This window comes from Modestobacter italicus (genome assembly GCF_000306785.1).
Lineage (GTDB): Bacteria > Actinomycetota > Actinomycetes > Mycobacteriales > Geodermatophilaceae > Modestobacter > Modestobacter italicus.
This window is the reverse complement of sequence record NC_017955.1, coordinates 1-226,233: the sequence shown is the minus strand read 5'-3', so window position 1 is coordinate 226,233 and position 226,233 is coordinate 1. Positions and strand designations below refer to the sequence as shown.

The 226,233-nt window shown below is 74.7% G+C and carries 210 protein-coding genes, 3 tRNA genes, 3 rRNA genes and 1 riboswitch (1 of these 217 only partly in view); of the genes, 102 read left to right on the top strand and 114 right to left on the bottom strand.

Going from position 1 to position 226,233, the window contains the following annotated elements; all coding sequences use genetic code 11:
• The 5 genes from MODMU_RS01125 to MODMU_RS01105 all read left to right on the top strand — a co-directional run.
• Window positions 1-709, top strand: the 3' portion of a protein-coding gene (locus MODMU_RS01125; RefSeq protein WP_014738306.1) for a sensor histidine kinase. 491 nt of this gene lie to the left of the window's left edge; the window shows 709 of its 1,200 coding nt (coding positions 492-1,200); its start codon lies beyond the left edge, outside the window; the stop codon is at window positions 707-709.
• On the top strand, window positions 706-1,413 hold the full coding sequence (locus MODMU_RS01120; protein ID WP_014738305.1) for a response regulator: 708 nt from the start codon (window positions 706-708) through the stop codon (window positions 1,411-1,413). Before MODMU_RS01125 ends, MODMU_RS01120 begins: the two co-directional genes overlap by 4 nt.
• Window positions 1,414-1,642: 229 nt before the next feature.
• The gene (locus MODMU_RS01115) at window positions 1,643-2,416 is read left to right on the top strand and encodes an ABC transporter ATP-binding protein (protein WP_014738304.1); all 774 of its coding nucleotides are present in this window, start codon (window positions 1,643-1,645) and stop codon (window positions 2,414-2,416) included.
• A gap of 11 nt (window positions 2,417-2,427) precedes the next feature.
• Complete coding sequence (locus MODMU_RS01110; protein WP_014738303.1) at window positions 2,428-4,878, top strand: FtsX-like permease family protein; 2,451 nt, start codon at window positions 2,428-2,430, stop codon at window positions 4,876-4,878.
• Window positions 4,879-5,014: 136 nt separating this feature from the next.
• On the top strand, window positions 5,015-6,208 hold the full coding sequence (locus MODMU_RS01105) for an MBL fold metallo-hydrolase (RefSeq protein ID WP_014738302.1): 1,194 nt from the start codon (window positions 5,015-5,017) through the stop codon (window positions 6,206-6,208).
• Here MODMU_RS01105 and MODMU_RS01100 read toward each other — a convergent pair.
• The gene (locus MODMU_RS01100) at window positions 6,192-6,875 is read right to left on the bottom strand and encodes an HAD family hydrolase (protein WP_014738301.1); all 684 of its coding nucleotides are present in this window, start codon (window positions 6,873-6,875) and stop codon (window positions 6,192-6,194) included. The two genes, MODMU_RS01105 and MODMU_RS01100, sit on opposite strands and share 17 nt — an antisense overlap.
• A gap of 122 nt (window positions 6,876-6,997) precedes the next feature.
• Between MODMU_RS01100 and MODMU_RS01095 the strand changes: the two genes are divergently transcribed.
• Window positions 6,998-7,861, top strand: a complete 864-nt coding sequence (locus tag MODMU_RS01095; RefSeq protein WP_014738300.1) for a hypothetical protein — start codon at window positions 6,998-7,000, stop codon at window positions 7,859-7,861.
• Between the two features lie 42 nt (window positions 7,862-7,903).
• On the opposite strand, the gene MODMU_RS01090 is transcribed toward MODMU_RS01095, so the two are convergent.
• The 5 genes from MODMU_RS01090 to MODMU_RS01070 form a co-directional block, all read right to left on the bottom strand.
• Window positions 7,904-8,773 (bottom strand): DNA-formamidopyrimidine glycosylase family protein, encoded by an 870-nt coding sequence (locus MODMU_RS01090; protein ID WP_014738299.1) that lies wholly within the window; start codon window positions 8,771-8,773, stop codon window positions 7,904-7,906.
• A gap of 103 nt (window positions 8,774-8,876) precedes the next feature.
• Window positions 8,877-10,064: a MalY/PatB family protein gene (locus tag MODMU_RS01085; RefSeq protein WP_014738298.1), complete on the bottom strand. Its 1,188-nt coding sequence runs from the start codon at window positions 10,062-10,064 to the stop codon at window positions 8,877-8,879.
• A gap of 4 nt (window positions 10,065-10,068) precedes the next feature.
• Entirely contained in the window at window positions 10,069-11,541 is a 1,473-nt protein-coding gene (locus MODMU_RS01080) for an NAD-dependent malic enzyme (RefSeq protein ID WP_014738297.1), read from the bottom strand.
• 54 nt (window positions 11,542-11,595) lie between these two features.
• Window positions 11,596-12,072, bottom strand: coding sequence for a DUF309 domain-containing protein (locus MODMU_RS01075; RefSeq protein ID WP_014738296.1), 477 nt, complete (start codon window positions 12,070-12,072; stop codon window positions 11,596-11,598).
• A gap of 1 nt (window position 12,073) precedes the next feature.
• On the bottom strand, window positions 12,074-13,033 hold the full coding sequence (locus MODMU_RS01070; protein WP_014738295.1) for an anti-sigma factor RsbA family regulatory protein: 960 nt from the start codon (window positions 13,031-13,033) through the stop codon (window positions 12,074-12,076).
• 133 nt (window positions 13,034-13,166) lie between these two features.
• On the opposite strand from MODMU_RS01070, the gene egtE reads away from it, so the two are divergent.
• The 5 genes from egtE (at window position 13,167) to MODMU_RS01045 (ending at window position 17,182) form a co-directional block, all read left to right on the top strand.
• A complete protein-coding gene (egtE, locus tag MODMU_RS01065; protein WP_014738294.1) occupies window positions 13,167-14,309 on the top strand; it encodes an ergothioneine biosynthesis PLP-dependent enzyme EgtE in 1,143 nt (380 codons plus the stop codon).
• 78 nt (window positions 14,310-14,387) lie between these two features.
• Window positions 14,388-15,197 carry a DUF4397 domain-containing protein gene (locus MODMU_RS01060; RefSeq protein WP_014738293.1) on the top strand — a complete coding sequence of 270 codons (810 nt, stop codon included), beginning with the start codon at window positions 14,388-14,390 and terminating at the stop codon, window positions 15,195-15,197.
• A gap of 8 nt (window positions 15,198-15,205) precedes the next feature.
• Window positions 15,206-15,850, top strand: coding sequence for a class F sortase (locus MODMU_RS01055; RefSeq protein ID WP_014738292.1), 645 nt, complete (start codon window positions 15,206-15,208; stop codon window positions 15,848-15,850).
• Window positions 15,851-15,909: 59 nt separating this feature from the next.
• Window positions 15,910-16,494, top strand: a complete 585-nt coding sequence (locus MODMU_RS01050; RefSeq protein WP_041795697.1) for an RNA polymerase sigma factor — start codon at window positions 15,910-15,912, stop codon at window positions 16,492-16,494.
• Window positions 16,475-17,182 carry an anti-sigma factor gene (locus MODMU_RS01045; protein WP_014738290.1) on the top strand — a complete coding sequence of 236 codons (708 nt, stop codon included), beginning with the start codon at window positions 16,475-16,477 and terminating at the stop codon, window positions 17,180-17,182. Before MODMU_RS01050 ends, MODMU_RS01045 begins: the two co-directional genes overlap by 20 nt.
• Window positions 17,183-17,316: 134 nt before the next feature.
• Here MODMU_RS01045 and MODMU_RS01040 read toward each other — a convergent pair whose 3' ends face one another.
• Window positions 17,317-18,687 carry an 8-oxoguanine deaminase gene (locus tag MODMU_RS01040; protein WP_014738289.1) on the bottom strand — a complete coding sequence of 457 codons (1,371 nt, stop codon included), beginning with the start codon at window positions 18,685-18,687 and terminating at the stop codon, window positions 17,317-17,319.
• 108 nt (window positions 18,688-18,795) lie between these two features.
• On the opposite strand from MODMU_RS01040, the gene MODMU_RS01035 reads away from it, so the two are divergent.
• The 3 genes from MODMU_RS01035 to pucD are packed head-to-tail and all read left to right on the top strand — an operon-like array spanning window position 18,796 to window position 22,515.
• Window positions 18,796-19,674, top strand: a complete 879-nt coding sequence (locus MODMU_RS01035) for an FAD binding domain-containing protein (RefSeq protein ID WP_014738288.1) — start codon at window positions 18,796-18,798, stop codon at window positions 19,672-19,674.
• A 1-nt stretch (window position 19,675) separates the two neighbouring features.
• A complete protein-coding gene (locus MODMU_RS01030) occupies window positions 19,676-20,149 on the top strand; it encodes a (2Fe-2S)-binding protein (RefSeq protein ID WP_014738287.1) in 474 nt (157 codons plus the stop codon).
• Window positions 20,146-22,515, top strand: coding sequence for a xanthine dehydrogenase subunit D (gene pucD, locus MODMU_RS01025; protein ID WP_014738286.1), 2,370 nt, complete (start codon window positions 20,146-20,148; stop codon window positions 22,513-22,515). The genes MODMU_RS01030 and pucD overlap by 4 nt, the downstream gene beginning before the upstream one ends.
• 15 nt (window positions 22,516-22,530) lie before the next feature.
• On the opposite strand, the gene MODMU_RS01020 is transcribed toward pucD, so the two are convergent.
• On the bottom strand, window positions 22,531-24,051 hold the full coding sequence (locus tag MODMU_RS01020) for a GGDEF domain-containing protein (RefSeq protein ID WP_014738285.1): 1,521 nt from the start codon (window positions 24,049-24,051) through the stop codon (window positions 22,531-22,533).
• Between the two features lie 95 nt (window positions 24,052-24,146).
• The gene (alc, locus tag MODMU_RS01015) at window positions 24,147-25,268 is read right to left on the bottom strand and encodes an allantoicase (protein ID WP_014738284.1); all 1,122 of its coding nucleotides are present in this window, start codon (window positions 25,266-25,268) and stop codon (window positions 24,147-24,149) included.
• A gap of 86 nt (window positions 25,269-25,354) precedes the next feature.
• Here alc and MODMU_RS28225 point away from each other — a divergent pair, with 86 nt between their 5' ends.
• Window positions 25,355-25,510, top strand: a complete 156-nt coding sequence (locus MODMU_RS28225; RefSeq protein ID WP_014738283.1) for a hypothetical protein — start codon at window positions 25,355-25,357, stop codon at window positions 25,508-25,510.
• 13 nt (window positions 25,511-25,523) lie between these two features.
• Here MODMU_RS28225 and allB read toward each other — a convergent pair whose 3' ends face one another.
• The 7 genes from allB to MODMU_RS00980 all read right to left on the bottom strand — a co-directional run bounded on the left by allB (window position 25,524) and on the right by MODMU_RS00980 (window position 31,344).
• On the bottom strand, window positions 25,524-26,849 hold the full coding sequence (gene allB / locus MODMU_RS01010) for an allantoinase AllB (protein WP_014738282.1): 1,326 nt from the start codon (window positions 26,847-26,849) through the stop codon (window positions 25,524-25,526).
• On the bottom strand, window positions 26,846-27,559 hold the full coding sequence (locus MODMU_RS01005) for an urease accessory protein UreD (protein ID WP_014738281.1): 714 nt from the start codon (window positions 27,557-27,559) through the stop codon (window positions 26,846-26,848). The genes allB and MODMU_RS01005 overlap by 4 nt, the downstream gene beginning before the upstream one ends.
• On the bottom strand, window positions 27,556-28,236 hold the full coding sequence (gene ureG, locus MODMU_RS01000; RefSeq protein ID WP_014738280.1) for an urease accessory protein UreG: 681 nt from the start codon (window positions 28,234-28,236) through the stop codon (window positions 27,556-27,558). Before ureG ends, MODMU_RS01005 begins: the two co-directional genes overlap by 4 nt.
• Before the next feature lie 18 nt (window positions 28,237-28,254).
• Window positions 28,255-28,902 carry an urease accessory protein UreF gene (locus tag MODMU_RS00995; RefSeq protein WP_014738279.1) on the bottom strand — a complete coding sequence of 216 codons (648 nt, stop codon included), beginning with the start codon at window positions 28,900-28,902 and terminating at the stop codon, window positions 28,255-28,257.
• The gene (locus MODMU_RS00990) at window positions 28,902-30,623 is read right to left on the bottom strand and encodes an urease subunit alpha (protein WP_014738278.1); all 1,722 of its coding nucleotides are present in this window, start codon (window positions 30,621-30,623) and stop codon (window positions 28,902-28,904) included. Before MODMU_RS00990 ends, MODMU_RS00995 begins: the two co-directional genes overlap by 1 nt.
• A complete protein-coding gene (locus tag MODMU_RS00985; RefSeq protein ID WP_231851737.1) occupies window positions 30,623-30,973 on the bottom strand; it encodes an urease subunit beta in 351 nt (116 codons plus the stop codon). The genes MODMU_RS00990 and MODMU_RS00985 overlap by 1 nt, the downstream gene beginning before the upstream one ends.
• Before the next feature lie 68 nt (window positions 30,974-31,041).
• On the bottom strand, window positions 31,042-31,344 hold the full coding sequence (locus tag MODMU_RS00980; RefSeq protein WP_014738276.1) for an urease subunit gamma: 303 nt from the start codon (window positions 31,342-31,344) through the stop codon (window positions 31,042-31,044).
• A gap of 136 nt (window positions 31,345-31,480) precedes the next feature.
• Here MODMU_RS00980 and MODMU_RS00975 point away from each other — a divergent pair, with 136 nt between their 5' ends.
• The 4 genes from MODMU_RS00975 to MODMU_RS00960 all read left to right on the top strand — a co-directional run bounded on the left by MODMU_RS00975 (window position 31,481) and on the right by MODMU_RS00960 (window position 34,335).
• Window positions 31,481-32,233, top strand: coding sequence for a PadR family transcriptional regulator (locus MODMU_RS00975; RefSeq protein ID WP_014738275.1), 753 nt, complete (start codon window positions 31,481-31,483; stop codon window positions 32,231-32,233).
• A 121-nt stretch (window positions 32,234-32,354) separates the two neighbouring features.
• Window positions 32,355-32,717, top strand: coding sequence for a GntR family transcriptional regulator (locus tag MODMU_RS00970; protein WP_014738274.1), 363 nt, complete (start codon window positions 32,355-32,357; stop codon window positions 32,715-32,717).
• Window positions 32,714-33,637: an ABC transporter ATP-binding protein gene (locus tag MODMU_RS00965; protein ID WP_014738273.1), complete on the top strand. Its 924-nt coding sequence runs from the start codon at window positions 32,714-32,716 to the stop codon at window positions 33,635-33,637. Before MODMU_RS00970 ends, MODMU_RS00965 begins: the two co-directional genes overlap by 4 nt.
• Window positions 33,634-34,335 carry a hypothetical protein gene (locus MODMU_RS00960; RefSeq protein WP_041794826.1) on the top strand — a complete coding sequence of 234 codons (702 nt, stop codon included), beginning with the start codon at window positions 33,634-33,636 and terminating at the stop codon, window positions 34,333-34,335. The genes MODMU_RS00965 and MODMU_RS00960 overlap by 4 nt, the downstream gene beginning before the upstream one ends.
• Window positions 34,336-34,783: 448 nt before the next feature.
• Here MODMU_RS00960 and rrf read toward each other — a convergent pair.
• The 5 genes from rrf to MODMU_RS00935 all read right to left on the bottom strand — a co-directional run bounded on the left by rrf (window position 34,784) and on the right by MODMU_RS00935 (window position 43,511).
• A 5S ribosomal RNA gene (gene rrf, locus MODMU_RS00955) occupies window positions 34,784-34,900 on the bottom strand.
• A 173-nt stretch (window positions 34,901-35,073) separates the two neighbouring features.
• Window positions 35,074-38,198 (bottom strand): 23S ribosomal RNA (locus MODMU_RS00950).
• A 445-nt stretch (window positions 38,199-38,643) separates the two neighbouring features.
• A 16S ribosomal RNA gene (locus tag MODMU_RS00945) occupies window positions 38,644-40,163 on the bottom strand.
• Together the 16S, 23S and 5S rRNA genes form the textbook arrangement of a ribosomal RNA operon.
• Window positions 40,164-40,555: 392 nt before the next feature.
• A complete protein-coding gene (locus MODMU_RS00940) occupies window positions 40,556-41,185 on the bottom strand; it encodes an alpha-ketoglutarate-dependent dioxygenase AlkB (RefSeq protein ID WP_014738271.1) in 630 nt (209 codons plus the stop codon).
• Between the two features lie 85 nt (window positions 41,186-41,270).
• On the bottom strand, window positions 41,271-43,511 hold the full coding sequence (locus MODMU_RS00935) for a RecQ family ATP-dependent DNA helicase (protein WP_014738270.1): 2,241 nt from the start codon (window positions 43,509-43,511) through the stop codon (window positions 41,271-41,273).
• Between the two features lie 78 nt (window positions 43,512-43,589).
• On the opposite strand from MODMU_RS00935, the gene MODMU_RS00930 reads away from it, so the two are divergent.
• The 5 genes from MODMU_RS00930 (at window position 43,590) to bar (ending at window position 47,337) form a co-directional block, all read left to right on the top strand.
• Window positions 43,590-44,417, top strand: coding sequence for a PHP domain-containing protein (locus tag MODMU_RS00930; RefSeq protein WP_014738269.1), 828 nt, complete (start codon window positions 43,590-43,592; stop codon window positions 44,415-44,417).
• 59 nt (window positions 44,418-44,476) lie between these two features.
• Window positions 44,477-44,890, top strand: coding sequence for a hypothetical protein (locus MODMU_RS00925; RefSeq protein ID WP_166503353.1), 414 nt, complete (start codon window positions 44,477-44,479; stop codon window positions 44,888-44,890).
• A gap of 48 nt (window positions 44,891-44,938) precedes the next feature.
• A complete protein-coding gene (locus MODMU_RS00920; protein WP_014738267.1) occupies window positions 44,939-45,157 on the top strand; it encodes a hypothetical protein in 219 nt (72 codons plus the stop codon).
• A gap of 53 nt (window positions 45,158-45,210) precedes the next feature.
• On the top strand, window positions 45,211-46,167 hold the full coding sequence (locus MODMU_RS00915) for a carbamate kinase (protein WP_014738266.1): 957 nt from the start codon (window positions 45,211-45,213) through the stop codon (window positions 46,165-46,167).
• A gap of 66 nt (window positions 46,168-46,233) precedes the next feature.
• Complete coding sequence (bar, locus tag MODMU_RS00910) at window positions 46,234-47,337, top strand: barbiturase (RefSeq protein ID WP_014738265.1); 1,104 nt, start codon at window positions 46,234-46,236, stop codon at window positions 47,335-47,337.
• 51 nt (window positions 47,338-47,388) lie between these two features.
• Here bar and MODMU_RS00905 read toward each other — a convergent pair whose 3' ends face one another.
• On the bottom strand, window positions 47,389-48,876 hold the full coding sequence (locus MODMU_RS00905; protein ID WP_014738264.1) for an LCP family protein: 1,488 nt from the start codon (window positions 48,874-48,876) through the stop codon (window positions 47,389-47,391).
• A 114-nt stretch (window positions 48,877-48,990) separates the two neighbouring features.
• Window positions 48,991-49,785, bottom strand: a complete 795-nt coding sequence (locus MODMU_RS00900; protein ID WP_014738263.1) for an SDR family NAD(P)-dependent oxidoreductase — start codon at window positions 49,783-49,785, stop codon at window positions 48,991-48,993.
• 149 nt (window positions 49,786-49,934) lie between these two features.
• Between MODMU_RS00900 and MODMU_RS00895 the strand changes: the two genes are divergently transcribed.
• Entirely contained in the window at window positions 49,935-51,002 is a 1,068-nt protein-coding gene (locus tag MODMU_RS00895; RefSeq protein WP_014738262.1) for a PP2C family protein-serine/threonine phosphatase, read from the top strand.
• On the opposite strand, the gene MODMU_RS00890 is transcribed toward MODMU_RS00895, so the two are convergent.
• From MODMU_RS00890 to MODMU_RS00865, 6 genes are all read right to left on the bottom strand, one after another.
• Entirely contained in the window at window positions 50,984-52,792 is a 1,809-nt protein-coding gene (locus MODMU_RS00890; protein ID WP_014738261.1) for a SpoIIE family protein phosphatase, read from the bottom strand. The two genes, MODMU_RS00895 and MODMU_RS00890, sit on opposite strands and share 19 nt — an antisense overlap.
• A gap of 42 nt (window positions 52,793-52,834) precedes the next feature.
• Complete coding sequence (locus MODMU_RS00885) at window positions 52,835-53,374, bottom strand: RNA 2'-phosphotransferase (RefSeq protein WP_014738260.1); 540 nt, start codon at window positions 53,372-53,374, stop codon at window positions 52,835-52,837.
• Complete coding sequence (locus MODMU_RS00880) at window positions 53,371-53,637, bottom strand: hypothetical protein (RefSeq protein WP_014738259.1); 267 nt, start codon at window positions 53,635-53,637, stop codon at window positions 53,371-53,373. Before MODMU_RS00880 ends, MODMU_RS00885 begins: the two co-directional genes overlap by 4 nt.
• A gap of 65 nt (window positions 53,638-53,702) precedes the next feature.
• Entirely contained in the window at window positions 53,703-54,329 is a 627-nt protein-coding gene (locus MODMU_RS00875; RefSeq protein WP_014738258.1) for a hypothetical protein, read from the bottom strand.
• A 42-nt stretch (window positions 54,330-54,371) separates the two neighbouring features.
• Complete coding sequence (locus MODMU_RS00870; protein WP_014738257.1) at window positions 54,372-55,787, bottom strand: YlbE family protein; 1,416 nt, start codon at window positions 55,785-55,787, stop codon at window positions 54,372-54,374.
• Window positions 55,780-57,252: an AllF/FdrA family protein gene (locus MODMU_RS00865; protein WP_014738256.1), complete on the bottom strand. Its 1,473-nt coding sequence runs from the start codon at window positions 57,250-57,252 to the stop codon at window positions 55,780-55,782. The genes MODMU_RS00870 and MODMU_RS00865 overlap by 8 nt, the downstream gene beginning before the upstream one ends.
• A 152-nt stretch (window positions 57,253-57,404) precedes the next feature.
• Here MODMU_RS00865 and MODMU_RS00860 point away from each other — a divergent pair, with 152 nt between their 5' ends.
• The 4 genes from MODMU_RS00860 to MODMU_RS00845 are packed head-to-tail and all read left to right on the top strand — an operon-like array spanning window position 57,405 to window position 61,904.
• The gene (locus MODMU_RS00860; protein ID WP_014738255.1) at window positions 57,405-58,286 is read left to right on the top strand and encodes an FAD binding domain-containing protein; all 882 of its coding nucleotides are present in this window, start codon (window positions 57,405-57,407) and stop codon (window positions 58,284-58,286) included.
• Window positions 58,283-58,822: a (2Fe-2S)-binding protein gene (locus MODMU_RS00855; protein WP_014738254.1), complete on the top strand. Its 540-nt coding sequence runs from the start codon at window positions 58,283-58,285 to the stop codon at window positions 58,820-58,822. Before MODMU_RS00860 ends, MODMU_RS00855 begins: the two co-directional genes overlap by 4 nt.
• Complete coding sequence (gene cutA, locus MODMU_RS00850) at window positions 58,819-61,227, top strand: aerobic carbon-monoxide dehydrogenase large subunit (RefSeq protein WP_014738253.1); 2,409 nt, start codon at window positions 58,819-58,821, stop codon at window positions 61,225-61,227. The genes MODMU_RS00855 and cutA overlap by 4 nt, the downstream gene beginning before the upstream one ends.
• Window positions 61,224-61,904 carry an SRPBCC family protein gene (locus MODMU_RS00845; RefSeq protein ID WP_014738252.1) on the top strand — a complete coding sequence of 227 codons (681 nt, stop codon included), beginning with the start codon at window positions 61,224-61,226 and terminating at the stop codon, window positions 61,902-61,904. Before cutA ends, MODMU_RS00845 begins: the two co-directional genes overlap by 4 nt.
• Before the next feature lie 96 nt (window positions 61,905-62,000).
• Here the strand turns inward: MODMU_RS00845 and MODMU_RS27445 are convergent, their stop codons facing one another.
• From MODMU_RS27445 to pdxR, 3 genes are all read right to left on the bottom strand, one after another.
• Window positions 62,001-63,644 (bottom strand): GmrSD restriction endonuclease domain-containing protein, encoded by a 1,644-nt coding sequence (locus tag MODMU_RS27445; protein WP_166503352.1) that lies wholly within the window; start codon window positions 63,642-63,644, stop codon window positions 62,001-62,003.
• Window positions 63,641-64,486, bottom strand: a complete 846-nt coding sequence (locus MODMU_RS28220; protein WP_166503351.1) for a hypothetical protein — start codon at window positions 64,484-64,486, stop codon at window positions 63,641-63,643. The genes MODMU_RS27445 and MODMU_RS28220 overlap by 4 nt, the downstream gene beginning before the upstream one ends.
• A gap of 652 nt (window positions 64,487-65,138) precedes the next feature.
• Window positions 65,139-66,554, bottom strand: coding sequence for a MocR-like pyridoxine biosynthesis transcription factor PdxR (gene pdxR / locus MODMU_RS00835; protein WP_014738248.1), 1,416 nt, complete (start codon window positions 66,552-66,554; stop codon window positions 65,139-65,141).
• Between the two features lie 66 nt (window positions 66,555-66,620).
• Here pdxR and MODMU_RS00830 point away from each other — a divergent pair, with 66 nt between their 5' ends.
• Together MODMU_RS00830 and MODMU_RS00825 are read left to right on the top strand one after the other, a co-directional pair.
• A complete protein-coding gene (locus MODMU_RS00830) occupies window positions 66,621-67,514 on the top strand; it encodes a DMT family transporter (protein WP_014738247.1) in 894 nt (297 codons plus the stop codon).
• 77 nt (window positions 67,515-67,591) lie between these two features.
• Window positions 67,592-68,806, top strand: a complete 1,215-nt coding sequence (locus MODMU_RS00825; RefSeq protein ID WP_014738246.1) for a sensor domain-containing phosphodiesterase — start codon at window positions 67,592-67,594, stop codon at window positions 68,804-68,806.
• A gap of 4 nt (window positions 68,807-68,810) precedes the next feature.
• On the opposite strand, the gene MODMU_RS00820 is transcribed toward MODMU_RS00825, so the two are convergent.
• The 4 genes from MODMU_RS00820 to MODMU_RS00805 all read right to left on the bottom strand — a co-directional run bounded on the left by MODMU_RS00820 (window position 68,811) and on the right by MODMU_RS00805 (window position 72,237).
• Window positions 68,811-69,161 (bottom strand): iron chaperone, encoded by a 351-nt coding sequence (locus tag MODMU_RS00820; protein WP_014738245.1) that lies wholly within the window; start codon window positions 69,159-69,161, stop codon window positions 68,811-68,813.
• A gap of 1 nt (window position 69,162) precedes the next feature.
• Window positions 69,163-69,450, bottom strand: a complete 288-nt coding sequence (locus MODMU_RS00815) for a hypothetical protein (protein ID WP_014738244.1) — start codon at window positions 69,448-69,450, stop codon at window positions 69,163-69,165.
• Between the two features lie 13 nt (window positions 69,451-69,463).
• The gene (locus tag MODMU_RS00810) at window positions 69,464-70,939 is read right to left on the bottom strand and encodes an MFS transporter (RefSeq protein WP_014738243.1); all 1,476 of its coding nucleotides are present in this window, start codon (window positions 70,937-70,939) and stop codon (window positions 69,464-69,466) included.
• Window positions 70,940-71,097: 158 nt separating this feature from the next.
• Window positions 71,098-72,237: a NosD domain-containing protein gene (locus tag MODMU_RS00805; RefSeq protein ID WP_166503350.1), complete on the bottom strand. Its 1,140-nt coding sequence runs from the start codon at window positions 72,235-72,237 to the stop codon at window positions 71,098-71,100.
• Window positions 72,238-72,702: 465 nt separating this feature from the next.
• On the opposite strand from MODMU_RS00805, the gene MODMU_RS00800 reads away from it, so the two are divergent.
• The 3 genes from MODMU_RS00800 to MODMU_RS26615 are packed head-to-tail and all read left to right on the top strand — an operon-like array spanning window position 72,703 to window position 74,540.
• A complete protein-coding gene (locus MODMU_RS00800) occupies window positions 72,703-73,635 on the top strand; it encodes an ABC transporter ATP-binding protein (protein WP_014738241.1) in 933 nt (310 codons plus the stop codon).
• On the top strand, window positions 73,632-74,018 hold the full coding sequence (locus MODMU_RS28965; RefSeq protein WP_014738240.1) for a hypothetical protein: 387 nt from the start codon (window positions 73,632-73,634) through the stop codon (window positions 74,016-74,018). Before MODMU_RS00800 ends, MODMU_RS28965 begins: the two co-directional genes overlap by 4 nt.
• A 45-nt stretch (window positions 74,019-74,063) precedes the next feature.
• Window positions 74,064-74,540, top strand: coding sequence for a hypothetical protein (locus MODMU_RS26615; RefSeq protein ID WP_197537369.1), 477 nt, complete (start codon window positions 74,064-74,066; stop codon window positions 74,538-74,540).
• Between the two features lie 17 nt (window positions 74,541-74,557).
• On the opposite strand, the gene MODMU_RS00790 is transcribed toward MODMU_RS26615, so the two are convergent.
• On the bottom strand, window positions 74,558-75,376 hold the full coding sequence (locus MODMU_RS00790) for a response regulator transcription factor (protein WP_014738238.1): 819 nt from the start codon (window positions 75,374-75,376) through the stop codon (window positions 74,558-74,560).
• A 192-nt stretch (window positions 75,377-75,568) separates the two neighbouring features.
• Entirely contained in the window at window positions 75,569-76,345 is a 777-nt protein-coding gene (locus tag MODMU_RS00785; protein WP_014738237.1) for a LuxR C-terminal-related transcriptional regulator, read from the bottom strand.
• A gap of 386 nt (window positions 76,346-76,731) precedes the next feature.
• Between MODMU_RS00785 and MODMU_RS00780 the strand changes: the two genes are divergently transcribed.
• The 10 genes from MODMU_RS00780 to MODMU_RS26610 are packed head-to-tail and all read left to right on the top strand — an operon-like array spanning window position 76,732 to window position 88,410.
• Window positions 76,732-77,058 (top strand): TcmI family type II polyketide cyclase, encoded by a 327-nt coding sequence (locus MODMU_RS00780; RefSeq protein WP_014738235.1) that lies wholly within the window; start codon window positions 76,732-76,734, stop codon window positions 77,056-77,058.
• Window positions 77,059-77,102: 44 nt separating this feature from the next.
• Entirely contained in the window at window positions 77,103-78,836 is a 1,734-nt protein-coding gene (gene accA / locus MODMU_RS00775; RefSeq protein ID WP_231851736.1) for an acetyl-CoA carboxylase carboxyl transferase subunit alpha, read from the top strand.
• Window positions 78,837-78,886: 50 nt separating this feature from the next.
• Window positions 78,887-79,366 carry an acetyl-CoA carboxylase biotin carboxyl carrier protein gene (locus MODMU_RS00770; protein ID WP_014738233.1) on the top strand — a complete coding sequence of 160 codons (480 nt, stop codon included), beginning with the start codon at window positions 78,887-78,889 and terminating at the stop codon, window positions 79,364-79,366.
• Entirely contained in the window at window positions 79,363-81,102 is a 1,740-nt protein-coding gene (locus tag MODMU_RS00765; RefSeq protein ID WP_014738232.1) for an acetyl-CoA carboxylase biotin carboxylase subunit, read from the top strand. Before MODMU_RS00770 ends, MODMU_RS00765 begins: the two co-directional genes overlap by 4 nt.
• Before the next feature lie 59 nt (window positions 81,103-81,161).
• Window positions 81,162-81,656, top strand: coding sequence for an SRPBCC family protein (locus MODMU_RS00760; protein WP_014738231.1), 495 nt, complete (start codon window positions 81,162-81,164; stop codon window positions 81,654-81,656).
• On the top strand, window positions 81,653-82,621 hold the full coding sequence (locus tag MODMU_RS00755; protein ID WP_014738230.1) for an ACP S-malonyltransferase: 969 nt from the start codon (window positions 81,653-81,655) through the stop codon (window positions 82,619-82,621). The genes MODMU_RS00760 and MODMU_RS00755 overlap by 4 nt, the downstream gene beginning before the upstream one ends.
• Window positions 82,618-83,049: a cupin domain-containing protein gene (locus MODMU_RS00750; protein ID WP_014738229.1), complete on the top strand. Its 432-nt coding sequence runs from the start codon at window positions 82,618-82,620 to the stop codon at window positions 83,047-83,049. Before MODMU_RS00755 ends, MODMU_RS00750 begins: the two co-directional genes overlap by 4 nt.
• Complete coding sequence (locus tag MODMU_RS00745; RefSeq protein WP_014738228.1) at window positions 83,046-84,341, top strand: beta-ketoacyl-[acyl-carrier-protein] synthase family protein; 1,296 nt, start codon at window positions 83,046-83,048, stop codon at window positions 84,339-84,341. The genes MODMU_RS00750 and MODMU_RS00745 overlap by 4 nt, the downstream gene beginning before the upstream one ends.
• Window positions 84,338-85,576 (top strand): beta-ketoacyl synthase N-terminal-like domain-containing protein, encoded by a 1,239-nt coding sequence (locus MODMU_RS00740; RefSeq protein ID WP_014738227.1) that lies wholly within the window; start codon window positions 84,338-84,340, stop codon window positions 85,574-85,576. The genes MODMU_RS00745 and MODMU_RS00740 overlap by 4 nt, the downstream gene beginning before the upstream one ends.
• Window positions 85,573-88,410: an FAD-dependent monooxygenase gene (locus MODMU_RS26610; RefSeq protein WP_014738226.1), complete on the top strand. Its 2,838-nt coding sequence runs from the start codon at window positions 85,573-85,575 to the stop codon at window positions 88,408-88,410. The genes MODMU_RS00740 and MODMU_RS26610 overlap by 4 nt, the downstream gene beginning before the upstream one ends.
• Before the next feature lie 58 nt (window positions 88,411-88,468).
• Here the strand turns inward: MODMU_RS26610 and MODMU_RS00730 are convergent, their stop codons facing one another.
• Complete coding sequence (locus MODMU_RS00730; protein WP_014738225.1) at window positions 88,469-89,551, bottom strand: alkene reductase; 1,083 nt, start codon at window positions 89,549-89,551, stop codon at window positions 88,469-88,471.
• A 213-nt stretch (window positions 89,552-89,764) separates the two neighbouring features.
• Here MODMU_RS00730 and MODMU_RS00725 point away from each other — a divergent pair, with 213 nt between their 5' ends.
• On the top strand, window positions 89,765-90,586 hold the full coding sequence (locus tag MODMU_RS00725) for an SDR family oxidoreductase (RefSeq protein WP_014738224.1): 822 nt from the start codon (window positions 89,765-89,767) through the stop codon (window positions 90,584-90,586).
• A gap of 49 nt (window positions 90,587-90,635) precedes the next feature.
• Here MODMU_RS00725 and MODMU_RS00720 read toward each other — a convergent pair whose 3' ends face one another.
• On the bottom strand, window positions 90,636-92,363 hold the full coding sequence (locus MODMU_RS00720; RefSeq protein ID WP_231851735.1) for an ABC transporter ATP-binding protein: 1,728 nt from the start codon (window positions 92,361-92,363) through the stop codon (window positions 90,636-90,638).
• 171 nt (window positions 92,364-92,534) lie between these two features.
• Between MODMU_RS00720 and MODMU_RS00715 the strand changes: the two genes are divergently transcribed.
• Entirely contained in the window at window positions 92,535-92,951 is a 417-nt protein-coding gene (locus MODMU_RS00715) for a MarR family winged helix-turn-helix transcriptional regulator (RefSeq protein WP_014738222.1), read from the top strand.
• 151 nt (window positions 92,952-93,102) lie between these two features.
• Window positions 93,103-93,924, top strand: coding sequence for a dienelactone hydrolase family protein (locus MODMU_RS00710; RefSeq protein WP_014738221.1), 822 nt, complete (start codon window positions 93,103-93,105; stop codon window positions 93,922-93,924).
• Here the strand turns inward: MODMU_RS00710 and MODMU_RS00705 are convergent.
• The 4 genes from MODMU_RS00705 to MODMU_RS00690 all read right to left on the bottom strand — a co-directional run bounded on the left by MODMU_RS00705 (window position 93,921) and on the right by MODMU_RS00690 (window position 95,350).
• Window positions 93,921-94,253: a thioredoxin family protein gene (locus MODMU_RS00705; protein ID WP_041794812.1), complete on the bottom strand. Its 333-nt coding sequence runs from the start codon at window positions 94,251-94,253 to the stop codon at window positions 93,921-93,923. The two genes, MODMU_RS00710 and MODMU_RS00705, sit on opposite strands and share 4 nt — an antisense overlap.
• Before the next feature lie 20 nt (window positions 94,254-94,273).
• Complete coding sequence (locus MODMU_RS00700; RefSeq protein WP_083869630.1) at window positions 94,274-94,699, bottom strand: winged helix-turn-helix transcriptional regulator; 426 nt, start codon at window positions 94,697-94,699, stop codon at window positions 94,274-94,276.
• A 65-nt stretch (window positions 94,700-94,764) separates the two neighbouring features.
• Window positions 94,765-95,139: a VOC family protein gene (locus MODMU_RS00695; protein ID WP_014738218.1), complete on the bottom strand. Its 375-nt coding sequence runs from the start codon at window positions 95,137-95,139 to the stop codon at window positions 94,765-94,767.
• Window positions 95,140-95,158: 19 nt separating this feature from the next.
• The gene (locus tag MODMU_RS00690) at window positions 95,159-95,350 is read right to left on the bottom strand and encodes a helix-hairpin-helix domain-containing protein (protein WP_014738217.1); all 192 of its coding nucleotides are present in this window, start codon (window positions 95,348-95,350) and stop codon (window positions 95,159-95,161) included.
• Window positions 95,351-95,430: 80 nt separating this feature from the next.
• On the opposite strand from MODMU_RS00690, the gene MODMU_RS00685 reads away from it, so the two are divergent.
• The 3 genes from MODMU_RS00685 (at window position 95,431) to MODMU_RS28215 (ending at window position 99,585) form a co-directional block, all read left to right on the top strand.
• On the top strand, window positions 95,431-97,500 hold the full coding sequence (locus tag MODMU_RS00685; RefSeq protein ID WP_014738216.1) for a hydantoinase/oxoprolinase family protein: 2,070 nt from the start codon (window positions 95,431-95,433) through the stop codon (window positions 97,498-97,500).
• Window positions 97,497-99,344, top strand: coding sequence for a hydantoinase B/oxoprolinase family protein (locus MODMU_RS00680; RefSeq protein WP_014738215.1), 1,848 nt, complete (start codon window positions 97,497-97,499; stop codon window positions 99,342-99,344). Before MODMU_RS00685 ends, MODMU_RS00680 begins: the two co-directional genes overlap by 4 nt.
• A 97-nt stretch (window positions 99,345-99,441) precedes the next feature.
• Entirely contained in the window at window positions 99,442-99,585 is a 144-nt protein-coding gene (locus tag MODMU_RS28215; RefSeq protein WP_014738214.1) for a hypothetical protein, read from the top strand.
• Between the two features lie 3 nt (window positions 99,586-99,588).
• Here MODMU_RS28215 and MODMU_RS00675 read toward each other — a convergent pair whose 3' ends face one another.
• On the bottom strand, window positions 99,589-100,074 hold the full coding sequence (locus tag MODMU_RS00675) for a DnaJ family domain-containing protein (protein WP_014738213.1): 486 nt from the start codon (window positions 100,072-100,074) through the stop codon (window positions 99,589-99,591).
• Window positions 100,075-100,107: 33 nt separating this feature from the next.
• On the opposite strand from MODMU_RS00675, the gene MODMU_RS00670 reads away from it, so the two are divergent.
• Window positions 100,108-100,635 carry an NUDIX domain-containing protein gene (locus tag MODMU_RS00670; protein ID WP_014738212.1) on the top strand — a complete coding sequence of 176 codons (528 nt, stop codon included), beginning with the start codon at window positions 100,108-100,110 and terminating at the stop codon, window positions 100,633-100,635.
• A 13-nt stretch (window positions 100,636-100,648) separates the two neighbouring features.
• Here the strand turns inward: MODMU_RS00670 and MODMU_RS00665 are convergent, their stop codons facing one another.
• Window positions 100,649-101,224 carry an NADPH-dependent FMN reductase gene (locus MODMU_RS00665; protein ID WP_014738211.1) on the bottom strand — a complete coding sequence of 192 codons (576 nt, stop codon included), beginning with the start codon at window positions 101,222-101,224 and terminating at the stop codon, window positions 100,649-100,651.
• Between the two features lie 86 nt (window positions 101,225-101,310).
• Here MODMU_RS00665 and MODMU_RS00660 point away from each other — a divergent pair, with 86 nt between their 5' ends.
• Complete coding sequence (locus tag MODMU_RS00660; RefSeq protein ID WP_014738210.1) at window positions 101,311-101,706, top strand: STAS domain-containing protein; 396 nt, start codon at window positions 101,311-101,313, stop codon at window positions 101,704-101,706.
• Here MODMU_RS00660 and MODMU_RS00655 read toward each other — a convergent pair.
• Together MODMU_RS00655 and MODMU_RS29875 are read right to left on the bottom strand one after the other, a co-directional pair.
• Complete coding sequence (locus tag MODMU_RS00655) at window positions 101,703-102,233, bottom strand: MarR family winged helix-turn-helix transcriptional regulator (protein WP_014738209.1); 531 nt, start codon at window positions 102,231-102,233, stop codon at window positions 101,703-101,705. The genes MODMU_RS00660 and MODMU_RS00655 overlap by 4 nt on opposite strands.
• A complete protein-coding gene (locus tag MODMU_RS29875; RefSeq protein WP_014738208.1) occupies window positions 102,230-103,093 on the bottom strand; it encodes an SDR family oxidoreductase in 864 nt (287 codons plus the stop codon). The genes MODMU_RS00655 and MODMU_RS29875 overlap by 4 nt, the downstream gene beginning before the upstream one ends.
• Before the next feature lie 51 nt (window positions 103,094-103,144).
• Here MODMU_RS29875 and MODMU_RS00645 point away from each other — a divergent pair, with 51 nt between their 5' ends.
• The gene (locus MODMU_RS00645) at window positions 103,145-103,696 is read left to right on the top strand and encodes a sugar O-acetyltransferase (protein ID WP_014738207.1); all 552 of its coding nucleotides are present in this window, start codon (window positions 103,145-103,147) and stop codon (window positions 103,694-103,696) included.
• A 7-nt stretch (window positions 103,697-103,703) separates the two neighbouring features.
• Here MODMU_RS00645 and MODMU_RS00640 read toward each other — a convergent pair whose 3' ends face one another.
• Both MODMU_RS00640 and MODMU_RS00635 read right to left on the bottom strand, forming a co-directional pair.
• Complete coding sequence (locus MODMU_RS00640; protein ID WP_014738206.1) at window positions 103,704-104,630, bottom strand: anti-sigma factor RsbA family regulatory protein; 927 nt, start codon at window positions 104,628-104,630, stop codon at window positions 103,704-103,706.
• Between the two features lie 197 nt (window positions 104,631-104,827).
• Window positions 104,828-106,030, bottom strand: a complete 1,203-nt coding sequence (locus tag MODMU_RS00635; RefSeq protein ID WP_014738205.1) for a DUF6986 family protein — start codon at window positions 106,028-106,030, stop codon at window positions 104,828-104,830.
• A 51-nt stretch (window positions 106,031-106,081) separates the two neighbouring features.
• Between MODMU_RS00635 and uraD the strand changes: the two genes are divergently transcribed.
• The 4 genes from uraD (at window position 106,082) to MODMU_RS00615 (ending at window position 108,433) form a co-directional block, all read left to right on the top strand.
• Entirely contained in the window at window positions 106,082-106,609 is a 528-nt protein-coding gene (uraD, locus tag MODMU_RS00630) for a 2-oxo-4-hydroxy-4-carboxy-5-ureidoimidazoline decarboxylase (RefSeq protein ID WP_014738204.1), read from the top strand.
• On the top strand, window positions 106,606-106,923 hold the full coding sequence (gene uraH, locus MODMU_RS00625) for a hydroxyisourate hydrolase (RefSeq protein WP_014738203.1): 318 nt from the start codon (window positions 106,606-106,608) through the stop codon (window positions 106,921-106,923). The genes uraD and uraH overlap by 4 nt, the downstream gene beginning before the upstream one ends.
• A gap of 100 nt (window positions 106,924-107,023) precedes the next feature.
• The gene (pucL, locus tag MODMU_RS00620; RefSeq protein WP_014738202.1) at window positions 107,024-107,929 is read left to right on the top strand and encodes a factor-independent urate hydroxylase; all 906 of its coding nucleotides are present in this window, start codon (window positions 107,024-107,026) and stop codon (window positions 107,927-107,929) included.
• Window positions 107,930-107,938: 9 nt separating this feature from the next.
• Window positions 107,939-108,433: a phosphoribosyltransferase gene (locus MODMU_RS00615; RefSeq protein ID WP_014738201.1), complete on the top strand. Its 495-nt coding sequence runs from the start codon at window positions 107,939-107,941 to the stop codon at window positions 108,431-108,433.
• Window positions 108,434-108,446: 13 nt separating this feature from the next.
• Here the strand turns inward: MODMU_RS00615 and MODMU_RS00610 are convergent, their stop codons facing one another.
• Window positions 108,447-109,568: a class I SAM-dependent methyltransferase gene (locus tag MODMU_RS00610; RefSeq protein ID WP_231851734.1), complete on the bottom strand. Its 1,122-nt coding sequence runs from the start codon at window positions 109,566-109,568 to the stop codon at window positions 108,447-108,449.
• A gap of 128 nt (window positions 109,569-109,696) precedes the next feature.
• Between MODMU_RS00610 and MODMU_RS00605 the strand changes: the two genes are divergently transcribed.
• The 6 genes from MODMU_RS00605 (at window position 109,697) to MODMU_RS00580 (ending at window position 114,985) form a co-directional block, all read left to right on the top strand.
• Window positions 109,697-110,464, top strand: coding sequence for an SDR family NAD(P)-dependent oxidoreductase (locus MODMU_RS00605; protein ID WP_014738199.1), 768 nt, complete (start codon window positions 109,697-109,699; stop codon window positions 110,462-110,464).
• Entirely contained in the window at window positions 110,461-111,480 is a 1,020-nt protein-coding gene (locus MODMU_RS00600) for an NADP-dependent oxidoreductase (RefSeq protein ID WP_014738198.1), read from the top strand. The genes MODMU_RS00605 and MODMU_RS00600 overlap by 4 nt, the downstream gene beginning before the upstream one ends.
• 72 nt (window positions 111,481-111,552) lie before the next feature.
• Entirely contained in the window at window positions 111,553-111,759 is a 207-nt protein-coding gene (locus MODMU_RS00595) for a hypothetical protein (RefSeq protein ID WP_014738197.1), read from the top strand.
• 75 nt (window positions 111,760-111,834) lie between these two features.
• Entirely contained in the window at window positions 111,835-112,572 is a 738-nt protein-coding gene (locus MODMU_RS00590; protein ID WP_014738196.1) for an alpha/beta fold hydrolase, read from the top strand.
• Window positions 112,573-112,698: 126 nt separating this feature from the next.
• On the top strand, window positions 112,699-113,553 hold the full coding sequence (locus MODMU_RS00585; protein WP_014738195.1) for a hypothetical protein: 855 nt from the start codon (window positions 112,699-112,701) through the stop codon (window positions 113,551-113,553).
• Between the two features lie 106 nt (window positions 113,554-113,659).
• Window positions 113,660-114,985, top strand: coding sequence for a hypothetical protein (locus MODMU_RS00580; RefSeq protein ID WP_014738194.1), 1,326 nt, complete (start codon window positions 113,660-113,662; stop codon window positions 114,983-114,985).
• A 52-nt stretch (window positions 114,986-115,037) separates the two neighbouring features.
• On the opposite strand, the gene MODMU_RS00575 is transcribed toward MODMU_RS00580, so the two are convergent.
• Together MODMU_RS00575 and MODMU_RS00570 are read right to left on the bottom strand one after the other, a co-directional pair.
• On the bottom strand, window positions 115,038-116,060 hold the full coding sequence (locus MODMU_RS00575; RefSeq protein WP_014738193.1) for a 1-aminocyclopropane-1-carboxylate deaminase: 1,023 nt from the start codon (window positions 116,058-116,060) through the stop codon (window positions 115,038-115,040).
• Window positions 116,057-116,713, bottom strand: coding sequence for a GntR family transcriptional regulator (locus MODMU_RS00570; protein WP_041794802.1), 657 nt, complete (start codon window positions 116,711-116,713; stop codon window positions 116,057-116,059). The genes MODMU_RS00575 and MODMU_RS00570 overlap by 4 nt, the downstream gene beginning before the upstream one ends.
• 171 nt (window positions 116,714-116,884) lie before the next feature.
• Here MODMU_RS00570 and MODMU_RS00565 point away from each other — a divergent pair, with 171 nt between their 5' ends.
• Window positions 116,885-117,331: a rhodanese-like domain-containing protein gene (locus MODMU_RS00565; RefSeq protein WP_014738191.1), complete on the top strand. Its 447-nt coding sequence runs from the start codon at window positions 116,885-116,887 to the stop codon at window positions 117,329-117,331.
• Between the two features lie 3 nt (window positions 117,332-117,334).
• Here MODMU_RS00565 and MODMU_RS00560 read toward each other — a convergent pair whose 3' ends face one another.
• Window positions 117,335-117,688: a winged helix-turn-helix transcriptional regulator gene (locus MODMU_RS00560; protein ID WP_041794801.1), complete on the bottom strand. Its 354-nt coding sequence runs from the start codon at window positions 117,686-117,688 to the stop codon at window positions 117,335-117,337.
• Between the two features lie 109 nt (window positions 117,689-117,797).
• Here MODMU_RS00560 and MODMU_RS00555 point away from each other — a divergent pair, with 109 nt between their 5' ends.
• Window positions 117,798-118,451, top strand: a complete 654-nt coding sequence (locus MODMU_RS00555) for an FMN-dependent NADH-azoreductase (RefSeq protein WP_014738189.1) — start codon at window positions 117,798-117,800, stop codon at window positions 118,449-118,451.
• A 140-nt stretch (window positions 118,452-118,591) separates the two neighbouring features.
• Here MODMU_RS00555 and MODMU_RS00550 read toward each other — a convergent pair whose 3' ends face one another.
• Complete coding sequence (locus MODMU_RS00550) at window positions 118,592-119,143, bottom strand: GNAT family N-acetyltransferase (protein WP_014738188.1); 552 nt, start codon at window positions 119,141-119,143, stop codon at window positions 118,592-118,594.
• Between the two features lie 79 nt (window positions 119,144-119,222).
• Here MODMU_RS00550 and MODMU_RS00545 point away from each other — a divergent pair, with 79 nt between their 5' ends.
• Window positions 119,223-119,738: a PaaI family thioesterase gene (locus tag MODMU_RS00545; protein ID WP_014738187.1), complete on the top strand. Its 516-nt coding sequence runs from the start codon at window positions 119,223-119,225 to the stop codon at window positions 119,736-119,738.
• Between the two features lie 70 nt (window positions 119,739-119,808).
• On the opposite strand, the gene MODMU_RS00540 is transcribed toward MODMU_RS00545, so the two are convergent.
• Window positions 119,809-120,576 carry an MBL fold metallo-hydrolase gene (locus MODMU_RS00540; protein WP_014738186.1) on the bottom strand — a complete coding sequence of 256 codons (768 nt, stop codon included), beginning with the start codon at window positions 120,574-120,576 and terminating at the stop codon, window positions 119,809-119,811.
• 42 nt (window positions 120,577-120,618) lie between these two features.
• Window positions 120,619-121,209, bottom strand: coding sequence for an ATP-dependent Clp protease proteolytic subunit (locus tag MODMU_RS00535; RefSeq protein ID WP_051143893.1), 591 nt, complete (start codon window positions 121,207-121,209; stop codon window positions 120,619-120,621).
• Between the two features lie 161 nt (window positions 121,210-121,370).
• On the opposite strand from MODMU_RS00535, the gene MODMU_RS28005 reads away from it, so the two are divergent.
• The 4 genes from MODMU_RS28005 (at window position 121,371) to MODMU_RS00515 (ending at window position 124,821) form a co-directional block, all read left to right on the top strand.
• Complete coding sequence (locus tag MODMU_RS28005; protein ID WP_014738184.1) at window positions 121,371-121,985, top strand: GNAT family N-acetyltransferase; 615 nt, start codon at window positions 121,371-121,373, stop codon at window positions 121,983-121,985.
• 169 nt (window positions 121,986-122,154) lie between these two features.
• On the top strand, window positions 122,155-123,447 hold the full coding sequence (locus tag MODMU_RS00525; RefSeq protein WP_014738183.1) for an Nramp family divalent metal transporter: 1,293 nt from the start codon (window positions 122,155-122,157) through the stop codon (window positions 123,445-123,447).
• Between the two features lie 81 nt (window positions 123,448-123,528).
• A complete protein-coding gene (locus MODMU_RS00520) occupies window positions 123,529-124,080 on the top strand; it encodes a dihydrofolate reductase family protein (RefSeq protein ID WP_014738182.1) in 552 nt (183 codons plus the stop codon).
• A gap of 72 nt (window positions 124,081-124,152) precedes the next feature.
• Window positions 124,153-124,821, top strand: a complete 669-nt coding sequence (locus MODMU_RS00515; RefSeq protein WP_014738181.1) for a DUF5701 family protein — start codon at window positions 124,153-124,155, stop codon at window positions 124,819-124,821.
• A gap of 55 nt (window positions 124,822-124,876) precedes the next feature.
• Here the strand turns inward: MODMU_RS00515 and MODMU_RS00510 are convergent, their stop codons facing one another.
• Window positions 124,877-125,365 carry a hypothetical protein gene (locus MODMU_RS00510; RefSeq protein ID WP_014738180.1) on the bottom strand — a complete coding sequence of 163 codons (489 nt, stop codon included), beginning with the start codon at window positions 125,363-125,365 and terminating at the stop codon, window positions 124,877-124,879.
• 24 nt (window positions 125,366-125,389) lie between these two features.
• On the opposite strand from MODMU_RS00510, the gene MODMU_RS00505 reads away from it, so the two are divergent.
• Window positions 125,390-126,169, top strand: a complete 780-nt coding sequence (locus MODMU_RS00505; protein WP_014738179.1) for an SDR family NAD(P)-dependent oxidoreductase — start codon at window positions 125,390-125,392, stop codon at window positions 126,167-126,169.
• A 74-nt stretch (window positions 126,170-126,243) separates the two neighbouring features.
• Here the strand turns inward: MODMU_RS00505 and fabG are convergent, their stop codons facing one another.
• Complete coding sequence (gene fabG, locus MODMU_RS00500) at window positions 126,244-126,999, bottom strand: 3-oxoacyl-ACP reductase FabG (RefSeq protein ID WP_014738178.1); 756 nt, start codon at window positions 126,997-126,999, stop codon at window positions 126,244-126,246.
• 174 nt (window positions 127,000-127,173) lie between these two features.
• A riboswitch (TPP riboswitch) is annotated at window positions 127,174-127,276 on the top strand.
• Here fabG and MODMU_RS00495 point away from each other — a divergent pair.
• The 3 genes from MODMU_RS00495 to MODMU_RS00485 all read left to right on the top strand — a co-directional run bounded on the left by MODMU_RS00495 (window position 127,275) and on the right by MODMU_RS00485 (window position 130,128).
• Window positions 127,275-127,883, top strand: coding sequence for an ECF transporter S component (locus MODMU_RS00495; RefSeq protein WP_014738177.1), 609 nt, complete (start codon window positions 127,275-127,277; stop codon window positions 127,881-127,883). Its footprint overlaps the riboswitch before it by 2 nt.
• A gap of 134 nt (window positions 127,884-128,017) precedes the next feature.
• Window positions 128,018-129,364, top strand: a complete 1,347-nt coding sequence (locus MODMU_RS00490; RefSeq protein ID WP_014738176.1) for an ABC transporter ATP-binding protein — start codon at window positions 128,018-128,020, stop codon at window positions 129,362-129,364.
• Window positions 129,361-130,128, top strand: coding sequence for an energy-coupling factor transporter transmembrane component T (locus MODMU_RS00485; RefSeq protein WP_014738175.1), 768 nt, complete (start codon window positions 129,361-129,363; stop codon window positions 130,126-130,128). The genes MODMU_RS00490 and MODMU_RS00485 overlap by 4 nt, the downstream gene beginning before the upstream one ends.
• A 3-nt stretch (window positions 130,129-130,131) precedes the next feature.
• Here MODMU_RS00485 and MODMU_RS00480 read toward each other — a convergent pair whose 3' ends face one another.
• Window positions 130,132-131,691, bottom strand: coding sequence for a DUF6297 family protein (locus MODMU_RS00480; RefSeq protein ID WP_014738174.1), 1,560 nt, complete (start codon window positions 131,689-131,691; stop codon window positions 130,132-130,134).
• Between the two features lie 3 nt (window positions 131,692-131,694).
• On the bottom strand, window positions 131,695-132,381 hold the full coding sequence (locus MODMU_RS00475) for an ABC transporter ATP-binding protein (protein WP_014738173.1): 687 nt from the start codon (window positions 132,379-132,381) through the stop codon (window positions 131,695-131,697).
• Window positions 132,382-132,542: 161 nt separating this feature from the next.
• On the opposite strand from MODMU_RS00475, the gene MODMU_RS00470 reads away from it, so the two are divergent.
• Entirely contained in the window at window positions 132,543-132,983 is a 441-nt protein-coding gene (locus MODMU_RS00470; protein ID WP_014738172.1) for an ATP-binding protein, read from the top strand.
• A gap of 6 nt (window positions 132,984-132,989) precedes the next feature.
• On the opposite strand, the gene MODMU_RS00465 is transcribed toward MODMU_RS00470, so the two are convergent.
• Window positions 132,990-135,536, bottom strand: coding sequence for a SpoIIE family protein phosphatase (locus tag MODMU_RS00465; protein ID WP_014738171.1), 2,547 nt, complete (start codon window positions 135,534-135,536; stop codon window positions 132,990-132,992).
• 100 nt (window positions 135,537-135,636) lie between these two features.
• Window positions 135,637-137,457, bottom strand: coding sequence for a gamma-glutamyltransferase family protein (locus MODMU_RS00460; protein ID WP_014738170.1), 1,821 nt, complete (start codon window positions 137,455-137,457; stop codon window positions 135,637-135,639).
• Window positions 137,458-138,545: 1,088 nt separating this feature from the next.
• Here MODMU_RS00460 and MODMU_RS00455 point away from each other — a divergent pair.
• The 3 genes from MODMU_RS00455 to MODMU_RS00445 all read left to right on the top strand — a co-directional run bounded on the left by MODMU_RS00455 (window position 138,546) and on the right by MODMU_RS00445 (window position 140,630).
• Window positions 138,546-139,511 carry a nucleoside hydrolase gene (locus MODMU_RS00455; protein ID WP_014738168.1) on the top strand — a complete coding sequence of 322 codons (966 nt, stop codon included), beginning with the start codon at window positions 138,546-138,548 and terminating at the stop codon, window positions 139,509-139,511.
• Window positions 139,508-140,047, top strand: coding sequence for an STAS domain-containing protein (locus tag MODMU_RS28210; protein WP_083869625.1), 540 nt, complete (start codon window positions 139,508-139,510; stop codon window positions 140,045-140,047). Before MODMU_RS00455 ends, MODMU_RS28210 begins: the two co-directional genes overlap by 4 nt.
• A gap of 127 nt (window positions 140,048-140,174) precedes the next feature.
• On the top strand, window positions 140,175-140,630 hold the full coding sequence (locus tag MODMU_RS00445) for an ATP-binding protein (protein ID WP_231851733.1): 456 nt from the start codon (window positions 140,175-140,177) through the stop codon (window positions 140,628-140,630).
• A 3-nt stretch (window positions 140,631-140,633) separates the two neighbouring features.
• Here the strand turns inward: MODMU_RS00445 and MODMU_RS00440 are convergent, their stop codons facing one another.
• Window positions 140,634-141,035 (bottom strand): ATP-binding protein, encoded by a 402-nt coding sequence (locus MODMU_RS00440; RefSeq protein ID WP_014738165.1) that lies wholly within the window; start codon window positions 141,033-141,035, stop codon window positions 140,634-140,636.
• 128 nt (window positions 141,036-141,163) lie between these two features.
• Complete coding sequence (locus MODMU_RS28000; protein ID WP_014738164.1) at window positions 141,164-141,496, bottom strand: hypothetical protein; 333 nt, start codon at window positions 141,494-141,496, stop codon at window positions 141,164-141,166.
• Between the two features lie 127 nt (window positions 141,497-141,623).
• On the opposite strand from MODMU_RS28000, the gene MODMU_RS00430 reads away from it, so the two are divergent.
• On the top strand, window positions 141,624-141,971 hold the full coding sequence (locus MODMU_RS00430; RefSeq protein ID WP_014738163.1) for a PRC-barrel domain-containing protein: 348 nt from the start codon (window positions 141,624-141,626) through the stop codon (window positions 141,969-141,971).
• A 3-nt stretch (window positions 141,972-141,974) separates the two neighbouring features.
• On the opposite strand, the gene MODMU_RS00425 is transcribed toward MODMU_RS00430, so the two are convergent.
• From MODMU_RS00425 to MODMU_RS00405, 5 genes are all read right to left on the bottom strand, one after another.
• Entirely contained in the window at window positions 141,975-142,664 is a 690-nt protein-coding gene (locus MODMU_RS00425) for an NYN domain-containing protein (RefSeq protein WP_014738162.1), read from the bottom strand.
• Between the two features lie 79 nt (window positions 142,665-142,743).
• Window positions 142,744-144,372 carry an acyl-CoA dehydrogenase family protein gene (locus tag MODMU_RS00420; RefSeq protein WP_014738161.1) on the bottom strand — a complete coding sequence of 543 codons (1,629 nt, stop codon included), beginning with the start codon at window positions 144,370-144,372 and terminating at the stop codon, window positions 142,744-142,746.
• A 41-nt stretch (window positions 144,373-144,413) separates the two neighbouring features.
• Window positions 144,414-144,803 carry an SRPBCC family protein gene (locus tag MODMU_RS00415; RefSeq protein WP_014738160.1) on the bottom strand — a complete coding sequence of 130 codons (390 nt, stop codon included), beginning with the start codon at window positions 144,801-144,803 and terminating at the stop codon, window positions 144,414-144,416.
• Window positions 144,804-145,278: 475 nt separating this feature from the next.
• Window positions 145,279-147,456: a hypothetical protein gene (locus MODMU_RS26605; protein WP_166503346.1), complete on the bottom strand. Its 2,178-nt coding sequence runs from the start codon at window positions 147,454-147,456 to the stop codon at window positions 145,279-145,281.
• 779 nt (window positions 147,457-148,235) lie between these two features.
• Window positions 148,236-149,519, bottom strand: coding sequence for a competence/damage-inducible protein A (locus MODMU_RS00405; RefSeq protein WP_014738158.1), 1,284 nt, complete (start codon window positions 149,517-149,519; stop codon window positions 148,236-148,238).
• 540 nt (window positions 149,520-150,059) lie between these two features.
• Between MODMU_RS00405 and MODMU_RS28205 the strand changes: the two genes are divergently transcribed.
• Together MODMU_RS28205 and MODMU_RS00390 are read left to right on the top strand one after the other, a co-directional pair.
• Window positions 150,060-150,398 (top strand): hypothetical protein, encoded by a 339-nt coding sequence (locus MODMU_RS28205; protein ID WP_014738156.1) that lies wholly within the window; start codon window positions 150,060-150,062, stop codon window positions 150,396-150,398.
• Window positions 150,395-150,730, top strand: a complete 336-nt coding sequence (locus tag MODMU_RS00390; protein ID WP_014738155.1) for a hypothetical protein — start codon at window positions 150,395-150,397, stop codon at window positions 150,728-150,730. The genes MODMU_RS28205 and MODMU_RS00390 overlap by 4 nt, the downstream gene beginning before the upstream one ends.
• Here the strand turns inward: MODMU_RS00390 and MODMU_RS26600 are convergent.
• The 5 genes from MODMU_RS26600 to MODMU_RS00365 all read right to left on the bottom strand — a co-directional run bounded on the left by MODMU_RS26600 (window position 150,711) and on the right by MODMU_RS00365 (window position 158,205).
• A complete protein-coding gene (locus tag MODMU_RS26600; RefSeq protein ID WP_014738154.1) occupies window positions 150,711-152,630 on the bottom strand; it encodes a SpoIIE family protein phosphatase in 1,920 nt (639 codons plus the stop codon). The genes MODMU_RS00390 and MODMU_RS26600 overlap by 20 nt on opposite strands.
• A 96-nt stretch (window positions 152,631-152,726) precedes the next feature.
• A complete protein-coding gene (locus tag MODMU_RS29870; protein ID WP_014738153.1) occupies window positions 152,727-154,346 on the bottom strand; it encodes a serine/threonine protein kinase in 1,620 nt (539 codons plus the stop codon).
• A 144-nt stretch (window positions 154,347-154,490) separates the two neighbouring features.
• The gene (locus MODMU_RS00375) at window positions 154,491-155,597 is read right to left on the bottom strand and encodes a glycerate kinase (RefSeq protein ID WP_014738152.1); all 1,107 of its coding nucleotides are present in this window, start codon (window positions 155,595-155,597) and stop codon (window positions 154,491-154,493) included.
• 23 nt (window positions 155,598-155,620) lie between these two features.
• A complete protein-coding gene (locus MODMU_RS00370; protein ID WP_014738151.1) occupies window positions 155,621-157,009 on the bottom strand; it encodes an MFS transporter in 1,389 nt (462 codons plus the stop codon).
• Window positions 157,006-158,205 (bottom strand): thiolase family protein, encoded by a 1,200-nt coding sequence (locus MODMU_RS00365; protein ID WP_014738150.1) that lies wholly within the window; start codon window positions 158,203-158,205, stop codon window positions 157,006-157,008. The genes MODMU_RS00370 and MODMU_RS00365 overlap by 4 nt, the downstream gene beginning before the upstream one ends.
• A gap of 88 nt (window positions 158,206-158,293) precedes the next feature.
• Between MODMU_RS00365 and MODMU_RS00360 the strand changes: the two genes are divergently transcribed.
• Complete coding sequence (locus MODMU_RS00360; protein ID WP_014738149.1) at window positions 158,294-158,737, top strand: winged helix-turn-helix transcriptional regulator; 444 nt, start codon at window positions 158,294-158,296, stop codon at window positions 158,735-158,737.
• A 7-nt stretch (window positions 158,738-158,744) separates the two neighbouring features.
• On the opposite strand, the gene MODMU_RS00355 is transcribed toward MODMU_RS00360, so the two are convergent.
• The 9 genes from MODMU_RS00355 to MODMU_RS00315 form a co-directional block, all read right to left on the bottom strand.
• Complete coding sequence (locus MODMU_RS00355) at window positions 158,745-159,086, bottom strand: YciI family protein (protein ID WP_014738148.1); 342 nt, start codon at window positions 159,084-159,086, stop codon at window positions 158,745-158,747.
• A gap of 166 nt (window positions 159,087-159,252) precedes the next feature.
• Entirely contained in the window at window positions 159,253-160,620 is a 1,368-nt protein-coding gene (locus MODMU_RS00350; protein WP_014738147.1) for an NAD(P)/FAD-dependent oxidoreductase, read from the bottom strand.
• A gap of 37 nt (window positions 160,621-160,657) precedes the next feature.
• Window positions 160,658-161,935, bottom strand: a complete 1,278-nt coding sequence (gene efeB / locus MODMU_RS00345) for an iron uptake transporter deferrochelatase/peroxidase subunit (protein WP_014738146.1) — start codon at window positions 161,933-161,935, stop codon at window positions 160,658-160,660.
• A 13-nt stretch (window positions 161,936-161,948) separates the two neighbouring features.
• The gene (gene efeO / locus MODMU_RS00340) at window positions 161,949-163,121 is read right to left on the bottom strand and encodes an iron uptake system protein EfeO (protein WP_041794794.1); all 1,173 of its coding nucleotides are present in this window, start codon (window positions 163,119-163,121) and stop codon (window positions 161,949-161,951) included.
• Entirely contained in the window at window positions 163,096-163,989 is an 894-nt protein-coding gene (gene efeU / locus MODMU_RS00335; RefSeq protein WP_014738144.1) for an iron uptake transporter permease EfeU, read from the bottom strand. Before efeU ends, efeO begins: the two co-directional genes overlap by 26 nt.
• 101 nt (window positions 163,990-164,090) lie before the next feature.
• A complete protein-coding gene (locus MODMU_RS00330) occupies window positions 164,091-165,737 on the bottom strand; it encodes an AMP-binding protein (RefSeq protein WP_014738143.1) in 1,647 nt (548 codons plus the stop codon).
• A 7-nt stretch (window positions 165,738-165,744) separates the two neighbouring features.
• Window positions 165,745-166,713: a cyclase family protein gene (locus MODMU_RS00325; protein WP_014738142.1), complete on the bottom strand. Its 969-nt coding sequence runs from the start codon at window positions 166,711-166,713 to the stop codon at window positions 165,745-165,747.
• An 89-nt stretch (window positions 166,714-166,802) separates the two neighbouring features.
• A complete protein-coding gene (locus MODMU_RS00320; RefSeq protein ID WP_014738141.1) occupies window positions 166,803-167,210 on the bottom strand; it encodes a PaaI family thioesterase in 408 nt (135 codons plus the stop codon).
• A gap of 95 nt (window positions 167,211-167,305) precedes the next feature.
• Window positions 167,306-168,205 (bottom strand): DUF4394 domain-containing protein, encoded by a 900-nt coding sequence (locus tag MODMU_RS00315; protein WP_014738140.1) that lies wholly within the window; start codon window positions 168,203-168,205, stop codon window positions 167,306-167,308.
• Window positions 168,206-168,366: 161 nt separating this feature from the next.
• On the opposite strand from MODMU_RS00315, the gene MODMU_RS00310 reads away from it, so the two are divergent.
• Entirely contained in the window at window positions 168,367-168,960 is a 594-nt protein-coding gene (locus MODMU_RS00310; RefSeq protein ID WP_014738139.1) for a hypothetical protein, read from the top strand.
• Here the strand turns inward: MODMU_RS00310 and MODMU_RS00305 are convergent.
• The 3 genes from MODMU_RS00305 to MODMU_RS26595 all read right to left on the bottom strand — a co-directional run bounded on the left by MODMU_RS00305 (window position 168,931) and on the right by MODMU_RS26595 (window position 173,601).
• On the bottom strand, window positions 168,931-170,448 hold the full coding sequence (locus MODMU_RS00305) for a dynamin family protein (protein WP_014738138.1): 1,518 nt from the start codon (window positions 170,446-170,448) through the stop codon (window positions 168,931-168,933). The genes MODMU_RS00310 and MODMU_RS00305 overlap by 30 nt on opposite strands.
• On the bottom strand, window positions 170,445-172,292 hold the full coding sequence (locus MODMU_RS00300) for a dynamin family protein (protein ID WP_430699186.1): 1,848 nt from the start codon (window positions 172,290-172,292) through the stop codon (window positions 170,445-170,447). Before MODMU_RS00300 ends, MODMU_RS00305 begins: the two co-directional genes overlap by 4 nt.
• A gap of 157 nt (window positions 172,293-172,449) precedes the next feature.
• Window positions 172,450-173,601 (bottom strand): IniB N-terminal domain-containing protein, encoded by a 1,152-nt coding sequence (locus MODMU_RS26595; RefSeq protein ID WP_014738136.1) that lies wholly within the window; start codon window positions 173,599-173,601, stop codon window positions 172,450-172,452.
• A 271-nt stretch (window positions 173,602-173,872) separates the two neighbouring features.
• Here MODMU_RS26595 and MODMU_RS00290 point away from each other — a divergent pair, with 271 nt between their 5' ends.
• The 5 genes from MODMU_RS00290 (at window position 173,873) to MODMU_RS00270 (ending at window position 180,702) form a co-directional block, all read left to right on the top strand.
• Window positions 173,873-175,747 (top strand): Hsp70 family protein, encoded by a 1,875-nt coding sequence (locus tag MODMU_RS00290; protein ID WP_014738135.1) that lies wholly within the window; start codon window positions 173,873-173,875, stop codon window positions 175,745-175,747.
• Window positions 175,744-178,269 carry a LuxR C-terminal-related transcriptional regulator gene (locus MODMU_RS00285; protein WP_014738134.1) on the top strand — a complete coding sequence of 842 codons (2,526 nt, stop codon included), beginning with the start codon at window positions 175,744-175,746 and terminating at the stop codon, window positions 178,267-178,269. Before MODMU_RS00290 ends, MODMU_RS00285 begins: the two co-directional genes overlap by 4 nt.
• Before the next feature lie 109 nt (window positions 178,270-178,378).
• A complete protein-coding gene (locus tag MODMU_RS00280) occupies window positions 178,379-179,236 on the top strand; it encodes a 3-hydroxyacyl-CoA dehydrogenase family protein (protein WP_041794792.1) in 858 nt (285 codons plus the stop codon).
• A gap of 61 nt (window positions 179,237-179,297) precedes the next feature.
• Window positions 179,298-180,077, top strand: a complete 780-nt coding sequence (locus tag MODMU_RS00275; protein ID WP_014738132.1) for an enoyl-CoA hydratase/isomerase family protein — start codon at window positions 179,298-179,300, stop codon at window positions 180,075-180,077.
• A 7-nt stretch (window positions 180,078-180,084) separates the two neighbouring features.
• A complete protein-coding gene (locus tag MODMU_RS00270; protein ID WP_014738131.1) occupies window positions 180,085-180,702 on the top strand; it encodes a class I SAM-dependent DNA methyltransferase in 618 nt (205 codons plus the stop codon).
• Window positions 180,703-180,731: 29 nt separating this feature from the next.
• Here MODMU_RS00270 and MODMU_RS00265 read toward each other — a convergent pair whose 3' ends face one another.
• Window positions 180,732-180,950, bottom strand: a complete 219-nt coding sequence (locus MODMU_RS00265; protein WP_014738130.1) for a hypothetical protein — start codon at window positions 180,948-180,950, stop codon at window positions 180,732-180,734.
• Between the two features lie 140 nt (window positions 180,951-181,090).
• Between MODMU_RS00265 and MODMU_RS00260 the strand changes: the two genes are divergently transcribed.
• Both MODMU_RS00260 and MODMU_RS00255 read left to right on the top strand, forming a co-directional pair.
• Entirely contained in the window at window positions 181,091-181,729 is a 639-nt protein-coding gene (locus tag MODMU_RS00260) for an MBL fold metallo-hydrolase (RefSeq protein WP_014738129.1), read from the top strand.
• A gap of 118 nt (window positions 181,730-181,847) precedes the next feature.
• Window positions 181,848-182,975 (top strand): GAF domain-containing protein, encoded by a 1,128-nt coding sequence (locus MODMU_RS00255; protein ID WP_014738128.1) that lies wholly within the window; start codon window positions 181,848-181,850, stop codon window positions 182,973-182,975.
• A gap of 3 nt (window positions 182,976-182,978) precedes the next feature.
• On the opposite strand, the gene MODMU_RS00250 is transcribed toward MODMU_RS00255, so the two are convergent.
• Window positions 182,979-183,719, bottom strand: coding sequence for a GntR family transcriptional regulator (locus MODMU_RS00250; RefSeq protein WP_041794790.1), 741 nt, complete (start codon window positions 183,717-183,719; stop codon window positions 182,979-182,981).
• A gap of 83 nt (window positions 183,720-183,802) precedes the next feature.
• Between MODMU_RS00250 and MODMU_RS00245 the strand changes: the two genes are divergently transcribed.
• Complete coding sequence (locus tag MODMU_RS00245) at window positions 183,803-184,831, top strand: ATP-dependent 6-phosphofructokinase (RefSeq protein ID WP_014738126.1); 1,029 nt, start codon at window positions 183,803-183,805, stop codon at window positions 184,829-184,831.
• 42 nt (window positions 184,832-184,873) lie between these two features.
• Here the strand turns inward: MODMU_RS00245 and MODMU_RS00240 are convergent, their stop codons facing one another.
• Both MODMU_RS00240 and MODMU_RS00235 read right to left on the bottom strand, forming a co-directional pair.
• Complete coding sequence (locus tag MODMU_RS00240; protein ID WP_014738125.1) at window positions 184,874-185,779, bottom strand: hypothetical protein; 906 nt, start codon at window positions 185,777-185,779, stop codon at window positions 184,874-184,876.
• 171 nt (window positions 185,780-185,950) lie between these two features.
• Complete coding sequence (locus tag MODMU_RS00235) at window positions 185,951-187,546, bottom strand: CYTH and CHAD domain-containing protein (protein ID WP_014738124.1); 1,596 nt, start codon at window positions 187,544-187,546, stop codon at window positions 185,951-185,953.
• Between the two features lie 125 nt (window positions 187,547-187,671).
• Here MODMU_RS00235 and MODMU_RS00230 point away from each other — a divergent pair, with 125 nt between their 5' ends.
• Complete coding sequence (locus MODMU_RS00230; RefSeq protein WP_014738123.1) at window positions 187,672-188,637, top strand: endonuclease/exonuclease/phosphatase family protein; 966 nt, start codon at window positions 187,672-187,674, stop codon at window positions 188,635-188,637.
• A 148-nt stretch (window positions 188,638-188,785) separates the two neighbouring features.
• Here MODMU_RS00230 and MODMU_RS00225 read toward each other — a convergent pair whose 3' ends face one another.
• The 3 genes from MODMU_RS00225 to MODMU_RS00215 are packed head-to-tail and all read right to left on the bottom strand — an operon-like array spanning window position 188,786 to window position 190,670.
• Entirely contained in the window at window positions 188,786-189,001 is a 216-nt protein-coding gene (locus tag MODMU_RS00225) for an RNA-binding S4 domain-containing protein (RefSeq protein ID WP_014738122.1), read from the bottom strand.
• Window positions 189,002-189,027: 26 nt separating this feature from the next.
• A complete protein-coding gene (locus MODMU_RS00220; RefSeq protein ID WP_231851732.1) occupies window positions 189,028-189,789 on the bottom strand; it encodes an MOSC domain-containing protein in 762 nt (253 codons plus the stop codon).
• Window positions 189,750-190,670: an aldose epimerase family protein gene (locus tag MODMU_RS00215; RefSeq protein WP_014738120.1), complete on the bottom strand. Its 921-nt coding sequence runs from the start codon at window positions 190,668-190,670 to the stop codon at window positions 189,750-189,752. Before MODMU_RS00215 ends, MODMU_RS00220 begins: the two co-directional genes overlap by 40 nt.
• Before the next feature lie 140 nt (window positions 190,671-190,810).
• On the opposite strand from MODMU_RS00215, the gene MODMU_RS00210 reads away from it, so the two are divergent.
• Complete coding sequence (locus tag MODMU_RS00210) at window positions 190,811-191,326, top strand: DUF1707 SHOCT-like domain-containing protein (RefSeq protein WP_014738119.1); 516 nt, start codon at window positions 190,811-190,813, stop codon at window positions 191,324-191,326.
• A gap of 58 nt (window positions 191,327-191,384) precedes the next feature.
• Here the strand turns inward: MODMU_RS00210 and MODMU_RS00205 are convergent.
• Window positions 191,385-191,467 (bottom strand) — tRNA-Leu (locus tag MODMU_RS00205).
• Window positions 191,468-191,712: 245 nt separating this feature from the next.
• Here MODMU_RS00205 and MODMU_RS00200 point away from each other — a divergent pair.
• The 7 genes from MODMU_RS00200 to pknB all read left to right on the top strand — a co-directional run bounded on the left by MODMU_RS00200 (window position 191,713) and on the right by pknB (window position 201,031).
• A complete protein-coding gene (locus MODMU_RS00200) occupies window positions 191,713-192,510 on the top strand; it encodes an FHA domain-containing protein (RefSeq protein ID WP_014738118.1) in 798 nt (265 codons plus the stop codon).
• A gap of 34 nt (window positions 192,511-192,544) precedes the next feature.
• On the top strand, window positions 192,545-193,006 hold the full coding sequence (locus tag MODMU_RS00195) for an FHA domain-containing protein FhaB/FipA (protein ID WP_014738117.1): 462 nt from the start codon (window positions 192,545-192,547) through the stop codon (window positions 193,004-193,006).
• Window positions 193,003-194,418, top strand: coding sequence for a PP2C family protein-serine/threonine phosphatase (locus MODMU_RS00190; protein ID WP_014738116.1), 1,416 nt, complete (start codon window positions 193,003-193,005; stop codon window positions 194,416-194,418). Before MODMU_RS00195 ends, MODMU_RS00190 begins: the two co-directional genes overlap by 4 nt.
• Window positions 194,419-194,450: 32 nt before the next feature.
• On the top strand, window positions 194,451-195,863 hold the full coding sequence (locus tag MODMU_RS00185; protein WP_014738115.1) for an FtsW/RodA/SpoVE family cell cycle protein: 1,413 nt from the start codon (window positions 194,451-194,453) through the stop codon (window positions 195,861-195,863).
• The gene (locus MODMU_RS00180) at window positions 195,860-197,356 is read left to right on the top strand and encodes a peptidoglycan D,D-transpeptidase FtsI family protein (protein WP_014738114.1); all 1,497 of its coding nucleotides are present in this window, start codon (window positions 195,860-195,862) and stop codon (window positions 197,354-197,356) included. The genes MODMU_RS00185 and MODMU_RS00180 overlap by 4 nt, the downstream gene beginning before the upstream one ends.
• Window positions 197,356-199,107 (top strand): serine/threonine-protein kinase, encoded by a 1,752-nt coding sequence (locus MODMU_RS00175; RefSeq protein ID WP_014738113.1) that lies wholly within the window; start codon window positions 197,356-197,358, stop codon window positions 199,105-199,107. Before MODMU_RS00180 ends, MODMU_RS00175 begins: the two co-directional genes overlap by 1 nt.
• Before the next feature lie 136 nt (window positions 199,108-199,243).
• Window positions 199,244-201,031, top strand: coding sequence for a Stk1 family PASTA domain-containing Ser/Thr kinase (gene pknB, locus MODMU_RS00170; RefSeq protein WP_041794787.1), 1,788 nt, complete (start codon window positions 199,244-199,246; stop codon window positions 201,029-201,031).
• A gap of 14 nt (window positions 201,032-201,045) precedes the next feature.
• Here the strand turns inward: pknB and MODMU_RS00165 are convergent, their stop codons facing one another.
• Both MODMU_RS00165 and MODMU_RS00160 read right to left on the bottom strand, forming a co-directional pair.
• Window positions 201,046-201,711 carry an aminodeoxychorismate/anthranilate synthase component II gene (locus MODMU_RS00165; RefSeq protein WP_014738111.1) on the bottom strand — a complete coding sequence of 222 codons (666 nt, stop codon included), beginning with the start codon at window positions 201,709-201,711 and terminating at the stop codon, window positions 201,046-201,048.
• Between the two features lie 32 nt (window positions 201,712-201,743).
• Entirely contained in the window at window positions 201,744-202,523 is a 780-nt protein-coding gene (locus MODMU_RS00160) for a DUF881 domain-containing protein (RefSeq protein ID WP_014738110.1), read from the bottom strand.
• 155 nt (window positions 202,524-202,678) lie between these two features.
• Between MODMU_RS00160 and crgA the strand changes: the two genes are divergently transcribed.
• Both crgA and MODMU_RS29200 read left to right on the top strand, forming a co-directional pair.
• Window positions 202,679-202,951 carry a cell division protein CrgA gene (gene crgA / locus MODMU_RS00155; protein ID WP_014738109.1) on the top strand — a complete coding sequence of 91 codons (273 nt, stop codon included), beginning with the start codon at window positions 202,679-202,681 and terminating at the stop codon, window positions 202,949-202,951.
• Between the two features lie 595 nt (window positions 202,952-203,546).
• Complete coding sequence (locus tag MODMU_RS29200; RefSeq protein WP_014738108.1) at window positions 203,547-203,948, top strand: PH domain-containing protein; 402 nt, start codon at window positions 203,547-203,549, stop codon at window positions 203,946-203,948.
• A gap of 9 nt (window positions 203,949-203,957) precedes the next feature.
• Here the strand turns inward: MODMU_RS29200 and MODMU_RS00145 are convergent, their stop codons facing one another.
• From MODMU_RS00145 to dnaA, 17 genes are all read right to left on the bottom strand, one after another.
• Window positions 203,958-204,698 carry a rhomboid family intramembrane serine protease gene (locus MODMU_RS00145; protein WP_014738107.1) on the bottom strand — a complete coding sequence of 247 codons (741 nt, stop codon included), beginning with the start codon at window positions 204,696-204,698 and terminating at the stop codon, window positions 203,958-203,960.
• A gap of 143 nt (window positions 204,699-204,841) precedes the next feature.
• Complete coding sequence (locus MODMU_RS00140; protein ID WP_014738106.1) at window positions 204,842-205,378, bottom strand: peptidylprolyl isomerase; 537 nt, start codon at window positions 205,376-205,378, stop codon at window positions 204,842-204,844.
• A 115-nt stretch (window positions 205,379-205,493) separates the two neighbouring features.
• Window positions 205,494-207,470, bottom strand: a complete 1,977-nt coding sequence (locus MODMU_RS00135) for a SpoIIE family protein phosphatase (protein WP_014738105.1) — start codon at window positions 207,468-207,470, stop codon at window positions 205,494-205,496.
• Window positions 207,471-207,599: 129 nt separating this feature from the next.
• Window positions 207,600-207,672: transfer RNA gene (locus MODMU_RS00130), tRNA-Ala, on the bottom strand.
• Between the two features lie 43 nt (window positions 207,673-207,715).
• Window positions 207,716-207,859, bottom strand: a complete 144-nt coding sequence (locus MODMU_RS28190; protein WP_014738103.1) for a DLW-39 family protein — start codon at window positions 207,857-207,859, stop codon at window positions 207,716-207,718.
• Between the two features lie 116 nt (window positions 207,860-207,975).
• Window positions 207,976-208,049: transfer RNA gene (locus MODMU_RS00125), tRNA-Ile, on the bottom strand.
• A gap of 58 nt (window positions 208,050-208,107) precedes the next feature.
• Window positions 208,108-209,043, bottom strand: coding sequence for a DUF3566 domain-containing protein (locus MODMU_RS00120; RefSeq protein ID WP_014738102.1), 936 nt, complete (start codon window positions 209,041-209,043; stop codon window positions 208,108-208,110).
• A 156-nt stretch (window positions 209,044-209,199) separates the two neighbouring features.
• Window positions 209,200-212,928: an intein-containing DNA gyrase subunit A gene (gyrA, locus tag MODMU_RS00115; protein WP_014738100.1), complete on the bottom strand. Its 3,729-nt coding sequence runs from the start codon at window positions 212,926-212,928 to the stop codon at window positions 209,200-209,202.
• Between the two features lie 112 nt (window positions 212,929-213,040).
• Window positions 213,041-215,077: a DNA topoisomerase (ATP-hydrolyzing) subunit B gene (gene gyrB / locus MODMU_RS00110; protein ID WP_014738099.1), complete on the bottom strand. Its 2,037-nt coding sequence runs from the start codon at window positions 215,075-215,077 to the stop codon at window positions 213,041-213,043.
• Between the two features lie 255 nt (window positions 215,078-215,332).
• Window positions 215,333-216,736, bottom strand: a complete 1,404-nt coding sequence (locus MODMU_RS00105) for an APC family permease (protein ID WP_014738098.1) — start codon at window positions 216,734-216,736, stop codon at window positions 215,333-215,335.
• Between the two features lie 133 nt (window positions 216,737-216,869).
• Window positions 216,870-218,552, bottom strand: coding sequence for an ABC transporter ATP-binding protein (locus MODMU_RS00100; RefSeq protein ID WP_014738097.1), 1,683 nt, complete (start codon window positions 218,550-218,552; stop codon window positions 216,870-216,872).
• A 104-nt stretch (window positions 218,553-218,656) separates the two neighbouring features.
• Window positions 218,657-219,574 (bottom strand): hypothetical protein, encoded by a 918-nt coding sequence (locus MODMU_RS00095; RefSeq protein WP_014738096.1) that lies wholly within the window; start codon window positions 219,572-219,574, stop codon window positions 218,657-218,659.
• A 31-nt stretch (window positions 219,575-219,605) separates the two neighbouring features.
• Window positions 219,606-220,106: a DciA family protein gene (locus tag MODMU_RS00090; RefSeq protein WP_014738095.1), complete on the bottom strand. Its 501-nt coding sequence runs from the start codon at window positions 220,104-220,106 to the stop codon at window positions 219,606-219,608.
• A complete protein-coding gene (gene recF, locus MODMU_RS00085; RefSeq protein ID WP_014738094.1) occupies window positions 220,099-221,280 on the bottom strand; it encodes a DNA replication/repair protein RecF in 1,182 nt (393 codons plus the stop codon). The genes MODMU_RS00090 and recF overlap by 8 nt, the downstream gene beginning before the upstream one ends.
• A 32-nt stretch (window positions 221,281-221,312) precedes the next feature.
• Window positions 221,313-222,281, bottom strand: coding sequence for a phosphogluconate dehydrogenase (NAD(+)-dependent, decarboxylating) (gnd, locus tag MODMU_RS00080; protein WP_083869622.1), 969 nt, complete (start codon window positions 222,279-222,281; stop codon window positions 221,313-221,315).
• Window positions 222,282-222,404: 123 nt separating this feature from the next.
• The gene (dnaN, locus tag MODMU_RS00075) at window positions 222,405-223,568 is read right to left on the bottom strand and encodes a DNA polymerase III subunit beta (protein WP_014738092.1); all 1,164 of its coding nucleotides are present in this window, start codon (window positions 223,566-223,568) and stop codon (window positions 222,405-222,407) included.
• A gap of 606 nt (window positions 223,569-224,174) precedes the next feature.
• Window positions 224,175-226,025, bottom strand: coding sequence for a chromosomal replication initiator protein DnaA (gene dnaA / locus MODMU_RS00070; protein WP_014738090.1), 1,851 nt, complete (start codon window positions 226,023-226,025; stop codon window positions 224,175-224,177).
• Between the last annotated feature and the right edge of the window lie 208 nt (window positions 226,026-226,233).

Sequence of the window (226,233 nt, the reverse complement as noted above, 5' to 3'; positions counted from 1 at the left end):
CGCCGGCCTGGAGGAGCGGGCCCGGCTGCTGGAGCTGGAGCGCGACCAGGAGATGCGGCTGGCCGCCACGGCGGAGCGGGCGCGGATCGCCCGCGAGATGCACGACGTCGTGGCGCACTCGCTGTCGGTGGTCATCGCGCAGGCCGACGGCGGGCGGTACGCCGGGCAGGCCGACCCGGCGGCGGCGACCTCGGCGCTCGAGCAGATCTCGGCCACCGGCCGGCAGGCGCTGACCGACATGCGCTCGCTGCTCGGCGTGCTGCGCGAGGACGGCGGCCGGGAGTTCGCACCGCAGCCCGACGTCGCCGCGATCGACCGGCTGGTGGCCGACGTGCAGGCCAGCGGGCTGGACGTCGACCTGATCGTCGAGGGCGCGCCGGTGACGATGCCGGCCGGGCCGCAGCTGGCCGCCTACCGGATCGTGCAGGAGTCGCTGACCAACGTGCTCAAGCACGCCGGCCCGGCGAGCCGGGCGTGGGTGCGGCTGCAGTGGCGGCCGGACGCGCTGGAGGTCGCCGTGCTGGACGACGGCCGCGGTGCCGCCGCCGCGGTCGCGGAGGAGGACGGACCGGTCCCGTCCGCGCCCGGGCACGGGTTGCTGGGCATGCGCGAGCGGGCCGAGCTGCACGGCGGCCGGCTGACCGCGGCCCCCCGGCACGGCGGCGGCTTCGGCGTCCAGGCCGTGCTGCCCTACCGTTCCCCCCGATGACCAGCCCCGCCCCGATCCGCGTCGTCCTCGTCGACGACCAGCAGCTCGTCCGGGCCGGATTCCGGATGGTGATCGACTCCCAGCCCGACCTCACCGTGGTCGGCGAGGCCGGCGACGGCGCGGCGGCGGTCGACCTGGTCCGGGGCACCGCCGCCGACGTCGTGCTGATGGACGTCCGCATGCCCGGCACCGACGGCATCGCCGCGACCGCGCAGGTCACCGCGCTGCCGGACCCGCCGCGGGTCGTCGTGCTGACCACCTTCGACCTCGACGAGTACGTCGTCGCGGCGATCGGCGCCGGGGCCAGCGGCTTCCTGCTCAAGGACGCCCCGCCGGAGGAGATGCTGGCCGCGGTGCGCACCGTGCACGCCGGCGACTCGGTGATCGCCGCCAGCTCCACCCGCCGGCTGCTGCAGCACGTGGCCCCGATGCTGCGCGGCTCGGCCGGGACGACGACGGCGCAGGCCGACCCACGGGCGCTGGCCGAGCTGACGCCGCGGGAGAAGGAGGTGCTGGTGCTGATGGCCTACGGCGCCTCGAACACCGAGATCGCGGCCCGGCTGTTCGTCAGCGAGGCGACGGTGAAGACCCACGTCGGCCGGGTGCTGGGCAAGACCGGGTCGCGGGACCGGGTGCAGGCCGTCGTCCTGGCCTACCGCACCGGCCTGGTCGCCCCCGCCGACCTCCTCCGCGACGCCCCCTGACGCCCACCTCACGCAGGCCGAGCCCGCGCTTTCGCGCGCGAAAGCGTGGGTGGGAGAGCTTTCGCGCGCGAAAGCGTAGGTGGGAGGGCGGGGGTCAGCCCCAGGGATGACGCTGGGTCATCCTCGGGCGGCACACAGCCGGCGGACAGGACCCACCCGTGCGGCGACGCGGGAGGACGGCTCCGGGCGAGAACGTGATCTCACCTGATCACCGCTCCTGGAGGCTCCCGTGTCCGTCCCCGTCATGACCGTCCCCGGCGAGGCCCCCGCCTCGCACCGGGACGCCGCCGTCCGCGCCGTGGGCCTGCGCAAGACCCACGGCAGCGGGGAGACCGCGGTGCACGCGCTCGCCGGGGTGGACGTCACGTTCGACCGCGGCCGGTTCACCGCGATCATGGGCCCCTCGGGGTCGGGCAAGTCCACGCTCATGCACTGCCTGGCGGGGCTGGACGCCGCCACCGAGGGTCAGGTCTGGCTGGGTGACACCGAGCTGACCCGGCTCCGCGACGACCAGCTCACCAGGCTGCGGCGGGAGCGGATCGGCTTCGTCTTCCAGTCCTTCAACCTGCTGCCGGTGCTCGACGCGCAGGAGAACATCCTGCTGCCGATGCAGCTGGCCGGGCAGCGCCCCGACCGCGCCTGGATGGACGCCGTGATCGGCCGGCTGGGGCTGCGCGACCGGCTGCGGCACCGCCCGCACGAGCTCTCCGGCGGCCAGCAGCAGCGCGTCGCCGTCGCCCGCGCGCTGCTCCCCCGCCCGGACGTCGTCTTCGCCGACGAGCCCACCGGCAACCTGGACTCGCACGCCGGCGCGGAGGTGCTCGACCTGCTGCGCTCCAGCGTCCGGGAGACCGGCCAGACCGTCGTCATGGTCACCCACGACCCGGTCGCCGCCGCCTACGCCGACCGCGTGGTGCTGCTGGCCGACGGCCGGCTCGCCGGCGAGGTGCACCAGCCGACCGCCGACTCGATCACCGGCGCGCTGCGCGGGCTGGGGGCCTGACCGTGCGCGCAGTGACGCTGGCGAGCATCCGGGCGCACGCCGCCCGGCTGGTCGCCTCCACCCTGGCGATCGTCATCGCCGTGGGCTTCGTGGTGGCCACCCTGGTGCTGGACCAGACCACCCGGTCGACCGTCCTGGAGGCGGCCGGCGCGCAGTACGTCGACACCGACGTCGTCGTCACCAGCGACGACGGCCGCGGCCTGACCGACCGGGTGGGCACGCTCACCGCCCTGGACGGCGTCCAGGCCGTCGACCCCAGCTGGCAGACCAGCGTGCAGGCGGCCGTCCCCGGGCGGACCGGCTCGCAGCACCTGGTGGTCGAGTCGGTGGCCGGCGACCCCGGGCTGCGCTGGCAGCACCTGGCCGCCGGTGCCCTGCCGGTGCGCCCGGGCGAGATCGCGGTCAGCGAACGGGTCGGCGCCTCTGTCGGCGACGTCGTCCCGGTCACCAGCTACGACGCCGACGGCGTCGCGACGACGACCGACGCCACCGTCACCGGCGTCGTCGACCTCCGCGGCGACCCGTCCGCCGGCCTGTACGGCCGCGCGTTCAGCACCGCCGACCAGGCGCAGGCGTGGGGCGCCGCCGACCCGGCGGAGCTGCGCATCGCGGGGCGGACCGGCACCGACCCGGCGGCGCTGACCGCCGCGGTCACCGCGGCGCTGGACGGGCAGGACGTCACCGTCCGCACCGGCACCGAGCAGGCCGAGCGCACCGCGGCGGACCTCACCGGCGGCACCGAGTGGCTGACCGCGGTGCTGCTGGTCTTCGCCACCGTGGCCGTCCTCGTCGCAGGGCTGGTCATCGCCAACACCTTCGCGGTGCTGCTCGCCCAGCGGACCCGCGACCTGGCGCTGCTGCGCTGCGTCGGGGCCACCTCGCGGCAGGTGCGCCGCAGCGTGCTGGGCGAGGCGGCGCTCACCGGGCTGGCCGCCTCGGTGCTGGGCGTGCTCGCCGGCATCGGCCTGGCCGCCGCCGTCTCCGCGGTCGTCGCCTCCACCGACTCCCCCGTCCCGCTGTCCGGGATCTCCGTCCCGGTCACCGCCGTGGTCGTCGGGCTGCTGGTCGGCACCCTGACCACGCTGCTGGCCGCGCTGGCCCCCGCCCGGGCGGCGACCCGGGTCGCACCGCTGGCCGCGCTGCGGCCGGTCGACCCCGCGCCGCTGCGCTCCCGCGGCGGCGTCGCCCGGCTCGTCCTCGGCCTGCTGCTGCTCCTCCCCGGCGCCGGCCTGCTCGGGCTGGGCGCGCTGCAGGCGGAGGTCCTGTACTCGCTGGCCGGCGGGGTGCTCAGCTTCCTGGGCGTCGTGCTGCTCGCCCAGCGGGCGGTGCCGCCGGTGGTGGCAGCCGTCGGCGGCCTGCTCGGTCGGGTCGGCGGGCTGCCCGGCCGGCTGGCGGCGGGCAACGCGACCCGCAACCCGCGCCGGACGGCGGCGACGGCGACCGCCCTGCTCATCGGCGTCACGCTGACCACCGCGATGGTCGTCGGCGCCTCCTCGACCCGGGCCACCGCCCAGGCCGGGCTGGCGGCCGCCTACCCCACCGACGTCGTCGTCGACGCCGGGCAGGAGGTGCCGGCGGCGCTGCTGGGCCAGCTGCGGCAGGTGGACGGCGTGGTCGGCAGCACCGGGCTCACCGGCGCGACCGTCGTCGGCCCGGACGGCTACGAGACGCAGGTCAACGGCGTCGACCCGGCGCAGGCGCAGCCGGTGCTGCGCTCGACGGCCGACCTCACCCTCCCCGAGCTGGGCCAGGTCGCCCTGCCTCCCTGGGCCGAGGACAGCTGGGGCGTGCGCGCCGGTGACCCGGTGACGCTGACCGCCGGCGACCGGTCCCGCACGCTCACCGTCGTCACCGGGGACGCCGACCGGCCGCTGCTGACCGCGGTGGACCTGGCCGGGCTCTCCCCCGGTGCCGCGATGGACACGGTGTGGCTGCGGCTGGCCGACGACGCCGACCAGGGCGAGGCCATCGACGCGGTCACCGACCTGGCGGGCGCCGCCGTGCCGACCGCGTTCGTCACCGGGCTGGCGTCGGAGCGGGCCGCGATCGACTCGGTGCTCGACGTGCTGCTGCTGGTGGTGACCGGGTTGCTCGGCGTCGCCGTGATCATCGCGCTGATCGGCGTGGGCAACACGCTGGCGCTGTCGGTGGTGGAGCGGCGCCAGGAGAGCGGCCTGCTGCGCGCGCTCGGGCTCACCCGCGGCCAGCTCCGCGGCGTGCTCGCCTGGGAGGCGGTGCTGGTGGCCGGCGTGGCCGCGCTGCTGGGCGTCGTCCTGGGCGGGGCCTACGGCCTGATCGGCGCCGCGTCGGTGCTCGGCGACCTGGGCGAGATCGTGCTCAGCGTCCCGTGGCTGCAGGTGGGCGCGATCGTCGTCGTCGCCACCCTGGCCGGGCTGCTGGCCTCGGTGCTGCCGGCCCGCCGTGCGGCCCGGACGCCCCCGGTGGCCGCGATCGCGGGGTGACCGGCGTCCGGGAGCGCCCTGCCCCCGGGCTCCCGGACCCCTCCGGTCGACGGTCGAGCTCTGCCCCCGTGTGGGGGCAGAGCTCGACTGCGCGTGGGGTCGAGCGCGGGCAGCGCCGCTCGGGGATGCTGGGGACGTGCCGTTCCTCCGCCGTGCCGCCACCGCCACCGCCACCGCCGTCCTCGCCGGTGGGGCCAGCTGGGTCGCCCGCGCCGCCTGGGGCCTGCCGGTCGCCGTGGGCGCGAGCCGACGCCGGCTGCGCCCCACCGTCGCCGGCTCGCCGCAGTACTCCGAGGGGAAGTTCCACAACAGCCTGCCCACGCCCGCCCTGCGCCCGGCCAACGCCCGGGACGGGCTGCTGCGGCAGTGGCACGAGGAGCGGTACAAAGGGCTGCCGGGCGGGCCGATCCCGCTGGCCTCCCCGGAGCTGCCGGAGCGGGCCGGTGAGCTGGCGGTCACCTGGTTCGGGCACTCCAGCGCGCTGCTCGAGGTCGACGGCCAGCGGGTGCTCGTCGACCCGGTGTGGGGCGACCGGGTCTCGCCGTCCCCGCTGATCGGCCCGACCCGGCTGCACCCGGCGCCCACGCCGGTGGAGACGCTGCCCCCGGTCGACGCCGTGCTGATCAGCCACGACCACTACGACCACCTCGACCTGCCCACGGTGCGGGCCCTGCTGCGCGAGCAGTCCGCGCCGTTCGTCGTCCCGCTGGGCATCGGTGCCCACCTGCGCCGGTGGGGAGTGCCCGAGGAGCGGATCGTCGAGCTCGACTGGGACGGCGCCACCACGATCGGCGGGCTGACCCTGACCTGCACCGAGGCCCGGCACTTCTCCGGCCGGTTCTTCGCCCGGGACACCACGCTGTGGTCCTCCTGGGTGGTCGCCGGCCCCCGGCACCGGGTGTTCTTCGGCGGCGACACCGGCTACACCCCCGCCTTCGCCGGCATAGGCGCCCGGTTCGGACCGTTCGACCTGGCCCTGCAGCCGGTCGGCGCCTACAACGCCGCCTGGCACGCCATCCACATGACCCCGGAGGAGGCGGTCCGGGCGCACGGCGACCTCGGTGGCCGGGTGCTGCTGCCGATCCACTGGGCGACGTTCAACCTGGCGTTCCACCGCTGGGCCGAGCCGGTGCAGCGGCTGCTCGCCGCCGCCGACGCCCGCGGTGTGCAGGTCGTCGTCCCGCAGCCCGGTCAGCGGGTCGACGTGCTCGACCTGCCGCCGCTGCGCGACTGGTGGACGGCGGTCGGCTCGGCCGACGACGCGCCGACCGCGGCGTCCCCGGCGCCCCGGCGGACCGGCCCGTTGCGCCGGGTCACGCCCCGGCGCTGACCCGGGCCAGCACGGCGGGCAGCTGCGCCAGATCGTCGACCTCGTGCTCGGGCTGCGGACCGGCGGGGTCGACCCGGTGCCCCGGCCGGCGCACCCGGACGACGGCCAGCCCGGCCTCCAGCGCGCCGCGGGTGTCCCGCGCGGAGGCCGGCACGTGCACCTGCGCGCCGGCCTCGCGGGCCCGCAGGTACAGCTCCGGGTGCGGCTTGTACGCCCGCAGCCGCTCGCTGGTCAGGACGGCGTCCGGGGCCACCAGCGCGGCGGCCCGGGTGCGGCCGAACAGCTCGTCGTCGACGTTGGACAGCACGCCCACCCGGTGGCTGCGGCCCACCGCGGCCAGCCCCGCCTCGACGTCGGGCCACAGCGGCCAGTCCGGCAGCGAGCCGAGCAGCACCTCGACGTCCGCCGCGGCGTCCCCCTCGAGACCCCGGGCGGCGTAGGTGGCGGCGAGCGCGCGGCGGGAGTGCTCGGCGAAGGACACCCAGGGCGCGGCGTCGTCGTGCGGCAGGTCCTTCTGCGAGGCCTTGTTGCGGGCGTCCCAGTCGTCGTAGAGGTCGGCGCCCCCGGCGTCCCACCCGTGCGCCGCGGCGAGGCCGGCGAAGGCGGCCGAACCGCCCGTCCGGGAGTCGATGAGGGCGCTGAACAGGTCGAAGGTCACCAGGGCCATGTCGCCATCGTCACCCTCCACCGCCCGCCCGCCGCGCCGGGGCGGGCGCGGTTGGGCCCCGCCGTCCGCGGGCATCCCGGTGGTGACGGGTCCAGCCACGGACCGACCAGGAGGTCCCACGCATGGCCGCTCAGAAGCGCGTCACCGACACCGTCCGCGCCGTCTTCAGCGGCAACCGCACCGCGGACGACACCAACGCCATCTCCGGTGCCGGAGCGCACGCCGTGACCGGCCAGCGGGCGGACACCGTCGACACCAGCCGGCTGGCCGACGACGAGACCACCATCGCCTCGCCGGTGGTGGACCGGACACCGACCCTCCCGAACGAGCCGGTGCCCGCCGCCACCAGCACGCCGGCCCCCGCTCCCCCGGTGAGCGCCCCGGCCGCGGCCGCCGACGTCGACCGGCACCGCGGGCTGGGGCACGCCGAGCGGCAGCAGGTCCTCACCGCGCAGCGGGCCCGCTACGGCGGGGTCTCGTGGGGCGCGGCGTTCTTCGGCTGGCTGTCGGCGAACGGGATGGCCGTCCTCCTCATCGCGCTGCTGTCTGCCGGCGGGCTGGCCTTCGGTCTCTCCGACCGGGTGGGCTCGGTCGACGAGGCCGCCGACTCGGCGGCGTCGGGCATCGGGCTCGGCGCGGGCATCGCGCTGCTGGTCGCGCTGTTCCTGGCCTACCTCGCCGGCGGCTACGTCGCCGGCCGGATGGCGCGCTTCGACGGCGCGCGGCAGGGCGTGGCGGTGTGGGTGATCGGCCTGGTCGTGGTCGTCCTGCTGGCGCTGGCCGGGCTGTTCTTCGGGTCCGAGTACAACGTCTTCGCCGACCTGGACCTGCCGCGGATCCCGGTCGACGAGGGCAACGCGACGACCGCCGGGATCATCGCGCTGGTCGCCGTCCTGGTCGCCACGCTGGCCGGTGCCGTGCTCGGCGGGAGCCTCGGCGCCCGCTACCACCGCAAGGTCGACCGCGTCGGCTTCGACGCCGTCTGAGCGGAGTGGGAGGGACGCGGAAACCGCGCCCTCCCACTCCGATCAGCGCAGCAGCTTGGACATCCGGCGGTCGGCGAGCGGCTTGCCGCCGGTCTGGCAGGTCGGGCAGTACTGCAGCGAGGTGTCGGCGAAGGAGACCTCGCGGACGGTGTCCCCGCAGACCGGGCACGGCAGCCCGGTGCGGGCGTGCACCTGCAGCCCGGCCCGCTTCTCGCCCTTGAGCGTCGCCGCCCGCTGGCCGAGCTGCCGGTCCAGCGCACCGGTCAGCGTCTCCCGCATCGCCGCGTGCAGCCGGAGCAGCTCGTCGTCGGTGACCTTGTCGGCCATCTTGAACGGCGACAGCTTGGCCGCGTGCAGGATCTCGTCGGAGTAGGCGTTGCCGATCCCGGCGAGCACGGTCTGATCGGTGAGCGTGCCCTTGAGCTGGGTGTGCCGCCCGGCCAGCAGCGCGCCGAACTGCTCGGTGTCCACGGTCAGCGCGTCCGGGCCGAGCCGGGCGATCCCCGGCACCTCCGACGGCGACCGGACGACGTAGACCGCCAGCCCCTTGCGGGTGCCCTGCTCGGTCAGGTCGAAGCCCTCCGGCAGTTCCCCCTCCCGCGGCTCGAGGTGCACCCGCATCGCCAGCGGCCCCTTGCCCGGCTTCGGCGGAGCCGGCGGCAGGTTGGTGCGCCAGTGCAGCCAGCCGGCCCGGGCCAGGTGCACGACCAGGTGCAGACCGGAGACGTCGAGGTCGAGGAACTTGCCGTGCCGCATGGCACCGGTGAGCTCCAGCCCGGCCAGCGCGGACAGCGGCGGGTCGAAGGTCTTGATCGCCTGGACGGCGGCCAGGTCGACGCGCGTGACCACACGGCCGACGGCGTTCTCGCGCAGGAACGCCGCCAGGGCCTCCACCTCGGGCAACTCGGGCATGTGCGCATGGTCGTCCGCCGGACGACACCGCGTCCACCTGCCGTCCCCCGTCGTGAGGAGCCGCTGACGTCCCTCCTCGGGGAGGCCTCCGGCCCCCCGCTCGTCAGGACACAGGACCCGCCGCCGTCCTGACGGCGGCGGCCATCCGCTCGACGATGGTGCGCAGCACCGGGCGCGGGGTGGCCAGGGTCAGCCGCAGGTGGCCGGCGCCCGCCGCCCCGCACTCCGTGCCGTCGACCAGCGCCACCCCGGCCTCGCGGCGGAAGAACTCGCCCAGCGGCTCCTCGATCCCCAGCGCCCGGCAGTCCAGCCAGGCCAGGTAGGTGCCCTCCGGCGGCGTGTACCGCACCTGCGGCAGCTGCTCGGCCAGCAGGTCGGCGAGCAGCCGGCGGCTCCCGTCGAGGTGGGCCAGGACGTCGTCCAGCCAGCCGGCGCCCTCGCGGTAGGCGACGGTGTTCGCGACCGCCCCGAGCGTGCCGCAGCCGTGCTCGGCCCGCTCCCCGACCCGCGCCCACAGCTGCGCGTCCGCGTCGTTGGACAGCAGCAGCTGCGCGCACTTGAGCCCCGGCAGGTTCCACGCCTTGGACGCCGAGGTGGCCGTCACCGTGTGCCCCGCGGTGACCGGGGACAGCGCGGCGTAGGGCCGGTGGACCGCGCCCGGGTGCACCAGCGGCGCGTGCACCTCGTCGGCGAACACCCGCGCCCCGTGCCGGTCGACCACCTCGGCGAGGGCGAGCTGCTCGGCCCCGGTGAACACCCGGCCGACCGGGTTGTGCGGGTTGACGTGCACGACCAGCCGCGCACCGGCGGCGAGGGCGCGGTCGATGCCGGCCAGGTCGTAGGTGAGCCGACCGTCGTCCCCGGGGACCATCGGCACCTGCACCAGCTCGCGCCCCATCTCCCCCGGCACCTTCGTGAACGGCATGTACGCCGGGGTGGGCAGCACCACGGCCGTGCCCGGCGGCGTCCAGTGCGTGATCGCCACCTGCAGGCCGGCCAGGACGTCGGCCAGCGGGGCGACGCGCTCGGCGGGCACCTGCCAGCCGTACCGGTCGGCCTGCCAGGCGGCGCACGCCTCGGCCATCGCCCGCTGGGTGGCCGCGGGCAGGTAGCCCAGCGCGCCGGCGTCGACCGCGTCGTGCAGCGCGCGGGTGACCACCGGCGCCGTCCCGAAGTCCATCTCCGCGACGAAGGCGCCGATCACGTCGCCGTAGCGGGTCCACTTCAGGCTGCCGGCCGCGCGCAGCGCCTCCTCGGTGAGCGCGTCGAAGGCGGCCCCGGGGCCGGTCACCGGGTCAGTCGGCGTCGGTGGTCGTCGGTGCCGTGGCGCCGGGCTCGGCGCGGGCGGAGTGCTCCACCGCGGCGGCGACGGCCTGGGTGACGGCCGGGTCGAAGACGCTCGGGATGATGTAGTTGGCGTTGAGCTGGTCATCGCCGACCACCGCGGCCAGCGCCTCGGCGGCGGCGAGCAGCATGCCCGGCCGCACCTCCTTGGCGCGGGCGTCGAGCAGCCCGCGGAACACCCCGGGGAACGCCAGCACGTTGTTGATCTGGTTGGGCAGGTCCGAGCGGCCCGAGGCGACCACGTCGGCGTACTGCCGGGCGCGCACCGGGTCGACGTCCGGGGTGGGGTTGGCCATCGGGAACACCACCGCCCGCTCGTTCATCCCGGCCAGCGCCTCGGCCGGGATGACGTTGGCCGCGCTGACCCCGATGAACACGTCCGCGCCGACCAGCGCGTCGGGCAGCTCGCCGCGGCGGCAGCCGGGGTTGGTGCGCCGGGCCAGGTCCAGCTTGGCCGGGGACAGCCGCTCGTCGTCCGGGGAGAGGATGCCCTCGCGGTCCCAGACCAGCACCTTCGTGGCGCCGGCCTCCAGCAGCAGCGAGACGATCGCCGTCCCGGCCGCGCCGCCGCCGGCGACGACGACCTGCACGTCCTCCAGCGACTTGTCCACCACCCGCAGCGCGTTGCGCAGCGCGGCGAGCACGCAGATCGCCGTCCCGTGCTGGTCGTCGTGGAAGACCGGGATGTCCAGCTTCTCCCGCAGCCGGGCCTCGATCTCGAAGCAGCGCGGTGCGGCGATGTCCTCCAGGTTGATGCCCCCGAAGCCCGGCGCGATGAGCTCGACGGTGCGGACGATCTCGTCGACGTCCTGGGTGTCCAGCGCGATCGGCCACGCGTCGATGTCGGCGAACCGCTTGAACAGCGCGGCCTTGCCCTCCATCACCGGCATCGAGGCACCGGGCCCGATGTCGCCCAGGCCCAGCACGGCCGAGCCGTCGGTGACCACGGCGACGGTGTTGCCCTTGATCGTCAGCCGGCGGACGTCCTCGGGGTGCTCGGCCAGCGCCAGGCAGACCCGTGCCACCCCGGGGGTGTAGGCCATCGACAGGTCGTCACGGGTCTTCAGCGGCACCTTGGAGGCGACCTCCAGCTTCCCGCCCAGGTGCAGCAGGAAGGTGCGGTCGCTGACCTTGCGCACGTGCACGTTGTCGACCGCGTCGAGCGCGGCGACGACCTCCTCCGAGTGCGCGGCGTCGGCGGCCGAGCAGGTGACGTCGACGATCAGCCCGTCGGGCCGGGACTCGACGACGTCGATGGCGGTGACCGCGCCCCCGGCGCTGCCCACCGCGGTGGCGATCCGCCCGACGCTGGCCGGGTCGCCGTCGGCGGCGAGGCGCACGGTGATCGAATAGGACGCCGAGGTCACCAGCCCACGGGCGGCGGGCGGTGCGGGGGTGCTCGCGTCAGAGGTGATGGCCGTCACAGGCTCATCGTGGCACTCACCGTGGTCGTCCCACCACAGGGGAGTGGCACCGGGTCAGCCGGTGAGCCGGGGCGGGGTCAGGTCCACCGGCCCGCCCGCCGCCGCGGCGGCGGCCAGCCGCTCCGCCCACCCGACGAGACCCGGGACGTCGACCCCGTGGCGCGCCGCCGCGCCGACCGCGGTGCCCAGCGAGCGCGCGCCCCGGGTCAGCAGGGTGGCCGCTCCCGGGCCGTTCCCGCGGGCAGCGTGGGTCAGCCCGACCGCGAGTTGGGCCAGGCCTCGCCACAGGTCGCGCTCGTCGTCGGGACCGGTCTTCCAGGCGTCCTCCAGCACCTCGTGGGCGTGGAAGGGGCGACCGGCGTCGAGCAGTGCCTGCGCCTCGCGCAGGGTCGCCTCCGGCGTGCGGACGACGCCCTCCGGGGCGCGCGGCTCGCCGACCGAACCGTGCGGCAGCGGCCGGCCGAGCGCGTCCCGCGGGCGGGCGTTGCGGGCGCGGCCGGCGGCGTCGCGGTCCCGGTCGGCGCCGGCCACGTCAGTGCAGGACGGTGGTGAGCCGGACCCGGACGCCCTGGTCGGCGACGCTGATGTCCACGTGGTCGCAGAGCTGGCGGGCCAGCCACAGCCCCATGCCGCCCAGCGACAGGTCGTCGCCGTGCGCCGGGCCGTAGCCGATGAACGGGTCCTGCAGCCCGGCGCCGCGGTCGGTGACCGTGCAGACCAGCCGCCGGTCGTCGACCCACAGCCGCAGGTCGACCGGCGGCCGGCCGTGCCGCAGCGCGTTGGTGGTCATCTCGTCGACCGCGAGCAGGAAGTCCTCCAGCGCCGACTCGGAGCCGGCCGGCAGCCGGGCCTCGGCCGCGCGGGCGGCGAGGTCCCGGCGCAGGCCGCGGAGGTCGCGCACCGAGTCGGCGCGCACCAGCGGCTGGGTCGCCTCCAGCGGCTCGACCGGCACCGGCAGCGAGGTGAGGTACTCGGCGGCGTCGACGTGCGCGGGGTTGACCACCGCGGCGCCGTCGACCTGCAGCGAGGGGTGCGTGTGCCGGGCGGCCTGGACCAGCTCGGCCGGGACCCGCCGGGTGTCGCACAGGCAGAGCACCAGCAGCGGCTCCTCGCCGAGCCGGTCGGCCTCGTCGAGCTGGTGGTCCAGCACGGCGTCGTAGCGCTGCCACTCCCGCCAGGTGTCGCGGTCCGGCCCGGCCAGCGGCTCCAGGACGACGCGCACCACGCGGTTGCCCGGCGTCCGGTGCCGCTCGCCGAGCCGGCGGACCGCGGTGACCGCCGCGGCCGGGCCGTGGCCGTAGACCTCGCCCCACTCGGCCCAGGCGACCTGCGGGAGGTCGGCCAGCGCCTTCTGCAGCAGCTCGGCGGTCGGGTCGGTGCAGACGACGACGACCTGCTCACCGGCGTCGAGGGCGTCCCGGACGAAGGCCACCGTGCCGTCGACCAGCTCTGGGTCCGAGGCGCCGATGAGTGCCCGGTGCGCCCCGTCCATGCGGCTGGTCCCCGTTCCGTCGTCTCCGGGCCGCCGTGCTGGCAGCTGTGCTCCTGCCTCCCCTACCCGGCCGGAGCGCACCCACGCGTGCTCCTGCCCACCCGCGCGCCGGCGGTGCCCTAGCGTCGGGCCGGTGACCGCGCTCCCGCACGACGACCTGGGCACCCGCTGGCGCGCCGCCCGACCGCGGCCGGCCGTGGTCCACCTCAACTCGGCGGCCTGCAGCCGACAGAGCGAGCAGGTGCTCGAGGCGGTGGCCCGGCACGCCCGGCACGAGGCGGAGGTCGGCGCGCACGTCGCCGAGGCCGCCGCCGAGGGCCTGCTGCAGCAGGGCCGCTCGGTGCTCGCCGGGCTGGTCGGGATGGCGGCCGCCGACGTGGCGTTCACCGAGAGCGCCTCGGCCTCGCTGCGCACGCTCATCGGCCGCTGGCGGCCGGCGCCCGGCACCCGGGTGGGCGTGCTGCCCGGCGAGTACTGGCACAACGCCGCCGTCCTCGCCGACGCGGGCCTGGTGCCGGTCGTGCTGCCCGCCGACGACCTGGGCCGCGCCGACCTGGCCGGCGTCGAGCGGGTGCTGCGCGACGACCCGCCCGCGCTGGTGCACGTGACCCTGGTGGCCAGCCACCGCGGCGTCGTCCAGCCCGGCCGCGAGCTGGCCGCCCTGTGCCGCGCCGCCGGCGTGCCGCTGGTGCTCGACGTCGCGCAGGCGCTCGACCAGGTCGACTGCGACCTGGGCGCCGACGTCGCCTACGCACCGGCCCGCAAGTGGCTGGCCGGGCCGCGCGGCGTGGGCTTCCTGGTGATGCGGCCCTCGATCACCGCCCGGCTGACCCCGGCGGTCGGCCCGGAGCTGTTCGACGACGGCGGCGCGGACGTCGACCACGCCCGCTGGTACGAGTCCGCCGACGCGCACGTCGCCGGCCGGGTCGGTCTCGTGGTCGCCCTCGGCGAGCACCTGGCCGCCGGGCCGGACCGGGTCCGCGGCCGGCTCGCGGCGCTCGGCCGGGCCACCCGGGAGCTGCTCGGCGGGCGGGGCGGCTGGTCGGTCGTCGAGCCGCTGGACTCCCCGACCGCGATCACCACGCTGCGGCCGCCCGCCGGCGTCGACGTCGCCGCGACGGTCGACCGGCTGCACGCCGAGCACGGCGTGCTGGTGACGGCGGTGGGCCGGGAGCGCGCCCGCGCGGAGCTGACCGGGCCGGTGCTGCGCGTCTCGCCGCACCTGGACGCCACCCTCGACGACCTCGACGCGCTGGCCGCCGGGCTGGCCCGCTGACCGGTCGCTGCATCCGGGGCGGGGGGAGCCGCGGAAGGACGGGGTGAGCACCTCCCCGTCCACCCGGAAGGAACCACCGTGAGCCGAGCACGCAGCATCACCCTGGCCGCCGCCGCCGCCGGCGGTCTCGTCGTCCTGGCGGCACCGCCCGCCGGCGCCGCCGACACCGCCACCGTGTCGGTCCTGCACGCCGTCCCCGGCGTGACGGTCGACGTCTACGCCAACGGCGAGGAGCTGATCCCGGACTTCCAGCCGGGCACGCTCACCGACGAGATGTCCCTGCCGGCCGGCGAGTACGACCTGGCCATCTACCCGGCGGGCGCGGACCCGACCAGCACCGAGCCCGCCGCGAAGGCCGACGACGTCTCCGTCCCGGCCGGCGCGAACGCCACCGTGGTCGCGCACCTGACCGAGACCGGCACGCCGGTCCTGACGCCCTTCGTCAACGACGTGTCGGCCGTCCCGGCCGGCCAGGCCCGGGTCACCGTGCGGCACACCGCGGCCGCCCCCGCCGTCGACGTCCGCGCCGGTGGCTCGGTCATCGCCCCCGGGCTGACCAACCCGAACGAGGCGACGCTGGAGGTCCCGGCCGGCACCATCTCCGCCGACGTGGTCCTGGCCGGCACCACCACCGTGGCGATCGGCCCGGCCGACCTGACCCTCGGCGAGGGCACCGTCACCGCGGTCTACGCCTGGGGCTCGGCCGACGCCGGCTACCAGCTGGCCGTCCAGACCCTGGGCGGGATGGACTCCGCTCCCTCCGCCGTCCCCGGCGGCTCGGGTGGCCTGACCAGTGACGGCCTGCCGCTGCCGCTGGTCGCGCTGTCCGGCGCCGGCCTGGTCGCCGCGGCGCTCGCCGGCCGCCGGCTGCTCGCCACCCGGGCCTGAGCTCCCCCGTGCGCGTCCCCGTCGCCGTGCTGGTCGCCGGTCTCGCCCTCGCCGTCGGAGTCCCGACGGCGTGGGCGGTGACCCGCCCCGCCACGGCGGCGGGGCCGCCGGTGGCCTCGGTGCTGAGCACCGCTCCTCCTGCACCCGTGCCCGCGGTCGCCGCCCCCGCGGTGACCGCCCGCCCGGCCGCCCCGTCCGCGGTCGTGCCCGTCGTGCCCCCGGTCCGGCTGCAGCTGGCCGGGGTCGACACCCCGCTCGACCCGGTGGGCGTGGAGCCCGACGGCGCGATGACCCTCCCGGAGGACGTCGACCGGGTCGGCTGGTACCGGTTCGGCCCCGCCCCCGGCGACGACGAGGGGACGGCGGTGCTCGCCGGGCACGTCGACGACGCCGAGCAGGGCCTGGGTGCGCTGGCACCGCTGCGCGAGGCCGAGGTCGGCGACGAGGTCCGGGTGACCGACGCGTCCGGCGCCGTCACCGGCTGGCGGATCGTCTCCCGGGAGCTGATCGAGAAGCGCGCCGTGCCGCTGGACGCCCTCTTCCAGCGCACCGGGCCGCCCCGGCTGGTGCTGCTCACCTGCGGCGGGGAGTTCCTGCCGGAGCTGCGCAGCTACACCGACAACGTCGTCGTCGTCGCCGAACCCGCGCCGTGACCGCGGTGTCCCGCCCGCGCCTGGCGGGGATCCCCTACGTTCGGGAGGTGGTCAGGGAGGTGGCGCCCGTCCCCGCCGCGGAACCGAGCGACGCCGAGGTCGCCCGGCGCTTCTGCGCCGGCGACGAGCAGGCGCTCGCGGAGGCCTACGCGCGCTGGGCCGGCCAGGTGCACGGCATGGCCGTGCGCGCCTTCGGTCCGGGCCCCGACGCCGAGGACGTCACCCAGCAGACCTTCGTCGCGGCCTGGACCGGCCGGGAAGGCTACAGCCCGGCCGCCGGTCCGCTGCCGGCCTGGCTGGTGGGCATCTGCCGGCACAAGATCGCCGACACCTGGGCGAAGATGGCCCGGCAGCGCCGCTCGGCCGAGGCGGCTGCCGCCGACGCGCGGTCCCGGCCGGACCCGACCGACACCACCCGGGTGGACGACGCGGTCGCCGACCGGGTGCTGCTGCTCGGCGAGTTGAACCGCATCGGCCAACCACAACGAAGGATCATCGAGCTCGCGTTCTTCGCCGACCTGACCCACACGCAGATCGCGGCCCGCACCGGGATCCCGCTGGGCACCGTGAAGAGCCACATCCGACGCACCCTGGAACGGCTGCGCGACCGCTTGGAGGTGGACGGTGCCGCACTCCACCCCTGAGCAGCTCGCCCTCGCCGCGCTCGGCGAGCAGCTGCCCGCGGCCGACGCCGCCCACCTGGCCGGCTGCGCGCAGTGCACGGCCGAGGTCGCCTCGCTCCGCCGTCCGGTCGACGTGCTGGCCGTGCCCGAGCTCTCGGGCACCGCGCCGGAGGTCGCCCCGCCCCCGCAGGTCTGGACGGCGATCGCCGCGGCCACCGGCGTCTCGACCGCCCCGCCGTCCGCCGGTGCCGACGTCGTCCCGCTGCGCCCGCGGCCGTCGCGGACCCGCTGGCTGACCGTCGCCGCCGCCGTCCTCGTGGGCGGGGTGGTCGGCGGCGGCGCCGTGGCGCTGACCCGGGACGACGACGGCGGGAGCGGTGCGGTGGTCGCCTCGGCCACGCTGGACCCGCTGCCCGCCGAGGACGCCTCCGGCCGGGCCGAGGTGCGCGACGCCGACGGCGTCCGCTCGCTGCAGGTCGACCTGGACGCGCCGGCGCTGCCCGACGGCTACTACGAGGTCTGGCTGCTGCAGCCCGACGCCGTCCGGATGGTGCCGGTCGGGGTGGTGCACCGCGGCGACACCGTGCTGCCGCTGCCCGACGGGCTCGACCTGGGCGCCTACCCGGTGGTCGACGTCTCGGTGGAGCCGATGGACGGCGACCCCACCCACTCCGGCGTCTCCGTAGCCCGCGGCTCCCTCGAACGCTGAGAACCCGAGGGGCTTTCGGTACCGAAAGCCCTGCGCTTTCGCGCGCGAAAGCGCAGGTGCTTTCGCGCGCGAATGCCCCCCTTGCCGGTTTCGGCGCCGAAAGCTGGTGCGGGTTCGGCGCCGAAACCGGCGGGTCAGACGGCGGACTGGAGGCGCTGGGAGACGCGGCGGTGGACGGCGAGCTGCTCGTCGAGCCCGGGATGAGTGACCGCGCCGTCGGCGACCACCAGCCGGCCGGCGACGACGGTCTCCCGGGCCGCCACCGGGCCGCAGCGCAGCCAGGCCTCGACCGGGTCACTGAGCGCGCCGGCGAAACGGACGCCCTCGAGCGACCAGACCGCCAGGTCACCGCACGCGCCCACCGAGAGCTGCCCGATCTCCCCGGCCCGGCCCAGGCACGCCGCGCCGCCGCGGGTGGCGATCTCCAGGGCGTCCCGCGCGGACATCGCCGCCGCGCCGTGCCGGAGCTTGCCCTGCAGCATCGCGGTGCGCGCCTCCAGCCACAGCGACGCGGAGTCCGCCGACGCCGAGCCGTCCACGCCCAGCCCGACCGGGGCGCCGGCGGCGCGCAGCTCGGCGACCGGGGCCAGGCCGCTGCCCAGGATCATGTTCGACGACGGGCAGTGCGCCGCCCCGACCCCGGCGGCGCCCAGCCGGGCGATCTCGGGCTCGGACGGCCACACGACGTGCGCCAGCCAGGTCCGGTCGGTCATCCAGCCGACGTCGTCGAGGTAGTCGACCGGACGGCGACCGAACGTCTGCAGGCAGAACGCGTCCTCGTCCTGCGTCTCGGCCAGGTGGGTGTGCAGCCGGACGTCGAGGGTCGCGGCCAGCTCGGCGGTGCGCCGCATGAGCGCGGTCGAGACGCTGAACGGCGAGCACGGCGCCAGCGCGATCCGGGTCATCGCCGTCGCCGACCGGTCGTGGTGCAGCTCCACCAGCCGCTGCGAGTCGGCGAGAATCTCGTCGTCGTCCTGGACGACGGAGTCCGGCGGCAGCCCGCCGTCCTTGACCGACAGCGACATCGACCCGCGGGTGGGGTGGAACCGGACGCCGAGCTCCCGGGCCGCCGCCACCTCCGCGCTGATGAGGTCGCCGGCGCCGCGAGGGTGCACGTAGGAGTGGTCGGTCGAGGTGGTGCACCCGGACAGCGCCAGCTCGGCGAGCCCGACCCAGGCGCTGACGTGCGCGGCCTCCTCGTCGAGCCGGGCCCACAGCGGGTAGAGGGTCACCAGCCAGTCGAACAGCCCGCCGGTCAGCGCGGGGGCGTACGCGCGGGTCAGGTTCTGGTAGAGGTGGTGGTGGGTGTTCACCAGCCCCGGGGTGACCAGGCAGCCGCGGGCGTCGAGCCGCCGGGCCGCCGCCGGCTGGGGGTCACCCGGCCCGCCCAGGGCGCTCACCACCCCGTCGGTGACGGCGACCCACCCCCCGGCGATCTCCCGGCGGGCGTCGTCGACGGTGGCGATCAGCTCGGCGTCGTGCACGAGGAGCTCAGCGGTCTGCACGGGCGCATCCTGCCCACCGGATGTGTCCGGGCGCGCACCGGCACGTCATCGCACCGTGACACCGGGGCGTTACCGTGGCCGTCCCCTGCACCGGAGGCGAGACCGACGATGGAGTTCCTGCAGCCCGCGAGCTGGGCCGAGGCGCTGGAGGCGAAGTCCGCCCACCCGGACGCCGTGCCGATCGCCGGAGGCACCGACGTCATGGTCGGCATCAACTTCGGCCACCTGCGGCCGCCGCTGCTGCTGGACCTCACCCGGGTCGGCGAGCTGCAGGGGTGGGGCACCGAGGCCGGCGCCGTCCGGCTGGGCGCCGGGGTCAGCTACGCCCGGGTCATCACCGACCTCGGCGACGCCCTGCCGGGCCTGGCCATGGCCGCGCGGACGATCGGCTCTCCGCAGATCCGCAACCGCGGCACCGTCGGCGGCAACCTGGCCACCGCCTCCCCGGCCGGCGACGCGCACCCCGCGCTGCTGGCCGCCGACGCGGTGGTGGAGGTGGCGTCGGTCCGCGGCAGCCGGCGGATCCCGGTCACCGACTTCTACACCGGGCCCAAGCGGAACGCGATGGACGCCGACGAGCTCATCGCCGCGGTGCACGTCACCCCGCCGAGCGGCCCGCAGCAGTACAGCAAGATCGGCACCCGCAACGCGATGGTCATCGCGGTCGCGGCCTTCGGCCTGGCGCTGCACCCGGACCGCCGCACGGTCGGCGCGGCCCTGGGGTCGGCCGCGCCGACCCCGCGGCGCGCCCCCGCCGCCGAGGAGTTCCTGGCCGGTGAGCTCGACGCCGCCGGGCTGTGGGAGTCCCGCGCCGAGCTGCCGGCGGCGACCGCCCGCCGGTTCGGCGAGCTGGTCGCGGCGGCGTCCTCGCCGATCGACGACGTCCGCGGCACCGCCGCCTACCGCCGGCACGCGCTGTCGGTCATGGCCCGCCGCGCGCTGACCTGGGCCTGGACGGACTACCGGCACGAGTCGAGGGGGAACTGACATGCGGCTGACCTGCACCGTCAACGGCACCGAGCAGCAGGTGGACGACGTCTGGGAGGGCGAGAGCCTGCTGTACGTGCTGCGCGAGCGGATGGGCCTGCCCGGGTCGAAGAACGCCTGCGAGCAGGGTGAGTGCGGCTCCTGCACCGTCTACCTCGACGGGCTGCCGGTCTGCGCCTGCCTGGTCGCCGCCGGGCAGGCCGAGGGCCGGCAGGTCGGCACCGTCGAGGGGCTGGCCGACGCCGACACCCTGCACCCGGTGCAGCAGGCCTTCGTCGACGCCGGCGCTGTGCAGTGCGGTTTCTGCACGCCCGGCCTGCTGGTGGCCACGCACGACCTGATCACCCGCACCGGCCGGCCGAGCGACGCCGAGACCCGGGAGGCGCTGGCCGGCAACCTCTGCCGGTGCACCGGCTACGAGAAGATCCTGGACGCGGTCCGGCTGGCGGCGGACCGGATGGGAGCCGACCGATGAGCACCCCGACCCGCACCCCCACCGGAGCGCCGGCGCACCTGACCGGCCCGGGCAGCGGTGGGGTGGGCGACGACGCCCAGCGCCCCGACGGCGTCCTCAAGGTCCGCGGCGAGTTCGCCTACGGCAGCGACCTGTGGATGGAGGACATGCTCTGGGGGGTGACGCTGCGGAGCCCGCACCCCTACGCCCGCATCCTGGCGGTCGACACCAGCGCGGCGACGCAGCTGCCCGGCGTGCACGCGGTGCTCACCGCCGACGACGTGCCCGGGGAGAAGGTCTACGGCCTCGAGCTGGCCGACCAGCCGGTGCTCGCCGTGGACGTCGTCCGGTACCAGGGCGAGCCGGTCGCGCTGGTCGCCGCCGACCACCCGGACACCGCGCGGCGGGCCGCCGCGCTGATCCGGGTCGACTACGAGGTCTGGGAACCGGTCACCGACGCGCGCGTGGCGCTGGGCCACCCGACCACGGACGCGGTGCACGAGTCCGACGCCGAGGTCACCGAGCTGAGCCGGGAGAGCGCGCACCTGCACCCCGAGGGCAACCTGGTGCGGCACCTCAAGGTCCGCACCGGCGACCCGGAGCCCACCGCCGAGGTGGTGGTGGTCGGCGAGTACGAGGTCGGCATGCAGGACCAGGCCTTCCTGGGCCCGGAGTCCGGGCTCGCCGTCCCGGCCGAGGACGGCGGGGTCGAGCTCTACGTCGCCACCCAGTGGCTGCACGTCGACCAGCGGCAGATCTGCTCCGCGCTCGGCCTGCCGCCGGAGCAGGTGCGGCTGACCCTGGCCGGCGTCGGCGGTGCGTTCGGCGGCCGGGAGGACCTGTCGATGCACGTGCACGCCTGCCTGCTGGCGCTGCGCACGGGCAAGCCGGTGAAGATGTCCTACAACCGCGAGGAGTCCTTCTTCGGCCACGTGCACCGGCACCCGGCCACCATGCGGTACGAGCACGGCGCCACCCGGGACGGCCGGCTGGTCTACGTGAAGGCCGCGATCTGGTTCGACGGCGGCGCCTACGCCTCCAGCACCCCGGCCGTCGTGGGCAACGGCGGCACGATGGGGATCGGCCCCTACGTCGTCCCGAACGTGCACGTCGACTGCTACGGCGCGTACACCAACAACCCGCCGTGCGGCGCGATGCGCGGGTTCGGGTCGGTGCAGACCGCGTTCGCCTACGAGTCGCAGATGGACGCGCTCGCCGCCGAGCTGGGCATGGACCCGGTGGAGCTGCGCTGCCGCAACGCGATGGAGCAGGGCTCGGCCACCCCCACCGGCCAGGTCATCGACAGCCCGGCACCGGTCGCGGAGCTGCTGCGCCGGCTGGAGGCCATGCCGCTGCCGGCCACCGGCGACGGCGAGCTGGACCTGCGGGACATGCCCGGCGGGGTCTCCAACACCACCCATGGTGAAGGGGTCCGGCGCGGCGTCGGCTACGCGGTCGCCTACAAGAACGTCGCGTTCTCCGAGGGCTACGACGACCACTCGACCGCCCGGGTGCGGCTGGAGGTCGTCGGCGGCGAGCCGACGGCCACCGTGCACACCGCCGCGGCCGAGGTGGGGCAGGGGCTGGTGACCGTCGAGCAGCAGATCGCCCGCACCGAGCTGGGCGTGGACGCGGTCGTCGTGCACCCCAAGGACACGACGGTCGGCTCGGCCGGGTCCACGTCGGCCTCCCGGCAGACCTACGTCACCGGCGGCGCGGTCAAGGCGGCCTGCGAGGCGGTGCGCGGCCGGCTGCTGGCCCGCGCCGAGCGGCTGATCGGCCGCCCCGTCCCGGACCTGCGGCTGGCCGGGGGGCAGGTGGTGTCCGACGCCGAGGAGGTCGCCGTCCCGCTGGCCGACCTGCTCGGTGACGACGCGGTCGAGGAGACGGTGGAGTGGCGGCACCGCCCCACCGAGGCGATCGACCCGGAGACCGGGCAGGGCTTCGCGCACGTGCAGTACGCCTTCTCCGCGCACCGGGCGGTCGTCGACGTCGACACCGAGCTCGGGCTGGTGAAGGTCGTCGAGATGGCCTGCACCCAGGACGTCGGCAAGGCGATCAACCCGCAGGCCGTCGTCGGCCAGATCCACGGCGGGACGGCGCAGGGCATGGGGCTCGCGGTGATGGAGGAGATCCTGATCCGGGACGGCAAGGTCGTGAACCCCTCGTTCACCGACTACCTGATCCCCACCATCCTGGACATGCCGCCGATGCGCGTGGAGGTGCTCGAGTACGCCGACCCGCACGCGCCCTACGGGCTGCGCGGGGTCGGGGAGGCGCCGAACATCTCCTCCGGACCGGCCGTGCTGGCCGCGATCCGGGCCGCGACCGGGCTGCCGCTGGCGCGGGTGCCGGTGCGCCCGGAGCACCTCACCGGCACCTCCTGACCGGCCACCGGAGGATCAGGAGACGGCGGGGACCGGTTCCCGCGAGCCGACGATGCGGCCCTTGCCGGCGCGCTTGGCGGCGTACATCGCCGCGTCCGACCGGCACAGCAGCTGGTCGGCGGTGACGGTCGGGTCCTCCGCGGCGAGCGCGGCGACGCCGATGCTGGCGCGCACGGTCAGCTCCTGCCCGCCGAACGCGAAGGGCTGGCGGAGCGCGTCGGCCATCCGCTGCGCCGAGCCGAGCGGGTCCCCGCCGTCCTCGAGCAGGACGGCGAACTCGTCGCCGCCGAGCCGGGCGATGGTGTCCCCGGTGCGCAGGGTGCCGGTCAGCCGCTCGGCCACCCGGACCAGCAGCTCGTCCCCGGCCAGGTGCCCGAGGGAGTCGTTGACCGCCTTGAAGTCGTCCAGGTCGAGGAAGACGACGGCCAGCGACCGGGCGTCGCGGGCGTGCAGCGCGAGCGCGTGCCCGAGCCGGTCCTGGAACAGCGACCGGTTGGCCAGGCCGGTGAGCGGGTCGTGGAAGGCCTGGTGCCGGAGCTGGCGCTCCCGGGCCGCCAGGTCGCCCGCGAGCCGGACGTTGTCCCGCACGGTGAGGAACTGCCGGGCGAGCAGGCAGCCGACGACCAGGCAGGCGACGAGCATCTCGCCGCGGGTCAGCGGCCGGCCGAGCATGGTGAAGCCGACGACGACGGACAGCGCGACGACCACCGGGACGTAGGGCAGCACCTGCGCCAGCCGGCTGGGCGCGCCGACCGCGCTCGCCTCCCGCGGGTCCGGCAGCGGCTCGGCGGACCGGCCGCTCCGCCCGGCCAGGGCGATGAGCAGGAACCCGCCCACCCAGCCGAGGTCGACGAGGCCGCCGTCGTAGTCGCCCGCCGTCTGCAGGTAGGCGAAGGCGCTGTCGGCGAGGCCCAGGCAGAGGACGCCGAGGCTCATCAGGTGCAGTGCGGTGCGGTGGCCGCGGGTCCGGGTCAGCAGCAGGACGGTGAGCACCACCAGCAGCACGTCGGAGGCCGGGTAGGCCAGCAGCAGCAAGCTCTCCAGGTGCCCGGCGCCGCCGTTGGCCCGGCTCACGGCCTGCAGCGTGGTCAGCCAGCTGACCAGGCCCACGGCGCCGGCGGTCATCAGGCCGTCGAGGAACCGCTGCCACTGCGAGCTCTCCCCGGTGGCCGGGTGCAGCAGCAGCCCGGCCGCGGCCAGCACCGCGAAGCCGAGGAAGCCGACGTCGGCCGGGGACGGGAAGGGGACGACGTCCGCGGTGGCCGCGGCCCAGGTCCACCAGACCTCACCGGCGGCCCAGGCGGCGCAGGCCAGCGAGACCAGCGCCCAGGCGCCGCGGACCCGACCGGGAGCGGTGTGCCCGGCGTACCGCGCGGTCGTCGCGGCCGCCGCGGCGGCGGCGAGGAGCTGGGCGACGTCCGAGACGTGCGAGGCGGGGGTCGCGGGCAGCAGGAGGGCGGCCAGCAGGCAGCCGAGCAGGGCACCGCACGCGACGGCCACCGCTGCGCGCGGGGGTGCCGTGGACCGCTGGGTCATCTGCTGCCTGCTCTCGGGCCGGATGGGCGTCGGAGAGGTGATCGTCGCGATCGGCGGCGCGCTGGATGCCCCGTACGGGTGGGGAGCCCCCGCGCTCAGCCCGCGCCGAGGACCAGCCGGGCGACCGGCGCGGGGAGCTCACCGGTCACCGGGCGGCGCCCGACGAGCCGGCCCGCCTCGCTGGGGTCGACACCGACCGACCCGAGCACCTCGAGCGCAGTCACGTCGGGCAGCGCGTCGAACCACCGCCGGCCGAGCTCCGCCCGGCCGGCAGCGGTCGGCCGGCCCCAGAGCCGGAGCCGGGCCATCCCCCCGTCGGGGAACACGTCCAGCCGGACGCTGCGCACCCCGGTCCCGGCGGCGAGCACGAAGCGGTGCCGGGTGTCGGGCTGCAGCCCCGTTCGGGGCAGCAGCACGACCTCCGTGCCGTCACCGGTGCGGCCGGTCAGCGAGGCCGATCCCGGCGCGTTGCCCAGGAACCACGACGTGTCCAGTTCGGCGAGCCCGACCACGCCCTCGCAGGCCAGCGCGACGTCGACCCAGTCGTTGCCCGGACCGCGGCGGCGGGCGTTCTCCCAGCCCTCGCCCATCGACCGGGCGAGGCCGGGGCCGACCAGCTGGTGCGGGCTGCCGTAGTGGGCGTTGCTGACCGCGGTGACCCGGCCGCCGTTCTCCAGCGCGGCCAGGTCGAAGGGGCCCGCGTCGACCAGCCGCGGGTCCGGGACCACCGTGCCGTGCACCCGCAGCCGGGCCACCCCGCCGTCGGGGTGGATGCACAGCCGGACGTGCGTGTGCCGGCGGTCGGAGGAGACGGCGAAGGCGTTGGCCGTGTCGCCGGCCAGCGGGGAGAGCGGCAGCAGCGGCTGCCAGTCGGCCTTCTGCAGCTCGTCGACCGAGGGGTGCCCCTCGACGGCGGCGCCCTCGACCGACGCCTGCGGCGGGTAGTTGCCGGTGAAGAACGCGGTGTCGACGACGACCCCGGCGACGATTCCCGGCGCGCCGAGCCGCACGATCGCCCAGTCGTGGCCCGGGCTGCGCCGGCGGCGGGTCTCCCAGCCGTCGTACTCCTTGCCCTTGTGCCCGAACTCGGTGCGCGCGACGGCGGGGTGCGGCAGCACCAGGTTCTCCCGCGCGGCGAAGAACTCGTCGTTCGCCGCGACGACGGCACCGCCCAGGTCCCGCCGGGCGAGGTCGGGCAGGTCGGTGAAGGCCGTCATCGTTCTCCTGTTCTTCGTGCGTCGCCTGTTGCCCCGCGCCGCGAGGGTAGGGGAGGGTCAGGCCTCCACCGACCGCAGGAGGCACCATGACCAGCCCCGACGACGACCTCAAGGCACGCGCCAAGGACTACGTCGAGCACCTCCCCGCCGAGACCGCCCTCGGCAACGCCGACCCGGCCGGCGGGGTCGACACCGACCCGAAGCCCATCGACGAGGCAGCGGCGGAGAAGCCGCAGCACTGAGCCGGGCCCCGCGTCACCTGTCCCCGCGGTCGAGCAGTCGGCCGCGGGGCGGGTCGCCGTCCGCCAGCAGCTGCCCGCGCAGCCAGGTCCGCCGGACCACGCCGGTCAGGTGCCGGCCGGCGTAGGGGGTGACCGGGTTGCGGTGGTGCAGCGCGGCGACGTCCCACTCCTCGTCGGGGGCGAAGGCGACCAGGTCGGCGTCCCTGCCCACCGCGATCGCGCCCTTGGTGGGCAGGCCGGTCAGCGCCGCCGGGGCTTCGGACATCCACCGCACGACGTCGGTGAGCGTCCGGCCCCGGGCGCGGGCGCCGGTCCAGACCACCGGGAGGGTGACCTGCAGGCCGGCGATGCCGCCCCAGGCCAGCCCGAAGTCGCCCACGTCGAGCCGCTTGAGCTCCGGGGTGCACGGCGAGTGGTCGCTGACCACCAGGTCGATGTCGCCGTCGGCCAGCGCGGCCCACAGCGCCTCGCGGTGCCACGCCTCCCGGATCGGCGGGCAGCACTTGAACGCGGTGTCGCCGTCGGGCACGTCCTCGGCGGCGAAGGTCAGGTAGTGCGGGCAGGTCTCCACGGTGATCCGCACGCCCTCGGCCCGGGCCGCCCGCAGCAGCGGCAGGGCGCCGGCGTCGGCCAGGTGCACCACGTGCACCCGGGCACCGGTGTCCCGGGCGGCGGCGACCAGCCGGCCGATCGCGGTCTCCTCCGCGGCCTCGGGGCGGGAGGCGAGGAAGTCCGCGTAGCGGGGCCCGCCCGGCTCCGGCGCGGCGGCGATCACGTCGTCGTCCTCGCAGTGCGCGATGAGCAGCCCGTCGACCTCGGCCAGCGCGGTGAGCGCGGTCCGCAGGCCGGCGTCGTCCAGCGGGGGGAACTCCGGCACCCCGGAGTCCAGCAGGAAGCACTTGACCCCGACCGCGCCGTCGGCGAGCAGGCGGGGGAGCTGGCTCGCGTTGCCCGGCACCGCGCCGCCCCAGAAGGCGACGTCGACGCTCACCTGGCCCTGCGCCGCCTGCCGCTTCACCTGCAGCGCCTTGACGTTCACCGTCGGGGGGACCGAGTTCAGCGGCATGTCGACGATCGTGGTGATCCCGCCCGCGGCCGCCGCCCGGGTCGCCGAGGCGAAGCCCTCCCACTCGGTGCGCCCGGGCTCGTTGACGTGCACGTGGCTGTCGACCAGGCCGGGCAGCAGCACCTCGTCCTCGGCCAGGGTCACCGGCTGGTCGCCGGCCTCGTCGAAGCCGGTGACCGCCACGACGGCACCGTCCCGGACGTGCACCGCGGCCGCCCGCTCCCCGTCGGGGAGCACCACCCGCCGCGCCCGGACGACGAACGCCCCGCTCACCGCGCCACCTCCAGGTCCCGCTCCCGGGTGACCCCGGAGAGCCGGTCCACCGCCTCGTGCAGCTCCCCCGCCCAGGCGGTGCCCACCCAGCCGCCCGGCAGCGGCAACCGTACGGCGTCCACCCCGGTCCGCACCGGTTCCTGCGGGCCGCCCACCCGGACCGTGGAGACGTAGGCCCGCGGCGCGACCGGCGGCAGCCAGCCCGGCGCGCCAGGGCCGAGCCCGACGGTGGTGTGCAGCACCGGCCGGCCGGACACGACGACCCGGGTGGTGCCGGTCCAGCGGCCCGGCGCCTCCCCCGACCGGCCGAGCAGCACCTGCTCGGTGGCGGTCAGCTCGGCGTGCTCCCCCAGCTCGGCGTGCAGCTCGGCGAGGTGGACGGCGCGGGCGGTGACGACCGTCGGCTCGGGCGCGAGGTGCAGGACCCCGGCGACCTCGGCCCGCACCACCTGCCGGGACGGCGGCGACTCGCCCCGGGCGGGCAGCACCACGGCAGCGGCGACCGAGTGCACGGACAGCCGCGCACCCTCCTCCACGACCAGCCGGACCTCGGCGTCGTCCCCGCCCAGCGGGCCGAAGGCGGTCGCGACGAGGTGCACCGCGCCCTCCCCGGTCCGCCGGACGGCGAGCTGGCCGCTGGCCCGGACCACCGGCAGCACGGTGCGCCCTCGCGGGCCGCACCGCGCGACCACCTCGACGAGGGTCCTCACGGGGTGGTCTGCAGCGCCCTCGCGCGGACCTGCTCGCGCACCCACTCGGCCACCTCGGTCGCCGCCGGGTCCTCGCGCAGCGAGATGAGCAGCGTCGGCTTGCCCCCGCGCACCGCGTCTGCGTCCCGGCGCATCACGCTCAGGTCGGCGCCCACGAGCGGCGCGAGGTCGGTCTTGTTCACCACCAGCAGGTCCGAGGCGGTGACGCCGGGCCCGCCCTTGCGGGGGACCTTGTCCCCGCCGGCGACGTCGACCACGAAGACCTGCACGTCGACCAGGCCGTAGCTGAACGACGCGGTCAGGTTGTCCCCGCCGGACTCGACCAGGACCAGCTCCAGGCCCGGGTGGCGGGACTCCAGCAGCTCCACGGCGTCGAGGTTGGCGGTGATGTCGTCGCGGATGGCGGTGTGCGGGCAGCAGCCGGTCTGCACCGCCTCGATCCGGTCGTCGGGCAGCACGGCGTTGCGGCGGAGGAAGTCGGCGTCCTCGGTCGTGTAGATGTCGTTGGTGACGACGGCGAGGTCGTACTCGGCACCCAGCGTCCGGCACAGCGCGGCGGCCAGCGCCGTCTTGCCGGAGCCCACCGGCCCGCCGAGCCCGACCCGCAGCGGACCGCCGTGCCGGTGCCCGGGGTCGTACGGGTCGACGTAGTCGTCCAGGTTGTGGTCAGGCGGCATGTGCGCTCCTCGGGGGTGTCATGAGGCGAAGAACCGGTCGGTGCGGGCGGTGTGCACCTCGGCGAGCAGGTCCAGCAGCGGGTCGGCGGCCGCCGGCAGCCCGTCGGCGGCCGCGGCGGCCACCGCGTCGACCTCGGGGGCCAGCCGGGCGGTGACCGCGGCGACGGTGATCGGGTCCATGGCGAGCAGCCGCTGGGCGGCGGTGGCCGGACCCGAGACCGACAGGTACGCCGCCGCCCCGGCCGCGTCGCGGGGGGCGAGGCCACCGGCAGCGGCGGCCACCCCGAGCGCCAGCGGGTGGTGGGGTTGGCCCGGGAGGGCGGCCCAGGCCGGGTGCGGCCACGCCCGGCCGCCGACCCGGACCAGCCCGCGCCCCTGCTGCCGCGAGGTAGCGCGCAGCGCCGGCGAGGGGGTCCGGGCGTCGGCCTCCGCGTCGAGCGCGGACAGCGCGGCGACCGGGTCGGCGTCGTCCACGGCACGGCACGCTGCCGCGGCCAGCCCGGCGGCGACCGCCCCGGAGGTGGTCAGCCGGCGCCGCAGGAACAGGGCGAGCGAGGCCGGGTCACCGATCACCCCGGCGGCGATCGCCTGCTCCACCCCACCGGAGTGCGTGTGGCCCCCGGCGGGCAGCCGGGAGTCGGCCAGCGTGAGCAGCGCGGCCGTCATCAGAAGAGGAAGTACTTCTGCGCCATCGGCAGCTCGCGGACCGGGTCGGGCTCCCACACCTCGCCGTCCACCGAGACGGTGAAGGTGTCCGGGTCGACCCGGATGTCCGGCAGCGCGGTGTTCTCCGGCATGTCCGCCTTGCCCAGCCGAGTGGTGTCGGCGACGGCCGCCAGCCGCCGCTCGATCGACAGCCGGTCCGCCAGCCCCGCCTCCAGCGCCGCCGGGGCGACGAAGTGCAGCGACGTCTGCGCCGGGACCCTGCCGTAGGCCCCGAACATCGGACGGGGCAGCACCGGCTGCGGCGTCGGGATCGAGGCGTTGGCGTCGCCCATCATGGCCCAGGCGATCATCCCGCCCTTGAGGACGACGTGCGGCCGCACCCCGAAGAACTTCGGCTCCCACAGCACCAGGTCGGCCAGCTTGCCCGGCTCGACCGACCCCACCTCGGCGTCGATGCCGTGCGCCACCGCCGGGCAGATCGTGTACTTGGCGACGTAGCGCCGGGCCCGCAGGTTGTCCGCGGCGCCGTCACCGGGCAGCGAGCCGCGGCGGCGCTTCATGACGTGCGCGGTCTGCCAGGTGCGCAGCACCACCTCGCCGACCCGGCCCATCGCCTGCGCGTCCGAGCCGATCATCGAGATGGCGCCGAGGTCGTGCAGCAGGTCCTCGGCGGCGATCGTCGTCGGCCGGATCCGGCTCTCGGCGAAGGCGAGGTCCTCGGGCACGCTCGAGTCGAGGTGGTGGCAGACCATGAGCATGTCGAGGTGCTCGTCGAGGGTGTTCACCGTGTGCGGGCGGGTGGGGTTCGTGCTGCTGGGAAGCACGTTCGGGTGCCCGGCGACGGTGATGATGTCCGGCGCGTGACCGCCGCCGGCCCCCTCGGTGTGGTACGCGTGGATGCTCCGCCCGGCGATCGCCGCCAGCGTGTCCTCGACGAAGCCGGCCTCGTTGAGCGTGTCTGAGTGCAGCGCGACCGGGACGCCGTTGCGCCCGGCGACGGTGAGCGCGGCGTCGATCGCGGCGGGCGTGGAGCCCCAGTCCTCGTGCAGCTTGAAGCCGCTGGCCCCGGCCCGCAGCTGCTCCTCCAGGGAGTCCAGCGAGACGGTGTTGCCCTTGCCCAGCAGGGCGACGTTGACCGGCAGCGGGTCCATCGCCTCTAGCATGCGGGCGAGGTACCAGTCGCCGGGGGTGATCGTGGTGGCCTTGGATCCCTCGGCCGGGCCGGTACCGCCACCGATGAGCGTGGTGACGCCCGAGCCGAGCGCGGTCGGCACGATCTGCGGGCAGATGAAGTGCACGTGGCAGTCGACGCCGCCCGCGGTGAGGACCTTGCCGTTGCCGGAGAGCACCTCGGTGCCCGGGCCGATCACCAGGTCGGGGTGGACGCCGTCCATCGTGTCCGGGTTGCCGGCCTTGCCCAGGGCGACGATCCGGCCGTCGCGGATGCCGACGTCGGCCTTGACGACCCCCCAGTGGTCCAGCACGACGGCGCCGGTGATGACCAGGTCCGGCGCGCCCTCCGCGCGGGTCGCGCGGCCCTGCCCCATCGACTCGCGGATCACCTTGCCGCCGCCGAAGACCGCCTCCTCGCCGGCCAGGCCGGGGCCGCCGCTGCGGTCCTCGGTGACCTCGATGAGCAGGTCGGTGTCGGCCAGCCGGATGCGGTCGCCGGTGGTGGGGCCGTAGAGCTGCGCGTAGCGCTCGCGGGACAGCTGGACCATCAGCCGAGACCTCCGTCGGACGTCAGACCGGGCACGACCCTGGCGCCGGCGAGCGGCACCAGGACCACGGTGCGCTGGATGCCGGGCTCGAAGCGGACGGCTGTGCCCGCGGCGATGTCGAGCCGCTGACCGTGCGCGGCCGCCCGGTCGAACTCCAGCGCGGCGTTGGCCTGGGCGAAGTGGAAGTGCGAGCCGACCTGCACGGGCCGGTCGCCGGTGTTGCGCACCGGGAGCTCGGTCCGCGGCGCGCCGGGCAGGGTCTCGATGACGCCCGCTGCGGGGATGACCTCGCCCGGTACGACGCCAGGAGTGACCCCGTCGCGCCCGCGCACGGGCTCTGACCGGCTCACGGGCTCTGCTGACCGGTCCCGCTCGCTGGCGCTCACGGGCTCTGCCGACTGGTCCCGCTCGCTGGCGCTCACGGGATGGGCTGGTGGACCGTGACCAGCTTCGTCCCGTCCGGGAAGGTCGCCTCCACCTGCACCTCCTCCAGCAACTCGGGCACGCCGTCCATGACGTCGTCCCGGGTCAGCACCGTGCGCCCGGACTGCATGAGGTCGGTGACCCGCACCCCGTCGCGGGCGCCCTCCAGCACGTGGTCGCTGACGATCGCCGTCGCCTCGGGGAGGTTGAGCCGCAGGCCGCGGGCCCGCCGGCGCCGGGCGAGCTCGGCGGCGTAGCTGAGCATCAGCCGCTCCTGCTCGTGCGGGGAGATCAGCACAGTGGTCGGCCTCCTGGCGTCCCGGCGAGGGTGGAGCCCGGAAGGTAACCGAGCCGTGTGACAGCTCTGTTGCGTCCTTGCACTCCGCCATGTCGCGATATATCGTGAGTGCATCAACGACACCTGGAGGTTGGACATGAAGCCCACCACCCCGTGGTCGCGGCACAGCCGCCACCACCACGTCCCCACCCCCGGCGCGGACGCCGGGGACCACCGCCACCACCCGCACGACCACCCGGGCCGGGAGCGCTTCGACAGCGCCCGCGCCGACGGCGGAGGCCGCCGACACCACCCGCCCTTCGGTGGCGGACCCTTCGCCGGCGGGCCGTTCGGCGGCCCCGGCGGGCCGTTCGGCGAGGGCCCGCGAGGCCACCGCGGCGGACCCCGCGGCGGCCGGGGAGGGCGCCACGGCAGGGCCGGGCGCGGCGACGTCCGCTCCGCCGTCCTGCTGCTGCTGGCCGACGAGCCGATGCACGGCTACCAGCTCATGCAGGCGGTGGCCGAGCGCACCGGCGGCGCCTGGCGACCGAGCCCCGGCGCGGTCTACCCCACCATCGCCCAGCTCGAGGACGAGGGCCTGGTCACCGTCGTGGTCGACGGCGGCCGCAAGCTGGTCACGCTCACCGAGGCCGGCCGCGAGCACCTCGCCGGCCTGGGTGACGTCGACCCGTTCGCGGCCTTCGCCGGCGACGCGGACTCACCGGACCTGCGAGCGCTGCTGGGCGAGCTCATGGGCGCCGCCCACCAGTTGGGCCGGGTCGGCGACCCGGCGCAGCTCGCGGCGGCCGGTCGCGTCCTCACCGACGCCCGGCGGGCGCTGTACCTCATCCTCGCCGGCCAGGCCGACCCGTCGCCCACCCGCGAGACGGACGACGACCCCTCGGCCTGACCTCGACGCGCGGGACGACCGCGCGCAGCTCTTGCCCCACCGAGCCCGGTGGTTCTATGGTTCATTACATGAGTAATGAACCAGCGAGCCACCGGGCTCGTCTCGTTCGCCCCGGACCGGCATGAACGAGGACGCCGGCCCGATCTTCCGGCAGATCGCCGTCCAGCTGGAGGACGCGATCGTCGACGGCTCGCTCGTCGAGGAGAGCCAGGCGCCCTCCTCCAACGAGCTCGCCGCCTTCCACCGCATCAACCCCGCCACCGCAGCCAAGGGCCTGAACCAGCTGGTGACCGACGGGGTCCTCTACAAGAGACGAGGAGTCGGGATGTTCGTCGCCACCGGGGCCCGGGAGCAGCTGCTGAAGCGGCGCCGCAGCGAGTTCGCGGAGCAGTACCTCACGCCGCTGCTGCTCGAGGCCGACAAGGTCGGCATCACCGTCGCCGAGATCGCCGCGATGCTGCGCGAGCGGGGTGGGCAGGCGTGACGGCAGCCGCCGGCCTCGAGTCGGTCACCATGCGGTTCCGCGGGCACACCGCGCTCACCGACGTGACGACGGAGATCCAGGCCGACACCATCACCGGGCTGCTGGGTCGCAACGGCGCCGGCAAGACCACGATGATGCAGCTGCTCACCGGGCACCGGGTGCCCACGTCGGGCCGGGTGCAGGTGCTGGGCGCGGCGCCGTTCGAGAACGACGCCGTCCTCAGCCAGCTCTGCTTCATCAAGGAGAGCCAGCGCTACCCGGACCTCTTCCGGGTGTGCGACGCCGTCCGGGCCGCGGCGTCGGTCTACCCCTCCTGGGACCAGGAGCTGGCCGACCAGCTGCTCGAGGACTTCGAGCTGCCGGTGAAGCGGACCATCAGGAAGCTCTCGCGCGGCATGACCTCGGCGGTCGGCATCGTGCTGGGGCTCGCGTCCCGGGCGCCGCTCACCCTGTTCGACGAGCCGTACCTCGGCCTGGACGCGGTGGCCCGGCAGCTCTTCTACGACCGGCTGCTCAGCGACTACGCCGAGCACCCGAGGACCATCGTGATCTCCACCCACCTCATCGAGGAGATCAGCGACCTGCTCGAGCACGTGCTGCTCATCGACCGCGGCCGGGTGCTGCTCGACGCCGACGCGGAGACGCTGCGCGCCACGGCGCTCACCGTCTCGGGCCCGGCCCGGCAGGTGGCCACCTTCGGGGCCGCGCACGACCTGGTGCGGAGCGAGTCCCTGGCCGGCCAGTCCCGGGCCGTGATCCGCACCGGGACAGCGACCGCCCGCCGGATGGCCACCGACCTGGGGCTCGTGGTCGAGCCGACCAGCCTCCAGCAGCTCGTGGTCGCGATGAGCCTGCGCTCGACCGCGACCGACCACCCCACCTCCGCCGTCCCGTCCGACCTGCTGGGAGCTCCCCGATGAACCGTGTCGCCGCTGTCGCGCGCATGCAGCTGGTGCACCCCGCCCTCAGCATCGGCGTGCCCTGGGCCGTCGTCGCGTCGTCCTTCGCCATCAACCTGGCGATCTGGGGTCTGGGCGACGTCGCAGCCACCGCACCCGGTGACGGGTTCACCGGCGGACTGGCCTCGCTGTACATCACCGTGCTGATCGTCTTCACCCAGTCGGTCACCCAGATGTTCCCGTTCGCGATGGGCCTGAGCCTCAGCCGTCGGACCTTCTACCAGGGGACGGCGTTGAGCGCGGCTGTCCAGTCCATCGGCTACGGGGTGGCCCTCACCGTGCTCGCCGCCATCGAGGACGCGACGGGCGGGTGGGGCGTGCGCCTGCACTTCTGGGCTCCCGGCTCCGTGGACGTCGGCAACCCCGCACTGCAGTTCGTCGTCTACACGGTGCCGATGCTGGCCTGCGCCTTCGTCGGCATCGGGATCGGCGTCGTCTTCAAGCGCTGGGGGGCGCCGGGCCTCTACGCGCTCGGCCTGCTGACCCTCCTGCTCGGTGGCGCGATCGCCGTCTACGCGACCTGGCAGCAGACGTGGGGGGACATCTGGTCCTGGCTGGGTGGTCTCTCCACGGTCACCGCCACCATCGCCCTCCCCGCGGCGATCGCGCTGGCCGTGGGCGCACTCGCCTACCTGGGGCTCCGCCGCACAGTGCCCTGACACCGAGGACCACGACGACGGCCGGCCGCGAACCCGCAGCCGGCTGTCGCCTCGTCCAGGGGACTGCGGCCCGCCATTCCGTAACGACAGAAGCTGCACACAGCTCCACCGCCGAGCCCAAGGCCCCGCCGAGCCGCACTGCACGCGCTTCATCGCGCGGAAGCACAGTCGCCTCACCGCACGACACCGCAGGTGCTCTATGGCGGTAAAGCAAGCGCGCGTGGCACATCGACTGATGCGCTGGTGCTTTCGCGCGATAAAGCACGCTGGCCCCGTTGCGCCAGCGACCGGTCGTCGGCAATCGGTGCTTTCGCGCGATGAAGCACGCCGCGTGGTCGTGGCCGGCGACCGTCGCCCCTGGTGCGCTGCCGCGCTTGCGCGGGATCGGTGCCTGGACATGCAGAAACGGGGCCACAGCTGATGCTGTGACCCCGTTTCTGGGAGTTATGTCCGGCGGCGTCCTACTCTCCCACCCGGTCCCCCGGGCAGTACCATCGGCGCTGAAAGGCTTAGCTTCCGGGTTCGGAATGAGACCGGGCGTTTCCCTTTCGCCATGACCGCCGTAACACTGTGAAGATGTACCCACCCGCACACCACCACCCCGTCCCCTTGTCGGGGAATGGTATGGCGGCTGCGAGGCGGGGGAACCGCGGCCCACCGGGGTGGGGGGTTCCGTACCTTCAGAGCTGCACAGTGGACGCGAGACACGCTAGTCGAGCAATGTTGCTGGATGTATGTGTGGTCAAGCCCTCGGCCTATTAGTACCGGTCAGCTCCACGCATTACTGCGCTTCCACCTCCGGCCTATCAACCCGCTGGTCTGGGCGGGGGCCTTACCCGGTTGACCCGGTGAGAGACCTCATCTTGAAGCGAGCTTCCCGCTTAGATGCTTTCAGCGGTTATCCCTGCCGAACGTAGCCAACCAGCAGTGCTCCTGGCGGAACAACTGGCACACCAGAGGTTCGTCCGTCCCGGTCCTCTCGTACTAGGGACAGCTCTTCTCAAGTCTCTTACGCGCACGGCGGATAGGGACCGAACTGTCTCACGACGTTCTAAACCCAGCTCGCGTACCGCTTTAATGGGCGAACAGCCCAACCCTTGGGACCTACTCCAGCCCCAGGATGCGACGAGCCGACATCGAGGTGCCAAACCATCCCGTCGATATGGACTCTTGGGGAAGATCAGCCTGTTATCCCCGGGGTACCTTTTATCCGTTGAGCGACACCGCTTCCACATGCCGGTGCCGGGTCACTAGTCCCAGCTTTCGCTCCTGCTCGACCCGTCGGTCTCGCAGTCAAGCTCCCTTGTGCACTTGCACTCGACACCTGATTGCCAACCAGGCTGAGGGAACCTTTGGGCGCCTCCGTTACATTTTGGGAGGCAACCGCCCCAGTTAAACTACCCACCTGACACTGTTCCTGATCCGGATCACGGACCGAGGTTAGACATCCAATTCGACCAGAGTGGTATTTCAACGGCGACTCCACGAACACTGGCGTGCCCGCTTCACAGTCTCCCACCTATCCTACACAAGCCGAACCGAACACCAATATCAAGCTATAGTGAAGGTCCCGGGGTCTTTCCGTCCTGCCGCGCGTAACGAGCATCTTTACTCGTAGTGCAATTTCGCCGAGCCTGTGGTTGAGACAGCTGAGAAGTCGTTACGCCATTCGTGCAGGTCGGAACTTACCCGACAAGGAATTTCGCTACCTTAGGATGGTTATAGTTACCACCGCCGTTTACTGGCGCTTGAGTTCTGAGCTTCGCGCACCGAGGTGCACTAACCCGTCCCCTTAACGTTCCAGCACCGGGCAGGCGTCAGTCCGTATACATCGTCTTTCGACTTCGCACGGACCTGTGTTTTTAGTAAACAGTCGCTTCTCACTGGTCTCTGCGACCACCCACCGCTACCCGCAGCACGTGCGTTGACGGTGAATGGCCCCCCTTCTCCCGAAGTTACGGGGGCATTTTGCCGAGTTCCTTAACCACAGTTCGCTCGATCGCCTTGGTATTCTCTACCTGACCACCTGAGTTGGTTTGGGGTACGGGCCGCTAAGAACTCGCTAGAGGCTTTTCTCGGCAGCATAGGATCATCCAATTCGCCTCATTCGGCTATGCGTCAGGCCTCACCCTGGATGCCGTGCGGATTTACCTACACGACGGGCCACACTTGCACCGGTACTACCACTCACCGGTAGGACTACCTTCCTGCGTCACCCCATCGCTTGCCTACTACCAGTCCGGGTCCCGCGTTCCACCAGATCAGACCCGAAGGTCAGTCACCGGCTTCAGGCGGTCAGCATCGCTGGGTTCAGCATGGGCGTTCTTTCGCGGGTACGGGAATATCAACCCGTTGTCCATCGACTACGCCTGTCGGCCTCGCCTTAGGTCCCGACTCACCCTGGGCGGATTAGCCTGGCCCAGGAACCCTTGGTCATCCGGCGGGGGAGTTTCTCACTCCCCTTTCGCTACTCATGCCTGCATTCTCACTCGTGTGGCGTCCACGGCTGGATCACTCCGCCGCTTCCACCGCCACACGACGCTCCCCTACCCATCCACACACCTGGCCACTGACTCAAGGTCAGAGACGGGTTCGTGTGAATGCCACAGCTTCGGCGGTGTGCTTGAGCCCCGCTACATTGTCGGCGCGGAACCACTTGACCAGTGAGCTATTACGCACTCTTTCAAGGGTGGCTGCTTCTAAGCCAACCTCCTGGTTGTCACTGCGATCCCACATCCTTTTCCACTTAGCACACGCTTAGGGGCCTTAGCTGATGATCTGGGCTGTTTCCCTCTCGACTACGAACCTTATCGCCCGCAGTCTCACTGCCACGCTCTCACTTACCGGCATTCGGAGTTTGGTTGATTTCAGTAACCTTGTGGGGCCCCTAGACCATCCAGTGCTCTACCTCCGGCAAGAAACACGTGACGCTGCACCTAAATGCATTTCGGGGAGAACCAGCTATCACCGAGTTTGATTGGCCTTTCACCCCTACCCACAGCTCATCCCCTCCATTTTCAACTGAAGTGGGTTCGGTCCTCCACGCGGTCTTACCCGCGCTTCAACCTGGCCATGGGTAGATCACTCGGCTTCGGGTCTAGAGCACGCGACTGATCGCCCTGTTCGGACTCGCTTTCGCTACGGCTACCCCACACGGGTTAACCTCGCCACGTACCGCTAACTCGCAGGCTCATTCTTCAAAAGGCACGCAATCACCCCCACGCGTAAACGCGCATAAGGCTCTCACGGCTTGTAGGCACACGGTTTCAGGTACTATTTCACTCCCCTCCCGGGGTACTTTTCACCTTTCCCTCACGGTACTTGTCCGCTATCGGTCACCAGGGAGTATTTAGGCTTAGCGGGTGGTCCCGCCAGATTCACACCGAATTTCACGGGCTCGGTGCTACTTGGGAACAGACCCGGGAGAGACTGAGTTTTCGTGTACGGGGCTCTCACCCTCTACGGCGACCCCTTCCAGAGGCCTTCCACTAACACAGTCTTTTCTGACTCCCTGTGCCCTCGGCAGAGAACACTGGATCGTCCCACGACCCCGACCACACAACGCCTGCCGGCTTGACATGCGATCGGTTTAGCCTCATCCGCTTTCGCTCGCCACTACTCACGGAATCACGGTTGTTTTCTCTTCCTGTGGGTACTGAGATGTTTCACTTCCCCACGTTCCCTCCACACGCCCTATGTGTTCAGGCGCGGGTCACACCACATGACTGGTGCGGGGTTCCCCCATTCGGAAATCCTCGGATCAACGCTCGGTTGACAGCTCCCCGAGGCTTATCGCAGCCTCCTACGTCCTTCATCGGCTCCTGGTGCCCAGGCATCCACCGTGTGCCCTTAACAACTTGGCCACACAAACACCCACGCCCACCCACCAACCCACCAGGGGCTCGCGGATCGGCGCGGGTATCCAGATACATACCTACAAACTTGCTAGATGCTCGCGTCCACTGTGCAGTTCTCAACGTACGGAAGATGACCGTCCACCCGACACCGCCAGCCCCGGCAACCCGGGCGGTACGACACCAGAACGATCTCTCGCAGAAGAAACAGTTGCCCGTTCCCTCAGGACCCAACAGCGTGCCTACGATCCCCGATCCCTGCCCGATCCCGTTCCACGCCCTCCCCAAGGGAAGAGCCGTACTAGGCACCAGGCTGAGCCGGCGACCGAACTGGTCAGTGTTCCACCCTCGAGCTCCGCCACCAACACCCGAGCAACTCCAGGACTGGAGCCACTTCACGGTCGGTGCGCGGCTCTGGACCACCACAACGAGTGTGGCGGCCAGTGCTCCTTAGAAAGGAGGTGATCCAGCCGCACCTTCCGGTACGGCTACCTTGTTACGACTTCGTCCCAATCGCCGATCCCGCCTTCGACGGCTCCCTCCACAAGGGTTGGGCCACCGGCTTCGGGCGTTACCGACTTTCGTGACGTGACGGGCGGTGTGTACAAGGCCCGGGAACGTATTCACCGCAGCGTTGCTGATCTGCGATTACTAGCGACTCCAACTTCATGGGGTCGAGTTGCAGACCCCAATCCGAACTGAGACCGGCTTTTTGGGATTCGCTCCACCTCGCGGTATCGCAGCCCTTTGTACCGGCCATTGTAGCATGTTTGCAGCCCTAGACATAAGGGGCATGATGATTTGACGTCATCCCCACCTTCCTCCGAGTTGACCCCGGCAGTCTCCTATGAGTCCCCACCATCACGTGCTGGCAACATAGAACGAGGGTTGCGCTCGTTGCGGGACTTAACCCAACATCTCACGACACGAGCTGACGACAACCATGCACCACCTGTGCACGACGCCAAAGGCACCCCGTATCTCTACGAGATTTCCGTGCATGTCAAGCCTAGGTAAGGTTCTTCGCGTTGCATCGAATTAAGCAACATGCTCCGCCGCTTGTGCGGGCCCCCGTCAATTCCTTTGAGTTTTAGCCTTGCGGCCGTACTCCCCAGGCGGGGCGCTTAATGCGTTAGCTGCGGCACGGAGACCGTGGAATGGCCCCCACACCTAGCGCCCAACGTTTACGGCGTGGACTACCAGGGTATCTAATCCTGTTCGCTCCCCACGCTTTCGCTCCTCAGCGTCAGTTACTGCCCAGAGACCCGCCTTCGCCACCGGTGTTCCTCCTGATATCTGCGCATTTCACCGCTACACCAGGAATTCCAGTCTCCCCTGCAGTACTCTAGTTTGCCCGTATCGACTGCAGGCCCGAGGTTGAGCCTCGGGTTTTCACAGCCGACGTGACAGACCGCCTACGAGCTCTTTACGCCCAATAATTCCGGACAACGCTTGCACCCTACGTATTACCGCGGCTGCTGGCACGTAGTTGGCCGGTGCTTCTTCTGTAGGTACCGTCACTTGCGCTTCGTCCCTACTGAAAGAGGTTTACAACCCGAAGGCCGTCATCCCTCACGCGGCGTCGCTGCGTCAGGCTTTCGCCCATTGCGCAATATTCCCCACTGCTGCCTCCCGTAGGAGTCTGGGCCGTGTCTCAGTCCCAGTGTGGCCGGTCACCCTCTCAGGCCGGCTACCCGTCGTCGCCTTGGTAGGCCATTACCCCACCAACAAGCTGATAGGCCGCGGGCCCATCCTCAGCCGATGAATCTTTCCACCACCAGACCATGCGGTCAGCGGTCACATCCGGTATTAGCACCAATTTCTTGGAGTTATCCCAGAGCTGAGGGCAGGTTGCCCACGTGTTACTCACCCGTTCGCCGCTAGGGCACCCCCCGAAGGAGGGCCTCGCTCGACTTGCATGTGTTAAGCACGCCGCCAGCGTTCGTCCTGAGCCAGGATCAAACTCTCCGTAGATGATTTGATCGCAGCTGAGACCGAGAGTTGGCACTCTCGTTCAATCAACCAAAGGAACCCAAGACCATGACCACCCATAAAGGCAGTCAGGCCAGGGGGTATTGATACTTGGCACTGACTTTCGGCACGCTGTTGAGTTCTCAAGGAGCGGACGCGCACGTTCCCGGGCCGATTGCTCGGACCTTCTTCGTGGCGGTGATTCCCACTGTACACCGAGTTCCGCAGCAGTCGAATCTCAGGGACTCGGCCGGCGGTTTCCCAGGCCTTGTGGCCCGGTCCGTTCTCGCTCGGTGCAGAAGGAACATTACACGCCCTCAGAGGGCCGTGCACGGGGGGGTCCCCCGGGGGTCGGTCGATGGGGTCCCGGCGGCGCTGAGCTGGGGGAACGGCGCTCAGGCCACCCCCCGGGGGCGGTACTGCACGCTGACCCGTGGTCCGACCGCCTTCGTCGTCTTGGGGATGCAGTGCTCCCACGTCCGCTGGCACGAGCCCCCCATGACGACGAGGTCGCCGTGCCCCAGGGGGAAGCGGAGGCTCTCCCCGCCACCGACCGGGCGGAGCAGCAGCGGTCGGGGTGACCCGAAGGAGACGATCGCGACCATCGTGTCCTCGGTGCGGCTGCGGCCGATCCGGTCGCCGTGCCAGGCGACGCTGTCGCGGCCGTCCCGGTAGAGGCACATGCCGGCCGTCACGAAGTCCTCGCCGAGCTCGGGGCGGTAGTACGCGTTGAGGTCACGCCGGGCGTCGGTGAGCGTGCGGTGCGGCAGCGTCTCGTCGCCGCCGTACCAGCGGAGCAGCCGGGGCACGGTGACCTCCCGGTCGTACATCTGCCGCCGGTCCTCCCGCCAGCCGATGTCCCCGAGCAGGACGTCGAGCACCTGGTCCGAGCCCTCCACCCAGCCGGGGAGGTGGTCGACCCAGGCACCGTGCGACAGCTGGTGCCGGGTCACCCGACCGGTCAACGGTGTGAGCGCCGGCTCCTCGGCGACGTCCCACATGGACGGCTGGTGCGCGAGAGACATGCCGGAACGCTAGCGCAGGTTTCGCACACCTGTTCGAAAACCTGTGGACAACTGTGAGGCCCGGCCCCTGCAGAGGGGTGTCACCTCAAGCGGACAGGGCGAGGACGAAGGGCAGGACAGCCCCCGCGCCGGCCAGGCGCAGTTCCCGGCCGGCCACGGTCATCGTCCAGCGGGAGTCGGCCAGGTCGTCCACCAGCAGGACGGGTGCATCACCGAGGTCGGCCAACCGGGAGCGGAGCTCCGGCCCCACCACGATCCGCTGCCAGACACCGGCGAGCCGGAAGGCGCTGTTGCCGCCCGGGCCGCCGGTCGGGCCACCGTGGGCCAGGTCGAGCGCGCCCAGGTAGGGCAGCCGGCCGAGCCCGGCCAGCCCCTGCGCCACGCCTGCCACCAGGGCCGGGCGACGGCGGGACGGCATGGCGACGACCGCCCCGGGACGACGCGCCCAGTCCCAGGCGCCCAGCACCCGGGCGCAGGCCTTGAGCAGCTCCTCGTCCGGCGGCGCGTCGGAGGGCAGCCCGGGCCGGATCACCCGGTGGGAGACGTCGTAGGCCGCGTCCGGGTCCTCCTCGATCGACGGCGCCTCGAGGTCCTCGGCGAGCGTGGCCACCCCGCCCACGCCGTCGTCACCGAGCAGGGTGCGCAACCGCTGGCCCCAGCCCAGGTCGGTGAGCCGGGCCACGGCCCGGCCGGTCTCCACCTGCTCCGCGGCCGCGATCTTGCCCTTGACCTGGACCCCGAGCCGGTCGGCCCCGGTCGGCCACTGCGCCCGCGGCGCCAGCTCCACCCCGGGGCGGTCGAGCCGGGCGGAGGCGGCCTGCGACGCACCTGCCGGGATGTCGGTGGGATACCAGGCACCGGCGCAGACGTCGCACCGGCCGCAGGGGGCCGCCGTCGGGTCGTCGAGCGCCTCCTGCAGGAACGCCATCCGGCACTCCGCGTCGCCGACCGGGCGCGCGTAGGCGATCATCGCCCGCTGCTCGGCCTCGCGGGTCGCCGTCACCCGGGTGTACCGGTCGGCGTCGTAGACCCAGGGCACGCCGGTCGAGCGCCAACCGCCCTGCACCCGCTCCACCGCGCCGTCGACCGCGAGCACCTTAAGCAGCAGCTCCAACCGCGACCGGCGGACGTCGGCGACGGTCTCGAGCCGGGCGACCGACCAGGCCTTGCCGTCAGCCATGGCGGTCAGCACCGCGGCCGCGTGGTCCTCCCGCGGCATCGACGAGGTGGCGAACCACTGCCAGATGGCGAGGTCCTCCGGCCCGGGCAGCAGCAGCACGTCGGCGTGGTCGACCGCGCGGCCGGCGCGACCGACCTGCTGGTAGTAGCTGACCGGTGACGACGGCGCCCCCAGGTGGACGACGAACCCCAGGTCGGGCTTGTCGAACCCCATGCCCAGCGCGGAGGTGGCGACCAGCGCCTTGACCCGGTTCTCGCGCAGCGCCTCCTCGGCGTCCTTGCGGTCGGCGTCGTCGAGCCGGCCGGTGTAGGCGCGCACCTCGTGCCCGGAGTCCCGGAGCAGCGCAGCGGTCTCCTCGGCCGCGGCGACGGTGAGCGTGTAGACGATGCCGCTGCCCGGCAGCTCCTCCAGGTGGGCGGCCAGCCACGCGAGCCGGGCGCGGTCGGTGTCCAGCCGCAGCACCCCGAGCCGCAGCGAGTCACGGGCGAGGGGACCCCGCACGGTGGTGACCCCCACCCCGCCGGCACCGAGCTGCTCGGCCACGTCGGCGACGACCCGCTCGTTCGCCGTCGCCGTCGTCGCCAGGACCGGGGTCCCGGCGGGGAGCTGACCGAGCAGGTCGCGGATCCGGCGGTAGTCGGGGCGGAAGTCGTGCCCCCAGTCGGAGACGCAGTGCGCCTCGTCGACGACGAGCAGACCGCAGCGGGACACCAGCGCGGGCAGCTGCTCGTCGCGGAACCGGGGGTTGGTCAGCCGCTCGGGCGAGACCAGCAGGACGTCGACGTCGTCGGCGGCCAGCCGGGCGTTGATGTCGTCCCACTCGGTCACGTTGGAGCTGGAGATCTCCACCGCCTTGATGCCGGCTCGCGCGGCCGCCGCGACCTGGTCGCGCATCAGCGCCAGCAGCGGGCTGACCAGCAGCGTCGGGCCCTTCCCGCGGCGGCGCAGCAGGGCGGTGGAGACGAAGTAGACGGCGGACTTGCCCCAGCCGGTGCGCTGCACGACCAGGGCGCGCTCCTGGCGCTCGACCAGCGCGGCGACCGCGGCGTCCTGCCCCTCCCGGAACACCGCCTCCGGGCGGCCGGTGAGCTCGCGCAGGACGCCGAGCGCCTCATCGGCCAGGTCGGTCTCGACAGCGGTGCTCATACCCCGACCGTAGGCGGCGGCACCGACATCGGGGGCCGGGCGTGCGGTGGCTGTGGACGACCGGTTGGATGGGGGCCGATGCTGCCGCCGGACAACCACGTGCACTCCGAGTTCTCGTGGGACACCGGCCCACGGGCCTCCCTGCTGCGCGCCTGCGCGCACGCCGTCGACATCGGGCTGCCCGCCGTGGCCTTCACCGAGCACCTGGACTTCACCGTCTGGGACGCCGCCGACCGGGCGACCGCGCAGGGGCTCAAGGACCGGCACCCGGCCAACCAGCTGCCGATCGACGTGGACCTCTACGCCGAGACCATCTGGGAGGCCCGCGAGCGCTACCCCCAGCTGCGCGTCTGGTCCGGGGTCGAGGCGGGCGAGCCGCACCTGTTCGGGGCCAGCGTGGCCGCCCACCTGCAGGCCGCACCGGTCGACCGCGTGCTCGGGTCGCTGCACTCGCTGCCGGTCGACGGCCGGCTGATGGGCGTCAACCGGCTGCTGCACGCGCCGGGCATCGACGTGGTCGCGACGATGCGCCGCTACCTGACCGAGATGGTCGCCATGATCGAGCACAGCGACGTCTTCCAGGTGCTGGCGCACTGCGACTTCCCCCGGCGCTACTGGCCCGGGGGCCGCGACGAGTACCCCGAGGCGGTGTTCGAGGAGGAGTACCGGGCGGTGTTCCGGGCCCTCGCCGGGTCAGGCCGGGCGCTGGAGGTCAACACCACCAGCCCGCTCTGGTCGGTGGAGCTGCTGCGCTGGTACCGCGAGGAGGGTGGCGACGCGGTGAGCTTCGGCAGCGACGGGCACCAGCCGCACCTGGTCGGCCAGCGGTTCGAGCTCGCCGTCGACGTCGTCGAGCAGGCCGGCTTCCGACCGGGGCGGGACCGCTTCGACTTCTGGCGGCGCTGACCGGCTGCCCCTGGACCGGTCCGTCACGATCGGCGTCCGGACTGCCGATCAGGGTGGACGTGACAGCGCAGCCCCTCTTCGACGGCACCTTCTCCATCGACGCCGTGGCGTCCACGGCGCACGCGGTCGTGGCACGGCTCCACGACGAGGCGATGGCCACCATCGCCGCCCTCGCGGAGACCTGGGACCAGCCGGTCGAGGAGGCCCCCGCGGTCGAGGCCGACGAGCCGGTGACCTACCGGGAGCCGGCCACCTGGTCGGTGGCCGACGAGGAGGACGAACCGGCCGCCGAGGACGACGAGGACGACGTGCTCCCGGTCCTCGAGCTGCCCCCGCTGCTGCTGCGTCCCCGCCCGGCCGGCACGAACGTCACCGCCCGGCTCGGCGCCGGGGAGCGCGCCGCCGCCGACGCGGCGACCGACGAGTTCGCCGCCGCCCCCAGCGGCGGGCGCCGGCAGTTCGTCGCGATCTGACGCCGGCGGGCGGTGCCACATCGGTCGTGCACTGCCGATGAGGAGGACGTGACCACTCCGGGAACCACCGCCACCGACGCCGAGGACACCGCGGCGGGCCTCGCCCTCGCCGAGGCCCTGCAGGCCGTCGCCCGCCTGCACGACGACGCGATGGCCACCATCGCCCAGCTGGCCGAGACCGGGGACGCCCCCGCCGAGCCCCTGCGGGTCGTCCGCCTCGCCGAGCGCCCGAGCGTCGGCCAGCGCACCGAGGCCGCTGCCGCGTGACCCCGGGGCGGTGGGTACTTCACCGCTAAGGGAGTTCGGGCTAGGGTCGGCCAATGACCCTCCCTCGTCGCGTCGTGATCGCGCTCGGGGGCAACGCCATGACCGGCCCCGACGGGTCGGCGACGCCCGGTGCGCAGCGCGACGCGATCGCCGTGGCCGCCCGGCACATCGCTGAGGTCGTCGCGACCGGCGCCCAGGTGGTGCTCACCCACGGCAACGGGCCGCAGGTGGGCAACCTGCTGGTGAAGAACGAGCTGGCCGCCCACGAGGTCCCCCCGGTCCCGCTGGACTGGAACGTCGCCCAGACCCAGGCGACCATCGGCTTCACCCTCACCGACGAGCTCGACGCGGCCCTCGCCGGCCGAGGGCTCCCCCAGCGCACCGCGGCGCTGGTCACCCGCACGCTGGTCGACCCCCGCGACCCCGGCTTCACCTCCCCCACCAAGCCCGTCGGCCGGTTCCTGCCCGCCGACCAGGCCCAGCGGTTCGTCGACCTGGGTCAGCGCTGGGAGGACCGGGGCGAGCGCGGCTGGCGCCGAGTCGTCGCCTCCCCCGAGCCGCTGTCGGTCGTCGACGTCCCGGCGATCGCCGCGCTGGGCGCCGCCGGCTTCGTGGTCGTGTGCGCCGGCGGTGGCGGCGTCCCGGTGGTGGACGACGGCCCGGACGGCGCCGCCCTGCGCGGCGTGGAGGCCGTGATCGACAAGGACCTGACCGCTGCGCTGCTGGCCCGCGAGCTCGGCGCCGACACCCTGGTCATCGCCACCGACGTCCCGCACGTGATGGTCGACTTCGGGACGCCGCACGCCCGCGCCCTGCACCGGGTCACCGCCGCGGAGCTGCGGGAGCTCGCCGCCGCCGGCCAGTTCGCCCGCGGCAGCATGGGCCCGAAGGTCGAGGCCGCGCTGCGCTTCGTGGAGCGGGGCGGCACCCGGGCCGTGATCACCACGCTCGAGTCCATCTCCGACGCCGTCAGCGGTGACGACGTCGGCACCCTGCTCGTCGCCACCTGAGAAGAAGGACCTCCCTGCCCCGCCCGGGAGGGAGGCCGTACCCACTCGAAGAGAGAGAGCCAGCCAGTGCCCGCACCGATCGAGGTCCGCAAGGTCCCGCTGCACAACGTCAGCGACGCCTCCGAGCTCGCCAAGCTGATCGACGACGGCGTCATGGACGCCGACCGCGTCGTCGCCGTCATCGGCAAGACCGAGGGCAACGGCGGGGTGAACGACTACACCCGGATCATCGCCGACCGCGCGTTCCGCGAGGTGCTGCTGGAGAAGGGCAGCCGCAGCAAGGAGGAGGTCGGGGAGATCCCGATCGTCTGGTCCGGCGGCACCGACGGCGTGATCAGCCCGCACGCGACCATCTTCGCCACGCTGCCGGAGGACGCGGTCGAGAAGACCGACGAGCCGCGGCTGACCGTCGGGTTCGCGATGAGCGAGACCCTGCTGCCCGAGGACATCGGCCGGCTCACCATGGTCGAGAAGGTCGCCGAGGGCGTGCGCCGGGCGATGGCCGAGGCCGGGATCACCGACCCCGCCGACGTCCACTACGTGCAGACCAAGACGCCGCTGCTGACCATCGAGACGATCCGCGAGGCGAAGTCGCGCGGCCAGGAGACCTACTACGACGAGCCGCACGGCTCGATGGACCTCTCCAACGGGACGACGGCCCTGGGCATCGCGCTCGCCCTGGGCGAGATCGAGATGCCGGAGCAGAAGCAGGTCATGCGCGACTTCTCGCTGTTCAGCGCGGTCGCCTCGTGCTCCTCGGGCGTGGAGCTGGACCGGGCGCAGATCGTCGTCGTCGGCAACGCCCGCGGGCACGGCGGCACCTACCGGATCGGCCACTCGGTGATGAACGACGCCCTGGACCAGGACGGCATCTGGAACGCCATCCGGGACGCCGGCCTCGACCTCCCCGAGCGGCCGCACACCTCCGACCTCGGCGACCGGCTGGTCAACGTCTTCCTCAAGTGCGAGGCCGACCCGACCGGCTACGTGCGCGGCCGGCGCAACGCGATGCTCGACGACTCCGACGTCTTCTGGCACCGGCAGATCAAGGCCACCGTCGGTGGGGTCGCCGCCTCGGTGACCGGCGACCCGGCGGTGTTCGTGTCGGTGGCCGCGGTGCACCAGGGCCCGTCCGGCGGCGGTCCGGTCGCCGCCATCGTCAAGGCCTGAACCACCCACCCGACTGCCCTCCACCGCTGACGGTGGGGGGCAGTCGCGTGTCTAGGCGATGCAGCTGGTGTCCTCGGCGGTGCGCTCGCTGCTGGCGTAGGTGCCGGGCGCGGTCTCCGGGGCCTTCGCGCTGACCGGCTGACCGATGCCGTTCGAGTCCGCGCCGAGCACCAGCTGGACGGTGCCCGAGGCGAGTGAGTCGTCGACGGTGACCGCCGCCCCGGGGACCTCGGCGGCCACCGCGGCGGCCAGTGCCTCGTCCCCGGTCGCGGCGCTGACCGTCGTGACGTCGGTGGCGGCGGCGTTGCCCCCGCTGCTGGCGTCGAAGCCGGCCGCGGCGAGCGCGTCGGCGGCGGTCGCCGCCGCGCCGGAGACGCCGGACCCGTTGAGCACGCTGACCGTGACGTCGGCGGGGTCGGCCGCCTCGACCGACGGCGCGGCCGCGTCGGGGTCCGCGCCGGCGCTCAGCGAGGCGAAGAACTCCTTGAGGGCGTCCGGGTCCGCCGGCTCGAGGACGTCGCCCGCGTCCGTCCGGGCGTCGACCAGCCCCGGGATCGTCTGGAACGAGATCTCGTCGGGCTTCACCGACTGCATCTGCGCGGCCAGGTCGAAGAGGTTGAGCCCCTGGTCGACCGTCACGCTGGTGCCCACCTGCTGGATGACCTGGCGCTGCTTGACGGGGTTGAGCAGCAGGTCCTGCGACAGGACGTTGCGGATCAGCCCGGCGAGGAAGACCTGCTGGCGCACCTGCCGGTCGAGCTCGCTGGGCAGACCGTGCCGCTGCCGGACGAAGGCGAGCGCCTCGGCCCCGCTGATGGTCTGCTCACCCGCCTCGAAGTGCGCACCCGACAGGGGGTCGTCGGTGGCGTTGCACAGGTTCACCTCGACGCCGCCGACGATGCTGCTGATGTTGATGAAGCCCAGCAGGTTGATCTCGGCGAAGTGGTCGATCTGGACGCCGGTGACGCCGCTGATCGTCTGGATCAGCAACCGGGCCCCGGCGGCCTCCTTGTCGGCCTCCGACCCCTCCTCGTCGTTGTAGCCGCGGCCGAACGCCGAGTTCAGCTTGGACTCCCCGTAGCCCGGGATCGACACGTAGAGGTCGCGCGGGATGGAGACGAACGCCGCGGCCGACCCGTCCGCCGGGATGTGCACCAGGATCATCGTGTCGGTGTTGAGCAGGCCCTCGGGGTCACCGGTGCTGAACTCCGCGGCCTGCTCGGCCGTCAGGCCGGCCCGCGAGTCCCGCCCGACCAGCAGCAGGTTCATCGCCTTGCCGGCGTGGTCGCTGCCCTGGGCGTCGGTGTTCCCCTCGGTCGGGATCGCGTCGGTGCGCCCGATGCTGGCCTCGGCCACCCGGGCCAGGTACCAGCCCCAGCCGCTGCCCAGGAGCAGGGCCAGGCTCAGCAGCGCCGCGACGACCCGGGCCACCACGGCCAGCCGGGAGCCCCCTCGGCCGGGTGCGGCCGGGTGCGCCGAGCGCCCGGCGCGCGGGTCCAGGTGCGGCGGCAGCGGCCGGGCCCCGTCATCGAACGCCATCGGTGACCTCCGCGTGCACCGGACCAGCTCCTCGTGCCATCGACCGGGGAGCCTGCCACGGCAACCTGTGCGGCGGTCCGGCGGCGCGCGCGGTCGCGCCGGCAGCGGGGTGCCTCAGGGCAGGATCGCGTCCACGTAGCCGCCGTCCACCCGGAGCGCGCCGCCGGTCGTCGCCGAGGCCAGCGGCGAGGCCAGGTAGACGCACATGTGAGCGATCTCCTCGGGCTCGATCAGCCGCTGCAGCAGCGACTGCGGCCGGTGCGCGCGCATGAACTCCCGCTGCGCCTCGTCCCAGGGCAGCTGGTTGCCGACCAGCGAGCGGACGAACTCCTCGACGCCGCCGGTGTGCGTCGGCCCGGCGATCACCGAGTTCACCGTCACACCGGAGCCGGCGGCCTCCTTGGCGAAGCCGCGGGAGACGGCGAGCAGCGCCGTCTTGGTCATGCCGTAGTGGATCATCTCATCCGGGACCACGACCGCCGAGTCGCTGGCGATGTACTGCACGCGCCCCCAGCCCCGGTCGCGCATGCCCGGCAGGTAGGACCGGGTCAGCCGGACGGCGGTCAGCACGTTGGTCTCGAAGTAGCGGCGCCACTCGTCGTCGGTGATCTCCAGCGCCGGCTGCGCCCCGAAGACGCCCAGGTTGTTGACCAGCACGTCGACGTCCGGCACCGCGGCGAGCAGCTGCGCCGTCCCCTCGTCGGTGACGACGTCGCCGGCCACGGTGGTCACCTCGACCCCCTCGACGGCGGTCCGCAGCTGCTCCGCGGCTGCGTCCAGCCGGCCGGGGTGGCGACCGGTGAGGACGACGGAGGCGCCGGCCCCGACCAGCCCGGTGGCGATCGCCAGGCCGATGCCCTGGGAGGAACCGGTGACGAGGGCCCGCTTGCCGGTGAGGTCGATGCGCATGCCGGGTGCAAGGCGGGCCGGTGGGGCGCTGTTCCGCCGCTGCCAGGGCGCGTCCGGCGGCGGCGGTGACCGGCTCCTCTACCTTGGGCCGACGGACCGAGGCGGACGGGGGCACCACGGTGGGCGGGTCCAGGCGGTTGCAGAGGGTCATGCCCGCCGCCGTCCTGCTCGCGATCGTGCTGGCCGACCTGCTCAGCGGTCGCGGCCAGTCGCTGATCGGCCTGCTGACGATGCCGCCGCTGCTCGCGGCGACGGCCCTCGGCCGCCGGGACACGGTGGGCTACGGGCTGCTGGCGCTGCTGGCCGGGGTGCTGATCGGCGTCTACGACGGGCAGTTCGCCGACCAGCGGCTGCTGGCGCAGAGCATCCGGCTGGTCGGCATCACCGTGGCGACCGTGCTGGCCGTGGGCGCCTGCACGCTGCGGTTGCGCCGGGACGCGCACCTGGCCCAGCTGCGCAGCGAGGCCGCCGCCACCCGTGCCGCCCTGCGCACCGCCGAGACGCTGCAGCTGAGCCTGCTCGGCCCGCCACCGCAGGTCGACTGGCTGACCACCGCGGTGCGCTACCTGCCGGCCGGGCGGCACGCCCAGGTGGGCGGCGACTGGTACGACGCCTTCGTGCTGCCCGACGGCGCCACGATGCTGGTCATCGGCGACGTCGCCGGTCACGACGCACCGGCGGCGGCGACCATGGCCCAGGTCCGCGGGATGCTGCGGGCGATCGCGTCGACGGCCGCGGACTCGCCGGCCACCGTGCTGAGCACCGTGGACCAGGTGCTCGCCGACCTGCGCCTGCACACCCTCGTCACGGTCGCGGTCGTCAGCGTCGCCCGGGACCGCGACGGCACCGCCACGGTGTCCTGGTCCAACGCCGGCCACCCGCCCCCGGTTCTGCGCTGCGCGGACGGACGCGTGCAGCTGCTGGCCCGCCCGCCGGAGCGCCTGCTGGGGGTCGCCCCCGACGTCGCCCGGTCCGACCACGAGCTGGCGCTGCACCCCGGCGACACCCTGCTGCTCTACACCGACGGGCTGGTCGAACGGCGCGACGCCACGCTCGACGCCGGCTTCGCCTGGCTGCTGCAGGCGGTCCAGGCGCACGGGCAGGGGCCGCTGGACGAGCTGTGCGACGAGCTGCTGGCCGAGCTCGGCGGCCGGGGGGACGACGACGTGGCGCTGCTCGCCGTACGGCACCCCGGTGGTCAGCCCGGGGTGCGGTAGAGCAGGAACGCGACGTCGTCGTCGGGCGCGTCCGACAGCAGCTGGTCGGTGAGCAGGTCGGCCAGCGCGGCGGGGGCCAGGTGCCGGCCTTCGGTGACCGCGGCGACCGCCCGGTCCATGCCCTGGTCCAGGTCCTGGTCACGGCGCTCCACGAGCCCGTCGGTGTAGAGCAGCAGCGTCGACCCGGGGCCGAGCGCGACGTCCCGCTCCGGCCGGACCAGGTCGGCCAAGACCGCCAACGGCAGCGAGCCGGCCGCGGTCAGGAAGCGTGAGCTGCCGTCGGAGTCGACCACGATGGCGGGCACGTGCCCGGCGCTGCTGTAGCGCAGCGTGCCCGCGGCCGGGTCGACGACGGCGCAGAAGACCGTGCTGCAGGACGCGCCCGGGACCAGGTCGGCGAAGCGGTCCAGCGCGGCCAGCACGTGCGCCGGGGAGTGGCTCTCCAGCAGCAGCGCCCGGCCGGCGCTGCGCAGCTGGCCCATCACCGCCGCGGCGGGCAGACCGCGGCCGACCACGTCCCCGACCACCACGCCGTACTGGCCGTCGGGCAGGTCGACGACGTCGTACCAGTCGCCGCCGACCTCCAGCGTGCCGCTCGCCGGCTCGTAGTGGACGGCGAAGCCCTCCGGCAGCACCGTCGGCCCGAGGACGGCGCGCTGCAGGGTGACCGCGACCTCGGTGAAGAACTGGGCCCGGGCGTTGTCGTACTCGGCCCGCTCGGCGGCCCGGCGGCGCTCGGCCAGGACGGCCTGGGCGTCGGTGACAGCGGCGGCCACCTGCCCGGCGGCCAGGCTGAGGAAGCCCCGGTAGTCCTCGTCCAGCTGCAGGTGCGGGCTGGTGCCCAGGACCAGCGCGCCCACCGGCGTGCTCTGCCCGGCCACGGTCAGGGGCAGCACGAACGCCGAGTCGACGTCGGCGTCCCCGGCCGGGCTGGCACCGGTGGCCGACAGCCCCGGTGCCGCCGTCGCCAGACCGCTCGTGGTGACCACGGACCGGGTGGCGATGGCCTCCCGGACCTGCGCGGGGAAGACCGTGCCGGCGAGGTCGGCCGCGTCACCGATGCCGTAGCCGGCGACCGGGTCGGCGGTGTGTGCGTCGGCCCCGAGCAGGTAGACCAGCCCGAACGGGCAGTCGGTGCGGGCCTCGGCGAGGACCGCCAGCGCGGCCGCGCAGGCCTCGGTGGCGCTGCCGTGCACCGACCGCGGCAGGCTGCCCAGCTGCTGCAGCACGGCCATCCGGCGAGCGGCGAGCACCCGGGGCGTCGTCTCCACGACGGTGTTGAGCAACCCGGCCACGGTGCCGCCCGGCTCGACGACCGGCGAGTAGGAGAACGTGAAGTAGCACTCCTCGGGGTAGCCGTTGCGGGTCATCACGAGCGGGAGGTCCTCGAATGCGGTCACCCCGCCGGCGAACACCTCGGCGATCATCGGCTCGATGTCGGCCCACACGTCGACCCAGACGTCGGGCACGCACTGCCCGAGCGCCTTGGGGTGCCGCAGCCCCAGCATGGGCGCGTAGGCGTCGTTGTAGACCATGACGAGGTCGCGACCCCACATGAGCAGCATGGCGAAGCGGGTGTTCAGCACGGTGCTCGCCGCGGTGCGCAGGGTGGGCGACCAGAGCTCCTCGGCGCCCAGCGGGGTGGTGGCCCAGTCGTGCGCGAGCACCGACCGCTGCAGGTCCGTCCGGGGACTCCCCGGGACCAGCTCCGCCAACCGCCCGTCCAGCCCGGCACCCCCGCTCCTGCACGCCGGCGGGCCGGCCGGCCCGCTCGTCCCGTGGTCCACCATGCTCTCATCCCCCGCTGACCGGACCCTGGGAACCGCCACCGGTCAGCGCCCGGCCAGCACGGTCAGGTGCTCGGCCGGTACGGCGTCGACCAGCCAGACCCCGTTCGCCGACCGGGAGAACGCCACGCCGTCGGCCGCCATGGCTGCGGCGTCGACCCGGAGCACGACGGGCGGGCCGCGCCGTGCACCGACGGCCCGCGCCGTCCGCACGTCCGGGCTGAGGTGCACGGCGTGCCGCGCGCCCGGTCGCAGGCCCTCGACCAGGATCTGCGGGAGGAAGCGCTCCACGGTGCCGTGGAAGAGCTCAGCGGGCGGCCGCGCCGGGGCGTAGCCGAGGTCGACGGGCACGCTGTGCCCCTGGCTGGCGCGGATCCGGGTGCCAGCGTCGTCGAGGGCGAACCGTCGCTTGTCGTTGCCGGCCACCACCTCGTCCAGCTGCGCCCGGGTCAGCCCGAGGGCCACGAGCACGTCGTCGACGTCGACCCAGCCGGCGGCGTCGAGGGTCAGCCCCGCGCTGTCGGGCCGGTGCCGCAGCACGTAGGACAACCGCTTGCTGAGCCGGACGACGTCCGCCGGGCTCACCGCTCGTCGGGGGCACGTCCCGCGTGGTCGACCAGCTCGGCCGCGCTCGCCTGCTCGCCGTGCATGCGGGCGCAGGAGGCGCAGCAGAAGAACACCCCGTCGGCCTCGACGCCGTGCCCGACCACCTTCACCCCGCAGTGCTCGCAGACCGGCGCCAGCGCGTGGATGGCGCACTCGAAGCTGTCGAAGGTGTGCACCGCGCCGGCGGCGTGCACCTCGAAGCTGAGCCGGTAGTCGTTGCCGCAGACCTCGCAGCTGGCCATGGGGGTTCCTCTCCGTCGCGGGGCGTCCACCGCCGCCTACCCCGACGTCCCCGTCGCATGCGAGATCAGCCGCGGGCGAACCAGCTGTCCGCGGGGAGGTCCGGCGCGGGCGGCTCCGGCGGCTCGAGGCCGTGCCGCGGGACCCACGGCCACAGGACGACGACGTCCTCGGCAGCCGCCCGGATCGCGGCGCCGTCGAGCTCGGTCACGGTCTCGGGCAGGCCGAGCACGTCGCAGCGGACCACCACGCGCAGCGGGCCGGCCGGCGGGAGCGGGCTCAGCCACCACTCCTGCTCGACGGTCAGCTGGTGACCGGAGCCGCTCCCCTGGGTGAACACGAGGGCCTCGGGGTCGCCGGCGGCGGCGAACGGGTCGTGGCCGGGCAGGTTGCTGGCGCGGCGGCCGTCGGCGAGCTCGACGCCGACCATCAGCGCGGTGCCCCTCCCGTGGTGCCCCTGCCACAGCAGCTCGTGCAGATCGGTCGTGTCGTCGGGCAGCGCCTCGGGCCGGCAGCGCACCGCCAGGGTGAAGCCGATCCCGGTCGTGAACACCTGCACCCCGGTCAGGGTCACCGCGGCGTCATCGGTCCGGGCGAGCAGGGCGCTGACCGGCACGGTCGCCGGCACCTCGTTCTCCGGCGCGCCGAACCGGCGGGCCTCCTGGGCGTCCGCGTGGGGCCAGTAACCGTTCACGACCGGCAGCCTGGCCTGCCGGGTTGCGGCGGGCAAGGGAGTTCAGCCGGCGGCGCGGGACTCCTCGGCGAGCGCGGCCAGGGCCTGCTCGAAGCACTGCTGCGGCGGCTGGACCAGGCCGGCGCCGACCTGCCCGGTGCCCGCGACCCGGCCGGCCATCCCGGTGTTGATCTGCGGCAGCCAGCCGGTGCGGGCCACCTTGAGGACGTCGATCCCGGTCGGCGAGCCGCGGAAGCCCATGATCGGGATCTGCATGGCCGGGTTCTCGGTCAGCGTGAGCTGGTACATCCGCTCGGTCGTCGCCAGCGCATCGGGCACCGAGCCGCCGACGAACCGGACGATCGCGGGCGCCGCGGCCATCGAGAACCCGCCGACGCCGTAGGTCTCCATGATCGCGGAGTCACCGATGTCGGGGTTGGCGTCCTCGGGGCCGTAGTCGCCGAGGAAGAGGCCGACCGGGGTGTTGGCCGGGCCGGTGAACCAGCGGTCGCCGGTGCCGGCGGTCTGGATGCCGAACTCGGTGCCGTTGCGGGCCATCACGGTGACCAGCGTCGAGCCGGGCACACCGCGGGCGGCGTCCATCGCCAGCTTCGCCGTCGGCATGCCGAGGTTGAGGTAGAAGTGCTCGTTGCCGCCGATGAACCGCAGCACCTCGGCGATGTCGCTCGAGGGTGCGTCGACGGCGACGACGGACGGCGACAGCTCGCGCAGCGCCATCAGCGAGCCGGCGCGGTTGCGGTTGTGCCCCTCGTCGCCCATCTGCAGCATCTGCGCCAGGATCGCCTTGACGTCCAGCGGCTCCGGCCGGCTGCGGACGGCCTGCTGCAGCACCGGGCCGAGGACGTCGCGCATCCAGGCCAGCCGGGTCTGCACCTCCTCGTTGAAGGCGCCCATCCGCAGCACCTTGCCCAGGCCCTCGTTCAGGTTGCACCAGGCCTGGCCGCCGCTCGCCGGGTCCTCCAGGCACCACATCCACATCGAGGGGCTGGTCACCCCGGCCATCGGGCCGACGGTGCGGTGGTGGTGGCAGGGGTCGAGGGTGATCTCGCCGGCGGCGAGCACCCGCTCGGCGTCGTCCGGGTCGGTGGCCCAGCCCTCGAAGATGGCGGCGCCCATGAGGGCCCCGCGCATCGGGCCGGACGCCTTCTCCCAGGTCAGCGGCGGGCCGGAGTGCAGCAGCGTGCGGTCGGGCAGGTCGAGCACCTCGCGGGCCGGCCGGACGTCGACCAGCACCGAGCCGGCCGCGAGCACCCGCTCGACGGCGGCCCGGTTGGCGGCGGCGCGGCGCGGGTCCAGCGCCAGCTGGGCGAGGTCCTCGGGGCTGCCGAAGCCCGGCGGCCGCCAGTCGACGTCGGTGACGGACACGCCCTGCTGCCGGAGCGCGGTGGAGAACACCTCCACGCCGGCGGCGACGATCGACGGCGGGGCGGCCAGCAGGCCGCCGAGGGGGTCACTCATGGCCGTCTCCGATCAGGCTGAGGGCGTAGCGGGTGGCGGCGGCGTTGCTGGCGAAGACCGCGGCGCCGGCCTCGGCGAGGGCGTCGGCCTGCCGGGACCAGCCCTGCGGGTCGCCCTCGGTGCCGACCAGCGCGACCACGGTCGGCAGGGCCGCCGCCTGCAGCGCCGGGCCGAGGCTCGCCGCCGGGTCGGGGTCGGCGCCGTGGCCGAGGACGACGTCGAGCAGCAGGACGGCGGGCTCCCCGCCGGCCGCGAGCGCGGCGATCGCCTCCAGCCGCAGCGTCGGGTCGATCATCGGGTGGGCGCGGCCCACGGTGAGCGCGTCGTCGCCGAAGTCGACGACCACGTGCCCGCGCGCCCGCAGGTCGGTGCCGAGGTCCAGCTCAGGCCGCAGCGGGGTGTTGGAGCGGATGTCGCCGAGCACCGGGGCGGCGATCAGCATCGTCTCGTCGGCCAGCGTGCCGCCGGAGTAGAAGCCCTTGAGCACCGCGCCGGGGGCCACCGCGTCGGCGGTGCCGGGGCGGCTCGGCCACTCCGGGACGGCGACGCCCAGGTCGCCGAGGAGCGCCTCGACGGCGGCGGTGAGGTCGGGCTGCTCCGCCGACAGCACCGCCGAGCGGACCGGCACCGACAGCTGGTCGGCCGCCTCGCGCACCCGCGCCGCGACCGACGCGGCCGGGGGCTTGGAGACCAGCAGCACCCGCTCGGTGGCCGGGTCGGCGTCCAGCGCGGCGAGGGCGTCGAGCGTGGCCAGCCCGCCGACGGCCTCGGACAGGTCCCGGCCGCCGACTCCGAGGACGTGCGAGACGCCCACCCCGGCGGCGTCGAGCAGGCAGCTGACCTGCTGGGCGCCGGTCCCGCTGGCCGCGACCAGGCCGACCGGGCCGGGGCGGACGACGTTGGCGAAGCCGAGCGCGACACCGGAGACGATCGCGGTGCCGCAGTCCGGGCCCATCACCAGCACCCCGGCCTCGTGGGCCGCCTGCTTGAGCGCGACCTCCTGCTCGACCGGCACGCCGTCACTGAACACCAGCACGCTGCGGCCCGCGGCGATGGCGTCGGCGGCCTCGGCGGCGGCGTACGGGCCCGGCACGCTGATGATCGCCAGCGCGGGGTCGGTCGCGTCGGCCAGCCCTGCGCCGATGGTCCGGGCCGGGATGGTCTGCACGTCCCCGGACCGCTCCCGGTGCGCCAGCGCGGCCTCGACGGCGGCGACCGCGGCGGTCAGCTCGGCGTCGTCGGTGGCGGTGAGCGCGATGAGCAGCTGGTCGGGCTTCGCCTCGCCGTCCGGCGCCAGGCCCATGCCGGCGGCCAGCTCGAGGTTCAGCGGGGTGGCCATCGCGACCAGCACGGCGCGGACGCCGTCCCGGGCGCCGATGTCCCGGCTGACCTGCATCAGGCGGACCGAGTCGGCGTAGACGCCGCTCCGCAGGGAGACGTGCCGGACGCCCTGGCTGTCGTTCACCTGGCGGGACGCTACCGGACAAAGCGTCTTAGCGGTGAGGGACTTCGGCTGGCCACAGCGTTACGAAGATTTAGCGGTGAGGTACTTCCGGAGGGCAGACTGCGGTGTCAGAGTCATCCCTTCCCGCGACTCCTGGAGGTGACCCGCACCCGGTGAAGCCCGCCCCGTTCGGCTACGCCGACCCGACGACGGTCGAGGACGCCCTCGACGTCCTCGCCGCGGACGAGGGCGCCAAGGTGCTGGCCGGCGGCCAGTCGCTGCTGCCGCTGCTCTCCATGCGCCTCGCGGCGCCGACCACGCTGGTCGACATCAACCGGGTGCCCGGCCTGGACCGCATCGAGGTCACCCGGGACGGCGTCCGGGTGGGCGCCCTGGTGCGGCACGTCGGGCTGCTGCACTCGACCGAGGCGGCCGCCGTGCAGCCGCTGCTGGCCCGGGCGACGGCGAACGTCGCGCACCCCGCGATCCGCAACCGGGGGACGACGGTGGGCTCGATCGCGCACGCCGACCCCTCCGGTGAGATGACCTCCGTGCTCGCGCTGACCGACGGCTCGGTCACCGTGGCCACCCCGGGCGGGCGGGAGACCATCGGCTGGCGCGACTTCTTCGTCGGCCCGCTGGAGACCTCCGTGCACGGGCCGGCCGTCGTCCTGGAGGCCTTCTTCCCCGCCCTGCCGGAGCGCTCGGGCACCGCGTTCGCGGAGATCTCCCGGCGCAAGGGCGACTACGCGGTCTGCGGGGCGGGCGTCGTCGTCACCCTGGACGCCGACCGGCGGGTGTCCGGCGCCCGGGCGGCGTACCTCTCCGTCGGGCTGGTGCCCGAGGTGCACGACCTGACCGACGCGGTCGTCGGCAAGCCGGTGGACAGCGCGGACTGGGCGGCCGCCGGCGAGCTGGCCCGCGGCCTGGTCGACCCCGACGGCGACCTGCACGCCAGCGCGGACTACCGGCGCCTGCTGGTCGGCACGCTCACCGAACGGACGCTGGCCACCGCGGCGGCCGAAGCAGCCTCTCGAGCAGGAGCCGGGCAGTGACCACCACCCAGACCGAGCGCACCATCACCGTCGTCGTCAACGGTGTTCCACGTGAAGCCACCGTCCCGGTCCGCTGGCTGCTGTCCGACGCGCTGCGGCACCAGTTCGGGCTGACCGGCACGCACGTCGGCTGCGAGCACGGGGTCTGCGGCTCGTGCACGGTGCTCGTCGACGGCGAGCCGACCCGCTCCTGCCTGGTGCTGGCCGTCCAGGTCGACGGCCGCCGGGTCACCACGGTGGAGGGGCTCTCCCGGCCCGACCACCAGGGCGGCCAGGTGCTGCACCCGATCCAGGAGGCCTTCCGGGAGTGCCACGCCCTGCAGTGCGGGTTCTGCACGCCGGGCTTCCTGACCACCATCGCCGCCGGCCTGGACGCCCGGGACGCCTCGGTGGAGATCACCGACGAGGAGGTCGAGGAGATGGTCGGCGGCAACCTCTGCCGGTGCACCGGCTACGCCAACATCAAGAAGGCCTGCCGGTACGCCGCGGACGCCATGCGCGAGTCCGCCAGGACGGCAGAGGACGGCGCCCGGTGACCACCAAGCTGTTCGGGGAGCCGGTCCGCCGGCGCGAGGACGCCCGGCTGATCACCGGCCAGGGCCGCTACCTCGACGACATCGGCTCGTCGGCGTACGCGGCGGCGTTCCTCCGCAGCCCCTACGCGCACGCCCGGATCGTCGACATCGACGTCACCGCGGCCGTCGACGTCGAGGGCCTGCTGGCGGTCTACACCTACGAGGACCTGGTCGGCCCGATGGCCGAACCGCTGCCCGTGCTCATCCCGCACCCCCAGCTCACCTCGCCGCGCACCGGGTACCCGCTGGCCAAGGACGTGGTCCAGCACGTCGGCGAGGCCGTGGTCATGGTCGTCGCCACCGACCGGTACGTCGCCGAGGACGCCCTGGACAAGATCGCGGTGACCTACGAGGAGCTGCCGGTCGTCGTCGGGGTCGACGCGGCGCGCGCGGCGGTGCACGCCGTCCACGACGACGTGCCGGACAACGTCGCGGCCCGGCACCACCAGGAGACCGGCGACGTCGAGCCGGCCCTGGCCGCCTCGCCGCACACGCTGTCGTTCACCCAGTACTTCGAGCGCAGCGCCGCCATGCCCATGGAGGGCAAGGGCGTGCACGCCCGCTGGGACGACGACGACTCCTCGCTGCGGGTCTACACCAGCACCCAGGCCTCCACCTCGGTGCGCGCGGCGATCGCGGCGAAGCTGGAGCTGTCGCTGGAGAAGGTCGAGGTCATCGCCCCGGACGTCGGCGGCGGCTTCGGGGTCAAGATCGTGCACCCGTGGCCGGAGGAGCTGCTGGTGCCGATGGCGGCCCGGCTGCTCGGCCACGAGGTGAAGTGGAGCGAGGACCGCCGCGAGCACTTCATCTCCGCGGCCCACGAGCGCCAGCAGCGCCAGGAGGTGACGGTCGGCTACGACGACGACGGGCGGATCACGGCCCTCGACGTGCACATCTGGCACGACAACGGCGCCTACACGCCCTACGGGATCATCGTCCCGATCGTGACCGCGACCCAGCTGGTCGGCCCGTACGTGATCCCGGTCTACCGGGTGCAGGTGGAGAGCGTCTACACCAACACGGTGATCGTGACCCCGTACCGCGGGGCCGGCCGGCCGCAGGGCTGCTTCGCGATGGAGCGGGCGATGGACCGGATCGCCCAGGAGCGCGGGCTGGACCGGGCCGAGGTACGGCTGAGCAACCTGATCCAGGCCGACCAGTTCCCCTACGACCACCACCTCACGTTCCAGGACGGCCGGCCGGTCATCTACGACTCCGGCGACTACGTCGGGCTGATGGACAAGCTCAAGGCCCTGGTGCACTGGGACTCCGTCGAGGAGCGCCGCGCCGAGGCCCGCGCCCGCGGCAGGCACCTGGGCATCGGGATGGCGATGTACGTCGAGGGCACCGGCCCCGGCCCCTACGAGGGCGGGCACGTGCAGGTCCTCGGCAGCGGCAAGGTGCTGGTCTCCACCGGGCTGACCTCGCAGGGGCAGGGGCACGAGACCGTGTTCGCCCAGCTGGTCGCCTCCGAGCTCGGCGTGCCGATGGAGGACGTCGAGGTCACCACCGGCGACACCCGCCGCTTCGGCTACGCCGTCGGGACCTTCGCCTCCCGGGCCGCGGTGATGAGCGGCAACGCCGTCGCGCTGGCCGCGCGCGGGGTCAAGGAGAAGGCGCTGCGGATCGCCGCCGACGTGCTCGAGGTCGACCCCGGCGACCTGGAGATCGACGAGGGCCTGGTCCAGGTCAAGGGGACGCCGGGCGCCTCGATCCCGCTGCGCACGGTCGCGGTGCTGTCCAACCCGCTGCGGTACGCCTTCGACGAGGCGGCCAAGCAGGCCACCCAGTTCGCCGGGCCGGGCGACGACTCCAAGCCGCCGGTCGCCGTCGGGGACGCGCCGGGCCTGGAGCACACCGACTACTACTCCCCCGTGCGGTCGACCTTCGCCTCCGGCGCGCACGCCGCGGTGGTGGAGATCGACCCGCTGACCTGGGAGATCGAGGTCGTCGACTATGCCGTGGTGCACGACTGCGGCAACGTGGTGAACCCGATGATCGTCGAGGGGCAGGTGCACGGCGGCGTCGCGCAGGGTGTCGGCGGGGCGCTGTACGAGCGGATGGCCTACGACCGCGACGGGCAACTGCAGAACGCCTCGTTCATGGACTTCCTCATGCCCTACGCCTCCGAGGTGCCCGACGTGGTGATCGACCACCAGGAGACGGCGTCGCCGCTGAACCCGCTGGGCCTCAAGGGCGCCGGCGAGGCCGGTGTGATCCCCGGGTCGGCGGCGATCGCCTCGGCGATCGAGGACGCGGTGGGACGGCGGATCGCGGCGATGCCGATCTCGCCCACGGAGCTGTACGACCTGGTGCGCTCGGACGCGGACCAGGTGGCCAACACGACGACTGGAGTGCTCGCGTGAACCTGGACGGCAGTGCGGTGCTCTCGGCGGCGCCCGAGCAGGTCTGGGCGGTCATCACCGACCCGGCGGTGCTGGCGCGGACGATCCCCGGCTGCGAGACCCTGCAGCAGGTCGGCGAGGACAGCTACACGATGGTCGTCTCGGCCGGCGTCGGTGCGGTCCGCGGGAAGTACTCCGGCGAGGTACGGCTCAGCGACCTCTCCTTCCCAAAGTCCTACGTCATGCACGCCTCGGGCTCGGGTGGGCCGGGCTCGGTGCGCGCCACGGTGAAGATCGACCTGGCGCCGTCCGGTGAGGGCACCGAGCTGACCTACTCGGCGGACGCCGTGGTCGGCGGCGCGGTGGCCGGGGTGGGTCAGCGGATGATCACCGGGGTGGCCAAGCGGATGGCCGGCCAGTTCTTCGCCGCGGTGGACAAGGAGCTGTCCGAGCCGAACGTGGTGGCCGACGTGACCCCGTCGGCGCCGGCGGTCAGCGACACCCGGGTCCAGGCCGCCGCCGGCGGTCCCGCGGGACCGTCGGCCCCGACGGCGCCGGTGACCTACGGGAAGGCCCCGGCGGCCGCAGGGAGCTGGGTGCCCGCCGAGGCGAAGCCGCTGCTGGTGGGCGCCGCCGGCGGCGGTCTGCTCACCCTGCTCGGCGTCTGGGTCGGCTACCTCCTGGGTCGCCGCGGCTAGGCAGTCGAACGACCGTCAGCTCGAAGGGCGTCGACAAGGCATTCTGCCAATAGCGCGGTTACTGATGGGTCGAATCCATTCCAAGTCACGAGGCAACTACTCCTGCTCTTCAAGAGTGACTACGCGAAGCCCTTGGCGTTCTAAGAAATCAACATACTCGCGAAGGCGACCACGCATTAACTGGTCAACATTCGAATCGTCCGCATTAAACGTTCTCGTTTCCAGCATCTGCCCAGCGCCATCATGAGCATGGCGCAGGGAAACGATTCCCGACTCTTGCGGCACCTGCCGAGCAAAGAACGACGGGGAACTCAAGGACAAAACTGTGCTGAGGGTGCGAGCGGAGGGCCGAGGGCCATCGGACACACCAGGATGATCCCGCAGGAACATGCTGAGCGCCCATACCCTGGACAGCACTCCTTCACCGAGTCGATCACTGACAATCAATTGGTCAGTTATCAGGTCCCTGGCGCCGTTGGCCACAAGGGCACATCGAAACGTCTTGTAGAAGGACTGCTTCCGACGGGGAGTCGAGGTGATCGCGTCAGCTACAAGAATCGTTACATCGCGACGAGGTTCCTGCGGCTGGTCACCTCGGAGCTGCACATAGTCGCGAACCGCCGTTGTATTCGAGCCGACGTCATATGCTCCTGATGCCGCGACAAACCAAAACCAGCTAGTCAGCTCGTCTGCGATCGAGTCAAGGTCGACATCCTGAGCCAGAGCACCAAGAACAGTCATGAGATTTTGGTACGGCAACCACTCAGGTCTGGCGACACCGCAGCGATTAGCTAAGAATGCTATAGCAGCGTCCATGGCGTGGCAGGCTTGTGACCAACGGTCGCGGATGTCACCACCAGATAACCTCAGAACAGCAGATTGACGGAGATCCTTAGCTTCCCGTAGAGCGATGGTGTGCAGGACTGGAAGTCCATCACCCTCCAAAAAGGCGGCGAGCCGGGGGTATTGCACCTGGCTCGCATCCCAGACGCGGCGCAAGTTGAAGTCCGTGGTAAACGACTTCGCGACCATCAAATCGAAGGTGCTAAGTTTCCACCCGGTCTGGTTGACGCGTTCGAATATGCGCGCAATCGCCTCCGCCGCTATCGAACTTCCGACGATGATCGATGGAATGGTGTACCGGTCGACTCCAGACAGGAGCCTCCTGTAAAGCCGGTCAATGCTGCCGACCCACTCTGTGCGGTGACTTGACGGAAGGGTGGCGACTACGGAGTCTCGCCACGCGAAGAAGTCGGCAGGACTGCGCAGAGCCGTCATAGGGACAATGCGTTGCTCTCCTTGCTCGACGGGACGCATGAAGCTTCTCACCCAGTCTGCTATCGAATGCGCCTGAAGAGCATCCTCAAGATCGTCAACCGTCGCCTCTCCGAGCTTGTCGAGGTGCAAGGCGTACCTGAAGTCACCCTTACCGTAGAGCGAGTGATAGAGCGCTGTGAGCCGCTGCTGTCCGTCGAGCACGGTAAAAACGACAGACCTTGCATCCTCGGCTGCAGGGGCCGCCTCAAAGGAGCGAACCTGAAAAAAGCTGGGCGGCCCCTCGACCAGCATTAAGCTACCTATGGGCCAGCCACTTAGCACGGTGGCCAGAAGGGCTACAACATCCTTGTCGGTCCACTTGAAGTCACGTTGAAAGTCCGGCAACACTACAAGTCCGTCATCGATTCCCTGCAATAACGCCGCGAGGTCAATGGCTTCAGCCTTGGTGCGCGCTAGAGTCAAGTGGGCTCCTCGATTGGGGTTCGGGATCGTGCTAGGTCCAGAGTCGGCGTCGAGGACTCGTACTTCTTGTCGTACGTCTTCTTGGAGATGTTCTCCCACTGTCGACTGAACCACGGTAGCGGGACGGATTCATCCTCCTTCTCGAACTGGAAGACGATGGGACCTTGAGTCGTGCGGACCGCTACCTCATGCGCTAACAGCGCATGTTTAGCGTCTACGCTCACGAGCCCGCAAGGCATAAGGTCCGTCACCAGGTAGATGGTCACGTGGGACCCCGGCCTCAGCAAGTTGGCAGCTGCTGCGTTCTTCCAGTCAGCCTCTATGGTCTCAGCAACACCCTCAAGGCTTGCTGCAAATCTTTCCGCATCCTGACCTACAAGGCCAGCTTGTGAAGCCAGCAAGGGTCCTGCAGGATCCGGCAAGTAGACGGAAACCGCCACGTCGCGCTTCTGAGCAGCATCAAGTACAGACGGCCACTCACGTGATAGCCAGGCTGTCGGTACAGGCAAATAGAAACGATACGCCGTCCCGCCAGCGAATATCTGCGCCCACCCAATGTGTCGGTCAGTCTCAGCTCGGCGAAAGCCAACATCCTTCACGTGTCCGGACAGCTCAACTAGCCGTATCAGGTCGTACGTGTAGGCGCGCCGAAGGTAGAAGTCGGAAATAAAGGTCACTAGGCCGAGGGAAAATAGCGCCCCGCCGGTGCTGTCGAGGAGTGTACCGTCGTCACCTACCCAATTGAACACCAGTCCGAGAGCGATTAGCCCAAGCGCCGCTATAGCCGTCCAGGCAAGCGAAAGATTGAAGGGGTCATTGACCGCACCTGTCGGTTTAGCCATGTTTCCCCCAGTTTCATCTCGCACGACAACACTCGAATTGGGCCAGTCATAGACTGCCAGGACAGCGGACCATGCACGGGCAGCCGAGTCAAACACCGCAGCTTGCTGCCCGCTACTTGTCTGCGCCGCCGCAGGTCCAACGGCCGACACGCCCAGTTGATGCACGAACTTGAGACTGGCTGCCTCTCACAACCAAGGCCGATGTGACGCAGGTAAGCGCTCGACAATCTTCAACCTTAATGGCCGCCCACAGCCCTGTGGCGACTGTCTAGTCGGGGAGTCAGGCTGAGAAGCGGGGCCGTCGTTGTCGCCCGTCGCCGTCGCCCGTCAGCGTCGCAAAAGGTGCGCGTAGCCGGCCAGCTCAACCGCGTCGGCCGGGCGGGTGCCGAGCCGGTCACCCACGCGGCGCGGCGGCGGGGACGCCAGCACCCGCACGCCCCTCCCGCCCGCAAGGTCGTCGTCACGGTGCGGCCGGCGAAAGGAGACCAGGCGGCTAGGCACGTCGCCCGCTTCTGTTGCGAATGGACGCGCTCGTCGACGGCCTGGACGACCGGGCCCGCTCGATGATGACCGCCCTTTTCTGGCCGATGCTGCGGTGCCTACCGAGTGACCCGGCCGAGCCGGGTCTACTGAGCGGCGGGCCGTCCGGACGTCAGCGGTGCAGCGCGCGGGCCAGGCGCTCGACGGCGGCGTGCAGGCGGTCGGGCGGGGAGGCGGCGTAGCCGATGACGAGCCCCGGGTCGCCGGGGGTCGTCCGGTGCCAGGACAACGGGTGGACGACGACCCCGGCCTCCCGCGCCGACGCCGCCTGGGCCACGTCGTCGGCGTCCGAGCCCGGGAAGGTGACCAGCAGGTGCAGGCCTGCGGCCACCCCGCTGACCTGCGCCTCCGGGAGGAAGCGGGTCAGGGCCGCCAGCAGCGCGTCCCGCCGCGCCCGCTGCCGGCCCCGCACCCGCCGCAGGTGCCGGTCGTACTCCCCTGACCGGAGCAGCTCCGCCAGCACCAGCTGGGGCAGGGCCGGGCTGCCCAGGTCGCTCGCGTGCTTGGCCGCCACCAGGTCGGCGTCCCAGCCGGCCGGCGCGACCAGCCAGCCCAGCCGCATCCCCGGGGCCAGCGTCTTCGACGTGCTCCCGGTGTGCGCCACGTGCTCCGGCGCCGAGGGCTGCAACGCCGGCACCGGCGCCCGGTCGTACCGGTGCTCGGCGTCGTAGTCGTCCTCGACGACCAGCCCGCCGCCGTCCCGCGCCCAGGCCAGCAGCTCGCGCCGCCGCGCCGGCGACAGCACCACCCCGGTCGGGAACTGGTGGGCCGGCGTCACCACCACCGCCGGCACCGCGGGGAGCGCCGGCACGACCAGGCCCTCAGCGTCCACCGGCACCCCCACCGGTCGCAGCCCCCAGTGCACGAACTCCTCCCGCGCGCCGCGGGACCCCGGGTCCTCCACGGCGATCGCCACCGCCGCGCGGGACCGCAGCGTCTGGGCCAGCAGCGCGAGCGCCTGCGCCACCCCGGCCACCACGAGCACCTGCTCCGGAGCCACCTGCAGCCCGCGCGTCCGCCCGAGCCACCCGGCCAGCTCACCCCGCAGCCGGGCGCTCCCCCGCGGGTCGCCGTAGCCCAGGTCCGCCGCGGAGGCGTCCCGCAGCACCGCACGCTCGGCCCGCAGCCACGCCGCCCGCGGGAAGGCCGCCAGGTCGGGGACGCCGGGCGACAGGTCGATCACCCCGTCGAGCAGCGGCCGGTCGGTCGGCACCGGCAGCCGCACCGGGCCGGCCGGTGTGGCGACCGCCGGGCGAGGGGGCACGGCGACCGACCGGGGCAGCACGACCGTGCCCGCCCCGGGTCGGGCCGCGACCAGGCCCTCGTCCACCAGCCGCTGGTACGCCTCGACCACCACCCCGCGGGCGGTGCCCAGGTCGGCGGCCAACGTCCGGGTCGCCGGGAGCCGGTCCCCCGCCGTCAGCCGGCCGTCCAGGACCGCCGCCCGCACCGCCGCGGTCAGCCAGTCGGTCAGCCCGCGCGCCGGCGCTGCCGCCGGGTCGAGCTGGAGGAAGTCGGTGCCCGGCATTGGTCCACTCCCGACGTCGGCGATTGGCCCTCAACAGTGGACCAGGGGGCCAGCAGCATGACAGCCATGACGACCCTGCTCGACCCGCCCCAGCAGCGGTCCGCCGCATCCGCCGCCGTCACCGGTGCGACCGCGATGGGCTTCGTCGGTGGCAGCGTGGCGATCTCCGCCGTCCTCGCCGGCGCGCCGCTGCTCACCGCGCAGTCGCTCCGGTACGCCGTCGCCTGCCTGCTCCTGCTCGGACTCGCCCGGCTCACCGGGCGGTCGGTGACGCGGCCGCGCGGCACCGAGTGGGCCTGGCTCCTCGGCATCGTCGGCACCGGGATGGTGCTGTTCAACGTCGCGTTGGTGCGCGGGTCCGAGCACGCCGAGCCGGCGGTGCTCGGGGTCGCGGTGGCGAGCGTGCCGGTCGCGCTGGCCGTCGTCGGACCGCTGATGACCGGACGGCGACCCGAGCCGCGGGTGCTGCTGGCGGCGGCGGTCGTCACCGCGGGCGCCGGACTGGTGCAGGGGCTCGGCCGCAGCGACGCCGTGGGCCTGGGCTGGGCGGTCGTCGTGCTCGGCTGCGAGGCGGGGTTCACCCTGCTGGCCGTCCCGGTGCTCACCCGGCACGGGGCGTGGGGCGTGTCGGTGCACACCACCTGGCTGGCCGCCGTGGTCCTCGGCGTCCTCGGTCTGGCCGTCGAGGGGCCCGGGGCGCTGGGCCGGCTCGACGGCCGCGCGCTCGCCGCCGTCGGGTACCTGGCGGTCGGGATGACCGCTGTCGCCTTCGTGCTCTGGTACTCCGCGGTCGGCCGGCTGGGCACCGCCCGGGCCGGCCTGCTCACCGGCGTCGCACCGGTCGCCGCCGCCGGGGTCGGCGTGGCCATGGGCGGCGCGGTGCCCGGGCCGCTGGTGTGGCTGGGCATCGCCGTGGTCGCCGCCGGGCTGGTGCTCGGGTTCACCGCCCGCGTCCGCTGACACCCCTGCGGGGGAGCCGAGCTCCAGCGCGCCCCGCGAGCTGCCGATGGTGGGCCCTGGAGACGAGGGGGGACACCGTGCGCAGACAGCGCTCCGAGACGGACCGGCAGATCGCCGGCCTGCTCCAGACGGCGCGGACGTCGCTCGGCATGACCGTCGCCTTCCTCAGCCGGCTCGACGGCACGACGCAGACGCTGGAGGTCGTCGAGTCACCCCTGCCCCGGCAGGTCGCCGACGGCCACACCCAGCCCCAGGAGACCACCTTCTGCCAGGCGATCCTGGACGGCCGGCTACCGGCGGTCATCCCGGACGTGCGCCGGTACCCGGAGGCCATGCGGCTGCCGGCCGCCCGGATCCCGCGCATCCGCAGCTGGGTCTCCGCCCCGGTGCGGCTCCGGGACGGCACGCTGTACGGCACCGTCTGCGCCTTCGGGTTCACCCCCGATCCCACGCTCGGCCGGCGCGACGCCGTCCTCATGGAGGTGCTCGCCGCCGCGGTCTCCGCCGTCCTCGAGCCGGGGCTGCACCAGCGCCGCCGGCGGCACGAGATCGAGGACCGCCTGCGCCCGGTGCTCAGCGACGGCGGCCCGGCCGTCGTCCTGCAGCCGATCGTCGAGCTCGCCACCGGTGCCCGCACCGGGGCCGAGGCGCTGAGCCGGTTCCCGGCGGAGTGGGACCGGGCGCCGGACACCGTCTTCGCCGAGGCGCACAGCGTCGGGCACGGCCACCGGCTCGAGCTGCTCGCGCTCCGGCGCGCCGCCGAGGTGCTGGACCGGGTCAGCGGGCACCTCTCGCTGAACGTCTCCCCCGGCACCCTGCTCACCCGGGAGTGCCGCGCCTTCCTGGCGACCCTGCCGCTGCACCGGGTCGTGCTCGAGCTCTCCGAGCACGAGCAGGTCGAGGACTACGCCGCGCTCGCCGCGGCGCTGGCACCGCTGCGCGCCCGCGGCATGCAGCTGGCCGTGGACGACGTCGGCGCCGGCTTCTCCTCGTTGCGGCACGTGGTCTCCACCGCGCCGGACGTGCTCAAGCTGGACCGCAGCATCGTCAGCGGCGTCGACACCGACCCGGTGCTCGCGCGGCTGGTCACCGCCCTGGCCGCCTTCGCCCACAGCTGCGGCGCGCGGGTGGTGGCCGAGGGGGTGGAGACCGCCGCCGAGCACGCCGCCCTGCTCGCCGCCGGGGTGGACGACGGGCAGGGCTGGCACTTCGGCCGGCCGGGCGCGGTGGCGGAGCTGGCGCCCGCGGCCCTGCCACGGCGCCGTCCGGGCGACCGGACGCTCAGCGCCTGACCCCTCAGGAGCCGGCGCGCCGCTGCTCCACCAGCACCCCGACCACCCGGGCCACCAGGTCGCGGGGCAGCGGGAGGGCGTACGGCAGCTGCATCGCGTCCTTGGCGCCGCGCCAGGGGGCGACGAGCGCCGCCAGCTCCGGGTCCAGGGCGGGGAGCGGGTACAGACCCAGGTGCCGCTTCCACGCCGCGACGTGCAGCAGCGGCTGCCTGTCGAGGGTGAACGTCGGCATCGCGTAGCTGATCGTCTCCCCGGCGTCCGGCACCACCTCGTGCACCACGCGGCGGACCTCCTCCAGCCGGCCCCGGACGTCGTCCGGCAGCCCGGTCAGGTACTCCGCGACGGTCGCGGCCACGTCAGCGCCGTCCGGCCAGGGCCAGCCCGAGCGCGGCGGCCGCCGCGACGCAGCCCACCGACCGCGCGCCGCCGACCGACCGCCAGGACAGCACCGACCCGATCGACTGGGCGGACAGGGCCGAGCCCACCGACATCCAGCTGAGCGCGGAGAACAGCGACGTCGACGAGCCGACGCTGCCCACGGACAGGAAGGACCCGACGCTGCCGATCGAGAGGAACGAGCCCTCCGACGCGATCGACAACGCCGAGCCGTGCGACCACAGCGACATCCAGGACCGGGAGCTCATGCCCCCGAGCGTGTCACTCCGGCTCGTCGCCGACCAGGGTCCCGCCCGCGACCAGCGCGGCCTCGGGGTGGCGCAGCTCGACGTCGGGCTCGGCGTGCGTCTGCGGGTCGCGCCGAACGGCCGGGATGAGCAGCGCCGCGAGCGCCGCCAGCACCAGCGCGCCGGTGAGCATCAGGAAGCCGTGGGTGTACCCGGACTCCGGGGGCACCCCGGTGGGGCCGGCGCCCGCGGTGACCACCGACGCCATGACGGCGGCGCCGATGGACCCGCCGATGGTGCGGATGTTGGCGTTCATCCCGCTGGCCACGCCGGTCTGCGAGGGCTCCACCGCGGCGACGATCAGGTTCGACATGGCGGCGAAGGCCAGCCCGAAGCCCGCGCCCATCACGGTGGAGCCGATCAGCACCTCGGTCTGCGAGTCGTGGGCCAGCGCGAAGACCAGGTAGCCCGCCGCGGACACCAGCGTGCCGATCACCAGCACGAGCTTGGACCCGATCCGCTGCGCCAGCGTGCCCGACACCAGGCCGAGCAGGAAGGAGGCGATCGTCTGCGGGAGCATCAGCAGCCCGGACGCGGTGACCGTCGAGCCGAAGCCGTAGCCGGCCGCGGACGGCGTCTGCAGGAACTGCGGCAGGAAGGCGAACGCGGCGTACATCGCGACACCGAACAGCAGCGCGACCAGGTTGGTCGCCCAGACGGCACGGACCCGCATCATCCGCATGTCGATCAGCGGCTGGGCGGAGCGGGACTCCACCACGACCCACAGGACGGCGAGGACGACGGCCGCGGCGAGCAGACCGAGCACCGAGGCCGACCCCCAGCCCCAGGAGGGCGCCTGGCTCAGCGCGAGCAGCAGCGCGACCAGCCAGGCCGACAGCAGCAGGGCGGCGGGCCAGTTGATCGAGCCCGCGGTGCGCACCGGGGACTCCGGGACGAGGAACTGCGCGGCGAGCGCGGCGAGGACCAGCACGATGAGCGGCAGCCAGAACAGCCAGTGGTAGCTCAGCGCGTCGACGATCGGGCCGGCCACCACCAGGCCGACCCCGGCGCCGACGGCGATGAGCGCGGAGATGGCGCCGACCGCACCGGCGACCTTCTCCCGGGGGAACTCGTCGCGGATGATCCCGAACGCCAGCGGCAGCACACCGCCACCGATGCCCTGGACCACCCGGGCGATGATCATCACGGTCAGGTCGGTGGCCAGCGCGGCGATCAGGCAGCCGAGCGCCAGCGCGGACAGCGCGAGGACGAACATCCGCTTCTTGCCGCGCATGTCCCCCAGCCGGCCCAGGACGGGCGTGGAGATCGAGGCCGACAGCAGGTAGGCGGTCAGCACCCAGGTGACGTCGGACTGGTTGGTGCCCAGCGCGGCCTCGAGCGTCGGCAGGACCGGGGTCACCAGCGACTGCAGGAGCGCGAAGGCGATCACCCCCGTGGCCAGCACGGCGAAGGTGACCTGGTGGTGCGCGCGGCGTCCGGTGGTGCTCATGCGGTGCGGATCCGTCCTGCTCGTTGCCTGGGTCAACGTCGCCCAGCGTGCCCGACCGCCGTTCTCTTCCCGACTGCAGCCCCCGTCACAGCCGGCGGACGCACCGAGGCCCCCTCCCGCAGGGGGACAGGGCCTCGGCGTCCAGCGCTACGGGGCGGTCAGCGCCCGCAGATCCACGCCGGGTCGCTGAGCGAGCACCGGTTGTCCCGGAAGACGATCCCCGGGCCGGCGGGCTGCAGCAGGGTGCCCGGGATCGGGCGGGTCAGCCAGATGTCGACCGGCTTGTTGTTGACGAACTTGTTGCCGATCACGTCGACGTACTCGACCAGACCCGGGGCCTGGGCTCCCGGCGGGCTGGTGCCCGGCGGGGGGGCGAAGCTGACCAGGCTCAGACCGCCGGCCGGGTAGTTGATCGGCGCGGCGCCGGCCGGGATGACCGGGCGGTTGTCCTTGATCACGTTGTTGAGCACCTGGACGTGGTCGGCGTTGGTGATGGACATGCCGACGCCGGAGACCAGCTGGCTGCCGTCACGCCCGGCGATGCAGTAGCGGTTGTTGGCGACCGAGGTGTTCTGCTTGATCGCGAAGTCGCCGCCGAGGACGAAGCCGTTGGTGTTCGGGATCTCGGTGGCCGAGTCGTCGAAGAACAGGATGCCCACGCAGTTGCCGGTCACCGTGTTGCCGGTGATCTCGCCGCCGCGTGACTCGCGGACGAACACACCCAGGTTGTAGCCCTCGACGTAGTTGCCGATGATGTCGGCCGCTGCCTTGTCCGAGTCACCGAGGCCGATGCCGGCCGTGCCGCCGAGGACCGGGGCGGCGCGCACGACGCCCTTCTCGTAGTTGCCGGTGATCGAGATGTTCTTCGAGGCCGCGGCGAGCACGCCGTAGCGCTCGTGCCCGATCCCGGCGGTGTCGTGGACGGCGTACCCGTTGGCGCCCCAGGCGGCGATCCCGCTCGCCGGGTGGTTCTTCGTGGTCAACCCGCTGACGCTGACCGGCTTGTTCGGGTTGAGGAAGAACAGGCCGGAGACGTCGTCGGCCAGCGTGGTCGGGTCGCCCTCGTTGTCCGCGGCCTCCTGCGCCGTCCAGCAGGGGGTGGGCTTGACCGCCGGCAGCTCCCGGACGGTGTTCCACCTCGGCCAGCTGATGGTGGTCGCGCCGGCGCCGGCACCGACGATGGTCAGGCCCTTGCGGTCGACGCAGACCGCCTCGCGGTAGTCGCCCGCCTCGATCTTGATGGTGTCCCCGGACCGGGCCTTGTCGACCGCCGCCTGGATCGACTCACCCCTCTGCACCGTCAGGGTGTTCCCCGGGTGCCCTCCGGCGACCGCAGCACTCGCGGGCAGGGCGGCGAGCATCAACCCCGCGGCCACCACGACCGCCCGACTGCGGGCCCCCCATGGACCTCTGACCTTCCTGGCCTTGCTGGTGTTGCGCATGACAGCCCTCCCGATCGAGCCGCGCTGGTCGACGAGCCGGTGCGGGAGCGGACTCCGGCACCTGGTCGCTTGGCGAGGACAACCCTGTCGAGGCGTCCGGGCCAGCCCAAGACGACAGGAGTCGACTCCTGAGCCCATCTGAGGTGGGAACTCCGACCTCCGGGTGGGTGCGGCTACGACTCCGGTCGTGTCCCGCTCGTGCCCCAGGTCGCAACCGCGTGCGCACCGCGGGCCGGACGGTCCCGTCCTCCGGGGGGAATCGCCGCGCCACGCCCGGTGCAGCGGTCGACAGCGCTCCGCGGGCGGGGGCACAGTCCCGCCATGCAGCCAGTACAGGAGACCGGTGGGCCCGGTGACGAGGTCGTGGTGCTGGACGGGCTCACCAAGCGCTACGGGAGCCGCACCGTCGTCGACGACCTGTCCCTCACCGTCCGTCGCGGGGAGGTGTACGGCTTCCTCGGCCCCAACGGCGCCGGCAAGACGACGACCCTGCGGGCCCTGCTCGGGCTGATCCGGCCGACCAGCGGCACGGCGACGGTGCTCGGCCGGCCCGCGGGCTCCTCGGCGGTCCGGGTCGGCGCGCTCATCGAGGGTCCGGGCTTCTACCCCTACCTCTCCGGCCGGGACAACCTCCGCGTCCTCGCCCGCTACGCCGGGGCCCCGCCCGGCCGGGTCGACCTGGTGCTGGGCACCGTCGCCCTCACCGACCGGGCCGGCGACCGCTACAGCACCTACTCGCTGGGCATGAAGCAGCGGCTCGGGGTGGCCGCGGCGCTGCTCAAGGACCCCGAGCTGGTCATCCTCGACGAGCCCACCAACGGGCTGGACCCCGCCGGGATCACCGACATGCGCGCGCTGCTGCGCCGGCTGTCCGGCGAGGGCTGCACCGTCGTGCTGTCCAGCCACCTCCTCGGCGAGGTCGAGCAGGTCTGCGACCGGGTCGCGGTGGTCTCCGTCGGACGGCTGGTCGTCGAGAGCAGCGTCGGCGAGCTGCTCGGGCTGCGCCGCCTGGTGGTGGAGGCCGACCCGATCGAGGAGGCCGCCGCCATCACGGCCGGGCTGCTGGGCGCCGACCGGGTGGCGGTGGAGGACGGCGCCCTCGTCGTCCAGGCCGGGCCGGAGGACACCGCGCGGATCAACCGGGCGCTGGTCCTGGCCGACGTCGACGTGACCGGGCTGCGCCAGGAGGCGCAGACCCTCGAGGAGGTCTTCCTGCAGATGACCGGGTCCGAGCTCGAGAGCGCCGTCCGGTGAGCGCGGCGACGGAGACCAGGACGCCGGAGCGCGGCGCCCCGTCGGCCCGGACCCGCACGGCGGGCTCGCTCGGCGCGATCGTCTCGGCCGAGCTGCTCAAGCTGCTGCGCCGCCCGGCCACCTGGGTGCTGCTCGGCCTGTGGCCGGCCCTGCAGCTGGTGTTCAGCAGCCTCATCCCCTACGTCAGCTACCGGCGCGGCTCCTCCTACGAGGGCAGCCCACCCGAGGCGCTGCTGGCGAGCACGCTGCCCGACCGGCTGGTGGAGAACACGCTCTCCGGGCTGCCGCTGTTCGGCGGGGCCCTGCTGCTCACCCTCGGCGCGCTGCTGGCCGGCAGCGAGTACGGCTGGGGCACGCTCAAGACGCTGCTCGCCCCCCTCTAAAAGCGGCTGACGGTCCTCGCCGGTCAGCTGCTGGCGCTGCTGGTGGTGCTGGCCGCGACCGTGCTGCTGAGCTTCCTGCTCACCGCCCTGGTGAGCTGGGCGATCGCGGCCGGCGCCTCGGCGACCGTCGACTGGCCCGGTGCCGGGCAGCTGCTCCGCGGGTTCGGCGGCGGGCTGCTCATCGCGGCCACCTGGGGCGCGCTGGGGGTGCTGCTGGGGACGGCGCTGCGCAGCACCGCGCTGCCGATCGGGCTGGGGCTGGTCTGGGTGCTGGCGATCGAGAACCTGGTCGTCAACGTCGCCGCTCCGCTGCTCGGCGCCTTCGACGCGGCGCAGGCCGCGCTGCCCGGGGTCAACGCCGGGTCGCTGGTGGCCGCGCTGGCCGGGGACCACGCGGAGCTCCGCACCCCGGGTGTCGCGGCGATCGTCGACGGCGGTCAGGCGGCGTGGGTGCTGGCCGGCTTCCTCGTCGTCTTCACCGCCCTGACCGGCCTGCTCCTCACCCGCCGCGACGTCACGTAGCGGGAGGGCTGCTCCCGCTACGCCGCCGGCGAGTGGTCGCGGTTGAGCAGGATGGCCAGCTGGGTGCGGGTGCGGACGTCGAGGCGGCGCATCACCGCGGTGAGGTGGCTCTTGACCGTCGCCGGGCTGAGGAACAGCCGGCTGGCGATCTCCTCGTTGCTGAGCCCCTCGGCCACCAGGGCGGCCACGTCCCGCTGCCGCTCGGTGAGCCGGTCCAGCGCCCGCTCCTCGCACCCGGCCTGCGCGGCGTCCCCGGTCAGGTAGCGCACCAGCTGGCTGGCCACCGCGGAGTCCAGCGCGGTCTCCTTGCGGGCGAGCGCCCGGACGGCCTCCACGAGCCGGCACGCCGCCGTGCGGCGCGGCAGGAAGCCGCGGACCCCGGCCTGGAGCACGTCCATCATCCCGGAGTCGGGTCGCTCGGCGGTCTCCGCGAGCACCAGCACCCCCGCCCCGCGCTGGCACAGGTCGCGCAGCAGCGGGAGGCTGGCGCCGCTCAGCAGCCCCTGCCGGACGACGACCACCTGGTTGCCCGGGCCGTCGGTGCCGGCCACGGTCTCCTGCAGCTGGCTGGTCTCCGCGACGACCGCGATGTCCGGCTGCGCCTCGAGGACCACCCGCAGGCCCAGCCGGAAGACCTCCTGGTCGTCGCAGAGCCGCACCTGGACCAGCGTCCGCGGTGGCCGGGTCGCGCGCGGCCGGAGGGGCAGCTCGGTGCTCCGCAGCTCGGGGGCGCGGGCCACGTCCCGCAGCGGGGCGCGGCTCTTCCCGTCGTCCGCGGGAGGGTGCAGCGCCAGCCTGCCGTGGCCTGCCCGGGACCCGCCGTGGTCCGTGGTCATGAGGACTCCCCCTGTCCCGCGAGCGTCGTCACCGTCCTCCCCGCCGGGGAGGGCGGATGCGGTACTCATCCGTCTCAACGGTTCGGGAACGGTAGCGAACAAGTGGTCCGTCGTGTCCCCCTTCGCCCATCGGAGACACAGCGGATGCACAGAGCGGACGCGCCACGGCGTGTCGTTCCGCTCCGCAGCGGATCACCCCCGCGTGGGGCCGGGCCCGCGCCCGTCGCCCGGTCGGGTGGAACGGTGCAGGTGGATCGCCAGCTGGGTGCGGTCGCGCAGCCCCAGGCGCCGCAGGGCGACGGTGATGTGGCCCTTGACCGTCGCCCGGCTGACGTTCAGCCGGTCGGCGATCTCGGCGTTGGTCAGGCCCTCGGCGACCAGCCGGGAGACGGTCTGCTGCCGCGCGGTCAGCGGCCCGCTGTGCGTGGCCGGCCCGCCGTCCGCCGACCGGGGGCCGTCGTCGAGGCGGTGCAGCAGCTCCCCGGTCGCGGCCGCGTCGAGCACGGTCTCCCCCTGCGCCACGGCGCGCACCCCGTCGATGAGGCGCTGCGGGGTCACCGTCGTGTGCACGTACCCGCTCGCCCCGGCCTGCAGGGCGTCGATGAGGTCGCTGCCGGCGCCGGGCTCGCCGAGCAGCACGACCCGGACGCCCATCGTGGTCAGCGCCCGGACCAGCTCCTGGACGACCGGCCCGTGCGCACCGAGACCGATGACGGTCACGTCGGGCCGCGTGCTCGTGGCGAGCGCCAGGGCCTCGGCGGCGCCGGCCGCCTCACCGACCACGGTCAGGTCCGGCGCGCGGAGCAGCACCGTCCGCAGACCGTGCCGGAGCACCTCGTGGTCGTCGCAGATGAGCACCCGGACAGGTGCCGCGGCGGGCTGGGTCAGCACACCGTCCCCGCTCCCAGAGAGCACAGGATCTCCTCCCGTGGCGTCCTCGGCCGTGCCGAGCAGCAGGTCGCCGATCATCCGTGTCCACTCCGCTCCGGGCGGCGTCCGTTGCCGGGCCCGCCCACGTCGGTGCCCCGGAAGCTAGGGGACATCCCCTGGTCGACGCCACAGTCGGGGGCGCGTCAGGCCGGAACGGCCCGACGGTTCATACCCGGGTAGGGGGTGCTGCCCTACGGAGAGTCGGGCGAACCCGTCCCGGGTGGCAGGGCCGACGGCCAGAGGGCGGGGCCGGACCCGGTCGGTCCGGGTGCGGTGGCACGCCCTGAGGCGCAGGACCCGCCCCCGCCCCACCACCTCCGGTGGCCCTCCGGAACGGCCCTTGCGGCCGATGCCGACGGCCCCGGCGCCGCCCTAGCGTCTGCCGTGCCAGCCAGGTCCTTCCCGCCGACGCCGCAGGAGCACCCGTGCACGAGACCATGATCATCGCGAAGATGGACCCCCGCGACGCCGACGAGGTGGCCGCCGTCTTCGGCCGCTCGGACGCGACGTCCATGCCCCACGACATCGGGGTGCGACACCGGTCCCTCTTCCAGTTCCACGGCCTCTACGTGCACCTGATCGGCTTCGACCGCCCGCCGGCGGAGTCGATGCAGGTGGCGCAGTCGCTGCCGGCCTTCCGGTCGGTGAGCGAGGAGCTCAAGCCCTACATCGAGGCCTACGACCCCAACTGGCGCTCACCGCAGGACGCGATGGCCCGCCGCTTCTACCACTGGACCTCGTCGCCCGAGTGAGGGCGACGGCGCGCGGTTGAGAGGCAGTCATGACCCGTTCCTCGTTGACCACACCCGGGGTCCCCGCCCCGCCGGTGCACACGGGCTGGACCTCCTGCCCGGCCTGCGGCTGGCTGCTCTACCACAAGCGGCTGGAGCGCAACCTGCACGTCTGCCCGGAGTGCGAGCACCACCTGCGGCTGGGCGCCCGCGCCCGGATCGACATGCTGGTCGACCCCGGCAGCTTCACCGAGACCAACGTGACCCGCGGGGACTCCGACCCGCTGTCCTTCACCGACCTGCGCCCCTACCCCGACCGGCTCCGCGACGCCGCGCACCGCTCCGGTGAGTCCGAGGCGGTGCTGGTGGGCGAGGCGCGGATCGGCGGGATCCCGCTGGTCCTCGCCGTCATGGACTTCGGCTTCCTGGGCGGCAGCATGGGCGTCGAGGTCGGCCGGCGGGTGAGCGAGGCGGCCGCGCTGGCCCTGGAGCAGGGCCGGCCGCTGGTGGTCGTCTGCGCCAGCGGCGGCGCCCGGATGCAGGAGGGCGTCTTCTCGCTGTTCCAGATGGCCCGCGCCAGCGAGGCCTTCGGACGGCTGAGGGAGGCCGGCCTGCTCTCGGTCTGCGTGCTCACCGACCCCACCTACGGCGGGGTGTCCGCCTCCTTCGCGACCCTGGCCTCGGTGCTCATCGGCGAGCGCGGCGCGCACGTGGGCTTCGCCGGTCCGCGGGTGGTGCAGGAGACGATCCGCGCCGAGCTCCCCCACGACTTCCAGACCTCGGAGTTCCTCCTCGCCCACGGCCTGGTGGACCGGGTCGAGAGCCGGGCGGACCTGCGGCCGGTGCTCGTCCGGCTGCTCGCGATGCACGCAGGGCAGGCCGCCGGCGTCCCGGCCGAGGACGAGCCGGCGGACGAGCGGGCGGACACCTGGGGCGCGGCGCCCGGGCCGCAGCCGGCGGACCGCGACCCGTGGGAGGTCGTCCAGCGGGCGCGGGTCGTGGACCGGCCGACGACGCTGGACTACCTGCACACCGCCTTCGACGACTTCGTCGAGCTGCACGGCGACCGGGCCTTCGGCGACGACCCCGCCGTGGTGGGCGGGGTGGCCTCGATCGGGGGCCGGCCGGTGGTGGTGATCGGCCACGAGAAGGGGCACTCGGTCCGCGAGCGGGTGGCGCACAACTTCGGCATGCCGCACCCGGAGGGCTACCGCAAGGCGCTGCGCCTGCTCGGGCACGCCGAGGACCACCGGCTGCCGGTCGTCACCCTCGTCGACACCCCCGGGGCGCACCCGGGGCCGGAGGCGGAGGAGCGCGGGCAGTCCCACGCGATCGCCGAGATCATCATGCGCAGCAGCCGGCTGCGGGTCCCGGTCGTCGCGGTGGTCACCGGCGAGGGCGGCTCCGGCGGCGCGCTGGCGCTGTGCACCTCCGACCGGCTGCTGGTGCTGGAGAACGCCTACCTGTCGGTGATCAGCCCCGAGGGGTGCGCGGCGATCCTGTGGCGGACCGCGACGGCGGCCCCCGCCGCGGCGCGGGCCATGCAGCTGGGCGCGCCGCACCTGTACCGGTCGGGCATCGCCACCTCCGTCGTCCCCGAGCCACCGGGCGGTGCGCACACCGACCCGCTGGCGGCGGCCGACCTGCTCCGCGCCGCGCTCCTCCGCGAGCTGGACGAGCTGTCCCGGGTCGACGTGACCACCCTGCTGGCCGAGCGGTCCCGCCGGTTGTCCGGCATGGACGGCAACGGCGGTCGCCGGGTGCGTGCGCTGCAGCCCGTCGTCCCGGCGGGGTGCTGACCGTGCACCCGAGCGAGTTCGCCCCCCGACCCACGCTGAGCGGAGCCCCGGTGCCCTCGGACGACGCCACCCGGTCGCTGAGCGACGAGGTGGTCGAGCTGGCCCGCAGCCTGCCCGGCGGGCTGCGCCGGCTGACCGTGCGCAGCGGGGACAGCGCGATCGAGGTCGAGTGGGCCACCGAGGACCAGCCCGCCGGCGAGGGCTCCGGTGCGCTGCACCGCGCACCGGTCGGCCGGGACACCGGGCCCGAGGCCGACGGACCCGCCGTCCCGGACGACGTGGTCGCCGTCCCCGCGCCGCTGGTCGGGACCTTCTACATCGCCCCGTCACCGGACGCGGACCCGTTCGTCCGGGTCGGCGACGCCGTCGAGGCCGGCCAGACGCTCGGCATCGTCGAGGCGATGAAGCTGATGAACCCGATCGTGGCCGACGAGCCGGGCGTCGTCACCGAGGTCCTGGTCGGCGACGCCGAGTCGGTGGAGTACGGGCAGGTGCTGATGTACCTGCGCCCGACGGGGGCCGGGCAGTGATCAGCCGGCTGCTCATCGCCAACCGCGGCGAGATCGCCGTCCGGATCGCGCGCGCCTGCCGGGAGCTGGGCATCGAGGTCGTCGCCACGTACTCCACCTCGGACCGGGACTCCGCCGTCGTGGCGATGGCCGACGAGGCGGTGCACATCGGCCCGCCCGCCCCGCGGCGCAGCTACCTGCACGTGCCGAACCTGATCGAGGCCGCGCTGCGCACCGGCGCCGACGCCGTCCACCCCGGCTACGGGTTCCTCTCCGAGGACCCCGACTTCGCCGAGATCTGCGACATCGAGGGGCTCACCTTCGTCGGCCCGCCGCCGGAGGTCATGCAGCAGATGGGCAACAAGGCCACCGCCCGCCGGCTGATGGCCGAGGCCGGCCTGCCGCTGCTGCCCGGGGTGGTCGAGCCGGTCCGGACGGCGGAGGAGGGCCGGGCCATCGCCGACGAGATCGGCTACCCGGTGATCATCAAGGCGGCCGCCGGGGGTGGTGGGCGCGGGATGACCGTCGTCCACGCGCCGGAGGAGTTCGCCGAGGCCTTCACCGCCACCCGTGCGGTCGCCCGCGCGGTGTTCCGCGACCCGGCCGTCTACGTGGAGCGCTACCTGACCCGCGCCCGGCACGTGGAGGTGCAGGTGCTCTGCGACGGGCACGGCGCCGGGATCCACCTCGGCGAGCGCGACTGCTCGCTGCAGCGCCGCCACCAGAAGCTGCTGGAGGAGGGGCCGGCCGCCCACCTGACCCCCGAGCAGCGCGCCGACCTCGGTGCCCTGGCCGTGCGCGGCGCGCTGTCGGTGGGGTTCACCGGCGCCGGGACCATGGAGTTCCTGGTCGACGACGCCGGCGCGTACTTCATGGAGATGAACGCCCGCATCCAGGTCGAGCACCCGGTCACCGAGCTGCTCACCGGGGTCGACCTCGTCCGGGAGCAGCTGCTGGTCGCCGGCGGCCGGCGGCTGCACCTGCAGCAGGAGGACGTGGTGACCCGCGGCGCGGCGATCGAGTGCCGGATCAACGCCGAGGACCCGGCCCGCGGCTTCGCCCCGGCACCCGGCCACCTCGACGTCCTGCAGGTCCCCGGCGGGCCGTGGACCCGGTTCGACACCGGCTACCGCCAGGGCGACGACGTGAGCCCGCACTACGACTCGCTGCTGGGCAAGCTCGTCGTCTGGGCCCCCGACCGCGACCAGGCCGTCCGGCGGATGGACCGGGCGCTGGCCGAGCTGCGGGTCGAGGGGCCGGCGCTGCACACCACCATCGCGCTGCAGCGCGCGATGCTCCGGCACCCCGACGTGCGCGCCGACCGGCACGACATCGAGTTCCTCGACCGCAGCCTGCCCGAGCTCCTGGCCTCCGCAGCTGCCCTGACCGCGTCCCCGGCGGCGCCCATGCCCGCCGCCCACGGGCCGCTCCAGCTCGTCCCCGCACCCGGCAGCGACCGGTCGGGGTCGTCCCGTCCACCCACCGATGAAGGGAACACCGCCATGCCCGACACCCCGTTCACCCTCGACGACCTGATGGACCTGCTCTCCGAGAAGGCCGGGCTCCCGCCGGAGTCGCGCACCACCGACCCCGACGCCCACTTCGCCGACATCGGCCTGGACTCGCTGGCCTTCCTGTCCATGCAGACCGAGCTGCACGACCGCTTCGGCACCGAGATGCCCGACGACGACCCGGACCGCTACACGCTCGGCGAGATCGTCGCGACCGTCTCCTCGGCGCAGTCGCAGATGGCCTGAGCGGCCATCGCCCGTCCCCACCAGACCCCCGTGACCCAGGCAGACAGCCGGAGGACCCAGTGAGCACCCTCGAGAACGACAGCCGCACCGTCGGCCACACCGACAACTCGATCTTCATCGACGCGGACATCGACCACGTCTGGCGGATGACCAACGACCTGCCGTCCTGGCCGGACCTCTTCACCGAGTACGCCGAGGTGGAGGTGCTGGCCCAGCACGGCTCGACGTTCCGCTTCCGGCTCAAGATGCACCCGGACGAGTCCGGCCGGGTGTGGAGCTGGATCTCCGAGCGCACCCTCGACGAGGCCGCGCACGAGGTCGTGGCCAAGCGGGTCGAGCCCGGCCCGTTCGAGTTCATGGACATCCGGTGGAACTACACGCCGGAGGGCACCGGCACCCGGATGCGCTGGCAGCAGGACTTCCGGATGCGGCCGGAGGCACCGATCGACACCGCCGGCATGACCGAGCGCATCGACGCCAACAGCAAGGTCCAGATGGCCGTCATCCGGGACAAGGTGGAGGCCGCCGCCGGGCGCGCGGAGCCGACGACGTGACCGCCCTCGCCCCGGGGGCCGCCGTCGTCCTCCCGGGTGAGGACAGCGCCCGCCCGCACGCCCTGGACGCCTGGCTCGGCGACGCGGCCGCCCGCGACGTCGTCGCCGAGGCCTCCGACGTGCTCGGCCGCGACGTCGTCCCGTGGTGGGGCGACCCGCTCAACCTCTGCGACCCGGTGGCCGCGCACCTGACGACGGTGGTCACCGGGGTCGCGGGCTACCGCAGCCTCACCGCGGCAGGCCTGCAGCCGGTGGTCGTCGCCGGGCACGGCGTCGGCGAGTACGCGGCGCTGGTGGCCGCGGGCGCGCTGCCGCTGGAGCAGGTGGTGGCGTTCGTCGACTGGCGCGCGGAGGCGCTGGCGCACGCGCCGCGGCCCTCGTGCGCGGGCATGGCGGCCGTCGTCGGGCCGGGTGCCGCCGAGGTCGCCCGCTCGGTGGTCACCGGGCTGCCGGCCGGCGGGCTGAGCATCGCCTCCCTCGACGGCCCGGCGCAGGTGGTGCTGTCGGGCAGCCGGGAGGAGCTCGAGCAGGCCCGGACGGCGGTCACCGCGGCCGGGCTGGACATGGTCCGGCTCCGCGGGCGGGCCGCCTGCCACGGCCCGCTGATGCAGTCGGTCGCCGACCACCTCGCCGCACCGCTGGCCGACCTGGACTGGTCCGTCCCGGACGTCCCGGTGGTGCCCAACGCCGACGGCCGGCCGACCCGCGACCCGGACCACCTGGCCCGGTGCCTGCGGGCGCACCTGACCTCGCCGGTGCAGTGGGAGACCACCTCGCGGGCGCTGGTCGGGGCCGGTGCCACCTGGGTCGTCGAGGTGGGCCCGGTGCCCACCCTCGGCCCGCTGATCCGCCAGGTCCACCCGGACCTCCCGCTGCACCTGGCCACCGCGCCCGGTGCGCTGACCCCCATCGCACTCCCGGAACCCGAGCTGACGGGTCCGGCCCCCACCGGAGGAGAGAGATGACGACGATCCAGCACCCCACGGCGAAGGTGCGCTGCGGGCCCACCGTGTCGCGGGCCGACGCGGCCCCCAACCGCCGCCGCGGCGGTGACATCCGGGTGCTGCTCTCGCCGACCAGCGTGGGTGCCACCGCCGGGTTCATGGGCACGCTCACCCTCGAGCCGGGGGAGGTCGTCACCGAGCACTGGCACCCGTACTCGGAGGAGTTCCTCTACTGCGTCTCCGGCGAGGTGCTGGTGACCCTGGACGGCGAGGAGCGCCGGCTGGGCGGTGAGCAGGCGGTGCACATCCCGATCGGGGTGCGGCACCGGATCGTCAACGACACCGCGGAGCAGGCGTTCTTCGTCTTCCTCGCCGGCCCGCTGGCCCCCCGGCCGGAGCTGGGCCACGTCGACACCGAGCCCTCGCCGGGCTCGATGGGCGTCCGGTGACCGCCGGCGGGCGCCGGGTGGTCATCACCGGCATCGGCGTGGTCGCCCCCGGCTCGATGGGCCGCGAGGGCTTCTGGGACATGATCACCGCCGGCCGGACGGCGACCCGGCGGATCACCTTCTTCGACCCGAGCCGCTTCCGGTCGCAGGTGGCGGCCGAGGTCGACTTCGACGGGCGCAAGCTGGGCCTGACCGCCCACGAGGTGCACCGCAACGACCGGTTCGTGCAGATGGCGATGGTCGCCGCCGACGAGGCCGTCGCCGACAGCGGGCTGACGTTCGGGGCCGGCGGCGCGGACGACGCACCGGACCCGGACCGGGTCGGGGTGACCCTCGGCAGCGCGGTCGGGGCGACCATGCGGCTGGAGAACGAGTACGTCGCGGTCAGCGACGCGGGCAAGCACTGGCTGGTCGACCCGCGGTACGCCACGCGGTTCCTGCACCAGGCGCTGGTGCCCAGCTGCGGGGCCACCGAGCTGGCGGTGCGCTTCGGCGCCCACGGGCCGGCCACGGTGGTCTCCACCGGCTGCACCTCGGGCATCGACGCGGTCGGCTACGGCGCCCAGCTGATCGAGGACGGCGACGCCGACGTGGTGATCGCCGGGGCCAGCGACGCGCCGATCTCCCCGATCTCGATGGCCTGCTTCGACACCATCCGGGCCACGACGGCCAACAACGCCGACCCCGAGCACGCCTCCAAGCCCTTCGACGCCCGCCGGGACGGCTTCGTCATGGGCGAGGGCGCCGCGGTGCTGGTGCTCGAGGAGCTCGAGCACGCCCGGCAGCGGGGCGCGGAGGTGTACTGCGAGGTCAGCGGCTACGCCAACCGCTGCAACGCCTTCCACATGACCGGTCTGCGGCCCGACGGCATCGAGATGGCCGAGGCCATCGGGCTGGCGCTGGACCAGGGCCGGATCGACCCGGACGAGGTGGGCTACGTCAACGCGCACGGCTCGGGCACGAAGCAGAACGACCGCCACGAGACCGCCGCGGTGAAGCGCAGCCTGGGCCCGACCGCCCAGCGGGTGTCGATGAGCTCGATCAAGTCGATGGTCGGCCACTCCCTCGGCGCGATCGGGTCGATCGAGATCGCCGCCACCGCGCTGGCGGTCAAGCGCGGCGTGGTGCCGCCGACGGCCAACTACGGGGTGCCCGACCCGGAGTGCGACCTGGACTACGTGCCCAACACCGCCCGCGAGCAGAAGGTGGACGTCGCACTGTCGGTGGGCAGCGGCTTCGGCGGCTTCCAGTCGGCGATCGTGCTGGCGTCCCCGACGAGGAGGACCGCATGACCGGCCTGCTGGTGACCGGGATCGGCGTCGTCGCGCCCACCGGCGTGGGGGTGGAGGCGCACTGGTCCTCCCTCGTCCGCGGGGAGCCGGCCATCCGGCCGATCGAGGGCTTCGACACCGACCAGTACGGGGTGACGCTGGCCGGCCAGATCCGCGACTTCGACCCGAAGGCGTTCGTCGCGCCGCAGCTGATGGTGCAGACCGACCGCTGGACCTGGACGTCGCTGGCGGCCGCCACGCTGGCCGCGCAGGACGCCGGCTACGAGGCCCCCGAGGACGCCTACGCGACCTCGGTCTTCCTGGCCGCCGGTTCCGGTGGCAACGAGTTCAGCCAGCACGAGATCCAGGGGCTGTGGGCGAAGGGGCCGAAGTCGGTCGGCGCCTACCAGTCGATCGCCTGGTTCTACGCGGCCAGCACCGGCCAGCTCTCCATCCGGGACGGCTACAAGGGCCCCTCCGGCGTGGTGGTCAGCGAGGGCGCCGGTGGCCTGGACAGCATCGGCTGGGCCCGCCGGGTCGCCCGCCGCGGCACGCCCGCCGTCCTGGTCGGGGGCACCGAGGCCGGCGTGACGCCGTACGCCCTGCTGTGCCAGGCGACCAGCGGCCGGCTGTCGACGGCGACCCGGCCCGAGGACGCCTACAAGCCCTTCGACCGCCGGGCGAACGGGCACGTGATCGGCGAGGGCGGCGCGATCCTGCTGCTGGAGGAGCCCGGCGCCGCCCGGGCCCGCGGCGCCCGGCACGTGTGGGGCGAGGTCGTCGGCTACGGCGCCACGCACGACGCCCACCACCACGAGGACCCCGCCCCCGACGCCACCCAGTACGCCCGCGCGATCCGGCTCTCCCTGGCCGACGCCGGGCTCACCCCGGACGACGTCGACCTGGTCCTGGCCGACGGGGCCGGGCTGCCGGAGCTGGACGCGCTGGAGCTCGAGGCGCTGCAGCGGGTGTTCGGTCAGCGGGCCACACCGGTGCCGGTGACGGCGCCGTCGTCCTGGTCCGGGCGGCTGATGGCCGGGGGCTCGGCGCTGAACGTGGCGACCGCGCTGCTGGCGATCCGGGACGGCATCGTGCCCGGCACCGCGAACCTCGACGACCCGGTCGACGCGCCGGGCGTGGACCTCGTGCAGCAGAGCCGGGTGCAGGACGTCGGGACCGTCGTCGTCCTCGCCCGCGGCTTCGGGGGCTTCAACAGCAGCCTGGTGCTGCGCCGACACGAGGAGCGGGCGGCATGACCGCAGCGGAGGAGAAGACCCCGGTGGTGCGCACCCTGCTGCGGATGCGCACCCGGGAGGGGTGCGAGGCGGAGTTCGAGCAGAGCTGGCGGCGGGCGGCGGTGGAGATCAGCAAGGTCCCCGGCAACCTGCGGCAGGAGCTCGTCCGCGACGCCGACGACCCGCGCACCTTCGTGATCACCAGCGACTGGGTCGACCGGGCGGCGGTCGACGCGTTCGGCCGCAGCAGCGCCCGGGAGACGCTCACCGAGGCGCTGCGGGAGCTCCGGGAGGACGCCTCGCGCAGCACCTACGAGCTGCTGCACACCGTGGCCGGCGGGCAGCCCGCCGACGACGGCCGGCCGCCGCACGTGCGGATCGACATCAGCACCCGGGTCGAGGAGGGGCAGGAGGAGGCCTTCGAGGCCGCCTACGCGAAGACCACCGCCGCCCTCAAGGGCACCCCGGGGCTGATCCGCGAGGAGCTGCTCAAGGAGATCGGCGAGCCCAGGTACCACATCTTCGCCGAGTGGGAGTCCGAGCAGGACTTCGTCCGCTGGGTCGACGACCCCTCCCACGCCGACCAGAGCGCGGCGCTGATCCGCTGGCTGTCGGTGGAGTTCTCCCGCCAGCACTTCGAGATCCGGTACCGCCCGGAGGACGCCGGCGGCGGGTCGGTGGAGCCGACGACGCGACCGCACGTCCGGATCGACATCAGCACCCGGGTCGAGGCGGGCGAGGAGGAGGCCTTCGAGGCGGCCTACGCGAAGACGACCGCCGCCCTGAAGGGCACCCCGGGGCTGATCCGGGAGGAGCTGCTCAAGGAGATCGGCGAGCCCAGGTACCACATCTTCGCCGAGTGGGAGTCCGAGCAGGACTTCGTCCGCTGGGTCGACGACCCCTCGCACGCCGACCAGAGCTCGGCGCTGATCCGCTGGCTGTCGGTCGAGTTCTCCCGCCAGCACTTCGAGATCCGCTACCGGCCCGTGGACGCCGACGGCGGCCGCTGGCCGCTCCCCGCGCCGGCGGCCGGGGCCCCCGCCCCGCAGCCGGTGGCGGCCGCCGCGCCGGCGCCGCCGCCGCGGGTGTCCGCCCCGGTCGAGCCGGCGCCGGTGCCCAGCGCGCCGGTGCAGGAGTTCGTCGAGGCGCCGGGTGCCCAGCACGCCGCCGCCCCGGTCCCGGTGGCGGCCGCGTCGCGAGCCGTCGGCGGGGACGTCGAGGTGCTGGTGGCCGGCGCCGGCCCGGCCGGGCTCACCCACGCCCTGGAGCTGGCCCGCCGCGGCATCGCCGTCCGGGTCGTCGACAAGCGGGCGCAGGCGGCCTCCCAGGCGGACAAGGCGATCGGCATCCACTGCCGGACGATGGAGATCTGGGAGGACCAGGGCATCGTCGCCGAGGCGATGGACGCCGGGATCTGGCTGCACGGGCAGACGGTGTTCGTCAACGGCAAGCAGACCCACCAGGTCGACTGGGCCGGCCTCGACGAGCTCCCCTACGCCCACCTCGGGCTCCCCCAGTACGACACCGAGCGGCTGCTCACCGCCAAGCTGCTCTCGCACGGCGTCGCCGTCGAGCGCGGGGTGGAGCTGGTCGGGTTCACCCAGGACGACGACGGGGTCACCGCGCAGCTGCGGCTCCCCTCCGGGGAGACCGAGACCACCCGGGCGCAGTACCTGGTCGGCTGCGACGGCGCGCACAGCGTCGTCCGGGCCGGGCTGGGGCTGGACTTCGTGGGCGGGGTGTCGATGTTCCCGCAGCTGTTCATGCTGGGCGACGTCGACGTCGACTGGGACATGCCGCCCGGTCACCTGCTGCGCTGGGTGCGGATCGAGGACGACGGCGCGTTCACCGGCATGCTGGTCTGCGTCCCGCTCAAGGGCCGCAACCGCTACCGGATCGCGACGCTGGCCCCCGAGCCGCTGCAGAAGACGATCGGCTCCGGCGTGGTGCCGCCCGGCTTCTGGCAGGAGTACACGCCACCGACGCTGGCCGACATCCAGGCGGCGATCGACGACGTGGGGCCGGCGGGCACGACGGCGAGCAACCTGCGCTGGTCGTCGATCTTCCGGGTCAAGCACGGGATCGTCGACCGGTACCGGGAGGGCCGGGTGTTCGTCGCCGGGGACGCCGCGCACCTGCACCCGCCGGCCGGCGGGCAGGGCATGAACACCGGCATCCAGGACGCCTGGAACCTCGGCTGGAAGCTGGCGCTCGCCGTCCGGGGGCTGGCCGCACCGGGCCTGCTCGACAGCTACGACGCCGAGCGCCGTCCGGCGGGCAAGGCCATCGTCGACCGCGCCGTCGCCATCGCGTTCACCGACGAGATGGACATGGAGGACGAGAAGGCGCAGTTCCTGCTGGAGATGCAGATGACGATGAACTACGCCGGGAGCCCGCTGGTCGGTGAGGTGACCGATGCCGAGGGCTTCGCCGGCGGGCCGGAGCCCGGGTACCGGGCGCCGGACGTGCAGGGGCTGCGCCGCTTCGGCGTCGCCCACGACGTCCGGCTGTTCGACCTGACCCGCGGGACGCACGCCACCCTGCTGCTCTACGCCGGCGCCGGGGTCGGGGAGGAGGACCTGGCGGGGCTGGAGAAGCTGGCCGCGTCGGTCCGGCAGGCGACCCAGGGCCAGGTGCACCCGTACCTGGTCGCGGCTCCCGGCGCGACCGTGCCGCCGCTGGTCGACCTGCCGGTCGTCCGCGACGCGCAGGGCGGCTTCGCCGCCGCCTACGGCGTCCCGGACACCGGGACGGCGGCGTACCTGGTGCGGCCCGACGGGCACGTCGGCCTCCGCACCCGGCCGGTGACCGACGCCGTGCTGCGGGAGCACCTGGCGGGCGTCTTCGCCGGCTGAGCAGACGGCAGCGGGGCCCGGCAGCGCGTGCTGCCGGGCCCCGCTGTCGTACCGGCGGTCAGCCGGCGGTGGCCGCCAGGACCGGGTAGTCGGTGTAGCCCTCGGCGCCGGGGCCGTAGAACGTCGCCGCGTTGGGCTCGTTCTCCGGGTGCTGGCCGGCCCACCGCTCGACCAGGTCGGGGTTGGCGATGACCGGGCGGCCGACCGCGACCGCGTCGGCGTGCGCGGCGTCGATCAGCGCCACGGCCTCGTCCCGGGTGGTGACGGTGCCGAAGCCGCTGTTGGCGATCCACGGGCCGTCGAACCGGCGGCGCAGCTCCTGCACCAGCTCGCCGGCCGGCTCGGAGTGCAGCACCGAGACGTAGGCCAGGCCGAGCGGACGCAGCTGGTCCATCAGGTACCCGTAGGTGGCGCGCACGTCGGCCTCGTCGGTCTCGTGCATGCCCTGGACGTGGTGCATCGGCGAGATCCGGATGCCGACCCGGCCGGCACCGATCTCGGCGGCGATCGCGGTGGCCACCTCGACGACGGCGCGTGCCCGGTTCTCCGGCGTCCCGCCGTACTCGTCGGTGCGCTGGTTGGTGTTCGGCGCCAGGAACTCGTGCAGCAGGTAGCCGTTGGCGCTGTGGATCTCCACGCCGTCCAGGCCGGCCTCGACGGCGCGCTTCGACGCGGCGACGATGTCGGCCAGCGTCGCGCGGACCTCCTCGGTGGTCAGCGCGTGCGGCACCGGGTAGGGCGCCTTGCCGTTCGGGGTGTGCGCCTCGCCCTGGATGGCGAGGGCGGAGGGCGCGACGATCCGCTCGGTGCCGGTGATGTCGGTGTGCGAGACCCGGCCGCCGTGCATGACCTGCATGACGATCCGGCCGCCCTCGGCGTGCACCGCGTCGGCGACCCGGCGCCAGCCGGCCGCCTGCTCGTCGGTGACGATGCCGGGCTGGCCGGGGTAGGCCCGCGACTCGGTGTTCGGGTAGGTGCCCTCGGTGATGACCAGGCCGACGCCGGCGCGCTGGCGGTAGTGCTCGACGACCAGGTCACCGGGGACGCCGGCCGATCCGGACCGCATGCGGGTCAACGGGGCCATGACGACGCGGTTGGCGAGCTCGAGGTCGCCGAGGGTGACAGGGGAGAACAGGTCCATGCCCGTAGCCAAGGTCGTTGCCCTCGCTCAACATTCCGCCTGCGCCCCGACTGCGGCCCTCATCACGTCCCCCTCGATCCCGCCAAGAGCGTGCTTGTGGCGGGACGTCCCCTCGATCCCGCCAAAAGCGTGCTTTTGGTGGAACAGGGCGGAACACGGGCGGGGGGCTGTGCGCTGGGAGACCCCGGACGCCCTACGAGAGGAACAGCACCCATGGCCAAGACCTGGTTCATCACCGGCGCATCCCGCGGCTTCGGCAAGGAGTGGTCGATCGCGGCCCTCGAGCGCGGGGACAACGTCGCCGCCACCGCCCGCGACACGTCGTCCCTGGACGACCTGGTGCAGCAGTTCGGCGACCGGATCCTGCCGCTGCAGCTCGACGTGGACGACCGGGACGCCGTGTTCGCCGCCGTCGCGCAGGCCCACGAGCGCTTCGGCCGGCTGGACGTCGTGGTCAACAACGCCGGCTACGGCCAGTTCGGGATGATCGAGGAGATCTCCGAGGCCGAGGCCCGCGCGCAGTTCGACACCAACGTGTTCGGCGCCCTGTTCGTCACCCAGGCGGCGCTGCCCTTCCTGCGCGAGCAGGGGTCGGGGCACTTCCTGCAGGTGTCGAGCATCGGCGGGATCTCCGCGTTCCCGAACATCGGCATCTACAACGCCTCCAAGTGGGCGCTCGAGGCGTTCAGCCAGTCGCTGGCCGCGGAGGTCGCCGACTTCGGCATCAAGGTCACGCTGATCGAGCCCGGCGGCTTCTCCACCGACTGGGGCGGCGCCTCGGCCAAGCACGCGCAGCCCAACCCGGCCTACGACACCTACCGGGAGAAGGCCGCCGAGCAGCGCAAGGCCCGGGTGGCCGCGCCGGGCGACCCGACGGCCAGCCGCGCCGCCGTGCTGCAGGTCGTGGACGCGGAGAACCCGCCGCTGCGGGTCTTCTTCGGCGACGGCCCGCTGGGCATCGCCACCCGCGACTACGAGTCCCGGCTCGCCGAGTGGCGCGAGTGGGAGCACGTCTCCAAGCTCGCCCAGGGCTGAGCACCGCGACGGCCGTCGTCCCGATCCCGGGACGGCGGCCGTCGTCGTCTCAGCCGGCGAGCACGGCCTCTCGCTCGGCGGCGCCGGCCAGCTCGGCGTAGCGGCCGCCGAGGGCCGTCAGCTCGTCGTGGGTCCCCTGCTCGACGACCCGGCCGTGCGAGAGGACGGCGATCAGGTCGGCGTCCCGGACGGTGGAGAGCCGGTGGGCGATGGTGATCGTCGTCCGGCCGCGGCTGGCCTCGTCCAGCGCGGCCTGCACCGCGCGCTCGGTGGTGTTGTCCAGCGCGCTGGTCGCCTCGTCGAGCACCAGCACCCGCGGGTCGCGGAGCAGCGTGCGGGCGATCGCCAGCCGCTGCTTCTCCCCGCCGGAGAACCGGTGCCCGCGGGCGCCGACCACGGTGTCGTAGCCGTCGGGCAGGGCGGCGATCACGTCGTGCACCTGGGCCCGGCGGGCCGCCTCGACCATCTCCGCCTGGGTGGCGTCGGGCTTCGCGTGCCGCAGGTTCTCCCGGATGGTGCCGTGCAGCAGGTAGGTCTCCTGGGAGACGACGCCGACCACCCGGGCCAGGTCGGCGAGCGCCACGTCCCGGACGTCGACGCCGTCGATGGTCACCCGGCCGGTCGTCGGGTCGTTGAGCCGGGCGACGAGCGAGGCGAGCGTGCTCTTGCCCGAGCCGGTCTCGCCCACCAGCGCCAGCGTGGCCCCGGCGGGGACGGCGAGGTCGACGTCGGTCAGCGCGGCGCGGGAGCCGTCGGCGTAGCGGAACCCGACGTGCTCGAACCGCACCTCGCCGCGGACGTCGCCCAGCGGGCGCGGGTGCGCGGGGTCGTCGATGTCGACGGGCAGGTCGAGGTACTCGAAGACCCGGCTGAACAGCGCCATCGAGGCGGTCAGCGCGACGCCGATGTCCAGCAGGCCCATCAGCGGGCGGAACAGGTTGCCCTGCAGCGCGGTGAAGGCGACCAGCGTGCCGATGGTCATGCCGCCCGATGTCGCGGGCAGGCCGGCGGCCAGGTAGATCAGCGCCGGGATGCCGGCGAAGACGATGCTCATGGTGGCCATCCGCCAGCGGCCGGCGAGCTGGGAGCGGACCTCGAGCCCGACCAGGTCGTCCGACGTCCCGGCGAAGCGCGCCGACTGGGCGGGGCCAGCGCCGAGGGTCTTGCCCAGCAGCACGCCGCTGACGCTGAGCCCCTCCTCGACCTGGGTGTTCAGGTCGGCGAGGTACCGCTGGCGCTGCGCGGTGATGGTGCGCCGCATCCGGGCCACCCGGCGGGTCAGCCAGATGGCCGGGGGCAGCACGACGAGCGACAGCAGGGACAGCCGCCAGCTCAGCGCGGCCATGGCCACCGCCGTGCCCACCACCGTGGTGGCGTTGGAGGCGAACGAGGTGGCGGTCGAGGTGACCACCGACTGCATGCCGCCGATGTCGTTGGTCAGCCGCGACTGCACCTCGCCGCCCTTGGTGCGGGTGAAGAAGCCGAGCGACTGGCGCTGCAGGTGGGCGAAGACCGACGTCCGCAGGCCGTGCATGACGTGCTGGCCGACGGTCGTGGACAGCCAGGTCTGCAGCACGCCGAGCACGGCGGTCACGGCGGTGACCGCGACCATGCCGGCGACGGCCCAGGCGAGCAGCCGGACGTCCTGCTGCGGGAGGGCCTCGTCGATGACGAGCCGGACGAGGAACGGCGTGGCGAGCGCGATGGCCGAGGAGGTCACGATCAGCGCGACCACGACGGCGAGCTGTCCGCGGAACGGTCGGAAGAGCCCGGCCACGCGGCTCCAGCGGACGGGCGAGCGTTCGAGTTGGGCCTTGTCGGCCGGGTCCGGTCGGCCGCTCCTGCGGCCGCCACCGGTGGTGTTGTCGTCCAAGCGACCACCCCTTCAAGTCAATGGTGAGGTTACCTCACGGTGTGGTAACCACAGCACCGGCGGTACGATTCCCGCATGACGGACGACGGGACGGCGGCCCTCGGCGACCTGCTGATGCGGGCCGCCCGGACGCTGCGCCGGCGCTTCGGCGCGGTGCTCGCCCCCTGGGACCTGTCACCGCACCAGGCACGGGCGCTGCGGGTGGTCGGCTCCGGCGACGGCGTCCGGCTCTCCGAGCTCGCCGAGGCGCTGCGGATCGCCCCGCGGTCGGCGACCGAGGTGGCCGACGGGCTGCAGGAACGCGGGCTGGTGGCGCGCGCGCCGGACCCGACGGACCGGCGGGCCGTGGTGCTCACCGTCACCGAGGCCGGCCGGCAGGTGCAGCGCGAGGTGGACGACGCCCGCGCGGCCGACGCGCAGGAGCTGTTCGGCCGGCTCTCCGCAACCGACCGCGCCGAGCTGGCCCGGATCCTGCGCGCGCTGACCGACTGACCCCGGCTCCACCCGGGCCGGGACGGGTCCAGCCGCGGGCGCACGCGGCTCCACCCTCCCCCGCCCGGCTGGACCCGCGTCCGGCCGCGCCAGCGGGGGACATCCGCACGGAGGACTCGACCGATCGGCCCGGATGCTCCACGATCAGCCGATGACAGAGCCGTCATCGTCTGCAGTCGCCGGGTGGGCCACCGAGTCCTTCACCAACGCCGGCATCACCCACGACCTCTACACCCGCGGGTCCGGGCCCGGCGTCGTGCTGCTGCCCGAGATCCCGGGCATGACCCCCGAGGTGATGGGACTGGCCGACCACCTGGTCGAGGCCGGGTTCACCGTCACCGTGATCTCGCTGTTCGGTGACCCCGGCCGGCCGATGTCCCCCGGCTACGCGGCCCGCAGCTTCGCCTCGGCCTGCATCAGCCGGGAGTTCCGCGCCTTCGCCAAGCGGGCCGACCGGCCGGTCGCCGAGTACGTCCGGGCCGTGGCCCGCCGGGTGCACGACCGGGTGGGCGGCCCGGGCGTCGGCGTGATCGGCATGTGCTTCAGCGGCGGCTTCGCGTTGGCGTCGGCGGTCGAGCCCGTCGTCCTGGCGCCGGTGGCCAGCCAGCCGACGCTGCCGATCCCGGTCACCGCCGGACGGCGCCGCGACCTGGGCATGTCCGACCGGGAGCGGGACGCCGTCTCCACCCGGGTGCAGAACGACGGGCTGTGCCTGATGGGCCTGCGCTTCAGCGAGGACAGCGCCTCGCCCACCGACCGGTTCCGCTCGCTGCGCGCGGCCTTCGGCGACGGCTGGCTGCCGGTCGCGCTGAACTCCCGGCCCGGCAACGCCGCCGGCATCGGCTCGAACGAGCACATGGTGCTCACCAGCAAGGACGCCGACACCCCGGGCCACCCCACGAACGAGGCCCGGGCCCAGGTGACGGCGTTCCTGCGGGAACGCCTCGGGGTGAAGGCGGCCGCGGAGGGCTAGACCCGCGCGCCGAGGTGCGGCTCGAACTCCTTCATCAGCTGCGCCTGCGGGCGCGCGCCGGTCACCTGCGCGACCACCCGACCGCGGACGAACAGCGACATGGTCGGCATGCCGAGCACGCCGTAGGCCCGGGTGGTCTCCGGGTTGGTGTCGACGTCGAGCGACACCACCCGGAGCCGCCCGGCCTGCTCGCGGGCGATCCGCTCCAGGACCGGGGCGATCATCGTGCACGGCGGGCACCAGTCGGCGGTGAACTCGACGAGCACCGGGGTGGTGGTCATCAGGACGTCGTCGACGAAGGTCCGGTCGGTGGTCGGGGTCAGGGACATGGCAGCTCCTCGGTGGTTCCTCATCGGTTGACCTGGGCGACGAGCCGGTCCTGCGGGCCGGCCTCCTCGCCGCACTCGCACACCAGCCGGGCGGTCACCCGGCCGCCGCAGCCGCCGTGCCGGTAGACGACGTCCTGCGGCGAGCCGGCACCCAGGTGCCGCTCGCCCCAGTCGGACACCGCCGCCAGCAGCGGCAGCAGGTCGTAGCCGGCGTCGGTGAGCACGTACTCGGAGCGCGCCCGGCTGCCCGGGACGACGTAGGGGCGGGTGCGGAGGACCCCGGCGTCGGTCAGCCGGCGCAGCCGGTCCGACAGCACCGCGCGCGGCGCGCCGGTGGCGGCCTCGAGCTCGTTGAACCGCCGCAGCCCGAGCGACACCTCCCGGACGACGAGCAGCGCCCACCGCTCCCCCACCAGGGCGAGCACCTGCGCCACACCGTTGTCCACGGTGCTGAGTCTGAACCCTGAACCGAGGTCAGGTCAACTGCGCCACACGGCGCCTGGTCGGGGAGTCAGCCGGCCAGGAAGAGGCAGAACGGGTGGCCGGCCGGGTCGAGCAGCACCCGGACGTCGTCCTGCGGCTGGAACTCGGCGACCTGGGCCCCGAGCGACTGCGCGAACGCGGTGGCCGCGACCAGGTCCTCCACCTGCACGTCCAGGTGCAGCTGCATCCGCTGGTCGCCCGCCGCGGCCGGCCACACCGGCGGCACGTGCTCGCGCTCGAGCTGGAAGGACAGGCCCGGGCCGCCCGGGCGCAGCGTCGCCCACTCCGGGTGGTCCTCGCCGATCGGCCAGTCGAGCAGCGCGGCGTAGAACCGGGCCAGCCCCGGCGGGTCCGGGGTGTCGAGCACGGTGGCGGTGAGCGTCATCCGCGGGCGTTCGGGCATGCGCGGACGCTAGCCAGCCCTACCGACGGAAGGACAGCCCCTGCTCGGCCAGCGCGCGCCGCAACAGCCCGATCGCCCGCGGGCCGACACCGTGCAACGCGGCCAGCTCCGCCTCGGAGCGCTCGGCCACCTGGGGCAGGCGGGTGATGCCGGCAGCGGCGAGCGCGCGGGTGGCCGGGGCGCCGAGGGCGGGCAGGTCGTCGGAGGTCATGCCGGGCAGACTGCCCGGGGACACGGAGTTCATCGGCGCGGGCTTCCGGTGCAGGTATCTCAGCGCTAAGGTACCTGTTCATGAGCGCTCGCCGCGTCCGCATCGGGATCGACACCGGGGGCACGTTCACCGACGTCGTCGCCGTCGACGAGGACACCGGCGAGGTGGCCACGACGAAGACGCCGTCCACCCCGGCCGACCCGGCCGACGGCTTCCTCACCGGCGTCCGGAAGGTCCTCGACCAGCTCGGCCTGGACGGCAGCGCCGTCACGGCGGTGAGCCACGGGACGACGGTCGCGACCAACCAGCTGCTCGAGGGCAAGCTGGACCGGATCGGCTTCATCACCACCGAGGGCTACGAGTCGGTGCTGGAGATCGCCCGCCAGTCGGTGCCCGACGGCTACGGCAACAGCTACTTCTGGGTCAAGCCGCCGCGGATCGTGCCGGCCGACCTGGTGCGCACCGTGCGCGGCCGGCTGGACGTCTCCGGGGCCGAGGTCCGCCCGTTCTCGACCGAGGACGCCGTCGCCGCCGCCCGGTTCTTCGCCGACGCCGGCATCACCACCGTCGGCGTCTGCTTCCTGCACGCCTACGCGAACGACGCCCACGAGCGGGCGATGCTCGACGTCCTGCGGGCCGAGCACCCCGGCGCGGTCGTGTCGATCAGCTCGCAGGTGCTGCGCGAGTACCGCGAGTACGAGCGCTCGGTGACCACGCTGGTCGACGCGGCGGTCAAGCCCAAGGTCGGCGCCTACGTCACCAACATCCGCCGGCGGCTCGACGAGATCGCCCCCGACGTGCCCTTCTACGTGATGAAGAGCAACGGCGGCGTGCTCAGCGCCGCCGAGGTGGTGCACCAGCCGATCACCACGATGCTCTCCGGCCCGGCCGCCGGCGCCCTGGGTGCGGCGCTGATCGCCGGCACCGCCGGCTTCGACCGGGTGCTCACCTGCGACGGCGGCGGGACCTCGACCGACGTCACCGTGGTGATCGACGGCGAGCCGACGCTGACCACCGAGGGCTCGGTCGGCGACTACCCGTCGAAGATCCCGATGATCGACGTGGTCACCGTCGGCGCGGGCGGCGGCTCGATCGCCTGGCTGTCGCCGGAGGGCACGCTCAAGGTCGGCCCGCGCTCGGCCGGCGCCGACCCGGGCCCGATCTGCTACGACAACGGCGGCACCGAGCCGACGGTCACCGACGCGCACGTCGTCCTCGGCCGGATCCCCCCGCACCTGCTGGGCGGGGAGATCCCGCTGTCGGTCGACGCGGCCCGGGCCGGCCTTGAGCGGCTGGGCGGCGAGCTGGGCATGGGGGTCGAGCAGCTGGCCACCGGCATCCTGGAGATCTCCGCCTGGAACCAGGCCAACGCGCTGCGCCAGGTCACCGTCGCCCGCGGCCTGGACGTCCGCGACTTCACCCTGACCACCTTCGGCGGGTCGGGGTCGCTGCTCGCCTGCCGGCTGATGGACGTGCTCGGCCTCCCCCGCACCCTGGTGCCGCCGAACCCGGGCAACGTGAGCGCGTTCGGGCTGCTCACCGTCGACGTCCGCAACGACTACGTGCAGACCATGGTGTCCCGGCACGCGGAGCTCTCCCCCGACGCCGTGGCCGACGCCTTCGCCGCGCTGGAGACCCAGGCCGCCGCGGCGCTGGACGAGGAGGGCTTCGCCCGCGACCAGCAGCGGATGCAGCGCACCGCCGACCTGCGCTACGTGGGCCAGGCCTTCGAGGTGCGGGTGCCGGTCGCCGACGGCGCGCTCGACGCCGCCGCGCTGGACGCCGTCGCCACCGCGTTCCACGCCGCGCACTCCCAGCTCTACGGCTACGACTTCGCCACCGACCCGCGCCAGGCGGTGGAGTGGGTGAACCTGCGGGTGAGCGGCATCGGGCCGATCCGCCGTCCGGACATCGTCGAGCCGAAGGGCCGCGAGGGCGGGCTGGACCGGTCCGTCACCGGCACCCGGCAGGTGTTCTTCGACGACTGGGTGGAGGCCCCGCTGCACTGGCGGCCCGACCTGGCGCCCGGCGACGTGATCACCGGTCCGGCGATCGTCGAGGAGTTCGGCTCGACCGTGCCGGTCCACCCCGGCTTCACCGCGACCGTCGACCGGTTCGGGAACCTGCTGCTCACCAAGGAGTCCGCGTGACGAAGCCCGCCGCCGACCCGGTCCTGGTCGAGATCGTCGCCGGCACCCTGGCGGCGATCGAGAAGGAGGTCGAGACGTCGATCGGGCGCACCTCGCGCTCGCCGATGATCCGCGACGCCCACGACTTCCGGGCCGGCATCCACGACCGGCAGCTGCGCAAGCTCACCGGGCGGTCCTACTCGGCGCTGGTGCACCCGGTCGTCCGGGACCACCCGATCGGCACGATGAACCCCGGCGACGTCTTCTTCCACAACGACGTCTACCTGTCCGAGGGCGGCATCGGCCACCTGCCCGACCTCTGCGTGACCGTGCCGGTGTTCGCCTCCGGTGAGGTGGTCGCGTTCATCCAGGCGTTCGGCCACCACGACGACATCGGCGGCGCGGTGCCGGGCTCCATGCCCTCGGCCGCCACCAGCGTGTTCGAGGAGGGCCTGATGGTCCCCCCGATCAAGCTGTGGGACCGCGGCGTCCGCAACGAGGCCGCGCTGACGATCATGACCCGCAACTCGCGGATGCCGGACTCCCTGGCTGCGGACCTCGACGCGGAGTGCTCGGCCTGCCTGGCCGGTGCCCGCCGGCTCGGCGAGCTGTTCGACCGGTACGGCGTCGAGGCGGTCGAGGCCTGCTTCGAGTCGATCCTGAGCAGCTCCACCGAGGTGTACCGGCGGGAGATCCTGTCCCAGATCCCGGACGGGTCCTACGTCTGGGAGGACTACGCCGAGCACGACGGCGTGGAGGAGCCGCAGCTGCACCGGCAGCGGATCACGCTCACCATGGACAGCTCGGCCGACGTCCCGCTGGTCATCGACTTCACCGGCACCGGGCCGCAGGCCAAGGGCCCGATCAACCACTGCGGCGACTACGCCGACGGCAACTTCCTGAAGAAGTGGCTGGCCCCGGTCCTGCGGAACCTGGCCGCGACCCCGGAGCGGATGGCGCAGCTCGACGTCAACGAGGGCGTCGTCCCGCTGATCGAGATGCGGTTCCCGGAGAAGGGCACGCTGCTCACGCCGATCTTCCCGGCGCCGACCAACGCCCGGACGTTCGTGATCCTGCGGCTGCTCGGCGTGCTGGCCGGCGTGCTGGCCAAGGCCACCGGTGGCCGGATGCCCGCCGACCAGGAGACGATCCGCTACACCGGCGTCTACGGCACCGACGCGAACGGCGAGCCGTACCTGATGCGCGAGGTGCTCGGCGGCGGCTCCGGCGGGCGCTACTACGCCGACGGCGAGGACACCATCCACGTCGTCCCGGACTCGCGGAACCTGCCGACCGAGTTCACCGAGTCCCGCTTCCCGCTGCGGATCGAGCGGCTCGGCCTCGCGGTGGACTCCGGCGGCCCCGGGCGGTACCGCGGCGGCTGCGGCTACGAGAAGGACATCCGGGTGCTCCGCGACGCGCACTTCATGTCCATCGCGGACCGCTCGATCCTGTCCTGCTGGGGGGTCAACGGCGGCAGGGCCGGGCGGCCGTTCTCCATCACCGTCGACCCGGGCGGGCACGACGAGCACGAGGTCGACGCGCTGGCCGACGCCGAGCCGCTGCGCGCGGGCACCGTCGTCCGGGTGCGGACCACCGGCGGCGGTGGCTGGGGTGACCCGCTGGACCGGCCGGTCGCCGAGGTGCTGCAGGACATCGCCTGGCGGAAGGTGAGCGTCGAGGGCGCCCGCCGCGACTACGGCGTCGTCGTCCGCGACGACGGGACGGCGGACGAGGAGGCGACCACCAAGCTGCGGGCCGAGGTGCGCGCCGGCCGGGACGAGGTCCAGCCGTTCTTCGACCGCGGCCCGGGGTACGCGCTGCTCGCCGGCGGCGCGACCCACAACGAGTTCGACCTTCTCTGACCGGGTCCCTGGTGCAGTCGAGCTCTGCCCCCCATCGGGGGCAGAGCTCGACTGCCCGGGTGGCAGGTCGGCCGGGGTGCGGGCAGGGTCGGACGACGTGACCGAGCCAGCGCACCAGGCCGAGGACCCAAACCTGCACCCCGGGCAGCACGACGAGGGCGGCTCGGGGGGCATGGCCACCCGCGAGCTCGCCGCCGCGCACGCGGAGGAGTCGTCGGGCGAGGACGACGAGCAGGACTGAGCATCAGCCCGCGCGGCGGCGCCACCAGCCCCGACGCCGGGACGGCGGAGCCGCCGGTTCCGGGTCGGGCTGGGCGGTCACGGCCGGCCTGGTGCGCCGCCACTCCGCGACGACCTCCTCGACGTCGGGCATCCCGACCGGGATCCACACGCCGTCCACCGGCTGCCGGTAGTACCGGTCGACCCGCTCGACGTGCGCCACGACCAGCGCCCGGACGGCGTCCTCGGAGGTCTGCCGGGCGATGAGCGCGGGCAGCTCCTCCCGCTCCTTGCGCAGGGCCAGCCCGGTCGGCAGCATCGCGCCGACCTCGCCCTCCTCGCGCCGGGCCCACTCCAGCGCCCACTCGTAGCTGGACTTCTCCCGGTCGCGGCGGGGCAGCGGCTTGCCGGCCAGGGACAACCCCTCGAAGGCGCCCTCGTCGGCGGCGCGCCGGATCTGCTGCTCGACCCACGTCTCGAACGTCATGCCCTGCGGCTTGCGCTCCGTCATGCGTGCTCCTCCTCGTCTGCGAGGCTAGGTCGCATGCGGACGACGAGCAGCCGGGAGGTGTACCGGAACCCGTGGATCCGGGTGCGGGAGGACGACGTCGTCCGCGACGACGGGTCGACCGGCGTCTACGGGGTGGTGGAGAAGCCGCACTTCGGCCTGGTGATCCCGGTGGAGGGCGACGGGTTCTGGCTCGTCGAGCAGTTCCGGCACCCGCTCGGCCGCCGGGCGTGGGAGTTCCCGCAGGGCACCTGGACCGACGGGGACGACGGGACGGCCGAGCAGCTGGGCCGGGCCGAGCTGGCCGAGGAGACCGGGCTGCGGGCCGACGGCTTCCGGCACCTCGGGCACCTGGACCTGGCCCCGGGGCTGTCCACCCAGGAGTTCGACGTCTGGCTGGCCACCGGGCTGACTCCGGGGCCCACCGCGCGGGAGGCCACCGAGCAGGACATGCGGACGGCGTTCGTCCCGGAGACCGAGTTCCGGGCCATGGTCCGCGACGGCCGCTTCACCGACGGCCCCTCGCTCGCCGCCTACAGCCTGCTGCTGCTCACCCGCCCCTGAGCCGGGTCGGGCCCTAGGCGGCGGCGCGGAGGGTGCGCAGGGCGGTGGTGAGCCGCAGCAGCTCGTCGAGCATCGCCTTGCCGCCGGCGGCCAGCTGGTCGTTGGGCACGAACTCGCCGTCCTCGGTGAGGAACTGCTGGAAGAACGGGATCGTCGCCGCCTCGACCACCGGCACCATCCGCAGCGAGGTGAGCACCGGCTTCAGCGCGGTGGCGGCCCGCAGGCCGGCCGAGACGCCGCCGTAGGAGACCAGCGCCGCCGCCTTGTCGGCCCACTCGACGTGCAGGTAGTCCAGCGCGTTCTTCAGCGCCGCCGGGAACGAGTGGTTGTACTCCGGGGTCACGAAGACGAAGGCGTCCGCGCGGCTGACGACCGCGCTCCAGTCCCTCGTGTGCTGGTGGGTGTAGCGCTGCAGCCGCGGGTGGTCCGGCTCGTCGAAGACCGGCAGCCCAACCTCGGCCAGGTCGACCAGCTCGACGTCGAAGCCGCCGTGCGCCTCGGCGAGCTGCTGCACCCAGCATGCCACCGCGAGGCCCTTGCGGCCGGGGCGGGTGCTGCCGACGACGACCTGCAGGACGGGCTGGGACACGGGGCTGCTCCTGGAACGAGTCGTTGAGGACTCAAGCACCATAGACGGCAGCATGAACCCTCCCGGCACCGGGAAGGATCGGGGGCATGGACCAGCCTGATGCCAGCGTCGACGTCGAGGTCACCGAGCAGGATGCACACGGAGCGGAGATCACGCTGCGCGGCGAGCTGACCGAGGGAGCGCGCCGCCCGCTGGTCCGGGCGATGACCGACCTGCTGCTCGGTGCGCCGCAGCTGCGCCGGGTCCAGCTGGACACCCGCCCGGTGACCTTCCTGAACTCCGCGGGGCTGTCCACGCTGGTGCAGGTGCAGAAGATGTGCCAGCCCCGCGGCATCGAGCTCGCGCTGGTCGTCGGGGACGACTCGGTCACCCGGCCGCTGCAGCTGAGCGGCCTGTGGCACCGGTTCACCGTCATCGACCGCCGTCCGGACGCCCCCGAGGAGGTCCACGAGGCCACCCACCGGCCCAGCGAGCACTCCTAGGAGGGGTCGGGGATGCCGCCGGGGACGCGGCCCAGCGCGACCAGCCAGCGGCGCAGCAGCGCGCCCAGCTGGTCGCGCTCGTCGTCGGTCAGGCCGGCGAGCATCCCGCGCTCGGTCTCGAGGTGGTCGGGCAGGGCGGCGTCCAGCGCCGTCCGGCCCGCGTCGGTCAGCGTGACGACGACGGCCCGCCCGTCGGCGTCGCTGCGGCCCCGGGTGATCAGCCCCTTCTCCTCCAGCCGGTCCAGCCGCTGGGTGATGGCGCCGGAGGTGACCAGCGCGGTGCGCATCAGCGCGGTCGGGGTGAGCTGGTAGGGCTCCCCCGCCCGGCGCAGCGCGGCGAGGACGTCGAAGGACGGCGCGTCCAGCCCGTGCCGGGCGAAGGTGGCCCGCTGGGCCAGGAAGACCTCGCGCTGCAGCTGGCTGATCCGGCCGATGACGCCCATCGGCGAGCAGTCCAGGTCCGGCCGCTCCCGGGCCCACTGCAGGAGGATCTCGTCCATCGCGTCCCCGTCGGCGCGGTCGCTCACGCCGGCGTCCGGTCGGGGAGGCCGAGCGCGCCGGGGTCCAGGTCGGCCAGGTGCTCGGCGAAGGTCCGCGGCGGGCGGCCGAGCAGGTCGGTGAGCACCCGGGGGCTGCCGGTGAAGCCGTGCGCCCGGTAGTGGTCGAACATCGTCCGGCGGCAGCGGGCGGCGTAGGAGGTGGGCACCTCGCCGCGGGGGACGACGTCCTCCGCCCGCACCGCACGCCCCAGCCGCTCCCCGACCAGCTCGGCGATCCGGGGGGCGGTCAGCGCCTCGGGGCCGGCCGCCTCGAACGTGCCGCCGTCCAGCCCGTCCTCGGTCAGCAGCACCGCGGCGGCGTCGGCGACGTCGCGCAGGTCGACCAGCGACTGCGCCGTCCGGAGGCCCCAGGGGCTGCGCAGCCTCCCGTCGGCCTGCACCGCCGGGAGCTGGGCGTCGAGGTTGTCGGCGTAGGCGCACGGCTGCAGCACCCGCCACGACCGCAGACCGCTGCCGTCCAGCGCCTCCTCGGCGCGGTCCTTGGCCGCGTGGTGCGGCATCACCCGCAGCTGGGGGCGCAGCACCGAGTGGTAGACCACCCGCGGCAGCCCGGCCCGGCGGGCCTCCGCGAACAGCGCCGGCGCCCCCTCGGCCTCGTCGGGGTCGAAGTTCGGCCAGATCAGGTACAGCGCCTCGGCCCCGGCGAGGACGCCGGACCAGGCCATCGGCCGGCCCAGCTCGGCGACGACGAGCTCGGCGCCCAGCGCGGTGAGCTCCGGGCGGGGGCCGCGCCGGCCGACGACCGCGCGCACGGATCGGCCGCGGGCGCGCAGCGCCCGCACCACCGCCGTCCCGGTGGACCCGCCCGCCGCGGTCACCACGATCACACCCGTCACCTTAGGGCTGAGGTACCTCTCTGCGGCCGATACGGTGCCGGGATGGGAGAGATGAAGGACCGGATGCTGGCCGGCGGGGAGTACATCGCCAGCGATCCCGACCTCCGCGCCGACGGCCGCCGGGCGGCCGAGCTGACCGCCCGGTACAACGCCGAGCTCGACCACGACCGCCACCGGGAGCTGCTCACCGAGCTGTTCGGCTCGGTCGGGTCCGGCACCACGATCCGCCCGGAGCTGCGCTGCGACTACGGCTACAACGTCCACGTCGGCGAGAACGTGTTCGTCAACTGGGGCGCGGTCTTCCTCGACGTCGGCCGGATCACCGTGGGCGACTTCGTGCAGGTCGGCCCGAACTGCCAGTTCCTCACCGCGACCCACCCGCTGGACGCCGGCCGCCGGCGCGAGGGCTGGGAGGGCTCGGCGCCGATCACCATCGAGGACGACGTCTGGCTGGGCGGCGGCGTCATCGTGCTGCCCGGCGTCACGATCGGCGCGGGCAGCGTCGTCGGGGCGGGCGCGGTCGTGACCCGGGACGTGCCCGCCGGCGTGCTCGTGGTCGGCAACCCGGCCCGGGTGGTGCGGCAGCTCGGCTGAGCCCGGCTCAGCGCAGCGCGGTCACCAGCCGGACGGTCAGCCCCCCGGGCCCGCGGACGAGGTCCACGTGGTCGCACAGCTTGCGGGCGAGCCAGAGGCCCATGCCGCCGCGGGAGAGGTCGTCCCCGTGCGCCGGCTGGTACCCGGCCGTGGCGTCGCGGAAGCTGGTGCCGGAGTCGGTGATCGTGCAGACCAACCGGTCCGGGGTGGCCCACAGCCGGGCGGACACCGGCGGGGTGCCGTGCCGGAAGGCGTTCGCCGCGATCTCGCTGACCGCGAGGTGGAAGTCCTCCTCGACGTCCCGGTCCCCCGCCCGGCCGCGCAGCGCGGCGCCGAGCTGGTGGCGCAGCTGCGGCAGCGACGGCGCGGCGTCGACGGCGAGGACCGGTGATGTCCGCTGCACGGGCTCCTCGGGGACGTCGAGCCCGTCGAGGTAGGCGCGGGGGTCGCGGTAGCCGGGGTTGACCTGCCGGCCGTCCAGGGTGCGCAGGTACGGGTGGGTGGCGGCCGCGGCCGCGAGCGCACCGTCCGGCGCCGTCCGGCGGTCGTAGAGGCAGAGGATGGAGACCGCCTGGCCGTCGTAGGCCATGTTGGTGATCGCCTCGCAGCGACGCCGCTCGTCCCAGGCGCGCCCCTCGGGGGCGGTGACCAGCCCCAGCAGCCGGTAGCGCCGCGGCGCGCACTCGGTGGCCGCCTTGCGGATCGACCCGATGAGGTCCGGTTCCCGCCGCCACACGGCCTTCTCGGCGGCGGCGAAGCTGACCTCGGGCAGGGCGGGCGCCAGCTCGTCGACCAGCCAGCCGGGGACCGAGGCGCGCATCAGGTCACCGGCGTCCCGGCCCTCGTCGAGGAACGCCGCCGCGGCGCTGCGCAGCTGCTCGTCCGAGTCCACGACGAGGAGGTCGTGCTCGGGGACGACGGGGCTGGCGGTCACTGGCGGCGCTCCTCTCCCGGGCCCCAGGGACCTCGACGACTGGTCGCATTCTCAAGCACCCGCCTCCCGGCGGACGCACCCGGCCCCCGCGGCGGTCCGTCGCCGGGCCCGGACAGGCGGCTGGCCTGCGCGGTCTCCCCGTTCCTCGCGGAGGGTGAGCTGCCGTGTCGGCGTGTCGCCGGAGATCGCCCGCCGGGTCAGCGCCGCCGGCCGGCCAGGGCGTCGAGGGCGGTCCGGTCCAGGCCCGTCGCCGACTCGACCTCGGCGACGTCGAGGGCACCGCAGTCCAGCCCGCGCAGCACGACGGTGGCCAGCGCCCGGGCGGTGGCCGGCTCGTCGAGCACCCCGCCCTCGACCCGGCTCACGTAGGCGGTCAGCCGGGCGGCGGCGGCCGGCAGCGCGGCCCGGAAGAAGGCGTAGGTCGCCACGTACCGGGTGACCAGCTGGGCGGGGTGCAGGTCCCAGCCCTGGTAGAAGCCGCGCTCCAGCGCCCGGCGGACCAGCCCGGCGTGCAGCCGCCAGCCGGCGTGCACCTCCGCCGTCGACCCGACCGGCAGCACGTTGGTCGAGCCGTCGACGGCGCGTGCACCGGTCCCGGCGACGGCCACCTGCATGGCCTGCTTGGCGGCGTCGGCCGCGGGGTGGTCGGAGGCCTGGTGGGCCGCGGCGATGCCCAGCGAGGCGCTGTAGTCGTAGGTGCCGTAGTGCAGGCCGGTGACCCGGCCCGCCCCGGCGTGCAGCATCCGGGCCAGCGTCGCCGTCCCGTCCGCGCCGAGCACGGCCTGCGGGGTCTCGACCTGCAGCTCCAGGTCCAGCGCGAGCCCGCTGGTCTGCTGCAGGGCGTAGAGGACCGGCAGGAACGCGGTGACCTGCTCGACGGCGGTGACCTTGGGCAGCGTGACGACCGCCCGCTCGCGGCCGGCGCCGGCCAGCCCGGTCAGGAACAGGTCCAGGCTGCGGACGCCGCGGCGCCGGGTGGGCTCCTCCAGCGACTTGGCCCGGATGCCCAGGAACGGCGGCAGCGCCGGCTCGGCGGCCAGGACGGCGGCCGCGGCCCGCACGTCGTCGTCCTCGACCTCCGGCGACCCGCGGTAGCCGTCCTCGGCGTCGACCCGCAGGTCCTCGACCGGCTCGACGGCCAGCTTGCGGCGCACCCGGGGCAGGACGTCGGCGACCAGGTCGGCGTCCAGGCCGAGGTCGGGGAGGCCGTGCTCGTCGAGGGCGGCGAGCGCCGTCGCCCCCCAGGAGGCCACCAGCCCGGGGACGACTGCGTCGGCGGGCACGTAGCAGGTGTGCACCGGCTGCCGGGTCGGCGGCTCGCCCGGGTAGGCGGCCAGCCGGGCGGCGTCGACGGGCGCCAGCTGCTGGTCGAGTGCGGCGAGGACGTGCTCGGGGATCACGGTGGCTCCGTTGTCTGCTGACCGGGGTCGCGAGCTGGCATCCTCTCCCACGTGGCCGAGCCCGCCGTCCCCCCTGCCCTCATGCGCTTCAACTCCGAACCGGTCGAGCAGGTCGAGGACGTGCTGCAGGCGATCAACGCCGCGCCGCGGTTCGCGACCGAGGTGGCGGTCGGCCGGCCCTACCCCGACGTCGACACGCTGGTGCGGCGGGTCGAGCAGGTCAGCCGCGCGCTGCCCTGGGAAGAGGTCGCCGTCGCGCTGACCGCCCACCCGCGGATCGGCGACCGGGTGACCGGGTCCACCGCCGAGGCCCGCTCCTCGCGGCGGGAGCAGAACGGGATGAGCGCCGCCGACGCCGAGCTGAGGGCCGCCGTGCTGGCCGGCAACCGGGCCTACGAGCAGCGGTTCCACCACGTGTTCCTGATCCGGGCCGCGGGCCGGACGGCGGAGGAGATGCTGGCCGAGCTCGACCGCCGGCTGGCGAACGACCCGGAGACCGAGCGGTCCGAGGTGACCGAGCAGCTGGCGCAGATCACGGCGCTGCGGGTGCGCCGGCTGGTGGAGGAAGGGGCGGCATGAGCGTCTCGACGCACGTGCTGGACGCGGTGCTCGGCCGGCCCGCTGCGGGCATCGCCGTCCAGCTGCTGGACGCCGACGGGGTGGTGGCCAGCGGCACCACGGACGCCGACGGGCGCTGCCGGCTCACCGAGGACGCGACCGCCGCGGGGCCGCACCGGCTGGTGTTCGGCACCGGCGCGTGGGCGGAGGCGCAGGGCCGCGAGACGTTCTGGCCCGAGGTGGTGCTGACCTTCGCCGTCCGCGAGCCCGCCGAGCACCACCACGTGCCGCTGCTGCTCTCCCCGTTCAGCTACTCGACGTACAGAGGTTCTTGACGGCCCCGTCCCGGGTCCCGCCCTGAGCTTGCGAAGGGTGGGGAGGACGGGGTCCTTCGTGTGCAACATCCCGGCAATCTCGATCAGCGAAGGTGCGCGCATGGCGATCGTCCTCGGGCCCAACCAGTACGGGAAGGCGGAGGTCCGCGTCGTCGCGGTCGACCGCTCGACCCCCCGCCACTCGCTGGTCGACCTCAACGTCAGCTCCGCGCTGCGGGGTGACTTCGCCGCGGCGCACACCGCCGGTGACAACGCCCACGTGCTGACCACCGACGCGCAGAAGAACACCGTCTTCGCCTTCGCCCGCGACGGGATCGGCAGCTGCGAGGAGTTCGGCATCCGGCTGGCCGACCACTTCACCAGCTCTTACCCCTGGGTCTCCGGCGCCCGGGTGGCGATCGAGTCCTACGGCTGGGACCGGATCACCGTCGGCGGGCAGCCGCACGACCACGCGTTCCGCCGGCCCGGGGGTGAGGTCCGGACGGCGGTGGTCACCGTGGACGGCGATGACGTGCACGTGATCGCCGGGCTGACCGACCTCGTCGTCCTCAAGAGCACCGGGTCGGAGTTCTGGGGCTTCCCCCGCGACCGCTACACGACCCTGCCGGAGACCACCGACCGGGTGCTGGCCACCGCGGTCACCGCCCGCTGGCGGTACACCGGCACCGACGTGGACTGGAACGGCAGCTACGACGCCGTCCGGACGACGCTGCTGGAGACCTTCGCCGGCACGCACAGCCTGGCGCTGCAGCAGACGCTGTACGCGATGGGCGAGAAGGCGCTCGAGCAGCACGGCGACGTGGCGGAGATCCGGTTCTCGATGCCGAACAAGCACCACTTCCTGCAGGACCTGTCCGCCTACGGGCTGGACAACGCCCTCGACGCGCCGGGCGCGGTGGTCTACCACGCCGACGACCGGCCGTACGGGCTGATCGAGGGGACCGTCCTGCGGGACGACGTCCCGGCCGCCCCGGCCGCCTGGCTGGGCACGCCCGGGTTCTGCTGAGATCGTCCGGTGACCGACGCCGAGCGCGAGACCCTCACCTACGCCGACTTCGGGCGGGCGGCCCGGGAGCTGGCACAGCAGGTCGCCGACAGCGGCTTCGAGCCCGACATCATCCTGTCCATCGCCCGCGGCGGGCTGTTCCTGGGCGGGGCGCTGGGCTACGCGCTGGACGTGAAGAACCTCTTCGTGATGAACGTCGAGTTCTACACCGGCGTCGACGAGCGGCTGGAGCTGCCGGTGGTCCTGCCGCCGACCCTGGACGTCGTCGACCTGACCGGCACGAGGGTGCTGGTGGCCGACGACGTCGCCGACACCGGCAAGACCCTCGAGCTGGTCACGGACTTCTGCGCCGGCCACGTCACCGAGGTGCGCACCGCCGTCATCTACGAGAAGCCGCGCTCGGTGGTCGCCTGCGACTACGCGTGGAAGAAGACCGACGCCTGGATCAACTTCCCCTGGTCGACCGAGCCGCCGGTCGTCTCCCGCGGCGGCTCCGGGCACTGACGGAGGGCCCCGGCTACGTCCGGGTCGAGGCCGTGACGGTGAAGGTGGGGTCGCGGGTGACCTGCCGGGTCGGGCCGACGATGCGGCGCAGCGCGTCCCGGTGCGGCAGGTGGCTGTTGTAGACGCACCACAGCTCGCCGCCTGGGCGGAGCACCCGGGCCGCGCCGGCGAACAGCCGGTGCGCCAGCGTCTCGGAGACCGCCACCCCGCTGTGGAACGGCGGGTTGCAGACGACCAGGTCGACGCTCGCGTCGGGCAGGCTGCCGGCGGCGTCGTCCCGGACCACCCGCACCCGGTCGCCCAGCCCGTTGGCGGCGACCGTCGCCACCGCGGAGGCCACCGCCGCCGCCGACTGGTCCACGCCGACGACCGACAGCCCGGGCCGGGCGGCGGCCAGCGCGACCGCCAGCACGCCGGTGCCGCAGCCCAGGTCGACCGCCGTCGCGGCGTCCGGGACGGCGCCGGGCAGCGCGGCCAGCAGCGCCCGGGTGCCGCGGTCGACCTTGACCCCGGCGAACGCCGCGCCGTGCGCGCAGACGGTGAGCCCGAGGTCGGCGTGCTCCCGGCAGACCGGGAAGGAGCTCTGCACCGGGCGCGGGCCGCGGGCCACCAGCACCCGGGACTTCTGCCGGGCCAGGGTGGCGTGCACGTCGGTGAAGCCCTCGGCCAGCACGTCGTTCATGCCGAGCGTCATGTGCTTCACCCGGCCGCCCACGTAGAGCGTCACCGCCGGGTCGGCGCCGGCGGCCACCACCTGGACGAGCTCGCGCAGGGCCTCGAGGCTCTTCGGGGCCTTGGCGAGCACCACCCGGGCGCCGCGCAGCAGGTCGGCGTCCAGGCCGTGCCGGGTGTACGTCCCGGTCTGACCGGTCCGCTCGGCGTTGGCGGCCAGCGCCAGCTCACCGACCAGCAGGTCCTGGTGCACCCGGACGCCGGTCGCCCCGTGCAGCGCGACGGCGCCGAGGGTGAGCGCGCCGTGGTCGTCGTCCAGCACGACGACGGCGCCGGGGTGCGCGGCGAGGTCGGTCGCGGCCTCGTCGAGCAGCAGCCGGTCGGTGGCGTCGACGGCGACCAGGTCGGGGGCGTCGACGTCGGGCTCCCGGCTCAGCTGGGCGAAGAACTCGGCGGCGTCCACGGCGACCACTCTCCACGAACGGCGGCGGCCCCGACCCGGGTGGGTCGGGGGCGGGCGCAGGCCCGTGCTGCGGCGACGGTCGCCGTCCGCCATTGTGGCGACTCTGGCGAGACGAGGAACGGGAGCACATGAGCACTGAACAGCTGTCGGGTCGGGTGGCGCTGGTGACCGGCGCCGCGAGCGGGCTGGGCCGGGCGGTGGCGGCCGCCCTGGCCGACGCCGGGGCCACCGTCGTGCTGGGCGACGTCGACACCGCCGGGGCGGAGAAGACCCGGGCGGAGATCGGGGACGCCGCCGAGGTGGTCGCGCTCGACGTCACCGACGACGACGCGCGCCGCCGGGTGGTCGCCGACCTGTTCGACCGGCACGGCGACGCCTTCGACCTGCTGGTCAACGTCGCCGGCATCGACCGGCCGGGCTACATCACCGACATCGACCTCGCCGACTACCGGATGGTGCACGCGGTCAACTGCGAGGGCCCGGTCTTCCTGACCAGCGAGTTCCTCAAGGTGGTGCAGCACCGCCCGGCCGACACCGTCGCCGACGTGGTGCACGTGACGTCGCTGTCCGCGGTGACCTCGGGCGCCGGGGCGATCGCCTACAACAGCTCGAAGGCGGCGTTCCGCAGCGCCACCCGGTGCATCCAGCGGGAGCTCCGGGAGAAGGCGACCGTCGGCGCCGACGGCGCGGAGACCCCGTTCCCGGCCCGCGTGCACAGCATCGTGCCGGCCGCGATGGACACCCCGATGATGGAGCGCTGGGGGATCCCGGCGCACCGGATGATGCCGCCGGCCGACGTCGCCCGGATGGTGCTGACGATGGTCACCATGCCGGACACCAGCTTCGTGCCCGAGGTCTTCGTGGTGCCGCGCAACGAGCCGGACTTCCCGCGGTGACCATCGCGACCCGCGAGTGGCAGCTGGTCCGTCGGCCGCACGGCGAGCCGGTGGACGCCGACTTCGCGCTCGTCTCCCTCGACCGCCCGGAGCCCCAGCCGGGTGAGGTCGTCGTCCGCACGATCGCCATGTCGGTCGACCCGTACATGCGGGGGCGGATGAACGCGACCAGGTCCTACGCGCCCAGCTGGGAGCTGGGCGAGACGATGCAGGGCGGGGCGATCGGGCAGGTCGTCACGTCGCGGTCCGACGACGTGCCCGAGGGTGCGCTGGTGCTGCACGGGGCCGGCTGGCGTGACCTCGCCGTGCTGCCGGCCGCGCACGTGCAGGTGGTCGAGCCGCTGCCCGGGCTGCCGCTGTCGCTGCACCTCGGCGTGCTCGGCATGCCCGGGCTCACCGCCTGGGCCGGGCTCTTCCGGCTGGCCGCCTTCCAGCCCGGGGACGCGGTCTTCGTGTCCGGCGCGGCCGGTGCGGTGGGCAGCCTGGTGGGGCAGTTCGCCCGGCTCCGCGGGGCCTCCCGGGTGGTCGGCAGCGCCGGGACGCCGGAGAAGGTGGCCTGGCTGGGGTCCCTCGGCTTCGACGCGGCCTTCGACTACCACGACGGCGCGATCACCGACCTGCTCGCCGCTGCCGCCCTGGACGGCATCGACGTGTTCTTCGACAACGTCGGCGGGGAGCACCTGGAGGCGGCGATCACCGCGTTCCGGACGTTCGGCCGGGCCGCGCTGTGCGGGTCGATCTCGAACTACAACGCCGTCAGCGCGCCGCCGGGGCCGCGGAACCTGAGCCTGGCCGTGGGGAAGCAGCTGTCGCTGCGCGGGTTCATCGTCAGCTCGCACGCCGACCTGCGGCCGGAGTTCGTCGCGGCGGTGTCGGGGTGGCTGCGCGAGGGGTCGGTGGTCGCGCGGGAGACCGTGGTCGAGGGGCTGGACTCCGCCGTCGACGCCTTCCGGGCGCTGCTCAGCGGGGGCAACACCGGCAAGATGGTCGTCCGGCTGGCGCCCGACCCGGACTGACCGGCGCCGCGGGCGGCGGTGCGGACCGGGCGGTCCGGTTGACCTGGCGGCGATCCGGGCAGAGTCCTGATCATGTGGCTCTTCCTCACCCGCCGGTTCCGCATGTGGGTCCTGCTCACCGTCCTCGCCCCGCTGGCCACCGGCCTGCTCCGCCGCCTCGGGCTGGCCCTGCAGCGGCGCAATGGTCCGACCACCCTGAGCAACGGTCTGCTGAGGGCCGGTGACGTCGGCGACCGGGCGCGCGTCAAGCTGGGGGGCAAGCCCCGCCGCGGTCGCTGACGGTCCGGTCGGGGCTCCGTCGCGTTCACCGCGCCGGACCCCGACCGACCGCACCCGCCGATCCCGAAGGACACCGTGGACGCCCAGCCACCGATCCCCACCCCCGACGCCGACCGCCCCGACCCGCTCGTCCCGGCCCTCGAGCAGCGCGCCGCGCAGGGCGAGACCCGGGGCCTCGCGCTGTTCTGCCACGGCGGCACCGTCGCCAGCATCGAGCCGCCCCGCGAACGCGCCCTCTCCCTGGTCCGGATGCGCGCCTTCGACCAGTTCGTGCACGCCTCCGCCGGGGCCCAGGGGATCGGCACGGCGCTGCTCCGCTACCGCGTCGCCGGCTGGAACGGGGAGGCCGCCGACGCCTTCCAGGACGTCCGCTGGGCGATCGCCCGCCTCCGCGAGGAGCACGGCACCGACGTCCCGATCGTGCTGGTCGGGCACTCCATGGGCGGCCGGGCCGTGCTGCGCGCGGGCAGCGAGCCGTCGGTCACCGCCGTCTGCGCGCTGGCCCCCTGGACACCGCCGGGCGAGCCGGTGCTGCCGTTGCGCGGCCAGACGGTGGCCGTGCTGCACGGCCGTGGCGACCGCTGGGTGCCCGCCCGGCTCTCGTTCGACCACGCCGTCCGCGCCCGCCGCGCCGGCGCCCGGGTCGCCCGCTTCACGATCGCCGGCGGGCACTCCATGGTTCGCCGGTCCGCCCGCTGGCACGCCTTCGCCCGGGACGTCGTCCTGGCCGGCACCGGGCTCGCGCCGATGCGCGCCGACATCGCGGCGGCCATGCAGCAGCCGAGCCCGGAGGGGCTGTCCGTCCCGCTCTGACCTCACGCTGCGTCACCCCGCGGGCCGGCAGTCCACCCGATCGGAGGACCCATCTGGGGCTGCCGGATCCGACTGCTGCCTGTTCACTCGACGTGAGAGCCCGATCACAACGAGTGGGGAGGTGGCATGACCGAGCACGCGCACACCGTCGCTCCCGGACGCCGCCTCACCCGCTCCGCGGGCCGGGCGCTGGTGCTCGCCGGCGTCGGCACCGGCCTGTGGCTGCTGGGCTCGGCCGCCTCGACCGCCTCCGCGGACGAGGTCGCCCGCGCGCCCGGCCCGGTGGTCTCGCTCGCCTCCGACCTGCTCGTGCCGGTCGGCGAGGTGGTGGCCCCGGTGACGCAGCAGGTCGTCGTCCCGACGGTGAGCCCCGTCGTCCGGCCGGTCACCGAGGTCCTGACGCCGACGGTCGAGCAGGTCGTCGTGCCGGTGGTGGACCAGGTGGTCGTGCCCGTGGTCGAGCAGGTCGTCGTCCCCGTGGTGGACCAGGTCGTCGTGCCCGTGGTCGAGCAGGTCGTCGTCCCGGTCGTGGACCAGGTCGTCCCGGTCGTCGACGAGGTGGTCGCGCCCGTCCTGCCGGTCGCGCTCCCGGTGACCGGGCCGGCCGACGCCGCGCAGCCGACCCTCCCGGCCCCGGCCGGCGACGGTGTCCCGGCGGCTGCCGTGGCCGCCGCACAGCTGTCGGACGGATCGACGTCCTCCGTGTCCATTGCGTCGACCGACCCGGCGGCCACGGACGTGGTGCTGGCCGGGCCGGCGACGACGCCGGGCCCGGTCCTCCCCGCCGCGCCGACGGGCCTGCCGGCCGCCTCGGTGCCGGCGTCGTCCGCCGGGGCCAGCTCGTCCGGCGGTGACCAGACGCCGGCCGACCTCTCCTCCGCTCCCTGGACGGTGCTCGGCGGCGTCCTGGCTGCGGTGCCCGGGACCGGTTCCCGACCGGCCCGTCCTGCCGTCCTCGAGCCCTCCTTCTCGCCCGACTGAGCACGCCGCCGTCAGCTCCGCGCTGACCTGCGGCACCACCCGGCCCGTCCCTCGGACAGGACCGGTCCCCCTCAGTCCGGCACCACCCTCGAGAAGGACACCCCTCATGAACGTGTGGATGAAGCGCGCCCTGCAGACGGGCCTGTTCACCGGCGGCCTGCTGGCGCTCGGCACCGGCATCGCCTCCGCCGACGACGGCCTGGCCGACGTGACCGTCCCGGTCACCGTCAGCGACAACGCCCTGGCCGTCCTCGGGACGACCGGCAGCACCCCGGCCGAGATAGACCTGCCGGCCCTCGACGGCACCCTCGCCGCCGACCTCGGGGCGGTCAGCCTGACCGTGCCGATCACGATCGGCGGGAACGCGGCGGACGTCGCCGGGATCGACGTCGTCCAGCCCGACGCGGAGGTCCCGGCCGCGCCGGCAGCGGGCTCCTCGGCGGGCTCCCTCGTGGACGTCGACGTGCCGGTGACCGTCACCGGCAACGCGGTCGCCGTCCTCGGCGAGGCGACCGCTGACGCCCCGGCCGGCCCGGCCACCCCGCCGGCGACCGGGTCCGGCTCTGGTCCTGGCGGGACGCTCGCGGACGTCGACGTCCCGGTGACCGCGTGCGGCAACGGGATCGCCGTCCTCGGCGACGCGACAGGCAGCTGCACCGCCCCCGCCACCACCCCCGACACCGACGGTGACCCGGCCGTCGACGTCGACGCCCCGATCACCGCGTGCGGCAACGGCGTGGCCGTTCTCGGCGACGCCACCGGCGGCTGCACCACCCCCGCCACCACCCCCGACACCGGTGGGGACCCGGCCGTCGACGTCGACGCCCCGATCACCGCGTGCGGCAACGGCCTGGCCGTTCTCGGCGATGCCACCGGCGGCTGCACTCCCGCAGCCACCACCCCCGGCCCGGGTGGGGACCCGGCTGTCGACGTCGACGTCCCGGTGACCGCCTGCGGCAACGGGATCGCCGTCCTCGGCGACGCGACCGGCGACTGCACCACCCCCGCCACCACGCCCACCACCGGCGGGCAGCCGGTCGTCGACGTCGACGTCCCGGTGACCGCCTGCGGCAACGGGATCGCCGTCCTCGGCGAGGTCACCGGCGACTGCACCGCCCCGGTGGGGCCGACCGCTCCGGTGGACCCGACCACCCCGGTCGGCTCGACCACTCCGGGGACCGTCACCGGCCTGCAGGGTCCGTCGCTCGACCTGGTCACCCTCGGCGCCGTCGACCAGCGCGGTGCGGTCAGCACGGTGTCGGCCTCGTCCGGCGTCCTGGTCACCGCTGACGGCAGCACGGCCGGCACGTCCGGTGGGCTCGCCTACACCGGCACCCCGGTCGCGGCGCTGGCGCTCGGCGGCCTGCTCGCCCTGGCGCTGGGCCTCGGGCTGATCGCGCTCCCCCGCCGTCGGACGAGCGCCCTCGGCTGACCCGGTGCGGACGGGCCCGGTCACCTCGCGGTGGCCGGGCCCGTCCGGCTGCTCAGGAGAAGAGCGCGCTGTAGCCGTTGAGCGCGGGCTGCCCACCGAGGTGGGCGTAGAGCACCGTCGCCGACGGGTCGATCTCGCCCCGGCCGACCAGGTCGATCGTGGCCGCCATCGACTTTCCCTCGTAGACCGGGTCGGTGACCATGCCCTCGGTGCGGGCCGCCAGCTCCATCGCGGCGATCGTGGTCGCGTCCGGGATGCCGTAGACGCCGGCGTGGAAGCGCTCGTCGAGCTCGACGTCGTCCAGGGTGAGCGGACGCTGCACGCCGATCGCCGTCGCCGTCCGCTGCGCGATCCGCAGCACCTGGTCGCGGGTCTCGGCCGGCTTGGCCGAGGCGTCGATGCCCAGCACCCGCCGCGGCCGGGCGCCCTGCTCCTCGCGCTGGGCGAAGCCGGCGACCATGCCGGCCTGGGTCGAACCGGTCACCGAGCAGACGACGACGGTGTCGAAGAAGACGCCGAGCTCCGCCTCCTGGGCGGCGACCTCGTGCGCCCAGTTCGCGAAGCCCAGGCCGCCGAGCGGGTGGTCCGACGCCCCGGCCGGGATCGGGTAGGGCTTGCCGCCGCCGTCGACGATCTCCTGGAGCGCGGTTTCCCAGCTCTCCTTGAACCCGATGCCGAACCCGGCCTTCACCAGCCGGACGTCGGCGCCGGCCAGCCGGCTGATCAGGATGTTGCCGACCTTGTCGTAGACGGCGTCCGGCCAGTCGACCCAGCTCTCCTGCACGAGCACGCACTTGAGCCCGACGTGCGCGGCGACGGCGGCGACCTGCCGGGTGTGGTTGCTCTGCACACCGCCGATGGAGACGAGCGTGTCGCAGCCCTGGGCCAGCGCGTCGGCGACCAGGTACTCCAGCTTCCGGGTCTTGTTGCCGCCGTAGGCGATCCCGGAGTTCACGTCCTCGCGCTTGGCCCACACCGCCGCCCCGCCGAGATGGGCGGTCAGCCGGTCCAGCTTGTGCACCGGCGAGGGGCCGAACAGCAGCGGGTGGCGGGGGAAGTCGCTCAAGGTCGTCACGGGGTCTCCTCCAGTTCGGACAGCAGCGCCGTCCAGATCTCGGTGGTGGTGGTGACGGCGGCGTCGACGTCGGCGGCCGCGCAGGCGGCGATCAGGGAGTCGTGCAGCGCCACGGACCCGCGGCCGTGCGCGGCGGCGAACCGCTGCCGCTCCAGCCGGCGGACCGCGGGGGTGAAGCGGTCGATCGTGGCCCGCACCGCGGTGTTCCCGCAGCGGGCCAGCAGCACGTCGTGCAGCTCGTCGTCGGCGGCGAGTGCGCCGTCGAGGTCGCCGGCACCGACGGCGGCGGCGAAGCGCTCGTTCGCGGCCCGCATCGCCGCGACGTCCGCGGCCGTGACCGCCGCGGCGCCCTCCCGGACGGCCAGTTCGTGCATCGCCCGGACGACGACGGCGGCGTCCCGCACCTGCTGCGGCACCAGCGGGGTGACCCGGGTGTGGCTCTGCGGCTTGCTCTCCACCAGCCCCTCGTCGGCGAGCCGGGCGAGGGCGGTGCGCACCGGGGCGACCGACAGCCCGAGCCGGCCGGCCAGCTCGGCGTCCTTCACGACGGCGCCGGGCGCCAGCTCGCCGCTGACGATGGCCGAGCGGATGAGGGTGAGCGCGTGGTCCCGCAGCAGGACCCGGGGCACCGGCGCGATCGACACAACTGACATCTGACATGTCAGTTGCACCACCTGTCAAGGCACCCGTCCGGGGCTTTCTGTACCGGAAGCACCGGGCTTCCAGTACAGGAAGCCCATGGGTCGGGACGGCGGCCGGATCGTTGCGGTCGCCGTCCGTCGAGCCACTCGTCCCGGCCGGCAGGCGTCCCTACGGTCAGCGGCATGAGCCTGGACTGGTCGACCCCGCCCGCCGACGCCGCTGCGCACTTCGCCCGCCGGTTGGCGGTGGAGACCGACGTCTCCGACGTGCACGCGGCCCTGGAGTCCGGCCGGCCCGGCTTCGTGCTGCTGGACAGCCGCAGCGAGGAGTCCTGGGCGCAGGGCCACGTGCCCGGTGCGGTCCACCTGCCCGGCCGCGAGATCGCCGGGCGGGCCGCGGCCGAGCTGGACCCCGCCGTCCCGGTGGTCACCTACTGCTGGGGTCCGGGCTGCAACGGGGCCACCCGGGCGGCGCTGACGCTGGCCCAGCTGGGCTACCGCGTGCGGGAGATGATCGGCGGCTTCGAGTACTGGGCCCGGGAGGGCCTGGCGGTCGAGACGGCGACCGGGGTCGCGCGCCCTGACGTCGACCTGCTGACCGCGCCGGCCGGCATCAGTTGCGGCTGCTGACCCTCAGCTCGCCTCGGTGCAGCGCTCGTCGGGCAGGCTCTCCCGGGCCCAGGTGGTGAGCTGCTGGAGCACCGGCCGCAGCGCCCTCCCGGCCTCGGTGAGCTGGTAGCTGACCGCGACCGGCGGCCCGTCGTCGACGGTCCGCTGCACGAGGCCGGCCGCGGCGAGCTCGGTGAGCCGGTCGGAGAGCACCGAGTCGCTGATGCCGCCGACGGCGCGGCGCAGGCCGGTGAACGTCGCCGGCCCGCCGGCGAGCACGCCGATGATCAGGCCGTTCCAGCGCTTGCCGAGGAACCCGAAGGCACGTGCCAGCGCGCCGTCGCACGCCTCCGGCGTGTGCAGGACGTCCTCGGTCACCGGTTCATCGTAGGACCTGGCTGCTCCTCGCTGCACTCCTCCTTTCGAAGTGCTAGCTTTCCGCTAGTGCTAGCAATTCGCTAGTGACTAGTCGTGAGGGAGCGCCACCATGTCCTTGTTCCGTCTGGACGCCAGCATCCGGGTCGAGGGATCGGCCAGCCGCGAGATCGCCGACATCGTCGAGCGCGAGTGGCGGGCCGGGAACCCGGACGCGCCGGTGACCCGCCGGCACGTCGGCACCGAGCCGATCCCGGCCACCACGTGGGGCGCCGCGGTCGCCGGCTCGTACCTGCCCGCCGAGGAGCGCACCGCCGAGCAGGCCGAGGCGCTGGCGCTGGCAGCCACCCTCACCGACGAGCTGGTCGACGCGGAGGCCCTGCTCTTCGCCGTCCCGCTGTACAACTTCGGCGTCTCCCAGCACCTGAAGAGCTGGGTCGACCTGGTCATCACCGACCCGCGGATGGGCCCGCGCGCCGAGCCGGCGCTGGCCGGCAAGCCTGCCGTGCTGGCCGTCGTGCGCGGCGGCAACTACAGCGCCGGGACCCCGCGGGAGGGCTGGGACCACGCCACCGCCTGGATGCGCCGCATCTTCGCCGACGTCTGGCAGCTGGACCTGCGCGTCGTCGAGCGCGAGTTCACCCTCGTCGGGGTCAACCCGGCGCTGGACTCCTTCGCCGACCTCGCCGCCGACCTCAAGACCACCGCCGAGCGCGAGGCCGCCGAGCACGGCCGGCTGCTGAGCTCCACCCGCCTCGCGGCCTGACGACGGGACCGGGTCGACCCGGGTGAGGTGGGGGTGAGCCGCGTGCGCACGCGGCTCATCCCCGCCTCGGGCGGGTCACGCCGAGCCCAGCGCCGGAGGCGGGTCGTCGGCCAACCGGCTCCACAGCAGCTCGTCGTGCTTCACGCCGTCGGGGTAGCGGTACGACCTGCGGGCCGGCCCTCCAGCGTGAACCCCGCCTTCGCCGCCACCCGGCCCGAGGCGACGTTCTCCACCGCGTGGAACAGCTGGACGCGGTCCAGCCCCAGGGTCGAGAACCCCCAGCGGCAGACCGCGTCGGCGGTACGGACGGCGATCCCCCGGCCGCGGGCGGCGGCCACCGTCCAGTAGCCGGTCTCCCCCTCGGCCTGGTCGTGGTCCAGCTCGTGCAGCGACACCGAGCCGACCAGGACGCCGGCGTCCTCCACCGCCCACGAGCAGTGGTCCCCGGTGCTCCAGTCGGCGAGGCGGGCGAGCCGGGCGCGGGCGCCGTCCAGGGTCCGGGACTCGACGCCGTGCCACTGCCGCATCACCGGGTCCTGAGCCGCCGCCCACACCGCCTCGGCGTCGTCCTCATGCCAGGGGCGCAGCAGCAGCTCCCCGACGGTCAGCTCCACCGGCTCCACGGCTCGGCTCCCGTCCGGCTCGTGGCCGGCCGAGCCGGCGAGGCCTTGTAGGTCGAGTTCGGGGCTCACGTCAGTACTCCTACCAGCCGGTGACCGTCCCCGAGAGGTGACGCCACGTCCCGCGGGCGCACCCTCTAGAGTCGGTTGGGTGATCGAACCGACGCGTGAACGGACCTACTCCTGGGGCGACCCGTCGGTCAGCGCCGAGGCCGCCCGGACCTCGGCCGGCATCGAGGTGCTGGAGGCGATGGTCCGCGGCGAGCTGCCCGCCCCGCCGGTGATCGCCACGCTCGGCTTCTCCCTGGACACCGTCGAGCCGGGGCGGGTGGTGTTCTCCTTCGCGCCGGAGGAGTTCCACTACAACCCGATCGGCTCGGTGCACGGCGGGGTCTACGCGACCCTGCTGGACTCGGCGACCGGCTGCGCGGTGCACTCGATGCTGCCCGCCGGCGTGGGCTACACGAGCCTGGACCTGACGGTGAAGTTCCTCCGGGCGATCACCGTCGACACCGGCCGGGTCCGCTGCACGGGCACCGTCACCCACCTGGGCGGGCGCACCGCGCTGGCCGAGGCGCGGCTGGTCGACGACGCCGACCGGCTGCTCGCCACCGCGATCAGCAGCATCCTGGTGATCCGCCCCCAGCCCGGCACCGCCGTGGGCTGACCCGCGCGCCGACTGGGCAGATGCGGTCGCCGCGCCCGGCGGGTCGCGCCGTGTCGCCGACCGCACCTGCTCAGTCGAGCTCGACCCGCTGCCCCGGCGGGCACTCGACCAACCGGTCGGCCAGGCCGGCGGCGGTGAGGGCGGCACGGACGTCGTCCCGGTCCTCGCTGAAGTGCGCCCACGAGTCGACGTGCACGACGACCACCCGGTCGGCGTCCAGCCGGCGGACCGCCTCGGCGACGTCCTCGCCGGTGAGCGTGAGCGGGGCCCCGTCGAACAGCGCGGTGCGCGCGGCACCGGCGAACAGGACGGCGACGTCGACCTGCGGGAACGCCGCCGCGACCTCGTCGACGCAGTCCAGCGAGGCGTTGTCGCCGCTCACGTAGACCGTGGGCAGGCCCGCGCCGGTGAGCACGAAGCCGGTGACCGGACCGGTCAGCTCCTCCGCTCCCGGCGGCCCGTGCACGGCGCGGACCCCGGTGACCTGCACCGGACCGACCGCGACGGTCTCGCCGGTGGGCAGCGCCCGGGCCGTCCCGCCGAGCCGCTCGGCGGCGAGCCCGGTGGTCAGCACCACCGGCGCGTCGGTGAGCGCCGCCCGGCCGGCGGTGTCCAGGTTGTCCGGGTGCTGGTCGTGGCTGAGCAGGACGGCGTCGACCGGGCCGAGCTCCTGGGCGTCCAGCGCCGCCGGCGCGGTCTTGGTCAGCGACCGGCCACCACCCAGCGGGTACTCCCCCGGCGGGTCGAAGGTGGGGTCGACCAGCAGCCGGACCCCGCCGAGCTCGAGCAGGGCGGTCGGCCCGCCGGTGAGGGTGACGGCGAGGGCGTGGGGAGCCATCGGGTCACCGTGTCAGAGACGGTCGACCACCACGAGCCCGGGTCAGCCGATCCCGAGGGCGCTACCCGCCTGGGGCAGGGCGGCGGCGTCGGCGATGACCGCGTCGATGAGGCCGTAGGTGCGCGCCTCGGCGGCGGTGAACCAGCGGTCCCGGTCGGAGTCCCGCTCCACCTGCTCGACGCTCTGCCCGGAGTGCTCGGCCTGCAGCTCGGCGAGCTGCCGCTTCGTCCGCGCCAGCATGTCGGCCTGGATGGTGATGTCGGCGGCGGTGCCGCCGAGCCCGGCCGAGGGCTGGTGCATCATGATCCGCGCGTGCGGCAGCGCGAAGCGCTTGCCCGGGGTGCCGGCGGTGAGCAGGAACTGGCCCATCGAGGCGGCCATGCCCATCGCATAGGTCGCCACGTCGCACTGCAGGGACCGCATCGTGTCGAAGACGGCCATCCCCGCGGTCACCCCGCCACCGGGTGAGTTGACGTAGAGGTGGATGTCGCGGCGCGGGTCCTCCGCGGCGAGCAGCAGCATCTGCGCGGCCAGCTGGTTGGCCAGCACGTCGTCGACCTCACGGCCGAGGAAGACGATCCGCTCCCTCAGCAGCCGCTCGTAGACCGCGTCGTCCAGGGTGGCAGTGCTCATCGGTGGGTTCCTCTCCGTGGTGGACGGGACACCGTCAGCCAATCGCCGCACCGCAGGAATGGCGAGGGGAATGGCGTTCTTGTGCTGGACGCGCAATTCCTGCGCCGTCAGAGAAAGGCACTGGACAATTCCCCGGTCCGGCACCGTGGTCTCATGAGGACGTGACCGAGACCCCCGTCGTGCGCGCGGCGACCCGCGCCGACGTGCCCCGGATGGCGGCCACGCTGGCCGCCGCCTACCCCGACTACCGGTGGACCTCCTGGGCGCTGCCGGAGGACGGCCGCGCCCAGCGGCTGTCCCGCTGGGCGGAGCTGTGGGGCGGGCTGGTGCCGGTGCTCGACGGGACGGCGTGGGTCACCGACGACGTCAGCGCGGTCGCAGCCTGGGTCGCACCCGACGCCGGTGAGCCGGCCGCCGACCTGCAGGCCGTGATCGACCGCGACCTGCCCCGGGTCTTCGGCGCCCGGCAGCCGGTGGTGGCGGCCAGCGAGCGGCTCGGCGCGCTGGGCCGGCCCGACGCGCCGCACTGGTGGCTGACCGCGGTGGGCACCCGGCCGGCGGGCCGGCACCAGGGCCTGGGGACGGCGGTGCTCCAGCCGGTGCTGGAGCGGTGCGACGCCGAGCGGGTGCCGGCCGCGGCCACGGTCTACACCTCGACCGTCGTCCGCTGGCTGCAGCGGTCCGGGTTCGCGGTCACCCACGCCACCCGGACGGCGGTCGACCACGAGCTCCCGGTCTGGACGATGGTGCGGCAGCCGCGCCGCCTGGCGAGCTGACCCCCCGGGGCCACGGACAGGCGGGCCCGGACGGCGACCAGCGGGCTCGTCGTCCCGGCCTGAAGTGAGCCTGTCCTGACCCCCGGGGGCCACAGGTAGGCCCGGATGGTCCCCGCGGGGCGGGCAGGACAGGAGTGACCAGCTCCCTGCCCGCCCCCGCGAGGTCCCCGTGTACCTGTCCAAGACCGAGGCCGCCGTCCTCACCAGCACGCTCCCCCGCACGCTGCCCCGCCCGGTCGAGCCGCGGGTCAGGCGCCGGCTGTGGCCGCTGCTCGGACCGGCGTTCGTCGCCGCGGTGGCCTACGTCGACCCGGGCAACTTCGCGACCAACTTCTCCGGCGGCGCCTCCTTCGGATACACGCTGCTGTGGGTGATCGTCGCGGCGAACCTGATGGCGATGCTCATCCAGTCGCTGACCGCCAAGCTGGGCCTGGCCACCGGGCGCGACCTGGCCACCTGCTGCCGGGAGCGGCTGCCGAGGCCGGTCGTCTGGGGGCTGTGGGCGCAGGCCGAGGCGGTCGCGATCGCCACCGACCTGGCCGAGATCGTCGGCGGCGCGGTCGCGCTGTACCTGCTGTTCGGGGTGCCGCTGCCGATCGGCGGGGTGATCACCGCCGTCGTCGCGTTCGTGCTGCTGGCGGCCCAGTCGCGGGGGCACCGGCCGTTCGAGCGCGTGATCACCGGGCTGCTGCTGGTGATCGGCGGTGGCTTCGCCTACACGCTGGTGGGCTCCGGGGTCGACGCCGGCGGCGTGGCCACCGGCCTGGTCCCCAGCTTCGCCGGTACCGACAGCCTGCTGCTGGCCACCGGGATCCTCGGCGCGACGGTGATGCCGCACGTCATCTACGTGCACTCGGCGCTCACCCCGGGCCGCTACGGCGACACCGTGACCGCCGGGCGCACGCACGCCGGACGCCGCCGGCTGCTGCGCGCGCAGCGGCTCGACGTGCTGCTGGCCATGGGCCTGGCCGGGCTGGTCAACGCCGCGATGCTGGTCATCGCCGCGCAGCTGTTCACCGGCGACGCCTCGATCACCTCGCTGGAGAGCGTGCACGCCGGGCTGGGTGACCAGCTCGGCGGCGGGGCGGCGCTGGCGTTCGCGCTGGCCCTGCTGGCGTCGGGGTTCGCCGCGTCCTCGGTCGGCACCCACGCCGGGCAGGTGGTGATGGCCGGCTTCCTGCGCAAGCACGTGCCGGTGCTGGCCCGCCGGCTGGTCACGCTCGCCCCCGCCCTGCTGGTGCTCGGGCTGGGCGGCGACCCCACGACGGCGCTGGTCTGGTCGCAGGTCGTGCTCTGCTTCGGCATCCCTTTCGCGCTCGTGCCGCTGCTCTGGCTGACCTCGCGCCGGGACCTGATGGGCGGCTGGGTGAACCGGCCGGTCACCACGCTGACCGGCTCGCTGGTCGCCGCGCTGATCATCGGGCTGAACGGCTACCTGCTGGTGAGCACCGTGCTGGGCTGACCAATGAGAACCCCGTGCGTCCGTCGTCTCTGGTACGACATCACCGGCGACCGCCGGTCCTGACGCTGAGGAGCACTGCACATGGGCGCGATCAAGGTCCACGAGTTCACCACCGTCGACGGCGTCGTCGACGTCCCCATGTGGACGGTCGACTACGGGTTCCCCGACGACCTCTCGGCCTCGATCGGCGAGCTGACCGGGTCCGCGTCCGGCATCCTGCTCGGCCGCACGACGTTCGAGATGTTCGCGCCGGCCTGGTCGACGCGCACGGTCGAGGAAGACCCCGGCGCCCCGTTCTTCAACGACACCCGCAAGTACGTGGTGAGCTCCACGCTCACCGACGCCGAGCCGGTCTGGCGGAACTCGACGGTGCTCGGCGGGTACGCCGCCGACCGGGTCCGGGCGCTGAAGGGCGAGGTGGACGGCGACCTCTACGTCAGCGGCAGCGCGACGCTGGTCCGGGCGCTGCTGGCCGACGGCCTGGTCGACGAGCTGCACCTCTACGTCTACCCGCTGGCCGTGGGCACCGGCATCCGGCTGTTCCCCGAGGGCACCCCGCAGAAGCTCGCGCTGCGGGGCGTCGAGGGCCTCAGCAACGGTGTGGCGCACCTGACCTACGGCCCCGCGGCCTGACGGCGGGGGAACCCGCGGGCGGTCCGCCGCGTTGACGCCGGACCGCCCGCTCCCCCGCCGTGGAGGTCCCCCGTGCTGCCACTGCCCCCGCTGACCGCCCAGGCCGACCGGCTGATCGCCCTCGGGCTGCACGAGCTCGCCGGGCTCACCCCGGCCGAGCTCTGCGACGCCGCGGCCGCCGCTGATCCGGGCGACGGCGCCCTGCTGGTCCTGCACCCGGACCTGGCACCGGCCTCCCGGCTGGCCGGGCTCGTCGAGCGGGAGGGCAGGCAGGGGTTCGTGGTCGTCGACATGACCGACGTCGACGCCTTCGCCCCGGTCGAGGCGGTCACCCTGCCCGCCGGACCGCTCGCCCTGGTCCACGGTCTCGAGCGCGGCGACGAGCTGGCGAACTGGAGCCCGGACGAGGCGCTGCCGGCGATCACCGGGCGGGGCCGCAGCCCGCTGACCCTCACCGAGGGCCTGCACTGGCTGCTCCAGCAGCCCGCCGCGCTGGAGCGCAACCGCTGCTTCATGACCATCGGGTCGCGGCTGCGGAAGCCGGACGGCCGGCTCGACGCCCGCACGCCGGCGCTGTGGCTGAGCAACGGCACCGGCCGCGACGGCAGGGACCACCGGGGCGCGCCGAAGGTCGGCTGGTGCTGGGCCGGCAACCGGCACACCTGGCTGGGGTTCGCCTCGGCGTCCGGCCGCACCGCCCTGCGCTCCGCCGGAGCCGCGCTCGGCAGCGCCGCCCGGTAGGTCCTCCGCAGGCTCGAGCTCTGCCCCCAGGTGGGGGCAGAGCTCGACGCTGCGATCAGGTCCTCGGGAGGGCCTCCCCCACCTCGGCGAACAGCGGGACGGCGCTTGGCACGCCGGCCAGCGCCTGCTCCGCACCCCCCGCTGCCTCGGCCACCGCGGGCGGCACCAGCACCTCGATGCCGTCCCCCTCCGGCCGCGGGGTCGCCGCAGCGACGACGTCCGGGTGCCCGGCGACCAGCCGGTCCGCCTCGACCGCCAGGTCGCCCGGGCGGTACGCGGTCTGCTGCACGGTCACCTCGACCCCGCCGGCGTCCCGCAGGACGGCCTGCACCGCCGCCGGGGGCTCCCCGAACCAGCGGACGACGAGCCGGGTGCGGTCCAGGCTGATGCCGTGGGTGCCGGCGTCCGGCGAGTCCCCGGCCACGGCGGCGAGCCGCTCCAGCAGGTCGTAGACGGCCGTCGGGCCACCCGGCCAGGCCACGAACTCGCCGCGGCCGAGCTGCGGTGCCGGGGCCGCCCGCTTCGCCCCCTTGCGTGCTGCCACGTGCCCATCATCCAGGCTGTGCGCATGGAGATCGCCGGCGCACGGATCTGGGTCACCGGCGCGTCCAGCGGCATCGGCGCGGCGCTGGCCCGCGAGCTCGCCGACCGGGGCGCGCACCTGGCGGTGAGCGCCCGCAGCGTCGACGCCCTCACGGAGGTCGCCGGGGGCCGGATGGTCGTCGTCCCGCTCGACGTGACCGACCGGGCCGCCACCGTCGCCGCGGGCGGAGCGGTGCGCGAGGCCCTGGGCGGGTTGGACGTCGCCGTCCTCAACGCCGGGACGTGGTCGCGGTTCCACGTGGAACCGTGGGACTCCTCGCTGTTCGCCGAGCACCTGCAGGTCAACGTGATGGGCGCGGTGCACACGCTGGAGGCGGTGCTGCCGCAGATGCTCGCCGCGGGCCGCGGCCGGGTCGTCGGGACGGCCTCGGTCGCCGGGTACCGCGGGCTGCCCGGCTCGGAGGCCTACGGCGCCGGCAAGGCGGCGCTGCTGAACCTGCTGGAGGCGCTGCGCGGCTCGGTGGGCCCGCGCGGCGTCGTCGTCCAGACGGTGTCACCGGGCTTCGTGCGGACCCCGATGACCGACCGGAACCGCTTCCCGATGCCGTTCCTCATCGAGCCGGAGGCGGCCGCCCGGACGATCGCCGACGGCATCGCCCGGGACAAGGCGGAGATCGTGTTCCCGCTCCCGATGGCCGTTTCGATGAAGCTCGCCCGGCTGGTGCCGGTCCGGGCCTGGACGGCGCTCACCGCCGCGATGGCCCGCCGCGGCCTCCACGGCGGGCCGGAGCGCCGCGCGGGTTGAGCCGCCTGCAGACGGGTTGAGCCGCGTCAGCACGCGGCTCAACCCTGCCTGGTGCGGCTCAACCCGTTCCAGCCTCAATCCCGGGGGCCGCCGGCGACGTAGATGACCTGGCCGGAGACGAAGCCGGCACCCTCGCTGACCAGGAACGACGCGGTGTGCGCGATGTCCTCGGGCTGGCCCACCCGAGCGACCGGGATCTGCTTGGCGGCCATCTCCTTGAACTGCTCGAACGGCACGCCCACCCGCTCGGCGGTCTGCGCGGTCATCTCGGTCTCGATGAAGCCGGGGGCGATCGCGTTGGCGGTGACGTTCCAGCGGCCCAGCTCGATGGCGAGGGTCTTGGTGAAGCCCTGCATGCCGGCCTTGGCGGCGGAGTAGTTGACCTGGCCGCGGTTGCCCAGCGCCGAGACGCTGGAGAGGTTCACGATCCGGCCGAACTCGGCCTCGACCATGTGCTTCTGCGCCGCGCGGCTCATCAGGAACGCACCGCGCAGGTGCACGCCCATGACCGCGTCCCAGTCGGCGACGCTCATCTTGAACAGCAGGTTGTCCCGGGTGATGCCGGCGTTGTTGACCAGCACGGTCGGCGCGCCGAGCTCCTGCGCGACCCGCTCCACCGCCGCCGCCACGGAGCTCTCGTCGGCGACGTCGGCGCCCACCGCGAGCGCCTCGCCACCGGCCCGCTGGATCTCCTCGACGGTGCCCTTGCAGGCCGCCTCGTCCAGGTCGAGCACGGCGACCTGCATGCCGTCCTGGGCGAACCGCCGGGCGACGGCCGCGCCGATGCCCCGCGCTGCCCCGGTGATGATCGCCGTCCGCTGCTGTGCCACTGCATCTCCTCGTCGAGTTGGTCGGCAGGCCGCGTGGAGGCCCTCCCCCGCTGCGCGCACCCGTCTGGCTACTGACCAGTACACCGCACGCCGGGCGCGCGTCCGGCTGCCGGGTGCCCGGGGCGGCCACCCGACGGGCAGCCGCCCCGGTCCGACCGGTCTAGGGTGGGCGCACACACACGACAGGGGAGCGCTTCGGCGCTGAGAGTGCGGGCAACCGCAGACCCTCGAACCTGATCCGGGTCATGCCGGCGCAGGGAGTCTGGAGGAGCACCATGGCCGCTCAGGCCGTCCGTCCGTCCGATGCTGCCCCGGCGACGCCGCGGTGGCGCACCGTCGACATCGTCGTCACCGCCGTGCTGGGCGTCGCCTTCGGCGTCGTCTTCTGGGCGTGGTCGCTGCTCTCCAGCGCCGTCGCGCCCGCGTTCGCGGCGTTCCCGCCCGGTCAGGCCGTGCTCTACGGCGTCTGGCTGCTGGCCGCGGTCGTCATCCCGCTGATCGTCCGCAAGCCCGGCGCCGCGCTGTTCGGTGAGCTGATCGGCGCCACCGTCGAGGCGCTGCTGGGCTCGCACTTCGGCAGCCTGGTGATCCTCTACGGCCTGCTCCAGGGCGCGGCCGCCGAGCTGGGCTTCGCGCTGTTCCGCTACAAGCGCTTCGGCTGGCTGCAGGCGCTGCTGGCCGCCGCCTTCGCCGGGGTCGCCGCCGCCGTCCTGGACTTCGTCAACTACTACCCGGACTGGACCGGCGGCTGGAAGACGACCTACCTGCTGCTGGTGGTCGCCAGCACCGTCGCCGTCGCCGGCGTCGGCGGCATGGCGCTCACCCGCGCGCTGGCCGCCAGCGGCGCGCTGTCCTCGTTCGCCTCCGGCCGCACCCGGGTGTGACGAAGGACCACGTCCCTCCCCGCGACACGCTCCGCGCGCCTCGGGCCCCTGGGACGAGGCCGTTCCAGCACAGTGCAACAACGATCCGGCTGTCCGGGTGGGGGTTCCGGCACGCCTCCCGGCGGGCCTGGGCGGTGCGGGACGTCGACCTGGCCGTCCTCCCGGGCGAGCGGGTGCTGCTCACCGGCGCCTCCGGCGCGGGCAAGTCGACGCTGCTGCGGGCGCTGGGCGGGCTGCTGGAACCCGAGTCCGGGGACGTCGCCGGCGAGCTCACCGTCGACGGCGACGCCCCGGACCGCCGGCGGCAGCGGGTCGGCATGGTGTTCCAGGACCCGGACTCCCAGCTGGTGATGACCCGCGCCGGTGACGACGTGGCGTTCGGCCTGGAGAACACCGGGACGCCGCCGGAGCTCATCTGGCCCGCGGTCGACACCGCCCTGGACGCGGTCGGCTTCACCCTCGGCCGGGACCGGGCCACCGCCGCGCTGTCCGGCGGCCAGAAGCAGCGGCTGGTGCTCGCCGGTGCGCTGGCCCCGCGTCCGGGGCTGCTGCTGCTCGACGAGCCCACCGCCCAGCTCGACCCGGAGGGCACGGCGCTGGTCCGGGCGGCCGTCGTCCGGGCGGTGGCCGACCGGTCGGCCACCCTGGTCGTGGTCGACCACGACGTCGAGGCGTGGCTGCCGCTGGTCGACCGGGTGGTGGAGCTGCTGCCCGGGGGCGGTGCCGCGGAGCACCCGGCGGGCTGGCGACCGGCCCCGCTGCGGCTGCCCGCGCGGCACCCGCACCCGCCGGGTGAGCAGCTGCTGGCCGCCGTGGGCGCCGGCTACACGCACCGCGGCAGCGACCGCCCCGCGCTCGCCCCGACCGACGTCGTGCTGCGCGCCGGCCGGACGCTGGCGGTCACCGGACCCAACGGCACCGGCAAGTCCACCCTCGCCTTGCTGCTGGCCGGGCTGCGCGCCCCCACGGTCGGGGAGGTCGTCCCCGGGGCCGCGCTGACCGCGGGGCTGCGCCACCCGGACCGGCCGCCGGCGCGCTGGCGGGCCGGTGAGCTCGCCCGCCGCATCGGCACCGTCTTCCAGCAGCCCGAGCACCAGTTCCTCACCGGCCGGGTCCGCGACGAGCTGTCCCTGGGGCCGTTGCGGTCGGGGGCGGGCGCCGCCGAGGCGCACGCCGCGGCCGAGGAGCTGCTGGACCGGCTGGGGCTCGCCCCGCTCGCCGACGCCAACCCGTTCACCCTCTCCGGCGGCCAGCAGCGGCGGCTGTCGGTCGCGACCGCGCTGGCCACCCGCCCGCGGGTGCTGGTGCTCGACGAGCCCACCTTCGGCCAGGACCGGGAGACCTGGGCCGAGCTGGTGGCGCTGCTGGCCGAGCAGCAGGACGACGAGCGGGCGCTGTGCCTGGTCACCCACGACGCCGCCGTCGTCTCCGCCCTCGCCGACGACGTGCTCACCCTCGGCCGCCCGGTGGGCGTGGGATGAGCGCGCCGCTGTCCCTGGGCCCGGCCCGGCCGGTGCCGCTGTCGGCGGTCAACCCGGTCGCCCAACTCACCGCGGTCGTCGTCGTCACCGTCGTGCTGCTGATCTGCGGTGACCTGGTGACCCCGCTGGTCGTGCTGGCCGCCGAGCTGGCGCTGCTGCCCGCCGCCGGGCTCACCCGGCCGGCCGACATCGCCCGGCGCACCTGGCCGCTGCTGCTCAGCGCCGCCGGGATCACCTGGGTCAACGTCGCGTTCGGCTCGCTGGACGGCGCGGCGGCCTGGCAGAGCGGCGCCACCTGGGGGGTGCGGGTGATCGCGCTGGCGCTGCCCGGGGTGCTGCTGGTCGCCTCGACCGACCCGGTGCGGCTGGCCGACGCGCTGACCCTGCACTGGCGGGTGTCCACACGCTTCGGCTACGGCGCGCTGGCCGCGCTCCGGCTGGTGCCGCTGCTGGCCACCGAGTGGGAGTCGATCCGGCTGGCCCGCCGGGCCCGCGGGGTGGACGCCGGCCGGAACCCGGTCGCCGGCGCCCGGCTGTTGGCCGGGACGGCGTTCACCCTGCTGGTCGGGGCGCTGCGGCGGGCGACCCGGCTGGCCACCGCGATGGACGCCCGCGGCTTCGACTCCGGCGTGGCCCGCAGCAACGCCCGGGGCTCGGTGCTGCGGCCGCTGGACGGCTGGTTCGTCGCCGGCGCGGTGCTGCTGTGCGCGGCCGCGGTGACCGCCAGCGTGCTCACCGGCGCCTGGCACCCGGTCTTCTCCTGATCGTCAGTCCCGCTGCGCGGTGAGGACGGCGAAGGCGGCCAGCGCCACCGACCAGCCCAGCTGCACCGCGACCAGCGCCGGCGGCACGGTGCCCAGCAGCAGCGCGAGCGCCACCGGCGCGGTGCCCAGCACCCCGACGTCCGGCCCGCGGACCAGGGTGGTGCTCACCCCGACCGGCACCGCGCCCATCGGCGAGGACAGCACCGGCCCGGACCAGTCGAGGTCGGGCCGGTAGCCGGCCCGCACGGCGGCACCCGCCCAGGCCGGCGCTGCCGCGACGCCCAGCGCCAGCCACCCCAGCGGGGCGCCGGTCCCCTGGCCGACCAGCAGCGCGGACAGGCCGCAGACCACGGCCAGGACGACGACCGGCAGCAGCACCCGGGCCCGGACCACCTCCTCGGCCGCCATCGGCAGCGACCGGTCGGCCGCCGGGGCGGCGGTGGCCCGCCGGCTGGGCTCGCCCACCGCGACCGCCGCGCTCCCCCACCCCAGGACGACGGCCACCGCGACCAGCGCCGGCAGCTCGGCGAGCCCCTGCGTGCGGGCGGCCAGCACCGGCAGCGCCCCGCCGGCCAGCAGCTGCCCCCAGCGCACCGGGGAGCGGCCGAGCACCGCCAGGTCGCCGGCGACCACCGCCTGCCACGGGTGGCGCACCTGGCGCCAGGACCGCCGCCGCCGGGGCCGGCGCACCGTCGTCCGCAGCGCCCGGCCGAGCTCGCGGGTGTCCAGCGACAGGACCGACGCGGTGGCGTACTGCACCGTCTCGCCGGAGGCGCGCAGCGACCCGGCCGGCAGCCGGTCCAGCCGCCGGTCGGCGGCGCCCATGCTCGCGGCGGCGACGACGGCGAGCAGCCCGACGAGCGCCGCGCCGAGCGGCTCCGGCAGGGTGCCCCGGCCGCCGCTGGGCAGCCGGCCGCCGGCCACCGCCAGCAGGCAGCCGACCGCGGCGGGGCCGGCCAGCGCGGCCACGGTCACGGCCCCGGCCAGGGCGGGCACCCAGCGCGTGCGGTCGACGGCCTGGCGGAGCACCAGCGCCCCCACCGCCGCGACCGCCAGCAGCGCCGCGGCGCCGGTCCCGAGGAGCACCCCGGTCGGGGTGCGGGCCAGGGTCAGCGCCACCGGGACGCCGACCGCCGCTGCGGCCGCCCCCGCCAGCAGCGCGACCCGGCGCAGCTCGCCGCGCAGCAGCCCGCGCCGCCCGGCCGGCAGCGACAGCCACCAGGCGGCGGCCGCCGGGGTGGCGCTCACCGGGCCGAGCCGGGCGAGCAGCGCCACGAGCGCGGCCGCCAGGGCCAGCGCGACCGCCGCCGCGGTGAGCCAGCCGGGCAGCACCGCCGAGCCCGCCGCCGGCCGCGCCGCGATCTGCTCCCGCAGCCGGGCGACGGTGCCGCCGCACAGCGCCACGGCGACGCCGGCCGAGGTCAGGCCGGAGAGCAGGTCACCGGCGCGGGTGAGCCACGAGGTGTCGGCGCGGGCGGCGGTGGCCCGGCGGGTGTAGCGGCGGACCGCGGTGCCGCTCCACTCGTCCTCTGGTCGCGCCACCAGCGGCACCGCGGCCGGCACGGCTCAGCCCTCCTGGAGCGCGGCGACCGCGTCGGCGGGGGCGACGACCGGGCACGCGTCGTCGCCGACGACCAGCACGCGGTCGGCGAGGGTGCCGATGAAGGCCGGGTCGTGGCTGGCGAACAGCACCGCGACGCCGGTGCCCACCAGCGCGGCGAGGCGGTCGGCGAGGCTGCGCCGCATCGCGGTGTCCAGCCGCCGCTCGGGCTCGTCGAGCACCAGCAGCCGGGCCGGGCGCACCAGCACGCCGGCCAGCGCGAGCCGGCGGCGCTGCCCGGAGGACAGCTGGGTGGGCAGCGCCCCGGCCCGCTCGGTGAGCCCGAAGGCGGCGAGCTGGTCGGCCACCACCTGCTCGGCGTCCACCACCCCGTGCCCCCGGGCGGTGAGCAGCAGGTGCTCCTCGCCGGTCAGCGAGGGGAAGAAGGCGTCGTCGTCGAGCACCCCGGCCACGGCCCGGCGGAAGTCCGCCGCCCGCTCGTCGACGGGCCGGCCGGCGAAGGTCACCGACCCGGCCAGCGGCGGCAGCAGGCCGACCATCGTCTGCAGCACCGTGGACTTGCCGGCGCCGTTGGGCCCGACCAGGGCCACCGCCGTGCCGGCCTCGACCGACAGCGTGACCGGGGCGCACACCGGTTCCCCGCCGTAGCCGACCGCCACGTCGGTGGCGCTCAGCAGCCCGGTCTCCGCCATCGCTGCGCACCCTAGGACGACGGGTGCGGCTGGTGCCCGCCTCCCCCGCCGGGCAGGATGAGGCGAGGGTCACGTCCTCCTGCGGGTTTGCGGTCCTGCAGCGCGGGCCAGTACTGGGGTTCGCCGCTGAGCGTGCAGCGGCCGGGTGACGAGGAGTGCGGGTGACGGGCGAGTCGGCCGGTCCGGCGTGGCCCTCGTCGCCACCGCCACCGGCCGTCGACGGCTGGGCCTGGCAGCTCGGCCACGTCTCCGAGCTGCCCCGGGTCCGCGCCCAGCTCCGCCGCGGTCTGGCCGCGGAGTCCGACGGGACCGACGCGGCGGCCGACCTCGACGAGGCCGTCGTCCTCGCCTTCGACGAGATGGCCTCCAACGCGCTCCGGCACGGCGGGGGCGGGGTGAGCGCCCGGGTCCAGCGGACGTCGCGCGCCTGGCTGGTCGAGGTGTGCGACTCCGCCGCGGAGCGCCCCCCGCAGCCCGCCGTCGGCCGGGACCCGAGCCAGGGCGGCCTCGGGCTGTACCTCATCGCGGAGATGGCCGACGACCACGGCTGGCACCTGGCCGGGAGTCAGAAGAGCGTCTGGGCGCTGCTGCCCCGGCGCTGACCGCCGTCAGGGCGTGTCGGGCGTGACCTCCGGTCCCGCCTCGGCCGGTCGCGGGCGGTCCTCCCGGTGCAGCCGGACGGCGACCAGCGCGACGTCGTCCTCGGAGCCGTGCGGGCGCATCCGCGCCAGCACCTGGTCGCAGAGCTCGTCGAGCCCCAGCCCGCCCAGCTCCGCGAGCAGCGCCGCCAGCTGCGCCACGCCGTCGTCCAGCGGCAGGTCCGGTCCCTCGACCAGGCCGTCGGTGTAGAGCAGCACGGTGGACCCGGTGGGCAGCACGGCGACCTGCTCACGGCGGACCGCCCGCGCGTCGACGCCCAGCATCAGGTCGGCCCGTCCGGTGGCGAGGACCTCGACCCGGCCGTCGGGCAGCAGCACCAGCAGCGGCGGGTGCCCCGCGCTGGACCAGCGCAACCGGGTCTCCCCGCGGTCGCGGTCGACCGGCTCCTGCTCGAACCGGGCGACGGCGGCGGTGGCCAGGGTGTGCACCTGCAGCCCCTCGATCGCCCGGTCCAGGTCGGTGAGCACGGCCGCCGGACCGCCCCGGCTGCTGTAGGCGATGCCCCGGAGCAGGCTCCGCAGCTGGCCCATGGCCGCCGCGGCCACCGTGTCGTGGCCGACGACGTCCCCGATCGCCACCACGGTGGCGCCACCGGGCTGCAGGAAGGCGTCGTACCAGTCACCGCCGACCTGCGCGGCCTGCACGGCCGGGACGTACCGCACCACGATCTGGGAGTGGTCGGGCTCCGGTGGGGCGGTGAGCAGGCTGCGCTGCAGCTCCTCGGCCATCCGCCGCTGCTGCTCGTGCAGGGCCGCGCTGTCCAGCGCGAGCGCGGCCCGGTCGGCCACCTCCCGCAGCGTCGCCCGGTCGGCGGCGTCCATGGGCTCGCGGTCGGGTCCGCGGTACAGGCTCATCGCGCCCAGCACCCGCCCGCGGGCGACGAGCGCCACCGCGACCGCCGTCGCCGGGTCCAGCTGCCAGTAGGCGTCCCGTGCCTCGCCCGGCGGGAGTCCCCGCCCCACGGCGGCCGCGACGTCGGGCACCACCGTCACCTCGCCGGTGGCCAGCGCGTCGACGATCGGTGCGGTGGAGCTGAGCGCGGCCAGCCGCACCCGGGCGTACTGCGCGGCCACCGGGCGCAGGTCGGGGTCGCGGTGCCAGCTGGCGACGTCGTGCAGCCGTCCGTCGTCACCGATGAGGCTGGCGATCGCCCAGTCGGCCAGCTCGGGCACGACCGCGGACATCAGCTCGGACAGCGCCCCGTGCCCGCCGCGCCGGTCGATCAGCGCGGCGGAGAGGGTGTCGGAGACCCGGGCGATCAACGCCAGCCGCCGCGCGTCGCGCCGGGCGACCTCCTCGATCCGCCGGCGCTGCGTCACGTCCAGGAAGTAGACCGAGAGCCCCTCGGGGCTCGGCCAGGCGCGGACCTCGTACCAGCTGTCCAGCGGCGGCGGGTAGTAAGCCTCGAAGGCGGCCTGCTGCCCCGACTCCATGGCGGCCCGGTAGTGGACCTCGAAGTCGCTGCCGACGGCGGCGGGGAACAGCGCCCAGATGTCCCCGCCGACCAGCTCGTCCCGGCCGCGCCCGAGCAGCCGCTCGGCCTCGGCGTTGGCCTGGGTGAAGGTCCAGTCGCGGTCCAGGGAGAAGAACGCGGTCGGCATGGACTCCAGCACGCGGGCCACCCGGGCGTCGGCGTGCCGGCGCTCGGTGGTGTCGTGCGCGGCACCGATCATCCGCACCGGTGTCCCGGACTCGTCGGCGAGGGTGCGGCCGCGGCTCTCCACCCAGCGGACCTCGCCGTCGGGGTGCTGGACCCGGTACTCGACGACGAAGTCGCCGCGGGTGTCCAGCGACGTCTGGAACACGTCGGCGACCCGCCCGGCGTCGTCGACGTGCACCCGGTCGAAGAAGGCCCTGCGGGTGCCGGGGAACTCGGCCCGCTGGTAGCCGAACACCTCCAGCATGCGGTCGTCCCACACCAGGCGGTCGGTGAGCAGGTCCAGGTCGAAGGTGCCCAGGCTCGCGGCGTCCAGGGCGAGCTCGCCGCGGACCCGGCTCGCCTCGAGCTCGGCGGTGACCGCGGCGAGCTCCAGCTCGCTGACCACGGGAGCGGACAGCCGGGAGAGCAGCACGACGTCGCCCTCGCTCCAGTGCCGCGGCTCGGGTCCGAAGACGGCGAGCACCCCGACCACGAGGTCCTGCGCGGGGTCGACGAGCGGGACGCCCAGGTAGGACACGATCTCCCCGGACCGGACCGGGGGGAGGTCGCGGACGCGGGGGTCGGTGCGCGCGTCGGTGACCACCAGCGGCCCCCGGCACCGGATGGTCACCCCGCCGAGGGTCTGCTCGCGCTGGTACTCGGTGCCGATCTCCCACACCGACGTGCCGGCGACCCCGGCGATGGTGTGCACCTCACCGACGACGGCGACCTGCGCGGAGGGCGCACCGAGCAGGGTGGCGGCCAGGTCGGTGAGCCGCTGCAGGCCCGGCTGCCCGACCCCCGTCGCGGCGACCCGGCGGGCCGCGGCGAACCGGTCGGGGTCGAGCGACGACATGGCCCCCCGCCCCTGGATCCGCCTTGACGGGTCGGCTCCCCGTCGACGTGCAGCCCCGATCATGCCTCCTCGGAGGGCGGCTGCCGTGCGGGATCCCCCGTCAGCGGCCGACGGCGTAGCCCTGCATGCCCCGCGGGTTCGCCGCCGCGCGGAGGACGCCGGTCTCCGGGTCGATCGACACCGCCGACAACCGCCCCAGCGACCAGGCGTCGGCGACGGTGACGGTGTGCCCGCGCCGGCGGAGCTCGGTGATCGCCTGCTCGCCGAGGCGGGACTCGACGACGACCTCGCCGGGGTTGGTCTCCCGCGGGTAGAACGACGACGGGAAGCTGGTGGTGTGCCAGGCCGGCGCGTCGATCGCGGCCTGCAGGTCCAGGCCGCCGAGCACGTGGGCCAGCCAGAAGCACAGCTGCCACTGCTCCTGCTGGTCACCGCCCGGGGTGCCGAAGGCCAGCGTCGGGACCCCTCCGCGCAGCGCCAGCGACGGGGTGAGCGTGGTGCGCGGGCGCTTGCCCGGCAGCAGCGAGTTGGGCAGCCCCGGCTCCAGCCAGAACATCTGCGCCCGGGTGCCGAGCGCGAACCCCAGCGACGGGATGGTCGGGGAGCTCTGCAGCCAGCCACCGGAGGGGGTGGCCGAGACGAGGTTGCCCCAGCGGTCGACGACGTCGACGTGGCAGGTGTCGCCGCGGGTCGTGCCGCGGGTGTCGACGGTGGGCTCGCCGACTCCGGCGAGGGTGCCGGCCGAGGGGCGGAGCCTGGCCGAGGTGTCGGTGACGAAGGCCGGGAGCCTGGGCGGGCGCCCACCGGGCGAGCCGGGCCGCAGCTCGGTGCTGGCCCGGTCGCTGATGAGCGCCCGCCGGTGCTCCGTGTACGTGGCGGACAGGAGGTCGTCCACCGGTGCCTGTGCCGTGTCGCCGTACCAGGCCTCGCGGTCGGCCATGGCCAGCTTCACCGCCTCCACGCTGGCGTGGACCAGGTCGGCGTCGGCGGTGCCCGACACGTACCCGGCCCCGGCACCTGCCGCCGGGTGGCCGTCCAGCATCGCGAGCGCCTGGAGCAGCGCCGGGCCCTGGGACCACGGCCCGGCCTTCGCGAGCGTCCACCCACGCCAGTCGAGGGTGACCGGCGGCTCGTACGTCGGGCGCCAGCCGGCGAGATCTGCTCCGGTGAGGAACCCCCGGTGCGGACGACCGGAGTCGTCCATGACCGGGGACCGGGAGAACTCGTCGATCGCCTCGGCGACGAACCCCTGGTACCAGGCCGCGAGTGCCGCGTCGATCTGCGCCTCTCGGGAGGGACCGCGCGCTGCGTCGAGCAGTCGGCGGTAGGTCGAGGCGAGGACCGGGTTGCGGAACAGGCGGCCGGCGGTGGGGGGTGCTCCGTCGGGGGCGAGCCAGGTGGCGGCCGAGGTAGGCCAGTGGGAACGGAAGTGCTCGGAGACCGAGGCGACGGTCGCGGCGACCCGCGGGAGGAGCGGGTGGCCGTGCTCGGCGTACTCGATGGCGAAGCGGAGGACGGCGTCCAGCGGCAGGGTGCCGTGGTCGCGGAGGAGGGTCAGCCACGCGCCGAGGGCGCCTGGCACGGTGGCGGCGAGGAGCCCGGTGCCCGGGACCAGGTCGAGTCCCAGCTGGCTGTAGGCCTCGATCGTGGCGCCCGCGGGGGCGACCCCCTGACCGGACAGGACGACGGGCTCCCCCGCGCCGGTGGCTGCCCGCGGGCTCCGGGCGAAGAGGACGGGGACCTCCCCACCGGGCCCGTTGAGGTGCGGTTCGACGACCTGCAGGGTGAGGCCCGCAGCGACCGCGGCATCGAAAGCGTTGCCGCCGGCCTCGAGGGTCGCCATGCCTGCCGCGCTGGCGAGCCAGTGGGTCGAGGCGACCATCCCGAAGGTGCCGGCCAGTTCCGGACGCGTGGTGAACACGTAGCCAGCCTAAGGACTGGACGGCGGTGCGCGCGCTGCCACGAGTGCCGGCGGGGCGGTGGGGTGGTCGGCAGCTCCCGCTCGTGGGCGGGCTCGTCGTCCGGGGCCCGATGCCGGACCTCGGGGAGCGGCGGCAGGACCAGGCGGTACACCGGCGGCGGGACCGGCCGGTCCCAGCTCAGCCGCGCGCCGTGCTGCCCGGCACCCCAGCCGGCCGCGTGCCGGGTCAGCCCGCGCAGCCGGGCGAGCAGCGACCGCACCGGTGCGGTCAGCCGCGGCGCGGGGGCGGCGAACCGGACCGGGGTGCGCAGCAGGTCCACGGAGAAGTCGGTGGCGAACGCGATCGCCGCCTCGAGCTCGAGGTCCACCGGCGCCGGACGCGGGGGCGCGGGGGCAGCGGCCGGCGCCGGAGCCACCCGGGTGGCCTCAGCCGTGACCGGGGCCGTGACCGCAGCCGTGACCGGGGCCCGCCCGTCGCCCAGCCGGTGGACCCGCAGCGGCGTGCTCCGCCAGCTCAGGTGCGCGCCGTCGGCACCGGCACCCCAGCCGGCCAGCCGCCGGTGGGCCCGCCGCCAGCGGGAGGGGACCGGCGACCCGGCAGCCGGCGGGCTGCCGGGCTCGACGCCCAGCACGCCCACCGCGAGCCCGACGGCCAGCCCGACCGCGAGGTCGGCGGCGAGGTCGGCGCCGACGTGCAGCTCGGCCGGCTGGGTGGGGCCGGTGCCGAACAGCCTGGGGAGACCGGCGGACCCGACGGCGCGCACGTCGCCGCGGGTGCCCGGTGCGATCTGCACTGCCATCGGTGCCGCCTTCCGGGACGTGGTTGCCGCGGTCGGGGAAGGGACCGCGGCTGAGGAGGAACCTACGGACGGCGACGCCCGCCGACCCCGTCCCGGGACGCCCCCGTCCGGCCGCGTGACCGAACCGTTGCGGGACCTCCTCCGGGCGGTCGGTGACCCGCCTGCCGGGGCGGTCACTTGTCGACTGCCGCGCGGGAAAGCCCAGGTCAGCAGCCGGTCGGGCGGGCGATGACCTCGGCGCCCGGGGCGACGCACCGGCGTGTCGCACGCGTCTGGTGGGATGTCGCCGTGGCTGCGACCCCTCTCGTCATCGACACCGACCCGGGCATCGACGACGCCCTGGCCGTCCTGCTGGCGCTGGCCAGCCCGGAGGTGGACCTGCGCCTGGTCACCACGGTGCACGGCAACGTCGACCTGGCGCAGACGACGGAGAACGCGCTGCGGGTGCTGCACCTGGCCGGCCGCTCCGACGTCCCGGTCGCCGTCGGTGCCGCGACCTCGCTGGTGGTGCCGCAGGCGGAGCGGGCCGGGCACGTGCACGGCGCGGCCGGGCTGGGCGGCGTCGTCCTGCCGCCCTCCCCGGCGTCGGTGGACCCGCGGCCCGCGGTGGTGGCCCTGGCCGACCTGCTGATGACCAGCGACGAGCCGGTCACGGTGGCCGCGATCGGCCCGCTGACCAACATCGCGCTGCTGCTCGCCGTCTACCCCGACGCCGCCGCCCGGATCGGCCGGCTGGTCGTCATGGGCGGGTCCGCGAGCCGCGGTGGCAACGTCACCGCGGCGGCGGAGTTCAACGTCTGGGCGGACCCGGAGGCGGCCGCGGTGGTGTTCCGCGCCGGCCTCCCGACGGTGATGGTGGGGCTGGACGTCACCCTGCCCACCGTGCTCACCGAGGCCGGCATCGCCCGGTTCGCCGCGGCCGGCGAGGTCGGCGCCCGGGCCGCCGCGATCCTGCGGCAGTACCTGGACCACGCGCGGAGCAGCTACGGGACCGACGGCGTGGTCGTGCACGACGCGCTGGCGCTCACCGAGGCGATCGTGCCCGGCACGCTGCGCACCGTGCGCCGCGACGTGGTCGTGGACACCGGCCCGGGCGCCGCACGCGGGCAGACGCTGGTCGACCGGCGCACCGTGTCCGCGTCGCCAGCGGCGATCGCGGTCGCCGAGGGCGTGGACAGCCCTGCAGCGGTGGAGTTCCTGGTCAGCCGGCTGGTCGCCTACGGTGACGGAGCAGCCACGCCTGCCGGGGTCTGAGCGGTCCCCCCCCATCGGGGTACCGGACGGGCGGAACGGTTCCGGATCCCGTCGGGCAGCGGCCACGATCCACGGCAGGGACCCGTCGAGGACACGGCGGAGAGCACGGAGCGCGGCGTCCCGGACGGGTCGCGCGAGGAGGACTCATCAACACGGTCAGGTCGGCAGCCGAGGCGGCGCCGTTCACCGTCACGCTCACCGACGGCCCCGCCGAGGGGCAGGTCGTCGCGCACGTGGCCGGGGAGCTCGACGCCGCCGCCGGGCCGCTGCTGCAGCAGTCCCTGCTCGACGCCCTGCGCCGGGCCGGGCGCCTGCTGACCATCGAGCTGTCCGGGGTCACGTTCTTCGGGTCGGCCGGGGTGACCGCCCTGGTCTGGGTGAGCCAGCACCCCGAGGCGGCCGGCAAGCACGTCCGGGTGGTGGCGACCAGCCGGATCGTCACCGGCCCGCTGGAGCTGACCGGGCTGCTCGAGCGGCTGGACGTGGAGGGCATGCCCGAGGGCTCCGCCCGCCCGGGGAGCACACCCCCCGGCTGAACCGCGGCACGGCGTGCCGGACCCCCCGTGCTGCAGTCTCGGACGACGTCGTCCACCATGGTCCGGGCGGAGCAACCGCCGACGGGAGGGGCTGACTGTGGGTGCACTGGTCTGGCCGTCTGCCGCGGTGCCCTCCGAGGAGGGTGACGTCTGGCGGTGGGAGCTCCCCACCGTGCACGACGCCTCGCGGGTGCGGATGGACCTGCGTGCCCGGCTGGCGCACCCGTCGCTGGCCTCCCGGTCGACCGAGGACGCCCGCGAGGGCCTGCTGCTGGTGTTCGAGGAGCTGTCCTCCAACGCGCTGCGGCACGGTGGCGGCTCGGTCGTGGCGCTGATCGTCGCGCTGCCCACCGGCTGGCTGATCGTGCTCACCGACGGCGCGCCGGAGTCCCCTCCGCAGCCCGCGGTCGACCGCGACCCCGCCTACGGCGGGATGGGGCTGCCGATGGTCGCCCAGCTGTCCATCGACTACGGCTGGTGCAGCGAGCCCGGCCGCAAGCACGTCTGGGCCCGGCTGCCCTCCGGCTTCAGCTCGGCCGAGGCGCTGCCCCGGCCGCGCTCCTCCTCCGGCCCGGCCGCATAGCGCTCAGCCCCGCACCACCCGGACGTCGGCGAAGCCCTCGGCGGTGCTCGGCGGCACGAGCCGGGCGGCGGTGCTGAACAGCCCGACGTCGGGTACCCGGGCGCGCCCGCTGCGGGCCTCGTTGCGCCGCCGGCAGGTCTCCAGCGGGACGTCGAGGAACACCGCCCGCGCCGGGACGCCGGCGGCGACGGCGAGCTCGACCAGCGCCGCCCGCTCGGCGGGCGACGGGTCGGTGTTGTCCACGACCACGCTGGCGCCCTCGGCGAGCAGCCCGGCGACCACCCGGCGCTGCCGGGCCTCCCGGTGCCGCGCGTTCGGCCAGTGGTCCTTGCTGACGACGACGTGCGTGCCGGCCAGGTGCTCGGCGACCCACGTCGTCTTCCCGGCGCCCTGCAGCCCCACCATCACGACCAGCTCGTTGCAGGGCGCCGCGGCCCCCGCGCAGGGGCCCGCGGCCTCGTCGCAGGCTTCAGCCGGCCCCCTGCAGGGGCCCGCGACGAGCCTGCGAGTCGTGGGGGGCAGGGGGTGTTCCCTCAGCCGGCCCGTCGCAGCGTCCCGCGGCCCTCGTGCAGGGGCCCGCGGCGAGCCTGCGAGTCGTGGGGGGCACGGGGGTCCTTCCCAGGTGCGCCCGCCGGCTCGTCGTCCTCGGCCCGGCGGGGGGCCGGGTGCTCGACGAGCGCCAGCACCCGGCCGGCCATGAACCGGGCGGTGCGCACCGGGGTGCCGCCGCGGGTCACCTCGGTGACCTCGACGAGCCCGCGCCCGTGGGTGGTCTCCACCCGGCGGCCGGCCCGGGTGGCCTCGATCTCGTAGGTGCGGCTGCTGCCGCCGGCGTCGACGACGACCTCGACACGGTCACCCTTCACGGGTCCTCCTCGCGTTGTCTGCACCCTGTGCAACACCCCTCGGGGGTACCCGATTCCGCTGGTCAACGGTTCAGCCGGCCGCGGGCCGGGCATGGGAGAACGGTTGTCCGCGATTGAAGGAGGAGCCGTGTTCCCGGCCGAGAACATCCGTGACTGGCGCACCAAGAACGTCGTCGACCCCGACGGGAGCAAGATCGGCACGCTCGAGTCGGTGTACGTGGACACCACGACCGACCTGCCGTTCTTCGCCGCTGTCGTGACCGGCATGATCGGCCGCCACAAGCTGACCTTCGTCCCGCTGACCAACGCCACGGTCGCGCCGGACCACATCCGGGTCACCGTGAGTAAGGACCTGGCGAAGAACGCGCCGTCGATCGACACCGACGGCGAGCTCAGCGTGGAGGAGGAGCCGGCCGTCTTCGAGCACTACTCGCTGCCCTACACCGCCGGCGTGCGGCGGCTCGCCCGCCGCTGAGGGTCAGCCGCGGCGGGCGGTGAAGGCGCCGGCTGCGTCCCGCAGGCTCTTGGTCGGCCGCAGCCAGGCGCCGTCCACCGGCAGCGCGTCGAGCCGGACCCGGTCCAGCGGGACGGCGAAGGCGCCGGGGACGTCCTCGATGTCGACGAAGTGCAGCAGGTCCGACGTGATGGCGTAGCCGGCGACCTCGCTGAAGGCGACGACGACGACCTCGGTGCCGGACCGGGCGAGGTCCTCCAGCGGCTCGGCGAAGTTGCGCCCGTCGCCGGAGAAGACGACGAGCCGGCGCAGCTGGTGGCTGTGCGCCCGGACGCTGATGTGGTCCAGCATCGACTGGTCGATGTCGTCGTCGGGCTGCAGCTTGGGCCGGGCGAAGACGGCGTAACCGAAGCTGCGCAGAGCCTCCACCCAGCGCTGCAACGAGGTGGCGTGCTGCGGCGGCACGTTGGCGAAGACGCAGGCCTCGACCTCCGGCTGCACCGGCGCGCCCGGGTCCTCGGCGCCGTCGACGAACCAGGCGGCGATCGCGTCGAACCGCGGCCGGGAGGCCGCGGTCGGCCGGGCCCCGATCACGTTCGCCAGGGTCATGTCGATGTTGGGGGCGTCCCACACCAGCAGGTCCAGCGCCGGACGGACGCCGTCCGCGTCGTAGCCGTCGTCCGAGGTCGTCTCCACGGCGTAGGTCTCGGTCACCGGGTCAGTGTGCCGGTCGACCGGGCTGACCGTGGGACTGGTCGCCCGCCGCCGACCCCGGCGCCCGCCCACCCGCGCCTCAGGCCGGGACGACGGCGGCACGGTCGACCAGCTCGGCGACCGGGGTGCCCGGCGGGAGGGTGCCCAGGACCGCGCCCCAGTCACCGCCCAGCCGGGTGGCGCAGAAGGCGTCGGCGACGGCGGCCGGGGCGTGCTGCAGCAGCAGCGCGGCCTGCAGGCACAGCGCGAGCCGGCCGGCGATCCGCCGCGCCCGCAGCGGCAGCTGCTCGGGGTCGGCGAGCTCGCGGGCCAACCGGTCGAGGGCGGCGTCGTACCGCGTGTCCGCGCCCCGGGCGGCGTCCAGCTCGGCGGTCACCGCGGCCAGCGACGACGAGCCGGCGCCCAGCGCGCGGAGCACGTCGAGGGCGATGACGTTCCCGGAGCCCTCCCAGATGGAGTTCAGCGGCGCCTGCCGGTAGAGCCGCGGCATCCCCGACTCCTCGACGTAGCCGTTGCCCCCGAGCACCTCCAGCGCCTCGGCGACCGCGACCGGGGCGCGCTTGCAGACCCAGAACTTGGCGACCGCGCCGGCCAGCCGCAGGTAGTCCCGCTCCCCCGCGTCCTGGGCCGCAGCCAGCCGGACGGCCAGCGCGGTGGCCGCCTCGCTCTCCAGCGCCAGGTCGGCCAGCACGTTCTGCATCAGCGGCTGCTCGGCCAGCAGCGCGCCGAAGGCCCGCCGGTGCCGGGCGTGGTGCACCGCCTGGGTCAGCGCCGCGCGCACGGTGGCTGCCGAGCCCAGCACGCAGTCCAGCCGGGTGGTGGCGACCATCTCGATGATCGCCGGGACCCCCCGGCCGGGCTCGCCGACCAGCCAGCCCGTCGTCCCGTCGAACTCGACCTCGCTGGAGGCGTTGGACCGGTCACCCAGCTTGTCCTTGAGCCGCTGCAGCGCGAAGGCGTTGCGCTCGCCGCCGGGCAGCACCCGGGGGACCAGGAAGCAGGAGACCCCCTCGCCGGTCTGCGCCAGCACCAGGAACAGGTCGCTCATCGGCGCGGAGGTGAACCACTTGTGCCCGGTCAGCGACCAGCTGCCGTCGCTGCGGGCGGTGGCCGTGGTCGTGTTGGCCCGGACGTCGGAGCCGCCCTGCTTCTCGGTCATCCCCATGCCGGCCACCAGGCCGCGCTTGGTCTGCGGGTCGGTGAGCCCGAACTGGTACACGCGGCTGGTCAGGGCCGGTTCCAGCGCCTCGGCGAGGTCCGGCGTCCGGCGCAGCGCGGGGACGACGGCGTAGGTCATCGTCACCGGGCAGCCGTGGCCCATCTCGACCTGCGTCCAGCCGAGGTACCCGACCGCGCGGCGGACGTGGGCGTGCCGGTCACCGGCCGCCTGGTCCGCCCAGGGCGCGCCCGCCAGGCCGTGCCCGATCGCCGCGCCCATGAGCTCGTGCCAGGCGGGGTGGAACTCGACCTCGTCGACCCGGTGCCCGTACCGGTCGTGGGTGCGCAGCCGGGGCGGGTTCTCGTTCGCCAGCCGACCCCACTCCTGCGCCTGCTCGCTGCCGGCCAGGGCACCCAGCCCGGCCAGCGAGGCGAGCGCGCCGGCGTCGGCGTGCCGCAGGCAGGCCTCGGACAGCGCGGCGTCCCCGGCGATCGGGTCGTGCCCGACCAGCGGCGGGACCTGGTTGGTCACCTGGTGCGTGACGCTCATGGACGCACCGTACGAGACGTCGGCCCCGGGCCGGGACGCGTTCAGCTGCGGACGAGGCCGTGCAGCGCGACGAGGGCGGCCGGCGCGTAACCGGCGGCCAGCGGGAGCGGGCCGCGCACGCGCAGGCCGGTCGTCGTCCCGCCGTCGGGCCCGGAGGTCACCCAGTGCAGCAGCGTCATCCGGGCCGGTCCGACCTGGACCGTCCACCGCCACCGCCGCGAGCCGTCGTCCACCTCGTCGACGACGAACGGCACGGTCACCCCGAGCGGGCCGCGCACCCGACCGGTCACGCCCTGCGTGATCCGGTCTGCAGCTGTGTCGACGCCCAGGATCTGCGGTGCCCAGCTCGACCAGCGGGCCGGGTGGAGGTAGCGGTCCCACGCCTCGGCCGGGGCGACCGGTCCGGTGGCGTGCAGCGTCAGGGTGGTCACCGGGACCAGGTGCCCGCCCGGGTGCCGATCGACACCCGGGCGGGCAGGGGAGCCGGGATCCGCCCCCGAGAGTGACCCCGGCAGTCCGTGGTGGTCAGGGCCCCGCCCCGTGGCCGGGGCCCTGACCGATCAGGCGGTGGCCCCCGTGGCGCCACCGTCGGTCCGAGGTCGGGGCCCCGCCCCGTGGCCGGGGCCCCGATCCATCAGGCGGTGGCCCCCGTGGCGCCACCGTCGGTCCGAGGTCGGGGCCCCGCCCCGTGGTCGGGGCCCCGATCCAGCAGGCGGTGGCCCCCGTGGCGCCACCGTCAGGCCGTGTCCCTCGGCGCCGGGGCGCTGGAGGGGTGGCCGGTCATCGGCAGTTCTCACTCACCGCCTGCCGAGGCCGCGGGCGGCCTGGCACGGCGGAGCAGCCGGGCTGGGGGACGCACGCCGGGACGGCGCAGGTCGGCACGAGCCGCAGCTGCGGAGAGGACCCCTAGTCGGGGGAGGAGGACGGCTCGGGGAGCAAGCCGTCCTGGAGGGTGCGGACCGGGGCCGTGGAGACCAGGTCCGCCAGCGCCGGCTGGACCGGCAGCGTGGGGAGCGTGGCGTGCAGGGCGCCGAGCGGCGACCAGTTGGCGCCGCCCGGGGACGTCGGCGTCGGCGGCACGGGAGTCGCGGGCGCCGTCGGAGCCGGGGCGGGCAGCGGTGCCGGGGCCGGCGGGTCGTGCGGCGCGGCCGGGCTCGCCGGAGCGGCCGGGACCGGCGCGGTGCGCTGGGCGTGCGACGGGGGTCCGGACCGCGTGGACGACCGGTCGGTGCTGCCCGGGTCAGCGGAGTCGGCCACGACGCAGAGGTCGCTGACCTCCAGCACGGAGGCAGTTCCGGAGGAACCAGCCGCCGGGACGACGACCGGCGCGGTCACCGAGGTCGAGCCCGAGCTCGGCACCTCGGAGGTCGGCGCGGCGGCGGCGGTGGTGGCGGGCTGCACGGACGCCGCAGCCGCCGGTGTGGCTGCCTCGGTAGCCGGCGCCGCCGGGTCAGCAGTCACCGGGGTGGTTGCCGGGACCGCCTCCACCGTGACCGCCTCCACCGGTGCCACCACCGGCGGGTCCGCGTCCACCGGGGTCGTCGGCGCCGGGACGACGGACTCCTCGACGACGGGCACCTCAACGACGGGCACCGCAACGACGGGCACCGCAACGACGGGCACCGCAACGACGGGCACCGCGACGGCCGGCTCCAGCACGACCCCGGGGACCGTCAGGTCCGGCACCGCGACCGGCGTCGGGCCCGAGACCACCGGAACGACGATGACCGGCAGGTCGGGCAGCGGGAGCGGCGGCACAACTACGACCGGGACGACCGGCAGCGCCTCGACCGGCGGCACAGGCAGGTCCGGGACATCCGGCAGGTCGGGCAGTGAGAACGGCGGCACGACCACGACCGGCGGCAACACGACCTCGGGCACGTCCGGCAGCGAGACCGGCGGCATCGGGAGACCGGGCACGTCCGGCAGGTCGGGCAGCGAGACCGGAGGCACCCGCACCGGCGGCAGCGGCAGATCCGGGACGTCCGGGACATCCGGGACATCCGGGAGCGAGAACGGCGGCACGACCACGACCGGCGGCACGACTACGACCGGCGGCAACACGACGTCCGGCACATGCGGCAGCGCGACCGGAGGCGCCCGCACCGGCGGCACCGGCAGGTCCAGGACGTCCGGGACATCCGGAACGTCAGGCAGCGAGAACGGCGGCACGACCACGACCGGCGGCACGACTACGACCGGCGGCAACACAACGTCCGGCACATGCGGCAGCGCGACCGGAGGCACCCGCACCGGCGGCAGCGGCAGATCCGGGACAACCGGCACGTCGACCGGCGGCACGGGCAGATCCGGGACATCCGGGACGTCCGGCAGCGAGAACGGCGGCACGACCACGACCGGCGGCAACACGACCTCGGGCACGTGCGGCAGCGCGACCGGAGGCACCCGCACCGGCGGCAGCGGCAGATCCGGGACAACCGGCACGTCGACCGGCGGCACGGGCAGATCCGGGACATCCGGGACGTCCGGCAGCGAGAACGGCGGCACGACCACGACCGGCGGCAACACAACGTCCGGCACGTGCGGCAGCGCGACCGGAGGCACCCGCACCGGCGGCAGCGGCAGGTCCGGGAAACCCGGCACGTCGGGGAGGTCGGGCTGCGAGACCGGCGGCACGACCACGTCCGGGACGACCGGCGGCAGCGGCAGGTCCGGGAAACCCGGCACGTCGGGGAGGTCGGGCTGCGAGACCGGCGGCACGACCACGTCCGGGACGACCGGCGGCAGGGACACCCCCGGCACAGAGACCGGCGGGACCGGGAGATCCGGCACGTCCGGCAGCGGCATCGGCGGCACGATGACGTCGGGGACGCCTGGCGGCAGGGACACGACAGGAGCCGGCTCCGTGGAGGGACCCGGCTGGTCACCGTCAGGCACCGGGAGGTCAGGCACGGAGACGTCAGGCACCGGGACGTCCGGCACGGAGACGTCGGGCACCGCCACCGGAGGCAACAGGACGTCGGGCACCGCCACCGGAGGCAACGGGACGTCGGGCACCGCCACCGGAGGCAACGGGACGTCGGGCACCGTCACCGGAGGCAACGGGACGTCGGGCACCGTCACCGGAGGCAAGGGCAGGTCGGGTACAGGCTCCACCGACACGGGTGGCGCCGGCTCCGTGGGGGGACCCGGCTGCTGACCGCCAGGCACCGGGAGGTCAGGCATGGGAACCTGCGGCACGGCAACGTCCGGCACCGGGACGTCCGGTACGGAGGCGTCCGGCATCGGGACGTCCGGTACGGGGACGTCCGGCACGGAGGCGTCCGGCACGGGGAAGTCAGGCACGGGGACGTCCGGCACGGGGACGTCAGGCACGGGGACATCAGGCACGGGGACATCAGGTACCGGCAGGTCAGGCACCGGCGCGTCTGGGACGAGCCCGGACGGAGCCGGGTCAACGGGGGGTGTCGTCGGTGGCGCCACGGCGACCGGCGGCAGGTCAGCCGGCCCGGCACCGGCCGACGTCGGTGCCGGCGGCACGACATCGCTCGGCACGACGTCCCCCGCCGTGGCCACCGTCGTCACCACGGAATCCAGCGGCTCGCCCGGGAGCACGTCCTCCGCGACGGCGGTCCCGGCTGCGAGACCGACGGCCAGGCACCCGCCCGTGGTGAGACCGGCGGTCACCACCAAGCGGCGGAACCACGACCGGCGCGCGGGAGGGCGCGGGGCAGCGCCACTCCCGGACTCCGGCATGGGTGCACGCTCCTCCACCGCACAAGAGAGGTAGAACCGGAACGGGCGGTATTTGACCGATCATGAGAACGCGGTCGGGATGGCGTGACCCTGCGTCCACGAACCGGTGTACCGAGTCACCGGCTGTTCCACGTGGAACGGCCGGCTCAGGCGGGCGGCCCGCCCAGGAGCAGCTGCCGCAGCAGATGGACCGCGAGCGTCGTCGTCCGCTGCCGGACCGCCTCCCGCGAGCCGGGCAGCACGACCGCCTTCGTCAGGGTGCCCGCCGGCCCGACGACCGCGAGGTGGACGGTGCCCACCGGCTTGTCGGCCGTCCCGCCTCCCGGGCCGGCGATACCGGTGACCCCGATCCCGAGGTCGGCCCCGAACCGGTTCCGCGCCCCCTCGGCCAGCGCCAGGGCGACCTCCGGGCTGACGGCACCCGCTTCGGCCAGCGTCGCCGCCGGCACACCGAGCAGCTGCTCCTTCGCGCTGTTCGCGTAGGCGGCGACCCCGCCCACCACCCACGCCGACGACCCGGGCGCCGCGGTCAGCCGGGCCGTGAGCAGCCCACCGGTGCAGGACTCCCCCACGGCCACCCTCCAGCCCCGGTCGACCAACGCACCGGCGACCAGGGCGTCGGGCGTAGGCCCGGTGCTGAACAGGGTGTCGGGGAAGTCGCTGCTGATCGCCTCGGTCAGCCGCGCGTAGGCCGGCTCGGCGTCCGAGGCGTAGCGGGTGACGATCTCCAGCTCGCCGTCCCGCAGGCAGGTGGTCACCTCGAGCCCGGTCAGCTGGTCCTCGACCCGGCGCAGGGTCGCCGCGAGCTCCGACTCCGGGGTCCCCCACAGCCGCAACGTCTGCTGCCGCAGCTCGGTGGCCCCGTCCAGCGCCGCCTGCACCGGGTCGGCGGCCAGCGCGGCCGGCCACATCCCCTGCAGCTCCGACGGCGGCCCGGGGAGCACGACCACCGGCGGGCCGCTGCGCCCCTCGGCGGCCGGCACCACCAGTCCGGGAGCGGTGCCCACGGGCTCGAGCACGGTCGCGCCGACCGGCACCAGGGCCTGCTTGCGGACCCCCGCGGCCGTGGCCTCCGGGTCCATCAGCCAGCCCCGCCGCGCGCTCAGCCGGGCCACCACACCCGCGATCCGCTCCTCCAGAGCCGGGTCCACCTCCGACGGGCGGTCCTGGAACTCCCCCACCACCGCCGCGGTGAGGTCGTCGGCGGTCGGGCCGAGCCCCCCGGTGGTGATCACCAGGTCCAGGCCGTTGCCGGTGAGGAAGGCCAGCGCGGCGTGCAGGTCCTCGGGCCGGTCCCCGACGACGACCACCGAGCCGACGTCGACCCCCCGCGCCCGGAGCGCCTCTGCCAGCCACGGACCGTTGCGGTCGGCGACCCGCCCGGTCAGGACCTCGGTACCGGTCACCACGATGCCCGCACGCACTGCCACGCCCCGACCCTAGGACGCCGCGCAGCTACGGTGACTGCCGGACCGCCACGCGGTCCGACCCGGTCGGCACCGCTGCCGGGGGCGCGCCCCACGCCCGTCACCAGGAGGACAGATGAGCCAGCCCCACCCGCCGATCCCCGAACCGCAGCCCCACCCGCAGGGCCCGGACGACGACGGCCCGCGCACCCAGTCGATCCTGCTGCCCCCCAGCCAGCGCCCCACCGCGGCGCCCGGCCCCGACGACCCGCCGACCCAGGTGGCGCAGGACTGGACGCCCCCGGCCGATCCTGCTCCCCCGGCCGGCAGCCACGCGACGGAGCAGCTGCGCGGGCACGGCACCGGTCCGCTGGACCTGGTCCCCGGCTTCCCCGACCGCCCACCGGTCACGGCCAGTGGGAGCAGCACGGCGACCCTCCCGCCGCCGTCCGCCGGGCCGGGCACGACGCCGGGGACGCCGGGCGCCGCGCATGCCGCGGGCGCGTCGTCGCACCGCCGGTCGCCGCTGGCCGCGGTGACGGCGCCCGCCGCGGCGGGGCGGTCGTGCTCTCGCTGGGGCTGGCCGTCCTCGCCGTCCTGCTGCTGGAGCTGGGGCTGGCGCTCGACTTCGAGAGCGCGTCGCTGTGGGAGCTCGTGCCGACCTGGTCCGCGCTCGCGACCGTCGGGGCGCTGGTCGTCCTCGTGGCGCCGCTCGGCGCGCTGACCGGCCGGTTGCCCGCACGGACGGCATGGCGCACCGGCGCCGTCGGCGCCGCGGCGCTGGCCACGTTCTGGGTGCTGGTCGCGCTGCCGATCGCCCCCACCGACCGCGGGTTCTGGCTCACCGCCGCCCTCGCCGCGGCGGCGGCCGCGCTCTGGTCGGCCCCCGGCCGCACCGAGTGAGCAGCCCGCGCGGCTGGTACCTCGCCGCCGGCGGGCTCGCCGTCGCCGCCCTCGGCCTGCCCTGGACCGGTCAGCTGCCCGGCGCGGCCTCGCCCGCCCGGGTCGCCGTCGTCGCCGGTCTGCTGCTCGCGGTCGGCGGCCTGCGCACCGGGCGCGACTCCCTGCTGAGAGCGGCGCTGGGCGCGGCCGTCGTCGGCGTCCTCCTCGGCGGGGTGCAGGCGAGCCCCGGTCGGCTGGCGCTGGCCGCCGCCGCGGCGTGCCTGGTGCTGGGCTGCCGGGCGGCGGGACGGCGGCTGCTGCCCGCGCGGCAGGTCAGGGGCTCGGCGGGCTGACCGCGCTGTGGCCCGCCGGCACCCGGGCGGGTCCCGCCTCCGGTGGGCGGCGGCGGTCCTCGGGGTGGGTGCGGACGACCAGCAGCGCCACGTCGTCCTCCACCGCACCGGCGAGCTCACCGAGGAGCCGGTCGCAGAGCTCGTCCACCGAGAGCTCCGCCCCGGCGGCCAGCACGCCGGCGAGCCAGCTGATCCCGGCGTCGAGCGCGACCCCCCGGCGCTCGATGAGGCCGTCGGTGTAGAACAGCACGGTCGCGCCGGGCCGCAGCTCCTGCACGTGGTCGGCGCGGGGTGCCGACGGGTCGAGCCCCAGCAGCAGGTCCGGGTCCTGCTCCAGCACGGTCACCCGGCCCTCCGGGCTGAGCAGCATCGGCGGCGGGTGCCCGGCGTTGCTCCAGCGGAGCACCCGCACGCCGCGATCGGCGTCCTCGGGGCGCTGCTCGACGACGGCCAGGACGGCGGTGGCCAGGGTGTCGACGGCCAGGTCGCGCATCGCCCGGTCCAGCGCGGTCAGCACGGTGGCCGGCGACCCCTGCTGGCAGTGCGCGACGCCCCGCAGCACGTTGCGCACCTGCGCCATCGCGGCAGCGGCGTACCGGTCGTGCCCGGTGACGTCGCCGATGACCAGCGCGGTGCGGCCGTCACCGAGCAGGAAGGCGTCGTACCAGTCGCCGCCGACCTGCGCGTCGGTCGCCGCCGGCACGTACCGGACGGCGACCTCCAGGTGGTCGGGCTCCGGCGGGTCGGTGAGCAGGCTGCGCTGCAGCACCTCGGCGATGCCCCGCACCGCGTCGTTGCGGGCCTGCTCGGCCTCGCGGGCGCGGATCCGCTCCACGGTCTGCGCGCACTGGGCGGCCAGCGCCAGCAGCAGCTCCAGGTCGGCCGGGTCGAGCGTCGTGGGCGTCGTCCACCCCACGCTCAGCGACCCGATCCGCCGGTCGCCGCTCTCCAGCGGCACCGCCGCCCACGCCTCGACGCCCGTGGCCGCCACCAGCTCGGCGAGCTCAGGGGAGAACGCCTCGCTGCTGGCGCGGTCGGGGAGCAGCACCCGCGCACCGGTGCGCGCGGCGACGCAGCCCGGGTAGGGCGCCTCCAGCGGCAGCACGGTGTCCGGGCCGACGCCGAGCGGGCTGATGCCCTCGCTGAGCACCAGGTGCAGGTCGCCGTCCTCGCAGACGGCCACCGCGCCGCCGTGCGCGGCCAGGGCGACCAGCCCCTTCTGGGTCACCACCCGCGCCAGGTCGTCCAACGTCTCGGCCCGGCCCAGCGCGAGCGCCACCCCGGAGAGCGCGGCGAGCCGCCGGGCGGTGTCCGCCTCGGCCGCCCGCGAGGCGGACAGCTCGGCGGCGCGGGTGAACAGGTCGCTCTCCACCTCCAGCACGCGGCGCTGCCACTTCTTGCCGGTGCCCGCGGGGTGGGCGGCCTGCGCCTGCTGGCGCACGTAGTCGGTGATGTCCTCGGCGCGCTGCAGCACGTACCGGCAGCCACCCTGCCCGTCGGGCACCGGCACGCTGATCAGGCTCCAGAAGCGCTTGGTGAACCCGCCGGACCCGTCGGCGATGTCGTACTCCTGCACCGACATGGTGTGCGGCCGGCCGGTGTCCCGCGCGCGCTCCAGGGAGGCCCGCACCTTGGCCACGCCGCCGTCGGGGTCGACCTCGTTGGGGTTGCCGGGGAACGCCTCGAAGACGTCGCGGCCCACCAGCTCGGCGAGCTCCCGGCCGGTGCGGGCCAGGTAGGCGGGGTTCGCGTCGGCGATGACCAGGTCGGGGGTCAGCACCAGGTAGGGGGTCGGAAGCGCGGCGAAGACCGCGGTGTGGTCGACCTCGCCACCCGGCTCACCGGATCCGCCCGCGCGCCCGCCGGTCGCCCCACCCGGCTCGTCCGCCCGCGTGACCACGGCCCCTCGCGACCTCAGCGGTCCACCACCTCGGCTCGGTGGCCCGTCGGCGGTGACCATACCGGCGCGGGGCGCTCGGGCAGCCCCGCGCCGACGTCAGCCCTGGACGGGCGTGGCGGTCGGCGTCGGGGGGGCGGTGGGCGTGGACGACGGAGCGGGCGACCCACCGCCGGGCCAGCCGTGGTCGTCGTCCTCGTCGCCCTCGCCGTCGTCGGTCTCCGGGGCCTGCGACGTCGTGGTGGGCGCGGACGTCTCGGTCGGCGTGGGGGTCGGGGTGGCCGTGGGGGTCGGGGTCGCGCTCGGGGTGGGCGTCGGCGTCGGGACGGCGGTCGGCGTCGGCGCGGCCTTGGTCGACGGCGCGACGACGGCCTCGGCCGGGGTCCGCGGGGCGGGCTGCACGGTGCTGCTCCGGGTCTGCGGGGCCACCGCGTAGCTGACCAGCACGGTGTCCCCGGCCTCCAGCCGGACCGACAGCGGGGCGACGTCGACGACGGTGCCCGGGTCGGCGTCGCCGGTCGACACGGTCTCCCGCTGCACGACCAGGCCCAGCGCCTCCAGCTGCGCCGCCACGGCGTCGACCGGCCGGCCCAGGTAGTCCCCGGCCTCGAGCACCAGCGCCTCGGGCGTCGGGGCCGCCGGGCCGGTGGCCGCGGCGGCCGCGGTGGTGGCCGGGTCGGTGGGCAGCACCGCCTGCTGCACGGCAGCGGCGACCCCGGCGCCGACCAGCAGCGCGACCAGCGGGACCAGCAGCCGGCCGGCCCGGCCCGACCGCGCCGGTGGGCGGCTCGCGGACGCCGTCGACGCCCCGGCCAGCGCGGCGGCGTCGGGGAGCAGCCAGAAGCTCTGCGTGTCGGTGTGCTGCACCGGCGGCAGCTGCCGGCCGGCCAGCAGCTCGTCGACGGCGGCGACGAACGCGGCGCCGTCGGGGTAGCGCTGGACCGGGTCCTTGACAGTGGCGTGCTCGATGAGCGTGCGCACCCCGGCCGGGACGTCGGCCGGCAGCGGGTCGGGGGTGTCGCGGAGGTGCCGCAGCGCGATGGTCACCGAGTTCTCGCCGTCGAAGGCCCGCCGGCCGGCCAGGCACTCGTAGCCGACCATGCCCAGGGCGTAGACGTCGCTGGCCGTGCTGGCGTGCGCGCCGGCGGCCTGCTCGGGCGAGAGGTAGGACGCCGTGCCGACGACCTGGCCGGTCTGGGTGAGCGGGACGCTGCCCGCCGACCAGGCGATGCCGAAGTCGGTGATCTTGACCGTGCCGTCCCAGCGGACGAGCACGTTGCCCGGCTTGACGTCCCGGTGCACGACACCGGCCTCGTGCGCCGCGGCCAGCGCGGAGGCGGTCTGCCGGAGGACGTCCAGGGTGCGGTCGGTGCCCAGCCGGCCCACCCGGGCCAGCAGCGTGGAGAGGGACTCGCCCTCGACCAGCTCCATGACCAGGTAGGCCAGGTGCTCGCCGGAGCCGTCGATCGCCGGCACCTCGCCGTAGTCGTAGACGGCAGCGATGTTGGGGTGGCTCAGCGCGGCGGCGTGGGTGGCCTCGGCGCGGAACCGGGCGAGGAAGGTCGCGTCACCGGTGTACTCGCTGCGCAGCACCTTGACCGCGACCGTGCGGCCGAGCAGCTGGTCGTGGGCGCGCCAGACCTGGCCCATGCCCCCGGCGGCGAGCAGGGACTCGAGCTCGTAGCGGTCGGCGAGGACCCTCCGCTCGGGCTCCACCACGTCGCGCCGTCCCCTCGTCCTGCCTGCTCGTCCGGTACGCAGCCCAGCCGGCCGGCGCGGGCGGCGGGACGCACCGCGAGGAGGGATGCCCCGCGAGGGCGTGCGTACACATGCGTTCGGGCAGCTGGGAGCACCGGATGAACGTCACACCGTGACGGACTGTTCCCGCGCCAGCCGGGATCCTGCCACGGTCAGCCACCGCGCGGGGTCGCCCATCGCGCCGTCGACGGATCCGGCCAGGTCGGTGAGCGACAGCGCCCGGTGCACCGGCAGCGCGGCACCCTCCTCGACGGACACCCGGCCGGCGACGACGGCCACCGGCACACCGGTCCGCCCGGCCCGGTCGACGAGGTCGCCGACCACCTTGCCGCGCAGCGACTGGGCGTCGAACTGGCCCTCCCCGGTGACCACCAGCGCGGCGCCGGCCAGGGCCTCGTCCAGCCCGGCGGCGGCGGCGACCGCCTGCGCGCCGCTGACGAACTCCGCGCCCCAGCACGCGGCGAAGCCGTAGGCGGTGCCCCCGGCCGCCCCGGCGCCGGGGGCCTCCCGGTCGCCGCCGAGCCGGTCGGCCAGCCGGGCGAGGGCGGTGTCCAGCGCGGCGACCTGGTCGGGGGCCGCCCCCTTCTGCGGGCCGAACTGGCCGGCCGCCCCGAGCGGACCGAGCAGCGGCGCGGTGACGTCGACCAGGCACTGCACCCCGCCGGCCGGTGGTGGGGTCAGCGCGGTGAGGTCCACCCGGTCCAGCCGGGCCAGCGCTCCCCCGCCGGGCGGCAGCTCGGCGCCGTCGGCGTCCAGGAACCGCGCGCCCAGCGCGCTGAGCGCGCCGGTGCCGCCGTCGGTGGTGGCCGAGCCGCCGAGCGTGAGCAGCACCCGGTGCACGCCGGGGTCGGCGACGACGGCGGCCAGCAGCTCACCGAGCCCGCGGGTGGTCGCGCCGAGCGGGTCGGGCCGGTCCAGCAGCGGCAGCCCGGCGGCGCGGGCCATCTCGACCACCGCCGTCCCGTCGGGGAGCAGCAGCCAGGCGGCCTGCACCGGGCGGCCGTCCGGCCCGCTCACGTCCGCGCTGCGCCAGCAGCTGTCCGGCACGTCGTGGCCCAGCGCCTCGAGCGTGCCCTCGCCGCCGTCGGCCAGCGGCAGGGTGAGCACCTCGTCGTCCGGGCGCTCGGCCCGCCAGCCGGCGGCGACCGCCTCGGCCGCGGCGGCGGCACCGAGGGTGCCCTTGAAGGAGTCCGGAGCGACGACGACCCGCATGGGCCGACCCTAGGGCCGCCGCGTCAGGGGGTGCGGGCGGGGCGGATGACGGCGACCACCAGGGCGCCGAGCAGGGTCACCACCGCACCACCGAGCGCCGCCCGGTCCCACCCGGCCAGCAGGCCCTCCGTCGTCCCGGCCGGGTCGCCGGCGCCGACGACCAGCACGACGAGGGTGACGCCGATGGCGGCACCGAGGTAGCGGGCGGTGTTGTTGGCCCCGCTGCCCATGCCGGCCCGGGCCGCGGGCACGTGCGCGACGGCCTCCCGGCCCAGGGCGGCGTTGGCCGCGCCGTAGCCGATGCCGAGGACGACGAGCCCGGGCAGCAGCCGGGCACCGGAGGCGTCCACCCCGAGGACGGCGTAGCCGCCCAGCCCGACCGCGCAGACCGCCAGCGCGAGCGCCAGCAGCACCCGGCCGTCGAGCCCGGGCAGGAACCGGACGGAGAGAGCGGTGACCGTGCTGACCGCCGACCAGACGAGCACCAGCAGGGTGGCGGTGAGCAGGCTCTCGCCCAGGCCCCGCTGCAGCACGGTGGGCACGTAGGAGCTCAGCCCGACCACGGTCGCGCCGGTGACGAAGGCGCCCACGGTCGCGGCCAGGAAGCCCGGGATCCGGAACAGCCGGAGGTCGATCATCGGCGCGGCCTGCCGCAGCTCGGCCGGGACGAACGCCGCCAGCAGCAGCACCCCGAGCGCCAGCAGGACCACGACCGGCAGCTGGCCCCAGCCGGTGCGGGACTGCACCAGCCCGGCCAGCAGGGCGCTGATCCCGCCCGCGAGCAGCACGATCCCGGCGACGTCGACCCGCCGGTCGGCGTTCCCGCCGGACTCGGCCAGCGTCCAGCGGGCGACCGCGGCCAGCAGCAGGGCCGCCGCCGCGGTGGCCCAGTAGGTCGTCCGCCAGCCCTGCCCGTGGTCGAGCGCGACGGTGACCAGGCCGCCCAGCCCGGTGCCCGCGCCGACGCTCGCGCCCCAGACGGCGGCCGCGCGGGAGCGGGCCGGACCGGGTGGGAAGGCGTGGCCGATCAGCCCGAGCGCGCAGGCAAGCACCGCAGCCCCGCCGACGCCCTGCAGCAGCCGGCCGGCGATGAACACCCCGGGCGAGGACGCCGCGGCGACGACCACCGCTCCCGCGCCCACCACGGCCAGCCCCCCGGCGAACACCCGGCGCCGGCCGAGGTCGTCGGCGAGCACGCCCGCGGTGAGCAGCGCGGCGGCCAGGCCGACGCTCATCGCGCTGAGCAGCCAGGCCTGCGCCCCCGGGCCGGCGGCGAGGTCGACCGTCGTCCGGACCCCGGTCGCCAGCGGTGTGACGAAGGTGACCAGCACCAGGAGGGTGGCCAGCGAGGCCATGAGCAGCGTGCGGGCCTGCTCGGGGGTGGCCCGCACCGGGGCCTCGACGGCCGTCACGCGAGGCGCTCGAGCACGGTCGCGTTGGCCATGCCGCCGCCCTCGCACATCGTCTGCAGCGCGTAGCGCGCCCCGCGCTCGGCCATCGCGTCGACCAGCGTGGTCGTCAGCCGGGCTCCGCTGGCGCCGAGCGGGTGGCCGAGCGCGATCGCGCCGCCGTGCACGTTGGTGCGGGCGGGGTCCGCGCCGGTCTCGGCGAGCCAGGCGAGCACGACCGAGGCGAAGGCCTCGTTGACCTCGAACAGGTCGATGTCGGCGAGCTGCAACCCGGCCCGCTGCAGCACCTTCGCCGTCGCCGGGATGATCCCGGTGAGCATGAGCAGCGGGTCGTCGCCGGTGACGGCGAAGGAGTGCAGCCGCGCCCGCGGCGTGAGGCCGAGCTCGCGGGCCTTCTCGCTGGTGGTGATCAGCAGCGCCGCGCTGCCGTCGTTGACCGGGCTGCTGTTGCCGGCGGTGACCTTCCAGTCCAGGTCGGGGAAGCGGGCCGCCTGGGGCAGGGACGCGAAGGCCGGCCGCAGCCCGGCGAGCACCTCCGCGGTGGTGCCCGGGCGGACCGACTCGTCGTGGTCGACGAGGGTGACGCTGCCGTCGTCCGCGCGCACCTTGACCGGCGCCAGCTGGCGGTCGAAGAGCCCGTCGGCGGCGGCCTGCGCGGCGCGGGTGTGGCTGCGGACGGCGAACTCGTCCAGCCGCTCCCGGGACAGCCCCCAGCGGTCGGCGATCAGCTCGGCGCTGATGCCCTGCGGGACCATGCCCTCGGGGTAGCGGGCGCGGAAGTCGCTGCCCTTGGTGTCGTCGTCCGCGGTGAAGGCTGACCACATCGGTACCCGGCTCATCGACTCCACGCCGCAGGCGACGACGACGTCGTAGGCGCCGGCGATCACCCCCTGGGCGGCGAAGTGCACCGCCTGCTGGCTGCTGCCGCACTGCCGGTCGACGGTGGTGGCCGGCACCGACTCGGGGAACCCGGCGGCGAGGACGGCGCTGCGGGTGGTGTTCTGCGCCTGCTCCCCCACCTGCGAGACGGTGCCGCCGATGACGTCGTCGACCACGCCCGGGTCGATCCCCGTGCGCTCGACGAGGGTGCGCAGCGAGTGGGCGAGCAGGTCGACCGGGTGCACGGCGGACAGCGCACCGCCGGGCTTGCCCTTGCCCACCGGTGTCCGGACGGCTTCGACGATGACGGCGTCACGCATGGGGGCTCCCCGGGGTCGCGTCGGTTCGATTTCCCAACTGAGGAGTCGGACGTTAGCGCCCATCGGTTTGATGTGCAAACCTGTAGGCGTGACACTCGTGTCGGAGCTGCCCGGACGCTTCTGCTCGATCGCCGCTGCCCTGGAGGTGGTGGGCGACCGCTGGTCGCTGCTCGCCGTCCGCGAGGTCTCGTTCGGCCACCACCGGTTCGGCGAGATCCTCGAGGGCACCGGCGCACCCCGCGACCGGTTGTCGGCGCGGCTGAAGGCGCTGGTCGAGGCCGAGGTGCTGGAGCGGCGGCAGTACTCCGAGGCGCCGCCGCGCTTCGACTACCACCTCACCCCGGCCGGCAAGGACCTGCTGCCGGTGCTCCGCTCGCTGATGGCCTGGGGCGACCGCTGGGCCGTCGAGACCCCGCCGGTGACGCTGCTGCACCACGACCACGAGCTGGCGCCGACCACCGTGTGCGGCACGTGCGGTGAGAAGGTGCACGGCGCCGACGTGCACCGCCGCTCGAACACCCCCACCGCCTGAGCCGCGGTCAGGACTCCGGGTCGTAGAAGATCTCCCGGACCTCCTGCGGGCAGCGGCAACCGGCGGCGATCCGGGCGGCCCAGTCCAGCGCCTCGGCCCGCGACGGCACCTCGAGGACGGCGAACCCCCCGAGCGCCGTCTTCTGCTCCGGGGGCGGTCCGTCGGTGACTGCCCCGTCGGTGCCGACGATCGTCGCCTGCTGGCGCCCGATGCCGCCGCCGAAGATCCAGACGCCGGCGTCCTTGGCCTGCTGGACGACCCCGCGGGTGACCCGGCTGACCTCGGGCAGGTCCTGCTCCGGGATGTGGTCCATCGAGCCGTCGTCGAACGAGACCAGGTACCGCTGCATCGGGGACTCCTCTGCCCAGGGGGACTGCCTGCCGACACGGGACTCCCGCAACGACGAGGACTCATCGGGAGCGGTGGAGCGGCCGTGCGGACCCACCGTGAGACGTTCCCGCGGGAACGCCGTCAAGGCGGCGGCCTTGACGGCAGCCCAACCGCGGAGCAGTCCCTCAGCTCGACGGTGACCCGTACAGGCCGGTGCCCTGGGCCGCGGCGAGCCGGGCGTCCTCGGGGCGGACGACGCCGAGCTGGGTGCTCTCCGGCGGCAGCACCGCCTGCCACAGCCAGTCGGCCGCCACCCGGACCCGGTTGGCCATCGAGGGCAGCGCGTACAGGTGGTAGGCCCGGGTGACGAACTTCGCCGGCGGCCCGGTCAGCGCGACGCCCAGCGGCTTCGCGACGGCGTCCCACCCGCCCAGGTCGGCCACCAGCCCGAGGTCCTTGTGCCGGTACGGCCGCGCGGCACCCACGCCCAGGCTGGCCGCGATGTTGCGGCCCAGCGCGGTGCCCTGCCGCTGACCGTGCTGCGCGGTCGGCGGGGTGTCCGGCGGGGTCGCCGCGGGCAGCGCCGCCGCCAGGTCCGGGACGGCGGCGGCGTCCCCGCCCGCCCAGACGTCGGGCACCCCGGGCACGGCCATCTCCGCGTCGACCACCAGCCGGCCCCGCCGGGTCGGCAGCCCCAGGCTCGCCACCAGCGGGCTGGCCGCCACCCCCGCGCCCCAGACGAGCGTGCGGGTCGCGACGACCGTGCCGTCGGTGAGCGCGACGCTCCGCTCGTCGGCGGCCTTGACCGTGACCCCCAGCCGGACGTCGATGCCCCGCTCGCGCAGCAGGTCCAGCGCGTGCCGGCCCAGCTCCGGGCCCAGCTCGGGCAGCACCGCCTCGGCGAGGTCGATGAGGATCCAGCGAACGTCCTCGGCGCCGGTGCGGCTCCACCGGGACTCGATGGTGCGCAGCCACCGCTGCGTCTGGGCGACGAACTCCGTGCCGGTGTACCCGGCGCCCACCGCGACCACGGTGAGCATCTCCCGGCGACGGGCCCGGCCCTCCTCGGTGTCCGGCTCGGCGTCCGCGGTGTCGAGCAGCTGCAGCAGGTGGTCGCGGATGTACACCGCCTCGACCAGCGTCTTCAGCCCGCGGGCGTGCTCGGCGACGCCCGGGATGTCGAACTGCCGGGTCACCGAGCCCGGCACCAGGAGCAGCCGGTCGTAGGACAGGCGCGAGCTCTCGGCGTGCCCACCGGGTGCGGTCACCGGGGTGACGGTCACCGACCGGTCGCCCAGGTCGACGGCGTTGACGTGGCCCAGCAGCAGCCGCACCCGGGGCAGCGCGCGGCGCAGCGAGACGGCGATGTGCCGGGCCTCGACGACGCCGGTCGCCACCTCGGGCAGCAGCGGGCTGTAGAGCAGGTAGTCGGTGGGGTTCACCAGCACCAGCTCGGCCTGCTCGGGCGCCAGGTGCTTCTGCAGGTACCGCAGCGCGTAGAAGCCGGCGAACCCGCCACCGACGACCACGACCCGGGGAGTGCTGTCAGCCATGGGGAGCAGCCTGGCCACCCCGGGCCCCGCCGTCCAGTCAGCTGAACAGCGCGCGGCCCCACCAGTCGTCGTCGGACATGACCCCGGGCGGGCAGGCGAACACCGCCGAGGACGTGTGCTGGATGTACTCGTTCATCGCGTCCAGCCGCAGGTTCTTCTGCACCTGCACGAACCCGGTCTCCGGGTCGCGCTGGTAGGCGATGAAGAACAGCCCGGCGTCCAGCCGGCCCAGCCCGTCGGACCCGTCGACGAAGCTGTAGCCGCGCCGCAGGATCGCCGTCCCGGAGTTGGTCGGGTGCGCGAGGAACACGTGCGAGGTCTCCGGGACGGCGAACTCGCCGTCGACCTGCGTGGTGAAGTCGACCGGGTCGAACTCGCTGCGCTGCCCCAGCGGTGCGCCGGCCTTCTTGGTGCGGCCGATGGTCGCCTCCTGCTCGGCGAGCGTGGAGGTGTCCCAGGGCTCGATCCGCATCCGGATCCGCCGGGTGACGACATAGGAGCCACCGGCCAGCCAGTCCGCCCCCGGGTCGCCGTCGGCCACCCAGACGAACTGGTCGAGCGCCTTCGGCGCCTCGGCCTTGAGGTTGTCGGTGCCGTCCTTGAAGCCGAAGAGGTTGCGCGGGGTGGCCTGCGCGCTGGAGGTGGACGACGTCCGGCCGAAGCCCAGCTGGGACCAGCGGACGCTGAGCACCCCGGCGCCGAGCCGGACCAGGTTGCGCACGGCGTGCACCGCGACCTGCGGGTCGTTGGCGCAGGCCTGCACGCACAGGTCGCCGCCGCTGATCGCCGGGTCGATCGCGTCACCCGGGAAGCCGGGCAGCTCGGCCAGCGGCGCGGGGCGGCGGGCGGCCAGGCCGAACCGGTCGACGCCGTCGGCGGTCTCGAACAGCGTCGGGCCGAAGCCGACGGTGAGGGTCAGGCCGCTGGCCGGCAGCCCGAGGGCCTCCCCGGTGTCGTCCGGGACGTCGTACTGCCCGCCCTCGACCGCGCCGACCTCGCCGGCGTCCTGCCCGGCGGTCATCCGGCGGGCGGCCGCCGTCCAGGCCTGGAGCACCTCCACCAGCTCGGCGCGGTCGTCGGTGATGACGTCGAAGGCGACGAAGTGCAGCCGGTCCTGCGCCGGGGTGACGATCCCGGCCTGGTGAGCCCCGGTGAACGGGACGGCGTCGGTGGCCGCCGCCGCGGCGCTGGGAGCCGGTTCCTCCGCGGTGGCGCGCCCGATGACCCCGCCGGCCGCACCGGCGGCGAGGACGCCGGCGGTGCCGGCACCGGCGAGGCCGAAGAAGCGGCGCCGCGACAGGCCGTTGCTGCTCATCAGGGTTCCAGGCTCACTTCCCTGCGACGACCGAGGCCACCTGGCTGACCGACTCGGTCAGCGCGGTGATGCTGTCACTCAGGCCGCGCAGCTGCTCGGTGCTCAGCTGGTCGTAGGACTGCCAACCGTCGCCGGCCCGGTACTGTTCCAGCTCTGCAGTGGTGGCTGCGAATCGCTCGTCGATCGTCGCGACCAGGTCGGGATCCGCCTCCTGCAGGTACGGACGCAGTGCTTGGACGGCGGCCTCCGAGCCCTCCAGGTTCGCGGCGAAGTCCCAGAGGTCGGTGTGCGAGTACCGCTCCTCCTCGCCGGTGATCTTCCCGGTGGCGATCTCGTCGAGCAGCGCCTTGGCGCCGTTGGACAGCTGCAGCGGGTCCAGCGTCACGTCGTTGGCCTGGGTGGCGACCTCCTGCACGTTGGCGAGCAGGTCGTCGGCGTAGGGGCCCATGTCGGAGACGTCGCCGGTCTCCCAGAGCGCCTGCTCGATCCGGTGGAACCCGGTGAAGTCCTCGCCCTCGGCCTGGTCGCCCTCCCGGCCGTCGATGATCGGGTCGAGGTCGCCGAAGCTCTCCGCGACCGGCTCGATCCGCTCCCAGTAGGTGCGGGCCACCGGGTACAGCGCCTTGGCGCCCTCGATGTCGCCGGCCTTGACCGCGTCGGTGAACGCGGTGGTCTGCTCGACCAGCGCGCCGGTCTGGCTCTGCACGTAGCGCTGGTAGTCGGTGCCGGCCTGGGCCAGCGTCTCGTCCTCGTCCAGCGAGGCGGCCTCGCCGGTGACGGTCAGCGCGGTGCGGATGCCGTCGCCGATCATGCCGGGCTTGCAGGCGGTCTCGTACTCCCCGGCCGGCAGCTCGACCCGCAGCTCCCGGGCGACGCCGGGGGCGATGTTCTCGACCTCGCCCATCACCCGGTCGCCGTCGGCGTAGACGTAGAACTCGGTGACCTTGCTGCCGGTGTTGGTCACGGTGAACTGGTGGACGCCGGCCTCGAGGTCGCTGCTGGCCACGTCGCACGCGTCGTCGGTGGCGGCCACCGCGATGTCGTCGGCGCCGCTGTCGGAGCCCGCGGCGGAGGAGTCGCCGCCGCCGCAGGCCGCCAGGGTGAGCGCGGTCAACCCGGCGAGGCCGACAAGGGCGGCGGGGCGGGCTGAGAGAAGGCGCTCACGCACGAGCTTGGGCTTCTTCATGCTGCGGGGTCTCCGAGACGACGTTGGGGGCCGGCGGCGTGCTGCCGGCGGCCGGCTTCTTGCGGGCGGGGAGGAGGAAGAGCACGAGCACCGGCACCAGGTAGGCGAGCCAGGCGATCGTCTCCAGCACGCTGGGCTGGGGGGTGATGTTGAACAGGCCGGAGGCCAGCGCGCCGTACCAGCTGCCGGGGTCGAGCCAGCTGGTCGCGTCGAAGGCGTAGGTGGTCGCCCCGGGGAGGACGCCGGCCTCCTGGTAGTCGTGCACCGCGTACTTGAGGACACCCGCCGCGACCAGCACCAGCAGCGCGCCGCTGACCATGAAGAACCGGGACAGGTTGATCCGGATCGCGCCGGCGTAGAGGCCGACGCCCAGGACGACGGCGGTCAGGATCCCCGCGGCCAGACCCAGCAGCGGGGCCGACGAGGTCGCGCCCTGCGCGGAGGCGAAGAACAGCAGCGTCGTCTCCAGGCCCTCACGCGCCACGGAGAGGAAGGCGATGCCGACCACCGCCCCGACGCCCAGGCCGATGGCGCCGTCCAGCCGGCCGCGCAGCTCGCCGGAGAGCCGGCGCGCGGTGCGGCGCATCCAGAACACCATCCAGGTGACCAGGACGACCGCGACGGTGGAGGTGATCGCGTCGAACAGCTCCTGGCCGGGCCCGCCGAGCACCGTGGTGGACACGTAGCTCAGCGCCCAGCCGAAGCCGATCGACAGCGCCGCGGCGGCGCCGACGCCGGCCCACACCGGCACCAGGTGCTGGCGCCGGCCGGTCTTGACCAGGTAGGCGACGAGCACGCTGACGATGAGGACCATCTCGAGGCCCTCGCGCAGCCCGATCAGGTAGCTGGCAGCGAAGACCTGGCCCACGGCTGCACCTCCGGACGAGCAGGGGATCCCTGCGTCCGACGACGAAGGGCAGGCTCACCTTAGGTGAGCCTGCCCTCCTCCGTACACGGGGGTGCCGTGGATCACCCCCGCAGCTCCCTCCGCAGGATCTTCCCGGTCACCGTCTTGGGCAGCTCGTCGATCAGCACCACCGAGCGGGGGTACTTGTAGGCCGCCATCCGCTCCTTGCAGTGCGCGATGAGCTCCTCGGGGGTGACCGTGGCGCCGGGCTTGACGCTGACGAAGGCCTTGACGGTCTCCCCGCGCTTCTCGTCGGGCACGCCCACCACCGCCGACTCGCGGACGGCGGGGTGCTCGGCGAGCACGTCCTCGACCTCGCGCGGCCAGACCTTGTAGCCCGAGGCGTTGATCATGTCCTTCTTGCGGTCGACGATGAACACCCAGCCCTCGGGGTTCATGAAGCCGACGTCACCGCTCTTGAGCGCACCGCCGGGCAGGTTCGCCGCGGTCTCCTCGGGCTTGCCCCAGTAGCCGGCGACGACCTGCGGCCCGTCGGCGACGATCTCCCCCACCTCGCCCAACGGCAGGTCCTGGCCGTCCTCGCCCTGGATCCGCACGATCGTGCTGGGTGCGGGCACCCCGACCGACAGCGCACCCGACGTCGGGTCCACCGGCGACGGGGCCCCGAAGGGCGTGACGGTCATCGGCGAGGTGGTCTCGGTCAGCCCGTAGGCGTTGTGCACCTGCTTGCCGGTGGCCTCCAGGAACGCCTTCTCCGCCGTCGGGGAGATCGCCGCGCCGCCGGAGTACACCGAGCTGAACGAGGCGAAGTGGTCCTTGGTGAAGCCCGGGGCGTTGAGCAGCGCGGTGAACGCGGTGATGGCCCCGATGGTGAACGTCGGCCGGTGCTCGACCATCGCGTCGAGCACCACACCGGGCTCGAACCGGTACGCCAGCACCAGCGGCGCGGGGGCCAGCATGCTCACCGCGACGTGCCCGATCAGCCCGGTGATGTGGAACAGCGGGGCGATGCCGAGGATCGCGCCGTCCCGGCCGGCGTGGGTCCAGTCCCGGTACACCTGGGCGGTGAAGACCACGTTGCGGTGGGTGTTCATCGCGCCCTTCGGGACCCCCGTCGTCCCGGACGTGTAGGTCAGGAACGCGACGTCGTCCAGGCCCAGCTCGACCGGCGGCGGGACCTCCCCGCGGTGCTGGGCGAGGAACTCGGCCAGGTCGGACGTGCCCTCGGGGCGCTGCCGGGTCGTGCCGGCGAACAACCGCTCGTCGTGCCGGGTCTGGAACTCCAGCTCGCTGGTGGTGAGCACCAGCCGCACGTCGGTGTCCGGGACGACGGAGCGCCCGATCTCCTCGTGCAGCGCCTCCAGGGCCACCAGCACCGTCGCCCCGGAGTCCTTGAGCAGGTACGAGAGCTCCCGCTCCCGGCTCATCGGGTTGATCGACACCATCACGCCGCCGGCCTTCCAGGTGGCGACCATGGCGATCACGAACTGCGGCACGTTCTGCAGGTACACCGCCAGCCGGTCACCGGCGGCGAACCCGGAGGCCAGCAGCCCGGCGGCCAGGGCGTCGCTGAGCTCGTCGAGCTCGCCCCGGGTGATCGTGCCGTCGAAGTACCGCAGCGCGACCGCGGACGGGTCGCGGGCCACCCCGGCCCGGAACATCGACAGGGCGTCGTCGAACTCCAGCGCGTAGTCGGCCGGCTGGTCGCCGTACAGCGCCAGCCAGGGCCGTTCGTCGTAGGCGCTCACCGGTCGGCTACTTGATGGCGACGGGGTTGACCGGCGAGCCCGCGGCCTTCGCGATGTTCAGCGGGGCGGCGACGTAGAGGAAGGCGTACCGGCCGTCCTCGGCGCAGTCGGCGGCCAGCCGCTCGAGGTCGGCGATCTCGGTGAGCGTGACGCCGAGGTTGCGCATCAGCGCGCTGTGCAGCACCAGCGCGACCCCGCTGTTGGGGTCGACGGTCACCTCGTTGGCGATGGTGTCGGTGACCAGGTTGGGGATCTCCATGTCCTGGAACCACCGGACCAGCTCCGGGCTGTACACCAGGCCGGGCTCGTTGAAGCCCTCGTAGAACGACTCCCCCTGCTCGTGGAACAGCTGCAGGAAGTTCGTCCGGACGACGAGGATGTCCCGCGGCTGGATCTCCACGCCCTGCGCCTGGGCGCAGGCCAGCAGGTCCTCGTGGGTGAACGTCTCGCCCTTGTCCAGGGTCGGCTTGCCGCGGAAGCGGGCCACGTCCAGCAGCACGGCCCGGCCGACGATGCCGCGCTCGGCGATCGGCTGGACGCTGGCCTTGTCCAGGCCGCCGACCGTGGTGCGCGCGTCGAAGCCGTTGTAGATCTTGCCGCCGTACCAGAGGTGGCCCAGCGCGTCGTACTGCGTGGAGCCCTGCAGGTAGGCGTCGATCTTGTCGTCGGCGTAGTGCAGGCCACCGGGGTAGGCCGGGCCGCTGCCGCCCTCGTCCCAGTTGGACTCGTCGAGCACCTGGATGCGCTCGGCCGGGGTGCGACCGGGCCAGACCGGGTCGCCCTTCGGGTCGCCGATCAGCCGCTGGAGGGTGAACACCTTGCCCGAGCTGACCAGCCGGACGGCGGCGAGCACCTGCTCCGGGCCCAGGTAGTTCAGCGCGCCGACCTCGTCGTCCGCCCCCCACTTCCCCCAGTTCGACGGTGCGTCGGCGAGCAGGTCGACGAGGTCGGGCGGGGTGGTCGGGTTCTCGGACACGAGGCCTCCGGGGCACGGGCCCGGGCCACGTCGCCCGGGGTCTCCGGGAAACCTGCACCCGCCGCCCCAGTGGTGTCAATCACGACCGATCAGCCGGCCGGGACGACGGTCTTGGTCAGCTGCGCGGTCGCCACCAGGGTGCCCTCGACGGTCGCGTCGGCCCGCAGGAAGGCGACCGCGCGACCCCGGCGCAGCACGGTCCCGCGCAGCTCGACCCGCCGGTCGGCCGGCACCGGGCGCAGCAGCGACACCGACTGGTCGTGGGTGACGGCGTGCTCGTCGTCGGTCAGGTGCGGCATGAGCGCGAGGTAGCCGGCGACGTCGAGCAGCGCCGTCACCACGCCCCCGTGCAGCAGCCGCACCTGGTTCTGCGCGGCCGGGCCGACCGGGAACCAGATGCCCGCGGGAGGGTCGGCCGGGTCCAGCAGCTCCATCCCGACGAACCGGTGCAGCGGGATGTCCAGCACGGCCTGGACGCGTGCGTTGCGGGATGGCACGGGCCCTCCTGGGGTCGGCGGCGGGAGGCCGACTGTGCCAGGCGCGCCGGTGCCGCCCCCGCCGACGGCGCGGCGGGGGCGGCGGGCCGGCAGGGTCAGAGCTGACCGGGGGCGAAGCTGAGGTCGCTGACCTGGCGGTCCCGGGGGAAGGTGCCCTCGAGGGAGACCGCGCCGCTGAGCAGCGAGACCTCGTACAGCGCGTAGCGGTCGCCGACCTTCAGCGAGGCGTACGGGAACAGCTCCACCGCGGTGCCCTTGCGGACCTGGCTGTAGACGTCGAAGCCGGCGTCCCCGGTGGCGTCCACGCCCAGCGCGCCGGTCGCGGCGAGCAGGCCCGCGTTGGCCGGGGACTGGATGACGACCTGGTCGCGTGCGGTGTCGATGTCGAACAGGGTGGTCGCGGTGGCCGTGCTGGCGTCGTTGTTGGTGTAGGCGGCACCGGTGACGCCGGTCGCCGTGGTCGGCGTGGTCGCCGGCGGGGCTGCCGGGTAGGTGAGCGTGCCGTCGGCGATCGTGCCGCCCTGCGCGGTGACGTCGTGCCGCAGGTTCTGGCCGGAGTCGCTGACGATCCGCAGCCGGTCGACGACGGGGTTGAAGTCCACGCCGAAGGAGGTGCCGGTCAGCGCGGTGCTGAGCTGGCTGACCTTGGTGGCCTTGGCCCCGGTCAGCGTGTAGACCCCACCCTTGTCGCCGACGCCGTAGAGCACGCCCGTGGCCGGGCGGTGGTCGATGCCGACGAGCCGGGTGTCGCCGGCCAGGCCCTGCACCGGCCCGAGGCCCCGGGCCCGCTCGGGCCGGTCGGTGGCGAAGGTGACCAGCGAGCGGCCGTCGGGGGTCAGGCCGACCGCCGTCAGGCTCTCCCCCGAGTGCCGGCCCTCCGCGGCCTGCCCGCCGCGGGAGCCCCCGTCGGCGGCGGCCGAGACCGCCGGGGCGGCGACGGTCAGTGCGGCGAGCACGGCGGCTCCGGCGAGGATGCGGGTGCGTGTCCTGGACATCGGTGTCTCCTGACTGCGGGTCCTGGGCGCGCGTGCGTCCGCCCAGCACCGGGCGCTCAGGGCCCGGCTGTCGAGGGGTACGGCGGTCGGGCCGCCCGCGTTCACGACGCCGGGGATGATGGCCGCGCCCCGCTTCCCCCCGGCCCGTCCAGGAGCTGCCGATGCCGCCCGCCGAGCCCCCCGTCCCGGGCCCCGACCGGAGCGGGCCGCGGGACGGACCGGTCCGCCTCCCCCGCCCCGGGCCGCCGCCCCGCCCGCCGCTGACCAGCACGGTGCCGCCGCCGGTGCCGCGCACCGCGCCGCCGGCGCCGGCCGCGGTGCGGGCCTCGGCGTGGTGCTGGGGGGTGTCCCTGCTGGCCGGCGTGCTGGCGCTCGGGGCCGCCGCGGCCGACCTGGCCGGGGTCCGTCAGCGGCTCGAGGCCACCGGCGCCGCGGCCGACCCGACGGCGACGGAGGAGCTGCTGCGCTCCGGGGCGGACACCACCGTCGCCGGGGTGCTCGGCGCCCTCGCGGCGCTGGTCGTGCTGACGCTGGGCTGCCTGGTGCTGTTCCTGCGGCACCGGGCCGGCTGGCGCGGCGCGCTCGCCGTCCTCGGCCTGCTCACCCTGGCCGCCGACGCCCTCGCCCAGGACCTGCTGACCGGCGGCCCCGAGCTCGACCGCGGCGCGGTGCTGGTGCAGGGCGGGCTCGTCGTCCTCGCGCTGGTGCTGCTGGCCCTGCCCGCGTCACGGGGCTGGGGGCGACCCGACCGCTGACCCGGGGTCGGCGGGCAGCGCGGCCAGCAGCGCCTCGGCCTCCTGCACGAGCAGCTCGGCGGCGTCCACCGCCGCCCGCCGGGCCAGCGGGTCGGCGGCCCGCTCCTGCCAGCGCCGCACCGCGCGGCCGGCCGCGGCCCGCAGCTGCTCCGGCGAGGCGTCCGGCGGCAGCCCCAGCCGGGCCGCCGGGCTGGGGTCGGTGGCGCCCAGCAGGCGCTCGGCCTCCTCCCGGGTGTCGGCGGGGAACGGCCCGTCCGGCGCCCGGGTGCGGGACAGCAGCTCCAGCTCCGGCAGCTCCAGCGACGAGCTGCGCACCCGGTCCAGCCCCCGCCACAGGACGGCGTCGCCGGGCACCGGCTGCTCGCGCAGCAGCCGCTCCAGCAACCGCAGCGCCGTCGTCGCCTTCAGCTGGTCGCCGCGGGCGGTGAACTGGACGGCGACCAGCCGCTGCAGCTCGGCCAGCCCGCTGCGCGCGACCAGCTCCTCGGCGAGCGTCGGGGCGTCGGTGACCCCGGTCCGCAGCAGCGCCACCGCCATCCGGACGCCGAACAGCCCGAACCGCTCGGCCAGCCCCGCGCGCACCTCCGCGGGGAGGTCGACCGGCGCCTCCGGCCGGCGGAACCGGTCGGCGGTCAGCAGCACCGACTCCACCGCGGCCCGGTCGGCCAGGGCCAGGGTGCGGAAGGCGACGAAGTCGGCGTGCCGCAGCGTCCGGCCGCCCAGCGCCATCAGCCCGGCCACCGGCAGCACGGTGGAGCACAGCGCCCGCACCGCCGGCAGCTCCGCGGTGCGCCGGGCCAGCGCCTCGGCGGTGAGCAGGGCGTCGAGCTGGCCGCCACCGGTGTCGTCGGCGCGGGAGAGGACCGACAGGGTCGTCGTCGGCAGGCCGCCGCAGGCGCGCTGCACGGCAGCGAGGAAGGCGAGGTCGGCCGGCTGGAACTGCCGGGTGAGGAAGACGACCGCGTCGGCGCCGGAGAGCTGGTCGCCGGCGTCCAGGAAGGCCTGCGTGCGGGCGCTGGCCTCGACCGACAGCGAGGAGATGCCCGGGGTGTCGATGAGCGTCGCGGCGGCCAGCCCCGCCGTCGGCCAGTCGACCACCAGCCGCTCCACCTGCTCGGCCGCGGCCTCGGCCAGCTCCAGCCGCAGCTCGCCGCGGACCCGCCGGACCGGCAGCGGGCGACGGGAACCGTCGAGGGCGTGCAGCTCCACCCGCGGCACCGGCCCCTGCCGGTACCAGGTGACCACCCGGGTGCACTCGCCCGCGTCGGTGGGCGCGATCCGCTCCCCCACCAGCGCGTTGAGCAGCGTGGACTTGCCGGCCTTGACCCGACCGGCCAGGGCGACCCGCAGCGGCTCGTCCAGCCGGTCCTGCAGCGCCCGCACCCGGGCGGCGGCGGCCGGGTGGTCGCGGTGGACCTCGGCGGCCTCGGCGAGCAGCCCCCGGACGGCGGCGGCCAGCCCCCGCCCGGGCGCGGCCGGCGCCGTCACCGGGCCACCGCGGGGTCGGCCGGGGCCGGGGTGGCGAGCCGCTCGACCTCCCGGGCCAGCCGCTGCACCTCGACCAGCCGGCGCTGCAGCTCCTTGACCCGGGCGCCGCGGTCGGCCGACGCGGTCTTCGCCGACCGCTGCGCGACCCGCAGCGACTCGGTGAGCGCCCGGGACGTCTCGTCGACGGTGTCGGTGATCAGGTCGCGCAGCGTCCGCTGCACCTGCCGCAGCCGGTCCCGCAGCTGCTTGCCCACGTGGAACACCACCTCGTCCAGGTGCCGGCGGACGGCGGCCTTGGCCTCGGTCTGCCGGCGCTGGCGGCGGTTGGCCCGGTCGTCCCGGTAGGCCTTGCTGCCGATCACCAGGCCGACGCCGAGGGAGATCGGGTTGATCAGGGCCAGCCCGGCGAGGCTGGTCACCAGGCCGGTCATCAGCACGCCGCTGTAGGAGCCGCGCATCCCGATCAGCACCCGCTGGGCGACGGTGAGCCGGCCCCGGTCGATGTCGGCGAGCTCGACCAGGACCCCGAGCGCCTCCTCGCCGGTGCCGACCTGCACGTCGGGGAGCACCGCACCGCCGTCCCGGGTGAACTGCTCGACGACCTCCACGGCCAGGTACTCCGACCGCTGGGTCGCCCAGACGAAGCTGTCGGCGACCGCGGCGGCGACCCGCTGGTCCAGCCAGTCGGCGAAGTCGTCCCACAGCTGCCCGGGGTCGTGGGCGTCGATCGCCTCCTCCGCCTCCCGGACCACCGCCCGGGTGCGGTCGCGCAGGTCGTAGTCGATGTCGGCCATCAGGTCGGTCACCCCGTCGGCGAGCACCTGCTGCCAGCGCGAGGACCGCCGGCGCAGGTCCTCCACCTCCTCCCGGGCGCGCTCGAGGTCGGCCACGACCTGCTCGGCGACCGCCGGGTCCTGCAGCGCCGCCAGCTCGCCCCGCAGACCGGCCTGCAGCTGCTCCGACACCGACCGCAGGTCGTGCACCACCTGCTCGCGGGCCAGCCGCTCGGCCCGCCCGACGACCTCCCGCCGCAGGTGCGCGGCGAGCACGCCGACGCCGGACTCCTCGTGCAGCTCCTTGTCCCGCAGCTGGACGGCGAGCACCTCCAGCCGCGCGGAGACCGGCAGCACCGGCGCGGTGAGCTGCTGCGCGGCCAGGTGCCCCCGGTCCAGCTCGGCGATCTGCCGCCACTCCGGGCAGACGTCGACCTTGGTCAGCACGCAGACCACGGTCGGGCACAGCGCCACCGCCTGGCGGAGGAAGGTCATCTCGGGTGCGGTGAACTCCTGCGAGGCGTCGGAGACCAGCAGCACCGCGTCCGCGCTCGGCAGCAGCTCGACGGTGGCCAGGTCTGACCCGGTGCCGACCCCGCCGACGCCGGCGGTGTCCACGATCTCCAGCCCGCCCGCCAGCAGCCGCCGCGGCAGCCCGACCTCGGCCCGCAGCAGGGTGCCGCCGGGCCCGCTCGCCGCCGTGGCCGCGGCGAGCTCCGCCGGCAGCGACGCCGGGTCGACGGGCACCCGCCGGACGGGGGCCTCCGCCGGGTCGGCGCCGTCGGTCGGCTCGGCGTGCACCAGCACCGCCCCCGCCGTCTCCGCGGCGCGGACGACGGTCGGCACCCGGGTCGGCGCGGCCGGGCCCACCGCGCAGACCGGGGCACCGACCAGCGCGTTCACCAGCGTGCTCTTGCCCTGCCCCGGTTCTCCGACGACGAGCACCCGCACCGTGGGGCTCTCGTGCCGCGCGCGGGCGGTGGCCAGCCGGCGCGCCAGGTCCGGCCGGTCGCTCGCCGTCGCCACGGCCAGCACGCCGTCCAGCAGCTCGATCGGTGTCGCCACGCCCATCCCTCCGGTCCGTCCGCAGGTGCACGGTGCCACGTCCGGACGGCCGAGTGCCCGGCCGCGCACACCCCCGGGGGGGGGGGGGGGGGGCGGCGGGACCGGGCACCGGCCGGTCCGTCCCGGCGGCGGGGACGCCGACGCCGGGACGGGGCTCTCCGGGTCAGGCGTCCACGTGCACGTCGTCGGCCGCGGCCGAGTCGTCCACCGCGACGACGTTGTCGCTGTAGTTGTCCGAGAAGGCGTCGTCGAAGCTGTCGGTCACCGAGGTGTCGGTCGAGTTGTCCGTCGAGTTGTCGTTGAGCGAGTCGTTCACCGAGTTGTCCGACTCGTCGTCGAAGGAGTCGGTCACCGCCACGTCCACGTCGACCGACTCGTCGTCGTAGGAGTCGTTGACCGAGTTGTCGCTGTTGTCGGAGTTGTCGTTCAGCGAGTCGTTCACCGAGTTGTCGGAGTTGTCCGAGTTGTCGTTGAACGAGTCGGTGACGTCGACGTCGAGGTCGGTGGAGTTGTCGGTCTCGTTGCCCACCGTGTTGCCGTCGCCGACGACGTTGCCGTCGCCGGACACCGCGTCGCCACCGGCGACCGCGTTGCCGTTGAGCGAGTCGGTGACCTCGACCGAGTGGTCGCTGTTGTCGGAGTTGTCGCTGTTGTCCACCGCGTTGCCCTCGCCGACGGCGTTGCCGTCGCCGCGCACGGTGTTGCCGGAGTTCTCCACGTCGATGTCGGTGTTGCCGGAGTCCTCGTTGTTGTACGAGCCGTCCGTGTTGAACGAGCCGTCGACGTCCACGCTGTTGTCGGTGCTGTTGTCCACCGCGACCCGGTCGACGTCGTCACCGGCGGCCACGCTGCCACCGGTCGCGAGCACCACGTCCTCGCCGAACACCTGGTAGACGTCCTCGCCGGCCCAGACGCTGTGCGAGGCGTCGATCGTGGTCGTCGACGTGTACGTGTAGGTGTTCTGGATGTAGCGGAGCTGCTCCACCGCCGGGGCCTCGGCCGAGGGCCGGGGGTCGGTGGACCCGTCGGGGTCGACCTGCGGGTGCGCAGGTGCGGTCGCGTCGGAGACCCCGGACGGGGTGTGCGCCGCGTGCCCGGCCGGCGCCGCCGCGTGGGCCAGCCCGGCCGCGCCGACGCCCACCGGGGCGAAGTCGGCCAGCATCGGCATGACCGCGTGCACGTCGGCGGGGCAGACGTCGGCCAGCCCGGCGTCGGCGAGGGCCTGCTCGGGGTCGGCCTGGAACTCCGCGGCCGTGGTCGGGTCGCGCAGCAGGTCGAGGATGAAGTCGAGCAGCGAGCTGGCGAGGTTGGTCATGGTGTCGCTCCTGGATCCGGGTCGGACGCCGTCGTCCGGCTGCTGGGACCGAGTCTCGGGGCGCCGGCCGCCGAGCGGATCGGGGCGTGACCCCCTCCCTGGTGACCCCCGTTGGGGGTGCGGGTGCTGACGCAGCGTTAGGGGATGCGGGGTGTCGGCGCCGATCCCGTGTCCCTCCGTCCCACTCGCCCCACCAGTTACCGAGAACGGGGCCGTCCCGTTACGTTGAGTGCGGCGGGCGGCGTGGCCCGGTCGGGGGCGTGGGGGGACCATGCGCGAGGGCAGCTACACACTCGGCGTCGACGTCGGCGACGAGACGGTGACCGCCGCGGTGTGCCGGTGCGCACCCGACGACCGGCGGGCCCGGCCGCTGCAGCTGGGCCCGACGACCGCGGCCCGCCCGGCGGTCGCCGTGCTCGGCCCGGACGGTCACCTGCACCCCGACGACGGCCCGTTCCCGGTGCCCGGCCACTGCGCCGGTCACGCCCTGCGGCAGGTCGGCGCGCCCGCGCCCATCTACCTCGACTCCCAGCCCGTGCAGCCGGCGGACGTGGTGGCCGCGCTCGCCGCCGGGGCCGCCGAGCAGGCGCTCGCGCAGGAGGGGCGCCCGCCGGCCTGGACGGTGCTCACCGTCCCGCCCACCTGGGGCGGGCACCGCCGCGAGCTGCTCTCCGACGCGCTGCGCGACGCCGGGCTGGAGCGCTTCTCTCTGGAGTCCAGCGCCGTCACCATCACCCGCCACCACCGCGGCAGCGACGGGCTGCCGGCCGACGCCACCCTCGCCGTGTACGACCTCGGGGCGAGCACGCTGGACACCGCCGTGGTCCGCACCACCGCCGCCGACACCATCGAGACCCTCGGCGCGCCGCTGGCCCCGCTGCCCTGGGGCGGCCGGGACCTCGACGACGCGGTCGTCGACCTGGTCCGCAGCTGCCTGTCCAGCGAGGTGGCCGGCGACACCGTCGCCGCGGTCGGCCCGCCCGTCGAGTTCCGGCAGAACTGCGTGGCCGCCAAGGAGCAGCTCTCCCGCGACACCGACACCCGCCTCGAGGTCCGGTCGCCGGGTGGGCCGCTCTCCCTCCGGCTGGTCCGCGAGGACCTCGACGAGCTGATCGCCGGGTCGGTGCAGGCGTCGGTCGGCACCGTCCGGGAGGCGGTCGCCGCGGCCGGGCTGGAGGTGGCCGACCTCGCCGCCGTGGTGCTGGCCGGCGGCACGGCGGCGGTGCCGCTGGTCGCCGAGACGCTCTCGGCCGAGCTGGGCCGGCCGGTCGTGGTCGACGACGAGCCGGCGCTCACCGCAGCGCTGGGCGCGGCCGAGCTGGCGATGGACCGGGTGCTGGCCGAGGAGGCCGAGCCCGGGCCGACCGCCGCTCTGGCGCTGGGCCGGCCGCCGCGCCCCCGGGGCGGGCTGCGCCCACCGGTGCCGGCCGGCACCCGCCGTCCGGGCGGGCACCGGGTCGGCCAGCGCCTGCTGGTCGTGCTGGGGGCCTCCCTCGCCCTCGTCGTCGGCCTCACCGCCCTGCTCGCCGCCGGGTGGACCGGGGGCCCGGCGCAGCCGTCGACCGGTCCGGCCGCCGCGGCCGCCCAGCCACCCGACGACCTCGGCGCGCCCGCCGTCGACCGCGCCCCGGGGTCGCCCGACGCCCTGTCCCCCGCGGCGGCGGACCGCCCGCAGAGCACCACCGCCTCCCGGGCACCGAGGACGTCGTCGTCCGGGACCGCGTCGGCCGGCCGGCCGGCCGGGTCGGCAGCGGCGACCGGCAGCGGGTCCGCCGCCGCCACGACGTCCGGGGCAGCCGCCGCCGCCGTCCAGCCCGGCACGGCGTCCGTGGCCGAGGTCCCCACCGGTCCCGGCGCAGGGAGCCCGCCGGGCACCGGTGCCGCGACCGCCTCCCCGCGCCCGTCCACGCCGACCAGCACGGCCCCGGCGCCGACCACCGCGAGCCCGCCCCCGCCGGTGGTCACCACGCCGCCGGCGACGCAGACCAGCGCGCCACCGGTCGTGGAGTCGACCCCGCCACCGACCCCGGAGACCTCCGCACCGCCGGTGCCCACAACCCCGGCGGTGGAGACGACCCCGGCGGAGAGCGGGACCCCGGCGGCCAGTGAGCCGCCGTCCGGCGCGGCCCCGGGGACGACGGCGTGAGCGTCGACCTCGCCGCCGCACCACCGGTAGGCCCGGCGTGGACGGGTGCGCTGCGCGCTGTGGCCGCCCGGCTGCTGCGCCCCGACGACGGCGGCGCACCGGCCGCGGTCGCGGTGCAGGGCCCCGGCGGCACCGGCAAGTCGCTGCTGCTGGCCGAGCTCGCCGCCGGCTTCCGCGCCGCCGGCCTGCCGGTGGCCGACGTCGCCTCCGCGGCGGCGGAGCAGGCCGAGGTCGCCGTCCTGGTCGACGACGGGCAGCGGCTGACCCCGGACGCGTGCCGGCAGCTCCGCGAGCTGGTCCGCTCCCGCCGCGCGCGGGTGGTGCTGGCCTACCGCCCCTGGCCGCACCCGCCCGAGCTCACCGCGCTGGTCGGCGACCTGGGCGCCGACCGGCAGCTGGTGGTGCTCGGCCACCTGGCGCCCGACGAGGTCCGCCGCTGGGCCGTCGCGGAGCTCGGGCCCGACGCCACCGACGAGCTGGTCTCCTTCGTCGTCCGCCAGACCGGCGGGCTGCCCACGCTGGTCGACCACCTGCTCCGGGCCCTCGCCGGCCGCACCGGCCGGCCGGTCGTGCCCGGCGAGGTCGTCGACCGGGTGCACGCCGACCTGGCCGCCCTGGCCGACGACGAGCGGGCCCTGCTGCACGCGCTGGCCGCCGGCGCGCCGCTGGACGCCGAGGTGCTCACCGACGTGCTCGACGTCCCGCCGCGGGAGGTGGCGGGCCTCGTCGCCGCCGCCCGGGCCGGCGGCCTGCTGCTCGGCACGGGGGCCGTCGTGCCGGTCGTCCGCGACGCGCTGCTGGCCGCGACCCCGGCCGACGTCACCCGCAGCACCCGGCGCCGGCTGGTCGGGTCGCTGCTGGACCGCGGCGAGGACGCCCTCCCGGTCGCCCGCGCACTGGCCGCCGACCGGGTGCGGGACCCCCGCGCGGCCGCGCTGCTGCACGAGCAGGGCGCCGTCGCGCTCGGGGAGCGCCCGGAGCTGGCCGCCGAGCTGCTCGCCGAGGCCGCCGTCTGCGGCGCTCCGGCGCGGAGCCTGGCCGCCGAGCGGGCCACCGCCGCCGCGCTGGTGGGCGACCTCGACGGTGCGCTGCTGGAGGCGGACCGGGTGCTCGACGACGACACCGCACCCGGGCGCGCGGCCGCTGCCGCCGTCGCCGCCGCCGTGCTGGTCCGCCGCGGCATGCTCGCCCACGGCGCGGACCTCTACCGGCTCGCCGGCCCCCGGCGGGCCGGCTCGACCGCCCTGGCGCTGGTCGGCCTGGGCCGGGCCGAGGAGGCCGCGGCCGTGCTCGCCGCGAGCGGCGGGTCGGCGCCGACGCTGCTGTCCGGCAGCGAGCGGCTGATGGCCGAGGGGGTGCTGCAGTCGGTGCGCCCCGGCGCCTCGGGCACCGAGGTCGCCGCCGCGCTGGCCGCCCTCACCCGGGCCGCCACCCTGCTGGAGCCGGTGGGCCGGACGGCGCTGCTGCTGGACACCCCGGCGGCGCTGGCCGCCCTTCTCGCGCTGCACACCGGTGAGCTGGCCGCGGCCGAGCAGGTCCTGGACCGGGCGCTCGCCGCGGACGTCGGCGGGCCGCCGTGCCGCCCCCGGCACCTGCTGCTGCGCGCGTGGACCGCGATGCTGCACGGCGCGATGCCGGCCGCCCGGCAGTGGGCGGCCCGCGCGCAGCGGGAGTCCCCCGGCGGCCTCGAGCCGCGGGACGAGCTGTACCTGCGCGCCCTGGAGGTCGGGCTGGCCCGCCGGGACAGCGACGAGGCCGGGCTGGCCGCCACCTGGGAGAGCGCCCGGCAGGCCCTGCTGCGGCACCCCATCGACCTGTTCACCCTGCTGCCGCTGGGTGAGCTGCTCGTCGCCGCGCAACGGCTGGCCGACGGCGACCGGCTGGACCCGCACCTGGCGGAGGCCCGCGCGCTGCTGCACCGGCTGGGCGAGCCCCCGGTGTGGGCCGCGGCGCTGCACTGGTCCGGCGTCCAGGCGGCCATCCTGGCCGACCAGCCGGCGGCGCTGGCGCCGCACGCGACCGCGCTGGTCGCCGCCGCCCGCACCAGCCACTACGCGGCGACGGTGGCGGCGGCCGGCCGCTGCTGGCTCCGGCTGCTCGCCGGCGAGGTGGACGCCGCCGCGGCCGTGGCCGCCGCGCACGGCCTGGCCGCGGTCGGCCTGGCCTGGGACGGCTCGCGACTGGCGGGCCAGGCCGCGGTGCGCGCCGTCGAGGCCCGGGACCGCACCGACCTGCTGCACTGCGCCCGCGCCCTGGCCGCCGGTGACGACGCGGCCCCGGCACCGGCCGCGCCCGCCCCCGCGGGGACGCCGGCGCCCGGCCGCACGGGGATCAGCCAGCGGGAGCGCGAGGTCGCCGAGCTGGTGGTGGCCGGGCTGACCTACCGGGAGATCGGCAGCCGGCTCTACATCTCGGCCAAGACCGTGGAGCACCACGTGTCCCGGATGCGGCACCGGCTGGGCGCCGGCACCCGCTCGGAGCTGCTGGCCCGGCTGCGCGCGGAGCTGGCCGACGGCGGCTGACCCCGCGCGGTCCCCGCACCGGCGGCTGGGCATGATGAGCGGCGTCCGCGATGACCATTGCCGGCAACGGAGCACGGCGGCGCGCGGCCGGACCGAGGAGACGGTGGCGATGAGCGGCGTCCCGGACCAGGTGGGCGTGATCGGCGGCGGCCGGATGGGCTCCGGGATCGCCCAGGCGTTCCTGCTGGCCGGCGCCCGGGTCGAGGTCGTCGAGGCCGGCGACGAGGCGGCCGACGCCGCCCGCGGCCGGATCGCCGACGGGCTGGAGGAGTCCGCCCGCCGCGGGAAGCTCGCCGGCGACGACGTCGGCGGCACCTTCGCCCGGCTGTCCCTGGTCGACCGGGCCGCCGAGCTCTCCCCCGGCACCGGGCTGGTCGTGGAGGCCGTCCCGGAGCGGGCCGACCTGAAGGTCGCCGTGCTCACCGCGGCGGAGTCCGCGCTGGGCCCGGACGCGGTGCTGGCGACCAACACCTCCTCGCTGTCGGTCACCGAGCTCGCCGCCGCGCTGCAGCGGCCCGCCCGCTTCCTCGGCCTGCACTTCTTCAACCCGGTGCCGGCGTCGAAGCTGGTCGAGGTGGTCGTCGCCCCGGAGACCGCCGACGACGTCGTCCTGGCGGCGCGCGGCTGGGTGCGGGCGCTGGGCAAGACCGACGTCGTCGTCAAGGACTCCCCCGGCTTCGCCTCCTCCCGGCTCGGCGTCCTGCTCGGGCTGGAGGCGATCCGGATGCTCGAGGAGGGCGTCGCCGACGCCGAGGCGATCGACACCGCGATGGAGCTGGGCTACCGGCACCCGATGGGCCCGCTGCGCTCCACCGACCTGGTCGGCCTGGACGTGCGGCTGGCGATCGCGGAGTACCTGGCCGGGACGCTCGGCGAGCGGTTCACCCCACCCCAGCTGCTGCGGGACAAGGTGGCGGCCGGCGAGCTGGGCCGCAAGACCGGCCGCGGCTTCCACGACTACCCCTGAGCGGAGTGGCACGGCGCGGAGAACGCGCCCCTGGCACTCCACCCCGATCGAGAGGACGACGATGTCCGACCCCACCGTCACCCGGACCGACGCCGACGGCGTGGCCACGCTGACCCTGCAGCGCCCGGCGCTCTCCTCCCAGCTGCGTACCGAGCTGCTCGGCCTGGTCCGGGAGGTGGCCGCCGACGAGCAGGTGCGCGCGGTGCTGCTGACCGGGTCCGGGCGGGCCTTCTGCGTCGGCCAGGACCTCGCCGAGCACGTCGAGGTGCTGCGCGGCGACGCCGAGAGCTCGCTGTCGGTGGTCGAGGCGGAGTACAACCCGCTGCTGCTGGCGCTGGCCGGGCTGCGGGTGCCGGTCGTCGTCGGCATCAACGGCGCCTGCGCCGGTGCTGGGCTGGGCATCGCGCTCGCCGGCGACCTGCGGGTGGCCGCGGCCGGCGCGAAGTTCACCACCGCGTTCGCCGGCATCGGGCTGTCCAGCGACTCGGGGCTGGCCTCCCGGCTGGTCCATTGCGTGGGGGGCTCGCGGGCCACCGAGCTGCTGCTGCTGCCCGAGCCGTTCACCGCCGAGACCGCCGGCCAGTGGGGGCTGGTGCACCGGGTGGTCCCGCCGGAGCAGGTGCTCGCCGAGTCGCAGGCGCTGGCCGCCCGGCTCGCCGCCGGGCCGACCCTGGCCTACCGGGCGATCAAGGAGGTGTTGGCGACCGCGGCCACCGACGCCCTGCCGGACACCCTGGCGCTGGAGGCGCGGCTGCAGACCGAGCTGGGCGGCACCGCCGACCACCGCGAGGCGGTCGAGGCGTTCCTGGCCAAGCGGCCGGCCCGGTTCACCGGCCGCTGACCCCGGGGTGGAGACCGGTCCCGTCGCCCAGGCCTACTCGGCGCTGGCCGGGCGGTACATCGAGCTGTTCGGGTCCGTGGACAGCGTGCACCCCGACGACCTGCGGCTGATCGAGGCCCACCTCGGGCGGTCGGCGGGTCCGGTGCTGGACCTCGGCTGCGGGCCGGGGCACCTCAGCGCCTTCCTGGCCGCCACGGGCTCACCGGTCACCGGGATCGACCTGGTGCCGGAGTTCCTCGCCCACGCCCGGCAGTCCTCCCCGGACGTCGCGTTCGAGCTCGGGTCGCTGGCCGAGCTGGCCTCCCCGGACGCGTCGGTGGCCGGCGTCCTGGCCTGGTTCTCCCTCATCCACCTCGACCCGGGCGCGCTGGACGGCGTCCTCGCCGAGGTCCGGCGCGTCCTGGCGCCGGGCGGCGCCCTGGTGGTCGGGTTCTTCGACGGCCCGGTGTGCGAGCCGTTCCCGCACCGCGTCGTCCGGGCGTACCGGTGGCCGGCCGACGAGCTCGCGCGCCGGCTGGCGAGCACCGGCCTCACGGTGGTCGAGCGCGTGCACCGGCCGCAGGACGGCGACCGGCGGTCCTACGCCGTGTTCGCCGCGCGGGCCGGTGGGGGCACCCGGCGTTGATCCACGTGGAACAACGACCGGGCTGAGGGTCAGCGCGCCAGGACGGCGCAGGTCGGGCAGACGTCGGTGCCGTCGGCGGGCCAGACCCGCTCGGTGGTGACCCGGGCCAGCGCGCCGCAGACGGTGAGCTCGCAGGCCCCGTCCAGGTCGGCGAGGACCCGGTGCACCTCGACGGCGTGCCACAGGGCCGCCGTCGGTCCGTGCGCACGGCTGCGGGCGGCGACGAGGGTGAGCGTCGAGGAGGTCATGCCCCGGTTGTCGGCAGCGGCGCGGCGGCGGTGCAGCCGGGCGTGCGGGCCTCACCCCATCGGGTCGGCCCCCCGGTCACCCGGTCCCCAGGGACGCGTGGCACCGTGCCCCCGACCCCACCACCTGCGAGGAGGCCCCGGTGCAGCTCACCAAGCACGGACACGCCTGTGTCGTCCTGTCCGACGGCGAACGCCGGCTGGTCGTCGACCCCGGCGCCTTCACCGAGGACGACGCGTGGGCCGGGGCGTCGGCGCTGCTGGTGACCCACGAGCACCCCGACCACGTCGTGCCGGACCGGGTCCGCGCCGCGCTGGACGCCGACCCCGCGCTCGAGCTGTGGACCAACGCCTCCGTCGCCGCCCAGCTCGAGGGCCTCGGCACCCGGGTGCACGTCGTCGGCGCGGGTGACACCTTCACCGCGGCCGGGTTCGACGTCTCGGTGCACGGCGAGTGGCACGCGGTCATCCACCCCGACGTCCCCCGGGTGCGGAACGTCGGCTTCCTGGTCGAGGGCACGGTGTTCCACCCCGGGGACGCGCTCACCGTCCCCGAGGTCGCCGTCCCGACGCTGCTGCTGCCGGCGCACGCCCCGTGGTCGAAGACGGCCGAGCTGGTCGACTACCTGCGCGAGCTGCGCGCCGAGCGGGCGATCGCGGTGCACGACGCGCTGCTCAGCGACCTGGGGCTGGGCGGCGTGGCCCGGCTGCTGGGCCCGGGTGGCCCGGGTCAGCCCACGCCGTACGAGCGGCTGGTGCCCGGGGAGTCCGTCGCGGTCTGAACCGACGGTCCCGGAGCCCTCCACCGGCGCCCGGCATCTGACAGCATCGGGCTGCGCAGCACGGGGGAACGCACGCAGCAGGCCCGCCGGCGCACCACCACGAGGCGGGGAGACGGCCATGGAGAGCACCGGCCACGAGCTGCCCACCTGGGCGCCCCTGCCCGCGCGCGCCGACGAGGGGTTCGACGAGCTGGCCGCGCGGGTCTGCGCCGAGCTCCGGGTCCCGCGTGCCCTGGTGGTGCTGGCCTCGAAGAGCGGCCAGGTGTTCCCCGGGGCGCACGGCCTGCCCGAGCCGTGGGAGACCCGCCGGTCGATGCCGCTGAGCTACTCGATGAACCTGCGGGTGGTCGCCACCGGCCGGCCGCTGGTGCTCCGCGACGCCCGCGAGGACCAGGAGCTGCGGGAGAGCCCGGGCGTGCTGGACATGCAGATCGTCGCCTACGCCGCGATGCCGCTGGCCGACGTGCACGGCCGGCCCATCGGCGTGCTGTCGGTGTCCGACGACCGGCCCCGCGACTGGTCCCCGCGGGAGCTGGCGGCGCTGCACGCGCTGGCCGCCGAGGCGTCCCGCCGGCTGCAGTTCCAGGCGCTCGAGCTGGCCGAGCGGGAGGCGGTGGCGACGGCGGCCCGGGCCGCCGTGGCCGCGGCGAAGGCCGCCGACTCGGCGCGCGCCGCCTACGTCGAGGCCGAGGCCGCCGCCGACCGCGCCCGGGTCGTGGCCCGGCTCAGCCAGGACCTGCAGCCCGCCGAGACGCTGCTGGACGTGCTGCGCAGCGTGGACCGGTTCGTCCGCTCACCGCTCGGGGCGACCGTGACGCTGCTGGGGCTCGCCGAGACCGGCAGCGCCGACCTGCGGGTGTGGGCCGCGGTGGCCGGCAGCTCACCGACCACCCGGGTGGCCACCGGGCTGCACCTGCCCGACCCGCACCCGCTGGCGACGGCGGTGCGGGAGCGGCGGCCGGTGCCGGTCGGCTCCCGGGCCGCGGGCGAGGCGGAGTTCCCGGCGCTGGCCCGGTTCCCGGTCGGCGCGGAGACGGCGCTCGCCGTGCCTGTCGTGCTCGGCCAGCACACCGCGGCCGCGGGGCTGCTGGTCGGCTGGGGGAACACCCGGGAGCTGGACCCGCCGCTGTCCGACGTCGTCGCCGACCTGGCCCGGCACGTCGGGTACGCCCTGGACCGGGTGCTGCTGCGCGCCCAGCGGCTGCGGCTCGCGGCGACCTCGCCGCCGGTGCCGATCAGCGCCTGAGGGTCAGCGACCGCCGACGGAGACCTCGAACTCGACCTGGCTCACGTCCGGGCGCAGCCGGGAGAAGCTGTGCACCAGCGGGTGGCCGGCGCTGTCCCGGACGGTGGTGCGCACCACCAGCAGCGGGGAGCCGGTGATCACGTCGAGCACCTCCGCCTCGTCGGCGGCCGCCGTGCCGACATCGACGACCAGCCGGGCGTGCGCGAGGTCGGCCTGGTACTCCCGGCGGAGGAACTCGTAGAGCGAGCCGTGGCCGAAGTCCTCGCTGGCGGCCTTGGGGTAGCGGTCGGCGGCCAGGAAGCTGCGGACGACGTGGTTGGGCAGCCCGTCGACGCTGCGCAGCCGGACCAGCTCGACCACGTCGTCGGCGGTGGCGATGCTCAGCTCGGCGGCGATCGCCGGGGCGGCCGGCACCACCTTCTGGCTGAGCACCGTGGTGCCGACCTGGGCGCCCTGCTCGGTCATCACCGAGTGGAACCCGGCGATCCGGTGGACGAAGCTCTCGCGGTACTCGTGCCGGATCCCCGGCCGGCTCACGAAGGTGCCGCGGCCCTGCTCCCGGACCAGGTGGCCGTCGGCGACCAGCCCGTCGACCGCGCGGCGCAGCGTGATCCGGCTGACCCCGTACTCGGCGCACAACACCGGCTCCGGGGGGAGGAGGGTGTGCTCGGGCAGCGCGGAGGCGCGGCGCCGCAACGCCTCACGAACGGCGAGGTACTTCGGCCCCGCCTCGACACCCGCCACGCCTGGAAGGTACTGCACCGGTAGACGTCTAGACGTCATGACGTACGGTCGACCTGCTCTGCCCCCCTTTCGGAGGAGAACCCGTGCACATCGGAGTGCTGACCGGCGGCGGCGACTGCCCCGGCCTCAACGCCGTCCTGCGGTCCGTCGTCCGCACGGCCGAGAAGGAGTACGGCAGCACCGTCGTCGGGTTCCGCAACGGCTGGCGCGGTCTGCTCGAGGACGACGCCATGGTGCTCGACCGGCCGGTGGTCAACGGGCTGCTCACCCGCGGCGGCACGGTGCTGGGCTCGGCCCGCGTCGCGCCGCAGAAGCTGCGGGACGGGCTCGGCCGGATGCGCGAGGTGCTCGACGCCCACGGGGTCGACGCGCTGCTGCCGATCGGGGGCGAGGGCACGCTGACCGCGGCCGCGTGGCTGGCGTCGGAGGGCGTGCCGGTGATCGGCATCCCGAAGACGATCGACAACGACATCCACGGCACCGACCTGACCTTCGGGTTCGACACCGCGGTGAGCATCGCCACCGACCTGATCGACCGGCTGCACACCACCGCCGAGTCGCACCAGCGGGTGCTGCTGGTCGAGGTCATGGGCCGGCACGCCGGCTGGATCGCGCTCAACGCCGGGCTCGCGTCCGGTGCGCACCTGACGATCACCCCCGAGCAGCCCTTCGACATCGAGGAGGTCTGCAAGCTGGTCACCGCCCGCTTCGACCGGGGGCACCGGCACGTCATCGGGGTGGTGAGCGAGGGCGCCACGCCGCTGCCGGGCACGATGCCGCTCCGCGACGGCGGCCTGGACGAGTTCGGCCACCGGCGGTTCACCGGCGTCGCGCAGCAGCTGGGCGAGGAGCTCGAGCGGCGCACCGGCAAGGAGGTGCGGACGACGGTGCTCGGCCACGTGCAGCGCGGTGGCACCCCGACGTCCTTCGACCGGGTGCTGGCCACCCGGTTCGGCCTGCACGCCGCGATCGCCGCCCATGAGGGCCACTTCGGGCAGATGGTCGCGCTGCACGGCACCGAGATCGGCCTCGTCCCGCTGGCCGACGCCGTCCGGGAGCTCAAGACGGTCCCCAAGTCCCGCCTCGCCGAGACCGCCTCCTTCACCGGCTAGCCGACGTCCCCACCAGGAGCGCGCTCTCGGTGGACGACGGCGTCACCAGGTCCAGCGCCAGCCGATCACGCAGTCGCTGTCCGGGACGACCTCCTGCGAGGCCTGCCCGCCGACCAGCTGCACCGGGACGGCGTGGACCGGCTCGGTCGACCCGATGTCCGCCCAGCGGGCGCAGAGGACCTCGCGGGGCAGGCAGGACGGGTCGAACCGGAGGGTCAGGGCCACGTGCCGCATGCTCGACGAGACGCGCTTGCGGAACTCCGGCGCCGGCGGCCCGGGGTAGGCGAACGCCGTCCGGTACTCCAGGTGGGCGGTCTGCCCGGGCAGCAGCGGCTCGGTGAGCGCGATCTCCACCGCGCACAGCGACGTGCCGGTCACCCGGAACGCGCGCAGCGGGGCGCCCCCGGTCAGCACGGTCACCGCGGCGTGCGGGGTGTCGAAGGAGTAGTGGTGCCGGTCGGTCGGCTCCACCGCCTCCAGCAACTGGCGGGTGACGTGCTGCCGCGGTGACCGGTCCGACCCGATCTCGTGGTGCTCGGCGACCTGCAGCGTGCGCACGGTGCGCGGCGGCAGCGGCTCCTCGCCGTCGAGCTGGTCGGCCACCACCAGCCGGTCGCGGAGCGGGCGGCCGCGGACCAGCGCCCGCAGCTCGTCGGCGTGCTCCCGGGTCATCTCGAACGCCGCGACGAACAGCTCGAGCGTGGCGTCGGAGATCCGGTCGCCGTTGAGCGCCCGGCCCACCCGGTTCTCCAGGCTGCGCGGCTGGTGGTCCCAGCCCACCTCGCCGGCCTCGACGAGGTGGGCGTCCAGCACGGCGGCGACGGCGGCCCGGGAGAGCTCGCCCCGCCGCACGCTGCTGTGCGGCTGCCAGCGGCGGCGGTAGGGCGGCTGGCCCAGCAGCTCGGTCAGCCGCGCGGCGGCCAGCCGCACCCCGACGCTCGAACCCATGCGCCCCGCTTCCCCGACGGCCACGTCACGGCCACATGGCGGTTGTAGTAACCCGCTGCGGCAGTCGCGAGGCACCGGAGGGTCTCGGAACTCCGGGGCCCGGCCTGTCGCCACTCAGGAGAACGGTCCGCGCACCGCCGTGACCCCGCGGTGCGCCCCGGGCAGCTCCGCCTAGCGGGTCGCCGCCTCCAGGGCCGGCCAGCGCTGCCAGAACTCCCGCTCGGCCTGCTCGCAGCGGGCCTGCTCCAGGGCGTGCAGCCGGCCCCACGTCCAGGCGTTCTCCCCGGCGGCGAAGGCCTGCAGCCCGAGCTGGGTGCACAGCGGCCGGGTCACGAAGGTGTCCTGGCGGTCGCCGAGCACCTCCTGCACCCCCTTGAGGGCGCCGACCAGCCGGCGGACCGGCTCGCCGAGCACCGGCACCGCGGACTCGGCGGTGTACCGGACCCGCTTGGCCGCCTTGCGCACCTCGTGCAGCGCCTCGTCGTGGTAGCTGTCCTGCGCCGCCGCCACGGCGTGGCGCAGCCGCTTGCCGGTGTGCGCCACGATCTCCCGCAGCACCTCGTCGGCGGGCCGGGCCGCCGCCTCGGTCAGCGGCGGCTCGGCGACCAGGGCGTCCAGGTCGTCCCGCAGCTGCAGGTAGGCGTCCGAGGTCAGCGCCTTGCGGGCGTCCACCTCACCGGTCCGCTGGTCGGCGAGCGCGGCCTGCTGCAGCCGGGCGGCCACCGGGCCGAGGACCAGCTCCCCGGGCTCGGCGGCGACCAGCTCGCGCAGGTGGCCGAGTGCGACCTCGGCGTCGCGGGTGGGCGAGAGCGCCGTCCCCACCACGGCCAGCTCCTCGCGCAGCGGGTCGGTCTGCGCCCGGTCGAGCACCGGGCGGTAGGCGGCGAGCGTGCTGCGCAGCCGGCGGCAGGCCACCCGCACCTGGTGCACGCCGTCCGGCTGGCCGGTGCGGACCATCAGGTCGGCGTCCTGCAGCGAGCGCACCTGCAGCTGCAGCGCGGCGCGCAGCACCTCACCGGCGGGTGCGGACGACGTCGCCCCGCGCTCGGCGCCCTTCCGCTTCTTGCCCTTCTTCCCCTTCTTGCCCTTCTTCTCCTCCCCCGCCGGTGCGGCCGGCTCGGCGGGCGGGAGCACCGGTCCGTCGACGGCGGCCAGCCGGTCGGCGAGCACCCGGCTCAGCTTCGACGGCGCGGCCGCCGGGCGGGCGCCGGCGTCGACGACGGCGGCGGCGACGGCGGCCAGCAGCTCCTCATCGCCGTCGACCAGCTCGATCTCGACCTCCCGCCAGGCGGTGACGACGGCGGCCTCACCGGGTCCGGCCGGCAGCGCGGTGCCGGTGACCTGGTCGTCGGCCACCTCGGCGAGCACCCGGCCCTCGGCGTCGACGAGCTCGGTGACCACCCGGCGGGTGCGCAGCGCGGCGACCTGGGTGGCGGGCGCGCGGCGGACGATGCCGAGCACCGGCTCCAGCACGGCCTTCGGCGGGGTCTTCTGCGCCCGGCCGAGCGGCGAGTGGAGCTCGCGGCGGGCACCGGCCGAGGCCGGCAGCTTCACGTGCCACCCGGCGTCGGCGCCGCCGGTGCGCCGGCGGAGGGTCACCCGCGCGCGGGCCAGCCGCAGGTCCGCGGTGTCGTAGTAGGCGGCCTCCAGGGAGTGCTCGACGGGCCCGCGCACCTCGGCCACCCCGGGGATGCCGGTGAGGTCGGGCAGCGCGAACGTCTCCTCGACGTCGAACTTGCGCTCGATCTCCAGATGCTCCACAGCCACGCGTCCACTCCTCGTCCATGCCCCGTTCACGACCACTCGTCCATCAGGGTCTACCCCACCGAGGTGAACGGCCAGGTCAGGGGCGTCACCGGGCCGGGCGCAGCGGGGATCGGCAGGATGGGCGGGTGCCCCTCCCGCGTCGCGCCGCCCTCGCCCTCGCCGCACCCTGGGCCGGCTGGGCGGTGGTCCGCGCGGCCGGTGCCGACCGCGGCTTCCCGCTGGTGCCCGCGACCGCCTTCACCCGGTACGCGGCGGCCACCGGCGTGCTCCCGGTGGCGGCCGGCGTGCTCGCCCGCTCGCGCAGCGCCACCGTGCTGGCCGCCGGCGCCACCGCCGTGCTGGGCGGGTCGGTGCTCGCCGGCGTCCGCCGGACGCCGGGTGGGCCCACCGACGGCCGGCCGCTGCGGCTGGTCTCGCTGAACATGCTGCACGGCCGGGCGGACCCGACGGCCGTCGTCTCGCTGGCGCGGGCCACCGACGCCGACGTGCTGGCGCTGTCGGAGGTGACCCCGGAGGCGGTCACCGGGCTGCTGGCGGCGGGGGTGGCCGAGCGGCTGCCGCACGCGCACGTCGTGCCCGCCGGGGAGGGCCAGCCGGCCGGGGCGGGCGGCGCGCTGTGGAGCCGGCTGGAGGTGCTCGAGCGCTCCGTCGTCCCGGGCCGCTTCGGTCAGCCGGGCGCCCGGCTGGCGGTGCCCGGCGGCGCCGACCTGGAGGTCACGGCGGTGCACACCCACCCGCCGACCTCCTCGGCCGGCCAGGTCGCGCGCTGGGAGGAGGACCTCGCGCTGCTCCCCGACCCGGCGGAGGAGGTGCTGCGGGTGCTCGCCGGCGACTTCAACGCGACCCCGGACCACGGGGCGTTCCGGCGGCTGCTGCGCCGCGGCTGGGTCGACGCGGCCCGGGTGACCGGTCAGGCGCTGCGGCCCACCTGGGCACCGGTCCGGGTGCCGGTGCCCCGGCTGACGCTGGACCACGTGCTCGTCGACCCGCGGATCGGCGTGGTCTCCCTCGCGGTGGTGCACGTGCCGGGGACCGACCACCGGGCGCTGGTCGCCGACCTGCGGCTGCCGCGGCACCGGCCGGGGGGCTGAGAGCCCCGGGCGGCGGGTTCCGCACCACCGCCGCCCGGGCGGTACCGACATGCCCGCTCTCCGCCGGTCTGCACCCGACTTGTGTGACATCTGTGTGAACTGGCGTGTCGCCCGGCGTGGCGTCACCCTGCGGGGGCGCCGGTCACGCTCAGCCGATCCGGACGTCGTCCTGCCCAGCGACCGAGACGATGTCCCCGCGGTGCAGCTGCCGCCCGCGGCGCTCCTCGGGCTCGCCGTTGACCGCGACCTCGCCGGAGGTCAGCACGTCCTTGACCTGGGCGCCGGACGGGACGGCGTCGACCAGCTTCAGCAGCTGGCCGAGCCGGATGGTCTCCTCGCCGGGGCGGAGCTCGATGGTGCGCACGCTCCCGATCCTTCCCCAGGGCCCCGTCAGGCCGGGACGACGGTGTCGCCCACCGCAAGGACACCGGGCCGCGCCACGAGCGCGCCGACCGCCAGCGCCCCACCGCGCTCCCGGTGGATCGTCTTGAGCACCGCGGTGTCCCGGCCGATGCCGCCGGCCTGCGGGCGGGTGGTCATCACGCAGCGCGGCACCCGGCCGACCACGTCGAGCTCCGCGGTGCCCAGCCGGACGTGCCGGCCCACCAGCTCGTCCTCCCCGGCGCCGTCGAGCACCACGTTGGCCCGGAACCGCCGCCGGTCCCAGCCGCCCAGCGTGCCGGTCGACACCAGGGTGACCCGGGCGTCGGCGTTGTCGTGGAAGGCGCCGTCGGCCCCGGCGAAGGGGTCCCAGCGGGCGGCCTCCTCGTCCTCGGCGTCGTCGGGGTTCTCGTAGCGGCGGGCACCGTGCACGGCGGTGGCGGGCCGCAGCTCCACCGGCCGGCCGGCCCAGCGGGAGAGGACCGCGTCGTCGGTGGTGGCGGTGCCGTCGGGCAGCACCACCTCCGCCGTCCCGTCCGGGCGCAGCCGGCCCGCGGCGAACAGCAGCTCGGGCACCCGGCGGGCGGTGAGCCCGAAACCGGTCCCGACGTCGAACAGCGCCCAGCCGCGGTCTCCGGCGAGGCCCTCGGCGCCGACCTCGGCCCGCTCGACCCGCTCGCCCAGCAGCGACTTCACCGGGAACCGCCACAGCTCCCGCACCCGCAGCCCGCTCACGCCGGCGTCCAGCCCAGCGTCCAGGTGCCCGACCACGTCCCCTCCGGCGCCAGGACGACGAGGTCGGTGCCGTCGGCCAGCGCGCTGGGCGGGCAGGTCATCGGCTCCACGGCCACGCTGCGCCGGCGCTGCCCGGCCGGCAGCGTGTCGCCGGTGTAGACCTGCAGCCACGGCCAGGACCGGTCGACGGCCAGCTCCAGCGCACCGGCCGGCCCGCGCAGCTCGACCCGGGCCCAGCCCTCGTCGTCCCGGACCAGGTCGGTCACCGGGTCGTCCAGGGCCCGGTCGCCGATCCGGCCGACCGCGCCGTCGAACGGCCGGCTCTCCCCGGTCGGCAGGCCGCCGTCGACGACCATCGCGGTGCGCGCCGGGACGGTGAGCTCGGCGTCGGCCACGCCGCCCTCGGCGGCCGCGCCCACGTGCAGGTAGGGGTGCATGCCCACGCCGAAGGGCGCGTCCTCGCCGCCTGCGTTGCGCACCCGCACGGTGACCGTCAGCAGCTCGGGGCCCAGGTCGTAGTCGATGGCCGCCGCCAACCGGAACGGGTAGCCGGCCCGCGGCTGGAGGACCGTGCCGACGGTGACGCCGGCCGGCCGCTCGTCCAGCACGGCCCACGGCTGCGCGGACAGCAGCCCGTGCACGGCGTTGGGGGAGGCCGCGCTGACCACGTCCAGCTGCAGGTCCGCGCCGCGCCAGCGCCAGCGCCCGTCCCGCAGCCGGTTCGGCCACGGCAGCAGCACGCCGCCGCGGCGCCCGGCCGGCACCGTGCCGGCGGGGTAGCCGTCGAGCAGCTGCCACTCCCCGACCGCGAGCTCGCGCAGCCCCCCGCCGCGCAGGTCGACGGCGAGCCGGGCGCCACCGGCGGTCACCTCGGCGTCGAGCGGGGTGCTGGACGGCCAGCGCGGGTCGAGCGGCATGGGTCCTCCTCGGGGCGGTCCCGGACAGCTCAGCACAACGCCGGGTTCCACGTGGAACCGACCGACTGGTGACAGACGTCAGTGGTCACCGGACCCCTCGCGGCAGCAGACTGGTGCTGCGACCGACCGAGGAGTCCAGGATGCCCGAGTCCCACCTGCGCGCTGCCGATGCCGACCGAGCCGCCGTGGCCGAGGTCCTCGGCGCGCACATGTCCGCCGGGCGGCTGACCGTCGCCGAGTTCGACGACCGGCTGTCCCGCGCCTACGCCGCCCGCACCTACGGCGAGCTCGACCAGCTGACCGCCGACCTGCCCGGGGTCGAGCCGGCCCCCGCGCCCGCGCCGGCGGTCCAGCCGGCGGCCGCCGGGTGCGGTGCCCCCGGCTGGGGCATGCACTCGTGGGCGGGGAACTGGGGGCACTGGGGCAGCACGGCCAACGGCATCCGGGCCGCCTGGGCCAGCTGGCTCGCCACGGCGGTGGTCGTGGTCGGCATCTGGGCGCTGACCTCGCTGGGCACCGGTGAGTGGATCTACCCGTGGCCGGTGTGGGTGATCGGCCCCTGGGGCGTGGTGCTGGTGGCGCAGACCCTCGGGGCGGCGCGCGGGCCGGGCCGGGACCGGCAGCGCGACCGGCGCTCGGAGCGGCTGCCCGGCTGACCTGCCCCCGGACGCAGCGGAGCGCCGGGACCTCTCGGTCACCGGCGCTCCGACTCGGTGGGCAAGGGGGGAGTTGAACCCCCACGTCCTCTCGGACACACGGACCTGAACCGTGCGCGTCTGCCATTCCGCCACTTGCCCTGGCGAGGGAGAACAGTATCAGCCGGTCCGGGAGCCTCCGGCCCCACCCCCGGACAGCCCGCCGGCACCGCTCCCGGCGCGGCCCGCGAGGCCCGCGGCGTCCCGCTGGTAGACAGTGCGCGGGACACGGCCCGGCAGAGATCGCCGGGGCGTCCTGCGCTTCCCGACCGGTCCGGCGACCCTCCCCCGGTTACGATCAGCGCTCAAGTGCAGTGGGAGGTCAGCCGAGACGCGAGGGAGCGACTGTGGGTGTGCTGCAGCGCTTCGAGCGACGCCTCGAGGGCATGGTCGGCCTGGCGTTCGCGCGCGTCTTCAAGGGCAAGGTCCACCCGGCGGAGATCGCCACCGCCCTGCAGCGCGAGGCCGACGAGCAGCGGTCCGTGCTCGGCGGCGGCCGGGTGCTCGCCCCCGACCTCTACGTCGTCACCCTCGGCCCGGTCGACCACGACAACCTCGCCGAGTGGTCCGAGCAGCTGGCCGGCGAGCTCGCCGACATGGTCACCGAGCACGTCGAGGCCGAGGGGTACCAGACCTTCGGCGACGTCCAGGTGCGGCTGGAGCGCGACGAGTCGCTGCGCACCGGGGTCTTCGAGGTCGCCTCGCACGTCACCGGCGGCAGCCAGCACCGCACCGAGGTCGCCGCGCCGCCGCCCCCCGCCGGCCGCCCCCCGCTCCCACCGCTGCCCTCGATGCGCACCGGGTCGACCGACACCGGCGCCCAGGACCCCCCGCTCGCCGGCCGCGCCGGTCACCGGGTGGCGCACGTCCTGGTCGTCGACGGCCCCGGCACCAAGCACGTGCTGGAGCAGGGCAGCAACGTGCTCGGCCGCGGCACCGAGGCCGACATCCGGCTGCCCGACACCGGGGTGAGCCGCAAGCACGCCGACGTCCAGCTCGCCGGGGGCGTCGTCACCGTCGAGGACCTCGGCTCCACGAACGGGACGCTGGTCAACGGCCGGCGGGTCGGCCGGCAGGACCTCGCCGACGGCGACGTCATCCGGATCGGCCACTCGGTGCTGGTCTACCGGCAGGACGGCACATGACCCGGTCCGCGACTCGGCCCCGGGCGGCGGGCTGATGGCGGAGATCGTCCTGCAGGCCTTCCGCTTCGGTTTCCTGCTGCTGCTGTGGTTGTTCATCTTCGCCGCCTTCCGGGTCGTGCGGGCGGACCTCCTCGGCGGTCGCGCCGGCCGGGTCGCCTCCGTCCCGCCGCGGGCCGCCGCGGTCGGGCGCAAGCGCGGCAGCCGCGGCCCCAAGCACCTGGTCGTCACCGCGGGCCCGCTCTCGGGCACCCGCATCACCCTCGGGGAGCAGGCGATCCTGATCGGCCGTGCCGACGACTCGACCCTCGTGCTGACCGACGACTTCGCCTCCTCCCGGCACGCGCGGCTCACCAACCGCGGCGGCCAGTGGTACGTCGAGGACCTCGGCTCGACCAACGGCACCTACCTCGACCAGCAGCGCGTGCAGGGTCCCCTGCTGGTCGGCCCCGGCCAACCGATCCGGATCGGCCAGACCGTGCTGGAGCTCCGTTCATGACGCTCGTCCTGCGCTACGCCGCCCGCTCCGACCGCGGCCTCATCCGCGGCACCAACCAGGACTCGGTGTACGCCGGTCCGCGGTTGCTCGCCGTCGCCGACGGGATGGGCGGCCACGCGGCCGGTGACGTCGCCAGCAAGGTGGTCATCGCCGCGCTCGAGCACCTCGACGACGACGCCCCCTCCGGCGACCTGCTGCAGGCGCTGCGGCAGGCGGTCTTCGACGGCAGCGAGCACCTGCGCGAGGTCATCCGCGAGGCGCCGCACCTGGAGGGCATGGGGACGACGCTGACCGCGGTCCTCTTCGCCGGCGGCCGGCTCGGGCTCTGCCACGTCGGGGACTCCCGGGCGTACCTGATGCGCGACGGCGAGCTGGCCCAGATCACCCACGACGACACGTTCGTGCAGACCCTCATCGACGACGGCCGGATCACCGAGGAGGAGGCGAGCAGCCACCCGCAGCGGTCGCTGCTGCTCCGCGCCCTCAACGGCCAGGACGTCGAGCCCGACCTGTCGATGCGCGACGCCCGGGCCGGCGACCGCTACCTGCTGTGCTCCGACGGCCTGTCCGGGGTGGTCACCTTCGAGACCCTCGCCTCGGCGATGCGCGACCCCGACCCGCAGGCCACCGCCGACCGGCTGATCGAGCTGGCGCTGCGCAGCGGCGGTCCGGACAACATCACCTGCATCGTCGCCGACGTGGTCGAGGACGACGGCCGCGGCGCCCTGATCGACCCGGTCGTCGACGGCGCCGCCGGGGACAACCGCGGTCAGCGCGAGGTCGACCCGCGCTCGGCGGCCGGCCGGGCCGCGCTCGCCGACCCGCAACCCGCCCAGGCCGGCCCGACGGTGGGCACCACCTCCCCGCCGGTCCGCCGGCGCCCGCTGCGGACCGTGCTCGTCTCGCTGGCCGCCCTGGTGGTGCTCGCCGCCGCGGCGGTGGGCGGCTACCTGTTCGTGATGGGGCACTGGTTCGTCGGGGTCGCGGAGACCGCCGACGGCAACGAGGTCGCCGTCTTCCAGGGCCTGGACACCTCCATCGTCGGGGTGGACCTGTTCCGGCTCGACGAGGCGACCGGCCTGGCCACCACCGACCTCACCCAGGCCGCCCGCAGCCGGGTCACCGGCGGCATCACCGCCTCCGACCGGGACGACGCCCAGCGGATCCTCACCAACCTCCGCGACCAGCGGCTGCCGCCGTGCCGCACCACCCCGAGCACCGCGTCGAGCACCAGCTCCGCACCGGCGCCCTCCCCCACCCCCGAGCCCGTCCCGCCGGTCGACCCGGCGGTCAGCGCGGCGCCGACCCCACCCCTCCCCACGCCGTCACCGGCCACGACCACGAGCTCGGCGACGAGCACGGGGGCGTCCCGCACCGGGACGCCGGGAGTGGACTGCCGGGAGGCGGACTGAGTGGCCCGCCCGACACCGCCCGGCGGCCCCTCGTGACCGGTCCGGGGACCGATCCGCGGGCCACCGCGGCCGGCACCGACCCGACGCCGACGCGGCGGGGGACCGAGCTCGTGCTGCTGGCGTTCGCCGTGGTCATCACGCTGGCCGCGCAGTGCATCGTCGACCTGACCGTCACCGACTCGCTCAGCCCGGAGCTGGCCACCTTCGGCACCTGGTTCACCGCGCTGTGGGTGGTCGCCCACCTCGTCGTCCGCAGGTTCGCGCCCTACGCCGACCCGCTGCTGCTGCCCTGCGTGGCGGTGCTGATGGGCCTGGGGCTCGGGATGATCCACCGGCTGGACATCGCCGGGGACCAGCTCGGCGGCAACAGCTCCGGCGAGGACGCCCCGGTCCAGCTGCTGTGGGCCACCGTCGGGCTGGTGCTCTTCGTCGCCGTCGTCGTGGTGGTCCGCGACCACCGCGTGCTGGCCCGGTTCGCCTACACCCTGGCGCTGGTCGGCCTGGTGCTGCTGGCCATCCCCGCGGTGCTGCCCAACTCGGAGATCAACGGCGCCAAGCTGTGGATCCGGGTGGCCGGCTTCTCCATCCAGCCCGGTGAGTTCGCCAAGATCTGCCTGGTCGTCTTCTTCGCCGCCTACCTGGTCGACAAGCGGGACGTGCTGGCGCTGGCCAGCCGCAAGGTCGCCGGCCTGGAGCTGCCCCGCGGCCGCGACCTGGGTCCGGTGCTGCTGGCCTGGGTGGCCTCGATCCTGGTGCTGGTCTTCGAGCGCGACCTGGGCAGCTCGCTGCTGCTGTTCGGCATCTTCGTGGTGATGCTCTACGTCGCCACCGAGCGCGCCAGCTGGCTGGTCATCGGCGTCGTCCTGTTCTCCGGTGGCGCGTTCGTGGCCTACCAGGTGTTCGGGCACGTGCGGGTGCGGGTGGACACCTGGCTGGACCCGTTCGCCTACGTCGACACCGGCGGCTACCAGATCGTCCAGTCGCTGTTCAGCCTCGGCACCGGCGGGCTGTTCGGCGCCGGCCTGGGCGGCGGGCGCCCCGACCAGGTGCCGGTGGCCAAGAGCGACTTCATCGCCTCGGCGATCGGCGAGGAGCTCGGGCTCTTCGGCCTGGTCGCGGTGATCGTGCTCTACCTGGTGCTGGTCGAGCGCGGCCTGCGCACCTCGCTGGTGGTCCGCGACGGCTTCGGCAAGCTGCTCGCGGCGGGCCTGTCCTTCGCCGTCGCCTGGCAGGTGTTCGTCGTCCTCGGTGGGGTCACCGGGCTGCTCCCGCTGACCGGCCTCACCACCCCGTTCCTCGCCTACGGAGGCTCGTCGCTGGTCGCCAACTTCGGTCTGGTCGCCCTGCTGGTCCGGATCAGCGACGCCGCCCGCCGGCCGGTCGCGCCCCCGCCGGCCACCCCGCCCCGGCTGACCGACGCACCCACCGAGGTCGTGCGCCCGTGAACGCCCCGCTGCGCAAGGTCGCCATCAGCGTGCTGGTGCTGTTCACCCTGCTGATCGTCAACGTCAACATCATCCAGGTGGTGCGCGCCCAGTCGCTGCGGGAGAACCCGCGCAACACCCGGGTGCTCACCGAGGAGTACGACCGGGAGCGCGGCGCCATCGTCGTCGCCGGCAACGAGATCGCCTCCTCGGTGTCGACCGGTGAGGCGCTGGACTACCTGCGGCAGTACCCGCAGGGCCCGCTGTACGCGGCGGTCACCGGCTACTACTCGGTCGTCTTCGGCAACACCGGGCTCGAGCGGGCCGAGAACGACGTGCTGGCCGGCACCGACGGCCGGCTCGCGCTGCGCCGGCTCGGCGACATCCTCACCGGCCGGGACCCCTCGGGCGGCAACGTGGAGCTGACCCTGGACCCCGCGGTGCAGCAGGCGGCGATGGACGGCCTGCAGGGCGTCACCGGCGCCGTCGTCGCGCTCGACCCGTCCACCGGCGCGATCCTGGGCATGGCGAGCACGCCGACCTACGACCCGAACCGGCTCTCCAGCCACGACCCGGCAGACATGCGGGCCTACGCCGACGAGATCCAGCCCGACCCCGGATCCGGCGCGGCCGACCCGCTGACCAACCAGGCCATCGACGAGCGGTACTCGCCCGGCTCGATCTTCAAGCTGGTCGTCTCCGCGGCCGCGCTGGCCTCCGGCGACTACACCCTGGAGACCACCGTGCCTGCACCGGACCTCTACACCCTGCCCGGCAGCACCAACGAGCTGGAGAACTACAACGGCGAGAGCTGCAACGGCGGCGCCGACCAGTCGCTCATCGACGCGCTCACCATCTCCTGCAACACCGCCTTCGCCGAGCTGGGCGTGAAGCTGGGCGAGGACCGGCTGCGCGACATGGCCGAGGCCTTCGGCATCGACGACGAGGGCTTCGACGTCCCGCTGCCGGTCAGCGGCAGCACGCTGGGCGACATCGAGGACGACGCCGCGCTGGCGCAGAGCTCGATCGGCCAGCGGGACGTGCAGCTCACCCCGCTGCAGGCCGCGATGCTCTCCGCCGCGATCGCGAACGACGGCACGCTGATGAAGCCCTACCTGGTGAAGTCGATCCAGGCCCCGGACCTGTCGGTGGTCGACCAGACCGACCCGGAGGAGATGGGCCAGCCGGTCTCCGCCGAGGTGGCCGGCGAGCTCACCCAGATGATGACCAGCGTCGTCACCGACGGCACCGGCCGCAAGGCCCGCATCGACGGCGTCCAGGTCGCCGGCAAGACCGGGACGGCGGAGGTCGGCACCTCCGGTGACGACGCCGCACCGCACACCTGGTTCACCGGCTTCGCCCCGGCCGACGACCCGCAGATCGCGGTCGCGGTGTTCATCAAGAACGGCGGGCAGAGCGGCACCGAGGGCACCGGCACCGGCGGCGACGTCTCGGCACCGATCGCCAAGTCCGTCATCCAGGCCTACCTGGACGCCCAGGGAGCCGGGGGCTGATGGCCGTCCGCGTGGGCAGCCTGCTGGCCGGCCGGTACGAGATCACCGCACCCATCGCCACCGGCGGCATGGGCGAGGTGTGGAAGGCGCGCGACCGCACCCTGGGCCGCACGATCGCGGTCAAGGTGCTGCGCAGCGAGTACACCGGCGACTCCAGCTTCCTCATCCGCTTCCGCAACGAGGCCCGGCACACCGCGGCGCTGTCGCACCCGAACATCGCCTCGGTCTACGACTACGGCGAGACCACCGAGGACGGCCAGCGGCTGGCCTACCTGGTCATGGAGTTCGTCGAGGGCAAGCCGCTGGTCACCATCCTGGCCGAGCGCGGCCGGCTGACCGCCGAGCAGACCCTCGACGTCCTCGGCCAGGCCGGCGACGGGCTGTCGGCCGCGCACGCCGCCGGCATGGTGCACCGCGACATCAAGCCCGGGAACCTGCTGGTCCGCCCGGACGGCGTGGTGAAGCTGACCGACTTCGGCATCGCCTACGCCCGGGACGCCGCACCGCTGACCCGCACCGGCATGGTCGTGGGCACCGCCCAGTACCTCTCCCCGGAGCAGGCGCAGGGGCACGTGGTCACCGCCGCCTCCGACGTCTACTCCCTCGGCGTCCTCGGCTACGAGTGCGTCGCCGGCGTCCGGCCCTTCGACGGCGAGTCCCAGGTGGCCATCGCGCTGGCGCAGATCAACCGGCCACCGCCGCCGATGCCCGCCGACGTCCCCCGGCCGGTGAAGGCGCTCATCGAGCGGGCGCTGACGAAGGACCCGGCCGGCCGGTTCCCCGACGGAGGCGCGTTCGCCCTCGCCGTCCGGCAGGTGGCCGCCGGTGGCACCGTGCCCCCGCCGACGGCGATGACCACCGTGCTGGGCGGCGACGACACCGCCACCGCGATGATCCCGGCCGGCGCGCTCACCTCCGGCGGGGCGCCGTCGACCGCACCGCGCACGATGCCGCCGTTGCACGGCACCCCGGTCGACGACGACCGGGCGTGGGACGACGAGGACGTCGACGACCCCGCCCGGCGGCGGCGCACGCGGCTGATCTGGGCGGCGGCCGCGCTGACCCTGCTGCTGCTCGTCGGCGTCGGGGTGGCCGTGGCGCTGTCCGGCGGCGGGAGCGGGAACGGCGGCGGCAGCGCGGCCGCCACCGGCACGAGCGCGACCAGCCGCCCGGCGGCCAGCACCAACGCCAGCGGCGGGATCGACTTCGACGTCGCCTCCTACGTCGGGGAGGACGCCGACGACGTGCAGGAGGAGCTCGAGGGGCTCGGGCTGGAGGTGCGCCAGGCCGACGCCACCGAGGAGCAGCTGCAGGCGGTGACCCAGGACCTCGACGAGGGCACGGTCGCCACGGCCGACCCGGCCCAGGGGCCGTTCGAGCCGGGCTCGCTGGTGACCCTCTACGTCACCGGCGAGGCGTACACCCCCGAGGAGGCCGAGGTCACCGAGACGACGGCTCCCGCGCCGACCTCCGGCGCCCCGACCAGCGCCGCCCCGACCGCCACCGGCAACGGCGGTGGTGGCGCGAGCGGCTCCCGCAGCAGCGCCTCGGTCTCGAGCACCCGGTCGACCGCGAGCTCCTCGGTGGTCGTCCCTCCGCCGACGACCACCGCGGCCACGTCGCCGCCGGCCACCACGTCGGCGCCTGCCCCGACCACGACCGCCCCGTCCACGCAGCCCACCGAGGCGACCACCGACGTCCCCGCCGTGGAGGACGAAACCGCTCAGATCGACCTCGTGGACACCGAGTGACACACCGGTACCGCGGCACTCGCGTCGCGCCGGTCGGGGCAGGGCCAGCGATTAGGCTCCCCGACGGCGTGGCGACCCCCGTCCTGCCCGGACCGGAGCCGCGCGCCGCGCACCCGCTCGCCCGAGAGGACCCCCGATGACCACGCCCTCAGTGCTCGGTGAGCGCTATGAGATCGGCGGGGTGCTCGGCCGTGGCGGGATGGCGGAGGTGCACCGGGGGCGGGACCTCCGGCTCGGCCGCGAGGTGGCGGTCAAGGTGCTCCGGCAGGACCTCGCCCGCGACCCGTCGTCCCAGGTGCGGTTCCGTCGCGAGGCGCAGGCCGCGGCCTCGCTGAACCACCCGGCGATCGTCGCGGTGTACGACACCGGTGAGGACCGCGGGCCCGCGGGGGCGACGCCGTACATCGTCATGGAGTACGTCGAGGGCGAGACGCTGCGCGACGTCCTGCGCCGGGAGGGCCCGCTCTCCCCCGACCGGGCCATGTCGCTGACCGCGGACATCTGCGCGGCCCTGGACTTCAGCCACCGCAACGGCATCGTGCACCGGGACGTGAAGCCCGGGAACGTCATGATCACCCCGCAGGGCACCGTCAAGGTGATGGACTTCGGCATCGCCCGGGCGGTCTCCGACTCGGCCGCGACGATGACCTCCACCGCGGCCGTCATCGGCACCGCGCAGTACCTCTCCCCCGAGCAGGCCCGCGGCGAGGGCGTGGACGCCCGCTCGGACGTCTACTCGGCCGGCTGCCTGCTCTACGAACTCGTCACCGGCACCCCGCCGTTCACCGGTGACTCGCCGGTCGCCGTCGCGTACCAGCACGTGCGCGAGGACCCGAAGACGCCGTCGTCGATCAACCCGGCGATCCCCCCGGAGCTCGACGCCATCCTGCTCAAGGCGATGAGCAAGAACCCGGCCAACCGCTACCAGTCGGCCGCTGACATGCGCGCGGACCTGCTGCGCGCGGTCGCCGGTCAGCGGGTCGAGGCGACGCCGGTGATGAGCGACGCCGAGAAGACCACGATCATCGGGGCGGCCGCGGGCGGCCTGGGCTACGACGACGGCTGGGACGACGAGGACGCGCGGAAGCGCCGGCGGAACCGGGTCATCGCCCTGGTGGTCGGCGCCCTGGTGCTCATCGGCGGGGCGGTCGCCATCGCGCTGGCGCTGACCAGCGGCAACGGCGACGACGCGCCGCCGGCCGTCACCCAGGTGACCGTGCCGGACCTGATCGGCCGGACCCAGGACGAGGCGACGGCGGCGATCACCGCGGCCGGGCTCACCGTCGGCACGATCAGCCGGGAGGCGAGCACCGAGGCGCAGAAGGACACCGTGCTCAGCTCCGACCCGGCCTCCGGCGAGAAGGCCGACCCGCAGGCACCGGTGCGCCTGGTCATCGGCGGCGGGCCCAACACCATCGCCGTGCCGAACGTGGTCGGTCAGGCCCAGGACGCCGCGGTCGACGCGCTCGAGAACGCCGGGTTCACCGGCAGCATCAGCACCCAGCAGGAGCGCTCGCTGGCACCCGAGGGCCAGGTCATCTCCGTCGACCCGGCAGCGGGCTCGCAGGCCGCGCCGGACACCCGGATCACGCTGAGCGTCTCCACCGGCTCGATCGAGCTCCCCGACGTGCGCGGGCTGACCGAGTCCGCGGCCCGCGAGCAGCTGGTGGCGGCCGGCATCGACAACGGCAACATCGAGACGACGAACGCCGAGAGCGACGCCGTGGCCGCCGGCAACGTGGTGGACAGCGACCCGGGCCCGCGGTCCGCGGTCGGCCAGGGCGACGTGGTCACGCTGCTGATCGCCGTCCCGATCCCGAGCGAGGCGCCGACCACGCCGACGACCCCCGCCACCACCACCGCCCCGACGACGGCACCGACCACCCCGCCGACCACGACGGCGCTCCCCAGCCCCACCGGCTGAGGCGGCCCGGGCCGCTAGACGGTGGCGACGGTGAGCCGGTGGGCGGCGGCCTCGGCGGCCGCCAGCCGGGCCGGATCGGGTGCCAGGCCGCAGCTGGTCAGCCAGTTGGCGAGCAGCTGGTGGCCGCCCTCGGTCAGCACCGACTCGGGGTGGAACTGGACGCCCTCGATGGGCAGCTCCCGGTGCCGCAGCGCCATGACGATGCCCGACGGGGTCCGCCCGGTGACCTCCAGCTCGGCGGGCACGCTGTCGGCCTCCACGGCCAGCGAGTGGTACCGGGTGGCGGTGAACGGGGACGCCAGCCCGGCGAGGACGCCCACGCCGTCGTGCACGACCTGGCTGGTCTTCCCGTGCAGCAGCTCGGGCGCGCGGCCCACGACGCCACCGAAGGCCTCTGCGATGGCCTGGTGGCCCAGGCAGACCCCCAGCACCGGCACCCCGGCCGCGGCGGCGGCGCGCACCATCGGCACGGTCACCCCGGCGTCGGTGGGGGTCCCGGGCCCGGGGGAGAGCAGCACGCCGGCGACGTCGAGGTCGGCCAGCTCGGCGATCGTCACCGCGTCGTTGCGCCGGACGACGCTGGGCACGCCCAGCTGGCCGAGGTACTGCACGAGGTTGTAGACGAAGCTGTCGAAGTTGTCGACGACGAGCACCGGTCGCGGGGCGTCGAGGGTGGCCACGCGTCAGGTGTACACGGCCGCCCGCACCGCCGTCACCCGCCCCCCTGCTCCGTCCCCTCGTCGGGAGGCGCCGCGTCGGCGTACTGGAGGTCCAGCGGGCCCTCGTAGGCAGGCAGGCTGACCTCGCGCTGGTCGGCCACCTGGTAGGTCAGACCCCACTGGTCGACGGCGGCCTTGAGCAGCTGCACCTCGTAGGAGGCCGCCAGCCGCTGCCGCATCGCGGCCGCGTCCCCGACGGCGGTGACGACGAAGGGCGGTGAGTAGGTGCGGCCCTGCAGCAGGAGGGTGTTGCCGACGCAGATGACCGCGCTGGTCGCGATCAGCCGCTGCCCCATGATGGCCACGCCGTCCGCCCCGGCGGCCCACAGGGCGTTCACCACGCCCTGGACGTCGGACTGGTGGATGACCAGGTTGTCCGGGCTGACGTCGCTGGGCTGGGCGCCGTTGGGCTCGGGCGGCGCGTCGTCCAGCGTGACCGACAGACCGGGCCCCTGCAGCGCGGTCAGGCCGGCGGAGGTCGTCCCCTGGGCGCCCTCGGCCTGCGCGGCGGCGACCTCGCCGTTGCGGGAGGCCGCCTGGTCGGTGAGGGCCTGCACCTGCTGCTGCAGCCGGGCGAGCTCCTCCTGCTGCCGGGCGACGGCGGCGTCCCGCTGCTGGATGAGGCCGGGGAGCTGCGAGCTCTCCCCCGCCCGCAGATCGGTGCCCAGCGCCGTCCGGCTGGAGGTGGCGAAGAGGAGGCCGGCGACCAGGGCCACGACGGGCACCAGCACCGTCCACAGCGAGAGCCGTCGCCAGCGGACCGACCGCGACATGCTCACCTCCTCGCCGGTGTCCGGTCACGGCGGGCGCCCGCCCCGGAGGGTGACGCGCCCCGTGCACCGGAGGGGTCTGCTCGCCAGCGCAGCTTAGGCTGGGATGAGTTCACGCCGGGGCGACAGGCCACCGGCCCACTGAGGGAGTCCGTTCGGTGCCCAAGTCGAAGGTGCGCAAGAAGTCGGTGTACACCCCGCCGGAGGGTGTGCTGCCCTCCCGCGCGGCCCGTGCCCGTGCCGCGGAGCCCAGCCCCCGCTGGTACGCGGTCGTCATGGTGGCCCTGATGCTCATCGGCCTGCTGTGGATCGTCGTGTACTACGTCGCCGGCGACCGGATCGGCTTCATGGTGTCCCTGGGCGCCTGGAACTTCGCCATCGGGTTCGGCGCCATGGTCGCCGGGCTGGTCATGTCGATGCGCTGGCGCTGATCGGCCCGCTCCACCGCACTGTCCACAGGCCCTCGTCCCGCTCCGGGACGGGGGCCTGTGTCGTCCCCCGGGTTGTCCACCGCCGTTCGGTCACCGGACGAGCGCACGGAGTGACCGCTCCGGGATGTCGACAAGCGGACAACGCGCAGGTCAGCGGGCTGTCGGGTGATCGTCTGTGTACAGCGGCCGAGCCCGTCCACAGGGAGGCCGTTCGCCCGTCCCCATGGTTGTCCACGACATGTGGAGTGTGGACCGCCGTCACCGAGCCGCTGACCTGGGCAGATACCGCCGATGTGACTGCTGGGACGGAAAGGGCACGGGGGTAACTACACCGCTGGAAGTCCGTCCCCAGTTGTGTACACACCTGTGGGTAAACGTGGACAACCAACTTCTTCGGAACCGTGTCCCAGCCTCTTACTACCCGTCGGCTCCGAACGCAAACGAGCAGCGTGACGGCCTGGTCGCCGGTGGGCACCGGCGTGTTGTCGACATCCGGCCCGGCGCGTCCCCCGCTCGCCCGGACGGCGCAGCGGGGGACAGCGGGGACGGTGCTGTGGACAGAGCGGTCCCGGGCGGCCCCTGGCACGCTGGGGACGTGCAGTGGGGACCCCGGACCGGTGAGGTCGTCGCGACCGCGCTCGCCGGCCTGGGGCTGGCCCTCGCCGTCCTCGTGGTCGACCCGGTGGGCCGGGTGCTGGTCGGCGGGGCGGCGCTGCTGCTGCTCGGCCTGGCCCTCCGGGACGCCGTCCTCCGGCCGCGGGTGCGGACCGGCCCCGACGGGGTGACGGTGCGGGCGCTCGCCGGGCGCACGACGATCCCCTGGCCGCACGTGCGGGCCCGGGTGCGCGTGCAGCGCCGCTGGGGTCTGCAGGCCCGCACGCTCGAGCTGGAGGACCGCACGGACGACGCCGTGCTGGTGGTGCTGGGTCGGCGCGAGCTCGGCACCGACCCGGGGACGGTGGCCGAGGCGCTGCAGACCGGCGGCGCCGCCGGCTGAGACCGCTCGTCAGAAGTGCGTGTAGACCAGCGCCAGCAGGACGACCGAGAGCGCGGCGATGCCGCCGATGGCCAGCGGGGGGCGGCGCCGGGTGGAGACCAGCACCGCGGCGGCGGCGGCGCCGGCGACCAGACCACCCAGGTGCCCGATCAGCGAGACACCGGGCAGGAAGCTGATCACCAGGTTGATGCCCAGCAGCACCAGCAGCCCGCGGAGGTCCTGCTTCTGGTGCACCAGGACGACGCCGAAGGCGCCCATCAGCCCGTAGATGGCCGTGGAGGCACCGGCGACCTGGCCGAAGGGGGTGCCCAGCAGCTGGATGGCCGCGGCCCCGCCGGCGATCGAGACCAGGTAGACGACCAGGTAGCGGCCCCGGCCGAGCAGGCGTTCCAGCTCGGAGCCGAACACCAGCAGGGAGAGCATGTTGAGCCCGAGGTGGAGCACGCCGTAGTGCAGGAACGCGGCGGTGAACGGCCGCCACCAGTCGCCGATCTGCACGAACACCGGCACCTGGGCCAGGTCCTGGAAGAGCTCGTTGCGGTAGTTCTGCAGCGGGTCCTGCCCGCCGATCCCGGTGAGGACGGCGGTGAGCAGGAACATCGCGACGTTGATCCCGATGAGGGTCAGCGTGACCGGGCCCCAGCGGCGTCCGGCCCTCTGCAGCCCGCCGGTGCGGCGGGGCTGGCGCACCCCGGCGTTGCCCGCCCGGACGTCGTCCGGGCACTGGAAGCCGACGGCGGCCGGGTTCATGCACTCGGGGCAGATCGGCCGGCCGCAGCGGACGCAGCGCACCCCGGTCGGCCGGTCGGGGTGGCGGTAGCACGTCGCCGGAGGCGCCGGCGGCGGGTTGCCCGCGCCGGCGCCCCCGGTGCCGTCCGTGCCGTCAGGGGCGCTCAGGAGCGCTGCACCTCGACGGAGTTGATCACGACGTCCTCGACCGGCCGGTCACCGCGCGAGGTGGGCGTGGTGGCGATCGCGTCGACGACCTGGCGGCTGGCGTCGTCGGCCACCTCACCGAAGATCGTGTGCTTGCGGTTCAGGTGCGGCGTGGGGCCGACGGTGATGAAGAACTGCGAGCCGTTGGTGCCCGGGCCGGCGTTGGCCATGGCGAGCAGGTAGGGGCGGTTGAACGACAGGTCGGGGTGGAACTCGTCGCCGAACTGGTAGCCGGGGCCGCCGGTGCCCTGACCGAGCGGGTCGCCGCCCTGGATCATGAAGCCGTCGATGACCCGGTGGAACACCGTGCCGTCGTAGAGCTTGTCGGTGGTCTTGGCCCGGGTCTTCGGGTGCGTCCACTCCTTGGCGCCCTCGGCGAGGTCGGCGAAGTTCGCGACCGTCTTCGGGGCGTGGTCGGGGAACAGGTCGACGGTGATGTCGCCGCGGTTGGTGTGCAGGACGGCGCGCCGCGCGGGAGCAGTCTGTTCGGTCACGGGCACCACTCTCCCACTGCTGCGCGGCGGGGCGTCGCCGGGTGCGGTGCGGAGCCGCGACCGGCGTCAGGTCCTCGTGACCGCGCGGTCCAGGAGCTCCTGCGGACCTCGCCGGTCATGGGCGGTCCCCGGGCTCGCCGCCCGGCACGGGCCCGGTCGCCTGGCGGGGCAGGCCGACCAGGTCGAGGACGAAGGCGGCCGGGGTGCCGGTGGGGGCGACCAGCACGGGCACGTGCTCGCGGTCGGCAGGACGCAGCAGGTCGGCCAGGGCGGCGACGCCGGTGCTGGTGAGGTGGCTGACCTCGGTCAGGTCGACCGTGAGCGGGACGCTGCCACCGCGCGACAGACCGGCGAGCTCGGCACGGAACCGCTCGGCGGCCAGCCCGTCGACCGGACCGCGGACGCGCAGCACCGGGGGCTCGCCGACGACCAGGGTGTCGAACCTGCCGTCGTCCGCGGGCGGCGCAGCGGAGGGAACGGCTCGGGTCGGGGTGGTGCTGACCGGCCGGGACAGCCGGCGGGAGAAGGTCACCGTGGTCCCGGTCGGCTGCCCGTCGACGACCAGGTCCTCGCCCAGGGAACCGATCAGGGCCAGGCCCCGTCCCCGGTCGCTCCCCGGGGAGGCCGGCGGGCGCCAGATGCCGTCGTCGTCGATGCGCACGTGCACCCGGCCGTCCTCGCCCAGGCGCAGGGCGAGCAGGACCGTGCCGGGTGACACGTGGTGGAAGCCGTGCTCGACGGCGTTGTCCACGGCCTCGCCCACGGCCAGCTCGAGCGCCAGCTGGTCAGCCGGGTCCGGCGGCAGCGCGGCCAGCCACCCGCGCAGCTGCGCACGGAGGAGGGGCAGCTCGGCGGCGGAGGCGCGCACGTGGGTCCGCAGCGGCGGCACCGGCGGCTGCAACGACACGGCGAGCACCGTGACGTCGTCGGCGAGACTGCCGCGGGTGAGCAGCTCCACCGCGTCGGTGCAGATCCGCTCGACCGCCGACGGCGAGGTGCCGGTCGGCCACAGCTGACCGACGCTGGCGGCCTCGGCCAGCCGGGTCAGCTCGTCGAGCCCGGCGGTGTAGGAGCGGCCGGCCCGTTCGACGAGCCCGTCGGTGAACAGCACCAGGACGTCACCGTCCGCCAGCTGGGTGCGCTGCACCGAGCCGCCGTCGCTGCCCAACGGCCCACCGCCGCTCCCGAGCAGCTGGCGGCCCGTGCCCGAGGCGTCGACCAGCACCGGTGCCGGGTGACCCCGGGTCAGGTACTCCAACGTCCCCGCCGCGGGGTCGATGACGGCCACGACCACCGTCGCCGACCGGGCACCGGGCAGCGACTCGGCGAACCGCTCCAGCCGGTCGACCGCGGCCGCGGGACCGGAGGTGGTCTCCAGCGCGTCGCCGAGCACGGCGCGCAGCTGGCTCATCACCGCGGCCGCGGCCACCCCGTGCCCGACCACGTCACCCACCGCCAGGCCGACGCGGCCACCGGCGAGCGGCCGGACGTCGAACCAGTCACCGCCGGCGGACTGCTCAGCGCCGGCGACGAGGTAACGGGCGGCGATGTCGAACCGCGGCAGCACCGGCACGGCGGTCGGCAGCAGCGCCTGCTGCAGCTCGCTGACCACGTCCCGGGCGCGCTCGTAGCGCCGCCCGCTCTCGGCGGCCTCCTGCTCCGCCCGCTCCCGGGCCCGCACCTGCTCGGTGACGTCGTGGGCGACGCCGATGACCCCGCGGACCGACCCGTCGGGCCACCGCCACGGGACCGACGTCCAGTGCACGACGAGCTCGGCCACCCCGCTCCCACCGGGACCGGCCAGCTCGAGTCGCCACTCCGGCGCGGAGAACGGCTGACCGGTCCGGTAGACCTCGGCGTACAGCTCGAGGACGCCCTGCACGGCCAGCTCCGGGTAGACCTCCGCCAGGGGGGTGCCCAGCCACTCCGACCGCTCGGCGAGCGCCCGGACGGACGCGGACATGGCCACGACCCGCAGCTCCGGCCCCTCGACCGCGACCATGAAGACCGGCAGGGCGTCGAGCACCGCACGCATCGTCACCAGTTCACCGAGCGGCGCACCGTCGGACGGCGGAGTGCTGTCCTGCTCCATCCGACCTCCCCGCCACCCGGACCGCAGTCGATGCGCCCCCGGGCATTCTCGGTGGCCAGGGCCTCGACGGCGACCGCACCGAGGGAGACCGCCAGGGCACGGGCCACGCGGGTCCGCAGGTCGGAGGAGTGGAGACGAGGGGAATCGAACCCCTAACCCCCGCCTTGCAAAGGCGGTGCTCTGCCAATTGAGCTACGTCCCCGAGCAGCGCGGCCGGGCCGCGCCGCCGGTTCAGGCGGTGCTGGTCAGGACGTGCGGGGCGTGCTGACGGCGTCGGGCCCGCTGGTGGCCTCGGCCCACAGGTCGGCCTCGCCCTTGCCGGCGGCGCGCTTGCGGACGGCGACCACGGCGCTGGCCGCCAGTGCTGCCATCGCCAGCTTCTTCAGCACGCGGGACCTCCTCGATCGGTGGTGACCGTCGCGGCTCAGGGTGACCGCTGCGGGCGTCCGGGTGCGGGAGACCGGCCCCCGCGAGGGGTGCCGGCCGCCCGCCGTCGGTGCACGGGTGGGCCTGGGAGGACTTGAACCTCCGGCCTCATCCTTATCAGGGATGCGCTCTAACCGCCTGAGCTACAGGCCCGTGGACCGTGGAAGAGCTTACCTGGCGGGACGGGCCCGCCAGGCAGGGGGGTCCTTCCTCAGTCCCGCTCGGCCAGGGTGACCTCGAGGCCACCGACCAGGTCCGAGCACAGGTTGTAGACGAACGCCGCCACGGTGCACAGCGCGGTCAGCAGCACGATGTTCACCGCACCGATCACCGCGGCGCCGCCGAAGACGACCGTGCCGGAGATGACGTCGCCACCCGTGCCGGCCGCCTCGCCGGAGGAGCTGCTCAGCTGCCCGATGAGGTCGTTGAGGGTGTCGAAGACGCCCAGGCCACCGAGCACGCCGTAGAGCACAGCGACGGCGATCATCCACACGAAGAACAGCGCGATCGACACGACCAGCGAGATCTTCAGCGCCGACCAGGTGTCCACGTGCCGCAGCTGGAGCCGCGCCCGCCGCGGGCCGCGGCTCACGCCGCGCACCTTGCCGGTCCGGCCGGTCGCCTCCGCGGCCGGCCGCTCGGCGTCCGGGGTGCGGGCGGCCGCGGGACGGGACGGGGCGTCCGCCGGCCGGGCGGCGGCCGGGGGGACGGTGACCGCCTGGGTGGCGTCCACCGGCAGCGGGCCGCCGGCGCGGACGGCGCGGTTGGTGCCGGTGACCGGCGGCGCGGCGTTCGCCGGGTTCGCCGAGGGGCCCAGCGGCGTGACCGGGTGGGCCGCCGGCGGGGCCGGGGTGTCCGTGCCGGTGGCGGGGGCCTTCGCCGGCGTCGCCGCGGGCTCGGCGGCCGGGCCGTCGGGGATCCGCGCCCGCACGGTCGCGTCCGGGTTCTCCGTCGACGCGGCGGCAGCCGGGGACCGGTCCGCCCGTGCGCCGGCCGGCGAGCCGACGGCGGTCGCGCCGGCCGGGGACCCGCCGTCCTGCCGGTCGCGCGGGGCGTCGTCCGGGGCAGCGGCCTCCGGGACCCCGTCGGACGTGCCGGACCCGCTCCGGGTCCCGGTACGCACCGAGCTGCGCCCTCGGTCGCTCATCCTGGTCTCCTGTCCCCCAGCGGCCTCGGCCGCGTCGCTGCACCCACCGGTCCACCGCCTGGTGCGCAGGCGGTGGACCGGTCACTGCCGTGGTCGTCGCGCAGCTCCGAGCGCGGACGACGTCGTCCGCCACCGGGGTCTGGCATCCGCCCCAGACTAGGCGTCGGGCTCGTCGTTGTCCGTCGTACGCGCGATAGCCACGATCGACACGTCCTCAGGCAAGTTCATGAGCTTGACACCCATGGTGGCGCGGTCGCGGGTGTGCCGGACGCCGTTCACCGGGGTCCGGATCACGCCGCCGCCGGAGGTGATCGCGTACAACTCGTCGCCGAGCACCACCGACAGCGCACCGACCAGCGCGCCCTTGCGGGCCTTCGGGTCGGCGGTGAGCACGCCCTTGCCACCACGGTTCTGCTCCGGGTAGTGCTCGATGCCGGTGCGCTTGGCGTAGCCGCCCTCCGTCGCGACCAGGACGTCGACGCCCTCGGTGACCACGATCATCGACAGCAGCTGGTCGTCGTCGGCCAGCGAGATGCCGCGCACGCCCTCGGTGGCCCGGCCCATCGGGCGCAGCTGGGCGTCGTCGGCCTTGAAGCAGATCGACATCGCCTTGCGGGTGACCAGCAGCAGGTTCTGCTCCGGGTCGATCAGCGTGGCGCCCACCAGCTCGTCGTCCTCGCGCAGGTTGATCGCGATGACGCCGCCGGTGCGGGGGGAGTCGAAGTCGGTCAGCCGGGTCTTCTTCACCTGCCCGCGCGCGGTGGCCAGCACCAGGTACGGCGCGACCGTGTAGTCCTTGATCTGGATGACCTGGGCGATCTTCTCGTCCGGCTGGAAGGCCAGGATGTTGGCCACGTGCGCCCCGCGGGCGGTGCGGGCGGCCTCCGGCAGCTCGTAGGCCTTGGCCCGGTAGACCCGGCCCTTGTTGGTGAAGAACAGGATCCAGTCGTGGGTGGAGCCCACGAAGAACTGCTGGACCAGGTCGTCCTGCTTGAGCTGGGCCCCCATGACGCCCTTGCCGCCGCGCCGCTGGGAGCGGTACAGGTCGGCCTTGGTGCGCTTGGCGTAGCCGGTGCGGGTGATCGTGACGACCACCTGCTCCTCAGCGATGAGGTCCTCCATGGACACGTCACCGTCGTTGGCCACGAACTGGGTGCGCCGGTCGTCGCCGTACTTCTCGACGATCTCGGCCAGCTCGTCGCGGATGATCTGCCGCTGCCGCTCGGGGGAGTCCAGGATCGCCTGGAGGTCGGCGATGCGGGCCTCGATCTCGGCCAGCTCGTCGAGGATCCGCTGCCGCTCCAGGGCGGCCAGCCGGCGCAGCTGCAGGTCGAGGATCGACACCGCCTGGATCTCGTCGACGTCCAGCAGCTCCATCAGGCCGGTGCGGGCGGCCTCGGCCGACTCGCTGGCCCGGATGAGGGCGATGACCGCGTCGAGCTGGTCCAGGGCCTTGGCGTAGCCGCGCAGGATGTGCGCGCGCTCCTCGGCCTTGCGCAGCCGGTACCGGGTGCGCCGGACGATGACCTCGACCTGGTGGGCCACCCAGAACCGGACGAGCTCGTCCAGCCGCAGCGTCCGCGGGACGCCGTCGACGATGGACAGCATGTTGCAGCCGAACGTCGTCTGCAGCTGGGTGTGCTTGTAGAGGTTGTTCAGCACCACCTTGGCGACGGCGTCGCGGCGCAGCGTGATGACCAGCCGGCGGCCGACCCGGTCGCTGGACTCGTCGGCGATCTCGGAGATGCCCTGCAGCCGGCCGTCGCGGACGCCGTCGGCGATCGCCTCGGCGAGGTTGTCCGGGTTGACCTGGTAGGGCAGCTCGGTGACGACGAGCTGCACCCGGCCCCGGGAGTCCTCCTCGACGGTGACGACCGCGCGCATCCGGACCGAGCCGCGGCCGGTGCGGTAGGCGTCCTCGATGCCCTCGCGGCCGACGATCAGGCCGTGGGTCGGGAAGTCCGGGCCCTTGACCCGCTCCATGCACGCGGTCAGGGCCTCCTCGGCCTCCGCCTCGGGGTGGTCGAGCACCCAGAAGACGGCGTCGGCGACCTCGCGCAGGTTGTGCGGCGGCATGTTCGTCGCCATCCCGACCGCGATCCCGGCCGAGCCGTTGACCAGCAGGTTCGGGAAGCGTCCGGGCAGGACCAGCGGCTCCTGCTTGGTGCCGTCGTAGTTCGGCTGGAAGTCGACGGTCTCCTCGTCGATGTCCCGGAGCATCTCCATGGCCAGCGGCGTCAGCCGGGCCTCGGTGTTGTGGCTGACGAAGCCGTTGGTGAGGAAGGCGTGGTCGTCGGTCTCCACCTTGAGGGAGAAGACCGGGGCCGTGCCGGCGTCCTCGACCGTGGCGACCTCGGCGTAGTGGAACCGACCGTCGACCAGCGGCGCCACGACCTCCAGCGCCTCCGCGTTGGTGATGCGGGCCTCGATCAGCTCGCGGTCCCGCTCCCAGCGCTCGATCCGGTCGACGTTGTGCCGGCGCAGCCAGTCCCGCTCGGTCCACCGCTCGGCGCCCGCAGCGCGCAGGAAGTCGGCGACGAACGGCACGTGGTCGGCGGACATGGCCGTCGACGTGGCCGGCACCTGCGCCAGCTCGGCCTGCAGCTTGTCCTGCTTGCGACCGAGGAAGCCGACGTTGGCCGCGAACAGCCGGGCGTCACGTCGGTTGCTGATGACGACCTTGATCTCACCGTTGGCGTTCCGGCAGAGCGAGGAGACGACGCCGAACTCCAGCAGCAGCTGCTGGACCTCTCGGGCCAGCCGGTCGCTGCGGGTGGAGTAGCTGACCTGGATGGTGTTGCGGGCCAGCAGGGACGACGAGCCGTCGCCCTCGAACAGGGCCTGCAGGAAGACCCGGCGCGTGCCCGTCGTCGACTGCCAGATGAACGCCGGCACCTGCTTGGCCGCACTGCGCTGACCGACCATGTCGCCGAGGTCGGTACGGCGGAGGGCCGTGAGGTCCTGGACGTCGAGCTCGTGCAGCAGGCTGCCCGAGGCGATGACCCGGGTCGAGGTGTACCGCGGACCGCCCACGTGGCGGTCGAAGGCGGCGAGGACGTCAGCGAAGAACTCGCCGTCCACGTTGTTGAAGCCCGCACGCCGGTCGGAGACCCAGCCCTCGCTGACGAAGGCGCCGGCCAGCAGCGCGGCGTCGTCGTCACCGGTCGAGGGGACGGCGAGCTCCTCGCGCGGCTGGCGCTGCAGCACGACGCGGTCGCCCGGCTCGATCTCGTCCAGCAGCTTCCACAGCAGCGTGGGGACGCCCAGGAGGCTGACCAGGCAGAGGACGGGGTGGTGGCCGGTACCGGTCAGCTCGAAGCCGCCGGTCGTGGTCAGCTTCTTGACCGGGTGGACGCCCGAGTGGAAGACCTTGCTGGCCACCACCGGGTCGCCGTTGCGGTCGAGCACCTTCAGGCCGAGCTCGCGCTCGCTGTCCGGGGCCATGCCCTCGGCCAGCTCGTCCAGCGTGACCGTGCCCTCGACCGTGCGGACCAACGTGTCGCCGGTGATGCAGTACCGCATGGCCGCGGCCGGGTCGTTGCCCGGGGAGCCGAAGTTGCCCTGGCCGTCGATCAGCGGGTAGCGCATGGACCAGGGCTGGGCCAGCCGCACGAGGGCGTCGTAGATCGCCGAGTCGCCGTGCGGGTGGTAGTTGCCCATGACCTCGCCGACGACGCGGGCGCACTTGACGGTGGCCCGGTCGGGGCGGAAGCCCTGGTCGTACATGGCGTAGAGCACCCGGCGGTGGACGGGCTTGAGGCCGTCGCGCACCTCGGGCAGCGCCCGGCCGACGATGACCGACATCGCGTAGTCGATGTAGCTGCGCTGCATCTCGTACTGCAGGTCCACCGGCTCGACGCGGTCGCGGCTGGGGGTCTCTGTCACGTCTGTTTCTCCACAAGTCGATGCACAGCAGGGGACAAGTGCCCTGGTGAGGTGCTGGAACGGCTCCGCTGGGCGCCGTCACGAGCCTGCAGTGACGGGGCCCAGCGGGGTCCTACACGTCGAGGAAGCGGACGTCCTTGGCGTTGCGGGTGATGAAGCTGCGCCGGGCCTCGACGTCCTCGCCCATCAGCACGCTGAACAGCTCGTCGGCGGCGGCGGCGTCGTCGAGGGTGACCTGGCGCAGGATCCGGGTGTCGGGGTCCATGGTGGTCTCCCACAGCTCCTTGGCGTCCATCTCGCCGAGGCCCTTGAACCGCTGGATGCCGTCGTCCTTGGGGATCTTGCGACCCGCCTCGGCGCCGGCCTTGAGCAGCGCGTCGCGCTCGCGGTCGGAGTAGGCGTACTCGATGCCGACCTTGCCGCCCCACTTGATCTTGTACAGCGGAGGGGCCGCCAGGTAGACGTGGCCGGCCTCGACCAGCGGGCGCATGAAGCGGAACAGCAGCGTCAGCAGCAGCGTGGTGATGTGCTGGCCGTCGACGTCGGCGTCCGCCATCAGGATGATCTTGTGATAGCGGAGCTTGGCGAGGTCGAACTCGTCGTGGATGCCGGTGCCGAACGCGGTGATCATCGACTGGACCTCGGTGTTCTTCAGCACCCGGTCGATGCGCGCCTTCTCGACGTTGATGATCTTGCCGCGGATGGGCAGGATCGCCTGGTACATCGAGTCGCGGCCGGACTTCGCCGAGCCACCGGCCGAGTCGCCCTCGACGATGTAGACCTCGGAGTTGCGCGGGTCGGTCGAGCGGCAGTCCGACAGCTTGCCGGGCAGGCCGCTGACCGACAGCAGGCTCTTGCGGGCCAGCTTGCGGGCGTCCTGCGCGGCCCGGCGGGCGCGGGCGGCCGAGGCGGCCTTGGTGATGATGACCTTGGCCTCGGCCGGGTTGGCCTCGAACCAGTGCCCGATCTGGTCGTTGCAGACCTTCTGCACGAAGCCCTTGACCTCGGTGTTGCCGAGCTTGGTCTTCGTCTGGCCCTCGAACTGCGGGTCGCCGAGCTTCACCGAGACGATCGCGGCCAGGCCCTCACGGATGTCGTCGCCGGTCAGGGCGTCGTCCTTGGCCTTGAGGATGCCCTTCTCCTTGGCGTACCGGTTGACGATCGAGGTGAGCGCCGCCCGGAAGCCCTCCTCGTGCGTGCCGCCCTCGTGGGTGTTGATGATGTTGGCGAAGGTGTGCACCGACTCGGAGTAGGCGTCCGACCACTGCATCGCGACCTCGAGGGACATCGCGGTGTCGTTCTTGCCCACGCCGTCGGCGGAGAAGCTGATGACCGACCGGTGGATCGCGCTCTTGCGGCGGTTGATGTAGGTGACGTAGTCGACCAGGCCGCTCTCGTAGACGTAGGTGACCTCGGTCGGCTCGAACGCCTCGTCCTCGTGACCGGGGGCCGGCGCCTCCTCGACGATCGAGGTCTCCTCGGCCAGGCCGGTGTCGGCCTTGCCCTGACCCGGGCGCTCGTCGCGCAGCACGATGGTCAGGCCCTTGTTGAGGAAGGCCATCTCCTGCAGCCGGCGGCTGATCGTGTCGAAGGAGAAGGTCGTCGTCTCGAAGATCGACGGGTCGGCCCAGAAGGTGATCGCCGTGCCGCGCTTGTCGGTCGGGCCGATCTCGTCCAGCTTCCCGGGCTTGGCCTCGGTGTAGTGCTGGTGCCACTCGGTGCCCTTGGTCCAGATGGTCACGTCCAGCGCGGTGGACAGCGCGTTGACCACCGTGACGCCGACGCCGTGCAGACCACCGGAGACGCCGTAGCTCTTGCCGTCGAACTTGCCGCCGGCGTGCAGGATCGTGAGCACGACCTCGACGGTCGGGCGCTTCTCGACCGGGTGCATGTCGACCGGGATGCCGCGGCCGTTGTCCTCGACCCGGACGCCGCCGTCGGCCAGCAGCGTGACCCGCACGGTGTCGCACCAGCCGGCCAGGTGCTCGTCGACGGCGTTGTCCACGACCTCCCACACCATGTGGTGCAGGCCGCGCTCGCCGGTCGAGCCGATGTACATGCCGGGGCGCTTGCGGACCGCCTCCAGGCCCTCGAGCACGGTGATGGAGCTGCCGGAGTAGGCGGTCTCGTTCTGGGGCGCTGCGACCACGTGGGGCCCTTCTCTTGCGCAACCGGTCAGCCGGGCGACCACGTCGACTCAGACGTCGACCGGCGCAGGACGGCTCTCAGGGGGCTGCTGGGGGTGTGTCCCCTCCAGAGTACCGGGTCGGCGCGCCCAGGACCCGCCGTCCACGCCCTGACGTCGCGTGAGAGCCCCTCCCGGCACATCTGGTACCACCTGTGTCGGCCCCCGGGTCGACACGCCGTCCTCGAACGCGCTACCGGCCCCTACGGGGGTCCTTCTTCAGTTGACCGGGCCGCCCTTGGTGAACCGGTCCGGGTCCAGCGGGGGCGCCGCCTGGCCGGTGCGCCGCTGCACGAGCACGGTGACCACCCAGAGCAGCACCCCGATGCCGAGCAGGATGCCGGCGATCCGGTACTGCTCCGAGGGCCGGCCGGCCCAGGGCGTGGCCAGGAACCCGCAGGCCAGCGCACCGATCACCGGCAGCACCGTCGGGGTGCGGAAGTGGTCGCCGTCCACCTCGTCCTTGCGGAGCACCAGTACCGCGATGTTCACCACGGTGAAGACGCCGAGCAGCAGCAGCGCCGTCGTCCCGCCCAGCGCGGGGACCGCGCCGACGAAGGTGATCAGGCCGAACGCCAGCGCGGTGGTGAACAGGATCGCCGTGGTGGGCGTCCGGCGGGTGGGGTGCACCTTGCCCAGCAGCGGCGGGAGCACGCCCTGGTTGCTCATCCCGTAGACCAGCCGGCTGGCCATCAGCATGTTGATCAGCGCCGAGTTGGCGACGGCGAACATCGTGATGACCCCGAAGACGCCGAGCGGGAAGCCCGGCGCCCCGGCCTCGACCACCTGCAGCAGCGGGGTGTCGCCCTGGCTGAGCGCGTCGGCCGGCACCAGCGCGATCGCCGAGACCGACACCAGCACGTAGATCAGGCCGGTGGCCAGCAGCCCGGCGAGCAGCACCTTGGGGAAGATCCGCTTGGGCTCGTGGCACTCCTCGGCCATGTTGACCGAGTCCTCGAAGCCGACCATCGCGAAGAACGCCAGCCCGGTCGCGGCGATCACCCCGCCGACCAGGGACCGGTCGCCGGTCTCGATCTCGGTGACCCGGGAGAAGTCGCCCTCGCCGACGCCCAGCGCCCACAGGCCGACGCCGATCACGATGAGCAGGCCGGTCAGCTCCACGCAGGTGAGCACGACGTTGGCCTTCACGCTCTCGCCGACGCCGCGGTGGTTGACCAGCGCGACCAGACCCATGAAGGCCAGCCCGATCAGCGTGATCCCGATGCCGTCGGAGATCCCCAGGCCGAACACCTCGGCGGCGTTGGCGCTGAACGCCCGGGCCGCGGTGGACGCCGAGGTGATGCCCGAGCTCATCACGGTGAAGGCGACCAGGAACGTGACGAAGTGGATGCCGAACGCCTTGTGCGTGTACAGCGCCGCGCCCGCCGCCTGCGGGTACTTGGTGACCAGCTCCAGGTAGCTGAAGGCGGTGACCAGCGCGACCAGGAAGGCGACCACGAACGGCAGCCACACCACACCGCCCACCTGGGCGGCGACCTGGCCGGTCAGCGCGTAGATCCCGGTGCCCAGGATGTCGCCGACGATGAACAGCAGGAGCAGCCCCGGGCCCATCACCCGCTTGAGGCTCGGCTGGCCGGTCTCGGTGCGCACGGTGTCCGCCATCGGTGCCTCCCTGGGGGTTGGCAGTGATCGTGCTGTGCGCCGGGTGGCCTGTCGACCCGGACCGGGTGCCGTTCCACGTGGAACAGCTGCCCTGCTTCCGCCAAAGGCGTGCTTTCGGTGGAACGGGGCGTCGCTAGACGAGGAGCTGGGCGGTGGCGAGCTCGCGGTAGAGCGGGCTGCTGTCCACCAGCTCGTCGTGGGTGCCGACGGCCACCACCCGGCCGCCGTCCAGGACGACGATCTGGTCGCTGTCGATGACGGTGGACAGCCGGTGGGCGACGACCAGCAGCGCCCGGTCGGCGGCCGCCGCGGCGAGGGTGTCCCGCAGCAGGCCCTCGTTGCGGGCGTCCAGGCTGGCCGTCGGCTCGTCCAGCAGCAGCAGCGCCGGGCGCGAGAGCAGCGAGCGCGCGATGGCCAGCCGCTGCCGCTCCCCGCCGGAGAGCAGGACCCCGTCGTCCCCCACGGCGACGTCCAGGCCGCGGGGCGAGCGGCGCACCACCCCGGTCAGCCCGACGTCGGCGAGCGCCTGCCACAGCCGGTCGTCGCCGGCGTCGGGGGCGGCCAGCGTCAGGTTCTCCCGCACGGTGCCGGCCAGCACCGGCGCCTCCTGCTCGACGTAGCCCATCCGGGCGCGCAGCGCGGCCCGGGGCAGCTCGCGCACGTCGGTGCCGGCCCAGCGGACCGACCCCTCGAGCAGCGGGTAGAAGCCCTCGACCAGGGCCAGCACGGTGGACTTGCCGGCCCCGGACGGGCCGACGAGCGCGGTGCGGCTGCCGGCCGGGACGGCGAAGGACACCCCGCGCAGCACCGGCGTCCCGTCCGGGTAGCCGAAGCCGACCCCGTCCAGCTCGAGCAGCGGCACCGGGTCCCCGGCCCGCGGGGTGCGCAGCACCGCCACCGCGCCGCCGGCCGCGGGCCGCTCGGGCACGTCGTCGTGCTCCGGCTCGAGCGCGAGCACCTCCTGCACCCGGGCCAGCGCGCCCAGCCCGGTCTGCAGCTGGGTGTAGGAGCCGATCAGCTGCCCCAGCGGCATGACCAGCAGGAACAGGTAGAGGATGAAGGAGACCAGGTCGGCGACGGCGATCGAGCCGGTCGCCACCCGGTAGCCGCCGAGGCCGAGGACGGCCAGGAAGGCGCCCTGCACCGCGATCGACCCGAGCGGGGAGACCAGGGCCTGCAACCGGGCGACCTGGACGCCGGCGGTGAACGCGCGCTCGGCGCTCACCCCGACGGTGGCCACCTCCCGCTCGGTCGCCCCGCTGGCCCGGATGGTCCGGACGGCGGACAGCGCCCGTTCCACCGCGGCGCTCATCGCCCCGACCTGCTCCTGCGCCTGCCGGGACAGCGTCCGCACCCGGCGCGAGGCGAGCACCGCGGTGGTCACCCCGACGCCGACCGCGACCACGGTGACCAGCAGCAACCAGGCGTCCACGAGCGCCATCGCCACCAGCGCACCGACGCCGACGACGACCGAGCCGGCGAGCTCCACGACGCCGCTGGTGACCGTGGCGCGCAGCAGCGTGGTGTCCGAGCCCACCCGCGACATCAGGTCACCGGTGCGGCGGCGGTCGTACTCGGCCACCGGCAGCCGCAGCAGCCGGTCCGTGAGCAGCCGGCGGGTGCTCAGCACCACGCCCTCCGCGGTGCGCTGCAGCAGGTACTGCTGGCCGGCGCCGAGCACGGACGCCGCGACCAGGACGACGACCAGCGCGAGGACGCCGGGCAGCACGGCCCCGCCGGAGCCGACCGCGCCGATCACCTGCCCGACCAGCGCCGGCTGGGCCAGCGCGGCCGCCGCGGAGACCAGGGAGAGCACCGCCGCACCGAGCAGCGCCCGCCGGTGCGGGCGCAGCAGCGGCAGCAGCTCCCGCAGCCCGGCCGACGGGAGGGGCTGCTCGGCGGTGGCGCCCTCGTCGCTGGTCAGGCTGCGGCCGCCAGGGCGCCCACGACCGCGGCCAGCAGCCGGGCGTGGTGCTCGATCAGCTGCGGCCGGTTGGCGTCGGGCCGGACGGCGGCCACGAAGCCGAGCGCGGACCACAGCTCGTCGCCGTCGTCGCTGCCGAGCAGCAGCTGCCGGACCACCGGGTCCTCGACCAGCCGGCGCACCTGCGGACCGTCCTCGGCGGCGAGCAGCACCCAGCGGCGCTCGAACTCGGGGTCCGGGCTGGGCACCTGGACCAGCCCGCCGACCCCGTGCCGCCACATCCGCGCCGGCGAGAGCCGGAACGCGGGCACCGAACCCAGCACCGGCGCGGCGGTGACCGCGTGGGTGACGACCTCCTGGCGGCCGTACGGCGACACGATGTCGAAGGCGGCCAGGTCCAGGCCGTTCCCGCGGCCCCGGAGGACGTGGCCGGCGCGGTCCTCCTTGCCGGGGCGCACCGGGGCGGTCTTCGCCAGCGCGGTGAGGTCGGCGTCCTCGGGGGCGGTCCCGTCGGACAGCACCCAGCCGACGCTCATCGCCCAGGCCTGGGTGCCCCAGGGGTCGGCGGGCGGGATCATGATCGGCAGCTCCGGGGCGTCGCCCGGCGCGGGCCGGGAGCCGAAGAGCCCGCCGAGCCCGCGGCGCCGCTCGGCACCGGGCGGCTGGTCGGACGTGCGCTGGTCGGCCGCCGGCGGCTGCCACGGCTGCTGTTGCGGCTGCTGCGCCGCAGCCGGGGGCTCGGTGCCCGGGCGGTCGGGCTCGGCGGCGGGGAGGTCCCAGCCCGGGGGCTGCCAGCTGTCCGGGGTGTCCTTCCCGGCGCCGCTCCCCAGGTGCGCCGGCTCCTGCCAGCCCGCGGGGCCGTCGGTCCGGCCGTCGTCGAACGCGTCTCCGTCGCGGTCGCGCGGGGTGCTCATCGCCGGGTGCTCCTTCTCTGTCGTGCGCTGGTCAGCCGTAGGTGTCGCGGGGTCCGCGTCCGCGGACCGTGCGCGGCCCCTTCTTCCAGCTGGGTGCCGTCGGACCCACAACGCGCAGCTTGGTCACGACGTCCCCGCCGACGCCGGCCCGCAGCCGGCCCAGGATGCTCGGCGCCAGCAGCCGCAGCTGGGTGGCCCAGGCGGTGGACTCGGCCACCACCAGCAGCTCGCCCTCGTTCAGCGACTCCGGCCGGCAGTGCGCGGCGATGTCCGGGCCGACCAGGGTGTCCCAGCGGCCGAAGACCGCGCCCACCTTCGTGCGCGCCGTCCAGTCCTGCTGGGTGACCAGCGCGTCGACCAGCGTGCCGAACAGCTGGGGGTCGTCGGCGCCGGGGCCCGGGCCGGTCCAGCGGCGGCGCGGGCCGGCGACCCGCCGGCGGGTGGGCTGCGGCCGGGCGGCGGAGGCCGCGCGGGCCGCCTCCAGCGCCGCGCGGGCGATGTCCGAGGGGCGAGCGGGTCGTTCCTCAGCCACCGTGCACCTCCTGGTCCACCGGCACGTCGTCGGTCAGCACCGTCAGCGTGCCAGCCGCCACCTGCACCCGGGTGCCGCGCAACGCCGCCGGCACGTCCTCGGCGACGGCGGCGGTGATCAGCGTCTGCTCGGCGCTGCCGGCCACCTCGGCCAGCGCCGAGCGGCGGCCGGCGTCCAGCTCGGCGAAGACGTCGTCGAGCAGCAGGACCGGGTCGTCGCCCTCGGCCCGCAGCAGCGCGAAGCAGGCCAGCTTGACCGCGAGCGCGAACGACCAGGACTCGCCGTGGCTGGCGTAGCCCTTGGCCGGTGCCGGGCCCAGGTGCAGCACCAGGTCGTCGCGGTGCGGGCCGACGAGGGTGATGCCCCGGTCGACCTCGTCCTTGCGCCGCTCGCCGACCTGGTCGCGCAGCGCCGCGGAGAGCTCCTCGGCCCCGGGCAGGGCCCGTGCCGGGTCGACCGGCGACCCGTCGCCGGCCAGCGGGACGGTGCTGCTGTAGCCCAGCGCCGCCCGGTCGGCGCCGGGGCCGGCCACCCCGGCGTAGGAGTCGGCGACGTAGGGCGCCAGGTCGGCCACCAGCCGCAGCCGGGCGGCCAGCAGCTGCCCGCCGAGCTCGGTCAGGTGCCCGTCCCAGACGTCGAGGGTGGCCAGCGCGTTGCCGCGGGCCAGCTTCGCCGTCTTCAGCAGGGCGTTGCGCTGCTTGAGCACCCGGTCGTAGTCGCTGCGCACGCCGGCCAGCCGCGGGGTGCGGCTGACCAGCAGGTCGTCGAGGAACCGGCGGCGCTCGGCCGGGTCGCCGCGGACCAGCGCGAGGTCCTCAGGCGCGAAGAGCACCGTCTTGACCAGCCCGAGGAGCTCCCGCGGCCGGGTCAGCGGGGCGCGGTTGACCCGCACCCGGTTGGCCCGGCCGGGGTTGATCTCCACCTCGACCAGCAGCTCGCGCTCGTCCTTGCGCAGCGCCGCCCGCACCACCGCCTGGGTCGCCCCGTGCCGCACCAGCGGTGCGTCGGCGGAGACCCGGTGGCTGCCCAGCGTGGCCAGGTAGCCGACCGCCTCGACCAGGTTGGTCTTGCCCTGCCCGTTCCGGCCGACCAGCACGGTCGGCCCGGGGGTCAGCGCCAGGTCGGCGGACTCCCAGCTGCGGAACTGGCCGACCTGCAGGTGGCGGAGGTACACCGTTCAACGACCCCGTTCTGAGCGGTCCTTCCTCAGGCCGGCTTCTCGGACACCGGGGGGTTGTTGCCCCGGCTGTCGACGCTCTGCACGGAGTGCCCGCCGAACTGGTTCCGCAGCGCGGCGACGGCCTTCATGGTCGGGGAGTCGTCCTGCCGGGAGGCGAACCGGGCGAACAGCGACGCGGAGATCGCCGGCATCGGGACGGCGTGCTCGATCGCCTGCTCGACGGTCCACCGGCCCTCGCCGGAGTCCTCGGCGTAGCCGGTGATCTTGTCCAGGCCCGGATCCTCCTGCAGCGCCTTGACCAGCAGGTCCAGCAGCCAGGAGCGGATGACGGTGCCCTGGGTCCAGGAGGCGATGACGCCGGGGACGTCCTCCACCAGGTCGACGGCGGCCAGCAGCTCGTAGCCCTCGCCGTAGGCCTGCATCATCGCGTACTCGATGCCGTTGTGGACCATCTTGGCGAAGTGCCCGGCACCGACCGGACCGGCGTGCACGAAGCCGACGCCGGGCATCTCGTTGCCCTGCTCGTCGTGCGGCGCCGGCGGCTTGAGCGCGTCGAACACCGGCTGGACCTTGGCGACGTCCTCGGCGGTGCCGCCGACCATCAGCGCGTAGCCGTTCTGCAGGCCCCAGACGCCGCCGGAGACGCCGGCGTCGACGTAGCCGATGCCCTTCTCGGCCAGCTCGTCGGCGTGGACCTTGTCATCGGTGAACTTGGAGTTGCCGCCGTCGACGACCACGTCGCCGGGGCTCAGCAGCTCACCGAGCTCGCGCACGGTCGAGCGGGTCGGGTCACCGGACGGGACCATCACCCAGACCACCCGCGGCGCCTCGAGGGCGTCGACCAGGCCCTGCAGGCTGTCGACGTCCCGCGCGCCCGGTGACCGGTCGTACCCGATCACCTCGTGACCGGCGCGGCGCACGCGCTCGGCCATGTTGCCGCCCATCTTGCCCAGCCCGACCAGCCCCAGCTGCACGTCCTGCTCCTCAGACTCGATGTCTCGCTCGTGTGCCGCGGTCGTCCGCGGCGGGTCTCGTGGGCGCGCGCAGCGCTGCGGGGCCCGGAGACCTCATCGTCCACGCCCCGCTGCCGCGCCGCACACCCGGCCCGGCCTGGTCGTTCAGCCGGGCAGCCGCACCGGCATGATCAGGTAGCGGTAGCTGCCGCCCCGCTCGGCCGGCTTCCCGCCGCCTCCGGCCTCGTCGGAGGTGGGCTCGGCCACCCCGGACAGGACGGCGGGCTTCAGCGCGGTGGTGAAGTCCATCCGGGCCCGGTCGGTGTGCACCGCGGCCAGCCCGTCGAGCAGGAACGTCGGGTTGAAGCCGATGGTCAACGGGTCGCCGTCGAACTCGACGTCGCAGCGCTCCTCGGCCTGGCCCTCGTCGTCGGTGCCGCCGGCGCGCAGGGTCACCTGGCCGGGGGTGAACTCGCAGCGCAGCGGCGTGCCGCGCTCGGCGACCAGCGCGACCCGCTTGGCGGCGTCGGTGAACAGCCCGACCGGCAGCGTCGCGAACGACGCGGACTCGCTGGGCATGATCGCCCGGTACTTCACGAACTCGGCGTCCAGCAGCCGGGTGGTGGTCTGCCGGTCCTTGCCCGACAGGCCCAGGATGCCCTCGCCGGAGCCGCCGGAGGACAGCGACAGGGTGACCTCCGGGCCGCTGGTCAGCGTCTTGGCCGCGTCGGCGAGCGTGCGGGCCGGCACCAGGACGGCGGCGGAGAGCCCGGAGGACTCCGGCCGCCACGCGAACTCGCGCACCGCCAGCCGGTAGCGGTCGGTGGCGGCGAGGGTGACCAGGTCGTCCTCGATCTCCAGCCGGACGCCGGTGAGCATCGGCAGGGTGTCGTCGCGGCCGGCCGCCACCGCCACCTGGCTGACCGCCTCGGCGAAGGCGTCGCTGTCGACCGTCCCCGCGGTGGAGGGCAGCGAGGGCAGCGACGGGTAGTCCTCGACCGGCAGGGTCGGCAGGCTGAACTTCGCGTTGCCGCAGGAGATGGCGAGCCGGGCGCCCTCGGCGACGACGTCGACCGGGTGCGGCGGCAGCGCGCGGGTGATCTCGGCGAGCAGCCGGCCGGGGACCAGCGTCCGGCCGCCCTCGCTGGCCTGCACGTCGACCTCGGACCGGGCCGAGACCTCGTAGTCGAAGCCGGAGACCGACAGCTGGCTGCCCTCGACCTCCAGCAGGATCCCGGCGAGCACCGGCACCGAAGGGCGCGGCGGCAGGCTGCGCGCCGTCCACGCGACGGCCTCGGCGAGCACCTCACGTGCCACCCGGAACTTCATCTCAGACCCACCCCTTGCCGACGTGCGCTGCTCGTCCGCCCCGGCTCCTCCGGTGCGGCTGCGGCGCCCATCCTCTCCCGAGGGACCCCCTGCGTGGCCAGCCCCTCTTCTGAGAGCACTGCTCTGCCGCCGCGTCCCCACCCAGAATGTGGTTCAAGGACACCCTGGGAGAAGTACTTCATCTTCCTCATCACGGCTGTGGACCCTGGGGATCGGACCCCTTTGCGCTGGTCAACCCGTGAACAGCCCTGTTGGCCCGCTGTGGGCAGGTGACCGTCTCCCTGTGTCGACACGTGGACAACTCGACAGCTGTGCACCGTCGCCGGCCCGTCTCCACCCCTGGTCCCCTGGTCACGCCCAGGTCCGTCCCCACCCCGTGTGCACCGGGGCGCGTGTCCACCGCCGCCGGTGTCGACATGTGGACACATCGGGGACGACGACGGGGTCGCCGGCAGCACTCCCCGGCCCGTCACCGGAGGGAGCGGTCGGCGGCGGGCCCGGGACCTGCGCACGGTCGACGGCCGCGGTGATCCCCAACCTGTGCACAGATCTGGGGACAAGGCGACATGTCACGCGGACGGGTGACCACCGCGCGGTGGACAACCGCTACTGGCGGGCGCGGCTCTTGATCCGTGCGGTGAGCTCGGTGACCTGCGTGTAGGTGGCCCGCCGCTCGCTCATCAGCCCGGTGATCTTCTTGACCGCGTGCATGACCGTGGTGTGGTCCTTGCCGCCGAAGGAGGCACCGATCCGCGGCAGCGAGAGCTCGGTCAGCTCCCGGCACAGGTACATCGCGATCTGCCGGGCGTTGACCAGCGTGCGGCTGCGGTTGGAGCCCTGCAGCTCCTCCATCGTCACGGAGAAGTACTCCGCGGTGGCCGCCATGATGATCGCCGCGGTGATCTGCGGGCCCTGCTCGTCGCTGATCAGGTCCTTGAGCACCAGCTCGGCCAGCGCGAGGTCGACCGGTTGCTTGTTCAGGCTGGCGAAGGCGGTGACCCGGATCAGCGCGCCCTCGAGCTCGCGGATGTTGGTCTGCACCTTGCTGGCGATGAACTCCAGGACGGCGTCCGGCGCCTGCAGCCGCTCGCCCCAGGCCTTCTTCCGCAGGATCGCGATCCGGGTCTCCAGGTCCGGCGCCTGGACGTCGGTGATGAGGCCCCACTCGAAGCGGGTCCGCAGTCGGTCCTCCAGCGTCGTCAGCTTCTTCGGCGCCCGGTCGGAGGTGATGACGATCTGCTTGCTGGCGTTGTGCAGCGTGTTGAAGGTGTGGAAGAACTCCTCCTGGGTCCGCTCGGCGCGCTCCAGGAACTGGATGTCGTCGATCAGCAGGAAGTCGATGTCCCGGTAGCGCCGGCGGAAGTCCTCGGCCCGGCCGGAGTGCACCAGGTTGATGAACTCGTTGGTGAACTCCTCGGTGCTGACGTACCGCACCCGCACGTTGGGGAACATCCGGGCCGCGTAGTGCCCGATGGCGTGCAGCAGGTGGGTCTTGCCCAGCCCGGAGTCGCCGTAGATGAACAGCGGGTTGTAGGCCCGCGCCGGCGCCTCGGCGACGGCGACCGCCGCCGCGTGGGCGAACCGGTTGCTGTTGCCGATCACGAAGCTGTCGAAGACGTACTTGGCGTTCAGGCCCGGGTCCAGGCCGGCCGGCCGGCGGTCGGCGAACAGCGGGACGGCGCCCTGCCCCCGGCTCCCGCGCTCGGCGGGTCGGCGGTCGGTGTCCGGGCCGCGGCTGCCGGCGTCGTCGGACTCCCGGTCCCACGGCGCGAGCCGGGCCTGCACCCCGACACCGGGACCGCTGTCGGCGGCCTGCCACTCCCCCGGGCCCTCCTCGGCCGCGGAGCCGCGGGACCAGTCGCGGCCGTCGCCGGACTCGGGCAGCCACGCCTCGGCCCGGGCGGCGTCGGTGCGCACCCCGAAGGCGCTGCGCCCGTCGTCGACCCGGTCCCGGTCGGCCCGGTCCTCGGCGGCGCGGTCGTGGGCGGCCCGCTCGCGGGCGGCGAGCTCGGCCGAGGCGCGGTCGTGGGCGAGGCGGTCCTGGGCGAGCTGCTCCTGGGCCAGCCGCTCGTCGGCCGACCAGTCCGGGGCGGGGCTGACCGGGGCCAGCCGCTCCCGGTCGGCGAGGGCCCAGCGGCGGTCGTCGGGCGCCTCGACCCGGCGGACCGGCGAGGGAGGGGCAGCCGACGGGGTCACGGGCACGTCCTCGAGCTGGACGGCCACCCGGATGGCCCGGCCGAACTCCGCCGACAGCGCCTCGGCCAGCTGCATCCGCATCCGCGACTCGAGCACGGTCTGGGTGAACTCGTTGGGCGCGGCGAGCACCGCGGTGTCCTCGACCAGCCCGAGCGGGCGGGTGAGGTTCAGCAACGCGTTCTGCTGCGGGGACAGGCTGGTGGAGAGCCGCTCGCGGATCTGGTCCCAGACCGTCGCCAGGTCGACCGTGGAGTCGGCCATCGACTGTGTCCCTTCCCGTGCCTTCTGTCGTCGCTCCGCGGTCGTCGTCCACAGGTCGGTCGGGTGCGCCGACGCCCTGCTGGATCCCCCGTCCGGTCCCCCGCTGTGGACGTCCGGAGGTGAGCTGTCCACACGAGTGTCCACAGTCTGTGCACGCCCGGCGATACCTGGTCCCCGGACCGGGCCTCCAGGTGCTGGGTTCCGGCGT

Excerpts from the sequence above, each read along its gene's own strand:
- MODMU_RS01120 (WP_014738305.1), top strand. The coding sequence starts at position 706 with ATGACCAGCCCCGCCCCGATCCGCGTCGTCCTCGTCGACGACCAGCAG.
- MODMU_RS01100 (WP_014738301.1), bottom strand. The coding sequence starts at position 6,875 with ATGGCCCTGGTGACCTTCGACCTGTTCAGCGCCCTCATCGACTCCCGG.
- MODMU_RS01095 (WP_014738300.1), top strand. The coding sequence starts at position 6,998 with ATGGCCGCTCAGAAGCGCGTCACCGACACCGTCCGCGCCGTCTTCAGC.
- MODMU_RS01090 (WP_014738299.1), bottom strand. The coding sequence starts at position 8,773 with ATGCCCGAGTTGCCCGAGGTGGAGGCCCTGGCGGCGTTCCTGCGCGAG.
- MODMU_RS01070 (WP_014738295.1), bottom strand. The coding sequence starts at position 13,033 with ATGGACGGGGCGCACCGGGCACTCATCGGCGCCTCGGACCCAGAGCTG.
- MODMU_RS01035 (WP_014738288.1), top strand. The coding sequence starts at position 18,796 with ATGGAGTTCCTGCAGCCCGCGAGCTGGGCCGAGGCGCTGGAGGCGAAG.
- MODMU_RS01030 (WP_014738287.1), top strand. The coding sequence starts at position 19,676 with ATGCGGCTGACCTGCACCGTCAACGGCACCGAGCAGCAGGTGGACGAC.
- pucD (WP_014738286.1), top strand. The coding sequence starts at position 20,146 with ATGAGCACCCCGACCCGCACCCCCACCGGAGCGCCGGCGCACCTGACC.
- MODMU_RS01020 (WP_014738285.1), bottom strand. The coding sequence starts at position 24,051 with ATGACCCAGCGGTCCACGGCACCCCCGCGCGCAGCGGTGGCCGTCGCG.
- alc (WP_014738284.1), bottom strand. The coding sequence starts at position 25,268 with ATGACGGCCTTCACCGACCTGCCCGACCTCGCCCGGCGGGACCTGGGC.
- MODMU_RS28225 (WP_014738283.1), top strand. The coding sequence starts at position 25,355 with ATGACCAGCCCCGACGACGACCTCAAGGCACGCGCCAAGGACTACGTC.
- ureG (WP_014738280.1), bottom strand. The coding sequence starts at position 28,236 with ATGCCGCCTGACCACAACCTGGACGACTACGTCGACCCGTACGACCCC.
- MODMU_RS00995 (WP_014738279.1), bottom strand. The coding sequence starts at position 28,902 with ATGACGGCCGCGCTGCTCACGCTGGCCGACTCCCGGCTGCCCGCCGGG.
- MODMU_RS00990 (WP_014738278.1), bottom strand. The coding sequence starts at position 30,623 with ATGGTCCAGCTGTCCCGCGAGCGCTACGCGCAGCTCTACGGCCCCACC.
- MODMU_RS00975 (WP_014738275.1), top strand. The coding sequence starts at position 31,481 with ATGAAGCCCACCACCCCGTGGTCGCGGCACAGCCGCCACCACCACGTC.
- MODMU_RS00970 (WP_014738274.1), top strand. The coding sequence starts at position 32,355 with ATGAACGAGGACGCCGGCCCGATCTTCCGGCAGATCGCCGTCCAGCTG.
- MODMU_RS00960 (WP_041794826.1), top strand. The coding sequence starts at position 33,634 with ATGAACCGTGTCGCCGCTGTCGCGCGCATGCAGCTGGTGCACCCCGCC.
- MODMU_RS00940 (WP_014738271.1), bottom strand. The coding sequence starts at position 41,185 with ATGTCTCTCGCGCACCAGCCGTCCATGTGGGACGTCGCCGAGGAGCCG.
- MODMU_RS00935 (WP_014738270.1), bottom strand. The coding sequence starts at position 43,511 with ATGAGCACCGCTGTCGAGACCGACCTGGCCGATGAGGCGCTCGGCGTC.
- MODMU_RS00930 (WP_014738269.1), top strand. The coding sequence starts at position 43,590 with ATGCTGCCGCCGGACAACCACGTGCACTCCGAGTTCTCGTGGGACACC.
- MODMU_RS00915 (WP_014738266.1), top strand. The coding sequence starts at position 45,211 with ATGACCCTCCCTCGTCGCGTCGTGATCGCGCTCGGGGGCAACGCCATG.
- MODMU_RS00905 (WP_014738264.1), bottom strand. The coding sequence starts at position 48,876 with ATGGCGTTCGATGACGGGGCCCGGCCGCTGCCGCCGCACCTGGACCCG.
- MODMU_RS00900 (WP_014738263.1), bottom strand. The coding sequence starts at position 49,785 with ATGCGCATCGACCTCACCGGCAAGCGGGCCCTCGTCACCGGTTCCTCC.
- MODMU_RS00895 (WP_014738262.1), top strand. The coding sequence starts at position 49,935 with ATGCCCGCCGCCGTCCTGCTCGCGATCGTGCTGGCCGACCTGCTCAGC.
- MODMU_RS00890 (WP_014738261.1), bottom strand. The coding sequence starts at position 52,792 with ATGGTGGACCACGGGACGAGCGGGCCGGCCGGCCCGCCGGCGTGCAGG.
- MODMU_RS00880 (WP_014738259.1), bottom strand. The coding sequence starts at position 53,637 with ATGGCCAGCTGCGAGGTCTGCGGCAACGACTACCGGCTCAGCTTCGAG.
- MODMU_RS00870 (WP_014738257.1), bottom strand. The coding sequence starts at position 55,787 with ATGAGTGACCCCCTCGGCGGCCTGCTGGCCGCCCCGCCGTCGATCGTC.
- MODMU_RS28220 (WP_166503351.1), bottom strand. The coding sequence starts at position 64,486 with ATGGCTAAACCGACAGGTGCGGTCAATGACCCCTTCAATCTTTCGCTT.
- pdxR (WP_014738248.1), bottom strand. The coding sequence starts at position 66,554 with ATGCCGGGCACCGACTTCCTCCAGCTCGACCCGGCGGCAGCGCCGGCG.
- MODMU_RS00830 (WP_014738247.1), top strand. The coding sequence starts at position 66,621 with ATGACGACCCTGCTCGACCCGCCCCAGCAGCGGTCCGCCGCATCCGCC.
- MODMU_RS00815 (WP_014738244.1), bottom strand. The coding sequence starts at position 69,450 with ATGAGCTCCCGGTCCTGGATGTCGCTGTGGTCGCACGGCTCGGCGTTG.
- MODMU_RS00810 (WP_014738243.1), bottom strand. The coding sequence starts at position 70,939 with ATGAGCACCACCGGACGCCGCGCGCACCACCAGGTCACCTTCGCCGTG.
- MODMU_RS00800 (WP_014738241.1), top strand. The coding sequence starts at position 72,703 with ATGCAGCCAGTACAGGAGACCGGTGGGCCCGGTGACGAGGTCGTGGTG.
- MODMU_RS00790 (WP_014738238.1), bottom strand. The coding sequence starts at position 75,376 with ATGACCACGGACCACGGCGGGTCCCGGGCAGGCCACGGCAGGCTGGCG.
- MODMU_RS00785 (WP_014738237.1), bottom strand. The coding sequence starts at position 76,345 with ATGATCGGCGACCTGCTGCTCGGCACGGCCGAGGACGCCACGGGAGGA.
- MODMU_RS00750 (WP_014738229.1), top strand. The coding sequence starts at position 82,618 with ATGACGACGATCCAGCACCCCACGGCGAAGGTGCGCTGCGGGCCCACC.
- MODMU_RS00740 (WP_014738227.1), top strand. The coding sequence starts at position 84,338 with ATGACCGGCCTGCTGGTGACCGGGATCGGCGTCGTCGCGCCCACCGGC.
- MODMU_RS26610 (WP_014738226.1), top strand. The coding sequence starts at position 85,573 with ATGACCGCAGCGGAGGAGAAGACCCCGGTGGTGCGCACCCTGCTGCGG.
- MODMU_RS00730 (WP_014738225.1), bottom strand. The coding sequence starts at position 89,551 with ATGGACCTGTTCTCCCCTGTCACCCTCGGCGACCTCGAGCTCGCCAAC.
- MODMU_RS00725 (WP_014738224.1), top strand. The coding sequence starts at position 89,765 with ATGGCCAAGACCTGGTTCATCACCGGCGCATCCCGCGGCTTCGGCAAG.
- MODMU_RS00715 (WP_014738222.1), top strand. The coding sequence starts at position 92,535 with ATGACGGACGACGGGACGGCGGCCCTCGGCGACCTGCTGATGCGGGCC.
- MODMU_RS00710 (WP_014738221.1), top strand. The coding sequence starts at position 93,103 with ATGACAGAGCCGTCATCGTCTGCAGTCGCCGGGTGGGCCACCGAGTCC.
- MODMU_RS00705 (WP_041794812.1), bottom strand. The coding sequence starts at position 94,253 with ATGTCCCTGACCCCGACCACCGACCGGACCTTCGTCGACGACGTCCTG.
- MODMU_RS00695 (WP_014738218.1), bottom strand. The coding sequence starts at position 95,139 with ATGCCCGAACGCCCGCGGATGACGCTCACCGCCACCGTGCTCGACACC.
- MODMU_RS00690 (WP_014738217.1), bottom strand. The coding sequence starts at position 95,350 with ATGACCTCCGACGACCTGCCCGCCCTCGGCGCCCCGGCCACCCGCGCG.
- MODMU_RS00685 (WP_014738216.1), top strand. The coding sequence starts at position 95,431 with ATGAGCGCTCGCCGCGTCCGCATCGGGATCGACACCGGGGGCACGTTC.
- MODMU_RS00675 (WP_014738213.1), bottom strand. The coding sequence starts at position 100,074 with ATGACGGAGCGCAAGCCGCAGGGCATGACGTTCGAGACGTGGGTCGAG.
- MODMU_RS00670 (WP_014738212.1), top strand. The coding sequence starts at position 100,108 with ATGCGGACGACGAGCAGCCGGGAGGTGTACCGGAACCCGTGGATCCGG.
- MODMU_RS00660 (WP_014738210.1), top strand. The coding sequence starts at position 101,311 with ATGGACCAGCCTGATGCCAGCGTCGACGTCGAGGTCACCGAGCAGGAT.
- MODMU_RS00645 (WP_014738207.1), top strand. The coding sequence starts at position 103,145 with ATGGGAGAGATGAAGGACCGGATGCTGGCCGGCGGGGAGTACATCGCC.
- uraH (WP_014738203.1), top strand. The coding sequence starts at position 106,606 with ATGAGCGTCTCGACGCACGTGCTGGACGCGGTGCTCGGCCGGCCCGCT.
- pucL (WP_014738202.1), top strand. The coding sequence starts at position 107,024 with ATGGCGATCGTCCTCGGGCCCAACCAGTACGGGAAGGCGGAGGTCCGC.
- MODMU_RS00605 (WP_014738199.1), top strand. The coding sequence starts at position 109,697 with ATGAGCACTGAACAGCTGTCGGGTCGGGTGGCGCTGGTGACCGGCGCC.
- MODMU_RS00595 (WP_014738197.1), top strand. The coding sequence starts at position 111,553 with ATGTGGCTCTTCCTCACCCGCCGGTTCCGCATGTGGGTCCTGCTCACC.
- MODMU_RS00585 (WP_014738195.1), top strand. The coding sequence starts at position 112,699 with ATGACCGAGCACGCGCACACCGTCGCTCCCGGACGCCGCCTCACCCGC.
- MODMU_RS00580 (WP_014738194.1), top strand. The coding sequence starts at position 113,660 with ATGAACGTGTGGATGAAGCGCGCCCTGCAGACGGGCCTGTTCACCGGC.
- MODMU_RS00570 (WP_041794802.1), bottom strand. The coding sequence starts at position 116,713 with ATGTCAGTTGTGTCGATCGCGCCGGTGCCCCGGGTCCTGCTGCGGGAC.
- MODMU_RS00565 (WP_014738191.1), top strand. The coding sequence starts at position 116,885 with ATGAGCCTGGACTGGTCGACCCCGCCCGCCGACGCCGCTGCGCACTTC.
- MODMU_RS00555 (WP_014738189.1), top strand. The coding sequence starts at position 117,798 with ATGTCCTTGTTCCGTCTGGACGCCAGCATCCGGGTCGAGGGATCGGCC.
- MODMU_RS00540 (WP_014738186.1), bottom strand. The coding sequence starts at position 120,576 with ATGGCTCCCCACGCCCTCGCCGTCACCCTCACCGGCGGGCCGACCGCC.
- MODMU_RS00535 (WP_051143893.1), bottom strand. The coding sequence starts at position 121,209 with ATGAGCACTGCCACCCTGGACGACGCGGTCTACGAGCGGCTGCTGAGG.
- MODMU_RS00520 (WP_014738182.1), top strand. The coding sequence starts at position 123,529 with ATGGGCGCGATCAAGGTCCACGAGTTCACCACCGTCGACGGCGTCGTC.
- MODMU_RS00505 (WP_014738179.1), top strand. The coding sequence starts at position 125,390 with ATGGAGATCGCCGGCGCACGGATCTGGGTCACCGGCGCGTCCAGCGGC.
- MODMU_RS00495 (WP_014738177.1), top strand. The coding sequence starts at position 127,275 with ATGGCCGCTCAGGCCGTCCGTCCGTCCGATGCTGCCCCGGCGACGCCG.
- MODMU_RS00485 (WP_014738175.1), top strand. The coding sequence starts at position 129,361 with ATGAGCGCGCCGCTGTCCCTGGGCCCGGCCCGGCCGGTGCCGCTGTCG.
- MODMU_RS00475 (WP_014738173.1), bottom strand. The coding sequence starts at position 132,381 with ATGGCGGAGACCGGGCTGCTGAGCGCCACCGACGTGGCGGTCGGCTAC.
- MODMU_RS00465 (WP_014738171.1), bottom strand. The coding sequence starts at position 135,536 with ATGTCGTCGCTCGACCCCGACCGGTTCGCCGCGGCCCGCCGGGTCGCC.
- MODMU_RS00440 (WP_014738165.1), bottom strand. The coding sequence starts at position 141,035 with ATGGTGGGGCTGCAGGGCGCCGGGAAGACGACGTGGGTCGCCGAGCAC.
- MODMU_RS00420 (WP_014738161.1), bottom strand. The coding sequence starts at position 144,372 with ATGAGCGTCACGCACCAGGTGACCAACCAGGTCCCGCCGCTGGTCGGG.
- MODMU_RS00375 (WP_014738152.1), bottom strand. The coding sequence starts at position 155,597 with ATGCGGGTCGTCGTCGCTCCGGACTCCTTCAAGGGCACCCTCGGTGCC.
- MODMU_RS00365 (WP_014738150.1), bottom strand. The coding sequence starts at position 158,205 with ATGCGTGACGCCGTCATCGTCGAAGCCGTCCGGACACCGGTGGGCAAG.
- MODMU_RS00355 (WP_014738148.1), bottom strand. The coding sequence starts at position 159,086 with ATGCAGCGGTACCTGGTCTCGTTCGACGACGGCTCGATGGACCACATC.
- MODMU_RS00350 (WP_014738147.1), bottom strand. The coding sequence starts at position 160,620 with ATGGCTGACAGCACTCCCCGGGTCGTGGTCGTCGGTGGCGGGTTCGCC.
- efeB (WP_014738146.1), bottom strand. The coding sequence starts at position 161,935 with ATGAGCAGCAACGGCCTGTCGCGGCGCCGCTTCTTCGGCCTCGCCGGT.
- efeO (WP_041794794.1), bottom strand. The coding sequence starts at position 163,121 with ATGAAGAAGCCCAAGCTCGTGCGTGAGCGCCTTCTCTCAGCCCGCCCC.
- MODMU_RS00315 (WP_014738140.1), bottom strand. The coding sequence starts at position 168,205 with ATGTCCAGGACACGCACCCGCATCCTCGCCGGAGCCGCCGTGCTCGCC.
- MODMU_RS00310 (WP_014738139.1), top strand. The coding sequence starts at position 168,367 with ATGCCGCCCGCCGAGCCCCCCGTCCCGGGCCCCGACCGGAGCGGGCCG.
- MODMU_RS00300 (WP_430699186.1), bottom strand. The coding sequence starts at position 172,292 with ATGGGCGTGGCGACACCGATCGAGCTGCTGGACGGCGTGCTGGCCGTG.
- MODMU_RS26595 (WP_014738136.1), bottom strand. The coding sequence starts at position 173,601 with ATGACCAACCTCGCCAGCTCGCTGCTCGACTTCATCCTCGACCTGCTG.
- MODMU_RS00290 (WP_014738135.1), top strand. The coding sequence starts at position 173,873 with ATGCGCGAGGGCAGCTACACACTCGGCGTCGACGTCGGCGACGAGACG.
- MODMU_RS00280 (WP_041794792.1), top strand. The coding sequence starts at position 178,379 with ATGAGCGGCGTCCCGGACCAGGTGGGCGTGATCGGCGGCGGCCGGATG.
- MODMU_RS00275 (WP_014738132.1), top strand. The coding sequence starts at position 179,298 with ATGTCCGACCCCACCGTCACCCGGACCGACGCCGACGGCGTGGCCACG.
- MODMU_RS00265 (WP_014738130.1), bottom strand. The coding sequence starts at position 180,950 with ATGACCTCCTCGACGCTCACCCTCGTCGCCGCCCGCAGCCGTGCGCAC.
- MODMU_RS00255 (WP_014738128.1), top strand. The coding sequence starts at position 181,848 with ATGGAGAGCACCGGCCACGAGCTGCCCACCTGGGCGCCCCTGCCCGCG.
- MODMU_RS00240 (WP_014738125.1), bottom strand. The coding sequence starts at position 185,779 with ATGGGTTCGAGCGTCGGGGTGCGGCTGGCCGCCGCGCGGCTGACCGAG.
- MODMU_RS00215 (WP_014738120.1), bottom strand. The coding sequence starts at position 190,670 with ATGCCGCTCGACCCGCGCTGGCCGTCCAGCACCCCGCTCGACGCCGAG.
- MODMU_RS00210 (WP_014738119.1), top strand. The coding sequence starts at position 190,811 with ATGCCCGAGTCCCACCTGCGCGCTGCCGATGCCGACCGAGCCGCCGTG.
- MODMU_RS00195 (WP_014738117.1), top strand. The coding sequence starts at position 192,545 with ATGGCGGAGATCGTCCTGCAGGCCTTCCGCTTCGGTTTCCTGCTGCTG.
- MODMU_RS00190 (WP_014738116.1), top strand. The coding sequence starts at position 193,003 with ATGACGCTCGTCCTGCGCTACGCCGCCCGCTCCGACCGCGGCCTCATC.
- MODMU_RS00175 (WP_014738113.1), top strand. The coding sequence starts at position 197,356 with ATGGCCGTCCGCGTGGGCAGCCTGCTGGCCGGCCGGTACGAGATCACC.
- pknB (WP_041794787.1), top strand. The coding sequence starts at position 199,244 with ATGACCACGCCCTCAGTGCTCGGTGAGCGCTATGAGATCGGCGGGGTG.
- MODMU_RS00160 (WP_014738110.1), bottom strand. The coding sequence starts at position 202,523 with ATGTCGCGGTCGGTCCGCTGGCGACGGCTCTCGCTGTGGACGGTGCTG.
- MODMU_RS00145 (WP_014738107.1), bottom strand. The coding sequence starts at position 204,698 with ATGAACCCGGCCGCCGTCGGCTTCCAGTGCCCGGACGACGTCCGGGCG.
- MODMU_RS00135 (WP_014738105.1), bottom strand. The coding sequence starts at position 207,470 with ATGGAGCAGGACAGCACTCCGCCGTCCGACGGTGCGCCGCTCGGTGAA.
- MODMU_RS00120 (WP_014738102.1), bottom strand. The coding sequence starts at position 209,043 with ATGAGCGACCGAGGGCGCAGCTCGGTGCGTACCGGGACCCGGAGCGGG.
- MODMU_RS00105 (WP_014738098.1), bottom strand. The coding sequence starts at position 216,736 with ATGGCGGACACCGTGCGCACCGAGACCGGCCAGCCGAGCCTCAAGCGG.
- MODMU_RS00095 (WP_014738096.1), bottom strand. The coding sequence starts at position 219,574 with ATGAGCACCCCGCGCGACCGCGACGGAGACGCGTTCGACGACGGCCGG.
- dnaN (WP_014738092.1), bottom strand. The coding sequence starts at position 223,568 with ATGAAGTTCCGGGTGGCACGTGAGGTGCTCGCCGAGGCCGTCGCGTGG.
- dnaA (WP_014738090.1), bottom strand. The coding sequence starts at position 226,025 with ATGGCCGACTCCACGGTCGACCTGGCGACGGTCTGGGACCAGATCCGC.